Genomic DNA, 230,686 nt, shown 5'->3' with positions numbered 1-230,686 from the left:
GACGGCCAGTACATCGCTGACGAGAAGACCCTGGATGCCCTTGAGGCTGAGGGCCGCGTGGTGTTCCGCTACGTGGGCTTCAACCCGAACGGCTCCCGCCGCGACATCGCCGGTATCTCCAACGCAGCCGGCAACGTGGTGGGCCTCATGCCGCACCCCGAGCACGCTGTGGAGACCGGCTTCGGCCCGGAGTCGCTTGACGGCGCACCCCGCGACACCGACGGCCTCGGTTTCTTCACCTCCGTTTTGACCAAGATTGTGGGAGGCGACAAGTGACCACGGAAACCACCAAGAAGTTCAACATCGACACCGTTGAGCACGCTGCCAAGACCCCGGACACGGAACTCCCGTGGGCTGAGCTGGGCCTGAAGCAGAACGAGTTCGACGAGATCGTCAAGGTCCTGGGCCGCCGCCCCACCGGCGCCGAGCTGGCCATGTACTCCGTCATGTGGAGTGAGCACTGCTCCTACAAGTCCTCCAAGAACCACCTTCGCCAGTTCGGTGAGAAGGTCACCGAGGAAATGAAGAAGGACATGCTGGTTGGCATCGGCGAAAACGCCGGCGTCACCAACCTCGGCGACGGCTGGGCCGTGACGTTCAAGATCGAGTCCCACAACTCGCCGTCGTTCGTTGAGCCTTACCAGGGTGCCGCTACCGGCATCGGCGGCATCGTCCGCGACATCATTTCCATGGGCGCCCGCCCGGTTGCCGTGATGGACCCGTTGCGTTTCGGCGCGATCGACCACCCGGATACCGCCCGCGTCATGCACGGTGCCGTTGCCGGCATCGGCGGCTACGGCAACTGCCTTGGCCTGCCGAACATCGGCGGCGAAATGGTCTTCGACTCCGTCTACCAGGGCAACCCGCTGGTGAACGCACTGGCCGTGGGCGTCATGCGCCACGAGGACATCCGACTGGCCAACGCCTCCGGCAAGGGCAACAAGGTTGTCCTGTTCGGTGCGCGCACCGGTGGCGACGGCATTGGCGGCGCTTCGGTGCTGGCGTCGGAGTCCTTCGATGACACCAAGCCGTCCAAGCGTCCGGCCGTCCAGGTGGGTGACCCCTTCGCTGAGAAGGTCCTCATCGAATGCTGCCTGGAGCTCTTCAAGGGCTCCCTGGTTGAAGGCATCCAGGACCTCGGCGCTGCAGGCATTTCCTGCGCCACGTCCGAGCTCGCCTCCAACGGCGACGGCGGCATGGAGGTGGAATTGACCTCGGTCCTGCTCCGCGACCCCACGCTGACCCCGGGCGAGATCCTCATGTCCGAGTCCCAGGAACGCATGATGGCCGTTGTTACCCCGGAGAACATCGCAGCCTTCGAAGCTGTCATGGACAAGTGGGCCGTGGAGTACTCCTGGTTGGGTGAGGTCACCGATACAGGTCGCCTCATCATCACCTGGGAAGGCGAAGTAATCGTCGACGTCGATCCCCGCACCGTTGCGCACGACGGCCCGGTCTACGACCGTCCGTTCGCCCGCCCGGAGTGGCAGGACTCGGTCCAGGCCAACTCCTTCACCGGATCTGTTGAGGATGCCGGCCGTCCGTCCGCGCCCTCGGAGCTGGCTGCAGCCGTCACCGAGCTCGTGGCTTCACCGAACATGTGCAGCAAGGACTGGATCACAAAGCAGTACGACCGCTACGTTGGCGGCAACACTGCCATGGCGTACCCGGACGATGCCGGCGTGGTCCGTGTTGACGAAGAAACCGGCCTGGGCGTCGCCCTGGCAACCGACGCCAACGGCCGCTACACCTACCTGGAGCCCTACCAGGGTGCGCAGCTCGCGTTGGCTGAGGCCTACCGCAACGTTGCCACCTCGGGCGCTGTTCCGATGGCCGTCAGCGACTGCCTGAACTTCGGTTCCCCTGAGGACCCGGATGTCATGTGGCAGCTCGCCGAAGCCATCCGTGGTTTGTCCGACGCCTGCATGGAACTCGGCATCCCGGTCACCGGCGGCAACGTCTCGCTCTACAACCAGACCGGCACCACGCCGATCCACCCCTCCCCCGTGGTGGCAGTTCTGGGCAAGCTCGACGACGTCGCCCGCCGTACGCCGTCGGGCTGGCGCGAGGACGGCCAGGCCATCTACCTGCTGGGCACCACCGCAGCAGAGCTGGACGGTTCGGAATGGTCAAACCTCCGCGGACACCTTGGTGGCCTGCCTCCGAAGGTTGACCTCGCAGCTGAGCGCGGCTTGGGCGAGATCCTGATCAACGCGTCACGTGACGGCATGGTTGACGCAGCACACGACCTCTCCGAAGGTGGCCTGGCGGCCGCCCTGGTTGAGTCCTCGCTGCGCTACGGTGTCGGTGCCCGCATCGCCCTTGAAGAACTCATGGAACGCGACGGCGTGGACCTGTTCACCGCCCTCTTCTCCGAGTCGCAGGCCCGGGCCATCGTGTCCGTCCCGCGATCCGAAGAAGTCCGTTTCAAGGACATGTGCACCGCCCGCGGCTTCGCCCACCTCCGGATCGGCGTTGTTGACGCTGCCGGCGGAAAGCTGGAGATCAACGGTGTAGACGAGCTCTCCCTGGACGCTCTCCGTGAAGCACACGAAGCCACCCTGCCGAAGTACTTCGGCTAAGAGCAGGCAAAAACAACGCGGGGCCACCTATGTGGCCCCGCGTTCCTGTTTAAGCCGGCCACACCACTTGCCGGGCCAACTGCTCAGTGAACTCCATCTCCGGCAAGGGCCGCCCGAAGTAATACCCTTGCCCGCTCGCGCAGCCGATACTCCGGAGCGCCTCCGCCTGTTCGGCGGTCTCGATCCCCTCCCAAACACCTTCCAGGCCACAGGAGCGGATGACTTCCTGGATGGCGGCCACGAAGCCGAGCTGCGAAGGGTCCTTGCCCAGGTCCTTTACGAACTGACGGTCCACTTTTACCCGGTCCACAGGAAGTTTCCGCAGGTAGCCCATGGAGGAGTACCCGGCGCCGAAGTCATCGATCTCGAGTCCGACTCCCAGCCTGTGCAGGCTTGCCAAGGTGTAGCGGTCCAGCTCGTTGTTGTGGATGATGGCGCTCTCGGTGAGCTCCAGCACCAGTGATTCCGGGCCCAGGCTCTCCTCCGCCAGGGCTTCACCCACGTCGTCCACGAACTCGAGGCTTTGAAGGTCGGCGGCAGAAACATTGATGCGCATGGAGAAGTCGTGCTGTTTGGTGGCCGGATTATCCCGCCACCGTCGCAACTGGCCGACGGCCGTCCGCAGGACCCACCTGCCCAATTCCGCGATCAGGCCAGTGGCCTCCGCAACGGGAATGAACTGGTCCGGCATGATCAGTCCATGAACGGGGTGGTTCCAGCGAACCAAAGCCTCGCAGCCTTCGATCCTGCCAGTGGAAAGCTCCACGATCGGTTGGTAGAAGAGGACCAACTGATCAGAACGGATGGCTTCGCGGAGCTCTCCCACTATTTGCCGCTGGAGTTGCCGCGCGTGAAGGGTGGCGGGATCGAAGACCTTAAGCTTGTTCCTGCCCTCGTTTTTGGATTCTTCCATGGCCAGATCGGCCTCTTGCAGAAGGTCCTCGATACTGTGATGTGGTTCTGCAGTGCGCAACCCAAGGCTTGCGCCGCAGCGGATGCTGTTGTTGCCGAGGTCGATGTTCGGTTCCAGCGCTGCCAGGACGCGGTTCCCGACGGCGGTGGCCCGGCTTTGCGGGGTGGCGGGCAACAGCACCGCGAATTCGTCGCCACCCAGCCGGGTGACGACGTCGTTCTCCCGGACGGCCGAGCGGATGCGCATGGCAACGGTGACCAGGATCTGGTCCGCTGCGGCATGGCCTGCGGAGTTTTTCAGTGCCTTGAACCCATCCAGGTTCAGGAGGAGAAGTGCCGGCGGGACGGCGCCGTTGGCCGTGGCTGCTTGGGCTTCGATGAAGGAATTCACCAGTGCTTGGCGGTTGCCGAGCCCGGTAAGGGCGTCCGTAAGGGCCTCGCGGCGTTGTTCATAGCGTGCTCTGTGGAGCTCCTCCATCAGCGCCTGCACGTGCCGCTCCAATTTTTCGATCCGTGAATCAAGGGGGATCAACCTGTGGGGCTTGGAGCCTCTCACGACTCTTCCAAGCGTCGCAGGCTGGAGTCGGCGACAGCCTGCGGTTTGGCCACTGGGTTCCGGCGTTCGTCCAGGAACAGCCGGTATGACGCAATGTCCAGCCTGCCGTCCGGTTCCACCTTGTTTCCGGCGCGGTACACGTGGGTGATCCATGCCCCGCCTAGGATCGCCTCAATCCAAGCGTCGCATTCTGCGAGCGGGAGGTGCACGCGGGTACCGGTGTTCCTGCGGTGACCGGCAATGGACACCGTGATGCAGCTGCCCAGGAGGCCCTTGTCCGCCGTGAACCAGGCGAGGCCTTCGACGTCGGCCACGATGGTGAGGTTCGCGTTGCTGTCCTCCACCGATTGAACGGGACTCATCCTTACCGAACGCCGGTCCGCGTTCAGCATTGTGGGTGTTCCAGCTTTGTAAGGAGGGCTTGTGATGCCTTGCCGGAACGCGGATAGTTCCTGGGTGTGCTGGATCTGGATCCGGGTGGTGAGTTCGTTGAAGGTCATGATCTTGCCTCGTCCGCGATAGTGGCCGCCTTGGGGCGGTCGGCTCCTACAATCCTGTTTCTTCCTTGCGCTTTCGCGCTGTAAAGGGCTGCGTCCGCTACCTCGATCATGAAATTGAGGTCGGCTGCAGCGGGAGTGCTTGATGTGACTCCGTAGCTGATGGTGGGGAAGACAACGCCCTCAGGAGTCGGCAAGGCTGCCATCCGGCGGCTGATTTCCGTAGCGATGTTCTCGGCCCGGTCCTGCGTAGCTCCAGGCAGGAAGAGGACAAACTCTTCGCCTCCATAGCGTCCGATGAGATCTGTGGATCTGACCGAGGCCTTGCAAACGTCAGCGAATGCCTGCAAGGCCACATCCCCTGCCCCGTGACCGTGTTCGTCGTTGACGGCTTTGAAGTGGTCCAGGTCGGCCAGGACTACGGCGGCGCCAGACCCTGTGGAGTGAAGGCGCTCAAGTTCCGTGGTGGCGAGGTCCAGGAATGCTCCGCGGTTGAGGAGTCCCGTGAGATGGTCGCGGGTGGCACGTTCCCGGAGGCCTTTGATGAGTTGGTCGCTGGTCAGGGCCGTCATGCTGAAGGACACCGTGACCAGGAGAACCATTGATATCAGCGCTGACGGTCCGGGCCCAAAATACGTGCGGAACGTGTAACTGGCCGGCCCTTCGAGGGCATAAACCATCCAGCGGCCCAGATAATAGGCGGCCAGCAGGCCGGCGGCGATGGACAGGGCTTTGTGGACTTGCGAATGCGAAGACTTGATAAACCAGAGATCGTACGCGGCCAACGCTATGCCCAACGTCATCATGGCCAGATAAACGAGGCCTCCGGACCAAACGTTACTCCCGGGGCTTTCCAGAAAGGATGCTATAGCCGTGACGGCCGGTCCAAAAGCCAGCTGCCATGACGCGGCTTTCCGGTCCCGGAGGGTCTTCGCTCCGGCCCACACGCTGAAAGCGCCTGCCACCACCAGGACGTTGCCCAAGGGGTTGGCCCACTGCTGGTGGGGGGTTCCGTTGAGGAGGAAGGCGGCATTCCCCGCCATGAACTCGAGCAAGGCCAGGCTCCACCAGCCCGCATACGGCGAGCGCGTGCGGTGGAATGAAGTACAGAACAGCACCAGGAGGGTCACCGTAACCACGCCCAGCGCGACCCTCACCGAGAATGCATCGAGCTCCATGTCCAACCCCCTCAGCTGGTCACCCTCCGGCCTTTGAGTTCAGTGTCCCGGGGCTTACTCAACCTGGATGCGAATTTTGCTCAAGATTGGCTCAAGATGCGAAGCGGCCCGAAGCCGCAGCCTTGCCCCGGTTTTCTGCAGTGATAATGAACCATGTGGATCGGTTGGATTGAGTTCGACGTCCTCTTGGGCGATGTCCATAGCCTCAAGGAGAAGCGGTCGCTGGTACGGCCCCTCGTGGCTGAGCTCAAGCGGCGTTTCGAGGTTTCTGCCGCTGAAACGGGCATGCAGGACCAACATAGGCGAGCGCTGGTGGGTGCAGCTGTGGTGGCCGCCGACCACGCGCACCTTCAGCAAGTGCTCGACGCCGTTGAACGGTTCGTGGCTGCCCGGCCTGAGTTTGAGCTGCTGAGCGCACGGCAGCGGGAGCTGCACAGCGAGGACTAGCATGGCTTAGTAGCCGATGACCGCCAAGCGGGTGGAGTCCAGATGGGCATCAATGGCCTGATGCGCGGCGTCGAGGCTTCGGCTGCGGAGGGCGTCAACGATCAACTGGTGTTCACGGAGGACATCCCCGGCGCGATCGGCGCCTTGGCTGACTGCCTTGACGCCGATCCTGAGCTGCTTTTGCCGGAGGGAAGCATAGAAATCGGCAAGCACGGGGTTGCCCCCTGCCCGGACAATCAGGGTGTGGAATTCGGTATCCAGCTCAATGAACCTGGCTGGGTCTTCCCGCGCTTCCTGCTGCTGGTCAATGATGCGCTGGAAGGCGTCGATCTGGGCGTCAGGCATGGTCTCCACGGCTGAGACCGCCCACTTTTCCACTACCGCCCTGGCCTGCAGGATGGCGCGGACGTCGGGGTCTGAGATCGGCGGGACGTAGGCGCCTTTATGCGGGACGCGCTTGACGAATCCCTCGGCTTCGAGGCGCAGCAAGGCTTCACGCACAGGTGTCCGTGATGTGCCAGTGGTCTTTGCCAGGACCCCTTCGTTGAGGAAGGTTTCCTCCTCACGAGGGAGCGCTGCGATGTAACTTTTCATCCACTGGTAGGCCACTTCTGGCTGCGACTGCGCAGTGGGGGTCATCTGGATCATGCAGAGCCTTTCTCGCTAGCCCAGTATACGAGTTGCATTCAGAACGGAGCGGAGTGCTGAAAAACTTCTGGTTCAAATATAGACAGGTTGTATACAACTCGTCTACAGTCGCCTTAGTGACACCGCTCACGCATCGGAATCTCCCCGCAAAAGGACCCCCACAATGACCGAATTGAAGAAAGCAGAACTGAGGCGACAGAAGCACTCCAGCCTGCCCGTCGTTGCTGCTTCGAGCCTCGCCGGCACCGCCGTCGAATGGTATGACTTCTTTCTCTACGGCACCGCGGCCGCGCTGGTATTCAACAAGCTCTATTTCCCCACCGACGATCCCATGGTTGGCACCATGCTTGCCTTGGGAACGTTCGCAGCCGGTTTCCTTGCCCGTCCCATCGGCGCAATAGTCCTGGGACACCTCGGCGACAAGCATGGTCGTCGAGCCACCTTGGTGGCCAGCCTGATGCTCATGGGCGTAGCCACCACCCTCATTGCCTTCATTCCCTCATACGCTGCCATCGGCCTTGCAGCACCCTTGCTCCTCCTCCTGCTCCGCCTGATTCAGGGATTTGCGCTTGGCGGCGAGTGGGGCGGAGCCGTTCTCCTCGTCTCGGAGCACAGCAACGAGAGCACCCGTCGTGCCTTCTGGGCTTCCTGGCCCAATATGGGACCGCCCCTCGGCAACCTGATGGCCGCCGGCGTCCTGGCCATCCTCGCCGCCACCATGCCGGAGAGCGAGTTCCTGGCGTGGGGTTGGCGCATCGCGTTCGGATTGTCTGCCCTGCTGGTGGTCATTGGCCTCATCCTGCGGCTCTACGTGCAGGAAACCCCGCTGTTCAAGGAAGCACAGCGGAAGCGCGAAGCCGAAGGCAACAAGGAACGGAAGATGCCGCTGACCATCCTGTTCCGCCGCAACTGGCGCGAAATCCTCATCGCCACCGGCAGCAGGATGGGCGAGAACGCGGGTTTCTACATCTACTCGCTGTTCATCATCACCTACGTCACCCAAATCATGGGACTGCAGAGGCAGACAGGCCTTACCGCCGTCATGATCGGCCAAGGCGTGGCCGTCGTCGCCATTCCCATCCTGGCGATCTACGCGGACAAGGTAGGCAGGAAACCCATCCTCATTGGCGCCTCGATTGCCACCATGGTGTGGGCCTTCGCGTTCTTCTTCCTGCTGAACACCGGGCAGGTGTGGGGCATCATTGCCGCCGCTGTGGGAGGGCTCCTGATCTTCGCGGCGTACAGCTCAGTGATCGGCGCGTTCTTCTCCGAGCTCTTCCCCACGGACGTCCGGTACAGCGGAACCTCAGTGTCCTACAACCTGGCATCACTGATCGCAGGTTCGTTGTCCCCGATCATCGCCCTGGCGCTTTACAGCGCTTTCGGCACCGGCTACGCGATCGGCATCTACCTCGCCGCCATGGGCCTGATCTCCATGGTCTCGGTGATGTTCGCCAAGGAAACCAAGGGCCTGAAGCTCAGCGATCTGGACGAAGACTTGACCCCAAGCCTGGAGAAGGGAAAAGCATGAAAATCGCACTCGTCCAGGTGTCCAGCCCTGACTCCGAAACCCGTGAGGAACGGATTGATCGCGTCGAGGCGATCCTTCGCGGCATCAACGGCGCAGAACTGATCGTGCTTCCTGAACTCTGGAGCGCCGGCTACTTTCACTTCGATGACTATGAGGCCCTCGCGGAAACATTGGACGGACCAACAGTCTCCATGTGCTCGCGGGTAGCGGCGGAGCTGGGTGTCTACCTTCACCTCGGCAGCGTCATCGAGGCCGGTGAGGACGGCCAGCTCAGCAACACCTCCATCCTGCTGGGGCCGGACGGCAAAGTGATCCACACGTACCGGAAGATCCACGTCTTCGGCTACAAGTCCAAGGAGGCCAGCCTGCTCACTGCCGGCTCCTCACTTCCCGTAGTCCCGCTGCCGTTCGGCGCCGTTGCCGGCATCACCTGTTACGACCTCCGCTTCCCCGGGTTGTGGATGGAGTTGAGCACCCGCGGCGCGGACATTGTGATCGTACCCGCAGCCTGGCCCGCTGCCAGGCGGGAACACTGGCGGTTGCTCACCACAGCCAGGGCACTTGAACACCAGATCTTCGTGATCGCCTGCAACGCTGCAGGTAACCAGGAAGGTGTGGACCTTGGTGGGCACAGCCGGGTGGTGGACCCGGGCGGCAATGTCATCGCCGAGGCAGGCTCAGACGAAACGGTGCTGATGGTGGACATCGATCCCCGTCAGGTCCAGTCAGTCCGCGAAGAGTTTCCCGTCATTGGCGATCGCCTACCCGCTTACAACACGTTGACTGTTTAGAGGAAACCCAATGCAAACACAGCAAACCACAAGGCAAGTCCCGCTCACCTTCAGGGTGGTGGGCACCGACCAGACAATCGTCATCACCGACTTCCATGCAGTAGTGGCCGGCTACACGGGCCGCGATCCCAAGGCAGTCCAGCATCACATCGATGAGCTCGCCGCAATCGGCGTGGCTCCCCCACCGGAGGTTCCCATGTTTTACCGGATGGACTCGGACCTGTTCGAGACCTCGGGTGAACATGACACCACCGAGAACCTGACGTCCGGCGAGATCGAGCCCCTCTACATCCGCCACGACGGTAAGTACTACCTCGGTATCGGCTCCGACCACACAGACCGGGACATCGAAGCCCGCGACATCGGCGATTCCAAGCGGGCATGTCCCAAGCCCGTCTCAAACGAGGTGATTGCCGTCGAATCACTGAAAGACCTGGATCTCGACGAATGCACAGCCCGTTCATGGGTTGACGGCGCCCTATATCAGGAAGGTTCGCTGAGCGGCCTCCTCAAGCCGGCCGACGTCGTCGAGCGCCTTCTCGCACGAACCGACATCGGCGACGCTGATTTCATGTGCTTGGGAGGCACGCTTCCGCTGCTGAACGGGAAATTCGTCGACGGAACTTCCTGGAAGTTGGAGCTCTCCTTCCCGAATGGGACCACCATTGAACATAACTACAAAATCAAGAAAGGCTCACTCCGATGAGAACCGGAAAGCAGTATTTGAAGTCCCTGAACGACGGCCGGACAGTGATCCTCGACGGCGAGGTAGTCGGCAACGTCCTGGAGCACCCGGCCTTCGCGAACGTTGCCCGGACCATGGCCGAGCTGTTCGATATCGCAGCCGATCCCGCCAACGGCATGCAGTTCCACTCGGATGAGATCAACGGTCCGGCCAACCGCACCTTCGCCGCTCCCCGCACGCAGGAAGAGCTGGTCCTTCGCCGCCAGGCAATCGAAAAGTGGGCCAAACACACCCATGGCTGGGTGGGCCGCAGCCCCGACCACGTCGGAACGTTCTTCGCCGCGTTCGGTTCCCATCCGGACGTCTTCAAGAACGACGAACGTGACTTTGCCGGCAACGTGGAGCGGTACTACAAGAAGATCCTCTCCGAGAACCTGTACCTCTCCTACGCGATCATTCCCCCGCAGGTTTCCCGCGCAACCACGGCGTCCGGTTGGGAAGGCGAATACCTGCAGGTCGGCGTCGTGCGTGAAACCGAGGAGGGCATTATTGTCCGCGGTTCGCAGATGCTCGCCACAGGCGCCGCCATTGCCGACGAAGTCTTTGTCACCTGCATTAAGCCCCTGGGCCCGGACGATGTTGACTTCGCGGTCAGCTTCGCCATCCCGGTGGCAACCGACGGACTGAAGCTGTACTGCCGCCGTCCGTTCGCGCCGGCTGCCACCAGCGAGTTCGACTACCCGCTGACCAGCCACTACGACGAGCCTGACGCCTTGGTTGTCTTCGACGACGTGCTCATCCCGTGGGACCGGGTGTTCATCAACCGGAACATCGAAACCCTCCGCCGCCAGTTCTTCGACACCGGTGCCCACGCCCTGGGCAACTGGCAAGCCCAGATCCGCTTCTCCACCAAGCTGAAGTTCATCGCCTCCGTTGCCCGCAAGGTCACGCAGGTCAACGGCACGGACAAGATCCCTGGCGTGCAGGAGAAACTCGGCGAGCTCGCCGCCATTGTGCAGTCCGTTGAGTCAGCCGTCCTCGCCGCCGAATACACAGCAACAACGGACGACGCCGGCATGAGGGTTCCGGGCAAGAGCGCACTTTACGGGGCCATGGGCTTGCAGTCAGAGACCTACCCCCGCGTGATTTCCATCCTCCGCGACCTGGTGGGCGGCGGCGTCCTGCAGCTGCCTTCCAGCATCGCCGACATGACCAGCAGCGTGACCCGGCCGGACATGGAGCGCTACGTCCAGTCACCGGGCGTTGCCAGCGAAGAACGCGTCAAGTTGTTCAAGCTTGCCTGGGACATCATCGGTTCCGAGTTCGCCGGCCGCCACCAGCAGTACGAAATGTTCTATGCCGGCGCTCCGTTCGTGGTCCGCGGTGCTTACACCTACAGGAACTACGGCTATGACGGTCTGGTTGCGGAGCTGGACACCTTCCTGGGTTCGTACAGCATCGAAAGCACAGTCAATGGGGCCGGCGACGGCATGGAAGGAGCCTAGCCATGGCAAAGCCAGAAGTGGAGTTCACACCTGTATCTTCGGTGGACTTCGCACCCTGCAACCCACACATTGAGGGCCTCTCCGAGGCCATTCTCGCCCGCGACTCGGACAACGACAGCGTCACGCGCATCCTGAAGTTCGAGCCCGGAACGGACACTTCCCCCAACGGAGTTCTGACTCACGATTTCTGGGAAGAGGTCTTCATTTTCGAAGGCTCGTTCGTTGACCAGCGCCTCGGCAAAACCTTCAAGGCCGGCGACTGGGCAACGCGGCCTCCCGGGATGGAGCACGGACCATGGGTTTCCGAAAACGGCGCCAAGATGTTCGAGGTCCGGTACTACGCGGAGCGGAGCAACTGACATGAGCCTGGCACCAGCCTTCACCATCCCCGACGCCATGGCGATGCGCCGCGCCATGGGCCGATTCCTCACAGGCGTCGCCGTGGTGACCACCCAGCACGAGGACGAACAGTACGGGATGACCATCAGCTCGCTGACCTCCATCAGCCTGGAACCGCCCATCCTGATGATCTCGCTGAACTTCGGTACCCGGACCGGAGAGGCACTGATGGAGAGCGGCAAGTTCGCGGTATCAATCCTGGGCGCGAAACAGGAATCAGTGGCCCGGCGGTTCGCCGTCCGCGGCGGGGACCGCTTCGCCGACGGTGACTTCGACGTCACAGACAGCGGGCTTCCGGTCATCAAGGGCGCCCTCGCCCAGGCGGATTGCACCGTGGTGCAGCAGTACGACGTCGGAGATCACCAGGTCTTCTTCGGCCAGGTCACCACGTGCCGGGACCGGGACGGCGAGGTGCTGGCGTTCAAAGCCGGCCGTTTCGGCTCGTTCAGCGACTTCGGCCATGCCGAGATTCCCTGGATGTTCTGAGTAGTAGGGTCGAGTGCCTGTGCCGCCACGACCTTCTTTGAATCACAACCGCCCCCGACACGCCTCTTGGAAGGTGTGTCGGGGGCGGTTGTGGTTCCAAAGTGGGTGGATGCGGTACAGCCGCTAGTCGATAGTCAGCTCGCCCATGCGGTCCCAGCCGCTGCCCTCGAACTGGCGGCTGATGATGTGGGGAGTCTCCACCAAGGCCTGCGGCATGTCCGCCATGGCCTTCTTGAAGTGCTCGCTGTTGACGTGGGCATCGGCGGCATCATCCTGGAAGGCTTCCACCAGGACGAACTCGTTGGGGTTGTCCACACTGCGGGACCAGTCGAACCACAAGTTGCCGGGCTCTTCGCGGGTCGCCTTGGTGAAGTCGGTCACCAGGTCCAGCCAGCGCTCGGACCAGTCTGGCTTGACGTTGAACTTGACCACAATAAAGATCACGGGCTGCTGCCTTTCGTTGCACTACAGAATCCGTTCCATCTTTTCAGAGTCAACGCCCGACGGCGGCCCGCACCTTAAGGTGAGGACCGCCGTCGAAGGCTGTTGTAGCTTAGTCGTGTTACTTGGACGTGCCCTGCGAAACGGAACCCTGTAGCTGGCGCTGGAAGATCACGTAGACGATGAGAACAGGAATGACGGTGACGCTGACGGCCGCGAACAGCGCGCCGTAGTCCACGGCGTAGCCCATCTGGCCGGCGAACGCCGCGAGTTCCTGGGAGAGGACGCGAGGACCGGCGGCGTTGATGGACACCGGAATGAGGAACTGGTTCCAGAGGCCCAGGAAGTTGAAGATGGCAACCGAGGCGAGGCCCGGCTTGGCCATCGGCAGCATGACCTGGAAGAACGTCCGCCACTCCCCTGCTCCGTCGAGGGCCGCTGCTTCAGTGATTTCGTGCGGCAGCGACTTGAAGAAGGAGAACAGGAAGAACACGGTGAACGGAAGCGCGAAGCCCACGTACACAAGGATCAGTCCCGGCAGGGTGTTCAGGAGGCCCATGTTCCTCAGGACGAAGAACAACGGCACCATGGCGAGGAAGATCGGGAAGGTCAGGCCCGCGAGCATCAGGTAGTAGATGGCCCGGCTGCCCCGGAAGGTGTAGCGCGCCAGAACGTAGGCGCACATGGCCCCGAGGACCATGACGATCACCAGTGCCACGGCCACCACCAGCACCGAGTTGAGGAAGGCAGATCCGATGCCTGCCTCGCTCCAGGCCTTGACGTAGTTATCCAGCTTCCATTCGCCCGGCAAGGCGAACGGCGAGGCGAAGATCTCGCTGGACGTCTTGAAGGAGGACATGAACGTCCACAGCAAAGGAAGAATGACGATGAGGGTCCAGATGGTCAGCGCTGTGTGCGAGACCGCTCCCACCACTTTGTCGCCCGTAGTGGTTGCCGGTGTCCGCGGCTGGAAGTGCAGTGACTTCATTTCCGGAGTTGAGACTTTGGTACTCATTACAGGCTCACATCCTTATCGCCGCCGGTGAGCCGGTTGACCAGGAAGACCAATCCGGAGAAGATCAGCGTGGCAACGGCCAGCACAACGCCCATGGCGCTGGCGAGGCCGAACTGTCCCTTGCTGAATGCGGTAAAGAACAGCTGCTGCGCCATGACCAGCGTGGAGTTGTCCGGCCCGCCGCCCGAGTTCAGTGCCGCCATGTAAACGAACGCGTCCAGAGCCAGGATGCCCATGTAAATGTAGGCAGTCTGGATGTTGTCGCGAATCAGAGGAATGGTGATGGACACTGCGGTGCGGAAGCGACCGGCACCATCGATCCTGGCGGCCTCGAAAAGCTCGGCAGGAATGCCCTTGATGCCAGCCACGAACAGGACCATGTAGAAGCCAACAAAGCCCCAGACAATCACGAACATGGTGGCGATCATTGCGGTGTTCTTGTCACCCAGCCAGGCAAAGTCCTTGAACTGGTCCATGCCCAGCCCTGTGAGGATGCCGTTAAGCAGGCCACCCGAGGGATCGTAGATCTGTCCCCACATGATGCCGATCGCGATCGCCGGAATCGTGTAGGGGAAGAACGACACAACCCGGTAGAAGCTGGAGTTCCGCAGGCCCTTGATCTGGCCTTTGCTGCTGCCGCCAACCGTCACCAATGATGCGAGCACCAGGCTCAGGATGATGGTGATGATGGGGAGGAAGATGACCAGGAGGATGTTGTTTCCCATGGCCTTCATGAAGATGTCGTCCGTGAAGATTTTGGTGTAGTTTTCCAGGCCGATGAAGTTCTGGTTGGGAGAGAATCCGGACCAGTCCGTCAACGAGTAGCCAAAGGCCTGGATGAAGGGCCAAATCACGAACAACAGGTAGATCGCCAGCGGCAATCCGAGGAAGACCGCGAAGAAGCTGACCTTGTCCCATGTCAACGGTTTCCGCCGCCGCTTGACCACCTGCTGTGGAGCCGTTGCCGGAACGACGGCGGCCAGGCCGTCGTCGCTCCGGCTCTGCTGAGTTTTCACTGAAGTCACTTCACTTCGATCTTCTTGACCGAGCTGTCGTTACGGACCTTGTCGGAGATGTTCTGCAGTGCGGACGTGAGGGTTGCGACGTCGGACTTGCCGTCCAGGAAGCTGTTCCAGACCACCAGTTGGTCCTTGTTGGTTCCGTAGAGGTCAATGAAGTTCCAGGTGAAAATGTCCTCGCCGGCGTCAGCGAGCAACTTGGTCTGCGAGACCAGTGCCGTGGAGCCGAAGCCATCGGCCGGGACCGTGTCCTTGACGATGGTGGGGGCCAGTTTCGTCTTGGCGAAGTTGGTCGCAGCCTCCTTGGACAGCATGATACGGAGCAATTCCTTGCCACCGGCAGCGTTCTTGCCCTGCGAAGGAACAATGAACGGCTCACCCGCAGCGCTGTGGAGGGATGTGTAAGGCAGCTTGGAGCCTGTAGTAACCGTGGGCACGGGCGCGCCCATCATGTTGAAGCCGGCCTTGGTCTGGTCCTTCATTTCGTTTTCAATCCAGGAACCTGACGGGTAGAACACGGCCTCCTGGGCATTGGTCCACTGAGCCTGAGCTGCCGTGAACTGGGTGCCGGAGCCACCGGGCTTGAAGAAGCCGGCCTTCACGATCTTGTCCAGCGCAGTGAAAACGGACTGGATAGCCGGGTGGGACCACGAGTCAGCAGTGAGGTTCTCCAAGCCGATGCGGACTTCGTCGCCGCCTTCCTTGACTGCGGACGCGATCGCCATTTCCTGGTAGTACGTGGCAGCTTCCTTGCCCCATACGAACAGGTACTTGCCCTTGGCCTTGGCCTGCTCGCCCAAGGTGTACATCTCATCCCAGGTCTTTGGCAGCGTCCAGCCGTTTTCCTTGAGGAGGGAATCCGAGTACCACATGGCGAATACGGTCAGCACGTAGTTCAGGGCAGCAAGCTTGCCATCGAAAGTGCCCGGAGCCAGTACGCCGGTGTACAGGGTGTCCTTGATGACCTTGCCTTCGAGGTTCTTTGCCTCCACCAGGGGGGTAAGGTCTTCGAGCTGGGCCAGGATGGTGCTGAAGCCGATAGCTTTTGCACCGGAGTTGTCGATCAGGTCCGGCGGGTTACCACCGACGAAGCGCGGCTGGAGCTCCTGGGCGATATCCGTGGACGGGGCGATCTTGGCAGTGGAGCCCTCGTGCGTCTTTTCGAAGATCTTGCCGGCGAACTCGACATAGTCGATGCCGTAGCCGCCCTTGAAGATCACGGCGTCGAGGGTTGCCTTCTCCGCCATGCCAAACGGGTTGGTGTCGGAAACAGTGCCGGTGGGGCCGGTGGTAGTGCCGCCGCCACCTGCGGCACAGGAAGCAATGGTTCCACCCATAGGCACGAGCACGGCTGCTGCGAGTGCTCCGCGCAGGAATCCACGGCGTCCGACGGACTGGTGCTGAACGTTCATTTCTAAACCCTCCAGTGACTCGTAGTGTCGACTGTTGCGGCGGGAAAGCCGTTCAGTCAGACAGTCTGGGTAGGCGCTCTGGCAGCACCAACCTTCTGTGACATAATTCACCACGAATGATCGAAAATCAATCTTTCTTGGCAGTTTCGATCAACATTTGTCAAAGCGTGATCTTTCTACGGGCCTTCTGCGAGGGCTTTTCCGCACTCCGTGATTGCCCGCCGCGCCACGGCCCTCTGCCGCTCAGTTCCCAGTCGTGCCGCCCATTGTTCGGCCAACTGGAACTCCACCAGAGCCTCGGTGAGCCGGTTCTTACCCTGCAGAAACGCACCAAGGCTTGCGTGCAAAGCAATCATCCAACGCTTGGTTCGCTCATCATGAGCCGTGGACGCATATTCAAGGGCGCTACGCATCCACACTTCGGCGTTGGCGGCATCTGCGATGGAGAGCATGTGCAGGGCATCGACAGCCAGGAATTCCTCACCAAGATGGTCCGCCAACTCCGCCGCCTGCTCCAAGAGAGGCACAGCCATGGCGGCCCGCCCGTCGGAGTTAAGAACCCGACCGCGCTCAAGGAGGATACGCACACCAACAGTTGGCTCGTCGTCATCAATTTCGTCCAGGAGGGCATCGGCTTCTTCAAACCGGCCCTGCAAACCAATGGCCCGCCCAAGCTGGGTTGCCAACTCAGCGCGCTCGTCGGCGTCGTACATTTCCTCGACCATCGCGGCGCGGAACGCTGCCTCGGAAGATGCAGGATCGCGAAAGTTCCATAGGTGGTCCAGTGTCTTCTGATCCAGCATCAAACCGCTCCTGACCAGCCAGAGGCTGAGGTCTTTAGGTATGCAGTATCAATCTAGTCCCATGTCAGCGCCGTGGGGAGGGGTTTGCGGGCTTGTCAGTTGCCCTGTGGTTTGCGAGCCTGGCCCAGCCAAGTTGTTCCTGTTGCTTGCGGCTCAGCGTCGCCACCACGAGGTCATACGAGTCCTCCACCATGTCCCGGATCATGTCATCCGGCAGGGCGCCGTCCAGGCGGACACCGTTCCAGTGCGTCTTGTTCATATGCCAGGCGCCGGTGATTTCGGGGTTCGCTGCCCGGAGTTGTTCAGCCAACGCGGGCTCGCATTTAAGGCTCACGGACCAGTTGTCCGGATCCATGGTGGACAACGCGAACATTTTGGCCTCCTGACGCGAACCACCCGCGACGGCGGAACGCACCTTGAACACGGAGGTCTCGGGACCGAACGGGAAGTCTTCGAAGGCTCCGGGAAAGCCCAGGCAAATCGAGCGGAGGGTGGAAACATCCATGGGGAGAGCCTACTGGCGCTCCGGGCGGCGGGCTATGTTGATGCCCCGCCTACGCCACGCCCAGGAAGTCCTCCAGCAGCACCACTTCAAGTCCCGCCGCCAACTGGGCAGCGCGGAAAGCAGCGAGGTCAGCGGCGAACTCAGCCCGGAAATGCATGAGCACAATGTCACCGGGACGCAGTGAGTTGCCCACCTGGTAGTCCATCTTCCCGGCGTTCGCCTTCGCCTCCCACGTAACGATTGCCTTCATTCCTGCATCAGCAACGGCCTGGCGCATCACGTTGGAGTAGGCGCCTCCCGGCGGCCGAAAAAGCGTAGGACGGCGGCCGTAGTGCTGGAGCGCGTACTCCTGCATTCCCACCATGTCGTTCAATTGCTGCTGATAGCCCCACTGCCTCACCATGTTGATGTTGTGAGTGACCGTGTGGTTCTCGATCAGGCTGCCTTGGGCTTTGAACGCGTTAAAGAAAGCCGGGTTGTCCGCGATGGTGTCCTTGGTGAGGAACAGCGACGACGGATAGTCGTACTCCGCCAAGAGCTTGATCGACTCCGGCGTTTTGATGTTGCCGTCATCAATGGTCAGGAAGACCACCGGATGCTTGGTCTCGATTTTGGTGATCACCGGAGCCAGCCCACCAACGATCGGCGGCAGCTGGTAATCCGGGATAAACGTGCGGCGGATGCGTTTGGTGGCCGTCGGCGTGGGAGTTGGAGAAGCGGACGACGTCGGAACCTCGCCTCCGACTGCCAGCGCACCGTTCGCCCCCGGCACCTCGGGCGATACAGCAGCGCCACTGGGCGTCAGCGCCGGCGTCGAACTTTCAGCGGCAGTGCACGCCGTCAATCCGGCCACCACGGAAGCGCCTAAAACACTGAAGACGGCCCGTCTGCTGGGCGTGGAAACAGGCACCGCAGAATGGCCACCGAACATGATTGTCCCCCAAGACTCAAGAAATGATTCAGCTGCAATCTAGCAGAGGAATGTGTCCCCGAATCACAGGCCGTAATGCCAGCCTTCACGTGCCGGGCAGGAGTTGACCACCACGTCGAGTCCGGCCTCACGTGCACGCTGCACGGCGTCGTCGTCAAAGACGCCGAGCTGGAGCCATACAGCCCTGGCGCCGATCGCAATCGCCTGGTCAATCACTGCGCCCACGCGTTGGGAGTTCACGAAGCAGTCAACAACATCGATGGGGTGCCTGGCCTCGGGGATGTCCGCGAGGGTTTCATACCCTTTTTCGCCGTGCACGTCCTCGCCCTTAAGGTTGATGGGGATGATCTCCATCCCCATGGTGTCCCGGACGTACAGCGAGACGTCATGCGCGGAGCGCCACGGGTTGGTGCTGAGGCCAACGATGGCCCAGGTGCCTTTTGTTCGCATCAACCGCTCGACGACGGCCGGATCGTTGACATGCATCATGACCCAAGCCTACTCCCGGCCTTCCACGAGCAGTTTTGCCGAATATCCTGCACGTTAGGCATGGTTTCCTTCAGTCGGCCGGTCCCTTCCTAGCGTCGGTCGCCGTGCTTAAGCCACTGCTTCCACTTGTCCGCAGCTGTCCTTAACTGTTTGTCGGTCAGTTGCTTGCCCGTCAGTTGCTTGCCCAAAACGGGAGGCACGTGCGCGGGTTTTATGGCGTCCGATCCCGGCAAAGCAGGCGTCGGCTTCCCGGCACCTTGCAGTGACGCATCAGGCTTAGCGGCGTGCTGCTTCTCCGCCTTGATCGGGGCCGGCTTTGTCTGCAGGTTCGGCGTGGCACTGCCCGGTGTGGAGCCGCCCGGCGCGGAGTTGCCCGGCGTGAAGCCGCTCTGCGTGGCACTGCCCGGCGTGGAGCCGCTCTGTGCGGGGCCGGCCGCTGCTGGTGCTTCGGGGGCAGCGGCGGGAGCGGGGACGGGAAGCACATCCTGTGCCTGTGCCTGTGCCTGTGCCTGTGCCTGTGCCTGTGCCTGTGCGGGAGTTTGGGTACGTTCAACGCGGCTTGGCACGGGTATGGATGAAGCGGTTGGGATCGGTGGAACAGCTGCAGGATCCACAACAGGAGCAGGTTCCGTGCTGACGCGCGGGGCGTCGGGAATCGGCAATACCGGTGCGTCGGCCACTGGCTGAGGCCGGACGTTGCCCAGAAGTTCATCAACGAAGGAAGGGTTCCGGGTGAAGCCGGAACTGGCAGCGGCAACACCGCTGACGCCCAGGCCCATCGCTGCCACCACGGCTACGCTCACTACCGCCGTGCGGTGTTTGTGCCTCCAGCGACGTTTGGAGACTTCATCGTGCGGACCAGCCAGCATGGCGGAAAGCTCCGCACCAGGTGTTGGGGCTGCAAGGTCGGCGAAGGAACCCAGTGAGAGGAGCGCCTGCCGGACGCCGGACGTGGCATCAGCATCAGCATCAGTGGCAATGACAGCATCGGCGTCGAGTAGCAGCTCGTCCACGATTGCTTCGCGTTCACTATCCCTGTATGTCATGGCGACACGTATTCCTTTACTGCCGAGTGCTCACGGAGCGTAATAAGTGCCCGCCGCTGCAGTTGTTTCACTGCCCCGGCGGATTTCCCCATGATGTCGGCAACCTGTTCAACGGTCAGGCCTGCCACGATTCGAAGCGTCAAGACCTCCCGCTGGTCGTCACCAAGGTAGTCCAGAAGTCTCATGACCTCTTTGGGCGCCAAAAGACCCATGGCTTCCGCCTCCGCGGAACTCGCTTCCCGAGTATCCCGTTCCGGCTCAAACTCGTGGTGTTCCGGTGCCCTGCTTTGCTTCCGATGCTCGTCCACCATGCGGGCATGAGCCACCGAGAAGATGAAGGTCCGGAGGCCGTGAACCCCGCCGCTGATGTCATCCAGCCGGGGCAGAACTGCCAAGAACACGTCCTGGGTGATTGCTTCCGGGTCTTGCACACCTTTGGCCGTCAGATAGCCGAGAACCTGGCCGGCATAAGTCTGGTAGACGGCGCCGAACAGTTCCGCGTTATTGCCCTTGAGTGCATGTAGCGCTTCATCGGTCAATGCGTCGGTCACAGAATGAGGCTTTCGATCGGCGGCAGGTCCGTTACTTGGGCCTGGACATCCGCCTTGTCACCAACGGACGACCCCACCAAGGGTAACTGCTCTCCGCGCCGCTTCCGTGGAAGGACCCGCTACCCCGACCAACTCCCCGGCCAACTCGCCGGAGGCCAAACCTTCCTAGACCTCCCCGGAGATCAAACTCTCCCGAAACAAGGAAGAACCGAGCTGGAACATGATGGGGGACAAATTCCAGCTCGGCCCTTTCAATGACGTAATCGTCGCGGCACCCCAAAGGGTTACGCGGGCTACGAACTTTTTTCAGAAGTTTTTTGCAGGCGCATTGAGGTGGGCAGCACTAGGACATCTGCGGCGGATGTCTATGTTCTGGAGGGGCGGTGTCCGGGTAAGGGTGGGGCTTTCGATTGATAGCTGTGTCCGGTGGGGGTGCTGATTTCCAGGGTGTGCGTACCCCCGTGCACGTCGGCATGGACGGTTTTGCTGGTCCAGCCGGGGTTTTCCTTGGTGTGGTTGCACGCCTCGCACAGACCTGCACCGTTGGCGAGGTTCGTTTTCCCTCCGGAACGCCAAGGAAGAACATGGTCGATATGCCGGATGGGCGCATCGCAGTACGGCATCCGGCAGGTATCGTCGCGGGTTTCAATGAAACGCCGAAGCCTTGTCGGGAAGAGCCGGGCTTTGGAGTCCATGCTCAGGAGCTCACCCGTGGCCGGCGCGGTGTAGAGCCGGCGAAGCCAGACACTGAACTCTGCATCCAGCGTTCCCGCGTGATCTTTGCCGGTTCGCCCCGAACCGACTATTTCCCTTCCCCATTCGGCCGGGACTATTCCGTAGCCCTTGAGCCGGGCTGGTTCACTGTCGCCTTGGAACAGGGTGCGGTCGGTCATGACAAGGTCCAGGTTGATCCCTGAAATCCCGCCAGGTGTGCCGGTAACGCGCTCGACCAAGGTATCGGCCATGACCTGACCACGGGTCGGGACAACACCAGAGCCCGCATCCCCGCTGGAACGGGCCGAATCAGCAGCCTGGCAAAGAGCAGCGTAAACCGCCACCCCTTGGGCCACAGGAAGCAGCGCCGTCAGGTACGTCATGGTGTCCGGCGCCGGGCGCAGGCTCACCATCCGTTCAGCGGCGGCACGGCTCGCACGCCCGACCACCGACCGCGGATCCCGCCGATACGCAGCAGCCTTCGCCGCCGCAACAATCGCCTTATCGCCCTTCCCCTCAAAAGTCCCGGTATCGGGAGCGAGCTCCTCATCCACCGCGCACCGGTCCTCAACAGACAAACACGCAGTCTCCTTCACCAGCAGCGTGGCCCGCCACTCATTCAACTGCCCCGACTTCAGAGCCGCCAACGTCCGCGGCATCTCCATTACAAGGGCCTTCGCCAAACCCAGCAACCGGGACCCACGATTCGGCGACTCCCGCCGGGCCAACGCCACCTGAGCACCCACCCCACTGCCACGCTCCGAAACAGGAACACCCGTCTCGGCCTGCTCGGCACGCCGGGCAAGATCAAAAGCCACAGCAACCCGCGCCTGCAAAGCCGTAATGGCCGACTTCATCTCCTCCAAAACCCGCAACTGCTCGATCAAGTCACTGCTCACGGTGCTGACTGGAACCGCGCCGCGCTGAACAGGACCCGCCGGGGCCGTACCGGGCTTAGAGTCGCCAAGGCCTGGACTGGCCAGCCCGACAGCGCGCGCCTCGTTAGCCCGCGTCGGGACCCGAGACGTCAGGCCGAGAGACGAGGCAGGAACAAGCGCATCCGCCACCACCGCGCCCGCCTGCTTATCCCCAATCCGCTCCATGCCCTAACTCTGGCAGCAGCCACCGACATTATTAGCTCCCGGCAACCGGCCACAGCATTTCGGGGGTACAGGTCGGCGTACAGAAGGGAACGGAGAACTATTCCGGCGCGTCCGTTGGGGCTTCGTAGCCTTCGGGGATGGCTGGGACTCCAGCCTCCAAAGCGCCTCCATAAACCCGTGCGGCGACCAGGCGTCCGCCGTCACCCGATACCTTCACATGCAACTCCGATGCAGTATTAGCCGGTAGCTGGTGGATCCGCCGGTTGCCCACAGTCATCGCGTCCAGAAGGTCGGCTCCATCATTGGACACCACATGACGGGTAATTCGCTGTCCGGAACGTAAGTCCTCCACCAGCTCCAGATGGTTGAACGTGACGGGAGCCGGAAACCTCAGGGTCGCTCCGCCGTCGTGATTTTCAACCGACGCTTCCACAGCACCGGAGAGACGACGATCCCGTTCAGCCTTCCACTCCTTGAGCCTCGCGGAATCCTCGACGGAATGAGTCCACGGGTATCGGGAGGCAGGTTCAGGAGGAGGTTCGCACCCATTCCCACCGATTGGTAATAGATGGCAAGCAGGTGCTCCACGGATTTCGGTTCGTCGTCCGGATGCCAGAACCAGCCGCGACGGATGGAGACATCGCATTCCGGCGGCAAGTACTGTTCGGCATGCAGCCCGGAGCTGGAGTCCGTGTACTGGGTGTCGGATGTGCGGTCCACAACGTGGTCCACGGGATCAGACGCCAGTCCGTTCTCGTTACCTACCCAGCGAATGGTGGGCTGGCCCATGTTGAAGATCATGGCGTGGGGCTGGTGTTCCTTAACTACAGCGATGATCCGATCCCAGTCATACTCACGACCCACCAGCCTGCGCCGTCGAACCACAACTCCATGAGCGGACCGTAGCCCGTGCAGAGTTCCGTGAGTTGCTGGACGTCGAAATCGTCGTAGGCGGCGGGGTCGCCATAACAATCAGCGTTCCGATCCCATGGGGACAGGTAGAGACCCAGACCGATCCCCTGCTCCGCACAGGCGTCCGCCACTTCGCGGACGACGTCCCCTTCCCCGGCGCGCCACGGCGAGGACGTAACTGAATAGTCAGTGGTTGCCGTCGGCCAAAGACAGAATCCGTCGTGGTGCTTGGCGGTCGGATCAGGTACCTCGCACCTGCCTCTTTCGTCGTGCGAACCCAGGTGCCGGCGTCGAGTTCCGTCGGGTTAAAATCCGACGCCGGAACGGTGCCGTCGCTCCACTCCTTGCCGGCAAAGGTTTTGATGCCAAAGTGGATGAAGACGCCGAACTCCAGCTGCTGCCAGCGGAGTTGGGCCGGAGTGGGCACAAGATGAGTCACTGGGCGGGTTCCTGTCCGTGGATCAACCATTGTGCCGTGCGGATGATGGCTTCGTCACCGGGCTCAGTTCGCAAGCCCGCGATGTCCGAGCGTGTCACAGCCGCCCCCTCGAAGAGGCTCACGATCGCGGAAGCGACACCGTGAAGTTCCGGCTCCGGTAAGTCCGGCCTCCCCCGCCGCACAATGCCGCCCACATGAGCCGCATACTGCGCATAGAAACTCCTCAGCGCATTTGCCGCCTGCTGATCCGCGGAGGCCAAGGCCCAGATCTCCAGGTGCATCTTCACGTCCTCAAGGGCGGAGTGTTCGTGCAGCAGTGCCGTCAGAAGCCGACGCGAATCATCCCGGGTCAGGCCTTCCACCGAGCTTGCACCAAGGTCGAGCCCGGCCTCCTCCGCGAGCCGCTGCAATGAGCTCTCCAGGCTTCGCTCAAGGACCGCCCGGACCAGGTCTGCCCGCGTAGGGAAGTAATGCTGCAAGTGCCCGATCCGTACTCCGGCAGCTGCGGCGAAGTCCCGCATTGCCGCGTTGGCGTTGCCCTTGGTGACCAGAACTTCTTCCGCAGCGTCAAGGAGCGCCGCCTTTCGCAGGGCGCCCTTGCTTTCGGTCATGCCCTCAATATTGTCACACCGTGTGACTCAAGTTCCGCGAGCCGGGACACAGGATCCGGTGCGGATTCGGGGAACGAAACGCCGGCCCTCGCGCCCTTTGCAAGCACTGTGTGCAGACCCAGCAACCCACCCAGCGCGGTCAAATGCGCCTGGCCTTGCGGATCGGAAATAACCGCAGTTCGTGTTCCGGCCGGACCTTTCACATCTATGCGTATATGTGCCGTTCCGCCTGAGCCGGGCGAATACAGCAACGAGCGACGCAGCGGCGCCCACCGTTCCCCGCTACCCCAGCGGAACAGTCCCACCGCACGCGCGGCGAGCAACGCCGTCGTGGATGTATTGGAACTGAACCCAATCCGGGTTGCCACCGATCCCGCACCGATAGTCAGTGGCAACGTGAACTGTTCAGGTGTGTCTAGCCGCGCCACCTTGGTTCGGTGCCCGGCAATGTCCACCCAGCGCGCGTAAGTCAGGGGGCGTACGACGGCGGCCTGACCGCCTTTGCGTACTTCATAGTCCAGTCCCAGCCGGTCCATGAAGTCCACTGAATCGGCTCCTGCCTGATCGTTGATGTCGTAACGGATTGCGACGTCGATCTGGTCCCCGCCGCCTGCATCCTGGGCCAAGGCTGCTGCGACGATGTTGGTGACCCCGCCCATCCAACCCGAGCTCAGCAGTACAGGAGCGGTTGGCCGCAGGAGGGTGGCCTGGGTGAGTGCCCGGGTAACGCGGCTGGTCCAACGGGTGACGTCAACATACGGAATCCCGGCGCCGACGGCAGCGCGGAGCACCCTGTCATCGGGGTCATTGACGGCGCTGATGACTGCCCGGACCTTGGCGGCGAACGGCTCCGCCTGTTGGAGGTCCCACTTCTGCACTGTCACTTTTTGTTGCTCACCGGGAACGTTGCTGCTGATCAAATGGCTGCCGCGATCAGGGTTCCTCCCCGTCAGCAGCAGGGGCCATTCGGCTGCTGCGAGTCGGGTTAGCGCTGTTCCGACGGTGCCGTAGCCGCCGGCGATCAGCACGGGGCCAGTTGTATCGAGTTCGAGGAAGTCGTTCATGAAATCATTCTAGGTCATTTGACCTAAAATTATTTCACGCCGGCAGGCTCCTCAACCCGTGGCTTCAGCTCGGCATAGGCCCATTCGGCCAAAGTGGTGGGCGTTGTGCTGTGGACGGACCTCGGCTGCTCAGGCGTGAAATCGCCAAGGAAGCCTGTTGACATGCCTACCAGGGAATCAATCTGCGCTGCACTCACCCCGAAGCTCTCCAAGGTGCCTCGCATTGCTTCCTCGGGAATCCGTTCCACATCGAGGGGCGTCCCCAAAGCCTGGGCAATAATTCGGGCAACTTGCTGCCATGAAAGATCAGCCGGTCCGTGAACGGCCTGGACCCCCCGCCCTCGCCACTCCCCTGACAACAAGCGCCCGGCTGCCACCCCGGCGATATCCCGGGGCGACACCCAGGCCATGGGTTGGGTGACAGGAAGGAGGACCTGGAGCATCCCTGCTCGAATCTCGTCCAGCTGGTACTCAAGATTGGTGAAGAAGTAGCCACAGCGCAGATGGAGGACGTCGGCGCCCGTCGCGTTCAACGCGACTTCCGTGGCGGCGAGTCCGTCGATTTCGCCCACACCGTGCCGCTTCTCGGCTCCAACGCTGCTCTGAAAAACCACTCTGTCCACGCCACCCTCGGTGACCGCTCGCGCCGCACTGGCGGCGGCCAGGTTGTACTCGGCCAGAGGATTATCGCCCGCCGGAGGCGGGTCCACCCAGTAAAGGGAGTCGACGCCGGATACAGCCCGGGCCACGGCGTCGCCGTCGAGCAAGTCAACTCTTGCCACATCAACTTCGGATCGAATATCCGCAGCCAGTCCGTCCGGATTCCGGAGTAGCACCAGCGGCCTCACTCCGGCCCGGATCAACATTGGCACAAGATGACGGCCAACATGACCGGTTGGTACCGTCACTGCAATTCGCATGTTCCGCACCTCCAGGTAGTCTCCCTGTTCCTCACGGTAGCCAGTATTGCGGTCCGTTTTTGTCCGCAGATGAGGAAGCATGCCCTGTGACTGACAAAGAAACCGGGAGTAGGCTTCTGGTATCTGCCGGAGCAATACCCTGAGTACGCAAAGGAGAGATCATGACACTGCCTCCAACTCACGAGCCCGAGCCATCTCCCCCGGATCCTGGACCTGTCCCGCCACCGCCGGATCCCACTACGCCGTTCCCGCCGAGCCCTATTCCGGACCCGAATCCCACCCCGGGCCCGTCTCCGGTTCCTGATCCAGGACCTGTTCCGCCGCATCCGGATCCAACTCACTAGCCGGACCATTTCAACGCGGCGCGTTCCCACGCCAAGGAAATAGTCAGTAGGCTTATGTTTGATCTCGTCGGTTTGACCGATGCGAACGAACAGGAGCCACCATGACGTCGTCCCAAGAAACAGCGCCCGTATCCGTGCGCAGGCAATACAAACCTGATCTCTGGAAAGACTCATTGGGCCGGACGGCCATCCGGGCAAGCCAGATATTGCTCGTTCTTACCCTGACAGTGGTGGCAATCTTCGGGCTGTTGCAAATTCGACTGTTGGTCATCCCGGTACTCATCGCGCTGATCCTGGCCGCCGCCATCGGCCCCTTCGTGAATATGCTGCGACGTCGCGGTTGGCGCGGCGGCTTGGCCACCGGCGTCGCATTCCTGGGCCTGTTGATAGTGCTCGGCGGAGTTATCACTGTCATCGTACTGTCAGTGCGCAGCCAATGGAACGAGCTGATCAGTCAGGCAGCGCGAGGGCTGGACGAACTCGAGAACTTCCTGCTGACCGGCCCCTTCCCCATAGACCGGGAGCAGATGAACCAGGCCCGCGAAGCGGTGGTGGAGTTTGCGCAGAGCAGCCAGGTACGGTCCGGCGCAGTCACAGGGCTGTCGGTGGTCACCGAGTTCCTGGCGGGCGCCAGCCTTGTGGTTGTCATCCTGTTCTTCTTCCTCAAGGACGGCGCCAAAATCTGGGAATTCTTCCTGCGGCCTTTCAAAGGAATGCGCGAAGCCAAGCTTCGCCGCGTCGGCAAGCGCACCATGGAGGTCCTTGGTGGCTACGTCCGGGGTACGGCGATCGTGGCGTTGGTGGACACGGTGGCCATCGGCGCTGCACTGCTCATCCTGCAGGTTCCGCTTGCCATCCCTTTGGCCATCATCGTGTTCATCGGCGCGTTCATCCCCTTGGTCGGTGCCACAGTGGCCGGTATTTTGGCGGCCCTAGTGGCACTCGTGGCCAACGGGCCCATAGTGGCACTGATCGTGATCATCGTAGTGATCGCCGTCAACCAGCTCGAAGGTGACCTCCTTCAACCGGTCGTCATGGGCAAGTCCCTGGAACTGCACGCACTGGTCATCCTGATGGCCTTGACGGCAGGCACCATCCTCGCCGGAATCATCGGTGCCGTTCTGGCGGTACCCATTGCGGCCGTCACGTGGGCCATCATTCAAGTCTGGACGGCGGAAGACCCGGACCTCGAACCCATGAATCCGGATCTCCCGCCCGTCAACAGCCAGCCGACGTAAGAGCGCTGCCCTAACCCAGCGCCCTCTTGATGAGTTCCACGATCCTGGCCTCCACCTCAGGCGTGATTTCCGTGAGGGCGAAGGACGTGGGCCACATGGCTCCGTCGTCCAGCTTCGCGTTCTCTTCAAAGCCCAGCGTGGCGTACCGTGCCTTGAACTTATGTGAGCTCTGGAAGAAGACAATGTTCTTCCCCTCCCTGACATAGGCCGGCATGCCGTACCAGGTCTTGGGTGTGAGCTCCGGGGCGTGCTCCTTGACGATTGCGTGGAGGCGCTCGGCCATGAGCTTGTCCGGCTCGGGCATCTCAGCGATCTTGGCCATGACGTCAGCCTCGCCGTCGGCTTTGGTTGCTTTCTTGCGTGGTGCCTTCTTGAGTTCCTGTGCGCGCTCCTTCATCGCGGCGCGTTCTTCCTCCGTGAAGCCGTCGTAGGACTTGGTCTTGTCAGTGGTTCCGGTCTCAGCCATGGCAGGCCCCTCTTCTCTGCTGGATTTCTTGCGGATAACCCAACGATAGGTCTCGGCGGCCAGGGCAGCTTCTCCGAAACTGCTCGATCTGACTGACGAGGATGGGGACTAGTATCGACAACCCCGCGGCGGAGGGGTCCGATCCCGCCAGAGAAGTAGCCCTGAGTCGCGCTTCACAGGCACAAAACCTGTACATACAACTTTCCCCATACGCATGATTGCCGTTCATGACTGGTTGGGCCTGCATATACCCATCCACTAAATCCTTGAGGGGACCACAACCACCAATAGCCGCGCACCCGCACGGCACCGGATTACGGAGCATCAATGCCTGATGTAGACACCGCCAAACCTAAAAGCCCCTCTACCGTGACTCGCTTCGCAGCAATGTCTGCCCTCATGGCCGTTGCTTTGCTGCCAATGGCCCAGCCTGCAGTGGCATCGCCGCACGAACCGCCTGAGGCCCCGACCTTCAGCGTCGACGGTGGACGTTACGAAGAATCGGTCTCGGTCCGATTGAACGCAGCCCCCGGAGAGACTATCCGTTACACGACGGACGGAACCATCCCTACGAAGGCCAGTCCCACTTTTGCCGGCAAGCCGATCCAGATCACGGAAGACATGAATCTCACGGCCCGGGCCTTCAAGGGCAGCCAGCCCGGAGCTGTCTCCAGCGAGGGCTACCTCATCAGGAACGGCGAACAACCCATAGCCCGATTCATGGTCATGTCCGATGTACACGTTGGCGACTACGAAGGCGACCGAAAGCGTTGGGCATCCTATTTCGACACCATCAAGAATGTGCTTGGCACCCCCGACGCCATCCTTTCGAATGGCGACATGATCAACGACAATTGGAACGGCCGCGGCCAGGACCACAAAATCGTGCAGAGGATCTTCGCCGAGAATCTCGAGCGGAAGGGCATGGGCGACACCCAGGTCTTTATGTCGTACGGAAACCATGACGCAACGCTGGCCGAACTCCGCGCTGGGTACCCGAAGGAGTGGTTCCCCGACTCCGGTGGCGGTTACTACCGCACCGAAGTCAACGGAGTTCCCATGATCACCGTCAACACGGAGAACTATTCCACCCAACAGGGCGCATGGCTGCGGGAGCAACTGACTGGCATCACTGCGGACCCGGGATACCGGGACCTGCCGGTCATCATCCAAGGTCACCGGCCCATCCCGGGAACCGTTATGGATGGTCAGCAGACCAGCAATCCACGACTGACCCAGGACCTTTCAGCATTCCCTCAAGCGATCTACTTCTCCGGCCACTCGCACCTCAACTTGAACGACCCTCGATCCATTCACCAAAAGTCATTCACTGCAGTGAATGACTCCAGCTCTTCCTACATTGAGATCGACCACGGCTATCAAATGCTCACGGCTGAGGGTCAACTGGCCAACCGCTTTGAAACCCCCACAGCCCAGGCCGTTGCCGTCGAGGTCTACCCCGGCCGCACAGTCATCAACCGCATCAATTTCAACGCCGATCTCCATGACATTTACACCGACGGCAAATGGTCCGCCAACTGGCAGCCGCCGTACTTGTCCGATGGCACGCTGGCCGGTGAGGCGTGGGAAGTAAGCACCCGCGGGGACAGCAAAAAGATCGTTGAGACGTTCACCTACACGGACGCGAACCGCAACACATCCGGCCCAACGTGGCCCCAGGGTCAACCCCTGGAGGCCGTCGCCGGAGAGGATGGGAATCTAACGTTGCGCATCCACCAAGCGACTGACGACGAGATGGTGCACCACTACAGGATCCGTGTGACACGCGAAGGAAGCAACGACCCGGTCCTGGACACCAAGCTCGCTAATCGCTTTGATGTGGTCCCGGCACCATCCGTCCTGGACGTACCTCTGCCCGTGAAGCGGGATGGTTCCAGTTTCCGAGCGGAAGTGATCGCGGTCGACGCCCAGGGCAATACTTCCCCGGCGACCGTCAGGGCCATCGCGTAGACCAGCCTGGCCACATAGGATCCTCAGCCGAGAGGGCCTGAACACGGCATTGCACCGGACTCAGGCCCTCAAGGTCATCACGCTACGAAGAGCCTTCGCACCACACGCCCGTCGGCAAGCGCATCGAGGCCTTCGTTGATCTCCGCCAGCGGCTTGGTGTCGGTGTGCAGTAGTTCCAGCGGTAGCTTTCCGTCCCTCCAGAGTTGCAGGTAGGCGGGAATGTCCCGGGCAGGCACGGAGTCCCCCATGTAGGAGCCCAAAAGCCGGATACCCCTGCCGGCGAACTGCAGCGCTTGGACGTTTAGTTGCTGGTCCGGATGTGGCAGCCCCACGGATACAAGGGCGCCACCACGGTCCAGGAGGCCAAGGCAGGACTCCATAACCTTTGCGCTGCCAACGGCCTCGACGGCCATATCAACGCCCTGCCCGGCGTGCTCCGCGACAAGCGCTGCAGCTGATTCCGGCGGACCGGCAAACCCCGCACCGCATTGCAATGCCAGCTGCTGCTTTTCCTCAAGTGGGTCGATGGCGATAACAGTGGTACCGGGCACCTGAGCGGCTGCCATGACTGCCATCAGGCCCACGGCCCCCAAACCGAACACGATTATCGACTGCCCCGGGTGGAGGTCCCCGGTGTTAAGCACCGCACCGATCCCCGTCAGCGCTGCGCAGCCAAACATCGCGGCAACATCCCACGGAACATCATTGTCTATGGCTACCAAGGATTCACGGGCAACGACGGCGTACTCGGAAAAGGCAGAAACCCCCAGATGATGGTTGATCCGCCTGCCGTCAACGGTTTTCAGCGCGGCCTCACCGTGCAGCAAGTCCCCGCGCCCGTTGGCTTCTGCGGCCCGGTGGCATAACGCCGGACGGACGGCTGCGCAGGAACGGCACCTTCCGCAGCTTGGCACGAACACCACAACCACACGGTCACCCGGCACGAGGTCATCCACGCCGGCGCCAGTATCAACCACGATGCCCGCGGCCTCGTGCCCGAGCGCCATGGGCAGCGGCCTTTCCCGGGATCCGTCAACCACCGACAAGTCAGAGTGGCACAAGCTGGCGCGCTCGATCTTGATCAGAACTTCGCCGGGACGAGGATCCGGCACCGGCAAGTCCTCAAGAACCAAGGGGTTGCTGTTGGCGTAAGGGCGGGTGGCCCCAGCACGATGAAGGACCGCGCTAAGCAACGTCCGCCCCTTCATAGCTTTCCACGCGCCGGCGTTCCAACCTCGGGATGATCTGCTGGAAGCCAATGTCCTGGAAATGGACTGACTCCCGGTGCGCGGCAAACCCTGCCTCGTCTTTATAACGCTCAAGGATCACGAAGTGACCCGGGTTCTCGACACCTTGGAAATAGTCGTAGGACAGGTTGGCTGGCTCAGTCCTGCTGGCCAAGGCAAGCTCACTGAGGAAGCCAGCCACTGCACCCTCTTCACCGTCCCTGACGTGGTAATGCGCGATCACCTGAAAATAGGTTCCGGACATGCTCACATTCCTCTTTTTCTTAGTAGATTCCGCTTATCGGACGGCGAGGTCCCACAACTCAGCGGCACTCGTGGATATGCCCTTGGCACCTTCCTTGAGCGCTTGGGCAACATCGGCCGCCGTCGCCACAAAACCGGCGGCAACAAACGGAGATAAGCCCTTCAGCTCACCCGCGGACAGATGGGACACAACTGGCCATGGCATGAGCTGCACCAAATGCGGTTTGCTCTGTTCTATGGCCACCGTGCTCCGGGGCAGGTTGGATCGGTCCGTGACGAATACCTTCTGCATGGTCACCATGCCCATGGAGTTCGCCCGCTGGATCATTGCAGTCCGGGTGCTCACCACGCCGCGGGTACCGATCTTCCTCAGGTATTCAAGAGCACCCTTGTCCTGCCCGAGGCCCGCGCAGGCATCCATGTTGACGAAAGTGAATTTACCCGCTCGATCCAACACCTTGAGGGCACCGTCAAGCTCGTGCAGTTCCAAGTGCGCCAGAATGCAGATTCTGCAGTCGGACATGACAAACCCCGGTATCGAGTTCGCCCCGAACACCGAAGCAATCACAGGGTTCCTTGTGAGCTGCACTTCCAGCTCCGGCGGGAAATCAATCATCAGCTAATTCTGCTCCATGGACGCCTGCCCGGGCCTGACTCACAGACCCAGCTTGCCCGGGTTGAGCAGGTTTCCCGGATCCAAAGCCGCCTTGACGGTGCGCAGGACACCGAAACCGCTACCGAGCGAAGACTCCATGTAGGGAGCACGAAGCAAACCGACTCCGTGATGGTGGCTGAGTGTTGCCCGGTGTCGAATGATCACCTCATTGGCGGCGTCCCAGGCTGCCCGATACCAGTCAGCCCGGTCCTGAACATCGACGTCGCCCCGCAAGGAGAAATACAGGCAGGCGCCGTCAACATAGGCATGGGATTGGTGTGCCGACCCGGCAAGGGTGCCAGGGACGCTGTTGATGGCCTCAACAACCTCCGCGTAGATCGCCGGAAGGGCACTCCACGGGCCAATCATCTCCAAGGTGTCGGCCACGAATCCGGGGCTCCGTTTGAAGCCCTCGGCGCTCTTTCCCGTCAAGTACCGGGTGTCCAGCCAGCGCTCAAAAATGGCATCGCCGTCCAAGCGGGTGCCTGTGGAAGCACAGATCCGCTCGGCAACGGCCAGCCCGGCGTCAACCAGTTCGCCCGTCCCTTCGTCCGCCACCAGCAGCACGTTGGTGTCGGGCAGGCCAAACTGCACGCCGCTCTCCAAAGCGTCGTACAGCCGGAGCGCAGCCGGCGTTCCGCCTTGCTGCATGATCTGCCTGCAGGCTTCCAGTCCGCCCGCGAAAGTATCGAAACCGTAGGCGATTGCTTGGCCGTAACTCGGCAGACGGTGCAATTTGAAACGTACGCGGGTGATAACTCCGAGGGTGCCTTCGGAGCCGATGAACAGTTGCAGGAGGTCCGGGCCGACGGCGGAGCGGGCGCTGTCGCCCAGGGTCACAAGATCACCATTGGCCAGGACAACGTCCATGCCATAGACCATGTCCTCAACTTTGCCGTACCTGGTGGAGAGTTGTCCGGCCCCGCGGCAGGCAACCCAACCGCCCACAGTGCTGATCGCATATGACGAGGGCCAGTGCCCCATTGTCATGCCGTAGCGGGCTTGGATGGTCTCTTCGAAAACGTCGCCGAAGACACCCGCTTCCACCTCGACGATCTGGCTGGTCTCATCGAAGGAGACGAATTTATCCAAGCCACAGACGTCCAGGACAATTCCTCCGGAGACAGGCAACGCCGCCCCCGTGACGTTGCTCCGGCCTGCCGATACCGTCACGGGAACGTTCTTCGCGTGGGCTATGCGCATGACGGCCTGCACCTGCTCAGTGCTGGAGACGTGCACGATTACGGCGTCGGGGGTTGCCGGGTGTCCACTCGTTTCGGCGATCATGGTTCCGGCCCACCAGTCCCGGGTACCGTCCCGGACCAGCCCGACGTCGGTCACCACCTTCTCTGCTGCGGCAGCAAGCAGTTCCAACGTCGCTCCGTCAACCACACAGGGGCTTGCCGAGGTGTAGTACGGCTCGCCCGGAAGTGCACCAAGGCTGGCGGCATAGTGCGGCTGGGTGGGTGCCCCTACGGTGTAATTACCTCTGTTGTAGCCCCTTTTGACGGCTTCCTTGCTGATCATTTCCGGTTGTCTCCCATCAGGATTGCGCGTTCATACGATGTCTGGTTCTTGTAGTCATTCACTTGGGCTTCCACGATGCTGGCCGGTAAGTCCAGTTCCTTCATGAGTAGCTCGCCCACCCTCGCTGCCGCCGCCGCGGAGGCGTCCCGGGCCATCATCCGCGCCCGGGTTCGGCGGGAGAGGATGTCATCCACGCTCCGAGCCATCTCGTGGCGCGCCGCGTAGATAACTTCCCCCTCCACATAGGGCAGGCCTTCAACGATGGGGGTGTTCAACGACGGATCCTCCGCAAGGATGTCCGTCACGAACCTGGCCTCCGTGCCGTATCTCTCACCAAGGTGGGAGGCGAGGCCCCCCGACGCCACGACGGCTTCGGTGTCGTAGCCCGCAGCACCCAGGAGGTAGGCGTTGGAGGTCCGGCAGCGACGGTTCTGGCCCAACACCTTCTGCGCTGCGTCCACTGTTTGCTGCGCCATGTGCCGGGAGGTCGTCAGTTTCCCTCCAACTACTGTCACCAATCCGTCGTGGTCCGTGCGGATTTCATGGTTGCGCTTGACCTCAATTGTCTTGCCGCCGGGCGGTGCCACCAATGGACGACAACCACCTATGCTGCCGAGTACGTCGCTTGCCTCGATGTCCATGTTCAGCGCGGTTCGGGCACCGTCCAACAGAAAGTCCATCTCGTCCCGGGTGCAATTCACGTCATCCAGATCGCCGGTGTAGTCCTCATCGGTAGTCCCGAGGTACGAGGTGTTTCCCCACCGGGTAATGGTGGCTCGGCGGTTCCTGCCGGGGACAGGGATGGTCACAGTACAGTCATTGCGGATTTTGCTCCAGGGCACTGCGATGTGAACACCTTTGGCCGGGCGAATGCTCGGAGCATCGGCGTCCTTGGCGGCGCCGGTCCAGTCCCGGAGCCAGACGCCGGTGGCGATGACGACTGCTTTGGCGCGTGCGGCAAGTTCCCGGCCGTCTGCTTCGATGACCACACCGTCCACCTTGCCGCTGCGCCTTGTCACTTCGCTGACTTTGGCACCGTTCAAGACCGTGGCACCGTGGAAGGCCGCTGTTCTGGCCAGCGCAAGTGTCAGCCGGGCGTCATCTGCGCGCGCGTCGTAGTACATGAAGCCACTTTCAAGGTTTTCGGCCTTGAAGGTAGGACAGTGGGCCAGCACCTCGTTTTTACTGAGCTTCTGGTGCAGGACGCCTTCCCGCCAGCCACCGGCGAGGTCGTAGGTCCACAGCAGGCTCTCGAAACCCGCCGCCAGCCGGCGGTCGAAGACGCCGTCCTGCGAGAGAACGGGGAACAGGAAGGGCAACCGTTGCACCAAGTGGGCGGCGTTCTTGCGCAGCCGCTGGCGTTCCAGGAGTGAGTGCCGGACAAGGGGCAGATTTCCTTGTTCGATATAGCGAAGGCCGCCATGAATCATCTTGGAGGATTTTGACGAAGTGCCCGAAGCAAAGTCGTCCTTCTCCAGCAACGCAACCCGGTAGCCGCGAAGGACGGCGTCCATCGCAGTGTAGGCTCCCGTGACGCCGCCGCCGACGACGATCATGTCGAACTCACCGCCGTCAAGGGCGTCCAGCTGCTCCTTTCGGTCCAGTTTCAGTGGCGTGTCCGTGACCATTCTGGCTCGATCCAGCTTGGGCTTGCGTGCGGGCATGGAGATCATGTGTTTGTCTTTCTGATGCAAAGTTTCTTGGTGATGGATGCCTGGGGGATGCCAGCAGGCCGCCACTGTCAGGACGCAACAAGGTCAAGTTCCCTGGCTATTCGCGTGTTCCAGGTGTTCCTGCGATCCAATCGATGGTCCGGTGACAGCCGGGGTTCAAAGATTTCGCCGCCGCCGAGGGTCGCTGCAGCTGCATCGAGCGTTTCCCAAAGAAGCCCGTCCGAGCCGGCCATGAATGCTGCACCGCGAAGGCTGGCGGTCTCTGAACGGGGCAGCCGCTGCATGGGCAGGCCTGTCAGATCGGCCTGCATTTGGATCAAGGAGTCGCTGGCTGACATGCCTCCGCCGACGGCTATCTCCGTCACGGCCAATCCGGCTACTTCCTGATTGGCTTCAACGCTGCTTGCCACCGAGTGCGCGATGCCCTCCAGGACAGCGTAGGCAAGCTCCGCCCGGGTGCTGGCCATGGACAGGCCGGTAAGGGAAGCACGGGCTGTGGGTTCCACCACCGGAATCCTGATGCCCGTCAAAGCGGGCACGAACATGACGCCGTTTGCACTGGAGGCTTGCGATGCGAGTTCGCTGATATGACGTGATGAGTCGAACCAGCCAAGGGTGTTACAGATCCAGTCCAGGGCCGAACCTGTGGTGGCAGTGAATGTTTCCACGGCGTAGACGGTTTGGAAGTGCCGTCTCCAGCCCGTCAGTGTCAACGTCCCCTCGTAGAGCCCGGATTTTACCGGCGGGCTGGAGCCGGTAACGAGGTCAACGAAACTTCCGGTGCCATGGACGCACATTGCCTGACCGGCGCGGAGGCAGCCCAGGCCCACCGTACCCGCGTGCTGATCGCCCATGGCTGCCAGGATCGGCAGCTCGATACCCAGCGTTCCGGGGTCCGTGTGCCCAAGCCGGTCGGCATCCTGTCGCAGCTCGGGCAAGAGCTCCCGCGGGAATCCGAGGGCATCGATCCACGCCGTTTCATAGCTGTGACCTGCCAGCACGTATGCGCCGGCCGACGTTGCGTTCGTAGAGGTGGCCACGTAGCTCTTTTCCCGTGTGAGGCTCCACAGCAGCCACGTCTCCACCGTGCCGAAGCCCAGCCTGTTGGCTGCCTGGGCTTCGCGGACGGCGGGAGTTTCACGCAAATGATGGGCCGCCCACAGGTAGGGCGATCGGACGCCGGCGGGGCGTCCAACGGAAGACACCAGACGGTTGTCCCATTCCTTGCCCAGTTCCGCGAGTTCGGCAGCGTGGCGACTGTCCTGCCAGACCATTGCCGGCACCAAAGCCGTGCCCGTGGCAGTGTCCCAGAGCACCGCCGTCGACCTCTGCGTTGCCAGAGCAACCGCAACGAGTTCGACGCCGGCATCAGCCGCCCGGCGCACAACTATCCGGCAAGCATCAATGGTCTTCGCCAATATTTCTCCGGCGTCCTGCTCAACGACGCCCGGCCGGGGACTGGCCACGGCGAGGTGCCGGTATTCCAGTCCATGAACCACTCCGTCACCGGTGACCCAGGCTGCGCGGGTCCCCGTGGTTCCTTCATCGATCGAGAGTATTGCTTGTTGCTTCATGGGTGTCACCTTCTAGACGCGGTTCAACTCTGCCTGCCGTATGTCGCTCTTGAATTGCGGGGCATTCAACTCCTCATCCGGACTGACCGGTGCCCGCGTTGGGTCCCATTTGATGACGCTGCAGACCACGCAGGCGGCCAGCGGAACGATGGCCAGAATGAGGAACGTAGGTCCGAGGCCCAAATTCTGTTTGAGAAGCGGGAACACCAGCAGCCCAAGCGCGGCGCCTGTGCTGCCAAGAGCCCCAATCACCCCGTTGGCGCCAGCCCTGAGCTCGCTCCGGAAGGAAAGCGTGGAAATGCTCTTTCCGTTGGCCCCCGGACCGCCCGAATGGAACAGAATGAAGAGCGACGGGATGAGGAACGCGAGGACGATCGGAAGGCTCTGGTAAAAGAGTCCCAAGAGCAGCAGCATGACGAAGACTGCTCCGAACCCAATGGCGGATGCCTTTCGCAAGCCGAACTTCTTGCCGATTGCCGGTGACAGGAATCCGCCGAGTATGCCGAACAGGTTGAACACCAAGGCCCCAAGCGTGGCGACCACAAAGTCCTGTCCGAAGAGAGTCAGGCTAATGATGGGCAGGTACCAGCCCACTGCGAAGTACTGGATGGACTGACCTATCTGAATGGTCGCTGCCAGAATTGTGCGGGGAAGATAAATGCCACGGAAAATCAACGCAATGTTGGCAAATCCTTTGGTTGCCTGGTTCACGATCGGGGAGCGGTCTTCAACCGGGGCGGCAGAGAATTTCTCCCCGTAGATCTTGCTCATGGAGGCTGCGGCCCGGTCCACGAGGCCCTTTCGGGCAGCCCATGTGGGACTCTCAACCATGTAGAGCAGTTGCGCAATAAACAGCGTTAGCGCCACCACACCGGCAGAACCGACGGCGTAACGCCAGATCGACTCCCCCGCGCCCATGTTGTAGAACATGATCGCCAACAAAAGGTTGGCGCTGACCGCGCAGTACCAAATTCCCTGCCAAGTGTTCAGCCTGCTCTTGAACCGCGCGGGAGTGAACTCGGCGAGCAGCGCCATGGCGATGGCGAAATCGATGCCGTACGCGGCCCCTACAAAGAAGCGACCCACAAGGACGAGCTCGAAGGAGGGTGCAAACGCGGCAAAAGCGGCACCAGCGAGGGCCAGGAACTTGGCAAAAACCAGCGGAGGAATGCGGCCCCACTTGTCGGCCATCCACCCGCCGATGGGGTTGAAAACGATGGCGACCCAGGACGCCAGGGAGGTGAGGACAGCCACCTGCGTGGCGCTCAATTGAAGATCCTTGGTCATGGGGCCAAGGCCGGCGCTGAGCGCCGAGTTGGAGAAGGCATCGAGGAACAGGCCGCCCAAGGCAAGCCACCAAATGAGCCCTGCGCGCCCCGAAATCCCAGGGCGGGCGTCGATGTAGGACACAACATCGTGCACACCGCGGATAACAAAACTGGACATTTCGTCCGACCTCTCTGTCGGGAAACTGCCCCTGTCAGAGGTCACCTTTTTGGGTAGCAAAAAAGGGCAGAAAAAAACCTCCGACAGGAGGTCTCTTTTCTAACCCTGATGAATGAGATCTTAGTCATATTCCGTTCCGCATTGCAAGGGAACAGTGGTGTGGGGGCGGCGAAAAAGTCTTGAGGTTTTCTTGAGGAATTGTTGACCGAACACAGGATTTGTTCTTGATCCGGGCCCTGCACAGTAGTTCTTGTCAGCCAGAGAGGCTGGAAAACGAACGGCCGGCCGGACCACGGTGGCCTCCCGAAAGGACCATACTCAGATGGCCATCAGCCTCAAGACCACCTCCGGTAAGATCCTCGCGTCCGTCGCACTGGTCGGCACCGCAGCCGCAGTGGCAGGCATGGGCACCTACGGCGCCTTCACCTCCTCCACCTCCGCCTCCCAGGCAGTCACCGCCGGCACCGTCACCATCGCCCTCGGAACACCCGGCCCGGCCAACACCCTCAACGTCCCCGTCGCAGGCCTGCTCCCCGGCGACAAAGTCGAAAAGCTCGTCACCCTGGCCAACACCGGCAACTCGGACCTGAACAACGTCACCCTCACCACCTCCGCCGGGACCACCGCGTCCCTGCTCACCACCGATGTCACCAACGGACTGCAGCTGACCATCGAAAACTGCTCCGTAGCCTGGACCGGCGCCGCAGCCCCCTACAACTGCACCGGCACCAAAACCACCGTGGTGGCCTCTTCACCGGTGATCGCCGCGAACAAGGTCCTGAACAACCTCACCTCCCTGACCTCGGCCAAGACCGACAACCTCAAAGTCACCACCGCGTTCCCCACCACCGCGAACAACGACTTCCAAGGCGCCACCTCCACCATCGCCTTCGCCTTCACCGGCACCCAACGCACCGAAACCACCAAATAGACACAGCAACACACCAGCCCCGCCGGGCCTGATCGGTTTCCTTTCCCCCCAGCCCGATCAGGCCCGGCGAGTATCCGTTGAGCACAGGAGAAAGAGAACGATCACCATGAAACCGCAGAAGGGTTTCCTGCGCGCCTTGGTGATTGTCGCCGTCGTCGTTCTTGGCCTGGTAGCCGGACCAACGGCCGCGGTAGCCGCCTTCACGGACAGTGAACGCGCTACCCCACAGTTCTCGGCAGCAACCATCCTTGCCCCGGCCAGTGCCAGCGTGACGATGCGATGCACCTTGGGACTCCACACCACGGTCACTGTAAATTCGTACGGAACGGTGGCGAACGCCAACTACCACGAGGTGAGGGTCTACGACCGCTCCGGCAACCTCGAGTTCACCGGTGACCTCAGCCAAGCCGCGGGAAGATCGTACAGTTCCGGCATCGAGATCATCGGCACCTGGAGCTACGAAATCCGCGGCTACTACAAAGTTCCAGGCTCCAACAATTTCTGGACGGGTAAGCCCCTCAAGGGCACCATGACCTGCTGACTTCCGGCAAGTGCGGTCTAGGAGAAACGCCCCGGACGGAACGTGGCCAGCATCGGGTGCTTTTCACCGCTGAGGATTTCGCCTGACAGCAGCTCACCCGCGATGAGGCCCAGCGTGGCACCGGAGTGCGTGAAGGCTACGAAGCAGCCAGGCACTTGGCCGAGTTCACCGAAGACCGGTTCGCCGTCGCCTGGGATGGGCTTGTAGCCGATCTTCCAGGATGCCGGCTTGAGTTCGGGATTGCCCTCGATGAGCTTGGCGGATTCGTCGGCCAGCTGCTGGACAACTTCATCCGGGATGGTGAATGAACCGTCGGCATGCTCGGTGATGTGCTCCTCGTACCAGTCGTGATCCAGGGCGAACGTATTGCCGGGGTTGGGACGAACAGCAGCCCGGGGCGTATTCATCACTGCGGTGACCTGATGCTCCACCGGCTTGGTGACCACAAGCATGGAAACCGGCGAACCGTTGGGAATTTCCACGCCCAAAGGCTTTACGACGGCGGGCGTCGCGGCACCGCAGGCAACCAGCACGGCGTCAGCGGGGTACGTTTCACCGCCGGTAGTTTCGACGCCGGTGGCGCGGCCGCCGTCGACCATTACCGAGGCCTTGCCGGCTTTGAGGATCAGCTGGCCGCCCAACGCGTGGAATTCCTCCATGAGGAAGTTCACCAGGTCCGGCAGGCTCACCCAGCCTTCGCCGGGGTTAAATATGGCATTCCCGGGGACGGCTGTGGCATCGATGCCGGGCGTCACCGAGGCGATCTCTTCAGGCGCCAACAGCTTGGAGTCGTAGCCAATGGACTTCTCGTAAGCGTGGCGGGCTTCGGTGACCTCGCCCTGCCCGGCCGCATTCCACATGAGGCCGCCCCCGAACTGCAGCCACTCACGGCTGGGGTCCGCGGCGAAGAGTGTGCGGTACCGGTCAACGCCGGCAACGCGCAGCAGGTGGTACGGCGTGGAGCGTTCGCCCGCCGAGTTGAGCCAGGACAACGAACGGCCGGTGGCTTCACTTGCCAGGCCCTGCTCGGTCAGCAGAGTGACGGAAGCGCCCTGGCGGAGCAGGTGGACGGCGGTGGAGACGCCCAGGATGCCGCCTCCGATGACGGCGACGTGCTTGGTGGAGGACATGCGTGATCTCTCTTTCGGGTTCTGAATGCTGAAACGCGCCTATGCGAACGCGTGGATGTTTTCGATGGTCCTGAGGGTTTCCAACGCTTCCGCCGGCTGCACGGGAAGAGGCCCGTGACCACGGAGAGAGGCTGCGAGTTCCCTGTAAAACTGTGGATAGTCGCCCTTTTCGGCCGGGACTGGCGTGGTTGCTCCGTCCACTCCCAGAAGCCCCCAAGACTCCTGGGGTTCTGTGCCGTACGTGGCGTCCGACGGCGTGAGGCCGGCTGCGAGGGCCGGTTCCTGGCTGTCGAGTCCCCACTTGGTGTAGCCGCCTTTGGAGCCGAGGACGTGGAAGCGCGGGCCCACTTGGGCGGCCATTCCGTTCATCCACAGCCGTGTCCGGACGCCCGATTCGTGCCGCAGCGACACGAAGGCCTCGGTGTCGGCGGCATCCGCGTGGGGGCCGTGGTTGGCGGTCTCGCCGTAGCTGTCCTCCACCGGGCCGAACAGCTGGACGGCTTGGTCGATCAGGTGGGCGCCGAGGTCATGGAGGATCCCTCCGCCCTCGGCCAGCGTGGCCGAATCGCGCCAGTTCCCGAAGCCTTCCGGACGCCACCATTCAAAGCGCGACTCGAACGTTCGCACGTCGCCCAGGGCACCGGCCCGCAGCAGCTTGCGCAGCGTCAGGAAGTCGGCGTCCCACCGGCGGTTCTGGAAGACCGTCAGCTGCACACCGGCGTCGGACGCCCGCCCAGCCAGCTCCTCACCGTGGGCCACGGTGGTGACGAAGGGCTTATCCACCACAACGTTCAGCCCATGGGCGATGGCCGTGGCACCGAGTTCAAGGTGCGTAAGCGGCGGCGTTCCAAGGACCACCAGATCCAGGTCCCCGGCTAGGGCGAACATGTCCTCGGGGGTGTTTACGATCCTTGCCTGCGGGTAGAGCCGCTGGGCTTCGGACTTGCGTTGCGGATCTGCTGTGACAATGACGTCAAGGGAGTAGTCCGGGTCCGCTTCGATCAGCGGCGCGTGGAACACCTTGCCCGAGACGCCAAATCCGACGACGGCGGTTCGGATGGGGGCCGCTGCTGGCTGGCGCATCACAGGAGTCCCGCCCATTACAGCACTTCCGAGAGGAAGCGCTGAAGGCGTTCGCTGCGCGGGTTGTCGAAGAGCTCGGTGGGGGTTCCGATTTCCACTACTTCGCCTTCATCCATGAACACCACCTGGTCGGCCACTTTGCGGGCGAAGCCCATCTCGTGGGTGACAACCAGCATGGTCATGCCGCGGCGGCCCAGACCTGCCATGAGGTTGAGGACGCCCTTGACCAGCTCGGGGTCCAGGGCGCTGGTGGCTTCGTCGAAGAGCATGACCTCGGGCTCCATGGCCAAAGCCCGGGCAATAGCGACGCGTTGCTGCTGTCCTCCGGAGAGGTCGCGTGGCCGGTGATCAGCGCGTTCTGCGAGGCCTACTTCGGCCAGGCGGCGCCGGGCGCGTTCCCGGGCCTCCGACTTGGACATTCCCTTGACGCTCCACAGGGCCAATGCCACGTTTTCCAGTGCAGTGTGGTCCGGGAAGAGGTTGAAGTGCTGGAACACCATACCGATACGTGCCCGGAGGATGTCCGGCTTGACCTTGAGTGCGCTTTCGCCGGCCAGCAGCACATCGCCGCTCTTGGGTTCATGCAGGCGGTTTACACCGCGAAGTAGCGTGGACTTTCCTGAACCGGAGGGGCCAATGATGCAGGTGGTGGTTCCCGGCGCCACGTTGAGGCTGACATTGCGGAGAACCTCAACGTCCCCGTAGGCCATGGTCAGGTTTTGCAGTTCCAGGCTGGAGCCGTGGAACTTTTCAATGTCGCTGGTCGGCTGGTTGGTGCTGGTGGCACTGCTGCTTGTGAGGTTCACGTGTTGCTCCCGGTGATGAGCGGCGAGGCCGCATCGAGTTCCTTGACTTCCTTCAGCCCACTGGTGGGTGCCGTGGGACGACGCCGGCCGGTGCGGAACTTGTTGTCGAAGTAGTTGACCAGGTGGGTCAGGGGCACCGTGATGATCAGGTAGAAGATGCCTGCCATGACCAGCGGTGAAAGGTTGCCGGACAGTACTGCTGCGTCCTGGCCCACCCGGAAAAGTTCACGCTCACTGACCAGGAGTCCAAGGAAGTAGACCAGCGATGAGTCTTTGACGATTGCGATGAACTGGTTCACCAAGGCGGGAAGGACCCTGCGAATGCCTTGCGGCACCACCACGAGGGCCATGGACTTGGAGTAGCTCATTCCCAAAGCCCGGCAGGCCTCCCCCTGGCCCTTATCAACGCTTTGGATGCCAGCCCGGAAGATCTCACCGATATAGGCACTGGCGATGAGGCTCAGGGCGATGATTCCCAGCGGGTAAGGCGAGGGTCCGAAGACCGACTGGCTCAACCGCGCAAATCCCTGGCCGATCAGCAGGATGGTGAGGATAGCGGGCAGGCCCCGGAAAAGGTCTGTGTAGATCCTCGCCGGGATTCGCAGCCACTTGGAGCGCGAGATGCCCATGACCGCCACCACCATGCCCATCACTACGCCGAGGATGGTTGCTGCGATGGAGATGATCAGGGTGTTGAGAAGGCCAACTCCGAGGAGCTGGGGCAGTACTTCGACCATGGCATCAAGGTCGAAGAACGTGCGGCTGATGGTATTGAGCCAATCCATTGAGTGCTCTCAGACGTTAGGTGTTTTGGGGCTTACTTGCTGGCGGTCGGAGCCGGGCTGGAGGTCTGCTCGGCCTTCGGAAGGTACTGCTCCGGCATCGGCGAACCCGGGAACCACTTCTCGTAGAGTTTCTTCCAGGTGCCGTCTTCCATTGCTTCGGCGAGGCCCTTGTTCAAGGCTTCCTTGAAGGCGGGCTTGTCCTTGGCGATAGCGAAGCCCGCCGGTGCGTCGAAGGAGGGGATGTCCGCGGCACTCACTAGTCCGAACTGCTCCTGGTATTCCTTGGCTGCCTCGTAGTCCAGGAAGTGGGCGTCCACGGAACCGCTGTTGACTGCGGAGATGGCGGTGTTGTTGTCCGGGAAGCGGACCAGCTGCGCCGAGGTGAAGTTCTTGACTGCGTAGGCTTCCTGCAGGGTGCCTTGGACCACGCCCAGGCGCTTGCCGTTGAGGCCATCGGCGTCGTTGATGCCTGAGGTCTTGGTGGTGATGACCGTCAGGTATCCGGCGAGGTAGCCGTCGGAGAAGTCCACGGTTTCCTTGCGCTTGTCCGTGATGCCGATAGCTGCAACGCCGACGTCGAACTGGCCGTTGGCCACGGCTGCCAGGAGTCCGGAGAAGTCCTGTCCGGTGAAGACAACTTTGTCTACGCCGGCGCGGTGGGCCACGTCCTTGAACAGTTCCACGTCGAAGCCGGTGAAGTTACCGGAGCTGTCCGTGAAGGTGTATGGCTTGGAGTCTCCGAGGCTGGCTACACGGATGGTGCCGGGCTCGATCAGCCCGTAGGGGTTGTCCGCGGAAGGTGAGGAGCTGGCGGTGGATCCGCCGCAACCGGAGAGGGCGAGGATGGCCGCCAAGGCTGCTGCTGCGAGCGCTGCCGGGCGGAAATTCAGTTTGATCACAGCGTTGTCCAATCGTGGGAGGGAAAGCGGTGCTGTCAGGAGCCGCTGAAGTTATTGCTCGATGCGGGGTCTTGTTGAGTCCGGTCTCAGCCCCTAGGATTGAGACCGGACTCACATCGATTGATAGAAATGTAGCGGAACTCACAAAGCCGCGTCAACACCCCTCCTGAAAGGTGAACATGAGCACTGACGGATCCCGACGGCGGGACGTGACGGTTGCCGACGTCGCCAAAGCCGCGAAAGTGTCCAAGGCACAAGCGGCCCGCGCGTTGGGCAATTACGGCGCCGTGAGCGATGAGGTTCGCGAGCGCGTCCTCGCCGCGGCCGAGGAGCTCGAGTACCGGCCCAACGAACTCGCGCGCAGCATGAACACCGGCAAGTCGAACACCATTGGCGTGGTGGTGGGCGACATCGAAAACCCCCACTTCGGACTCGCCATGAGGGGCATCACGGACACCGCCAAGAAGAGCGGCTACAACGTCATCCTCATCAACACGGACGAGGAACGGGCTGCCGAAGTGGACGCCGTTCGGGTGCTCCTGGACAAGCGGGTGGACGGACTCATCGTTGCTCCGGCCTCCTCAGTGGAAACCTCCCACCTGCAGCAGGTCCGCGAGTCCGGGCGCCCCCTGGTCCTGCTGGACCGCGCCGCCGCAGGGGTTGACGTTGAGACCTTTGCCGTGGACATGGGAAGCATTTCCTACGAGTCCACCAAGCACTTGATCGAGGCCGGGCACCGGCGAATCGCCTTCGTCTCCACCGTCCGCACCGAAGCCCCCTATGTTGCAGGGATGGAGTTGGACTCTTCGCAGATCTCAGACCGCCTGGACGGAATCCACCGTGCGTTCGATGAAGCAGGCCTCCCCCATCCCACTGACCTCGTCCGGCTTAATGCAGGGGACGCCGACTCCATCATGCGGATCACGCAGGACCTTCTGAGCGGACCGGACGCCGCCACGGCCATCATTGCCTCCGACGGCCTGATCGCCCTGAGCGTGGTGGAAGCCATCCAGCAATCAGGGCGTTCCGTCCCGCAAGACGTCTCGCTCCTCATGTACGACGATTTCGCTTGGACCCGCCTCACCACTCCCCCGCTCACCGTCATCTCACAGCCCGTCTACGACATGGGAATTGCCGCAGCCTCAGCGCTGATCAGGCAGATTGAGGGCAGGAAAGCTGCCGGGCCCGGCCCGGATCTGGTGGCAACCTTGATAAAGCGGGGATCCGTCGGGGCGCCCAAGGACGCTGAGGTGCTCAGCCAGGCGGGCGGCTAAAAGCCAGCACAAAGCACGCAGGACGCATTGAAGACCTAAATTGGCAGCCGCATGTTATCCGCAATTATATAAAGTGCAAGTCACACAGCCGACGCTTTACTTGAGCCCCAAATAGATCCGTAGAACACATATTTGCGGTGCTTGCAAGTCAACAATTAATACAAATATTACGTGCGCGATAGAGTCTGGGCACGCCAACCGAAGAAGGTTGAATTCGGAATGGCTGGCATCATGGCCTGCGTTTAACTGGAGGCAGAAACAAGCCAATTCGCGCCGAAGCCGGCCTCTCACCCCCGGTCCATGCAGAGAATCTGATTCCCGAGAATTACTAAAGTCGAGGGAGAGACGGCACTTGGGCTGGTGTGAGCTGTTGCACATGCGGCCTATTGATGCGTTAGGCTCACGGTATCTAGATATCAAGGGGGTGAAATCTATGACTGAAACTATTGCAACCGCAGCAGCTGAGAAGGCTGTCACTGCAGAGGCCGAGAAACTCGACTCCGTATTCGAGCTCGATCTTTCCGAAGTACAGCCCATCGCCGCACGTCGGCAGGGATGCGTGATCATTCTTTGATCTGTTAAATGGTTCAGCTCACCCTTTGGGGTGAGCTGAACCATCTCAAAAGGAGAACGACGGCGTGCGAATAGCCCGTGCACATGCATTACAAATTCAATCAATGGGCGGAGAGTTAAGGCTGACCTCCGCCACAGCCCGGCAATGGTATAAAGGGAAATTAGATCCACGCTTGGTGATGTTTCTTTCAAAGTTGGGCAAGTGGACTCAGCCTGATTCTGCAGCCACAACTCTGGCTGGCATGGTCGGCATCACGCATGAACGGGCACTCGAAGAAATATCTCGCCTGGAGAGAGCCGAACTGGTCATTCGCGAGACGCCGGAAATGATCGCCCTGACAAAGGCCCAGCATATTTGGGGTCAGGCCGGCTGGGCAGCCGCCTTCGAATACCAAGTCGCATCCGATAGCGCCGAACGCCTCGACTATACGAATCAGACGGGCCAGCAGCAGGACGTCGGGCTCATGCACCAACAGCGCAGGCTTGGCCCCCCGGCCCCCTCCCACTATCTTGATCTCCTGCACCATCCGGCCTCTTCGCTCCCTCAGCCGCGATCCACGCTGAGCGTCGATTATGGAGAGGTTTTTCGTGCCGCGAACGATCAGCAGCCTCCCGCGGGAGTTGCACCCATGCAACGACTATCGGATCTGCTGTACTACTCCTTTGGACAAACCGGCAGTAAACGCCTGCCGGTTTCAGGCACCCACGTGATGAAAACGTCACCCAGTGGAGGCAGCCGACACCCCACTGAGGCTTACGTAATCCTCTTCGCGGAAAATAGTCAGGGTTCAGTCAGCCATTACAGCGTGAGAAATCACGCCCTGGAGCCCTTGGGTAAAGAAGTTTCGCAGCAGTGGGTAGATGATCACATACTGGAAAAGCCCGAATGGATCACGGGACCGCTGTCAATGATGATTATTCTGACGAGTGTGGCTGAGCGAAACATGCACCGGTACCGCGAAAACTTCACCTATCGACCGCTGCACCATGACGTTGGGCATGTCATTGAAACCACCAATCTTGTAGCACACTCTTTGGGTTACACCACTCTTGCCGGCTACTCATTGATGGACAATGCGGTATCAGAACTCTTGGGGAACCCGCGAATTTCAGAGCCATCAATGGGCTTTATCGCCGTTAGGGAGAGCAAGTCATGGAGCTAATAACCCTCAATCGTTGCTGCAGAATAAGGATTGATGAGCGGCCTGGAATTGATTTGCTGTTGGAACGTAAGTCTTTCACTTTACCGTCGGCCGAGCTCATCGCGCCACTGCTTGAGAGCAGCAAGCCTCGCTCCTATGAGGCCGTCGTTAGCTCATTTGTCAGCGCACTCGAGAACCACAATCCGGCAGATGTCAAGACATTTGTAGACAGCCTGCTAAAAGCTGGTGTTCTTCAAGATGCGCTGGAGGATAATCCACTCTTGGACGAGGCAAAGCTCTGGCATAGCTATGGCTGGACCGATGCCCTGGTTTTCCATTGCCTCTCCGATGAGTTCCCCCGAAGCGACGTCCCGGGGACGGAACACTTCGTCCCGATCGAGGAATCGCTGAAGGAAGACATCGCCATTGCCGGGACACCTGAGTTTTGGCGATACAGAGCTCAGGACTATACGGCACTGCCAGAGGCTAGTGACGCTCCCGTGCGCGACCTTGCCGAGGTCCTCCTCGCAAGGCGGACGCACCAGCCGTGGACGGGAGCCGCGTTTAGCGCTCAGGATTTGAGCCGGGTATTGCGCGACGTGAACGATCCCCTGTTGCGTCTTCGTCAAGCTGCAGAGGATGACCACGAAGGTGATCCTGGCGCGCTACTCCGTAATACTTTCGGAGATCTCGAGGCCTATGTAGCAGTGCACGACATCGATGGCATCGCGCCGGGTCTGTATCACTACGACCCGAAGGACCATGCTCTGGGGGTGATCCGTCAGGGGGACCACAGGGAGCTGCTTCAGCGCACATTTGTCGGTCAAACGCCGGCCGGGCAAGGACGGTGCGCGATCATCATCTCAGTTGTTTGGTCCAGGCTGATGTTCAAGTACAGGTCCAATCCAAGAGCATATCGAGGCCTAATGACCGTGGTAGGTCAACTCGCTCAGCGATACCTTGTGAGCTTTACGGGATTTGGCCTAACAACTTTCCCAACTCCGGCGCATGTGGCAGAGCGGGCCGACGCCCTACTGGGCACTGACAGACTCGAGGAGTCCGCTCTCTATCTGGTGTCTGCGGGTTGAAATTGACGTCCAACCCGTGTGCATCGCCAAAGATTCGCAGCTATTTGGTAGACGCACTTTGTTTTCATGCGGCCTCGAGCGAGGGGAATTACCCGGTACCGCCCCAACCTTCGGTCGGGGAGTATTCGGTTCACCCTCCGCTGCAGGAGAGGCATCACGGAGCGGGGCTCGAGAGGCTGTCAGAGATTTTGGCATGCCGCTCCTCGGAACGAATCAGACGGAGAGTGATTACACCTCAACTTGTTGAGGACACACTGCGTGCAGGACAAGGGCTTCCCGCCACCGGCCGACGGGCTTATCCGTCACCCGGAGGCACCTATTCCGTCTCACTTGCGTGGATTGGTTTTAGGGGCAACCCCGCTGTGGGTATCGCTACACTGCAACCGGATGGAACTGTCGGCTGGGAGCAGCAGGCAATGACTTTGGAGTCGGGAGAGAACCTTCTACGAGTGTCGGCGTTTCCCGCCGCAACGGCTCAGGGAGCTTTCCTGCTTACCGGGGACTTGGAGTCCGTTGGTCAGCGCTATGGCGAACGTGGATATAGGTACATGCTTCTTGAGGCTGGCCACATTGCCCAAAACCTGGTGTTGGCACTGTCCTTACAAGGAATTGCATCCTGTCCCATCGGAGCGTTCGATGACCAAGTTGCCAACGAACTTCTCGGCCACGACAAAGACTCCCTTAATCTGCCCGTATACACGATTGCCTTGCCATGAGTGTGGAGTTTGGCACGAAAGGCCGTGGAGTGCGTTGCCCGGGATGCATAAGTCTCTGGACTGTTGAGGCTGCGCGGGCAGGGTTAGGAGTGGACAGGGCAAAGGACCCCCTGAGACCAGGGCTGGCCCATCCGGATTGTCTGGAATCACATGTATTCACTTCATTCGATTTCGGCCACAGTTTGGAGTGGGTGGCTCCTCCCTACGGCCCCGTGCTGCGCTGTTCAACGCAATTTCAGCAAGCCTCGGGCCTGTGGCTCTCCGACGTTGCGTTGACATTGCCTGCCGGCTCCCGGAACGTAGCCATTGTTGCAGGAGGAGCAGGACCTACCCGCATGGAAGCGGTATGCAAAGGCTGGTTTGAGGGCCTTGAACGTCGATCTGCTCATACTCGGCCCCGCGGTCAAGTCCGGCTATCAGTTCCGAACACTAATGAGTGGGCTTTACATGGGGCCTCCTACGTTTCCGATGGTCAAACAGGTACTGTTCCAGTCCCGAGCTGCCAACTTCCGAACGACAGCATCGGTTTTGCACTTTTTGATACGTACGAGGAAGCCGCCGCGCGGGCACTCCTTGAAGTCTTGGAAAGGTCCATGCTGGATGACTGGTGGGCGGCCACTGACAGCGTGCGGTGCAGTGAACATTCCCATGCAGCAACCCAGCGCCTCGGCGCTTTGGACGTTGATGGGAGCGGTGCGGAGGTTTGGCACTATCAATGGGAAGGGATAACCGTGACTGGTTGCCTATGGTGGTGGAGCGACGACGAGTCCACGATTTCGTGTTCTTTTGGATCGGCTGCCAGCCCGGATGCCGCGATTGCTACTAAGGCTGCGGTGGATGAATCGAGTCATCTCCGTCACGGAAGCGACCTCTACGTCGTTGACGGCCGACCGGTCTTTGGACCGTCTTACCCGCCCGCGTCGCTTCCGCCTCAATACATTGACGAGCTTCACGAACATTACCCCCTTGGAGAATGCCATTTGAAAGAAATCCGACCCAGCAAACCCCTAGCCCAGCTGGGCGATGAAGTGCGCGCGGTGGTCTTGGACTACGGAAACTCCCTAACGGATTCGCTGGGCCTTCATGTCCTGCGAACGTGGGTTCCAGACATGAGAAAGTTCTCTTTGGAATCAACGAATACGGCCGGTTTCCGGGCTACTTTTGCGCCTGGCCATGCTGGATAAGCGGCTGTTCGTCTGCAAGTCGTTCGCTTTGGTGCGCATTGACGACTCGTGGGTCGTAGAGCAGACGGGGGGCGAACGACCTGCTCGTAGGCTGTCGACCATACCGGCTTGGCTGGGGCGGTTACTTACTGTTTTGTCCGCCTGGGAGGTTGTCGATGCCGCCAACTCCGTCACGCTCGCGCAGCTGTCGAACGTACATCCAGCTTCAATTTCCGACTGTTTGGAGCAGCTGCTTCGGTTGGGCCTGTTGCACGAACAAGTGTGTCTTTTGGAAGGCGAGCGTGACACCGCACGGGCACGCGACTATCAATTTTGTTCAAGCAGCAAGCGCCCCGACTATACAGATCCCGCGACAATCGGAAACGACATACAGGAGATGAATCGGTGGGCCAGCGAGGACGCACCGCCTGCGGCCTGGAAACAACATCAACGTCGGGACGTCATCCCTCTGCCGGTTCCAGGTCTTGCCGCCGCTACAGGAAGCCATGCGAAGCTTGGAAGCTTTCTGTACCTGTGCCACGCAGTTCTGGCCGATGCAACGATCGGCGCACTTCCACGAACACTTCGCGCAGTGCCCTCACATGGAGCATCACACCCCTTCGACCTGACTTTGAAATTTCCCTCAGAGCAAGGTTCCGGGAAGGAAGTCTCTTTCGCATACGATCCCGGGCTACATGCTTTGGTTCACATTGACGGTGCTTTGGTTCCCAAGGTCAGGGAAAGTCCTGCCAAAAGCGCGGTCAGGATAGGAATCCACCTTTCCATAGAGCGGGTGCAATTCAGGTACCGAAGCAGCCTCGCTTACCAAACCATCTACTTGGACTTAGGTCATCTCATCGAGACCATGACTTACGCTGCTATCGCTTCGGATAGTACTTTGTCCATCCCTGAAATGCCCGTGGTTCCTTTTACAGACCGAAGCTACCCAGGCGAGCTTGTGGCCGAGGCTTTTTGGTGTTCTGCGACTGGCCCGCTCTCAGCACGTGCAACATCTGCGTCAGTGGGCTGAAAGCTAAGATCATGAACCACTTAGACGAACTTCCGGGCATACCCTCAACCACCCTGATGGACGCCTCTTGGCGGGCAATGAATGCGAGGGTCGATACGGCTGTGGAATTGCCAGTATCCACTCCTCTGGAACTGGACAGGGTCCGGTTTGAGTTTTGCAGCGAGTGTCATGATGAGGCACAAGTTCTGGGCGAGAAGCTCCCCGGGATTACGAGCCGCTTGTACGGTTACAGCACACGACGAACACATGCGTTCCTACCCGTAGGTGTAATGCATCACCGTGACATCACCACGGATGCTCTGCACCGTGTGCGCTTCCAGCATCCGGTGGATAGCAGGCTTCGGGGATACGCCATTCGATGCCGCCACGATCATTCGGCACGTACGGACCCGACTGACTGGGACGCTGACATCTTCCGTTTGGGTGTGTACTCCTCTTCCCTCGCCTTTGAAGGTCCCTTGCGCTGGCGCCCCCGCACGTCCGCGCTGCTCGATCCGATGAAGCTTGTCACCTATCAAGAGATGTTCGGGCTGATCGCGGCTCTGATCGCCGTTGGAGGGTCAATTGAAACCGCTAATCGGTGGCTTGATGTGCTCTCATCAGCACCAGCCAGCCGCGGTCTGTTCACAGATCCAGGCCTCCTCCAAGTTGCCGATTCCGGACTAGGCGTTGTGGGCCTCTACCGAACCCTCACTTCAGCAACCGCCAACCTGCTCACAGAAAGCCCTACCCCGCGATGAAAGTCCTACTAACACGCTCCTCCGAGCTAGGCTTTGAAATAGCTGCAGCCGGTGGCCATCACTTGGAAATTGACGTGGCGGCCATAAATTCGGCCGAAGCCCCGGCAATCTCCACTGCAGTGGAAACTGCTCTCGGCGTCACTGCCTATCCTTTGTGGGAGTTCGCTTGTCGCGACGAAAGTGTGTTCCTGTGCGAGGTTGATCAGTCATATTGGTCAAAGTTCACTTGGATCAGCTTGGAAAACGTCTCCTGGATTACTTGTCTCTCACGGGCAGGTGCGGACATTGCCCGTGAACTGAATCGCGTCGCGGAACCAACCGCCGTGCCGTTTGTCCCGTGGCTTCGCCAAGGATGGATCAGGGAACTGCAAGCCCATCTGGAAAAGACATTCGGGGACGACTGCCTTATCCAACCCCATAAACTGCGCTGCGACACCCTGGTCATCAGAGTAGCGACAAATCAAGGCGAATTCTTTGAGGTGCGTGCAGAGACGCAGTACTCGAAGGAATACCCCGCGCCACTCCCGCACACGATGCTTCGGTCCATGCTTCAACGTCCCCTAACGCAGGAGTGGCTTTCTCTGAATGTGCAGGTATACAAAGCACCGCTCGGAGGCGGGCTCAGTGAGCAACCCGATTGGGAAACCGCGCTGACAGCCTATGCAAGGGCCCAGCGATGGATAGGCGAACAATTTATCGAGCCAGTGCTGGTAACCTCTGGCTCTTCAATGACGCCGCAAAGACCAACACGGGTCCCAAACCTTGAACTCCCCGCTAACAGCCATGACATGCACGCGCTCCGAGATGCCGCAGCAGCTGTCCTGCAATTGCTACCTATGACAAGCGTTTCTTCAACACTGGCCTTGTCGCCGTTCGAAGCGAGCATCGAAGCAGATGGACTGCGAATCGGCAGTTGGGAACACGTGGCGTTCACCCATCCTTTGGAGGCGTTAACCCCGTTCCTTGCGGGCGTGGGCGCGGAGAATCGGCCCCCGGTATCCAAAATAGTTGAGTGGTGGTCTCTCGGACGGGGTCAGTCTGAGCCCCGGATCACACAACGGGACCTCAGCGCAGCACTGGCTCTGGCAGCATTGAGACGTGCCGCAATCCTTTTGGAGAGAGGCCAGTCACTCAGGTTGTTGGGAACATCGCTGCAAACTGAAGTGACAGCTTGGTTCAACTACGCCAAACTACACGGATCGCGTATTCAGTCGTGAAGCTATCAACGAGGAGCCAGGCCAATACGGGTTCCAATCTGACAAACCATACCCGGCAGCTTGCCAAGCTGGCTTTACCGCTCACTGCCGGAATGCTCGCTCCACTCCTGATCGGAATAGCGGACGTCCTACTGGTGGGTCACGTCTCCGATGCAGCTCTCCCCGCTGTGGCTTTTGGAATCACCCTTTACATGTTTGCAGTGACCTCCAGCCAAGCGATTGCTATTACGCATCAAGTGGTTGTACTTCGACCCTTGGGCGATGACAACAGACTGCTCGCTTCATATTTGTTGTGGCGCTCGCTCGGCATAGTACTCATTACGTCGCTGACGTGGGTGGCTCTTATACTTGCGTTCGCATCACCGCTGGCGGAGTTGATGCTTTCAAGCCCAGCCAGTAAAGCCGAAGCCGTGGCTTGGATCAGCGTCAGGGCTTGGGGCTTGCCTGCGGTCAGCGTCGCCATGGTTCTTTCAGTTCATCTGCAAGCATCGCTGAAACCGATCTACTCAGTAGTAAACAGCATCACGTCGAACACTCTAAATGTGGTTGCTTCAGCCTTCCTCATTTATGGCTTCGGGATGCTGCCCGCGTTGGGCGTTCAAGGATCCGCTTATGGGAGCATTCTGGCCGAGGCCTTCAGCGTCACATTCATGGTTATTACCTATGCGTTTTTGCGTCCGATTAGCTCTCCAGGCAGCTGCTGGAGGAATGTCATCCGCATTGATTTGCCTCGGGACTATCGCCCTATTCTCGTATCAGAATTCGGTAACGTTATCAGCCTCAATACCAGCGAGGTGGCCTTCGTAGCCATTCTCGCAGTGGTGGGCGACGCAGCCCTGGGCGCGGGCCAAGTAGCTATCACCGTCATGGACGTACTGACGGCCCTGGCTATAGCGGGAGCTACTGCGTTTCAAATCCTTGAGGGTAGGGACGGCGGGCCTGGAACCAGTCTTTTCAGCTGGAGGCCACACGTACTCATCCTTGTCATCTTCATCTTGCTCGGCGCTCTGCTGGGTACTTTTACTCAAACTGTGGCGTCCTGGTTCACAGACGGAAGTCTTGCATCTCTGACTGCCTCCGGCTTGGTTCTTGTGGCTGTTTCGTCCCCGCTGATTTGGCTAAGCGCACAATCGGCCGCGTATCTTCGAGCCTGGCGTCGCTCAAAAACAGTTCTCGTGGCGACAACTTTAGCCGCATGGGCTGTTCAAGTTCCTTTGGCTTTCCTCCTCGGCATCGTTCTGGATCTAGGACTGACAGGAGCCCTCATTGCCTACGTGGGCTATCACCTCGTCCGGGTTTTGATCCAGGGCTTGGCCATTTCCAGGCTTGTCCGCGTTACAGCCGAGGCTGGCAACCCCTAGGCTCCCCTCAGAATTACATGCGCTGCGGTGCACGAATTCCAAGAAGACTAAGCCCCTGAACCAGCACCTGTTCAGTAGCACGGCAGAGAGCCAGGCGGGAAGAACGGGCATCGTCTTCGGCGTTTAGGACGGGTGCTGCGTCGTAGAACGACGAAAAACGTTGCGTCAGCGCGAACAAATATGCACAGAGCCGGTGCGGTTCCAGTTTTTCGCCGGCCGTCTCCACTGCTGCTTCAAAATTGAGGAGAGACATGGCCAGCTGCCGCTCCTCGGGAAGGCTGATTACGACAGTGTTTGTCACTTGGCTGGTTCGCTCACCACGCTCAATCAGGGACCTTATGCGTGCCACGGCATATTGCAGATAGGGCGCCGTGTTTCCACTGAGTGAGACCATGCGGTCAAGGTCGAAAATGTACTCGGTGTCATGAGCGACTGAGAGGTCGGCATATTTGACGGCGCCTGTACCAATCATTCTCGCAACAGCTTGCATCTCCTCAGGACTCTCAAGGGAGCTACTCTCGACGAGAACCTTGTGCGCCCGGGCCACCGCTTCATCAACAAGATCGAGGAGTTTAAAGCTCTTTCCGCTTCGAGTCCTAAGGATCTTATTGTCAGGGCCGAGAACGTTACCGATCTTCACGTGGGTTACGTCAGTGGCCGGTGTGAGCCAGCCGGCTTCCCTGGTCAGCTGCCATACCATCTCCAAGTGGTTGGCCTGTGGCGAACCGACGACGTAGACCACCGAATCGGCTTTCAACTCCTGTACCCGGTACTTTAGGGCCGCGACATCTGTTGTTGCATAGCCGTAGCCGCCATCGCTCTTCCGCAATATCAGGGCCGCGGGCTGGTTATCCCGTCCTTTGAAGCCCTCAGGGAAGGCACACAGCGCACCCTCGCTAACGGTAGCAAGGCCGATTTTCTCAAGATCTTCGCACAGCAGGGGCAATTGAGCGTTGTAGGTGCTCTCTCCGGCCAAGTCTTCGTCGCGCAAGGATACTTCAAGGGCAGCGTAGACCTTGTTGAAGTAAGTCTTGGATTCGCCCACCAGATCACTCCACAGGGAAAGGGTTGCCTCGTCCCCGGCTTGAAGCAGCACAACCCGCAATCTGGCGCGGGTGGCGAAGTCTTCGTCTGCGTCAAATTTTTCCCGGGCAGCCTGATAGAAAGCGTTTGGATCCTCCGCCAGTTCATGGGCGTCCTGGCCACTCGATTTCGCATCAAGAGCATGCTCTATCAACATCCCAAAAGGTGTGCCCCAGTCGCCAATGTGGTTCTGCTTGATGACGTCGTTTCCAAGCCAATCCAAGATCCGAACAAGTGCATCTCCAACAACCGTCGTCCGCAAATGTCCGACGTGCATTTCTTTAGCAACGTTAGGTGACGAATAGTCCACAACAACCCGCCGGCCACTGGGATCAAGTCGAGTCGGAATCGACAGGTCCCTAATTTGCTGCTCAATCCACGAATCAGCAAGCACGATATTCACGTAGCCCGGCTTGCTGGCCGTAGCTTCGGCGATCAACGGCTCGCCGCCCAGGGCATCGGCGATCAGCTGAGCCAGCTCCATTGGAGTCATGCCGTGTCGGCGCGACAGGGCAAGGGCGGCATTCAGCTGCAGGTCGGCGAATTGAGACTCACGAACCACAGGGTCTATGTCAGCGGCGGGGAGTCCGAGGATTCCGGAGATCGCTTTTTGCGCAAGAGGACGTACTGCAGAAAAGGGACTGATCACCGATTTAGTCTAGTCACTTCTTCTTCGGAAAAGTGACACATGACAATCATGCCGCCACCTTGGAATAGGGCCAACCGTTCCCGCCCGGTTAACCTCCGCGCCATCCCGCTTCCCTACTGTGATCCCGCTGGGGGGATCACAAACTACAGAGGGAAAGCGCTATGTGCACCGCAGACGAAAACACGACCACCCACAGCCAACGAGTGGAGCTTGCCGACGCTGAGCTGAAAACCATGGGACTGAGCCGCCGGCGCATCCTGCAGTCGGCGGGCATCCTGGCCGCGGGCAGCGCGGCAACGGCCGCCATGGCACGGCCGGCGACGGCGAACCCGGGCGGCAACGACCCCCAACTGAAGTGGCTTGTCGGAGACCACCACGTCCACACCCAGTACAGCCACGACGCCAAGTACATGATCAAGCAGCAGCTCGATACCGCACAGTCCTACGGCGTGGACTGGCTGGCACTGACTGAGCACAGCAACTTTGGCCACGCCAACAACGGCGGAGCAGTCAACGCCAACAAGGAAATCCAGGCGCAACGTGCAGCGAGGCCCGACCTGCTGATCTTCCAGGGACTCGAATGGTACATCCCGGGAGCTGAGCACGCGTCAGTGCTCGTCGCCCCCGGTCCCAATGAAGTGAACCTCCTGCGGACCTTCGAACTGGTGTGGGACGGAAAGCTGAACCAATGGGAGAAGCCAACCCCTGGAACGGCCCAAGTGGAGACGTTCGAGCGAAAAGCAGTTGAAGCCATTGCTTGGTTGGCCAACCAACGGCGCTCCGGCTACATCGACGACGTCGTAGCCCTGGCCAACCATCCCATGCGTCTGGGCATCGATTCCCCGCACGAACTCCGGGCATGGCGCGATGCCGCCCGCGAAGTGATGATCGGAATGGAAGGTGCCCCGGGTGCGCAAGGCTCCGGCGTCAGCCAGTTCTCCAGGGCCGGCGACCAGCGCGGCGAATACACCAACAACCCCACCCAGTACAGTTTTACCGGCTACCCGGCCGACGCTTTCCGGCCCTACGGCGGCTTCGATTGGGCAACCGCAACGGTGGGTGGCGTCTGGGACTCCATGCTCGCTGAAGGCTTGCCCTTCTGGATCACGTCCAACTCCGACAACCACCTCACTGTGAAGGACACCTGGAAAACCGGACCGTATCCGGCAGAGGACCCCTACCTCAGCCTGCCCAGCGAATTCGATCGCTGGTCCGTCACGGGCAAGCGTCCCGATCCCTTTGACACCGGCGAAAAGCAGGGTGGCAGCGACTACTGGCCGGGACAGTTCAGCCGCCTTCATACAGGTGTCACCAAACGCTCCTACACCGGCGTCCTGGAAGCAATGCGCAACGGCCGCATGTGGGTGGACCACGGACACCTCCTCCAGGGACTCGACGTGCGGGTCCGCGAGGTGCGCGGCGCAGGCAACAGTAACGGGCGCAACGGCGTCACCCTCGGTTCCCGCCTCCAGGTAAGGCGAGGTGCCGACGTCGAAATTTCCATCACCATGACGACGACGGACTACCGCAACTTTGCGGGGATCCTCCCGAAGCTCGCCCACGTGGACGTCATCGGTGGCGCCGTAACCGGTGCCGCGGCAGATCGCGACACTTTGAGGGCCCCTGGCACAGCGGTATGGAAGCAGATCGATGTTTCCGGGCGTACCGGAACGTTCACCATCAAGCACGTCATCAAGGACGTGCAGAAATCCTGCTACTTCCGCCTCCGCGGCAGCGACGGAAACCGCAGCGGCGCCGGCTACTACGGCGCTGCCGTGGACCCCGCCGGGCCCATCCGCCACGGGGACAACCTCGGGGACGCTGACCCGTGGGCGGATACCTGGTTCTACGCCAACCCGGTGTTCATCGACGTCGCGTAGTCATCACTCCGATGCTGTGTGCACTTCGCCTTCTTCGGGATCGTCGGCGGACCGAACCTCATTCCGGATGACGCCCAGTTCTTCGAGCTGGGCCGACATTCCCGCTCCATCCGGGGCATAGATCCACGGGATTCCAGGAGTGGGCTGGCCTCCGGACTTTGACCGTCCACCGGCAAGCACCGCCTCACCCGCGGAAAGTTGACGGATCGCGATGGCCCTGACGTTGGCGGGATGACGTTGGGCGAACTCGGAGTAAATGGACTCATCATGTTGTCCGTCGTCGCCCACCAGCAGCCACTTGATGTTGGGGAACTCCTCCGCAAGGCGTTCCAATGAGGTCTTCTTGTGCTCCTGGCCGCTGCGGAACCAGCGGTCAGGAGTCGGGCCCCAGTCCGTGAGGAGCTTGGGACCGGCGGGGTACAAGTTGCGGGACAGGAACCGGGACAGGGTCGGGGCAACGTTCCATGCTCCGGTGGACAGATACAGCACAGGTGCGGAAGGTGCCGTCCTGGCGATCCGTTCATACAGCACAGCCATACCCGGCGTGGGGGTCCTCGCGTGCTCGTTGAGGACGAAGGTGTTCCAAGCTGCCAGGAACGGACGCGGCAGCGCAGTGACCATTACGGTGTCGTCAATGTCAGACACGACGCCGAAATCGGCGTCGTCCGCGACGATCTCCACGGGAGCCTCCACGATTTCTGACTCCCCGGATTGCAGCGTAATGGTGTGCCAACCGGCGTCGAGGGCTACTGGAATACGAGCATCCACCACACCGCCGCGGTCAGCCCGCACGTCAAAAACGGTGCCAGCGATGGTCACGTTCACTTGGGCGTGGGCCACGGGGGCGCTGGTGAAATTGCGCCAGCCGCGCATGCTTTCCTGCAATGGATTTGTGTGACCCGCGGCGTCCCGGGGGTCACTTCGGACGATCCGCGCGAGGACCCGAACCCAGGAAGTACTGCCGTACCCGGTGTAAGGGATGACCGTCTCCACCCGGCCGCGCCGTATCGCGAGACGCGTCTGAAAACCAAGCCACGCGTCGTCGAGCCTCATAGCGAGGTGACGGCGTCCTTTACTCAGCGGCGTGGGGCCTTCATTGTCGACGGCGTCGGACTGGGGGCGCGGTTTCATGGGACGGGGAGACATGCTTCCAGTCTTCCATGGCTCGGCTCCCGAACGCAGTGCTCCCACGTACTGTGAAGTGGAGACCGTCCGAGCAGACCTGGCTACCTTGCGGGCACCGGGCTTGCCTGGACGATGATGTTCTTCCCCCAAAGGTCAGCCGCGTAGCAGGTGATCAGTATGAGGCGACCCGGCACTATGTCCCAGATCTTGCTGTCCCTCAAAGTTTCCTTGTACTCAGTGGTGACCCCGTCCACCTTGAAGTCCAACTGCCCCTCAGCAGTGGTGACGGTCAGCAGATCACCCGCTCTCGCACGGGCGCTGATGTTATTGAATGGGGAGGCGCCCCCTTCCAAGCTGTGCCCAACAACATAGGTAGTGTTCGTCGAACCCACACCAGGCATGCCGTATGGACTAAGCCAATAGGCGTCGGGGGTGTGGGGCGGAACGATCGAATTCACCTCGAGCTCCTGCGCGGTCGGAGTCAGAGGCACTATGCCCTGGTCAAGTCCTACCGCATCGTAGGTGATGTGCAACGGCGGAGCACCGGCCTCCAAGGCAGCAACCTTGTCCGGGCCTTGGTGCTGCGGAGCTGACTCCGACTGTATCGGCGAGGGACTCCTTGAAGACTCGGAGTCCGGAGGGCTGGTTGCCGGTCGGGGCACCGCTGCGATTGCCGAGGGCGTCGCGTTGGGGGTTGTTGCCGGAGTCGGCCACCATCCCGGAAGCGCCACAGCCAGCAGCACCGCGGCGAAGAAGGCGGCGATCGCCCCCTTGCTCCACCGCTGTCCGGCTAGCCCCGCCGAAACATGCCTGCGGCGGTGCCTCGCCCGCGTTACAGCTTGGCGCCGCAAGACACTACTCCTGCTGGCTTCCCCTGCGTCCGTTCATCAGCAGCCGGGTTGCCAAGAAGGCGATGCCCACCCCACCAAGGCCCACGGAGACTGTTCCAAGGATTGTTGTTTGATGGGTGGAACCGGCGCGGGACAGAGCGACTGCGGTGTCCACGTTCGTGCCTTGATTCCTGCCGGTTCCGGCCAGGGGAACTCCCTGATTCGTAGCAGTAGTTGAATCAGTGGGCCTTGTGGCGGGCGCCGCCTGAGTAGAAGTAGCAGTCACGGTCGGGGTGGCAGTTGCAGTCGCCGTCGCCGTCTCCGTAGCCGTCGCCGTCGCCGTCGTCGTCTCCGTAGCAGTCACGGTCGGGGTGGCAGTCGCCGTCGCCGTCGCCGTAGTCGTCTCCGTAGCAGTCACGGTCGGGGTGGCAGTCGCCGTCGCCGTCGCCGTCTCAGTGGGCGTAACCGTCGGTGTTGCCGTTGCGGTGCCCGGCGGCGCGGAGGTTGTGGGCGTCGTGACGCAGGCGGGGGTGGTCACTACGTTGGTGTCGAGGGAGACCTGCCCGTTGCGGGCGAGCAGCCGCCCCTCCACCACGGCGTTGGTCTGAGCCGTAATCGACGTCAGGGCGAGGATGGATCCCTTGAAACTCGAGGCTGTACCCAGGGTTGCCGAGCTGCCGACTTGCCAGAACACGTTGCAGGCTTGGGCGCCGTTGATGAAGATGATGCTGCTGGCTGAAGCCGTAATCAGCGTCGAGGCGACTTGAAAGACAAACACGGAGGCGGGGTTGCCCTGGCCATCAATGGTTGCCCCGCGGCATTGTTGTAAGCGGTGGTCAGATCCGATTGTGCCTGCAGTGCCACCGCGTCTGCCGCGTGAGTGGTTCCAGCGGCAATGCCGGGCGGAAACCCCGTAATGGCGGTGCCCGGGCTCAGGCCAAGGTCTCGCTGAAGGGTGGTTGGTCCTGTGTTGGTCACCGTCGTGGCGGCAAGGACGGAATACGACGTCGCCGTCCCCAAGTTGACGGGCGTGGCTGCGAACGCAGGTGCCTGTTGCAACATGATGGCCCCAACAAGGAGAAGTACTCCTGAGGCAGCTCCCACTGACACGGTTGTGCGGCGACCAGCCGATCCCAACGATGGTGTTCTTGGATTTCTTCGCGCAGAGCTATGGTGCATGGCAGTTCCTTCCCCCGGCGGGGCAAACGCCCCAAAGCAACTGCCCAACAGAATGTGGGGGAGCTATACAGCGGACTGTACGCCCGCAAGGACGGCGTGCCTAGGGCAAGATCGGGGCAAAAGGAACGCGACCAGGAGCGCAGAACTCCCGCTGCCAACAGCCAAAGGTGTATCGCCCCTACTCAGACCATCAGGATACTGATTATTGAATGCAAAGGCGCCTGCCTAAAATCGGAAATAATTACTCCAGAATATTGACAAAAGATGCGAGGCTTAGGCCGGCAGGTGGCTAAACAGCGGTGGTGGGCGCCCTGCCTTCGTCGCCATGTTGCTTGCGGGCTTCAGCGGCCCGGAGCCGATCCAGCCGGTTCATAAGGGGCGCAGTGGTGGCCCCATGCACCACGATGGATAGCGCGACCACCAATCCGATCAGGGCCCAAAGCTCGTGCGCCTCGGCGTCGAAGTTGCCATGGCTCAGCGCGTATGCCACGTAATAAAGGGACCCGATCCCGCGGATGCCGAAGTAGGAAATGGCCAGGCGTTCGCGCGGGCCGGTCTTACCACCCATCAGCCCGAGCCATCCAGCCAGAGGGCGGACCAGCAAGAGGAACGCGAAGGCTACCAACAGCTCCAGCCAACCGATTCCTTCCAGAAGTCCGCGAGCTATGGCGCCGCCAAGGAGCACCAGGATCACCACCGTCATGAGGCGCTCGAGCTGCTCTACATAGCTGTGCAGCACCTGGTGGTAGGAGTGGTTGTGCTCAGCGGATCGAATTGTCAGGGCGCAGATGAAAACTGCGATGAACCCGTAGCCCTCCACCATCTCTGCAACGCCGTAGGCCAGGAAAGTAGCTGCGAGCGCCACGAAGCCCTCGGAGTGTTCTGACAGGCGGAAGCTCTTACCCTTGGCGGCGAAGAAGATCAGGCTCAGAAGCTTGCCGGTTCCGAAACCGAGCAGCACCCCCACACCAATACGCCAGAGAACATCCAACGCAAGCCACTCCCCCAGCCAGGCCTCCGGGGACGCCCCTACCAAACTGATGAGGATGGCCAAATACACAAAGGGGAAGGCGAGTCCGTCGTTCAAACCCGCCTCGGAGGTCAAAGCGAAGCGGACCTCGTCTTCGTCCGGGTCATCTTCAGTGTCTGCAGGTTTTCCCACCTGAACCTCTGAGGCCAGCACAGGGTCAGTGGGGGCGATCGCTGCAGCTACGAGGATGGCGGCAGCCAGACCCAAGCCCAACACCCACAGGCCAAGGAGCGTCATCACCAGGATGCACAAGGGCATGACGATCCCGAGGAGCCGCCAGGTGGTGGTCCATCCGCGCCAACGGAACGGTCTGTCCAAAGCCAGTCCGGCACCCATGAGGGAGATGATGACGCACACTTCGGTCAGGTGCGTCGTAAAATCCCCATACTGGACAGGGTCCGGGTCCGGTAAGTCAGGAAGCAGGGTGAACGCCAGAATTCCGCTGCCCAGAAAGACCATCGGCATGGAAAGCGGCATGTGGCGCAACAATTTCGGCAGAACTGCCGCGGCCAACACCGCGAAGCCTGCCGAAAGGAACAAGATGCTGGGGACTTCAAACACGAATAGTCTTCTTCCTGCCGCGCTGGACGCGTGTCAGAAGCCTAGTCGGCTATGAGGGCTGCGTCGATCAGTACTGCCGCTGCTTGACGCGCCTGCCCGGCGGCATCGGATGTTCCTGCGATGGCCGCAGTGGTCTGGGCACCTTCGGCAAGGATGGCGAGTTGCGGCGCCAAGTAGCTTGGCGCGCCGGCTTCGCCGGCCAAACGGGCAACGTATTCCTGGAACGATTCCTTATGCTTCCGCGCATACTCGGCGACGTCCGGGCTGATGGCTCCGAGCTCGGCGAAGCTGTTGATGAAACCGCATCCGCGAAACGAATCCTGACAAAACCATCCGGCGAGGTAGTCGAAGATGGCGAGGAGGCGTTCCCGGGGCGCCCCGGCCTGCTGCACCGTGGCGTCGAGCCCTTCGGTCCAGGACTCATGCCTGTGCTCAAGCACGGCCATGACGATGCTGCTCTTTGAGGGGAATTCCGCATAAAGCTTCTTCAGCGAGACCCCTGCCGCCGTCCTAAGTTCGTCCATGCCAACGGCCTGAATTCCCTTCGCGTTATAGAGCTCGTCGGCAGTGGCAACGATGCGTTCGCGAACTTCGGAAATATCCATGCACCCATTGTACTTGCATTGAGAACGAACGTTCTCTACGATGGAGAACACAGGAAGAGAACGCACGTTCTCCAGTCGCAGAAAAGGGACAACATCATGGGTTTCATCAAGGTCGGCACCGAAAACACCACGGACATTGAGCTCTACTACGAAGACCACGGGGCAGGTCAGCCCGTAGTCCTGATCCACGGCTACCCACTGGACGGCGGCTCATGGGAAAAGCAGACGGCCGCCCTCCTCAACGCCGGATACAGGGTCATCACCTACGATCGCCGCGGCTTCGGCAAGTCCAGCAAGCCGACCACCGGCTACGACTACGACACCTTTGCAGCAGACCTGAACACCGTGCTTGAAACCCTGGACCTGCAAGACGTCGTGCTGGTCGGCTTCTCGATGGGCACCGGCGAAGTTGGACGATACATCGGCACCTACGGAGAAGCGCGCATCGCCAAGGCCGCGTTCCTGGCATCCCTCGAACCCTTCCTCCTCCAGACGGACGACAACCCAACAGGCGTTCCCTCGTCAGTCTTCGACGGCATCCGCAATGCCGCTATCGAAGACCGTTACGCCTGGTTCACCAACTTCTACAATGACTTCTTCAACACCGATAACTTCCTGGGCAACCGCCTCAGCGAAGAAGCGCTGAGGAATTCGTGGAACGTCGCAGCAGGCTCGTCCTGGTACGCATCGTTCGCAGTTGTGGATTCATGGCTCACGGACTTTCGCTCCGACATCGAGAAGGTCACCGTTCCGTCACTGATCGTCCACGGCACCGACGACCGCATCCTTCCCATCGACTCCACGGGCCGCGAGTTCACCAAGCGCCTGCCGTCCGCCGAATACGTCGAGATCAAAGACGCACCGCACGGCATGCTCTGGACGCACGGCGCCGAAATCAATGAGGTCCTGCTGCGCTTCCTCGCCAAGTAGTAACTAGACGACGGCGGCAGGTCGCCTTGGTTCCACTGGAACCAAAGGTGGCCTGCCGCCGTCGTGCGTTGACGTAGCGCACGTCACGCCCTTATGATTTATGAATCGATTCAAGATGTAACCCTCCTCACGCTGAATGACCACTTTGTTCAGTCCTGGATGGGAAGAGTTCTTGTTCCTTGCCAACGACGCCAGAGGAGTACAGCGACGTGACCGTCACGCACCGGAGGGATCTCAGCACCTCCCCCGAACACGCCACCGGCCCCGAACCAACCACCGGCCAGAAGGATCCGAAGAAGGCCGCGATGAGCGGCTGGATCGGAAGCGCGCTGGAGTACTACGACTTCGCTCTGTACTCACTGGCGGCGACACTTCTGTTTCCCACCATCTTCTTCCCCACCGAGAATGCCACCGTCGGCATCATCGCCTCGCTGGCCACCTACGCCGTGGGATACGTTTCCCGCCCGCTCGGCGCCGTAATCCTGGGCGCCTACGGAGACCGGCACGGGCGCAAGAAGGTGCTCGTTTTCGCGATGCTGCTCATGGGCTTCGCTACTTTTGCCGTCGGACTCCTGCCCACGTATGGACAGGTGGGCCTTCTGGCTCCCGTCCTCCTGGTCATTCTGAGGCTGATTCAAGGATTCGCCGTCGCAGGTGAGCTCGGTGGCGCCAGTGCCATGATCGTGGAGCACTCCCCCGACGCGAAGCGCGGATTCTTCGCGAGCTTCAGCCTGCAAGGCACGCAAGTGGGTTCCATCCTTGCTACCGCGGTACTGATTCCGCTCGCCGCCCTGCTCCCTGACGAGCAATTCCACTCATGGGGCTGGCGCTTGCCGTTCCTGCTCAGCGCCGTGGTAATCGTGGCCGGTTACGTTATCCGTCGCCGGGTGGAGGAGCCTCCCGCCTACCTGGCCCAGTCCGACGACGTCAACACCAAGCGCCGCTTCCCGCTGGTGGACCTCCTGCGCACCCACCCCTGGGTTTTGCTGCGGTGCATCATCATGACGTTCACCAACGTCATCGGCATGGCCACCCTCATCTTCGGCGTCTCCTTCGCCACCCAAAAGGGCTACGGCATAGGCTTCTCCAGCAGCGAGTTCCTCTGGGTGACCCTGGCAGCCAACGTGGCCGCCGTGCTGACCATCCCGCTGTTCGGCGCCCTGTCAGACAAGATTGGCCGGCGAACACTGATGGTGGCCGGTGGCATTGCCGGCGGTTTGCTGACCATCGGCTACCTTTGGGCGATCGAACAGCGCAGCCTGCCCTTGGTCTTCGTTTGCGTCGTGATCGTCCAAGGCATCCTCTTCCAGATGTGGAACGCCACCTTCGCCACGTTCTTCCAGGAGCAGTTCCCCATGCGGATGCGAGTGACCGGCTTCGCGGTTTCGCAAAACATCGGGCTCATGATCGCTTCCTTCTTCCCGAGCCTGTTCACGGCGATCGCTCCCCCGGGATCAGCGAACATCCCCATGGTCATCGGCCTGACCACGCTCGGTATCTGCCTTGTTTCAGCTGTAGCAACCCTTTTGTCCTCGGATACCAAGGGCAAAACGCTCGAGGACCTCGAAACGCGCTGACATACGACGTCCGTGCGCCGAGATCGCCGGAGAGGCTCCAGATCGCTGGGCCTTTCCGGCGATCTCGTACGTTTCCGGCGATCCTGTAGCTAGTCGTTGACCAGCTCTACGGTCTCGCTGACTGGCGCTACCGAGTCACGCACCTTCTTGCCACGGGCATAACCCACGAGTCCCAGCGCCAGGATGCACCCAAGCGTGCCGAGTGCGAAGGCTTCGAAGGTGAACTGCGGGACGCCCCACGTGGCCTCAAAGTCGTACGGCAGTCCGAAGAGCACATCCAGCGTTCCCGGAAAGATTGCAACCCAGGACCCGATCAGGATCCATGCGAAGCAGATGTAGCCGAGGATGCGGAAACCCGTGTCGGAGACAGGAACCTTGAAGGGCCGATCAACGAGGGGATACTTGCTCCGGAGCTTCACAGCCGCAGGGATGGCAAACAGGTAGCTCAGCAGGAACGTCGAGATCGCGATGGAGAGGACCACTCCAAACAGTGCGCTGCTGGTGCCGCTGAGCTGCATGGCCGCCAGCATGAACAGCGTCGCCACCACACCTGAGAGCGTATTAACGCGGATGGGCGTGCCCAACTTGGGGTGGAAGCGTCCAAAAAAGCCTCCGAAGAAGGAGCCGTCTGCCGCGGCCATGGCCTGCATGCGGTCGCTGATGATCATCCAAGCGGCACCCTGGGAGACCAGGATGAAGCAGAAAACTACGGCCGAAATAGACAGCATGATCTCAGCGGCAGGACCAAAGACGGCGTAAACGGTGGCTATTGCTCCGAACAGCCCGCCAATGCCGGTGATCTGGTCCAGCGGTACCACCAGCAGGATGGCAAGGATCGGGAGCAGGTAGCTTGCGGCGGCAATCATGGAGGACCGGGCTACAGAGATGGGAACATCCTTGGCCGGGTTCTTCATTTCCCCGGCGGCACTGTTTCCGGACTCGAATCCAAGGAATGAGAACAGCAGAAGTGGGGTGACGCCCAGGAAGCCGGCAAGTGTTGGCGAGAAGAAGCCCAGGTCCAAACCGTTGAAACCGTGCTGGAGCCCGTAAACCATGGTGACAACAATGAAAAAGGTCAGGAACGCGACCTTGAGGATGGCGCCCAGTGAGGGCAACCATTTGCCGTGCTTCAAGCTGATAATCGCTGAGGTCACCGTGATCCAGATGAAGAGCAGCTTGAAGATGTAATCGGCCGGGCTGCCGGCGTCCACGTGACCCACGTACTCGGACCAGGTTTCCACTGCGACGAAGGCCATGGCGCCACCCACCCAGACGGGCTGCGTCACCCAGGTGAAAAGGGACGTGATGGCTGCAACCACGCGCCCAAACGCCATCTTCGTCCACACGTAGACGCCGCCCTCTTCGGTGAAGGCCCCGCCCGTCTCGGCGAAGATCAGTCCATAGGGGACCATGAACGTCACGGCCAGGATGAGTGTCCAAGTAAAGGTTTCCCCACCGAAGCCGGAGACCTGGCCCAGGACCTCCACTGAGATGACCGCGGCGACCACCAACAACAGGATGTCGAAGCGGCCCAGGGATTTTTGTAGATGCTTGCTTTGCTCTTGCGCGAGCCGCGTTGAGGCTACTGGCTGATCCATGATCGATCCTTTGCTACTGCTTAAGTTTGCTACTGAGCAAGAAGGGTGGGAAGCGCCCCGTTGTGGGCGCGGCTGTAAACGGGCTGGCCTCCAGCGAAAGTGAAGTCGACGCCGATCGCCCCCAGCTCGCGGGCTTCGACGGCGAGAGGATCGGCGTCGAGAACAACCAGGTCGGCGGCCATGCCCAAGCGGATGGCACCACGCTCGGCGTCAAGCCGATTGGCGCGCGCAGCTCCCGTTGTGTAGGCGGCGAGCGCCGCACCGAGGGTAATAGCTTCGGTGGGTAGCAGCGGATCCGTTTGCGAGCGGGTGTCACGGGCATGCGGGTCAGCCGACGGCGCCGTGCGGTTCACAGCTGTATGAATGCCCCACAGGGGATCGGGGCTGGAGACCGGCCAGTCGCTGCCGATGGCGAGGTCGACGCCGGCGCGGCGCAAGGTCTCGAAGGCAAAGTGCACCTGTTGGTGGGCTTCGTCGAGATAGGGCAACTTGGTTTCAACCAGGACCGGATCTTGTCTGGCCCACAGCGGTTGTATGTTGGCGATTGCCCCTGTGGCGGCGAAGCGGGCGACGTCGGCCGGATCAACCAGATCCAAGTGTGCGATCTGGTGGCGCGGGTCCCAGCCTTCGCGGCGCGGCAAGTCCAGAGCGTTGACGCAGTCCCGCACGGCCCGGTCACCAACAGCATGCAGGTGCAGGTCGAAGCCCTCGGCATCCACAGCCCGCGTGATTCGCGCAAGCTCGTCCGGTTGGATGAGGCTCATGCCCGTTTCATGGGGATGGCCATTGTATGACCGGGTCAAGGCAGCGGTGAGGTTTTCGCAGACGCCGTCCACCATGATCTTTACGGCTGTAGCCCGGAAGCGACCCCGCGATGTGGCACGGCGTTCCTTGAAGAGTTCAATCTGTTCGAGACCGTAGTCCCGCTTCCACCAGAGCGCCCCGGTCACCGTCGCGGTCAAGCGCCCTTCCGACTCCAAGGCCAGGTAGTGATCGAAGGAGTCGGGCATCCCCAGGGCTTGTCCGACGGCGGCATCTTGCCACGCGGTCACACCCAACGAGTGCAGATAGGCCTGGGCCGTGAGAAGCGCACGACGGATATGCTTTTGGTCCGGATCCGGAATCAGTGCCGAGACGAGGTCTGCCGCGTGTTCAATGAGCATGCCAGTGGCGGCTCCCGTTCCATCCCGGGCAATGACTCCTCCGTCCGGGTCAGGAGTCGTGTCAGTGATGCCGGCACGTTCAAGTGCACGTGAGTTTACCCAGGCACCGTGCCCGTCATGGCTGATCAGGAACACGGGCCGGTCCGGAACAAGCTCGTCCAGCAGCGCACGATGCGGGAAGCCGCCGTCGAAAACGTCGCCATACCAGCCCGCACCCTGGATCCATTCCGCTGCAGGGTTTGCCCGGGCATGATCCGCAATCAGCGCGCGATACTCCGCCAGTGAATGGACTCCGGAAAGATCACAGCCGAGCATTTGCAGCCCGCCAGCGAGCGGGTGGACGTGTGCATCCTGAAAGCCGGGAAGGAGCGCCTTTCCGGTAAGGTCAACCAGCTCAGTTGCTGGACCACGCCAGCCTGCGGCATCGGCACCGAGAGCCACGATTCTCCCGTTGGCAACCGCAACTGCCTCGGTGTGGGGTTGGAGGGGATCCATTGTATGTACGGGGCCGCCGCTGAAAATCCAGTCTGCGTGGGTCATGTCATTACTTTCCATGGATTTGGGGTTCGATGGAGCTGAATTGGGCTTCTGAATCGAGGCGTATCAGCCCCGGGGCGGTGCGGGCGATCACGATGTAGACCAACGAACTGACTCCAAGGCCCACGAGCCAGGCGATATCAATTCCGCCCATAGCCTCGGCCACCACACCTGTATAGAAAGAAGTGGCCATGAAGGGGACCTGGGCAAGAACGCCGATGGCGAAAACCGCCAGCGCGCCGGCATTCCAGCGGCCGTAGCGGCCACCGTCGGCAGCGTAGAACTCATCTACTGCATAGGAGCCGTGTCGGATGACGTAGTAGTCCACCAAGTTGACGGCAGACCACGGGATAAGCACGTACAGGAGCACGCTGAGGAAGCTGAAGTAGGAGGATGCGAAACTGGTTGCGGCGGTTAAGGCCAGAGCCACACCGAGCACGTGCAGCACCAGGGACGTCACCAGGCGGGCTTTGATTCCAGGGCGCCATCCGCTGATGAAGGTCTCCACCAGCGTCAGAGCACATAGTGCACTGCAGTAGGCGTTCACCGAGTTTCCCGCGGCGGCCACCAAAGCAAATCCCACCAAGACCGCGGCACCGAGTACCGGCCCGAGCAAGCCATGAAGCCCTGTCATCGAATCCACGCCCGTTACGGCGATCCCAACCCCGGCACCGAGGACCATCAACACTGCGCTCGACGTGACGCAGCCCAAGTAGGTTCCCCAAAAGGCTCCCTTGGTGCCTGACTTGGCAGGCATGTACCGGGAGTAGTCCGACACGTAGGGAGCGTATGTCAGCTGCCACACGATGCCGATTGCCAGCATGGCGAGGAAACCCGTCCACGTGAATTCACCGTGGTTCATCTGGGCCCAAAAGTCCCCACTGGCAAGGAGGCCCGCGAAGGACACCAGCACCAGTGCGCCAACCACGTAGGCACCCAAGGCTGTCACCTTCCGGACCAGGTTGTACCCGAACGCAGCGATGATGAAACTGAGGACAGCGCAGCCGATGATCATGGCAGTTCCATTGGCCTCGGGCAGAAGCGCTGCGATCGAGTCCGAGGAAACGATCAGGTTCGACGAGAAGTACCCCACGAACATCAGGATCGCCACCGCTACGATCAGACTCGCTCCGCGCGATCCGAATTGGCCACGGGCTTGCAGCATCTGGGGGACGCCCAGCTGCGGTCCCTGCGCCGCGTGTAGAGCCATGGCGATTCCGCCGATTGCGTGGCCGAGAAAGATCGCGATGATGGAGGCGATCATGGGAAGCCCCAGCAGTGTGGTGGCCGTGGCGCCGGTGACCACCGTTAGGGGCGTCATGTTCATTCCGAACCAGATGGTGAAGAGTTCCCGGGACCTACCGTGCCGCGCTTCGGCCGGTATGGGGGCGATGGACTCTTGTTCGATTTCGAAAAGACGGGAGCGGAGCATCGATTTCATTTGAGGGTGTCCTTAACACAGTGGAAGGATGCTGGCAGATTCTGGCAGGCCTTCCCCAAAAGCCCTTCGGCGCCTAACCTGGTCTGCTGTCTGGCCCAGCGTAAGCTTGTGAACTGCATCACGTAAACCATTGAATGGTGATGCATATCAGCGGATTTCCAGATGAATCGGGTCAGCCGAACTGGATCCACGTTGTCTTTGTCGCGGTGTAGTTGTCGAAGGCGTGCAGGGAGAGGTCCCGCCCGAACCCGGACTGCTTGAAGCCGCCAAAGGGTGTGGTGTTTCCCAGCGCGTCCACGGTGTTGACGGAGACTGTTCCAGCAAGGAGCTCCCCTGCCACGCGATGTCCGCGGGACAAGTTTGACGTCCACACAGAGGCAGCCAATCCGTAGTCTGTGGCATTGGCCAAACGCACCGCTTCCTCCTCCGAATCGAAGGCGTGCAGCACAGCCACGGGGCCAAAGATCTCCTCGCGGTGGACGTCATGATCCACACCCAGACCGCCCAACAAAGTGGGTTCCAGGTAGGCATCCGAGCCCCGGATTTCGCGCCGCTCACCGCCGAAAAGCACCTCCCCTTCGGCGCGGCCGCGCCGAATCCAGCCCTCGACGTCGTTCGCGTGGGCGCTGCTGATAAGGGCACCGTTGCCTTCCAAACCAGCCAACGGGTCTGCGGGCCGGTAGCCGGCCGCCGCCTCTGCAAGGAGGGCTGCGAACTCGTCATGGATATCCCGTTGCACCAGGATCCGTGAATTCGCAGAACAGACCTGTCCTTGGTTGTAGAAGGCCCCGAAGGCGGCCTTGGCTGCTGCTTCGGGCAGGTCCGCCGTATCGGCGAAGACGATGTTGGAGCTCTTGCCGCCTGCTTCGAGGCTAAGCCGTTTGAGGTTGCTGCGACCCGAGGCTTCCAACAGGGTGCGGGAGACGGCGGTGGAACCCGTGAAGGCCAGCGCATCAACGTCCATGTGGTGCGCCAAGGCCGCACCTACTTCCCGCCCTGTGCCTGTAACAATGTTCAGCACGCCATCCGGAAGGCCCGCTTCCGTGGCCAGTTCGGCGAGGCGCAGAACACTCAACGACGTCTGCTCGGCCGGCTTGAGCACCACGGTGTTTCCGGAAGCCAGCGCCGGAGCCAGTTTCCATATCGCGATTTCCAGTGGGAAGTTCCACGGCACGATTGCCGCCACCACACCCAGGGGCTCGCGGGTCACCAGGGCGGTTGCCCCGGGCGGAACGGCCGGTAGTTCACCGTTCTGCTTATCCGCAGCCTCCGCGTACCAGCGCAACGTGGAGATAGCGCCGGGCACGTCAACCGTGGTGGTCTGCAGGATTGGCTTGCCGCTGTCCAGGGTCTCCAAGAGCGCCAATTCATCAGAATGTTGCTCCATCAAGGCAGCCAACGCCAGCAACAGCCCTTTTCGCTTCTCAGCCCCGGACCGGGCCCACGCGGGAAAAGCGCGCCTGGCGGCTGCTACCGCGCGATCAACGTCATTGGCTCGGCATGCAACCAACTCAGCAAGGACACGGCCATCAATCGGGCTGATCGTGGGGCGGGTGGATTCCGTGCTTGACGCTGTTCGGTGACCATCGACGAAAGCCCTTCCATCGATCGCGAGGGCGTCGGCACGGCCGTGCCAGTCCAAGGAGAGTGTGGTTGAGGTGGTGTTCATGGTGGCTCCTGGTGTGGGGGTTTTAGTGGTGGGGATTGAGCTGTGGTGTTGAGGTACGGGCGATGCGCAGGGCCGCGGAAGCAGCCATGAGGCAGAGAAGTTCAACGCCAATGAGGTCGAGCATGACTGTTTGGTGACCAGCTACGGAGGCGCCCTGGTTGTCACCGTGGTGCCTGCCGCCAGGCCCCAACAGCAGGACCAGGTGGAGGAGGATCATGACCGCGCTCATCGCCAAGAGGTGGCCGGCGGCACGTGGCGCAGCCTGCCGGGAGCAGAGCCGCGCCCTCCTCCGAATGAGGGAACAAGCCATGGGAGCGGTGCAGGTCAAGCACGCAGCACCCATCGCCGCCATCCACCAGGCCATGACGCCTGCCGGGCTGCTTGCCGCCGCCGCCACGTGGGCTAGTGCGCTGCCCGCAGCTGCAACGCTCACAAGGCCGGCGGGAAGGGGGACGGTCGTGCCGCGCCGCCAGGGTAGGCGGTATTGCTGGTTCATGGTTCTCCTGGCCGCCGGCGACGTTTGGGTCAAGGACTTTACGCCGGCCTGTGAGGTGGGTAACATCAAAGCGTTGGTTGAACAGTTGTACCATCAAAAATCGACTTCAGGAAGTGCCATGACCCTTCAGACCACCCCCTTGGCCGCAACGACGCAGGCTCCGCTGGGGCAGCATCCGCTTGAGCAGCTCTCGGCACAGGAGATCCACCAGGCCCGCCGGATCCTGGCAGAGGCCGGTCTCGTCGCCGAGACCACCCGCTTCGCCTACCTCGGCCTGATCGAACCGCCCAAGACCGCGTTTCAGGGAGATGCCGCAGATGCCCCTCGCCTGGTCCGGGCCATGCTTTGGGACGCGGCAGAGTCGCGTTCCCTCGATGTCAGGCTGTCCCTGACCACAGGACTCGTCCTTGATACGCGGGAACTCAACCCCGCAATCGATGGCCAGTTGCCCGTTCTGCTTGAGGAATTCGGGATCATCGAGGACATCCTGGCTGTAGATCCACAGTGGAACGCAGCACTGGCCAGCCGTGGCCTGACCCCGGCGCAGGTCCGTGTCGCTCCCTTGTCCGCCGGCGTCTTCGAGTACGGGAACGAGGAAGGCAAACGGCTTCTTCGCGGCCTCGGATTCCGCCAGGACCACGCCGCGGACCACCCCTGGGCCCACCCGATTGACGGGTTGGTGGCCTTCGTGGATGTGGAAAACCGCCGAGTGAACCACTTGATCGACGACGGCCCCGTGCCGGTACCGGAAGTCAACGGCAACTACACCGACCCCACAATTCACGGCGAGCTCCGCGCGGACTTGAAGCCGATAGAAATCACCCAGCCCGACGGTCCCAGCTTCTCGTTGGAAGGCAATCACCTTTCCTGGGCCGGCTGGGACCTGCGCGTGGGATTCGACGCCCGCGAAGGATTGGTGCTCCACCAACTGCACCACTCGCACCAAGGGCGGCGCCGCCCGGTGGTTCACCGCGCTTCCATCTCCGAAATGGTGGTCCCCTACGGCGATCCGTCCCCTTATCGGAGCTGGCAGAACTACTTCGATTCCGGCGAGTACCTGGTGGGCCGGGACGCCAACTCGCTCAAACTGGGTTGCGACTGCCTGGGTGACATTACGTACATGTCCCCTGTGGTGGCCGACGACTTCGGCAATCCGCGGGTGATCGAGAACGGCATCTGCATCCACGAGGAAGACGCGGGAATCCTGTGGAAGCACACGGACGAGTGGGCCGGCTCCAACGAGGTTCGGCGCAACCGCAGGTTGGTTGTCTCCTTCTTCACAACCGTGGGCAACTACGATTACGGCTTCTACTGGTACCTCTACCTGGACGGCACCATCGAGTTCGAGGCCAAGGCCACGGGCATCGTGTTCACGGCAGCGCTCCCGGACAAGGACTATGCCTACGCCTCGGAGATCGCCCCGGGCCTCGGCGCCCCTTACCACCAGCACCTCTTTAGCGCCCGGCTGGACATGATGATCGACGGCGACACGAACCGGGTTGAGGAACTGGACCTGGTGCGCCTCCCCAAGGGACCGGGAAACCCGCACGGCAACGCCTTCACCCAGAAGCGCACAGTGTTGGCCCGTGAATCGGAGTCAGTCCGCGACGCCGATGGCACCAAGGGGAGGGTGTGGCACATCAGCAACCCGGACTCCTTGAACCACCTTGGCCACCCCGTGGGCTACACCCTCTATCCGGAGGGCAATCCCACGTTGGCCATGGCCGATGATTCCTCCATCGCTTCGCGGGCCGCTTTTGCCAAACACCACCTGTGGGTCACGCAGCACGCCGAGGACGAGCTCTACGCGGCAGGCGACTTCGTCAACCAGCACCCCGGAGGTGCCGGGCTTCCCAGCTACGTGGCCCAGGACCGGGACATCGATGGCCAGGACCTCGTGGTGTGGCACTCATTCGGCCTAACCCACTTCCCCCGCCCTGAGGACTGGCCCATCATGCCCGTTGATACCACCGGCTTCACGCTGAAGCCACACGGTTTCTTCGATCAGAACCCCACACTCAACGTGCCTTCCTCTGCCACCGGACACTGCGCTCCTGCCGAGCAAAGCGGCGGCTCCTGCGGACACTGACGGTTTCGTCCGTGCCCACCATTGCGGGAGCGCGCCCCGGCGTTCCCGCAGTGGTAGGGTGCTCACGGTCCCGCCATGGCCACCCGCCCGAATTGAAGGAGCAGCATGCCCCGCTTGGTTGATCACGATGAACGCCGGCGTTCCATCATCGAGACCACGTGGCGGCTGATTGCTGAGCAGGGCATCGAGAACGCCAGCATGCGGGACATCGCCCGGGAGTGCGGCTACGCGGCACCGGGCGTGCTGGCCCATTATTTTCCCAACAAGGACGCACTGCTGCTGGCCTCCTACGAATTGATCTGCGAACGCACCAACGAACGCATCGCCGCAGGCACGGCCGGCCGTCGCGGCCTTTCAGCCCTTCGAAGTTTGTGCCTGGAAATCATCCCGGCCGATCCCCTCACCGTGGTGGAAGCCCGCGTGGCGGTGTCCTTCTGGCAGCGCGCGCAGACTGAAAACGCGCTGCGCGCCGTCGGCAGGGAGGCCCTGTTGCACTGGCGCGGGCTGGTGATGGGTTTCCTTGCCCAAGCAGAGCACGACGGCGAATGCGAACCATTGGCGGACCCGGATGCGGTTGCCGATGAACTGCTGAACGTCATGATGGGTCTGCACGTCACCTCCATGCTGGATCCGGATGCGGTCACTGGTTCCCGTCAGCGCCATCTGGTGGAGCGTGCACTTGCGCGGTTGGCTGTCCGGAAACTGCCGGCCTAGCTTCGGGCCGAGCGGGCGGCGACGATTTGGTGCCGCACCGCCTGCGCTACCGCCCGCACCCTCGCCGTGGGGCGGTGGGACTTCAGGTGGGCCAGAACTGTCTTCAATTCCGGCACATCGTCACGGATTTCGACGGCGGCCAGCTGGCCGCCGTCGTACGTCAACTGATGCTGTGGCCGCTGGTGAAGGATGGAGTAGCCGAGGCCACGGGCCACGAAAGTACGCACCGTTTCATAGCTGGCCGAACGGAACCTGACGTCGGGCTCCCGGCCACCGAGCCTGGCGATGGAGAGCATGAGATCGCGGGTGTGCGGCAAGTCCAGCAGCACGAAGGGTTCACCACTCAATGCGGACAGCTGAACAGTCTTTGATCCCGCCAGCTTGTGATCTGGCGGAAGTGCCACATAGGGCCTCACGGTATCCACCACTGAACTGGCTATCGCTTCGGGCAGGTCGAGGTCGTAGCACAGCGCCAAATCCGCCTGTCCACTGAGCAATGCGGCGATGCAGCCCGAAGTATCGGTTTCGATGACTTCCGCTTCGAGGGCCGGGTGGTCTTCCCGCAATTTCGTCAGGACACCGGGCAGCAGGAAAGGTGCCAGCGTGCTGAAGCAGGCAACACGGATCCGCCCGGAGACGCTTTGGTGCTCTCCACGCGCGTGGTCAATGCTCTCTTCAACCTGGGCAAGGATGGCTTGGGCGTCCCTGACGAACAGCTCGCCGGCTGGTGTGAGCACCAGGCCTTTTGAGCGCTGCCTAATGAAGAACTGCGTCCCAACGTGCCGTTCCAGCTGAGCGATGGCCGCTGAGACAGCTGATTGGGCCACGTTGAGGCGAACGGCTGCGCCTGTCATGGACAGCTGGGCTGCCGCTTCCACGAAGTAGCGCAACTGCGTGAGTGTCACATCCATAAGAAGAGGCTACGCCATTCATCGGAAAAGTCGATGCAATCGTTCTAAAAGAACTGTTGGACAGATTTAGAGCACCACAGGAAGCTGAAGAAGACGAGCACACGTCCAAGAACTGAAAGGCAAGCCGCGACATGAAGCACCAGCGTATCCGTACGTTCAACACGAAAGAGACCTATCCGGAGCAGAACCTGGACAACGATCTGTGCCAGGCCGTGGTGGCCAATGGCGTGGTTTACCTTCGGGGCCAGATCGGACAGGACCTTGAGACCCGCGAGTCCGTGGGCATTGGCGACGTCGAAGCCCAAACGGAGAAGGCCATGGCCAACATCGACATGTTGCTCAAGGAGGCGGGCAGCAGCCTTGAAGACATCGTCAAAGTCACCGTCTACCTCATCGATCCCCGTTACCGCGAAACCGTCTACCGCACCATGGGCCGCTGGCTCAAAGGCGTTTTCCCCGTCTCTACGGGCATTGTGGTCCAGGCCTTGGCCCGTCCGGAATGGCTTGTGGAAATTGACGCCACTGCCGTGCTCTCCACGGGTACCTCGGAGGGGCGGTCATGACATTCAGCATCGCGGCCACAGACGGCAGCGGCAGGTTCGGCATAGCGGTCTCTTCTTCTTCTCCCGCTGTTGCGGCCCGCTGCGCGCACTTGCGCGACGGGGTCGGCGCTGTGAGCTCCCAGAACATCACCGATCCTCGTCTGGGAACAGCATTACTCGACCGCCTGCAGGCGGGCTATTCCGCGCAGGAGGCGATTGACGCCGTCGTGCAGGAATCACCTGCAGTGGATTACCGGCAACTGGTGGTGCTCGACGCAAACGGTGGATCCGCAGTGTTCAGTGGTGAACGTACCCTTGGCGTGTTTGGCGAAGGCAGGGGCCCCAACAGTGTGGCGGCGGGCAACATGCTCGCTGCTCCGGGGATTGCCCAAGTCCTCTGCGACGCCTTTGAAGCCACCGCCGGAGAGCTGGAAGTGCGCCTTATGGCTGCCCTTCGAGCCGCTGTTGCGGCCGGCGGCGAAGCCGGACCCGTGCGATCAGCCGGACTTTCGGTGGTATCCGGACACGGCTGGAGGGACACGGACCTGCGCGTGGACTGGCATGACCGCCCGATCGAGCAACTGGAGGAGCTCCTGGAAGTTTGGCTTCCCCAGCGGCAGGACTACGTAGTCCGTGGCCTGGATCCCGCCGCTTCCATCAGTTATGGGGTTGCCGGCGATGAGCGGTGAAGCACCAACCACCATCACTGCCCCGGCAGTTCAGCGCCAGCGCGTGTTGGATTCCGTTGACGCGCAGCGGCCCCACCTGATCCATCTCTCCGAAACCCTGCACGCCAACCCCGAACTTGGCTGGCAAGAGCATCGTGCCGCCGGCTGGACCGCAGAGTACCTGTCCTGTCACGGCTTCAAGGTGGAAAGAGAGTATCTGGGCTTTCCCACCGCCATCCGGGCCGTCTTCGGAACGGGCTCACGCCGCGTTGGGCTCATGGCCGAGTACGACGCCCTTCCGGGCCTCGGCCACGCATGCGGCCACAACATCATCACGGCCATCTCGTGCGGTGCCGCCGTGGCCTTGGCGCAGTTCGCAGCCGTACATGACCTGACCGTGGAACTGTATGGAACCCCTGCCGAAGAAGGCGGCGGCGGAAAGATCGAGCTACTCAAAAAGGGCGCTTTCCAGGGCTTGGACCTGGCCATGATGGCCCATCCCAGCCCCGTCGATTCCGCCGAGGCCCGCCCTTACGCGGTGGCCCACAACCACGTGGAATACCGGGGCAAATCAGCCCACGCCGCTGCGTATCCGGATCAAGGTGTCAACGCCAACGACGCCTTTATTGTTGCCCAGGTAGCGTTGGGCCTCCTTCGCCAACAACTGCCTTCCGGTACCCGGGTCCACGGAATCCAGACGCGCGGGGGCGAAGCGCCCAACGCTATTCCGGAAAAGACCGAGGGCCGTTGGTACGTCCGTGCAGAATCACTTGCGCTGTTGGGCGAGCTGGAGGAGCGCGTACAACGATGCTTCGAAGCGGGGGCATTGGCATCCGGCTGCGAGTTGTCGGTGACTCCGGAATCGGAACCATACTCGGAGTTCCGCACGGACCTGCGGGCACTTGAACTGTACATGCACCATGCGGAGTCCCTCGGCCGGGACTTCAACGCCCCGCCGGAGCAAGCCACCATGAACCGGGCGTCAACAGACATGGGCAATGTTTCCCAAGTGGTTCCGGCCATCCACCCCTACATAGGACTCGGCTGCTTCCCGGCAGCCAACCACCAACCCGAGTTCGCCGCGCACTGCGTCGGCGACGCCGCCAACCTTGCCATTCACGACGGCGCAGCCGCCTTGGCACTCACGGCACTGGACTACCTGGCACCGTAGCCAGGGAGTCCGGCGTCGTGGGCATTTTCAGGAACAGGACCATGACAGAACAAGTAGTACCTTCTCCCTGCACGGGAGTACGACGAGAGCACGACAGCCTCGGGGACGCGGACGTTCCCGAGGCTTCCTACTGGGGCATCAGCACGCTCCGGGCCGTGGACAACTTCCCCGTCAGCGGACGAACCATCGGCACCCAGCGTTCCCTCATCTGGAGCCTGGGTGCCGTGAAATACTCAGCAGCAAGGGCAAACGAAAGCCTGGGCCTCCTTCATCCGGACAAATCCGCAGCCATCCAAAAGGCTTCCTTGGAAGTCATGGATGGCCTGCTGGATGACCAGTTTGTGGTGGACACGATCCAGGGCGGCGCGGGAACCAGCACCAACATGAACGCCAACGAGGTCATTGCCAACCGCGCACTGGAACTGATGGGTCACCGCAAGGGCGACTACGCGGCGTTGCATCCCATTGATGACGTGAACCGCAGCCAGTCCACCAATGACGTCTACCCAACCGCCATCAAGATCGCCCTGCAGCGGGAAATATCGGGGTTTTGCGACGAGCACGCCCGGCTCATCCAAGCATTTGACGCGAAGGCCACAGCGTTCGCCGGAATCATCAAAGTGGGCCGCACCCAACTGCAGGACGCTGTGCCTATGTCCATGGGACAAGAGTTTGGTGCCTTCGCCGACACCCTCCGTGAGGACGGCCAACGGCTCCTTGAACTCCTTCCCCACCTGCGTGAATCCAACCTTGGAGCCACTGCAATCGGCACCGGCATCACCGCTTCCCCCGGCTACCGGGAAGCTGTGATCAATGAGCTCAGTTCCATCACCGGACTGCAGCTCACCTCCGCGACCAACCTTGTGGAGGCCACCAGCGACACGGGCGTGTTCATGCTCGTATCGGGCGTCTTGAAGAGGGCTGCAGTGAAGCTGTCCAAGATCTGCAATGACCTCCGCCTGCTGTCCTCCGGCCCGCAGACAGGGTTTGGCGAGATCCGCCTGCCCGCAGTGCAGGCCGGGTCCTCCATCATGCCCGGGAAGGTCAACCCGGTCATCCCGGAAATGGTCAACCAGGTTGCCTTCCGGGTGATCGGCGCGGATGCCACCGTAACCATGGCCGTGGAGGCAGGGCAGCTCCAGCTCAATGCCTTCGAGCCTGTCATTGCTGACGCTTTGCTTGAGTCGATCGCCTGGCTCACTGTGGCCTGCCGCCAACTCCGGACACACTGTGTGGACGGCATCACCGCCAATACACAGATGCTGCAGCAACGGATGATCGAATCCATCAGCGTCGTCACCGGATTGGCACCCTTGATCGGATACGCCGCCGCTGCAGAACTGGCCAAGGAGGCCCTCGCAACCCAACGGGGCATTGCCGAATTGGTGATTGAGCGCAGACTGCTTGACCCGCAGAAAATGGAGGAGGCTCTTTCGGCGAGGTCGCTGGCCGGCCTCGCCTGATTCCAACCACCAAAAAGGGGACCACGCCTGCTCGGCGTGGTCCCCTTTTGCGGCTCTGGCGTCAGACGGCTCCGCTCGCCACCAGGGCATCCTGCTCATTGTGGGTGAGGTAGCTCCGCTGGATGGTGATCTGGTCGGCCACGTACTTGGCGTCGTGCCAGACGCCCCAGATGAAGCTGGATCCGCGGCGTGACTGCCAGGGCAGGCCCAGGAAGTAGATGCCGGGCTCGGTGGATACGCCGCGTTGCTGCAGCGGCTTTCCCTTGTCATCGAAAGCGTCCACTTGCAGCCAGCTGTAGTCCACTGCGAAGCCTGTTGCCCACACGATGGAGGTGATTCCGGCCGCGACGAGGTCCAGCTCATGGATGGGATTGGTGAGGCTCTCCGGGTCCGGCCTGAGGAAGCGGGCTTCGGGTTCCTCCGGCAGGTCCAAACCATTGCGTTCCACGTACGCGTCGGCTTCGTCGAGCAACTCCAGATAGTGAGCATCGCCGTTGGCAATGTTGGTACGGAGATCGTCCGCGAAACGCATGGTGCCGTCCTGGATCTCCAGGGTCCGCCCCACGAGCTTGATTCCGTTCTCGGCGAGCGCCCGGAAATCCACGGTGTGGCCGCCGTCTGCCCCGCTGACCGCGATGGTCACGTGTTCGGCGCCCAGTGCCGGGGTGGAGGCGTCCCACTTGCCGAGAACACCGAGCCACCAGCAGAAGTCCCGGCCGCGGTAGTTCCGCGGAGGCCGGTCGTGAGGACCAACGGAAAGGTACACCTGCCGGCCTGAACGCTGGATTTCCGCGGCAATCTGGACGCCGGAGGAACCGGCGCCCACCACCAGGACGGCACCTTGGGGCAGTTGGCCGGGGTTGCGGTACGAGCTTGAGTGCATCTGCATGAGTCCGGCGGTTTCGGGAACGACGGCGGGGATCACCGGCCGCTGAAACGGCCCTGTGGCGGCTACGACGTAGCGTGCGTTGTATTCCCCATCGGATGTTTGTACGTGGAAGCCCGGCGCTCCGACGTTCCTGCGCACTGACTTGACCTCCACACCGCAGCGGATGGGCGCGCCGATCTTCTGGGCGTAGGCCACGAAGTAGTCGGCTACCTGCTCCTTGGAGGGGAAGGAGCCGGCCTCGATATCGGTGAATTCCAGGCCCGGGAAACGATCGTGCCAGGCGGGCCCGTTGGCAACCAGGGAATCCCATCTCATGGAACGCCACCGTTCGGCAATGCGGTGGCGTTCCAGGACGACGTGGGGAATTCCCCGCTCGCTTAGGTGCTCGCTCATCGCCACCCCGGCCTGGCCTGCCCCTACGACGAGGACCTCTACCTCTTGGCTTGACATGTGTTCTCCTATGTAGCGAAAGGTCGCAAACGCGCTGGCTGCTGCGGCCCTTTTCTGTGACGGTTAATTCATTCTCACGTGGACAAAGTGCATCTGCATAGCGAATAAAACAGCGCAACGACATCGAAAATTATGATGATTGGACTGCGCGCACCACAGCGCTGTGGCACCATGACATCAAGCTTCCAAAGACCATCGGGTACAACAGATCAGCAAGGAGAACGTGACGTGAGCACGCCCATCAAGATCGCCGTGACCGGAGCAGCCGGCCAGATCGGCTACAGCCTCCTCTTCCGGATCGCTAGTGGTGCCCTCTTTGGCGCCGATACTCCCCTGCAACTCCGGCTCCTGGAGATCACGCCCGCGTTGAAGGCACTTGAGGGAGTGGTGATGGAGCTCGATGACTGCGCGTTTCCCGCCCTCGACTCGGTGGAAATCGGCGATGACGCCGACCATATTTTCGACGGCGTCAACCTTGCCTTGCTGGTCGGCGCCCGTCCGCGTACCAAGGGCATGGAACGCGGCGATCTGCTCAGTGCCAATGGTGCCATTTTCACAGCACAAGGCCAGGCGCTGAACCGGGTGGCAGCCGACGACGTCAGAATCGGAGTGACGGGCAACCCGGCCAACACCAACGCCTTGATTGCCATGAGCAACGCCCCGGACATCCCTGCCTCGCGATTCAGCGCCCTGACCCGGCTTGATCACAACCGCGCCCTTGGACAGCTTGCTAGAAAGACTCAAGTCAGGGTCGGGGATATCCGCAAAATGACCGTGTGGGGCAATCATTCTGCAACGCAGTATCCGGACATCTTTCACGCAGAGGTTGCAGGCCGGAACGCGGCCGAGGTGGTGAACGATCAGGACTGGATCGAGAACGACTTCATCCCCACGGTTGCTCGTCGAGGCGCAGCGATCATCGACGCCCGGGGCGCGTCCTCTGCGGCATCAGCAGCGTCGGCAACCATCGACGCTGGACGCTACTGCCGCTGAGCTTTTCGACGAGCGGGCTGCCGTGGTTGAACTCGGCTTGATTGATCTCCGCCAGTGACGTGCTGTTGGCGTCACCAGCCGTGCAAGGTCGACGCCGGGCGCCTGCGCGGCAGCGACGACATTTGCGTCAACCCGTAGCCATCGCCGGGGCTGCGTAGCAGGTTAGTCGAAGAAGCCCACGATGTAGCCGATGAAGAAGAGCAGCGTGAGCAGGACGCCGGCACCGATGGCTGCAAGCCACAGGAACTGCGTGCCCTTCCTGGGACCGCCTTCGTCATGGCCCTGTGGTCCGGCGGTGGAGGCTTCGCCGGGAGGGGTCTCCCCCGGTGGTACCCCTCCGCCCGGCTCCAAGCCTGTGATCTTGCTGTGTTCAGGTTACTCTCATGGTGGTGTCCCGCGTCGAGGTCCGCAGCCGGTACAGGGACGTAGTGGCCGTGATGTAGAGATCCTGACCGTCGGCCCCTCCAAAGCAGAGATTGGAGACCTTTTCAGGAACCTCGACGGCGGCCAGCAGCGCCCCGCTGGGTGCATAGACACGAACTGACGAGCCTGCCGAGGTCCATACACGGCCCTCGACGTCAACGCGGAAGCCGTCCGAGGCCGCGTCATCTTCGAGCTCAACGAACGTGCTGCCTTCACCGCACGAGCCGCCCTTCACAGGGTAGGCAGCGATCCGGAACGGTACTTCATGCGCAGGGCCGGCCGTGTCCGCAACGTAGAGAAGCGACTCATCCGGGGAGAACGCCAGGCCGTTAGGGTGCACCAGATCCGTGACCACCGGAGTCAGTTCTGCTGTGGCCGGGTCAAATCGGAACACGTAGCAACCGCCGTATTCCTGCTCGCCCTCATGCCCTTCCACCGTCCCGGGCAGGATCCCGTAAGGAGGATCAGTGAACCACACGGTGCCATCCTCGGCCACCACAACATCGTTGGGCGAGTTGAGCCGATGCTCACCGAACGCTTCAACGATCGGCGTGACCACGCCGTCGTGGTCCCTCTCAACACGCCTGCGGCCGTGGCTGCACTGCACCACGCTGCCGTCGGGGTGGAGCGTCCGGCCGTTGGTGTACTCGACGCCGGTGGCGTATTCGCGCGTCGCGCCGGTGCTCGGAGAGAACTCGAGGATTCGGTTGTTGGGAATGTCGCTCCAGCGAACGGTCTGCGGCTGCGGAACCCAGAGAGGACCCTCGGCCCAAACGGTTCCTTCAAACAACTTTTCCAGGCTGCCGGTGATCAGTTCTTCCATAGGTTCGAGACTAGTCGTTGGCAGGTTCCGAGCTGGGCTTCTGAGCCCGTTCTTTGTTCCTGTGCGTTCCGTCGTCGGCGGGCATCACCAGGACCGCCACAACAGTAAGTACTGCGCTGACGAGCACAGCCAGGAAGACGGCAGTGGACGCGTGCACGGTAGTTTGCGGATCGGGACCGCCGCCGGGACCGCCGGCGTAGATAGCGTTGGCAATGGCACCGAAAACCGCAACACCGATAGAGCTGCCGATTGAACGCGCAAAGAGGTTAGTGCCCGTTACGACGCCGCGTTCATTCCATTCGACGCTGGTTTGCGCGGCAATAAGGCTCGGCGTCGCCACCAGCCCGAGTCCGAGCCCGACGACGAAGCACGCCATTGCCACCAGCAGAATGTTGGGCGTCGGGGCAGTGAGGGCAAGGATGGCCGAGCCGATCACCGTAATCACGATGCCGATGATGGCCGTGTTTTTGAAGCCGATTCGGAGGTACAACCGGCCGGCTTGCGACGCGCTGATGGGCCAGCCAATGGTCAACGCCGCCAAGGCGAGCCCGGCCAGAAGGGGCGAGGTTTTAAGGGACCCTTCCAGGAACGTCGGGACGTAGGTTGTGATGCCAAGCATGATCGCGCCAACACCGAAAGCGACCATCGCCGTCGTCGCCAGGAGCCTCCGGGAGACAACCCAAGGTGGCAGGACAGGCTCCGCCGCCTTCCTTTCCACCAAAAGAAACACAACAAACAGCAATGCCCCTCCGCCAAACACGGCGAAGCTGATCGGGGAATCCCAGGGCCAGGCTTGACCGCCCTGGAGGGCCCCGAGGATGAGCAGGCTCAAAGAAATCGTCAGCAGTCCGGCTCCCGCGTAATCGATGCGGTGCTTGGTTCTCTCGACGTTCTCGTGGAAAGTTCGGAGGAGCATCCAGGCTGCGATCAGGCACAGCGGGATGTTGATGAGGAAGATCCACCGCCAGATTCCCAATGACGCGAAGACGCCTCCCAGGGTTGGTCCCACTACGGAAGAAACGGCCCACACGCTGGCCAGATATCCCTGGACTTTTGCCCGCTCTGCAAGGGTGTAAATGTCACCCGCAATCGTGATTGCAACAGGCTGGACTGCGCCGGCCCCGAGCCCCTGGAGCACTCGGAATGCAATGAGCGCAGGCATGCTCCAAGCCAGCCCGCAGAGAATCGAGCCAAGCAGGAAAAGGCCTATGCCACCCAGGATGATTGGCTTGCGGCCCACGACGTCTGAGAGCTTGGCGTAAACAGGGACGGAGACGGCCTGTGCCAGCAGGTAGGCGGAAAAGAGCCAAGGGAACGAGGCGAAGCCGCCTATGTCCTCCACGATGGACGGCACTGCCGTGGCAACAATGGTGGCATCTATCGCCACCAAGCCCGTTGCGAGCATCAGCGCTATCAGTATGGGCCCGCGCCGGGAACGGAACCCGACCCCCTCGTCAGTCGCTGTGCTCATTTGCCCTTGCCCCCGCCTGATGTCCAGTTCTGCTGGTGGAGCCGCTCGAATCCATCCAGGAGGAGGTCAAGGGCAAATTCGAACTCGTATTGGTCGTCGCAGCCGTTCCCGACCACGGAACCGTCCTCATGCGCTGCCACGGCAGCAATCTTGAAGAGATGGGGAAAGTTCTCGGCCATCTGCTGGGCCATGGCGGCCCGGGCATCCGCCGGCACCTGTGCATGCTGGTTCCCAGCCCCCGCAGAGTCATCGAAGACCTCCTGGGTAAAACCCCACATTCGGCTTCCCATGGCATGCATGACATGGTGCGTGAGATCCACGGAAAAACCGCCCGTCAGGAACATCCCAGCGAAGCCGTCCATATACCCCAGGACTGCGGGGGTTACGTTCGTGCGGGTCTCAATCACAGGGCGGGCCCAGGGATGCCGCAGGAGTACCTGCCTGGCCGAAAGGACCCGGAGCCGGACAGCGGACTTCCACGGAGCGTCCGGGACAGGCGGGCCGATCTCGCCAACAATGGTGTCCACCATGCCGCCGAGGAGTTCTTCCTTGTTGGCAACGTGCTTGTACAGCGCCATCGGAACAACGCCTAGTTCCTGTGCCAGGCGACGCATGCTGAGCGACTCGATACCCACCTCGTCCGCGAGAACGACAGCGGCGCTTAGGACGCGGTCACGGTTCAGGGGTATGCGCCGGGCTGCCTCGGCTAGCAGGGTCATACGACTTCCTTCCGAACTAAGCCAAGGACGGGTACAGCCTTGACAGGTATACAGCGTACACCTAGTGTTTGGATCATAAAGGTGTACACCGTACACCTAGCGGTCTCCACCCATCACCTTCCGTTTTCCACCCAGAACGCAGGCAGAGTCATGACATCCAAAAACACCCCGCAGATCCGGAACCGCCGCACAAAATGGGCCGTGCCAGTGGCCCTGATCGTCCTCAGTCTCATTCCGGTGATTGCCGGCGCTGCGCGACTCACGGAGCTGACGGGCGGCGCGAACGTCACTCCGCAGAACGCCCGGTTCTTCGCTTCACCCATCCCGGTGGTAACGCACATCGTCACAGTCACGGTGTACAGCCTTCTGGGAGCCTTTCAGTTCGCACCCACGCTTCGACGCGTTTCCCCACCTCGACGCGGCAGGCAATCGTGGCACCAAATGGCCGGACGCATCCTGGTACCGGCGGGCCTGCTCGCTGGCTTGTCCGGCCTATGGATGTCGATGTTCTACGCCCTACCGGAAGGTGATGGCGAAGCCCTTCTGGTTCTTCGGCTGATCTTTGGTTCCGCCATGGTTGCGAGCATCATCATGGGGCTGTTCGCCATCCGACGGCGCGACTACGCCACCCACGGCGCGTGGATGACGCGTGCATACGCCATCGCACTGGGCGCGGGAACGCAGGCCTTCGTGTTCCTGTCCTGGATGCTGGTTGCGGGCCCCACAGACGAGGCAACAAGGGCAGTGCTCATGGGCGCATCCTGGGTTATCAATCTGACGGTGGCCGAGTACTTCATCCAACGACGACGGCGGTCCACCGGTCGGTTCCATGAGGAACCTCGGGTGACCCGCCGTCGTCGTGAATTTAGTAGTACTTAGTCGTTGATCAGGTCGTGAACAACGATGGTCTGGTCGCGGTCCGGGCCGACGCCGATGGCCGAGAAGCGCGTACCGGAGAGCTTTTCGAGGGCCAGCACGTAGTTGCGCGCGTTCTCCGGGAGGTCTTCCAGGGTGCGGGCCCCAGTGATGTCCTCGGTCCAGCCGTCGAAGTACTCGAAGATGGGCACCGCGTGGTGGAACTCGGTCTGCGTCATGGGCATTTCATCGTGGCGCACGCCGTCAACGTCGTAGGCAACGCAGACGGGGATCTGCTCGATGCCCGTGAGGACGTCCAGCTTGGTGACGAAGTAGTCCGTGAAGCCGTTGACCCGGGAAGCATGGCGGGCCAGGACGGCGTCGTACCAACCGCAACGGCGGGGGCGGCCGGTGTTCACACCGAACTCGCCGCCGGTCTTCTGCAGGTAAACGCCCATCTCGTCGAACAGTTCCGTGGGGAACGGGCCTGCGCCAACACGCGTGGTGTAGGCCTTGATGATGCCAATGGACCGCGAAATGCGGGTGGGGCCAATGCCGGAGCCAACAGACGCGCCGCCGGCTGTTGGGTTGGACGAGGTGACGAACGGGTAGGTGCCGTGGTCGACGTCCAGGAACGTTGCCTGGCCGCCTTCCATGAGCACAACCTTGCCCTCGTCCAAGGCGTTGTTGAGGACCAGTGTGCTGTCGATGACCAGCGGGCGCAGGCGCTCGGCGAAGGACAGGAAGTATTCCACGATCTCGTCCACCACGATGTCGCGGCGGTTGTAGACCTTGACCAGCAGTTCATTCTTCTGGCGCAGCGACCCTTCCACCTTCTGGCGGAGGATGGATTCGTCGAAGACATCCTGGACGCGGATGCCCAAGCGGGCCACCTTGTCCATGTACGCGGGTCCAATGCCGCGGCCCGTGGTTCCGATGGCCCGGCTGCCAAGGAAGCGCTCGGTCACCTTGTCCAGGACCTGATGGTACGGAGCAACGAGGTGGGCGTTGGCCGAGACCCGCAGGCGGGACGTGTCCGCGCCTCGGGCTTCAAGGCCTTCGATTTCCTGGAAGAGGGCCTCCAGGTTCACCACGCAGCCGTTGCCGATAATAGGTATTGCGTTGGGGCTCAGGATGCCCGCGGGAAGGAGCTTCAGCTCATACTTCTCACCGCCAACAACCACGGTGTGCCCGGCGTTGTTACCGCCGTTGGGCTTAACCACGTAGTCAACGCGGCCACCGAGCAGATCGGTTGCTTTGCCTTTGCCTTCGTCGCCCCACTGGGCTCCGACGATCACGATAGCGGGCATGGGATCCTCCCCCATTCTTTCGGGCCCGGACCCAGCCGGATGACCAGGACGAGACGCCGTACATGAGAATGCCCCGACGTAGCTGGTGCAGCCTGCCACAAGGCACGGCATACGCAAGAGTTTCGGGGCTCTTACCAGCCAAGTTTAGCCGATGACAACGGTTTCTCTGGTGTCAAGGAGGCGTTCCGCGACGTTTTGCCTAAGTTTTGGACTACCCGGCATGACGATTCAGAGATTGGTGCACGATCCGCCGACGCCGGCAATCAGGCCTGCATTGGCCCTGACCGACACGGGCGTGGACTTCCACCCCTCCGCGGCGATATGGATATCCACTTGGAACTGCGTGTTGAACCCCAAAATACCACCAAGGAGCGTAGCCGGAATCTCCGTAATGTAGCCCGCGGCAGAGCCAGTGGTATTCGCAACTCCGGGATAGCCCTGGAGTGTGGTCACCGTAGATCCTGCGGTGACCAGGTGCACGTCAATTACTGCGTCCGTCAGGTTTGTGTAGGTGGACGGCGGTTTCCAAAATACCCTCACGTAAGCGCCGGCGCCGAGGAACGCGGGGTTGTACTCGCAAGCGCCATTGAGGGTCGCTGGCGGAATCGTGATGGTCCCGAAGCTCCCCTCGCCGAATTCACTCCGCTGCCAGGAGGCGTCGGTCACGGATGACGGGCTTGAGGTGGAGATCAGCAGGGCCAAGGCCATCGCCGCGGAACTCAACAAGCCGAGCCGCTTCTTCATGCCCGCGCACCCCGAAAACGCGCAAGTGCGAACCCTGCCGCCACTGCAAACACGCCCAGCACCGCGAAGCCAGCCAGTCTGGCGCCGGTACCAGCCAACCCAACGGACGACGGCGGCCCGCCCGGGCGTGCGGTGGCGGCACCGAAAGTGTCATCTCCAACCGCGTCGCCCGAACCATGGACGCCCACCACGATCTGCGTGCGGCTCCCTTGTACCTCCTCAGGAACGTCCTCCGCCAGCGCCGCGCTCACAAGGACGTATGCCCCCCTGGACCAGGTGCTGCCGTCTTGCATGAGGTCAATCCTCAAGCCCTCGGCAAGCTTTAGATCCGTGGGCCCAAGCAAGCTCTGTTCACCGTGCGCGCACGAGGTGCCCTCCCACGGCTGGTCACAGGAGCGTAGTTGCACGCTGAGGAAGTCCCGGAACCTCGTGGACTCACTACTAGGGGGACCTGCAGATTCGGTCGGCTGGATCCATACTTCCAGCGAACCAGCAGCCTCACCCCGGGCGTACACGTCTACCTCCCAATCCGCCCTCCCACCCGGAGTGAGACGGTGCACCTCCCCAGCCGGACCGGCGTCGAGCTCCAACCATCCGGAAGGTCCTTCCTGCGCGTGGGCCGGAGGCGCACCCATCAAGAAGATGGCCAGCAACCCCGGCAAAGCCCCCAACTTAGGCAGCAGCATGATGCCCTCTTTTGCGCCGCGAACCGCGCCGGGATGCGTTTCGGGGCCACAACACCCAGCTCACGAGCGCCGCTACGCAGACGGTAGTTGCGCCCAACACCACCGGGTTGGCGACAGCGGCCAGGGGATACGCAAGACCGGGGACGGACCAGAGCACGATCCGGACCCGCTCCACGACGTAGGGCGCCGGATCAGCCTCGGCGTTGGCGTCCCCTTTCATGGTAATGGCCCGGGCAGCACCCTCCGCCGGTTCAACGTTCTGGATCCTGTGTGTAATGGGCAGCTTTCCGGGGCGGTCCACTGTGACAATGTCGCCAGTTTTTACCTCGGCCGCCGGAATCTCGCGAACAACGGCCAGCGAACCTGCCGGGATGGTTGGTGACATGGAACCGGTTTTGAAGAGAATCAGGGTGATGTTGAACGCCACCGCGAGAACCACGGCGATGAGGCAGACGGCACCGCCCGCGGCAGCCAGGTTTAGCAGTGTCTCCCGCAAGCGGTGCTGAAACCGGCCACTGCGCATTCCGGGCCTGCTCATGAGCTTGAGGTAGCAGTAAACTGCCAGATCGCGGTTGCCGTCTGACCCTGCAACGCATTGTTTGCCCCCGCCGGAAGCGACACTTCAAAGCAGAACTGCGTGGCCGCCCCCGGCAGGCTCTCCGTTGCCGCCGCCAGTGGATTTACGACGCCGACGGCTTGGCCCACGGTCAACGGCTTCACGCCATCGCTACCAACCACAAAATCCTGGCTACCTGTAAACGACGACGCCTCGCATGTAGCCGATCGGACCACCCGATAACGCAGCGCAGCCCCCAAATCTGCCACCCCCGTTCCGCTACTGGACACCACGGGAATCCCGAGCACTACCTCACCCGCGACGGATGTGGCCTTGGTCCTGACGGCGAACGGCGCATAGAACACCGTGCCCGGGCTCATGGCAGCGGCATTGAACACCAAGGTGGCACCGGGTGAAGCGTCGTTGGTGCTCCATGTACCCAAGGCGTCATATGGCTTGGTGACATTGGATTCAGTTCGGAACACGCTGGCTCCGAACGAACCACTCGCGAAGTCGCTGTCGGTCCACGAAGCGAGTGTGACTGAGCCACCGAGTCCCAGAGCCAATGCCCCTGCGAGGAGCGCGCGGATACGAAGGAAAATTACACCGCGCTTTGTTTTTGCTCGTCGATGACCCATGAGTCACTGCGACTGTGCGGCGAATTCCCACGTCGTGGACCCGGTTTGGGCTTGGACGACTGCCCCGGCGGTCACCCTGAAGCAGAGGTTAACGGGCGTTCCGGGGTCAGTATCGGCTCCTTGAGCCAAGGAGAAGGTGACGCTTGCCGGCGTCGTCCCCAGCGTTTGTCCGGCCGCCACCAACGTTCCCGTGACAGCTTCTGCGCACCCAAAAGCGTCAGACTGTGTGAGCTCGTACGTTAGGCCTGCCAGGGACCCCGTAGAACCTTCCGTGGAGATGGTCACCTCGGCGTCATAGCTTGACGCCGCATCCAACCTGACAGCGAACGGAGCGGATACGACATCGCCCGGCGAAAGGTTTGACGGGTTGGTGGTGAATGCCAACGTGGCAGGCGAGCCCACCGGATTTTCAGTGAACGTGGTTCCGTTGGTGCTGCCCTGGAGATTGAAGGATCCTGCTGTGAAGGTGTCTTGGGCAAACTCGGAGCTGTTCCACGCGGCTAAGGTGATCGCCGCACCCACTCCCAGAACCAGACCACCCGCCAGGATCGCGCGGACTTTTGGAGCCTTGCCGGGACGCTGCCCTGATTCTGGCGATGCTTCTGTTGATGCAACCACGTTTACCCCCGAGGTAGATGATGCCAGTGATGGTGTCGAAGACCGGTGCATTGAGTCAGGGGTTTCAGAATAGGTTCCCCCAAAACCAATAGCCCCAACCCATCACCTGTGCACGTCAAAGTCAACGGCTTTGACGTGACAGATAGATAAAGGTTCATGCTCGACGGCGCGGGGCACAGAGTGTACCCACCTGCTGTCTCATCCGATGCGGCGGACTGCAACGCCGCTTCGGCAGGCCAGTCTTCCGGCATCTTGCCGGAATCCGCACACCGTCGTCGAGACTCCCGCCACGTTCCGGGGCAACACGCCGTGTCGCATTCGGGGGCGCGCCGAAGCGGCACCCGTTCACCCCCATAGTCCGGTAAGGTTAGTTAGCCCCCAACAGCACCCTTTGAGGTTTGGCTGCGGCATGCCCGCGGCACCTTGGAACGGTGCGCTGTAACACCTAGGAGACCTAACCCCTGATGCAAGAACTGGCGACTGAATCACCCGAAGAAATCCTCTGGAACCGCCGCTACGAACCGCACATCGCCGAGGTCAACGAGTTGTGCGACTCCATCAAGGAGCAGAAGCCGGGCAGCGAGGTCCTTTACATCGACCCCGCCCACAGCATGGATGACTGCCGCATCGTCAGCCTTTTCTCCAATCAGCGCACCAACACCGGCGAAGGTTTCATCAACCCGGGTGACGAGGAAGCCAACACCCGCATGCTCGGTATGCAGTGGCAGCTGGGCCTGCGTCCCGCGCTCATGATGCCCTGGAACGCCTACCCGTGGATCGAGCCGTCCGAGGAACCGGGCAAGCTGACTCCGGCCAACATCACCGAAGGTCTCAAGCCGCTCCTGCGTCTCCTGCAGCTCCTGCCGCGTACGTCCGCCCTGGTGGCACACGGCAACGAGGCACACCGCCTGGCCGATCAGCTCATGAAGGCCGCACCGGCCAGCATCGCCCGCCGCGGCTTCAAGACCTTCAAGGTCCGCTCGCTGGGTGGCCGCTCCTTCGCCGGCACCCCTGCCCGCCAGCAGGAATACCTGGACGCCATCCACGGCGCCTACGCCGAGGCAATGGCCCGGACGGGCATTCCCCGCAAGGCCTAGTTACCAACGCACGCATAACGACGGCGGCCCCCACCTTTTGGTGAGGGCCGCCGTCGTCGTTGGGGTGCTTGTGTTGATCTGGAGGCCTTAGCCGACCAGCATGCTGCGGAGATCCTTCAGGATCTGCTGGGCGCCTGTGGGGCCGAGGCCGAGGAACCAAACGTCGTCGCTGACTGACTTTGCCTGGCCGGCTTTGACCGCGCCAAGCTTGGGCCAGACTGCGCCTTCAACCACGGAGGTTTCGCCTGTTGCTGCGGGATCGCCGTAGCTGCTGTAGAAGATCCAGTCCGCGTCGCCCTGTTCGATGTTCTCGGCCGAAATCTCGGCAGCGAGTTCATCAATGTTCTGGTTCTCGGGACGGGCAAGGCCCGCGTCCTTCAGGATGACGCCGATCAACGACTTGTTCGCATACAGGCGGATCTTGCCCGGCAGGAAGCGGACCAGGGAAATCTTGGGATCGCCCTTCACGTCTGCCTTGAGGGCATCCGCTTCGGCCTGGTAATCGTTGAGCGCCTTGACGGCCTTGTCCTCTTCGCCCAGGGATTTGCCCACCAGGAGGAAGTTTTCTTTCCACGGGAATCCGGGGCGGATGCTGAAGACCGTGGGGGCGATGGCGGACAGCTGCTTGTACAGCTTGTCGGCGCGGAGCTGGCTGCCCAGAATGAGGTCCGGCTTGAGAGCTGCGATTGCTTCAAGGTTGAGGTCCTGGATGGTCCCTACGGAAGCCACATCCTTGACCTTGTCAGCCAGGTAAGTGGGGACAGGGTTGGCGCCTTCAGTGGTGGCCATGCCCACCGGCGTGATGCCGAGGGCCACGACGTCGTCCAACTCGCCGGTGTCGAGGACCACGACGCGGGTGGGCTTCTTCTCCAGGGTGGTCTCACCGTTGGCGTGCTTCAGGGTCCGCGGGAAAACGCCGGGGGCAGCGTCCGTGCCCAGCTTGGCCGTTTCCTGGTCCGCGGTGGTGAACTTGGAACCGCCCGTGGCAACGTCGGCGTTGCCGGCAGCCGAACCTGACCCGCCACTGGTGCCGCAGCCCGCAATGAGGCCAGCCACCAAGGCGACTCCGGCCACCTTCATAGCGAGCTTACGCATGCGGGAGGCCCTACGCGGCTGCACTTCAAAATCGTCATTTTTCACTGGGTAAGGCTAACCTAATTAAGACACACATTCGTGACGTTGTGACGACGGTCACGGAATGGCCGTCATATTGCTGCCCCTCTTCGAAATGGTCCCCTGCTGTGTCCCCATCGACGGCGTTATGTCCCAAGTAGCCGCTCCCGCCCGTCCGGCTGCAACCGCAGTTGCCAGTTCCGGCGTCGTCAATAAATCCCCTTGGCGGATCCTCTTTCTCGCCTTAGCGGCAGCAGTCCTTCTGGGCGCGGCGATCCTCAGTCTCGGTGTGGGAGCAAAATCCATCCCTGCGACAACGGTCCTTGAAGCGTTCATCAATCCCCAGGACACGGCGGATCATGCGATCATCCTTCAGAATCGGCTGCCGCGTACATTGATGGGCATCGCCGTCGGCATTTCCCTTGGCGTGGCCGGCGCGCTCATTCAGGCGATCACACGGAATCCGTTGGCCGATCCGGGCATCCTGGGCGTCAACGCCGGAGCTTCGTTTGCCATTGTGATTGCCATCGGCGTCTTCGGTATCGGATCCCTCAGCGGCTACATTTGGTTCGCGTTTGCCGGGGCAATCCTGACCACCGCAGCGGTCTACCTGATCGGCACCTCCGGCAGGAACGTGGTGAATCCCATCAGGCTGACCCTCGCCGGTGTTGCCCTGGGCGCGGTCCTCACCGGTATCGGCTCGGGTCTCACCCTCCTGAACCCCAAGGCTTTCGACCACTTGCGCTCGTGGAGCATCGGCTCGCTGGACACCCGGAGCATGGAGTCGGTCATGACCGTGGCGCCGTTCATGGTGGTGGGATTGATCATCGCGCTGTTCTGCGTTGGCGGGCTCAACGCCGTGGCACTGGGCGACGACCTCGCCACTTCCCTCGGCGCCAACGTCAACCGCACCCGGATCCTGGGCGTCGTGGCCATCACCCTCCTCAGCGGAGGAGCGACCGCCGGAGCAGGTGCGATCGGCTTTGTGGGGCTCATGATTCCGCACGTGGCCCGGTGGATCGTTGGCCCGGACCAGCGCTGGATCCTGGCCACCACCGTGGTGCTCTCCCCCATCCTGCTCCTTGTGTCGGACGTGGTGGGCAGGGTCGCCGCACCCGGCGAGCTTCAGGTGGGTGTTGTGACGGCGTTCATCGGTGCGCCGGTCCTTATCGCGTTGGCTCGGCGCCGGAAAGTGAGTGGGCTATGACGCGATTGGACCCAAGAAGCCGCCTGGATTTTGGCCGGCCGACAGCCCTGGTCCGTAACCGTTCGCTGAGCCTCCGGTTCGATGTCCGCAGCATTCTTGTCTGCATCCCTTTGATCCTCGCGGCCCTTACGGTAGCGATCGTGAGCCTGGCAACCGGCGACTACGACGTCACCGTGCAGCAAGTCCTGCAAGCCTTCACGGGCGACGCCCCTGGGCTGGCCCAAACCATCGTCATGGAATGGCGGCTCCCCCGCGTTCTTTCGGCACTTGTGTTCGGCGCGGCCTTGGGAATGAGCGGCGGCATCTTCCAATCGATGACCCGAAACCCGCTGGGCAGCCCGGACATTATCGGCTTCAATACCGGCGCCTACACTGGTGCGCTTATTGTGATGCTGACTGTTGGAGGCGGTTACCTTGGCATCGCAGCGGGTGCCCTCGTTGGCGGTATCCTCACTGCCCTGGCCGTCTATTTGCTGGCTTACCGGCGCGGCTCCCAGGGCTTCCGGCTCATCATTGTGGGCATCGGCATCAGCGCCATGCTGGCCGCGTTCAACCACTGGCTGATCCTGCAGGCCGAGCTTGAGGCCGCCCTGGCTGCAGCTGTCTGGGGTGCCGGGTCCCTCAACGGCATCACCTGGCAGCAAGCGGCGCCTGCCGCCGTCGTGGTTGTTGTGGTTGGCGTGGCCACGCTGGCAGTGGCGCGTCGGATGCAGTTGCTGGAAATGGGCGACGACGCCGCCCGCGCCTTGGGAGTCCGGGCGGAACCCACCCGTTTGTTGCTGCTGGTCCTGGGCGTGGCGTTGACTGCAGCCGTCACGGCGGTTGCGGGTCCCATCGCGTTCGTGGCCCTGGCCGCGCCCCAACTTGCCCGTCGTCTTACCCGAAGCGCCGGTATAACTCTGGTGCCATCCGCCGTGATGGGTGCATTCCTCTTGGTGGCCAGCGACCTCGCAGCCCAGCGCTTGTTCGCCCCGATCCAGCTGCCCGTGGGCGTTGTGACGGTGTGTATCGGCGGTATCTACCTCGTCTGGCTGCTGGCCAGGGAAGCAAGGAAATCATGAGCCTCACCTCTGTTGCGCCGCAGCTCCACGCCGAAGCACTGACCATCGGTTATGAGCAACGCATCATTTCCGAAAACCTCAACGTGCGCATCCCCGAGGGGCAGTTCACCGTCATCGTCGGGCCCAACGCCTGCGGCAAATCCACGCTGCTGCGCGCCCTCGCCCGGCTGATCAAACCCCGCAGCGGACAGGTCATGCTCGACGGGAAATCCGTGACCTCACTGCCCGCGAAGGAACTTGCCCGCCGTCTCGGGCTCCTGCCGCAATCCTCCATCGCGCCCGACGGCATCACCGTTGCGGACCTTGTAGCCCGCGGCCGCTACCCGCACCAGAAGCTGCTGCGGCAGTGGTCCGTCTCCGATGAGATTGCGGTCGTCGAAGCGATGGAGGCCACCGGTGTCGCGTCCTTGTCCGGCCGACTGGTGGATGAACTGTCCGGCGGCCAGCGGCAGCGTGTGTGGGTGGCCATGGTCCTCGCCCAGCAGACGCCGCTCATGCTCCTGGACGAACCCACCACGTTCCTTGACATCGCCCACCAGATCGAGCTGCTGGAACTCTTCCGCGAGCTGAACCTGGACAAGGGCCACACCTTGGTTGCCGTACTGCACGACCTCAACCACGCCAGCCGCTACGCGGACCACATCATCGCCATGAAGGACGGCGTGGTGGTGGCCGAAGGCGCTCCCGCGGACGTAATCACTGAATCCTTGGTGGAAGAAGTGTTCGGCATGGCCTGCCGGATCATCGACGACCCCGTGACCCACACACCGCTGGTGGTTCCCCTGGGGCGCCCGCGGCACGCAGCGGTCACGGACTAACGACCTTAACGACGACGGCGACCCTCGCCTTTCGGTGAGGGTCGCCGTCGTCGTTTGCTTGAGTCCCTAGCGGGCTTCGAGCGCTGCCTTGGCCTTGGGGTCCGAGTCGTTCAGGAACTTCTCGATCCGCTCCGGCTCTTCAGCCTCGCCGATTGCAGAAGCGGCGCGACCCAAAGCGTAGAGCGCCCGAAGGAAGCCCTGGTTGGGCTCGTGCTCCCATGGGATGGGTCCGACGCCGCGCCAACCGTTGCGGCGCAGGGAATCCAGGCCGCGGTGGTAGCCAACACGGGCGTAGGCGTAGGACTCAATGGTCCGGCCCTCCGCCCAGGCTTCCTCCGCGAGGATGGCCCACAGAAGAGACGACGTGGGGTTCTTCGCCACCAGGTCCAGCGCTTCGTTGCCGAGTGCCAGGTGCTGGTAGATCTCGGTTTCGGCGGGCAGGAGCGTGGGCTCCGGCCCCATCAGGTTCTTCCGGAATTCGTCGGACATTAGAAGGTCTTGCCAACCGATCCGAGCTGCTGGGCGGCTTCGACGATGCGTGCGGCCATGCCAGCCTCGGCGGCAGCGCCCCAGACGCGGGGGTCGTAGGTCTTCTTGTTGCCCATTTCGCCGTCGATCTTCAGGACGCCGTCGTAGTTGGCAAGCATGTGGCCGGCTACCGGGCGGGTGAAGGCGTACTGGGTGTCGGTGTCGATGTTCATCTTGATGACGCCGTAGGAAACGGCGTCAGCGATTTCCTGCTCCGTGGATCCAGAACCGCCGTGGAAGACCAAGTCAAACGGGTTTTCCTTGCCGATCTTGGCGCCAACCTCGGCCTGGATCTGCTTGAGCAGTTCCGGGCGGAGCTTCACGTTGCCCGGCTTGTACACGCCGTGCACGTTGCCGAAGGTCAGCGCGGTGAGGTAGCGGCCGTTTTCGCCGGCGCCGAGGGCCTCGATGGTGGCGAGGGCGTCTTCGGTGGTGGTGTAGAGCTTCTCGTTGATTTCGTTCTCAACGCCGTCTTCTTCGCCACCGACAGTGCCGATTTCAACTTCGAGGATGATCTTGGCAGCTGCGGCGCGTTCCAGCAGCTCGCGGCCGATGCGCAGGTTCTCGGAGAGGGCTTCGTGCGAGCCGTCCCACATGTGCGAGTTGAAGATCGGGTCCTTGCCGGCCTTCACGGCTTCCTCGGAAGCGGCCAGCAGCGGGAGGACGAAGTCCGCCAGCTTGTCCTGCGGGCAGTGGTCCGTGTGGAGGGCGATGTTGACGTTGTAGTTCTTGGCTACTTCGCGGGCGAACGCGGCGAAGCCGAGGGAACCGGCAACCATGTCCTTGACGGACGCGCCGGACCAGTAGGCTGCGCCACCGGTGGAAACCTGGATGATGCCGTCGGATTCGGCCTCGGCGAAACCGCGGATCGCAGCGTTCAGAGTCTGCGACGACGTCACGTTGACCGCGGGGAAAGCGAATCCGCCAGCCTTTGCGCGGTCGATCATCTCGGAGTAAATCTCTGGGGTTGCAATGGGCATGGTGACTCCTATGCTGAATTCGTCTGTGGGTTGGTAACCCTGGAGTAGACCGCTTACGGCTTGCACCCATCCTAGCGATATCCGCCGGGACGCCGTGTTTCGGGTCACTGGTGGTTCTTAACACTTCCGCCGAGTTGGCATTTAACCCCCATGTTGCGGCAAGACATGGGGGTTAAGTGCCACCTCGGCGCTACTTCCATCCGCGGCTTTGGAGCGCCCGGCGGACTTTATGAACGACGGCGGGTCTCTCACCTTCGAGGTCGTGCTTGGAGATCCGGACTTCAAGCCAGCCGTAGGCCAGGGAGCGTTCCTGGCGTTCGATGTCCCTGAGGTGTTGTTCGGCGCCGCCATGGTGTTGGCCGTCGTACTGAAGCGAGACTTTCCACTCGAGGTACGCGGCGTCCGGCCACAGGACTGGCAGGCCGAGGTGATTGCGGACCACGTGGTTCAGTTCAGGTTCAGGCAGGTTCGCGTCGATCAAAGCCAACCGCATGTGAGTTTCCGGAGCCGAGTCGGCGCCGACCCGGATGAGTTCCAGTGCTGCCCGTGCCGTGCGCACTCCGCGCATCCCAGGGTGGCGCCCTACGATCTCCCGTAACTCCTCGATGCTGCATAGCGCGTCCTTAGGCACAGGGAAATCGGGACCGTGCGAGCACACCAGGGAATCACCGGCCGCGACCAGGTCCTCCAGCTTTAGCACGGAAGCCATGTCCAGCCAGGTCCGCGCGGGCGAGGTGAGCTTGACGCCGTCGTGCTCAACAGTCTCCCCCGGCAGGAAGGTGAGCAGGTGTCCGGCCACGTTGACCCGCCGGGGAAAACTGAATCCCCGCCGCCGGGCCAGGTGAATCCGCCAATCGCCACTGACATAGCCGGGCAGCGGGACATTCCACAGCCGGGCGGCACTGGGCATGACAAGCACGGACGCATCATCCAGATCCGTGTAAGCCCGTAGGGCTGCCGCCCCTGTGGCACCGGACAGGACCGGCACCCTCACACCGCGGGAAACAGTCACCAGATCCTTGGCAGCAGTGCGCTTGCGGGTCACGCCGGCCTTGTCCGATGCACGCAAGGAAAACGAGCCCGTGGTCAGATGGTCCGGAAGGTTTGTCCTGCGCATTCCTCATTCTGGCTTGCCCACCAGACTCCCCGCGGGGTTATCCACAGGTGATGCCGCCGCCCGCCCCGCGAGTTGGCAGATAACCCCCATGTTGGGCTCGGACATGGGGGTTATCTGCCAGTTCGGCGGGAGGTGAGTTATCCGTTCAGCCAGCAGTTGCTCGCCGGACTCCTGTCCGCAAAGCGACGCTCCAGGAACACGAAGGCCTGCGGGATCGCCGCCGCATACCCTCCAACGTGGGTAGCCCCGGCAGTGGTATCGAAGTACACAGACGAACCCGCCGCGCACCATCGCTTGGCCAACTGGCGGCCCTGATCGTAAGGAATGACATCGTCCAGCACACTGTGGGAGAGCAGCACCGGAACCACGGGTGCGCGCCCGTTGCCGATTTTCTGTTCCGCGATCACTGGCTTGACCTGCGGCAGGTCCAACAGTGAACTCAGCTTCTCCCCGGACACCGTGAGCCCGGTAGTGTCCAGGAAGCCGCTGGAGGCAATGGACTGCACAGTGCATTCCTGGTCCGTCGCGGCGATTTTCGCTTGGCCGGCAACACTAAGATATGGGCCAAGGTCCAGCCTCCCGGCAGCGCTCATGCCGGTCACCGCATAGAGAAGGAAGCCGGTGTACAGCCCGCCGTCGAGGTTGCGTCCCACTGAGGGAAGATCCGCCGGGACCGCACCGGCATAGGCGCCCTTGAGGTTCAGCTCCGGCGCATACTGCGCCGCAAGTTCGACGGCAGCTGCCGAGGCGCCACCGCCCTGGGAGTATCCAGCGAGGGCCACTGGTCCGCCGGCCACAAGCTCAGGGTTACCTAGTCGCTGGGCCGCGCGGACGACGTCGAGCACTGCGTGTGCCTGCGAGGCGCGATCCATATATGTGTGGCTGCCCGGAGTGCCCAGTCCTTCATAATCGGTCACCGCAACGGAGTATCCCCGCGCCAGTAAACCGGCGATGAAGACGCCCTCGTACTCCTCGCCCGCAGCCATGGCCCGGGAGGGCGCGCACTGATCGCCCTGCCCTTGGGTTCCCACGGCGTACCCCACCAGCGGACGAGCGCCCGCGCCTATCCAGGGCGTGGACGGAACCAGGACAGTGCCGGTCACTGCGACGGGAACACCGGCGCTGTTCACGGATCGGTACATGACGCGCTGCACCGCGGCCTGCGCCCTGATGGCCTTAAGGGGATCGACGTAGAAGACCGACGACTCAGTCCGGATCACGTCGCCGTTGGCGGGTGGCAGCGCGGCCGGGGCGGCGTAAAAGTCGGCGGGCTCCGGGGCCGCAGTGGCAGCCCCACCGCTGCCCGCCGCGAGCAGGAAAGCAAGGATGAAAGCGGAAGACAGTCGTAGAGAAGGATGCTTCATTGAACCTCCAGTAGTAGCCGTGCTCATCGTTGAGCACGGTTCACGCCAGATGTTACTTATGAGTAACATCCGGGCCTAGGGATTCAGCGAATATTTCTTGCCGCGAGATGGCACTTAACCCCCAAGTTTTCGGAAAACATGGGGGTTATGTGCCAACTCGGCGGGGCGGGGCAACTCGCCAGGGCGGGGCCGGGCGGCCGGGGGCTAAGAGACGGGCTGCTGAAACACGTGCCGGCGGACCCAGGCGTGCATGGCGATGGCCGCGGCCGAGGCTGCGTTCATGGAGCGGGTGGAGCCGAACTGCTCAATGGAAAGCGTTGCGACGGCGGCATCGTGCACCTCCGGCGTCAGGCCGGGGCCCTCCTGGCCGAACACCAGCACGCAATTCTTGGGGAGGTCGTAGGTCTCCAGCGGCACGGAGTCCGGGAAGATATCGATGCCGATCACTGCCAGCCCCTCCTCCTCAGCCCACTGGACGAAGTCCTCAACGGTGGGGTGGTGGCGGACATGCTGGTAGCGGTCGGTGACCATGGCCCCGCGACGATTCCACCGCCGTCGACCAATGATGTGTACCTCTTTGGCGAGAAAGGCGTTGGCCGTCCGCACTACGGTCCCGATGTTGAGGTCGTGCTGCCAGTTCTCAATCGCGATGTGGAAGTCGTGCCGCTTGGAATCAAGGTCGGCCACGATCGCCTCGTGCTTCCAGTAGCGATACTGGTCCACCACGTTGCGGCGGTCACCATCCCTCAACAGGTCCGCGTCCCAGTGCTCGCCCACCGGCCACTCGCCCTCCCAAGGCCCGACGCCGACCTCGGGTTTCGCTTCCGCCTCACCTTCCGGTGTGGTTTCGGCAGGCGTGGGCAGGGCGTTATTGGGGGGAAGGTCAGTCACCCCTCAACTTTAGCCCTGCCCCGTGGCCTGCCTGAGCGCTGAGCTGAGCGCCGTCAGCCCATCTTCCACTTGTTGATGCGGTACGAGTTACCCAATTGCTCGAAGAGCCCGGGGTGTGCATCCCAATACGTTTTGTGGCCACTGACGCCGAGCATCTGCGGGGTTCCCCACGGCGTCACGGAGAACAGGTTCACGGCCTGAATCTCTTCGCCGCGGGCGTTGGTGCAAGTGAACGCGATGACCACAGCCTCACCTCTGCGGAACTCACGGATTTCCGGCATGGTGGTCTTGAAGTCAGCCGTGCACTTGTGGCCCACCAGGTTCTGGGGCAGTTCGGTAGCGGTCATCCCCTTGTAGCGGGTTTCGATGTCCTTGATGGCCTTCTTGATCTCCGCCGGATCCTTGCCGAACTTGCCTTCCTCAGACTCTGCGAAGAAAGCGTAGGCGAGCGCAATTCCGTCACCGTCCGCCTCCACAGTTCCTTGGGCCTTCTTCTGGATCTCTACACCGGTGGTGGGGTCCTTGGTGATGCCAAACGACTCGTCGTGGGTCCACTCGGCCAGGTATTGGAAGGAGGATTCACCCGTGACCCACTTGCTGAACAGCGGATCGCCATCAGCCGGTACGTTGCTCGGTCCGGCCAACTCGTCCCACCCTGCGGGCAGGGGGATGGCGTCAGAGGGGATCTCGGAGGATGCCGAAGCCTCGCCGGAAGGTTCAGCAGACGGCTCGGCTGCAGCCTCTGACGCTTCTTCGGAGGACGTCACCGATGGCAGCGGAGTATCAACTGCTGTTGGCTTGGTCATCGATGGAATCAGCCACGTGAAGGTCACCACCAGCGCAATAATCACGACGACGGCGACACCACCCAGGATGAGGAACAGGGACTTCTTGTTGTGGTCGCCCGGGTTCTGGCCGGGGCCTCCGGGTCCGCCCGGCTGTCCCGGGTAGCCCGGCTGGCCCGGTTGCCCGGGCTGCGCCTGGGGGTAGCGGTGGACGGTTTCGGCGTACTCGCCATCGGGATGCACCGGCTGGTTTGGGAAAGCCTGAGTCTGGGCTTCCGGCTGATAAATCGGCTGAGTCTGCCCCGGCTGGTACTGGCTGTACTGGTCCTTGCCAGTGTCGTATCGCGGCTGCGGAACACCGTCCGGGGTGTAGGGAGGCTGCGGCACTCCGTTGTTGTTGCTCATGACAGGCCCTTTCACATGCGGTGGACACCGGGATGTCTCTGGGGACACCTGGTGGACGATCCGGAACGAGGGGACCTGCTAACAATGCGGCGGCACCTAAAAATTCACCATGTCGATCCCCCGACCCACGGTGGTGGCACGCCAGCGCCTGGAAGCCAGCGCCGCCACAAGCGTAGTCGAGCACGACGTGCGCAACGCAAGTCACGTCGTCGAACAGGTGGGGTTTGCTGCCTTATTCAAACCGCGTGACGGTCATGGCCGTACTTCCCCGGACAAGGCCGAAGGTTGCCACTACGGCACAGCAGGCCAGTACGAGGCTCAAGCCCAGGGCAGTAAAGTATCCGGGTTCCGGCCAGTCCACCTGATAGCTGTCGTCGATTGCGGTAACCATGAGCCAGGCCGTGAGGAATCCCAACCCTATGGAGAGCACCAACACGCTGAGGAGCGGGACAGCTGCTTCCCGGGTGATGACCCGGCGCAGGACGAAGGGTGGCATGCCCATGAGCCGCATTAAGCCCAGGACTCTTTGCCGGTCCAGGATGGCCGAAGCCGTCCCGACCGCGAGTGAAAGCCCGGCAATGGCGACAGCCACAAACATGCCGAGATATGCCAGAACTGACAATCCGTGGATGAGGCGGCGGGATGATTGGAGCTGGAAATCCGAAGTGGAGGCGGCTGGGGTGGCAGTGATGCCCGAGCTGTCCAAGGCGGTCCGGGCGCGATCCATGGCTTCGGGCGTACCGTCGGTGCCGAGCACCATGACTACCGGCACCAGCCCTTCCATGTTCCCACTCGGCACCGGCGTCAGTTCCAGTGGCTGCGCTGTCCAGAAGTACAGAAACTCTCCATCCACGGCAACAGTCTCTGATGCGGGAATGTCCGTAAATCCCAAGCCCGGGGCATCCGCGGCACTGAAGAACAGCTCGGAACCGGAACCCCTTTCGGACAGCGCAGCGGGGCCATAGCCAACGATGGCATTCCGAATGCCCGCCAGTTCCTTGGCAGCCGTGGCGGCTCCGAGAACGGCCGCCGGGCTCTGTCCCGGACCAATTGCAGCGTGCAGGCTGGTGGGCTGAAGAAGTCCGGGCCGGGCCGCCGGCGCATCGGTGGACTGGATGACGCTTGATGCTCCAGCGAAGACGGAGACCACGAACACCGCGATGATCAATCCCGAGACGGAGCGGAAGGTCGCAACCGGGGTCCTTTGGATGCGGCTGGCGGCAATGACCGTCGCGGCGCTCCTGGCGTGACGGGCTCCAGCGCGGCTCACCATCCGGGTCAACCAAGGGCCGATCGCCACGATGCCTGCGAGAACCATCAGGAAGCCACCCACCAGCAAGGGAGACTCAAGCCATGGCAGCCGAAATTCCAGGATGCGAATGAGGACCACTGCCGCAGCCATGCAGGCGAGCCCTAACAACAACGGCACGGTGCGCCATGCTGTTGGTCTCTTCTCGTGGACCACCCTGCTCACGCCCAGTGGTCCGACGTCCGCCCGGGCTGTCCGGACTGCGGCCACCAGCGCGGAGGCTGCCACCACGACGGCCACCACCGTGACTGCCCCGAACCATCCGGTCCGAAGGTCCTCGACGAACATTCGCGTCCCGTTGACCGGTATCTGCGCGGTAGCGGGGCTCAGCAACGCTGCTGCCAGCACGCCTGCCATTGCGCCGATCAGGCTGGGGATGGCAATTTCGACGGCGGCAATGTGCGAGACCGTGCGTGGCGACGCACCAATGAGCCGCAAGGTAGCAAATCGTTCCCGTCGCTGCGCAGCACCCAATCCCGTGACAATGCTGATCAACAGCAGAACCGGGAAGAACACCGCAATAGCGCCGATGATCAGGACCGTGGTGTAGCCGGCCGCGCTGCCTCCATAGGGGTTGCTGGTGAAATTCGACACGAGGGAAGCGGTTCCGCTGCCGCGGAGTTCGGCTTCCTCTGCGCCGGTGATGACCACCAACGAGTCCGGACCCGGCAGGGCAGAGTCACTGATCGTGCCGGCAAACTCACCGAAACGATTCCCCAGTTGATCTCCGGGCGTTGACTCGATCAAGCGCTGTAGCTCCGGCGAAGCAAAGTAGCTACCAGGTTCCGGAGGGGTGCCAACACCGGGAATTTTCACGTTGGCCGAGGGAAGGGCGGCAAAGTCACGGCGTTCAATGAGCTGGTCGCGGAAGATTTCCGTGCCTCGAGTTTTCATGAGCGCTGTTTCCGGCGTCAACGGAATGGGTTTGGCGAGCCCTGAGCCATCCGGAGCGTCCGAAAAAGCGGGCATCCCCTGTTCCCGTAGCCAGGCGCCACGGTCGTCACGCCCTTGCAGCCCGTTGGCACCACCCCACAGCAACAGCAATAGACAAACCCCGACGGCGACACCTCCAGCAATTCCGGCAAGCCGGCCATAGGCGGAGCGACTGCCGATTACTGCGAGGCGAAACAGTCCCGCATTCACGCGGATACCCGGTATCCGGCACCCATGGCGCCATCCCGGACGATGACTTCCCGATCGGCATACGCGGCGGTTCGGGCATCATGGGTGATCATCACCACCGTTGTTCCGGAGTCACGGACGAGATCGAGCATCAGTGTCAGCACGTTCTCCGATGCGAGGGAATCGAGCGCGCCCGTGGGCTCATCCGCGAACAACACGGCAGGCGAGGTAACCAATGCCCGGGCGACCGCGACGCGTTGGGCCTGGCCGCCTGAGAGCTCCCCGGGCAACTTGGAACCGAGACCGTCCAAGCCCAGCCGTTCCAGGAGATCCGCAGATTTGCGGAGTGCCTCGGGACGCCTGGCCCCGTGCAACAGGAGCGGAATGCTCACGTTGTCCACTGCTGAGAGCTCCGGTAGCAGCTGGCCGAACTGAAAAACGAACCCGAAATCAGTCAGCCGCAGCCGCGCCCTTTTCGGTTCCGGCAGGGCACTGATTGCCACAGGAGTTCGTCCGCCCGGGTGGTAGGTTACCGAACCGCCGTCGGGCTTAATGACTCCGGCCAGGCAGTGCAACAGAGTGGATTTTCCTGAGCCTGATGGCCCCATGACGGCGAGCACCTCGCCTGCCAGGACATCGAGATCGACACCCCTCAGTGCCTCCGTCCGGCCGAAGGAGTGGTGCAGGCCGCGGGCGCTGATGATGGGTGTTGCAGCGTGGTTGGTGATCATGCGCTCTGCAGCTCCTTCTTGAGTTGGGTGAGGCGTGCGCTGGTGAGGTCGATCCAGCGGAGGTCAGCTTCGATGTGGAACAGTCCGTGATCGCACATGAGGACGTGCAGCAGCCCGGCGTCTCTCTTCATCCGGGTCAGTTCACGCATGCGGGCCATGTGTTCGCTGCGCTGTACATCGAGAAGACGCTCAGCGTCGTCGTCGAGGAGCAAAGCGATGACTGTCTTGGCGAAGAGGTTGCTTTGCAGGGACTCTGAGGGAACGTCGGGGGTGAACAGCCACTCGCGAACCTTGGCCTTACCGGCAACAGTGATCTCGTATTTCTTGCGGTCCGGGCCACCGCCGGTTTCCTCCCCCAAGGCGCGGATCAACTCGTCGCGGACCATTCGGGCCAGCGTCGAGTACACCTGCCCGAACGCCAACGCCTTGCCGGCGCCGAAGTAGCGGTCATACGAGTGCTTGAGGTCGTAGCCATAGCTGGCCTCAAGATTCAGGAGACCCAGAAGGGTGAGTGAGTTGTTCACTCGTCCATCTATACACTGAGTTTATAGTGCTACGCCAGTAGGCGAAACAGGATGTCCCCCCGCCCGAATAATGAAAGACTGGGTGGCAGTGCATGAACAATCCCAGCCGGAGGCAAATATGGCAGAAGAAACCACATCCACATCGGTTTACCGGAACGGCCACGAAATCGAATGCTGGCTCACGGACATGGACGGCGTACTGGTTCACGAAAACCAGGCGATCCCCGGTGCGGCTGAGCTGATCCAGCGCTGGGTGGACACGTCCAAGCGCTTCCTGGTCCTGACCAATAACTCCATCTTCACTCCCCGCGACCTCGCTGCCCGCCTGCGCGCATCCGGCCTGGAAGTCCCCGAAGAGAACATCTGGACGTCCGCGTTGGCCACCGCCCAGTTCCTCAAGGACCAGGTCCAGTCCTCTGATTCGGGCAACCGTGCCTACACGATCGGCGAAGCCGGACTCACAACTGCGCTGCACGAGGCCGGGTTCATCCTCACGGACACCGACCCCGACTTCGTGGTGCTCGGCGAGACGCGTACTTATTCTTTCGAGGCGATCACCATGGCCGTCCGCCACATCCTGGCGGGCGCCCGCTTCATCGCCACCAACCCGGACGCCACCGGTCCCTCCAAGGACGGCCCCATGCCCGCGACCGGTGCCATCGCGGCCATGATCACCAAAGCCACGGGCCGCGAGCCGTACATTGTGGGCAAGCCAAACCCCATGATGTTCCGCTCCGCCATGAACCAGATCGACGCCCACTCCGAGACCACGGCAATGATCGGCGACCGCATGGACACGGACATCGTGGCCGGCATGGAAGCGGGCCTGCACACGGTCCTGGTACTCAGCGGCATCACGCAGCGCGAAGAAATCGTGTCCTTCCCGTTCCGGCCCAACCAGATCCTGAACTCGGTGGCCGACCTCAAGAGCCAGATCTAAGGGAAAACCATGGCTGTGCTTAATCTGCGTCCCTTGCCCGGCGGCCGGATACTCAGAGGAAGCCAGCCCTTCGGTTTGGATGCCGCTGCAACGTCGGGTTTCCTGGCGGAGCACGGCATCCAGGCAATTGTGGACCTGCGGAGCGAGCTTGAGCGTTCGTTGGTTCCGTGGCTGGTTCAGGACGACAACGACGGCGGTGGCGGGCCTGCCGCCGTCGTCCCGCCCGCCGTCGAACTCATCCATAACCCGTTGGACCCGAACGCCATCGCAGGGTCGCTCCAGGCCGTGGAAACGGCCGAAGACCTCGGGGATCTGTATCTGGGCTGGATCCGGCTGCGGCCCGAATGGGTGGGTGACGCCCTGCGACCGGTCGCCCGCGGCAAGCGCACGCTTGTTCACTGTTCGCTGGGCAAGGACCGAACAGGTGTGGTGTCGGCGATCGGACTCCTGGCAGCAGGAGGGACCGAGGACCAGGTGGTGGCGGATTATGCGGCCACCACAGCCAACCTGCCGGACGTCCTGGAAGTCATGGCAGAAACCTGGCGCCTGAGCGTCCCCTCAACACCGGCGGAGTATTTCAGCCCCGACCTCATGATCCTGCAGAGCCCCGAAGCTGCGATGCGGCATTTCCTGGCCGGGTTCGCGCAGGAGTTCGGCGACGTGCGGAGCTTTCTGCGCGAGGCGGGCCTCACCGCCGTCGAGGTTGAATCGCTGGCTCTGTAATACTTGGGTGAATGAGTAGGACGAACTGGCTCGCGGACGTCAAACCCCTGCCCGGAGGGTGGGTTCTTCGCTCGGCCATCGTTCTGGCAACCTTGCTTTTCTTGGCGTTGGGGATTCGCTGGCAACAACACGATCTTTCGTCGTTTCAGGGATGGCTGGAGCTGGTAGTCCCGTACCTGCCGCTTCTCGCGCTACTGCTCGGTGCCATGCAAGCGGCTGTTGCCTGGTGCCTCTCCCTGGCGGTCATCACGATCCTGGGCGGAGACGCTTCCCTCCTGGTGGCGATGATCTTCCCCACCATGGTGGTGGTGGCTTTCTGTTCCTTCCTTCTTCCGTGGAAGCTGGCCATCAATTTTTCGTTGTTCGTGCCCAGCGTCTTGCTGGGACTGTACATATCAACGCCTGAGATGGCCGACCAACCGGCAGTTCTGCTGGCCCTGGTGGTCTTCCTTGCGGCCGCAGCATGGCGCAGCGTCAACGTCTACCGGCATCGCTACGAACAAAGCACACACCACATCCGTGATTTGCAGGAGCAACAGGCGCAAGTCCGCAGTGAGGAAAGGACCCGTCTGGCCCATGAGCTTCACGACATCGTTGCCCACGACGTGACCATCATTGCCATGCAAGCGCGACGCGCTGAGTTCGTGAACGACCAGGCAAAGACATCCCAAATCCTGGAGGGCATTGGAAATGCAGCGCAGCAGACCCTGCAGGATCTGCGCAGTCTTGTGACCCTTCTCAAGGAAGAGGAAAGGGACGAGCCGGGAAGCGGTTCGCAGACACCGGACCGCGAAGGGCAGGACACTGATTTCCTGGATGCTCCAGCGATGTCCGGTGAAACCACCACCGCCGTGGGCTTGGTCCATGACCTCGACGGAGTGGTCGAAGCATTGGATCGGGCAGGCTTCCAGGTCAGCCTCGTCGTCGAGGGCGAAGTAGCCCGGATTCCGGCCAGCCTGCGCCAGGCGCTTCGCCGGACGGTACGGGAAATGGGGACGAACGTGCTCAAACACGCCGACCCGTCCGGGATAGTGGATCTGCGCTTGTCTGTAGGGGCCGATCGCGTGCAACTGGCATCGGAGAACACGGTCTCCACCGCGGAGCCGATCATGTCTTCCCGGACCGGGCTTGAGGCAATGAGTGCCCGCTGTGAAGTGTTCGGAGGATTCATGGACGTCGGCCTCAGGGACGGGCGCTGGACCACCGCGGTGTCCATCCCGCTGGAAGGCTTGGCGTCCGCCAATTCGTGATCGTATTTATGGGAGGATTGGCTCCGTGACTGACATTGGGGGATCAGTATGACGCGAGTGTTGTTGGTGGATGATGAGCTGTTGGCGCGGGAGATCCTGCGTGATTACCTCTCGTCGGACCCGTCCATCGAGGTCGTAGGTGAGGCGTCGGATGGGCGCGTGGCGGTGGTCCAGGCAGCTTCGCTCCGCCCGGATGTGATCCTGATGGATATGCAGATGCCGGTGATGGACGGTGTGGCTGCAACGGCCCAAATCCATGCAGACTTCCCGGAAATCGCCATCCTGGGGTTGAGCACCTTCTCGACGGATCGCTACGTGGTAGACCTATTGCGTGCTGGAGCGTCAGGTTACCTGGTCAAGGACACGCTGCCCAAGGAGATCACTGCCGCCATCCACACTGTGATGGCCGGTGAGTCCGTACTATCCTCCAAAGTGACACGGCATGTTGTGACAGGGCTGGCGGAGTCCGTCCCGGCCCAAGTCGTTCCGGACCCGAAGCTCGTGGGCGCGTTGACCAAGAAGGAGCTGGAGGTGATCCAGTTGCTGGGACGTGGAATGAGCAACCGGGAGATGGCTGCAGAGCTCTTCGTGACAGAGTCCACCATCAAGGCGCGGTTCGTGAACGTCATGGAGAAACTCGGTGTGAGGGATCGGGTGCAGATCCTTGTGGCCGCCGTCGAAGGAGGGCTCGTGGACCTTAGCCCCGGTTCGCGGACAGGGCTGGGTTCGTGAGGACCCGGACAAGCTAGCTGCGGCCCAGGATCTCCTTAATGGGCCGAACCAAGCCTTCGACGGCTTGCTCAATGGCAGCTGGGGCCACATGGTCGACGGCGGTATCCGGATTGCGGACGAGCTCGCCACCCCATCCCATCACCTCGTAATGGGCAAGGGAACGGGCCAATTCAAGCGGGGACTGCCACGCGCGATTTAGATTTGTGCGGGCAAATTCCCTGGCCTGCTCCACAGCTTCCAAGTGCTCCGCAACACTGAATCCAGCCACTGTTGATAGCGCCGTTTCCAGAACGGCCGACCCGTTGGGCCGGGACGCGATGACTTGCCACGTCACCGTTGCCGTAGCGCCCTGCAGCCCCCGGCCGGCTTGAAGGATTGCTTGGTACCCGGACTTTTGAATGGCGTCGGGCAGCAGGGTTCCCGGTCCTCCGGCGATCAGGCAAATGGCCAGGAAAGTTGCGGCGAACCCGACGTTCGCGGCCGGGTCCTGACCGATGATGAATGTCTGCTCGAATCCTTGTGCCGTGGTCTGCTTCATGGTGCTCCGGAACGCTTGCTGAGGAGGGGGAGACACTGCTCCCTTGCGTTCCGACAGGCGGCCTTCAAGATCTTCCAGGACGCTGGCAGTACCCACAACAGCGAGCACGGGGTCGCCAAATATTCCCAACTGCTCGGTGTTCATGACATCTTCAATCCAGCTCCGTGCAGCAACCTCCGGCAGTGTCGCCGTCATCACCACGGCGCCGTCACCGGGCGTCCATGTCACGGAAACCGGCTGCTTGGCTGGCCCGCTCTGTTCCCCGGCCCGGGTAACGGCATCACGCAGGCGCGGGACGCCGTCGGAAGCAGTCCGCCAGCCCATCGACACGGTGGTGAAGCGGGAACGCCGGTCAACCTGGCCAAAGTACCGGCGGGTGGTGATCATTGGAGAATCTCCTCGGAGGGCTGGACGGTCAGTGTCACGGAGTCCTGATCGGCGAGACGCCGTGCCGCGACGGTGACTATGGGCCTTAGCCGCGCGGCGTCGTCGGATATTTCGGCGAGGGACTCCGCCAGTTCAGCGGCGAACGTCGGGGTCCCCCTCAGGAGCACGTCACGTGTGACGGTCCGCGCGAGCCGTTGGTCATCGTGGGTGAACCTTTCCATCCGGAGTACTGCGCGACGGGCCGCAAGCATGATGGCTGCATCATCAGCAATAGCCAACGCCCGGAATCTTTCGGGAGGATCAATGGCCTGTCCGGTGTCATCGACCAAGACAAACAGGTCGTCCCGGGTCAGGTCCCCTGGCCCGAACAAGCCAACGCTGGCGTCAAGACCATCCTGTTGGGAGAGCAGCTCAGCTGCCACAAGGTCGCCGAGGAGCTCCGGACCTGCCGAATCCCCAATCGCTGTCGCTGTAGCGGAGAGTACGCGTGTGGATTCGATCTCGATGGAGTAGATCGTGGACGTCGACCCACCCCTGCGGACGGAGTTTTGGAGCACGGGAACCAAGGGCGCCTCGTCTGAAATTCCGGAGAACGGCGCGGCCAGCAACCGGAGCGCTTCCAAGGGATCCTCCGATGTCACCGCCGTCAAAACCGCTTCCGAGGGACGGTAAAGGCGGCGATGAAGAGCTCGTAGCTTTTCACGGGTAACCCGGGCTGCGAGGTCACTATCGCCAGTGCCGTCGTGACCGTTGGGGTGGTCCGCCCAATAGCGTGCAGTCAGGTGCGGCCAAGGCAAGACTCCCCCCGGAGCTTGAGCCAGACGTTGAGCCCGTTCTGTCGTAACGGCACCTATCTGTTCAGTTATCTGGTGTTGAGTCAGCGCGGGACGGAACACCTGCTCAACCAGGCGATTGGAGATCTGTTCGAGGTGTCCACTGGGACCGGTTTCGTAAAACTCGGAATAGTCCATGTGCGTGTTACCGCCGAGGACTCCCCCGGCCTTGTGAACGGAAACCTGCCGTTCGGATGCCGTGACGTTTTCGCTGTCCTGGTAGACCATGTGTTCGAGGAGGTGCAGCATGCCTTCCTCTCCCGGCATTTCATGGCGCATTCCTGCCGGCACCCCGAGGCTCATGGAAATGATGCGGGCGGAAGGATCGTGGATGGCGATCAGCCTTGTCCCGGTGTCCGATCGCATGCCGTACACAGCTCGGCCGTCCAGTGTGCCGAGAACGGAAGGGGTAGTCATCGCACCTCCATGGTGGTGTCCAAGTACGAGCCAGCGAGGCGCAGCAGTGCCTTCGCTTGGGCTTCGCCTGCGCCGGCGTAGTGGTGCCAGTCGTAGGCATGCTGGGCGATCCTGAAGGCCAGTGCCGGGCCAATCCCGGACTGTCCGGGAGCTGCCCCGCATGTTTCCAGGAAGCCGTTGCGCATTTCGTCGAGGGCTGGCCGGAGCGCAGGGTGGAAGGCGTGCAGTTCCGCCATCTCTCCGAGCACCCAGGCGATGTCATAGCCGGGGTGGGCAAGCCCGAGGTCCTCACCGGTGAGAAGCGAGCCGGCGGCGCCATCGGGGGTCACCACCCAGTGGGCCATCCCGGGATATCCGTGAACCACCACTTGGTCAGGGCTGGAAAGCATGGACTTGATCCAACGACGGATCTCCAACAGGCCGATTTCGCCCAGGACTTCGCGCGCCGGCGCCCATGTCCCTCCCAGCCAGGGCTCCGCGCGCTGGACGGTTCGTGGCGTGCTTTCAGGAAAGTCGCCGATGAGGGACGCATTTTCATGGAGACAGCTCAAAGCAGTTCCCCATAGCCGCCCTGCTGCCTTGAGATTTGCGGGCTCTCCTGCCGTGATGAGGTCGAAGACCGTGGACCCGGCCGGCGTCGAGTAAGAACGGTGGCGATCACCCCCGACACCTACTACCAGGAGGTCAGTACCGGGGACAGAATCGATGCTGACCGGCAGGGAAGAAAAGGGAATCGGCGCTCCGACTCCGAGGCTATGCACCCATTCATAGGCCCCTCCGACCTCGTAGACACCCGTGGACAGCAGATCCGTCCGGGTCGAGCGGATGACGGCCTTCTGCCGGGAATCCATCGCGGCGCTCATACCGTAGCCGCGTCTTTGGTCATCCCCGCACGCAGGAGCCGTTCTTCTTCCAGCCGGCGCATCACGGCAGGGAACGACGGCGGCACCCAGGCCAAGGCGACGTCGCTGGACTCGCTGGGGCCAGGGACGGGGTCAATAACCAGGAAGTTCTCCGGCATACGCAGTTTCCTGAGGGTCTCGGCAACAATCGGGTTCGCCAAGGCTCGCGGCGGCAAGGCCGGAGCGATGCAGACCTGGGCCTCCGTAGTCATTGCTGCCAGCAACGAGGGCGAATCAGCGATGCCATGAGCCAAGCGCGATGAATAGTCCAGGGTTGCCGGATAGACCAGGATGAGGTCCGCCCACTCTGCCAAATCGATGTGCGCAGCAATGAGCTCTTCCCCCCAGCTATCGGCCTGTACACGGGATTTCAGCCGGGACTCAATGCTGTGACGGGTGATAAAACGCTGCGCGGAGTCCCGCATGATCACCTTGAACTCTGTTTCCGGTGCTGCGGAAACAGCCCATTCAATCCAGAAGGGCATTACTTGGGTGACTGCCGAGCCTGTGAGAATCAGGGCAACCTTGGAGTATCCGAAGGCTTCGAGGGTGAGGTCCGCCCATATCGGACGGGGACTGCTGTCAGTGGAGGTCATGGCAGGTCTCAGCATTCAGGAGGGTGGGTCGGACAGAAAAGGGTCAGGAGGCGCCAGCGTGATGATGTTTCCACCACCTCGCTGGCGCCTTCCCCGTGTTCAGGCCTGCCTAGCAGCCCATGGTCAGGGTTGCGCCGATGATCACCCCTGCACAGAACGGCGAGGTGGCCGGCGCGTCGGTGGCTGCGTCGCCGCCGAGCTCGTCAGCAGCCGTAAAGGTGCTGTGCGCCCGGGCCAAGTCGGTGAGGTCGGCCTGCGGGATGTCAGTGATGGTGTTCGTCATGATGGTGTCTCCTTTTGATGGCACCACGTGGTGGGTGCGTCCGGGGTGCTAATGAATGTTGCTTGTGGTTGTAATGCCGTTTGGTTGGGATGCCGCCCTGGGCGGGTTAGCAGCCGGCACCGAGTGTGGCGCCAACGATGATGCCGATGCACAGCGGCGAGGTTGCGGGAGCCTCGGTGGCAGCGTCGCCGCCGAGCTCGTCAGCAGCCGCGAAGGTGCTGTGGGCGCGTGCAAGATCGGTCAGGTCGGCCTGGTGGAAGTTAACGATTGCGTTGGACATGGTGTCTCCTGTTTGGTTTGCTTCCCATCTGAGTGGGAAGGGTTTTCTTTTCTGGGTTCCTCATGGGAGGTCTTTGGGTGCCCGGGCGGCGGTAGTCCACTGCCCGGAGTCGTCACTGGCCCGTGTTGTATCCAGGCCGGTGAGGGTTGATGCAGGCCGTTTGCGCTTCTTCAAACCAAGCGGGTTCGAGGTCGGTTTTTTCCACGGATGCACGGAGGAGTGCGTCCGCCAGTACCCTTGAGCGGTGCTGTCCGAAGCTGAGTCCCCGGTACGCCGGACGAGGATCCCTTGGTTCCATGGCAAGTGCCAGGCGGTCTCCCACGTGATGGGTGAAAACCGAGACAGGCGTGTCGTGCGCGGACAAGGATGAAAAGGCAGTGCGAACAAGGGAAGCCGCGGCGTCTGAATCGATGGCTGACACGTAAATGACCATTGCGTCACTGCGTGGGAAAGCGAGGGATGACGAAAGGGTCTTTACCTGGTGGCTAAGCCCGCTGGCGGCAAGGGCTCCAAGAACTTTCGGCCACACTTCAAGCGCCTCAGATGCCGTCACGCAGGATATGTACAGCCTTGATGCGTCCGCATGGTTCACCGCACCGTGGGCCCCGAGCGCAAGAAGGAATCCGGGGGTGGCGCGGCTTCGCCAACTGGGAACACGTACCCCGACGATTTCGTCCAGAGGGTTGCGTACCAGGGCCTCTTCGGGAAAGAGGACCTTCACTCCGGAGAGCTCCACCGCCTGGTGCGGAATGCCTTGGACGGACGTCCCTGCCTGCGTCCTCGCCGACGCCGACTGGATAACGGTGCGGTGCGGAATGGCATCAATAAGTGCCGCAGCAAGGTCCTGGTGGCCGGTGCCTGGCACGGTCCCGATGCCCGGGTGCCCGATATGGAGGTGCGTGTAGATCGCCCCGGCCACCTGCGAGCGCAGCTCGGTGTGGCTGGTGGCACGAAGTGTGGTGGAGCCTATTCCGGCGGTGAGCCGATGGGCGTCAACGGAAACCCTGTCTTCCAGGGACGCCAACACCTGTCCGAATGAAGTCGGTGTTGGAGCGTTGAGTGTGACGGTCATCGAGGTGTCCTTTCGAAACCGAGGGCGCTGACGTAGTGGCCGGGCGAAAGCAGTGCCTCCCGCCCAACGCCCGCGGCTGCCCGTTCGATGCCGGGGAGCCGGGACACCATGGGAGCCCTGGTGATGGTTCTGTCCACGAGATGCCATCCCAAGTGGGCAGTAGCGCGAACCGGCAGATCCGGATCTTCGTAATTGGCATGATCGGCATAGGAGGTCCACATCCGGCGGATTGACGGAACAATGGCAGCCATCCGTTCGGCGATGCGTGCCGACGCGCTTTCGTCGTCGAACCTGGCTGGGGGTGCGGAGGCCCCTCCGCGGGTAGTCACAGTGTCCAGGACCGCCCTGTAGATCCACTCACCTGCAAGCATTCCAAGGTCCCGGGCAGGATCGCCGAGTCCAAACTCCTCCCAGTCAAGGACACACAGGCTCCCGTTGTGGAGATGGAACTGATCAAGGCGCAAGTCGCCGTGGATGGGGCGTTCTTGGTGCTTCCGCTCCGATGCCCTCAGCCGGCCCGCAGCGGCAACCAGCTCCCGGTCATTCTGCAGTTCTGCCCAGAGGGCCATCTCCGCCACTGTGAACTCAAGGTAGCGGGTGTGCGGAATGCCAACCGCGAGCATTTCCACGGGTGGGCTTGGAGGTGCCGAGCGCTCCAACCCAAAGGTAGGGCCGGCGTGGAGCCGGGCGAGCAATGCGCCCGCTTCCTCCGGAAAGGTGTCCGGCATGGACTCCTCCACCAGCAACTGCGCCAGGCTGGTTCCGGGGCAGTGTTCAAAAACCAGGAGGCCATTCTTGGCGTCGCTGCCGATGAGCTGAGGCGTTGCCGGCGCACATTCCGGGGACTGCTCGGCAAATGCGGCGAAGGCAACCGACCGGCCGAAAGACATCGGGCCGGAAGCCTGCGCTGAGATGTGCTTGACGAAGACCTTTTCCCCGCTCCGCAGCCTCATGTTCCACGTGCCGTTGCGTCCGGCGAAAGCGGCCGGTGCGATGTCTGCCACTGCTTCTCGGCCGTGGCCTGCAAGGACAGTGGTCGCCAGACCGGCTGCGTGGCGTGCGGCTGGAGTGGTGGACTGCGGGTGCGGAGCTGTGGCGGTCATCATGAGGGTCTCCATCAGAGCAGCAGGGTGGTTACCGCATAGGCGGCCAGGATGCCGACCAGCAGAAGGGCGATGTTGCGGATGAGCTTCTTGGTGGCCAGTGACTGGTTGCGCTTGTTGTCAGACATGGTTTTTCCTATCTGGAGCCCGATGAGCCGGGCCCGTGGACTAAGTGTCGAGTTGGGGCTAGGCCATCTCGTCGGAGGTGAGGGACTGTTGCAGGGAAACCCGTGAGCCGGTGCGCAGTGCGTTGTTCCGGTAAATTACGGTGGCCAACCAGAACAGCGCGGGAATCGCCGCCACCGATATGCCGGCGGCCAGCACCATCTCCCACGTGGATACGTCTTCCAGTGCGAAGCGCATCGGCATGAGGTAGGAGGAGAACAGCGGCACGAAGGATAGTCCTTCCAGCCACGGGTTCCCCATGTTCATGGGCAGGACGTAGAGGGAGACCACCAAGAGCACCATTTGCAGGACGGACAGCGGCATGACCGCTGTGCCCAGATCCTCTTGCCGGGAGACCGTCGAAGCGAGAGTTGTGTTCAAAGCTGCGAATATCACGTAGCCCAAGAGGAACCAGAGGATGAACCACAGCAGGCTGGGTCCCACGGCGACGTTGATGAGGGACCAGCCCCCCACAACGCTGAACCCCACCACGGCGGCGCCACCGATCGCCAGCAGTTGGACAAGGGTGACCAGCCCAATGCCGATCATCTTTCCAGCCAGTAGCGGGACGATGCCGATCTTGGTCAGCAGGATCTCCACGATCCTTGACGACTTCTCCTCCACCACCCCGGAGGTCAAGCTCGATGCCGAGTAGACCAGGGATGCCAGCAATGCGCTGATCATGGCGGTGGCGAAGATGGCGCGGGGGTCAAAGCTCATTGCCCCGGTCCCGCCAAATGAGTCCACAAGGAACCATCCGCCGATCCCGGCAACAGCGCCGGCGAAAAGGGCCAGAAGTCCTGTTGCAGTGAGTATGGTCCGGTTCCCCAGCCGGGTAAGGATCTCGCGCCGTATGATCAGGCGCGTCTCACGTAGTCCACTCCCGGAAGAAGGAGCGGCGCTTCGGGTTGTGCGATCAAATGTTGTTGCGCTCATTGCGATACTCCAACTTTGTCGAGGGAGCGCTCCGCCCCCGGGGTGATACCTGGACCGGACGAAATGAACTTGCCGGCAAGCAGGTCAGCCAATGACCTCTGTGCGGACACAATGCTCTTCAGCCCGCCGTGCCGTTGCGCTGCTGCAAGGATTTCGCCGGGCACGTCCCGTCCTGAGCCGTCCACCGAGACGAGGACCGTGGTGCGGTCGGCGGCGGAAAACTCCACGTTGACGCCCCGGGCCATCGAGACTTCAGCGGCGAACGAATCTGCCGTGCGGGAGAAGCCGAGCCGCCAGCGGCTTTTACCGTCGTCCTGCAGCTCCACGACACTGCCGCTCGCCGTCACACGACCGCGATCGAGAATGCAGACCTTGTCGCACAGGCGCTCTACGAGCTCAAGTTGGTGTGAGGAAAAGAGAACCCCGACGCCCCGGTCCGCCTGCTCCCGGATGAGTCGGGACATGGTTTCGACGGCGATGGGATCCAACCCCGAGAATGGCTCGTCCAGCACCAACAGTGCCGGGTCCCCCACTAAGGCGACGGCCAGCTGGACGCGCTGCTGGTTTCCCAAGGAGAGGTCCTGGACCAAAGCCTGCTCACGGCCTTGTAAGCCGAGGGAGACGATGAGTTCGTCTGCAACCTCACGTGCGGCGCCGGCTTGGTGCCCTTCCAGCAGGGCGAAGTGAATGATCTGGTCCCTCACCGGCATCTGGGGGTAGAGGCCTCGTTCCTCGGGCATGTACCCGATGCGCCTCCGGTCCTTGGCTGTGATGGGCAAGGCTTCCCAGGTGACTTCGCCGTGGTCCGGGGTCAGCAGACCAAGGATCACGCGCATGGTGGTGGTCTTACCTGCACCGTTGCCGCCGATGAATCCCACGATCTCCCCGCGATGGACCGTGAGGTCCACATCGTGGAGGACCCTGCGGTCTCCGAAGCTGCGGCTGATGCCCGTGAGCTGTAGGCCGTTCATACTTCGCTCCTCGAAATTCGTTCTTGTTTCCTGTCAAGAACGACGCTACGGAGGATCGGGGATATCCACCCTGTACTCGAGTACAGAGCTCACTTGTACAAAAGTTCACCTAGGCCGGGCGGATGACCTTACCGTTGGGCTCTTGGTATGACGGCTCCTGGGGCTCGGGTGGGAGCGGCTGGAGCTCATCCTGGACACGTTCAAGCAGCGGCCGGTAGATGCTGCCGTTCCACTGCGGGCTGGCATGGGCGGGGCGGGCGCCTTCCGTGCTAAGCGTGGGCATCGCCATGTTGGCTCCGAAGACTTTGCTCCACCCCGCACGCGCAGACTCATAATCCACGGTGGCGTCCCTGGCGTTGCCTATGAAGGCCATCTTGGAGCCCCCGATTTTTCCCGCCAGCCGGAGGCCGTCAAAGTGGTAGATGTACGCCGACTCCGTCTGTATCAGGACGCTGGACGGGGCGATCGGCGATAGTTGCTCCAGGCTTTGGTCCAGAATCTGGCGCCAGGTGCGCTCATCCTTATGCGCCACCCGCTCCCCCAGTTCGTAGCCGCCGCGCAGGACCGAAGGGATTCGGAAGCCATTCTCGTAAAGGAACACCACGCCGTCGAACCAGCTCTGGTCCAGGACGTCGGCACGGCTGAACGGACTCGAATCCAAGACGATCAATTGCGTCTCGACGCCGTGCAACTCCAGCAGGCGGGCGGCGACCTGGGTGGCGAGCATTCCGCCGAAGCTGTGGCCGTAAAAGTACAGCTTCTCCAGTTCCAGTTCACGGACGTGCAGGATGATTTCGCGGACTATTTCGTCCACGTCCAGGCCCAGGTTTGAATATCCGACGGCGGCAAGGCGGCCCCGCTGGTGAAGGGCAGGACGCAGTGAGTTGAGTATCCACTGGGCCTCTTCCCAGCTGGTTTTATAGCCCGGAAAGAGGATCCAGCTGGCGTTGGGGAAGTACAGGTCCGAGTACGGATCCGGAACGCGGAGGATCTTGGTGGCCCGCCGCTCGGCCTGTACGCGCCGGGTGAAAAGCATGTCCGCGGCGAGCGCTCCCGAGGCTCCGGCGGTGATGAGGAAATTGCGGCGGGACGTTTTCTTCAGCCGGGCAGCGTAGGGCAGGATCCGGGCCCATGAGCCCGGATCCTCGGCCTGTTCCGGTTCCGGAGTCGCCGGCGTGGGGAGGTTTTCGTTCACCTCCGGCGGCGCCGTGAGCTTCCCTACTTGAACGTCCACGCAGCAAGCATAGGCTTCGTGGGCACTGCCTTACAGCCCCGCAGTTCCTAGTTGAGGCCCAGTTCATCCTTGCCGAAGGCGAAGAGGTACGGCACGCCGGTTTCGGCTTCGATCTTCTCTTTGGCGCCGGTGTTGCGGTCCACGATCACGGCCACTGCCACAACGTTGCCACCCGCTTTACGGACACCTTCGACGGCGGTCAGTGCGGACCCGCCGGTGGTGGACGTATCCTCGAGCACCACTACGTTGCGGCCTTCAACCGAGGGGCCTTCCACCTGGCGGCCCATGCCGTAGGACTTCTGGGCCTTGCGGACAACGAAGGCGTCCACGGCACGGCCGGCGTCGGCAGCGGCGTGCATCACAGCGGTACCTACAGGGTCGGCACCCATGGTGAGCCCGCCGGCGCACTCAACTGACACGCCGGCGTCGTCGATCATTGCCAACATGACCTGACCCACCAGCTTGGAGGCCTCGTGGTGCAAGGTGACGCGGCGGAGGTCGATGTAGTAGTCCGCTTCCTTACCGCTGGAGAGGATTACCTTGCCGCGGACCACCGCGAGTTCTTTGATGAGTTCAAGGAGGCGGGCGCGGGCAGCAGCAGTATCAGGCGTGGAAGTCATGGCTCCTAGTTTAGTGGGGCCGCCGTGGTGGCGCGGATCACCAGGCGGGGATTGACGATCTGATCGCCGATTCCGCCGTCGCCATCCAGTTGCTGCAGCACCGCTTCCATGCAACGGCGGCCGAGTTCCTCGAAGTCCTGCTTGATGGTGGTCAGGGGTGGCATGAAGAATTCGGCTTCGGGTTGGTCGTCATAGCCCACCACGCTGATGTCGCCCGGCACGTGCAGGCCGGCTTCCTGGACGGCCCGGAGTACACCCACTGCCATTTGGTCGTTCGCGACGAACACGGCCGTAACGGTGTGTTGTTTGATGAGGTCCAGCCCTGCGCGGTATCCCGATGCCGCGTCCCAGCCGCCTTGGAGCAGGATGTCCGCGCCCAAACCAGCATGTGCCAGCGATTCCTGCCATCCCTTGATGCGCTCGGCGGCGTCGATCCAGTGCGGCGGGCCGGAGATGTGGGCGATACGCCGATGCCCCAAACCGATCAGGTGGTCAACAGCAAGGCGCGCTCCGAGCCGCTGGTTCAGTGATGCGCCCGTCAACTGGTTGCCCGTGCCCGCCCCGACAGCCACGATCGGCACGGGAAAGGAAACATCGCGCAGGACCGCGAGGACATCGGGGTGCGGAACCAGGATGACGATCCCGTCCACGGACTGGTTCCGGAAGTGCGCGATCGCATCGTTGACGCTGCCGTCGGTCACTTCCCGGAGATTCGCGATGCTAACGAAGTAGCCTGCTTCACGCCCCGCTTGTTCTACTCCCAGGAGGGTGTTCGCGGGTCCGAACTGACCTGTCTCACAGGCAAGCACGCCGATGGTCCGGGACCGCCGGGTGACCAGGCTGCGGGCGGCGGTGTTGCGGCGGTACCCAAGCTGCGCAATGGCTGATTCCACGCGTTCCTTGGTCTGGCCGCTGACGTTCGGATGATTGTTCAGTACGCGGGAAACGGTTTGGTGCGAGACTCCTGCCATTTTTGCCACGTCACCCATGACGGGAGGCCTCGCCTTTTCGTCAGGCCTGGCCTTTTCGTCAGGCCTCGCAGCTGTGCCCGTCCCGGCCCCGGGCGTTGCCCGGGGCCGGGACACTCCCCCTCTGGACATCAGCGACTATTTCGCGTCGACGACGACGGGCTCAGACTTGGCGGGGGTGGTCGTTTCGGTTGCCGGAGGCGTGGTCTTCCACTTGAAGCGACGGCCCATGGAGGAGCCTCCGCCGGAACCGGTGCGGTTCTTGTTGAAGATGTCGAAGCCGACGGCGAGCAGCAACACCAGGCCCTTGATGAGCTGCTGGTAATCCGTTCCCAAGCCAAGGATGGACATTCCGTTGTTAAGGACGCCCATGATCAGGCCGCCGATCATCGCGCCGGCTACCGTTCCGATGCCGCCTTGAACTGCAGCGCCGCCGATGAAGGCAGCAGCAATGGAATCGAGTTCGAAGCCGGTGCCGCCTGCGGGTTGTGCCGAGTTCAGGCGGGCCGTGAAGACCAGGCCAGCCAGGGCCGCGAGGACACCCATGTTGACGAAGAGACGGAAGGTGACCTTTTTGGTCTTGATGCCCGAGAGCTCGGCTGCGTGGAGGTTGCCGCCGATCGCGTATGTGTGCCGGCCGAAGATGCTGTTGTTCATCAGTGCCGAATACACGATCACCAGGACAGCCAGGACGATCAGGACAATCGGGGTGCCACGGTAGCTGGCCAGCAGGAAGGTGATGATGAGCATCAGCACTGCGATGAACCCGTTCTTGACGGCAAACCAAGCCATCGGTTCATTCTCCAGATTGAACTTGCGGCGCACCCGGCGTTCCTTGATGGCCTGGAACAAAATGGCAGCTGTACCGCCGACACCGAGGATGACCGTCAACCACTCCAGGACGGATGTGCCGCCGGAAATGTCCGGCAGGAAGCCGCCACCGAGGGCGCGCAATTCGTTAGGGAACGGGGTGATCTGCTGGTTCTTGAGGGTAATGAGAGTCAGGCCACGGAAGATCAGCATTCCCGCGAGGGTGACGATAAACGCGGGGATGCCCACATAGGCAATCCAGTAACCTTGCCACGCACCAACCAGCGCACCTACTAGGAGGCAGGCCGGGATGGCGAGCCACCATGCCCAGCCCCAATGGACGATCATCACGCCTGCTACAGCGCCGATGAAGCCTGCAATGGAGCCAACGGAGAGGTCGATGTGCCCGGCGATGATGACCATCACCATGCCGATGGCGAGGATCAGGATGTAGCTGTTCTGGACCACCAGGTTGGTGACGTTCTGCGGCTGGAGCAGGATGCCGTCGGTCAGTACCTGGAAAAGGATGACGATCAGGATCAGGGCGACGAAGATGCCAACTTGGCGAAGGCGGCTTGTGAGGAAGCCAAGGGATTCTCGTAGGGCGGACATGTTCGCTATTCCTTCTCTTGAGTCATGAAGTGCATGAGGGTTTCCTGGGTGGCTTCGGCGATGGGGACTTCGCGGGTGATGTGGCCCGCGGACAGCGTGTAGATCCTGTCGCAGATGCCCAGGAGCTCCGGAAGCTCAGAGGAGATCACAATGACGGCTTTCCCCGCCGCTGCGAGCTCCGCAATGATCGTGTAAATCTCAAACTTGGCGCCGACGTCGATGCCGCGGGTTGGTTCGTCCAGGATCAGGACGTCAGGGTCCGAAAACATCCATTTGCTCAGCACCACCTTTTGCTGGTTTCCACCCGAGAGCTTGCCGGTGATGGCAGCGACGGAAGGAGCTTTGATGTTCATGCTCTTCCGGTAGTGGTTGGCAACGGTGGTCTCCTTGTTGCCGTCCACCCAGCCTCGTTTGGCCAGCTTGTTCAGTGCTGCCATGGAGATGTTCCGCTTGATGTCTTCAATAAGGTTCAGGCCGTAGTGCTTGCGGTCTTCGGTGGCGTACGCAATCCCGTGGTCAATTGCGTCGGAGACCGTGGACGTGTCGATTTCCTGGCCATACTTGTAGACCTTGCCCGATACCGCCCGCCCGTAGGTCCGGCCGAATACGCTCATGGCCAGCTCGGTCCTGCCGGCACCCATGAGCCCTGCAAGGCCTACTACTTCGCCCTTGCGGACATTGAGGCTGGCGTTGTTCACCACCATGCGGGAATGGTCCTGCGGGTGCTGGACGGTCCAGTCTTCGATGCGGAGGACTTCCTCGCCGATGTTGGGGGTCCGGTCCGGATAGAGGCTTTCGAGGTCGCGTCCAACCATGCCCCGGATGATGCGTTCCTGGGTGATCTGGCCTTGGTCCAGGCGCAGGGTCTCAATGGATTTCCCATCACGGATGATGGTGACGGCGTCGGCCACTTTGCGGATCTCGTTGAGTTTGTGGCTGATGATGATGCTGGTCACGCCCTGGCCCTTGAGGTGCAGGATGAGGTCCAGCAAGTGGTCCGAGTCTTCATCGTTCAGCGCCGCCGTGGGCTCATCCAGGATGAGGAGCTTCACCTCTTTGGACAGCGCCTTGGCGATCTCCACCAGCTGCTGCTTGCCAACACTGATGTGCTGAATGGGGGTGATCGGGTTTTCGCTGAGGCCTACGCGTGCCAGCAGCTTGGCGGCTTCCAGGTTGGTCTTCCGCCAGTCCACCCAGCCCTTATTGGCAAGCTCGTTGCCGAGGTAGATGTTCTCGGCGATGGACAGGTACGGGCTGAGGGCCAGCTCCTGGTGGATGATCACGATGCCGCGCTTCTCGCTGTCCGTGATGCTCGAAAACTCACAGGGCTCATTTTCGAAGAGGATGTCGCCGTCGAAAGTGTTGTGCGCGTAGACGCCGGACAACACCTTCATGAGGGTGGACTTCCCTGCTCCGTTCTCGCCACAGATGGCGTGAACCTCACCCCGGTTAACGTCCAGGGTGACGTCCTGCAGGGCTTTTACCCCGGGGAAGGTCTTGGTGATTCCTCGCATTTGAAGAATGGGTACGTTCATCGTCAATTCCCGCTGACTGGTTGAAACTGGGCCAGGCCGAGGACTCGGAGGCTCTGGAGGAGGCTGTGGCCCCGTCGCACTGCGCACTGCAACACAGGGGTTCGGGGCCACAGACCGGGGACGTGATTACTTGACGTCGGCTTCCGTGTAGTAGCCGGAGTCGATCAGTTCCTTCTTGTAGTTGTCCTTGGTGATGATGACGGACTTCAGGAGGAAGGCCGGAACAACCTTGACCTTGTTGTTGTAGGTCTTGGTGTCGTTGGTTTCCGGTTCGGTTCCCTTGAGGACAGCGTCAACCATCTTCACGGCCTGCGAGCCGAGCTGGCGGGTGTCCTTGAAGATCGTGGAGTACTGCTCGCCGGCGACGATGGACTTCACGGAGCCCTTCTCTGCATCCTGGCCGGTGACAACGGGCAGGTTGCCGGTGGAGTAACCGCCGGTGCTGCTCAGTGCCGAAATGATGCCGATGGACAGGCCGTCGTACGGGGACAGCACGCCATCCAGCTTGGTTCCGGAACTGTAGGCCGAGGTCAGGATGTCTTCCATGCGCTTCTGGGCTACGGGTGCCTGCCAGCGCAGGATGGCTGCCTGCTCGAACTTGGTCTGGCCGCTGGGAACCTTCAGGGTGCCTGCATCCAGGTATGGCTTGAGGGTGTCCATGGCGCCGGTCCAGAAGAAGTTGGCGTTGTTGTCGTCCGGGCTGCCCGCGAACAGTTCAACGTTGAACGGGCCCTTGCCCTCAACCTTGTTGCCGCTCGCGTCCACCAGGCCCAGGCCGGTCAGCAAGGAAGTGGCCTGCTGGACACCCACGGTGTAGTTGTCGAACGTGGTGTAGTAGTCGACGTTCGGCGTGCCGTTGATGAGGCGGTCGTAGGCGATGACCTTGACGTTCTGTTCCTTGGCCTTGGCCAGGACGTCTGTCAGCGTGGTGCCATCGATGGCTGCGATGATGAGCGCCTTGGCACCCTTCGTCAGCATGTTCTCAATCTGGGAAACCTGCGTGGGAATGTCATCGTTGGCGAACTGGAGGTCCGTCTTGTAGCCAAGGTCCTTCAGGGACTTCTCAACGTTGGCGCCATCTGCGATCCAACGCTCGGACGTCTGGGTCGGCATTGAAATGCCTACCAGTGAATCGCTGGGATTTGCACTGCTGGTGGACTCGGCAGTGCCTCCGCGACTACCGCAGCCTGTGGCTCCGACAGTCAAGGTCAGGACAACCGCTACGGCGCCCAGGAGTTTCTTCAATCTCACGATGCTCTCCTTCCGCGGCAGCATTGCCGCGAACTCTGATGCGGCCGGAGCATCTGCGCGTCCGGCGGTGAAGCGATTTGTGATCTGCGGCCAGCTGGGTGCCACATGCCACGAAAGGTGGTGCGAATGCCATTGTGAACGCTAACAATACCGTCGGTCAAGTGCCGTGGATCACGAAATGATTGCAGCCTCGAGGCGCCGTCAAAGCTCTTGACTTGAAACGTTGTTAGCGTTCACAATTGGCAGGCTCGTCCGCGGTAGGCAGAAGGAAAGCCCGGCACTGCTTTGTGGGCAGTGCCGGGCTTCGAACGCTCCTCCATGATGGCGGGGAGGAACTCTTCCCTGCTGGGAACAGGGAATCAGAGACGGGTGTCGAACGAATCGCAGAAGACGTTCTGGTTGAACGTCCCTTGGAATTCGGACTTGCCCTGGATCTTCTCGATGGTGGCGCGGATGGCCTCGCGCGTTGCTGCATGTGCGTGGATGGCGGTCTTGACCATCGGCACATCAATCAAGTGGTTCGGCTGGTTGAGCGAGACAAAAATTGTGGGAACTTCCCTGGCGTACCAGGGAATCTCGGCTGCCATCGGTGAGGACCATTTAATGCGGATGGCAGCCTCCTGTGCGAAGCCCTTGACGTTGGCGACGACGAGCGCGGCATCGTACCGTTCCGAGTAGTCCCCGGTAGCTTCTTCCGACAGGACCCGCATGAAGTTCATGCCTGACTCCCCTGCTGCTTCGCGTTGCTCAGCCGTTCTGAACACACTGACCTCGAACCCCGCAGCTTCCAGTTCTTCCCGGACTGTGTCCAGATATGCCAAGGGATCGGCTCGGGTGAAGTCGGCGCCACCCGAGATGCCGTAGAGGCGGATCCGCGGATGCGTCCGAGGGGTGATCGGCAGGTTGTGCGCCGTGTCCTTTACCAAAGTGACGGTTTTTTCAGCCACCTCGGCGGCGATAGCACGGTGAGCTTCACTGCCGATCACCGCGAGTGCCTCAACCGGGGGCACCAATTCCTGGCGCATATGGAGACCGAGGCTTGCCTTCAGGCCAAGGATCCGCCGCAGGGCATCCTGCAAACGCCCCTCGGTGATCACGCCGGACTTGTAGCCGTCCAGCATGTAGCCGAAGTCCTCGTCAGGGTTTCGGAAAAACAGGAACATGTCGCAACCGGCCGCGATGGTGGCAGGCACAAGGTCCTTGCGCTTCATCGCCTGGGTCAGGCCAACCATCAGGGACGCGTCCGTCAGGACCAGCCCGTTGAAGCGGAGTTCGCCGCGCAACAGATCCTGCAACAGTTCCGGAGCAAGCGTTGCCGGCAGGATTTCAGCATCCGACAAGCCGGGACGAAAATGCCGGGACACCTCTGGAGCGCCAATATGGCCCACCATAATGGACTGCACGCCATGACCAATCATCTCGCGGTACACGTGCCCGTAGGTGCGGTTCCACTCCTCATAGCCAAGGGTGTTGTAGGAGGTGACCACGTGCTGGTCGCGCTCATCAATACCGTCACCGGGGAAGTGCTTCATGGCGCAGACCGTGGCTGATTCACTGATGCCGTCGAAGTACTCCTTGGCCCGTTCCACCACAATGTCCGGGGTGTTGCCGAAGGCCCGCGTGGAAATGACCGTGTTCCGCCAGTTGTAGTGGATGTCCACGATCGGAGCGAAGGCCCAGTTGCAGCCCAGCGCAGCAGTTTCGATGCCGGCAACCTGACCCATCTGCCGGGCGATGTTCTTGTCAGGGTGCGAGCCTGCCTGCAGGTGCGTGGAAACGAACGTGCCGTCATCGCAACTGCCCGCACCGCCCATCTCAGGGTTGGACGCAATCAGCAGCGGAATCCGGGTCTTGGACTGCGCATAGCGGATATGTTCCTGCACGGCAGAAGAGGGACCCGGCCGGTAGCGCATACCGCCCACGTGGAAGTTCTCCAGCACCCCATCGAGGTACTCCGGGGAGTAGTCGTTGTTGTGGTTGATGAACAGCTGGCCGATCTTCTCTTCCAGCGTCATGGACCCGATGGTGCTCTCCACCCATTCCACAGCTGCGTCATCCAGATTGAAGGGCGCTGCTTTAAGGTCCACCAGGAACGGCCCAGCCGGCACGGCCAGCCCGTTGAGGGCTGAATTTACGTCATCCACAATGTCCTCCACTGATGTGGCAATATCCACCACGATGCCGGCTTCGTCGTCCTGCAACGGCTCCAACGTGGTCAGCTGCGACTCCAGCAGCGAGGGGGGCATGAAGTGTCCGGGCCGGGCAGTCATGCGCGCGTTCAACAGCTCGCGGGTGCCGTGCAGGTGCACGAACACCACGGACGGATCGGCGCTCCGGATGATGTCCCGGTACGAGCGCTTCAGCGCGCTGCACGCGATAACAAGAGCAGAGTTCGACGCCGGGAAACGCCTGCCGATTTCGGCCAGCCAAGGTGCGCGGTCGTCGTCGTTCAGCGGAGTACCCGAGGCCATCTTGTCGATGTTCGCCTGGGGGTGCAGCGAATCGCCGTCGAGAAATTCCGCGCCGAGACGCTCGGCGAGGGCGGCACCAATGGTGCTTTTGCCGCAGCCGGCCACGCCCATCACCACGATGTGATGCTGCGATTGCGATTTACCAGTCATGGCCGATTTACCAGTCATGGACAGTGCCGTCCACGAGGCGGTTGTACGGCAGGTAAGCCTGCTGGTAGGGGAAGGCGGCAGCGGCTTCTTCGTTGAATTCGACGCCGATTCCGGGCTCATCGCCGGGGTGCAGGTAGCCGTCCTTGAACGTCATGGACTGCTGGAAGACCTCGTTGGTCTTGTCCGAGTGCTGCATGTATTCCTGGATGCCGTAGTTGTGGATTGCCAGGCCGACGTGAAGCTGTGCAGCGAAGCCCACCGGAGAGATGTCCGTGGGGCCGTGGAAACCGGACTTGATCTGATACTGGGCCGCGAAGTCCATGACCTTCTTCAGCGGTGAGATGCCGCCGAAGTGGGTGGAGGCTGCACGGACGTAGTCGATCAGCTGTTCCTTGATAAGGGTCTGGAAGTCATACACGGTGTTGAAGATTTCACCGATGGCCAGCGGGGTGGTGGTGTGCTGGCGGACCAGGCGCAGCCCTTCCTGGTTCTCGGCTGGAGTGCAGTCCTCCAGCCAGAAGAGGTCGTAAGGTTCCAGGGCCTTGCCGAGCTTGGCGGCCTGAATAGGCGTCATGCGGTGGTGGCCGTCATGCAGCAGCGGGATCTCCGGGCCGAACTCGTTGCGCACGGCCTCGAAAACGGTGGGCAGGTGGCGCAGGTAGGCTCGGGTGTCCCAGTCTTCTTCCAACGGGAAGTTGCCGCGGCCGGCAGGCTCGTAGTCATACCGTTCACCCGAGGCCTGGGCCTGCGCGGCGACACCATAGACGGCCTTGATACCGGGGACGGCGGTCTGGATGCGGATGGACTTGTAGCCCAGTTCCAGGTGCTCCCGCACTGAGTCGAACAGCGACGGAATGTCAGCACCGGACGCGTGCCCATAAGCCCGCAGCCCGTTACGGGAAGCCCCGCCCAGCAGCTGGTACACCGGCATCCCGGCAACCTTGCCCTTGATGTCCCACAACGCCATATCGACGGCGGCAATAGCCGCCATGGTGACGGGACCGCGCCGCCAGTAGGAGCTGCGGTAAAGGAACTGCCACGTGTCCTCGATCCGGTGCGGATCCTTGCCGATCAGCAACTGCGCCACGTGCTCCTTGAGGTACGCGGCGACGGCAAGTTCACGGCCGTTGAGGGTCGCGTCACCGATACCCGTCACACCGTCCTCCGTGGTGATGCGCAAGGTGACGAAGTTGCGGGACGGGCTGGTCACAAAGACTTCAGCGGCAATGATTTTCACAGCTTTTCCTTTCGGGATGTGGCTGGGTGGGTTTAAGTATGATTTTAGGTTGGATTGCATGAAGTGGCAACCGGTTGCCGGACTTATTTTTGAATACTTCTACGCGCCCGGCGCCTTGCCGTTTACTGCATGGCTGGCAGCAACTTCTTCCTGAGCTTTCCCGGCGTCGTCCTGCGCGACTCCCGCAGAAAGGCGGGCGCGGATCTCCCCAACAATTTGTGCGTGAAGTGCGTCTGTGAGTTTGTATTTGCTCATCACCACGATCGCCAGGATGGTCATGATGGCCGGCAGTGCCCGGCGGCGAACTGAATTCCCTGCAGCGCTTCGGCACTCTGCGTAACCCCCGATTTGTATCCCCCGGCCGCGAGGCAATAGGCAGCGAGTGCGCCGCCTACAGCCTGGCCGGTCTTACGCGTGAAGGAGAAGAGTGCGTAGGTGATTCCCTCGGTCCGGACGCCGGTCTTCCACTCGCCATATTCCACGGTGTCTGCCTCCAAGGCCCACACCACGATATTCACGGCCATGACACCCATCAGGCTGATGACCAGCCCGGAGAACCCCACCCAGACCATGGATGACGGTGAGAAGAAAACTATGCTTCCGCCCACCATGGAGAGCGCTCCGGCAGCGATGTACACGTTCTTTTTGCCCAGCTTACGAACCAGCCTCGGCATTAAAGGTGCCAGGGCCAGGGTCATGACCAGCTGGACTACGGCCAGGACCGGGTAAAGATCCAAGCGACCCAGGACGTCGCGCAAGTAGTAGAGCTGAACGGAGGAGAGGGCCATATAGCCGGTGAGAAAGAGGAAGGAGCTAAGGCACAGCATGAGCAGCGGCCGGTTGGTTTTCAGAGTGTCCATGCTCTGCTTGAAGGAAACATTGGGGACCGTGCGGTGAACGCGTTCCTTGGCGGTGAGGATGGTGAAGAGGTAGAGCGCCGCCCCGATCACCACAAAGACGAGCGTGATAGTGGTGAACGTGGACTGGAGGTCAGCACCCGGCTTGATCAGTGGAGCAACAAAGATACCCAGGGCGGAACCCGCCAAAAGTGCACCCACCGTGCGGGCGGAGCCCAACTTGGCACGGTCCCCGGGGTCCTGCGTCATGGCCCCGGCCAGTGAGCCGTAGGGGATGTTGACCAGGGAATACGCCAACCCCAGGGCGGCGTAACTCACGTAGGCGTAGAGCAGGGTGCCCGTCTCGCCCAGTTGCGGCACGGAGAACGTGGCCACACTGAGGAGTAGCAGCGGAATGGACCCGAACATGATGAACGGACGGAACTTCCCAAAGCGCTTGCTGTAGGAGCGGTCAACCATGCGTCCAGCGAAGACATCCGCGAAGGCGTCGAAGATCCTCACCACCAGGAGCAAGGTGCCTGCGGCGGCCGCCGAGATTCCCGCGACGTCCGTGTAGTAGACCAGGAGGAACATGGTGGCGGTGGTGAAGGCCAGGTTATTGGCCGCGTCGCCCGCACCGTAACCGGCGATGCTGAGTTTGCTGAGCTTTTTCAATGCGGGCTCCTTTACCCTTCGCGTCATTGCGGTCCGACTCGACTCGACCGTGGCTGGGAACTCACGGAATCGGGAATCGGTTGTGCAGCTGTTGTAATTCTAGTCACTTTGGCAAGCACTTGGCAATCGGTTGCCTAACATTTCCTTGAAAGTTCCACCAATCGTTGGGCGTTGTGTGGCCCGCTCTGCGCCCTAAGATCACGCCAAAGCGCGCAGAGCGGGCCTCACAACGTGAACGAGGACGGCGTTAACGCAAAACGGCCCAGAATATCGAAGAGGATCGACAGCCTGGGCCGTTCAAGAAGTCGTGCAAAGTTCCTAGGCAGCAGTACCCGACGCCGTCGCGCGAGCAGGCACCTCTGCGCGTTCAAAGCCCGCGCTGAGGTCTTCGACGAGTTTCACGATGGCGGGCTCCAGGGCGAGTTCAGCATCCAGCAACGCCAAGAGAGAAGCGATGCGCTCACCGCCGGCCAGGTTGTTGGCCTCCGCCACGGCATCCGACTGCGGATCTTGCAGCCCCGGATTCGCCCCCACGAAAGATGCCCACACAGCTATCATCCGAGCAGCGGCCTCACCACTCCGGCCCGCCTCACGCTCAGCCCGGAGCACGGGGATTGCCCGCATACGTAGCTTGGTGCTTGCATCCGTTGCGATTTGGGCGAGATGGTGGGCGATCCGCGAATTGCCAAAGCGATCCAACAACGCCGCCCTGTACTCGGGAATGCCCAACCCGTCGCCGTCAAGGTGGCGGGATGCTTCATCCCAGAACTCCTCCACCGCTTGCAAGCACACCGGGTCAGCCAACGCTTCGGCAACCGTGGTGTGCCCGCGCAGCTGACCGGCGTAGGCCAGGATGGAGTGCGCGCCGTTGAGGAGCCACAGTTTGCGGTTTTCGTACGGCTCAATGTGGTCCACGAAAACCGCACCGGCGTCCTCCCAGCGGGGGCGCCCGGCGGGGAAGTCACCGCTGAGTACCCAGTTGCGGAAGGGCTCGGCGACGACGGGTGCTGCATCCCGGTAGCGGCACCGTTCACTGACCAAGGCAACGTCTTCAGGGGTGGTGCGCGGCGTGATCCTGTCCACTGATGTGCTGACGAAGCTGACGCTGGTGTCAATCCAGTCCGCGAGCCCGGCGTCGACTCCCCGGGCGAGGTCCGCCACGGCCCCGCGCGCCACATTGCCGTTATCCGAGAGGTTGTCGCAGGAAACAACGGCGAGGGATCCGGCGTCGGAATCCCTACGCGCGGCGAGGCCAAGGACCAATCGACCCAACGGCGTCGTGGGCTTTTCGCCGGCACGCAGCAGCGTTACATCGTCCGCGGCAAACCCGTACGCGGCTTCGGTGATAGTTAGCGTGACCACAGCAGTTTGGGGCGCTGCCACCAGCTCCACTAAGCGGTCCACATTGGCGCCATCCACGGCTTCAACAATGCTGCCTACAACCTCGAACGTATCGCCGGAATCCGAGCGCTCCACTACTGTGAACAGTCCGTCTTGGGCGGCGAGAACCTCGGCGGCGTCCGGGCGGCGGCCCGTGAAGGAGGCAATGCCCCACTCCCCCGCGTCACCGGCGTGCTGCGTAAACCAGGCCTGATGGGAGCGGTGGAAAGCTCCTAGGCCCAGGTGCACGATGCGCACTGGAGCCCTGCGGTCCGGCGCGACGTCGCGGTTTAGCCGCGGAAGTTCGGTAGTCATAGCTTGAACACCCTGCGCGGCGAGGAGTCGACGACGTCGAGAATCAGCTCATGCGCGCGGTCTTCAGAGACGCGGTGCTCGGCTACAAGACGCGCAAGGAAGGACGCTTCGATCCTGCGGGAGGCGTCGTGCCGTGCGGGAATGGAGCAGAACGCGCGGGTGTCATCGATGAAGCCGGAGGACCGCGAGAAGCCCGCGGTTTCGGTAACTGCCGAGCGGAAGCGCAACATGGCATCCGGGGCATCGAGGAACCACCAAGGCGCGCCGATGTAGACGGACGGGTAGAAACCTGCCAACGGCGCTAGTTCACGGGAGAAAACGGTCTCATCAAGCGTGAAGAGCACCAGGTGGAAATCCTTGGCAGTGCCGAAGTCCTGCAGCAACGGACGGATGGCCTCGGTGTAGTTCACGGCGAACGGAATGTCGTGACCGGTGTCGGCGCCAAACTCAGTGAACGTAGGCTCGTGGTGGTTCCGGTAGGAGCCCGGGTGGATGGTCATGACCAGTCCATCGGCCACAGACATGCGCGCCATCTGGTACATCATGTGGGCCTCAAAAGCGTCGCGATCCTGCGCAGTGGCCTTGCCGGCACGGGCACGTTCAAAGAGCGCTTCCGCTTCCGTGGCATCCAGTTTGAGGGTGGCGGGGGTGCGGACGCCATGGTCCGCAGATACTGCGCCATGCTCCACGAAATAGCGACGGCGGTTTTCCAGGGCCGCGATGTAGCCGGCGTAGCCGGTTGCGCCGTCGCCCGCGGTTGCGATCAGCCTGTCCACGTTGGCGCTCCAGCTGGGATGCGCCACGTTCAGGTAAGCATCCGGGCGGAAGGTGGGGAGCACTCGGCCGTTGAAGCTGGGGTCATCGGTGAGGGCCTTGTGGCTGGCAAGGTTGTCCAGGGGATCGTCCGTGGTGGCCAGGACCTCGATGTTGAAGTCCTTGAAGAGCTGCCGCGGACGGAAGTCCGGCTCAACCAGCTTCGCGGCGATCGCGTCATAGCTGGCATCGGACGGCATCTCACTGAGATCTGCGCCGAGGTTGAACACATCGTTGAACTGGGTGCGCAGCCAATACCCGGAGGCTGTGCCTTCAAACAGCGGCCAGGCTTCGACGAACTGTCGCCAGATCTCCCGGGACGCCGGCGCGGACGCCGCGCCTGTCAGCAACTGATCCATCGGAACGCCGTTGGCGTGAATCAGGCGGGTGACGTAGTGGTCCGGACTGACCAGGAGTGCCGCGGGGTCGGGGAACGGCGTGTTCTGTTCGATGACAGCGGCGTCGACGTGGCCGTGGGGAGAAATGATGGGCAGGTCCTGGACGCGCTCCAGCAAGGACCGCGCGATGCTGCGCGTCCCGGGATCTGCGGGCAGGAGCCTGTCAGGGTGTGCGGCAATGGACTGTGACATAGCTCAATCTTGCGTTCCGGTTCCGCATTTTGTCAACCGGTTGCCAAATATTGCCACTCTGTTGCACCTCGCGATGCGGCGGGATACTGAGGTCAGGCCAGGAGTCGTCCGCTGGACCCTCGCACCACGAGTTCCGTTTCCACCCGGACGGCTTGGCTTGGGGCCTCATGACCCTGCAACATATCCAGGAGGATGGTCACGGCCCGGGTGCCGCACTCCCCCAACGGTGAGCGCACCGTGGTCAACGCGGGAGTGGTGAAATCGGCGCCGAAAATGTCGTCAAAGCCCACGATGCTGATCTGGTCCGGGACACGCATTCCCCCGGCCTGCAGTTCCTGCATCAAGCCGATGGCCAGGAGGTCGTTGTAGGTAATCACCGCCGTCGCCCCGCTTTCCAACACGTCGCGGGCTACCTGCCGGCCGCCGTCGACCGTTGGTTTGGACGACTCAAGGCGCACCGCGCTGAGCTTGGACCACTCCGCAGCGGCTTTGACGCCCTCCCAGCGGCGGCCCGTCATCCACGACTGGGCCGGTCCCGCAACATACGCGAGCTTTTGGTGGCCATTGGCGGCCAGGCTGCGCACGGCTTCGCTGATGCCCTTATTGACGTCCGGGACAACGCACGGTACGCCGGTGATTTCACGGTTGATGACGGCCACGGGCTTGTCAGAAGCCAAGGCACGGATCTGGTCATCGTCCATCCGGGGGCTGGCCAGGATGAGGCCATCCACGGTGCTCAGCAGGCGTCGGGCGGCGGTTACTTCGGTTTCCGGCGACTCCGCGGACTCGGCCAGAACCAGCGTGTAATCGCGGGCGGATCCTGTGGTTTCCGCACCGCGGATGATGTCAAAGAACGTGGGGTTGGTGATGTCCGCGACGATCAACCCGATGGTCTGGGTGCGGCCGGTGGGGAGGGCACGGGCGAACGGGTTCACCTGATAGTTCAGCTCTGCCGCGGCGTCCTCGATGATCTTCTGCGTCTTGGCGCTCACGCGGCCCGGCTTGCTCAGGGCACGGGACACAGTGGAGGGATTCACGCCCGCCAGCTTCGCGATGTCGTAAATCGTGGCAGAGGACTTCTCCCCCCGTCCACGTTTGGTGGGGGCGGTTGCTGCTCCGGTGCTCGTCAGGTCAGTCACCGCTCCATCGTAGACCTCATGGCAACAAAACAGGCCGGTTGCCATCCATTGATCACGGCAACCGGCCCGTCCTGATTAGAAACGCTCGGGGAACTTACCCTCTTCAGCAATGCGCTTGTTGAGCTCCTGCAGGAATTCGTCCTCATCAAAGTCCAGCGAAACTTCCTTGCCGGTCCAGCTGGAGAGGTGGATGGCGTTGGCAAGTCGGACTCCATTAATACCGTCCGAGCCCGGAGCAAGCAGAGGCGTGCCGTCCAGGATGTTGGCTGCAAAATTCTCCAGGACGCCCGCGTGCTGGCCGCCCCACGCAGACTCGAATTCGATGACCTCGCTGCTGTACAACTCCTCGCGGTTCAATTGGCCCATGAAGAGCTTGCGGACACCGTCCATGTCCATCGAGTCACTGATTTCGCGCTCCGGCCTCACCAACCGGGTGACTGTGGCCACATTGCTGTCCTCCACCACGATCTTGCCTTGGTCGCCCAGGATCTCGAACCTGTCAGTTCCCACGATGTCGTGGGTGGCCGTCACAAAGACGCCCGTGGCGCCGTCGCCATAATCCACCACTGCCGTCACTTCATCCTCGACGGCGATGTCGCGGCGGAAGCCGTACGCCACCTTGGAGTACACCGACTGGGGAACGCCACAGATCCACTGCCACAGGTCCAGCTGGTGCGGCGCCTGGTTGACCAGGACGCCACCGCCCTCGCCGCCCCAGGTAGCACGCCACTCGCTGGAGTTGTAGTACCCCTGCGGGCGCCACCAGTTGGTGATGATCCAGTTGGAGCGTCGGATCTTGCCGATCTCGCCGTTATCGATGATTTCCTTGAGCTTCTTGTACAGCGGGTTGTTGCGCTGGTTGAACATGATGCCGAAGGAAAGTTCCGGCTTGGAGGCGGCGAACTCGTTCAGTTCCTTGACCTGCTTGGTGTAGACGCCGGCTGGCTTCTCCACTAGCGCGTGGATGTTGCGTTTGAGTGTTTCGATGCCCATCTCCGGGTGCAGGAAGTGGGGTACGCACGTGACGATCGCGTCCACGGAGCCGCTTTCCAGCATCGAGATGTAGTCGTCGTAGAACGGGACATCCGGGTACTGGGATGCGGCAACTTCTTTCTTGGCAGGATCGACGTCGCAGATAGCGCCGATCTCCATGTTGGGAACCAGGCCGTCGGTAATGAACTTGGCGTAGGCGCCGCCCTGCTGGCCCAGGCCGATGATGCCGAGGCGTACTTTCTTGCTCATGAATGCAGTCTCCTGTGTAGAAATCTAGAAAAGGTCGGCGTGGCCCATGGCCACCAGGTTGTCGTATGAGGTCTGGAGTGCATCCCAGACGGTCCGTCCATACAGTTCGTCCTGCTCCACCAGGAGGTACCGGGCACCAGCGGCTACGGCGGCAGGAATGATGGACGGGAAGTCCAGATTGCCCTCGCCCACTTCGGCGAACTGCACCACATTCTTGAATTCCGCCATGAAACCCGGGAAGTCGCCCTTCTCCAGAAGTCCGAAAGCAGCAGCCGGCATCTGACCGATCCTGTAGTCCTTGAGGTGCACCATGGCAGTCTTGCCAGCGTATTTTTCGAGCGTCCGTACGGGGTCCAAGCCACCGCGCTGCACCCAGTGCACGTCAATCTCCATGCCCATGGCCGGGGAGTTTTCAGCGATGATGTCCAGCATGTATTTGCCGTCAAACTTGGCGAACTCAATGTGGTGGTTGTGGTAGTACAGGCTGATGCCCTGTTCCTGCAGCCGTTCGGCATAACCATTGGCTTGCTTGGCGAATTCAACCACCGATTCCAATGACTTCATCGCCCCGAACGGAAGCATGCCGATGCGCAGCAGCGAGGTATCCAGCCGCTGGGCATCGTCCACGATCTTGTCGAAGTTGTCCGCCAGCGATTCCACGGGCATGCCTTTGCGGCCTTCGATATTCACCGAAAGTGCGGCGATGTCCATGCCCAGCTCCGTGCGGGAGCGGTCCAGCTCGCCCACATTCCCGGGGGTCATGGGGATCTGGGAAATTTCGACGGCGTTGTAACCGATCGCACTGACCTTGCGGAGCGTTTCGAATGCTCCCACATCAGCAAAACTGTCCTTCAGCATCATGGCTTGGACGCCTATTGTGGCCACTTTTTCCTCCGGGAATTCCGGGCCCTTCCGGACCCTGGACGTGTGATGGGATGCCGGGCTGTTCAGGCCACGGCACCTTGCTGTTCGATTTGGCTGTGTTGGTTTGCGAGCAAGCGGTGGCGGTCTGCACGGCGTTGTTCCTGCCGGTCAGGGTCGGGCACGGGTGAGGCGAGTAGCAGCCGCTGCGTGTAGGGGTGTTCGGGATCGCGGGTGACCACCTCGGCGGGGCCTTGCTCCACGATTTCGCCGTGGTACATGACGGCCACGCGGTGGCTGATGTGCCGGACGACGTCGAGGTCGTGGGACACGAACAAGTACGAAACGCCGGTGTCCTTCTGGATTTGCAGGAAGAGGTCCAGCACGCGGGCCTGGGTGGAGAGGTCAAGTGCACTGACGGGCTCATCGCAGACAATCAGCTTCGGAGACAGAGCGAGTGCCCGGGCGATCGCGACTCGCTGACGCTGGCCGCCGCTGAACTCGCGCGGTAGCCGGTGAATGGCGTCGGTTGGCAGGCCCACTTGGTCCAGCAGTTCCTTGACGCGCTTCTTGGCGGCAGCGGGCTCCATGCCCTGCACGCCCAATGGTTCGGCGAGGATGTCGCCTATTTCCAGCGCCGGGTTCAGCGAGGTGTAGGGGTCCTGGAACACCACTTGGAGGTCACGGCTCAGCGTCCGGCGTTCTTTGCGCGAAGCGTTGCTGATGTCGTTGCCTTCGAAGATGACCTTTCCGGCGGTGACGGGTGCGAGGCCCAGAACGGCCCTACCCAGGGTGGTCTTCCCCGAACCGGACTCCCCCACCAGGCCCAGGGTTTCACCTTGGCCGATGGTGATGTTGATGTCCGTCAGCGCCCGGAAAGGCTTGGCCCGGAACCGCTTGCTGGGATACTCCACCACCAGGTTCTCCACGGACAGGAGCGGGGCCCCCTGCGATGAGTCAAAAGGGATACTCATGCCACCGGCTCCTTCTCTATGGCTGATCCAGGCTTGGACACAAGCATGGTCATGGGGGTCTTTCCTTCGAGCATGGACCCCAGCAGGGTCTGAGTGTAGGGCTCTTTCGGGTTGCGGAGAATCTCGCGGACGGTGCCTTCTTCCACGAGCCGCCCGTTCTGCATCACAGCGACGCGGTCGCACAGATCGGCGACAACGCCGAAGTTGTGGGTCACCAGGATCACGCCGATGTTCAGCCGTTGCTGCAGCTCGCGCAGCAGGTCCAGGACGTCGGCCTGCACAGTGACGTCCAGGGCGGTGGTGGGTTCGTCAGCGATGACCAGGTCCGGTTCGCAACTGATGGCACCGGCGATGAGCACACGCTGGGCCATGCCGCCGGAGACCTCGTGCGGGTAAGCGTTGAAAGTGCGTTCAGGGTTGGCAATGCCGACGTCGGTGAGCAGCTTGAGCGCACGCTGGCGGGCTTCTGCTTTGGAGATTCCCAGGACACGGACCATGGGTGTGACTAACTGGTAGCCGATGGTGAAGGCCGGGTCCAGGTTGCTCATGGGTTCCTGCGGGATGTAGGAGATCCGCTTGCCGCGCAGCTTGGACAACCGTTCCTGGCCAACGCGCTCATCGCCCGGGGCCACCGTGTAGTTGCCGTCGAACTGGATGGAACCGCCCACAATCCGTGCGTTGTCCGGCAGCAGGCCCAGGATGGAGAACGCGGTCTGGGACTTGCCCGAACCCGATTCACCTACGATGCCCAGGATTTCGCCGCGGTCCACGTGGAACGAGACATCGTCCACTACCTTTTTGATGGAACCGTCAGCCTGCGGATAGCCGACGCCGAGGTTGGTCACCTTGACCAGGTGGTGTTCGGTTCCGGCGTCGACGGCGGCCACTGACTTCCGTGACTGCCGCGCCTTGGCGGGGTCCGCCGTCGTGCTTTCCACGATGGCGACTTTCTTGCGGTGCTTGATCTTTTCTCCGTCTTCCAAGGCGTCGCGGATGGCGTTGCCGAGGAGAACCAGTCCGCCGATGGTGAGCGCCATGGCCAGCGCGGGCCACAGCAGCAAAATCGGGGTGAGGTAGACGTTCTTGAAGCCCTCTGAGAGCATGACGCCCCAGGTCGCCTTGGTGGGATCGCCCAGGCCGAGGAATTCGAGCCCGGACTGGATTGCGATGGCAACACCGGCGATTGCGGCGGTTTGGATGATGATGGGTGCGCGGACCACGGAGAAGATGTGGCGGGCGATGATGCTGAGGTCGGACAGGCCGGAGACACGTGCGGCATCGACGTAGAGCTCGTTCCGGACCGACTGCACTGCGGTGCGGGTGAGCCGGAAGTAGGAAGGGCTGATCAGGATGCCGAAGGCGATCATGGAGATCCATACCGACGGTCCGAAGGCTGCACGGATGGTGAGCAGGACGATCAGGCCGGGCAGGCTCATGAGGATGCTGACTACCCAGTTGGAGACAGCTTCGAATTTGCCTCCGTAGTAGCCGGCGATCAGTCCGGCCGGAAGTCCGATGGCAATGGCCACACCTGCGCACAGCAGCGCGGACAACAAGGTCAGCTGGGCGCCGAAGAGCAGGCGGCTCCATGTATCGCGTCCCGCGCTGTCGGTTCCCAGGATATTGACTGAATCCGGGGCAGCCAGGGTCTTGGAGATGTTGGCGAAGTTCTCTTCGAAAGGCGCGATCACCGGCGCCAGGATGGCCAGCGCCGCGATGGTCAGCAGGATCACCAGCGAGGCGATGCCCATGGGGTTCTTCAGGAGGCGGCGCATAACGGTGGAACGGACCACCGTGCCGCTCTGGCCGGCCTCGGGCTTCGCTGCGAGGCCCATGGAGTCTGCGGATACTGCTGCTGAATCTACGGAGTCGCTCATGAGACACGTACTTTCGGGTTGAGCCAACCATTGAGGATGTCCACCAGGAGGTTCACGACGATGACCACCACCACGGTGTACATCACCACTCCCATGACGACGGGAAGATCGGTTTGGGTAGTAGCAGCGACGGCCAACGGACCCATTCCCGGGAGGGCGAAGATCTGCTCAATAATGACCACACCGCCCAGCATGCCGATCAGTTGCAGGCTCAAAACGGTCAAACCTGCGGGTGCGGCGCTGCGGAGAACGTGCTTGAAGAGAATTTCACGCTCCCCGATGCCACGGCTGCGCAGCGTCCGGACGTAGTCACGCTCAAGTTGCTTGATCACGGCGGACCGGATCTGTTGGGCACCGCCGGTCACACCGTTGATCAGCAAAGCGATCACCGGAAGGGTCATGGAATAGACCCAGGCCTCCGGTCCCACCTCCGGTGAGATGGTGCTGGTGGCGGGGAAGAAGCCGAGCTGGATGGCCAGGATGGTTACCAGGAACACGCCGATCACATATCCGGGGATGGAGTCCCCGACGATCGCGCCAATCTGGACCACCCTGTCCACCCAGCCGCGCTTCACGGCTGCGGCAACGCCGATCAGTGCTGCGCAGATGGCGATCAAGATCATTGCGGTGAAAACCATGGTCATGGTCACCGGGATGCGGGTGGCCAGGGAGCTGGCCACCGGCTCCGAGGTGAACCAGGAAGCCCCAAGGTTGCCGGTCAGGGCATCGCCCAACCAGGCGAAGTAGCGGACAAACAGTGGCTGGTCGAGTCCCAGTTCCTGTTCTTTCAAGGCAACCTGTTCAGGAGTCGCCTGGTCCCCCAGGATGTTCTGGGCAATACTTCCGCTGGAGGTGTACAGCAGGGTGAAGGTGAGGACCGAGACGACGAACAACACCACCAGACCACTGCCCAGTCTTTTCGCAATGAACTTGATCATGGGGTCCTACTTGGCGGGCGAGTAATTGTAGATGGACGGAACGGCCTGCTGAACCTGCGGCGTGACGTTCACTTTGTCGTTGTGGTAGTACATCTGGTTCACGCGGAACAGCGGGGCGAACCAAGCCTGTTCCACCACATATTTGTTGACTTCCTGGGCGAGCTTGCCGGCATCTGCACCGCCGGTGCGCACGGCCGCGATCTTGGCCTCAAGCTCAGGGGTGGTGGTCTTGAACGGGTTGTACAGGGCCTTGGTGGAGACGATCTGGTCGATTGCCACCGTCGGCTGGCCCTGGAAGAGGTTGTAGAAGAGGGCCGGGTACTTCTGGGCGGCAACATCGGAGGTGAACGTGTTGGTGATTGCCGCACCCGGGTTCAGGGTGATACCAACGTCTGCGAGTTGCTGCTTCATGACCGAGATCAGGGTTTCAGCACCGGGAAGGGTGGGAACGTCAATGCTGACCTTGCCCTCGAAGCCGGACTCCTTCAGGAGCTGCTTGGCTTTCTCGGGATCGTAGCTGTAATAGTTCTCCAGCTCCTCAGACCAGGCACCGCTGTCCTTGCCAAACGGCTGCGTGGTGGGAGTGCCCTGGCCCAGCATGACCTGATCCAGGATGGTCTTCCGGTCAAAGGCGTGGTTGATGGCCTGGCGGACCTTGAGGTTGGCCAAGGCCGGGTTCTTGGTGCCGTCACGGTCCAGGAGCAGCAATCCAGACCAGTCCACCTGGTTGGTTTCGAGCTTCATCTTGGCGCCCTCGGCCTGCTTGCCGTTCTTGGGGTCCAGCAGCGTGGCGTCAATCTGGCCGGAAACCAGTGCGTTGGTGCGGGCGGTGGGGTCCAGGAGGATCTTGAGCGTCAGCTTCTTGAACTTCTGTAGGTCCTTGTTCCAGTAACCCTCGCGTGCGGTGAAGACTGTCTGGGAATCCTTAACGGAAGCAGCTTTGTCCATCACGTACGGTCCCGAACCCACGGGGACGGTCTTGATGGCATCTGTGCCCAGTGCGGCGGGGCTTCCCATCAGACCCGCGGCCTGGCTGAGGAAGTATTCGAGGGCCGGCTCAGGTGCGCTGAGGTTAATGTCGATGGTGTCGGCATCCACCACTGCGACGTCGGAAACTGACCCCAGTTGGGCCATCTGAGGGCCGTTGGCCTTCTTGAAGTGGTCAAGGTTGGCTTTGGCGGCCATGGCGTCGAACTTGGCTCCGTCGCTGAACGTGACGTCGGTCCGGAGATCAACAGTGAGCTTGGTGTTGGTGTCGTTGTACTTCCAGGCGGTTGCCAGCATGGGGCTGAGCTTGCCGTCCGGTTCGCGGAGGAGCAGGGAGTCGTAGGCTGCCTGGTACGGCTGGAGTGCGTGGCCGACGTGAGCCTGTGCAGGGTCCCAGGACGTGAGGTCACGGAGCGTGCCCAGCGTCAATGCGGTGACCGTCTTGGCGCCTGCAGTGGAACCCGCTCCGGCGCCGGCATTCCCGCCGCCACATGCGGTGAGCGCCAGGGAGGCGCTAAGTACGATGGCGGCTGCTGCCGCCTTGGGACCTAACTTCATTGTTGGCTCCTACTGAGTCATAGCCTGATGCGAGTCAGAGCTTGAGCGTGTGGCCTGCGCCACACTTTTATTGGGTGTGAGATTTACAGTACGGACTTTGCGTAGTCTTGGCAACCGATTGTCAAAAGTTTCTTTAATTGTTGCCAAGTGGATTCCCAAAGACCGCTCGCACGAACGGCTTAACCCACTTGGTCAGCCATATCCGGGTAACTTTGCGCGTAAATATCCTTGATGATGCCCAGGGATTTGCCGGCCTCAGCCGGGCTGATCCAGAACGGCCCAGCGTCGTGCAGTTTGTTGTAGAAATCTGCAATCAGCAGCTCGTGGGAAACCCCCCAATAGGATCTTCCCCCCGTTTCCGCCACCCTCTCGGGGACGACGTCCACCGTGCCGTCGGCATAGGTCACAGTGAGGTCGCCCCGCAGGCTGAGTGTTGCCTTCTCTGTCACGATGTCCAAGGCGACCGGCGCATTCACTGCGTTGGCCAGTGTTGCGTAGAAGACACTCCGCGCTCCGTTCACGTGCTCGGCAACGAACTCCGCGGTGTCTTCCACCTCGATCACGCCACCCAGTGAACGGGTGGACGCATGGCCCTCCACTTTGGCGACATCACCCACCAGCCACTGCAGTAGGTCTACCGTGTGGATGGCCTGGTTCATCATGAGGCCACCCCCACCCTCGGCCCACGTGCCACGCCATGGGCGGCTGCGGTAGTAGCTGCCGTCGCGGTGCCACATGACGGCGGCCGAAGCGCCAATCACCTGGCCCAACGTGCCGCCGTCGAGCAGTTCATGCATAGCTTGCGATGTCGCGTTGTACCGGTTCTGGAAGCAGACGGCGATTTTCGCCGCGCTTCGCTCCGCAACTTCGATCAGCCGCCGCCCTTCGGCCAGCGTATGGGCCAGCGGCTTCTCCACAATGACGTTCACGCCGCGCTCCAGGCAGTCGGCGGCAACTGAAGCATGAAGATGGTGGGGCGTGCAGATATGCACGACGTCGGGGCGAACCTCTTGGAGCATGTCCAGGTAATCCGCGTACCCCGGTGCGCCGTGGGCGGCTGACGCCGCATCCACTCTTTCCGGATCGGTATCGCAGACCGCTACCAATTCGGCGTTGTCCATGGTTGCCAGTGCCGAGAAGTGGATAGTCGAGATGTCGCCGCAACCAATAACTGCCGCTGTAGGCATACCTGCTCCTTTGAAGGTTAATGCTGGGTTGTTGAACGCCGGCCGTCAGGCCAGGGAAACGCCATTCTTGGCAGCGAGGCCTGCAAAAGCGCGAGCCGCGATTCCGAAGGCAACCGGCCCCGAGTACCCGCCGAGCTCGTGGGCACTGGCCAGGTGTGGCTCCAGTGAGGCGAAGCCGGTATAGCCATCGGCAGCGAGAGCGCTGATGGTGGCATCCAGTTCACCGTCACCTTCGCCGGCGGGAACTACTTCACCCGTTGTGGCGATCGCATCTTTAACCTGCAGGTATTCGAGGTAGGGACGCAGGATGGCATATCCCTCGGTGTAGGGCTTGACGCCTACTTGGACGAAGTTGGCGTTGTCCCATGCGACCCGAAGTGCGGGAGAGTCCACCGTCTCCATGATGTCCAGGACGCGATCGGGAGTATCCCCATAGATGCCCTTTTCATTTTCATGGAGCAGGACGATGCCGTGCGCTGCAGCTTCTGCGGCAAGCGCAGACATGCGCTCCATGACTGCGTCACGAATGGCCTCCTGGCTTTGGCCTTCTCCGCGGTAGAAGGAGAAGATGCGGACGTATGTGGTCTCCAGGGTTTTGGCAACGGAGATGATCTGGCGAAGCCGGGTCACCTCGTGCTCCACCGGGAGGCTGACGTCCACCTTGCCAATGGGACTGGCAACAGCTGAAACCTTGAGGCCATTTTCATCCAGGATCGCCTTTAGCCGCTGGACAGCGTCCCACTCAAGCTCCGAGACGTTGGTTCCCCATGCGCTGCGGACTTCAATGTGGCTCGCGCCGAGGGCCAACAGCACTGCTGCTTGCACGGTGGGATCGGGGTCTACTTCGTCGCCGAAACCGGACAGGCTCCACACGGCACTGGGTTGAGTCACGAAAGTCTCCTAGATAGTCCTGCAGCGGCACACGGTGGTGCGGTGACGCAGTTCACAGGCGGGTCTTATGCCTCGAGTTTAGCCATCTTGGCACGCATTTGACAACCGATTGCCATTAACTGCCATACTGTGGCATTCTTGTTGAACGGTGTGGCAGTAGTCACAGCCGGATGATTCTGTCGTTCAGAGAGGAACGCCCATGGCGACGCAACCCATGGCAACAGGCCGGCCTGCCACCATCCATGACATTGCTGCGCTATGTGGCGTCGCAGCATCCACCGTTTCGAGGGCCCTTGCCAATCCAGAGCGCGTCAATATCCGCACCCGCGAGCGGATCCAAGCTGCCGCCGTCGAGCTGAATTACACCCCTAACTCCCAAGCGAAAGCGCTGAGCTCCGGCCGTACAGGTGCCGTGGGCGTTCTGGTTCCGGATATCACCAACCCCTTCTACTTCGACCTCATCAGGGGAACGCAGCTTCAGTTGAAGGCGGCCGGCTACACGCAGTTGCTTGTTGATACGGAGGAATCGGACGAGGTGGAGGCCAGCACGCTGGAGCAGTTGCGCAAAAGCGCCGACGGCGTAATTGTCGCAGCGTCGCGCCTCAACGACGAAGCACTTGCCGCTGCCGCTGCACGGATGCCGATGGTCACCGTTAACCGCGACGTCGACGGCGTCCCCGCGGTCATCATTGACACCCCCTCAGCCATGCCGCAGGCATTGGACCACCTGATTTCATTGGGCCACACGTCTGTTGCCTATGTTTCCGGCCCTGGCGTTTCGCAGTCCAGCGCCCGTCGCTGGACTGCCCTGTCAGAAGCCGCCGAGGAACGCGGAGTCGAGGTCCGCCGCATCGGGCCCTTTGCCCCGAAGACCCAGTCCGGGGCAGCTGCTGCAGACGCCGCCGTTCACAGCGGGGTCACTGCGTGCATCGTCTTCAATGACCTCATCGCTATCGGCATGCTGCAGCGGCTTCGCGAACGTGGTCTCCGGGTGCCTGAGGACATGAGCATCGTGGGCTGCGACGACATCTTTGGGGCCGACTTCTGCAATCCGCCCCTCACCACCATGAGTTCGCCCATTGAGCAGGCAGGACGCGTGGCAGTGTCCATGTTGCTCGCCCAGCTGAATCCACTCGCTGGCGGCGGAAACCGCAGCCGATCCGTCATGCCCACGCACCTCACTGTCCGCGGCTCCACGGGACCGGCCCGCTCAAACTAGCCGTTCCCCGGAATCACGGCGCAATATGGTTGAGCGTCCATAACCATGCTGACTAGTGTTGGACCATGCGCGAACTCCAGGCCAAGATCATTGAAGAAATGGGCGTCCAGCCCCGGATCGATCCTGCGGAGGAGATCCGCAAGCGGGTCGCCTTCCTGAAGGACTACGTCAAGGCGACGGGGACTAAAGGCTTCGTCCTGGGCATCTCCGGCGGGCTCGATTCCACTCTGGCGGGGCGACTGGCCCAACTGGCGGTTGAGGAGCTTGAAGCGGACGGCGTTGAGGCGAACTTCGTGGCCGTCCGACTCCCCTACGGCATCCAGCACGACGAAGACGACGCCCAGGCCGCCTTGGACTTCATCAAAGCCAAAACCGAGTGGACCTTCAACATCTCCCAGGCCGTCGACGGTTTCGAGGAAGAGTTCGAGAAGACCACCGGCGCGGAAATTTCCGACTTCCACAAGGGCAACACCAAAGCCCGCGCACGCATGATCGCACAGTACGCCCTGGCGGGCGAACACAATTACTTGGTGGTCGGCACCGATCATGGCGCCGAGTCCGTCACCGGCTTCTTCACGAAGTTCGGCGATGGCGGCGCGGACATCCTTCCGCTGTTCGGCCTCAACAAGCGCCAGAACCGCGCAATCCTGGCGGAACTTGGAGCCCCCGCCCGCCTCTGGCAGAAGGTGCCCACGGCCGATCTCCTGGACGACAAGCCGGGCCGCACCGATGAGGACGAGCTGGGCATCACCTACGACCAGATCGACGACTACCTCGAAGGCCGCGACGTTGCCGAAGGCGCCGCGGAGCTCATCGAGCAGAAGTACCTCCGCACACGCCACAAGCGCACCGTTCCGGTCACCATCTTCGATACCTGGTGGAAGTAGTTACGTCACTTTAGACCAACCACGCCGACCAACCACGACTGCCCAACCACGACGGCGGGTGCCGGCTTCCCCAAGGAAGTCCGCACCCGCCGTCGTGCTTTAACTGTCGCTCTCTCACATCCCGCGGGCTTCCCGCAGGCCCTCTCTCACATCCCGCGGGCTTCCCCCCGCCGCTCTCTCACATCCCGCGGGCTTCCCGCCGCCGCTCTCTCACATCCCGCGGGCTTCCCGCCGGCCCTCTCTCACATCCCGCGGGCTTCCCGCCGCCGCTCTCTCACATCCCGCGGGCTTCCCGCCGGCCCTCTCTCACATCCCGCGGGCTTGCCTCCGCCGCTCTCTCACATCCCGATTCGAGGGTCTTGACGATGCGATACTTACCGATATATCGTTAAGTATCGCCGATACGTCCTCGGTGAACCACATAATTGAAAGGACGATGCTGCTATGAAAGGCATCAACGAACACGACAACACTTTCCCCGAGCACGGTCACGGACACCCCGAACACGGACACGGCCTAGGCCGGTTCAACCGAGGCAAGGGCCGGCGCGGGCCGGGCGGACACGGCGGAGGCGGATTTGGCCCGGGCTTCGGCCCTGGCGGCTTTGGCCCGGGTTTCGGGCCGCGGGGTTTCGGTCCCGGCGGATCACGCCGAGCCAATCGCGGCGACGTCCGCGCAGCGATTCTCTCGCTTTTGGCTGAGGCTCCGTCCAACGGTTACGGCCTGATCAAAACGATCGCGGAGAAGACGTCCGGGGCATGGCGTCCCAGCCCTGGCTCCGTCTACCCGACGCTGCAGCAACTGGTGGACGAAGAACTGATCGTCGCGGTCGGCGAGGGGCGGCGTACCGAGTTCACGCTCACTGACGACGGCAAGGCCTACGTCGCCGAGCATGAAGAAGAACTCGCCAATGCCTGGAACACCGAGGCCGATGGAACTGGCGCAGCATTCCACCAAAGCGTCGGCAAGCTCATGGGTGTCATCCACCAATTCCGCGGAGCCGCTACAGACGAACAGCGTCAAGCGGCAATCGAAAAGCTGGACGAAACCCGCCGGGCTCTCTACCTGATTTTGGCTGACTAAGTGCTGGCCAGCATCCCCTTGACCTTGACGTAACGTCAACCTCTACTGTCGAAGGACAAGCGAAGGACGGAGGACGTATGGACTGGTCAATTCAGGAAATTGCCAAGATGGCAGGGACCACCAGCCGCACGCTGCGTCACTACGACGACATTGGGCTACTCAAACCAAGCCGGACCGGCTATAACGGCTATCGCTACTATGACGGTCCGGCCCTGGTTCAGCTCCAGCGAATCATCCTGCTCCGGGAACTCGGACTTGGACTACCGGCCATTGCCGAGGTTCTTGACCGCGAGACGGATACCGTCAAAGCGCTGACAAGCCATCTGGAATGGCTTGCCCAGGAGCAGGACAGGCTGACCCGGCAGATCGCCTCCGTTCGGCAGACCATTGACACGATGAAAGGGGATGGAAAGTACATGGCTCAGAACATGTTTGATGGCTTCGACCACACTCAGTACAAGGACGAGGTGGAGGAACGCTGGGGCAAAGACGCTTACGCTGCCAGTGATTCCTGGTGGCGCGGAATGAGCGCCGAGGAAAAGCAGCAATGGAAAAAGCACGTGCAAAAGCTGGGCGCAGACTGGATCTCTGCCGCAGAATCCGGGGTTTCACCGGACAGCGACATGGCGCAAGACCTGGCGCGGCGCCACGTCGAGTGGCTTCGCGGCATCCCGGGAACTCCCTCCGCCGCTCCCGGCGGAGACGTCAAGGGCTACGTCACCGGCCTCGGGGAAATGTATGTAGCTGACCCTCGATTTGCCGCCAACTATGGCGGAGAAAGAGGCGCAACGTTCGTCAGGGATGCCCTTAGGGTTTACGCGGAAAAGAACCTGTAGACAGTCAGGATGCGCTGATCCGGGTTAGGCAATAGTCTGGCCGAATGGGTACAAGCACCGTAAAGTCCGGCGAACAGGTTGATAGGCAGAAACGCATTCTCGACGCGGCCCTGGAACTGCTGTCCCGCCACGGCATTTCGGGTATCAACATGCGCGCCGTGTCGCGTGAAGCCGGCGTCGCCCTTGGGCTTGTGAACTACTACTACGAAGACAAGTCGAGTCTGATCCGCGCGGTTCTTCACCAGATTGAAGCGCACGACCTCCTGCTGGTGGAGCCCAAGGCTACGTCAACCCCTGACGAGCAACTCCGGGAGTCGCTTCGGCGCGTTGCGGACCCCGGGCTCCTGACCACACCGTATCTGTCCCTCCGCCTCCACTTGTGGGCCCTCGCCCAGGCGGATGAGGAATTTGCACGAATCAATGCCGCGGCGTTTGAGAGATACCTCCAAGGGCTCGCGGCCTTGATCGGCAATGCAATTCCGGGCCTTTCCCCGGATGAATGCAAGGAACGGGCGGCCGACATCGTAGTCGTGCAGAACGGCATGTGGCTCACCACGCTATTGGGCATCGACCAGGCGGCCATCGAGCGCGGCATTGCCCGCACGGAGCAGATCGCCTTCGCCCCTTCGGCGTAGCTACCGGGTCCAGCTAGACCTTTGCTATGTGCTCAGAAGGTGTTGGAGAAGGTGGTTGTGGGCAATCCCGTTCCCATGAATTGGTAGTCGAGGGTGGTCTGGGAGGCAGGGTCTTTCCGGGAGATGCCTTGGATGAATTGCAGGTTTCCGGGGTCCACGGCGGTGCTCGTGCAGCGGACTTCTTTTGTGGCGTCGTTATGTGCTGTGCAGGACCATCCCGCAGGTTGGATGAGTGTTCCCGGGATCAGGCTTGCCCCGTCGGAAACGGAAAAGATCACTTCAGCGGCTTCGGTGGCAGTTTGACCGGCAATGGTGAAGGTGATTGTCGCCTGGACATCGGCCGCGCCTGAGCCCGCCCCCGTGGTGACGGTGGCCGTGACCTCTGGTGCTATAGGCCTGGTCGGGCTCGGCGTCGGCGTTGGAGGGGCGCTCGGCGTCGGGGTGGGGCTCGGTGTGGGGGTGGGGGTGGGGCTGTGCGACGGGGTCGGCGTCGGGGGTGTTGGGTCCTTGGTGGTGCCCGCCCCGGGTAGAGACGGCAGGACTTCGAAGGGCTTGGGCACTTCGAAGGGCTTGGGCACTTCGAAGGGCTTGGGCGGAGCGGCCGCGGGCGGGGCAGGCCAAGCAACCGGACGGCGCGGCGGCGCGGGGAAGCCGGCGGGGCTGCGTTGCACGCCGTTCAGGGCGGGCAGTTCTTCCGGACCCGCGGTGAGTTCTTCCGGCCCGGGGCCCGAAATCCTCGAGGGTTGATTCGTCGGTGCGGCCGGGGCCGGATGGGTGCCGGTGAGTGGGGACTTTGTGTTCTGATTCTCGTGGCTGGAAGTGGATGCCGGCACCTCACCGGCCTGCGGTGTGCCGGGGTTGTTGGTTCCGGTTCCTGCCAAAGCTATGGTGGCGCCCACAATAATGACCGCCCCTGTCAACCCAGCTGCCCCAACTTTCATCATGGCAGCGATGGACTTCGGAGCAGCGGCGCCGGTGAGTCCAGCGGCGCCCGTGATCCCGGGGGCGGCCGAGGTCAGGGCCACTCCCGCGATCAAGGGGAAGATGATGGCCCTCATGGCGGACTGCACGTCATTGAGATCCAGGAGCAGGGCAGTGCATCTCGAACAGGATTCCAGATGGCTCTGGACTTTCTGGTGCGCCCGCCGACTCAGACCGTTCCGTGAGTAGGCCCCCAACTGGTCCGGATACCCTTCGCATTCCTGGGAGGTTGAGTCTTTGATGTGGCCCTGCAAATAGGCTTGCCGCAGGCCTTCACGGGCCCGGATGGCCAGCGACGAGACCCCGTTCGGGGTGATCCCTAAGACTTCCGATGCCGCGGCGGGTTTCATTCCCTCTATGTCCACGTACCACAGGACTTCCTGCCAGCGCTCGGGCAGGGATTTGAACGCGGCCGCCACCGTGCTGGACTCAAACCCGACCACGGCCGGGTCCTCAGGATCCTCCACCCGGTCCAGCACAAAACTGTCCGAAACCGGCAGGCTACGGGCCGCCATCCGGTTCTGAGCCTGCGCGATCCGCCGCACCGCTGTCAGCAAATACGCCCTAAAGAAAGTATCAGGACCCTTGCCACGCATCAGGGCCTGATGAATCGAAACAAACGCCTCCGAAACAATGTCCTCAATATCGGCCCTGTTATCCACCTGCCCCGCCGCGACATACCGCGCCATATCCCGATGCCGGTCAAAAAGACTCGCGAAAGCCCCCTGATCCCCCGACCGAACCCTCAAGACAAGATCAGCATCACTCACAGTCTCCATCGCCGTTGCCACAGACGTTCCTATCTTCGGGTTACAAGTCGTTCGGCCCACATCAGCTGTGGTGGACGGTTTTCAAAAGTGCATCTTCCGCCACGTGCTTGAACCAGGCCGTCGCAGCGGCAGCAACCTGTTCACGCGACAAATCGATGCAATGCTGCACTTCTTAAGTGTGGCCAGGGGGCAGTTCGTGTCGCGGAAACGGAAAAAATCTTCGGGAAGGCCGGTTCACCTTCCCGGCAACGCCCGCAAACAGCTAAGGGTCGTTGGGGAAGAGCAGGATTTCCAGTTCGTTCATGTCCACGAGCCGGCGCTCATTGAGTTGGTCCTCGCGAATCCAAAACAGTCCCGCCTTCGGCATGGTCTGCGTGACGGTACCGCGATGTACAAGGACTCCCTGCGACCAAGCTTCAATGGTGTCCCCTTGCGCCAAATCCACGCATCGGACGATGAGAATCTGTTGGTTGGCCGTCACGGTGTGGTCCTTTCCCGGCGTTGGACTTGAGCTGAATCGCGAGGGCGGGTGACCAGGATGGCAACCGTTGCCGCACCCATGAGACCAAGGACCCACCAAGGGAAACCTGGGTCTGATGCTTGACTAGGCATTGTTTGCGGGCTTTCGGCACTGGGCGCTTCTGTGCGTTCGCCGCGGACGAGCAAGCGATGACTGTTGACGCCGGTGGGTGTACAGGTAATGAGAGTTACATAGTCCTTACCGGGAACCTTTCGGAGGGCGTCCGTTTGATCCGGCAAGACTGTTTGGATGGAGTCCACTTTGTAGTAAATGGTCTGGTCCAGGACGCTGATGCTGAAGGTTTCACCTTTGGCCACTTTGTGGAGGTTCTCAAAAAGGGTTGCACTGACGAAGCCGGAGTGCGCGCTGAGGACACTATGGGTCCCCTCTCCCCCAACTGGCAGAGCCGAACCGAACAGGTGGCCGGCGCCCTTGGACAGCGAGTCTTCGTCGGTGCCATGAAAGATCGGCAGGTCGGAATGGATGGAGGGGATGCTGATCCGGCCCATCATTCCACCGGGCCCCACATCCAGCAGATTCTGGTAGGCGTCTGATCCTGCCCCGATGGTGGTCTGCTTGCCCTCGTCATTGAGGGAGTAGGGGTCTCTGAGAGGACCGGAAGGAAGATCTTGGTTGAACTTCTTTGCCGCGTCAAGGATGGACTTTTTGGCAGAGGGGTTCAGGTTCCCCACAGTGTCAACATAGCCACTGATTTCGGTGGCGTGGACCCGGTCGGAAAACCAGGCAGCTGCAGTTGGGTAGAGCAAAATTCCCACACCCAGGATGGCGATCAGGACTATGAGGATTCGTTGTTTGCTCCACGATCCGATGGCACGGCCGAGGTTGCGTCGGGAGGGGGTTTGGGTATGAGTCATCTGGGTCCTGTGGCGGAGGGGTGTAGTCCTGAAACTTCAAAGTGGGGAAGATCGCCAAAACGATCTTCCCCACTTTGGCTAGATGGGAGTCACGGTTGCGGCTCCCAAGGTGTTAGCTGTTCGTGGTCTTGCGGTTCCGTACGAACAGGAGTCCTGCGCCGACGACCAGGAGTGCTCCGGCTGCGTAGAGCAGGCCGGTTCCGACGCCACCGGTGAGGGGCAGTTCGAAGCCGCCGTTGGACGGGATGTTCTTGACGCTCAGGTCAACACCGACTGTGGTGCTGGCGGAGTTGATCAGGAAGGAAATCGGCTCGGCGAGCAGTTCGTATCCTGCCGGGGCGGTGGTCTCGACCAGGTAGTAGGTGCGGTAGTCAGCCGAGCCCGGTGCAACAGCTGCGCCATCTGCCCAGTCCGAGTAGCGCAGACCGGAGATGGTCAGGGTGCCATCGGCGGCGACGGTGAAGACGCTTTGGCCGTTCAGAGCGACCGGGTTGGTGCCGGCCAGGGCGTCAGCTTCGTTGGTGTAGACCGAGAAGGAAGCGCCGGCAAGGGCTGTGCCGTTCTCGTTGACCTTCTGCAGGGTCATTTCGCCCCACTTGGTCACGACCGGAGGCGTCACGATCGGGCCGCCGGGCTGGCCCGGGGTGATGGTGAAGCTGGAAAGGTTGGGGTAAACGAGTGCTTCGTTTTCGATTTCACCGATGGTGTTGACCGTGGTGTTCACGACGACCTGAACGCGGGTGTCGTTGTTCGCCGCGAGTACTGCCAGGCCTGCGGGGGTGAAGACGATGGAGACCGTGTTCGTTGCGGCGTCGAAGACGACGTTGTAGTGGGTGCCTTCGGTGATGACGGTGCCATCAAGCAAAGTGGCGGTGGCGCCGACGTAGCTCAACTTGGGATCGAGGGCGTCCACGATCTTGTAACCATCGATGACGGCTTCGTTGGGGATGTCACCGGTGATGGTGAAGTCAATCTGGTCGCCCAGCTTCACGTCGGGGGCATCCGTGACGGTCTTTTCTGCACCGGCAATGGAGTTCTTCGGGTAGACGTGAACGTCGTAGATCCAGTTGTCCTGGTTATCCGGGTCGGTCAAGGGAACCGATACCAGGAACGGAGCTGCAGGAGTAACACCGGCGGGGTAGTTGGTCTCGGTGACCAGGTACAGGCCGACGGGGAGGTTGGCGAACGCTGCGGTGCCGTCAGCGGCGGTGGTCTGAGCCTGCCCCGCACCCAAGGTGTATCCGGCGCCGGTGATGGAACCTTCAGGATCGGCGGGGGAGAAGACACTGCTCAGGTTATGGGCAGCATCCCAACCGGCGTTGGTCGACAAGTCAATGGTATTGACCTGCTGAATCGTGAACTCAATGCCACCCAACGGCGTCAACCCGGAGGTGTCTACCGCAGTGCCGTTGTTGGGAAGGCCTGTGGGAGTGGTGGGGCGTTCGAACTTGTGGACTGTGATGGAACCGGTCTGGTCGCCATCAACCAAGGGCGCTGCAGAGGCAGGCGCGACGGAGAAGGACATGGCCAGCACCGCCCCGGCTATAGTCGCGGCGGCGGTTTTCCACAGCCGCAAGGAGCTTGGATTACTCACTTTGTATCTTCTTTCTATTGATGGTTCGGATGCTCGGAGTGAACATTCTGCGTTCCGGGCGTGCCGCGCTAGCGGCACGCCCGGAGGTTTAAGTGCTGGTGATGTTTCGGCGGCGGACGTTGACGAGTCCCAGGCCGAGGGCCGTCAGGACGAGAATCGATCCAGCCGCTGTGAAGGGCCACCAGCCGATGCCGCCGGACTCTGGCATTTCCAGTGCGGGCACATCGCGCACCGTGATGAGGAAGATCCCATCGCCGTCGGTGTCGCTGCTGCTCACAACACCCCCACCGCTGCCCTGCCCAACTGTCACGGCGCCGCTAGCTGCAACGGTGAATTGCACAGGCTCGGCCAACAGGTTGAAACCCTCAGGTGCTGTGTTCTCTTGGAGCCAGTAGATACCCGGGTTGATTCCCTCGAGCTGGAACAAACCAGTTTCGCCTGCCACCGCAACCGCGGTTGGGCTTACAAGGGCAGCTCCGGGGACGCCGTTGTTGTTGGTGTAGATCGTCCAGGAAGAGCCGGCCATTCTGACCCATTCCTCGTCGGAAGATTCCCCGACCTTTTCGATGAGGACTTTGGCGGGTGTCTGGTGTGTAGTGGTGCAGTCAGGGCCGGGACTGGAGGACCCGGATTCGGCGCAAGTTTGGGGAGGTGTGCTGCCGCTGCCTGTCACCGTGTTAATCATCGTGGCGTTCCAAGCACTCGTTTTGACCGTGACGCTGTAGCGCAGTGTCGCTGTTTGACCGGCGGGAAGAGTGAAAGCGGCCGTAGTGAGTGTTGTTGAAGGGGCCACCGGGTTTGCGACGGGAATGGGTGTGCCCGTCCCAATGGTGAGGGTTGCTGATCCCGGGACGAACGTCGCGTTGTCCAGGACATCGGCAAGGTTGTCCTTCAGGACCACACCCGTGATGATGCCGCTGAGGCTGGTCGCGGTCACTGCGTAGTTGATGGTCTGGCCAGGCATGACCGACCCGTTCGCCGGAGCTGTACCGTTGACCGTCGCCGTCTTCTGGATTTTCCACGCCGGGGGTGCCTTGATTTCTGCATCGTCAGTTGCTGTGACCGGAGGCCCAATGGGCGGATTGCCGGTGACCTTGGCGGTGTTCGTCAGCACGCCGGTGATCACGTCGTTCTGGGTAACAACGTAGGTGGCTGTAGCAGTCACCGATTGCCCGGCCAGCAACACTCCGGGCAATCCCGGCCAGGTGTAAGTCAGGGCTGACATGGTGCCCGTGCCGGAGAACTGCGTTTCGCTGATCACGACGCCGGTCAGGGTGACGTTGCCGGTGTTTTGGGCGACGAACGTGTACGTGGCAGTTTGACCGGCCACGAGTGTGGTCCTGTCCACAGACTTGACCAACGTGATGGCCGGAGCAGCCGCAGGTGCGATGGTGACGATGTAGTCCTCCACCTCGCCTGAATTCGAGGGTCCAATGGGTACTTGGATCTGGGCGGCGTTGTAACCGATCCGGAAGCGCGCATAGGTGGTCCCGGCCGTCATCCCCGCAGGGACAGCAGTCCAGTTGAGCGTGGCCGATGTGGCTCCAGCCGCAAAGCTGGCACACGCGCGCTCCGCAGTGTTGTTGAAGAGCCCGTCTTTATTGACGTCGATCCACCCGCACGTCATACCGGCTTTGCTGGCACCACTGATGGCGACGGTTCTGGAGTAGCTGGTTACACCCGCCGTCATGGGCGCCATGACGACACCATCGTCCATTTGGTCCAGCGCTGCAGTAACGCTGGCATTGGGCGACACCGTGCCGTTGGCAACGTTGGCGTTGTCCTCGGTGATGTTGGCACCCAGCGTAACGTCGGAGGTAACAGCCCTCGCTGCGTTGCCTTGGTCATAGGACGCCGGGGCATCCCCGAAGTCCTGCGGAGCCGTGACGGCCATGAGGAAGTTGTCTTGGTTATGCTCGTCGGCATTCGTGACGACGTTATCCGTGTAGCCGGGCAGCGAGTTGCTGGTCGGAACATGAACACTGCTGACATTGAAGGTCAGGGAAGTAACGACGCCGTTGACTCTCACCGAACCGCATGCAGCTGTTGCCTGGGCATTGAGCGGGACAGGATCGCCGCCTTGGGCTGTGCTGCTGCACGAAACACCGGTATTGTCATTCACTGCCGTGATGGAGTTACCACTGACAGCGAGGTTGCCTCCGGACAGCTTGCTCATGGTCAACCCCGCAGTGGCGAGGTTCAAGACGACATGGTATTGCGACTGCTGATCAACACTGCCGTTGTTGCCGACATCGAGGGACACGTACCCGCCCATGCCTGCCAGATTCAGCACCGGGTTTCTGACCGGTTGGCTAAAGGCAACTGTGATAGTGCCCAGCCCCGAACATGTCCCACTGGCCGGACAGTTATTCACGGCGTTCGTCCAGAACTCGACGGCGGGAGAAGCAGCGGGGACGCCCTGCGAATAGTCAGAGGCAACATACCCACGGCTATCCAGCGTCGTCCTGCCCGCCAGATAGGTCAGGCCGGACTGGTCATAGGTGGTGGTCAGGCCGGATCCCGGCATCGTCAGCACGGCGGCTCCGCCTGTTATGTTTGCCGGGGCTGTGGCCACTTCGTAGGCCTGCGCCGGCGCGCCTAACGACAGCCCGCCAAGGACCACCATCAACGCGGCAGCAATGGCCGTCACTCTCCCGCGGGGAAACTTCAATGGAGGTCCTTCCAAGAACTCTTACTCAACGGCTCCGCTGGGGAGCCGAACATTTACAGGGCATAGCCACACCCTCAGCAGGGCGAAGCTTCACTAAGGGAGTAGCGGCAGGGAACTGAATGTGTCGCAAGTTCCAGGAAGTTTTTGATAGACACCTATCAGCCGCTAACTGCAATAAGGGCATCTTGCTGGTCGTGGAACTCCCGAAAGGCCGAACGCCCGGTCACTCGCATGCTGCTCAGTAGTTCGCATCCGTGCAGTTGATCTCGCGTCGTCACCGAATACGAGAAGCTTCGATATGCGGTCTCGAACCTTCCGAGATGGCCGATGGGCTGGACGTCCCTCCGGGATAACGGCTGGAACTGAAGTAATTCCAAAGCCTCATTGGTCAGCGATCCGGGGACTAGTTGGACGTCATTGAGGCGCCGACCCGTTTCGTTGACGATCCAGGCTGTGAAAACTACCGTCTCCCCCGGTCTGACCAACCGTCTGTCTGCTGCATACATCAGCACCAAGCCCGACCCATGAGGCCGCCGTTTGAGATGGCCCCATCTGGATTTGAGCTGCCGAATACCCTCTACTGCCCGTTCACTTCGCACACCCGTTAAGTGATGAACAGGCGCCGATCGTGTCGCCACTTGGTCCTTAATGGATCCAAGGAAATACTCCGCCATTCCGCCTACCACTACTGGCGGCCAATTCGTCAATGTCGCGACACAAATCCAGTACCCGCGGTACTTACTTGACATGAACGACCAAACAGAGATTCTTAGCGGCGAACTCGTTATTACATCCTGTGAACTCCAACTTCGCTGGCAGCAAAGCAGCCTGCAAGCGGGATGGAAGCTTCCCGGTGATTGGCTGGTACCCGAGGTCGCGGAGACCACCAGGGCGAGAGTCCGGGGGGACGAACTCCAGAACGTGGCCAGACGGCTGGGCGCCTCCCGCGCCTATCACGGGGTGGGCGTCCGCGAGACCATGATGGACCTTCGCGCCTTTTACACCGTTGCCGATTTGCCCCCGGATGACTCTTCCATGCTTGCCTTAGTCGAGGGATGGACCGCGGAGATAGAGCGGCTTGAACCTCTCTCCTGCACTGATGTCCGCACAGGGCTGGCCACGTTCGCGCACTTTGAACGACTCATCTACGACGTGGCGGTCAGCGGATCCCGGGCACAACAAGCCCAGACCATTGCGTCCCTCCATCTCGACTGGTCCGATCAAGGCCATCGTCTTGGCTGGGATCTGCTTGCGGACGTAGGAAACATCTGCAGCGAGGAACTTGCCACGATCAACGTCTCGGCTGCCTACCACCGTGGAAGTATCCACGCCATCATGGAGCGCACCACTCAGAGTTACGAAGCCCTTTTCCGCTGCCGCGAACGCCTCGATGCACTCACCAGGTGGCCTTCTTCAGCTACGACAGTCGACTTCGAACCCGTCCCGACCACCCGGGCGGATTTCACGAAAACAACAGCTGCGCTCCGAACCCGACGAGCGGCCTGAACACGATGGTTCCCTTTCAGTCAGAGATGGCAACGGCCATTCCGACGGCAGGCCCCGCCACTAGGAATCAGTGCGACTTCTTCAGGAGCGTCGTCACGGCAGACCCCGAACGCATGCTGGAAAGACACTTCACTACATGGTGCGCGCGGTTCAAAATAGCGCTTGGCGACTCGGGATTCACCACCGAAACAGGCCGCGTCGTCTACCCCGCTCATGGAGTAACCGAGGCCGACGGAACCGTGTGGCTGTCTACCCTGGCATCCTTTGATAGATCCGGGATCCGAGGGCAAGTAGAACATAATCCGCATTTCCGGCGCATGCTCCTCGATGTAGCCAAATCGCCCGACAGAGCCCCCGACGGGATAGCGTTGCTGATCGGCAGAACGCCCTATCAGGTGATTTTCCAGAACACAAAGGAAGCCGGCGGCGACCACATCGTCAATGTCGCATTCATCAATCGGGCACCGCTTAATATCCACCCTTTTTGAACATCTGTTCATAATTTTCCTTGAACAGATGTTCAAGATGCACTAGCCTGCTTCGTATGACCCAAGCCACATTTTCCGATTCCGCCTCCACTCTTTTCATCAACGGTGCGTGGGAGCCGGCTGCTTCCGGCGCAGTGCGCGAAATCCGTAACCCGGCCGACGGCGAGCTGGTCGCCACGGTGTCCGAAGCCGGCCGTGAAGACGCCGAGCGCGCCATTTCCGCAGCTCGCGCCGCCTTCGACTCCGGCGTCTGGTCTTCAGTCCCGGCCCCCGAGCGCGGCGCGTTCCTGCTCAAAGTCGCAGCGGAACTGCGCGAACGCCGGGAGAAGTTCGCCCGCGCCGAATCCCTGGACACCGGCAAGCGCATCATTGAAAGCCGCATCGACATCGACGACATCGCCGCCTGCTTCGAATACTTCGGGCGTCTCGCCGGGCAGTCTGCCGGCCGGGTGGTCGACGCCGGGGACCCCGCCGTCGTGAGCAAAATAGTCTACGAGCCGGTAGGCGTCTGCGGCTTGATCACGCCATGGAACTACCCGCTGCTGCAGGCGGCGTGGAAGATCGCGCCCGCCCTGGCCGCTGGCTGCACCTTCGTCCTCAAGCCCGCCGAGCTGACCCCGTCCACGGCGATCCTTGCCATGCAGTTGCTGAAGGACCTTGGCCTGCCGGACGGCGTCGCCAACCTCGTGACGGGCCCGGGAGCCCAGGCTGGCGCACCCCTTTCGGAGCACCCCGACATTGATCTGGTCTCCTTCACCGGCGGATTGGAAACCGGCAAGCGCATTGCCGCAGCCGCAGCCGGCACCGTGAAAAAGGTGGCGCTGGAGCTTGGCGGCAAGAACCCCAACGTCGTGTTCGCTGACGCTGACTTCGACGCCGCCGTCGACAATGCGCTGAACGGTGCCTTTGTGCATTCAGGACAGGTCTGCTCCGCCGGGGCGCGGCTGGTGGTGGAGGAATCCATCGCCGAACGCTTCGTTGACGAACTGGTCCGTAAGGCACAGGACATTCGCCTCGGAGGTCCCTTCGATGAGTCCGCCGAAACCGGACCGCTGATCTCCGCGGCCCACCGGGAGAAAGTGGACGCCTACATCCAGCGTGGCGTGGCCGAAGGCGCACGGCTGCGGTGCGGCGGCGCGGCACCTGAAGGCGAGAAGTTCGACGCCGGCTTCTACTACCAGCCGACCGTCCTGGACCGCGTCCAAAGGGGAATGTCGGTAGTCATCGACGAAGCCTTTGGCCCGGTAGTAACAGTGGAAACCTTCCGCACTGAGGACGAAGCCGTAGCCACCGCCAACGACACCATCTACGGATTGGCCGGTGCCGTCTGGACCCAGGATGCCGGCAAGGCCCAGCGGGTAGCGGGCCGTTTGCGGCACGGCACGGTCTGGATCAACGACTACCACCCCTACCTTCCCCAGGCCGAGTGGGGCGGCTTCGGCCAGTCCGGCGTAGGCCGCGAGCTCGGGCCCACCGGATTGGGTGAATACCAGGAAGCCAAGCACATCTACCAAAACACCAGCCCCCAGGTGACCGGCTGGTTCGCAGACCACGGCAAGGAGAAATAGATGCACGTTGACAACATTGAGGACCTCAGCGAGCGCGGGTTCGATTACGTCATCATCGGCGGAGGATCTGCAGGAGCCGCCGTCGCCGCCCGGCTGAGCGAAGACCCTGCCGTCACCGTTGCCTTGGTGGAAGCCGGACCTGATGACCGGAACCTGCCGGAGATCCTGCAGCTGGACCGCTGGATGGAGCTGCTGGAATCCGGCTACGACTGGGACTACCCGGTGGAACCGCAGGAAAACGGCAACTCCTTCATGCGTCACGCCCGCGCCAAGGTGATGGGTGGCTGCTCCAGCCACAACTCCTGCATCGCCTTTTGGGCTCCCCGCGAAGACCTGGATGAGTGGGAGTCAAAGTACGGCGCCACCGGCTGGAACGCTGCTGCCGCATGGCCTTTATACAAGCGCCTGGAAACCAATGAGGACGCCGGCCCGGATGCTCCCCATCATGGCGATTCCGGTCCTGTGCACTTGATGAACGTTCCCCCGAACGATCCCGCCGGAGTCGCTCTCCTTGATGCCTGCGAGCAGACCGGCATCCCCCGCGCAAAGTTCAATAACGGCACCACCGTGATCAACGGCGCTAATTTCTTCCAGATCAACCGCCGCTCGGACGGCACGCGTTCCTCCAGTTCTGTCTCCTATATCCACCCCATCGTCGATCGCGAAAACTTCACGCTGCTGACCGGCCTGCGGGCACGCCAACTGGTGTTCGACGCTGACAAGCGCTGCACCGGCGTCGACGTTGTGGACTCGGCCTTCGGCCGGACGCACAGGCTCGCGGCGCGTCGCGAGGTCATCCTGTCTACTGGCGCCATCGACTCCCCCAAGCTCCTCATGCTTTCCGGCATAGGCCCGGCTGCACATCTGGCGGCGCATGGCATCGAGGTACTGGTGGATTCCCCCGGCGTCGGCGAGCACCTCCAGGACCACCCGGAAGGCGTGGTGCAGTTCGAGGCCAAGCAGCCCATGGTGCAGACCTCCACCCAGTGGTGGGAGATCGGCATCTTCACCCCCACCGAGCCGGGCCTCGACCGCCCGGACCTGATGATGCACTATGGCTCCGTGCCCTTCGACATGAACACCCTGCGGTACGGCTACCCCACTACGGAGAACGGCTTCAGCCTCACACCGAACGTCACGCATGCCCGTTCCCGCGGGACGGTCCGGCTGCGTAGTCGGGACTTCCGCGACAAGCCCATGGTGGACCCCCGGTACTTCACCGATCCTGAAGGGCACGACATGCGTGTCATGGTGGCCGGCATCCGGAAAGCCCGGGAAATTGCCGCGCAACCAGCCATGGCTGAATGGACCGGCCGGGAACTCTCTCCTGGAATTGAGGCACAGAGCGACGAGGAACTGCAGGATTACATCCGCAAAACGCACAACACCGTCTACCACCCGGTCGGCACAGTCCGTATGGGACCAGTGGATGACGACATGTCACCCCTGGATCCCGAGCTGCGGGTCAAGGGCGTCACCGGGCTGCGCGTGGCCGATGCCTCCGTCATGCCGGAACACGTCACTGTGAACCCCAACATCACAGTGATGATGATTGGCGAACGTTGCGCCGACCTCATTAAGTCTGACCTCGTCCGAACCAACCGGATGGAGGAAACCACGACGGCGGAAGCCGACTTCAGCTTGTCCCTCGCCTGAACAGGCACCTGCTTTTAGACCCACGCAACAAACAATGGGGGAACAGCCCGAGGCACATCGTGGTGCCCGGCCTTTGATTTCGACTGCGTCCAACGGCGGCCGCAGGTAATCACCATTCGTGCATGTCTGAATTAGGAGTTCGAATGTTAGAACCCAGCAAAATAGGACCCTGCAAGAGCGATGCAAGCGGCATGGACGAGTTTGGCTATGCCCAAACCCTTGATCGCAGCATCGGTAAGTTTGCCAGCTTCGCGGCCGGCGTCAGTTACATCTCCATTCTCACCGGCGTTTTTCAATTGTTTTACTTTGGATTTTCGACGGCGGGACCCGCCTACGCCTGGTCGTGGCCCATCGTCTTCGTCGGCCAACTCATGGTAGCCCTATGCTTTGCGGAACTGGCCGGACGCTACCCCGTGGCCGGATCCGTGTACAACTGGGCAAAAAGGCTCTCGACAGGAACATGGGCCTGGTTGGCGGGCTGGTTGCTGCTGCTGTCCTCGATCATGGCCTTGGGGTCCGTGGCCTTGGCCCTCCAAATCACCTTGCCGCAGATCTGGAGCGGTTTCCAACTGGTAGGCGACGGAACAGGTCCTTACGACTTCGCCGTCAACGGGGTCGTCCTGGCCAGTATCATGATCGGCATTTCCACGCTCATCAACGCGTTCGGCGTGAAACTCATGACCATGATCAACAGCGTGGGCGTGTTCGTGGAACTCGTTGCGGCCGTCCTGCTCATTGCGGCACTCATCTGGCATTCCGTCCGCGGACCGGAAGTCCTCCTGGACACGGCTGGATTCGGTGAAGAGCATCCCTTGGGCTTCTTCGGAGTGTTCCTCATCGCCGCTATGGCTTCCGGCTACGTCATGTACGGATTCGACACCGCAAGTTCCTTGGGCGAAGAGACCAAGGACCCGAAGCGCACAGCTCCCAGGGCGATCCTGCGCGCCGTCACGGCATCCTTCCTCCTGGGTGGTCTGCTCCTTCTGGGCGGAATCCTGGCCGCCCCCGATCTTTCCGACCCCAAGCTCGGAGCCGCCGATGGCGGGCTGCAGTACATTGTGTTGTCGGTGCTGGGTGGCCCGTTCGGCAAGGCGTTCCTGGCGTGCATCGTCGTAGCTGTAGTGGTCTGTACTCTGGCCGTTCATGCAGCGGCTATCCGGATGATGTTTGCCATGGCCAGGGACAACAACCTTCCCTTCAGCCGTCAGCTCAGCAAGGTGCACCCCACCCGTAAAACCCCCACAGTGGCTGCCATCGTTATTGGCGTGGTGGCAGTGATTCCGCTGATCGTCAACATCTCGCAGCCAGCCATCTTCACCATTCTGTCCAGCATCAGCATCGTCCTGATCTACCTGTCCTACCTGCTGGTGACAGTGCCCTTGCTGCGGCGCCGGTTCCTGAAGAAGTGGCCCTTGCAGGACGACGGATCAGAACCGGGATTCAGCCTCGGCAAATGGGGGCTCCCCGTGAACATCCTGGCCGTGCTGTGGGGCGGCGCGATGACGTTGAACCTCGTGTGGCCGCGGCCGGAGATCTACAACTCAGTTCCGCCCTTCGAGTGGTACCTGCAATGGGGTGGCGTCATCTTTGTCGCAGCGGTCATCATCGGCGGAACGCTCCTCTACCGCCTCCGTATCAGGCATCGGACAGGAGTCCTGGCCGAGCACGCAGCCCTGGTCACGCCTGAGGAGTCCCCCCAAGTGGTAGCTCAAAGCTCCTAGCCACAGGGCTTTCTCTCACTTCCAACGAGCATCCCTTCGCCGACGTTCAACCGGCGAAGGGATGCTCAGACGAACGCCGACTTCCCCGTCACCGCACGGGCCACGATCATGGAGTTGATCTCGTAGCTGCCTTCGTACGTGTACAGAATCTCTGCGTCGCCGAAGAGCTTGGCCATCTCGTAGTCGGTGGTGATCCCGTTCCCGCCCAACAAGGAACGGCCCATGGCAACGGACGAACGGGCGAGCCGGGTAGTGGTGGCTTTGCACATGGCAGCCTGCACCATTTCGAGCTTCCCGGCCTGCTGGATCCGGGCGAGTTCAACCATCATGGACAGTGAAGCGTTGGCATTGCCCAGAATGTCGGCGAGCTGCTGCTGCACCAGCTGGAAGCGGGCCAGCTCTTTGCCGAACTGCCGGCGCTCCAAAGCGTATGAACGGGCGATATCAAAGGCGGCCAATTGAATTCCCGCAGCTTGCCAGCCCACCCATGCCCGGGAATCACGCAAGAGGTCATTAGCGCGGGAAAACTCCGTGGCACCCGGCAGGAGGTTTTCCAAAGGAATGCGCACCTCGTCCAACACGATGTCCGCATTCTGCATGATGCGCAGGCCGATCTTGTTGGAGATCTTGGTGGCTGAGTAGCCGGGGCGGTCCGTCTCGACGATGAAGCCCTTGATGTGTCCGTCAGCCTCGTCGCGAGCCCAAACGAGGGCAAAGTCGGCAATCGTGCCGGCCCCTATCCAGCGCTTGGCACCGTTGATGACCCAATCGCCGCCGTCGCGTCGCGCCGTCGTCGAGAGTCCTCCGGCGATGTCCGATCCGTGATCCGGTTCTGTCAGCGCGAAGGCACCCAGTTGGCTGAAAGCCTCGAGCCCAGGCAGCCATTTGCGTTTCTGTTCAGGGGAACCGAGCTCGTCAATCATGCCGACAATGAGCTCATTGTGGATGCCCACCAGCGCTGAAAGGGACACATCCGCCCGCGCGACCTCGGTGTACATGAGGCCCTTGAACAGCTTTGAGGAGCCGTCCGTCTGCAGCCCACCCAGCCCGAACTTGGCCATGTCAGCCAGCAGCCCGAACGGAAATTCTTCCCGGTTCCAATAGTCGATGCTCGCAGCCCGGATCCGGGTTTGCAGGAACTCCCTGATCTCGAGATACCGTGCACGCTCCCCAGCTGGGAGCAGGTCAATGACGTGCATCAAGTCCGCCTCCGGATAAGGAGGCAGGACGCGTTCTGGTGCCGCACCGCTGGTAACGGTGCCAGCAGCTTTTTCGTCGAGCATTAGACCCCTTCGTCATGTCCCGCATGGGCTCTTCCAAACCCTTGGATGTCCTAGTATATTGCAAGGTGATGTGGATCACTAGGCGGGAAGCCCGGCGATGGTGCCGGGAACCCGAAGGCGAAAGGCGGACTATGACAGTCACAGAAGACTTCCGTGCGGCCCGCGATCGGCTCCTGGAGCTGCGCGACGACTACAAGCAGGCACACGCAGAATTCCAATGGCCCCGCTTTGAGGAGTTCAACTTCGCACTCGACTGGTTCGACCAGATCGCCGCCGACGAAACCAGGGGCCGCCAGCCCGCGCTGGTCATCGTGGAACAGGACGGCAGTTCAACCCGGCGCACCTTCAAGGACCTCTCCCGGAGGTCCTCCCAACTCGCCAACTGGCTCCGGGACCAAGGCGTCAAGCGCGGCGACCACATGATCATCATGCTCGGCAACCAGGTTGAGCTGTGGGAACTCATGCTGGCAGGCATCAAGCTGGGCATCGTCATGATCCCCACCACCACGCTCATGGGCGCCCGCGATCTCCAGGACCGGGTGGAGCGAGGCGGGGCCACCTGGGTGGCTGCAGGAAGCGCCAACATCGGCAAATTCTCCGATGTCGAGGGCGATTACACACTGATTGAGGTCGGCTCAGGGAGCACCAACGCGGACGCTAAGCAGTACTCGGATTCGTACGACGCCGGTACGGACTTCACGCCCGATGCGCCCACTCGCGCCGACGAGACACTGCTGCTTTACTTCACGTCCGGCACCACCTCACGGGCGAAACTCGTGGAGCACACGCACACGTCCTATCCTGTGGGCCACTTGTCCACTATGTACTGGATCGGCCTGGAACCGGGCGATGTCCACCTGAACGTGGCATCCCCGGGCTGGGCCAAACATGCCTGGTCCAACGTCTTCACGCCGTGGATCGCGGAAGCCACAGTCTTCATTTACAACTACCAACGCTTCGACGCTGCGGCCCTCATGGAACAGATGGGCCGCGAAGGCGTCACGAGTTTCTGCGCCCCGCCCACTGTCTGGCGCATGCTCATCCAGGCCGACCTCACCCAACTCACCACCCCGCCACTCAAGGTGGTCTCTGCCGGCGAACCACTCAACGCCGAAGTTATCGGCCAGGTGGAGGAAGCCTGGGGAGTCACCATCCGGGACGGCTTCGGCCAAACCGAATCCACGGTCCAGATCGCCAACACGCCCGCGCAGCCGGTGAAAATCGGCTCCATGGGACGGCCGCTGCCGGGATACGACGTGGTCCTGGTGGACCCGCTCACCGGGCAGGAATCCGACGACGGCGAACTCTGCTTGCGCTTGGACCCCCGTCCCGTGGGGCTCATGAAGAGCTACTTTGGCGACGAAGCCAAGACGGCCGAAGCCTTCCGCGATGGCTACTATCACACGGGCGACATGGCGAGCCGGGATTCCGACGGCGTCATTACTTACGTCGGCCGGGATGACGACGTCTTCAAGTCCTCCGACTATCGATTGTCGCCTTTTGAACTCGAGAGCGTCCTGATCGAACACCCGGCTGTGGCGGAGGCCGCCGTCGTACCTTCGCCTGACGCTGTAAAGCTGTCGGTGCCCAAGGCGTTTGTGGTGTTGGCTGCCGGCTATGAAGCCGGCCCGGCGGTCGCAGAGGACATTCTCAGGTACTGCCGTGAGCATTTGGCGCCGTTCAAGCGCATCCGGCGGCTCGAATTTGGGGAGCTGCCCAAGACGATTTCCGGCAAGATCAGGCGGGTGGAGCTGCGTGGGACGGAAGTCGCCCGGCACGGCGACGGCCCGCTGCCCGCAGGTTTGGGCGTCGAATACACCGAGGAAGAGTTCCCGAATCTGAAAGACTAGCCAACCAGTACACCAAGCTATTCCGGCAACCGAAGGAGGCCTATGGGCACGCCACTCCCCCGCGACCCCATCGCCGATGCCCAACGAAACTGGGAACGGCATGGTTGGGGCGATGTCGCTGCGCCCATGGCTGCCATCACCGCAATCATGCGCACACAGCAGATCCTCCTGGCGCGCATCGAAACGGTGCTCAAGCCCTTCGGGCTGACGTTCGCGCGATACGAACTGCTGGCGTTGCTGAGTTTCGCACGCAGCGGCGCGCTGCCCATGAACAAAGCCAGCGCGCTCCTTCAGGTCCATCCCACCTCGGTGACCAACGCCGTCGACCGCTTGGAGAAAGCCGCTCTGGTGGCCCGTTCCCCGCACCCAACGGACGGGCGCACCACCCTGATCGAGCTGACCGCAGAGGGACGCACCCTCGCCAAAAAAGCGACGGCGGCCCTCAACGCCGAGGTTTTTGGCAAGTCCGGCTTCGGCGCCGACGACGTCGATCACCTCATCCGCGTCTTGGGCACTTTCCGCAGGGATGCCGGAGATTTCACGGAGGACTAAGACGTCAAACGAGCTTTCTATGTTCTGGAGGGGCGGTGTCCGGGTAAGGGTGGGGCTTTCGATTGATAGCTGTGTCCGGTGGGGGTGCTGATTTCCAGGGTGTGCGTACCCCCGTGCACGCCGGCATGGACGGTTTTGCTGGTCCAGCCGGGGTTTTCCTTGGTGTGGTTGCACGCCTCGCACAGACCTGCACCGTTGGCGAGGTTCGTTTTCCCTCCGGAACGCCAAGGAACCACATGGTCGATATGCCGGATGGGCGCATCACAGTACGGCATCCGGCAGGTATCGTCGCGGGTTTCAATGAAACGCCGAAGCCTCGTCGGGAAGAGCCGGGCTTTGGAGTCCATGCTCAGGAGCTCACCCGTGGCCGGCGCGGTGTAAAGCCGGCGAAGCCAGACACTGAACTCTGCATCCAGCGTTCCCGCGTGATCTTTGCCGGTTCGCCCCGAACCGACTATTTCCCTCCCCCATTCGGCCGGGACTATTCCGTAGCCCTTGAGCCGGGCCGGTTCACTGTCGCCTTGGAACAGGGTGCGGTCGGTCATGACAAGGTCCAGATTGATCCCTGAAATCCCGCCAGGTGTACCGGTAACGCGCTCGACCAAGGTATCGGCCATGACCTGACCACGGGTCCGGACAACACCAGAGCCCGCACCACCGCTGGAACGGGCCGAATCAGCAGCACGGCAAAGAGCAGCGTAAACCGCCACCCCTTGCGCGACCGGCAGCAGGGCGGTCAGGTACGTCATGGTGTCCGGCGCCGGACGCAAGCTCACCATCCGCTCGGCGGCGGCACGGCTCGCACGCCCGACCACCGACCGCGGATCCCGCCGATACGCAGCAGCCTTCGCCGCCGCAACAATCGCCTTATCGCCCTTCCCCTCAAAAGTCCCGGTATCGGGAGCGAGCTCCTCATCCACAGCGCACCGGTCCTCAACAGACAAACACGCAGTCTCCTTCACCAGCAGCGTGGCCCGCCACTCATTCAACTGCCCCGACTTCAGAGCCGCCAACGTCCGCGGCATCTCCAGCACAAGGGCCTTCGCCAAACCCAGCAACCGGGACCCACGATTCGGCGACTCCCGCCGGGCCAACGCCACCTGAGCACCCACCCCACTGCCACGCTCCGAGACAGGAACACCCGCCTCGGCCTGCTCGGCACGCCGGGCAAGATCAAAAGCCACAGCAACCCGCGCCTGCAAAGCCGTAATGGCCGACTTCATCTCCTCCAAAACCCGCAACTGCTCAATCAGGTCCCCACTGATGGTGCCGGCCGGAACCGCGCCAATGCTGACTGGAACCGCGCCGCGCTGAACAGCATCCGCAACCACGGGAGCGCGCCCAAGCGCCACCACCGCGCCCGCCGGCTTATCCCCAATCCGCTCCATGCCCTAACTCTGGCAGCAGCCACCGACAATATAACGCCAGTGATCCCAATGGGGCCCGATGACCTTTTTTGCCAAGCGAGGGAGTCCCTCGGAGGACCTCCCTCAAGCGGGTCTCCCTGACACTCTCTAAACCTGATGTTCTGAAGTCATGACCACAACCATTTCCTCCACCAAGACCCGGCGTTTGCCACTGGTGACGTACGTTCTAGCTGCGGGCGTGTTCCTCATGGGAACAACCGAGTTCATTGTGGCGGGGATTCTGCCTGAGATTGCGGGCGATCTTGGGGTGTCCGTGGCAAGTGCCGGCCTCATGATCACGGTCTTTGCGGTGGGCATGATCGTCGGCACCCCCACAATGTCCATCCTGACCCTTAAGCTGCCGCGGCGCCTGACACTGGGCCTCGCGCTGGTTGTCTTCGCTCTGGGCCATGTGGTTGTTGCCCTTACTTCCGACTTCACGCTGATCCTGGTGGCTCGTTTCGTAACGGCACTGGCGACTGGCGCTTTCTGGGCGGTAGCCGCCGTCGTGGGTGCTAAAGCTGCAGGTGCGGCTTCGGCGTCCCGGGCGCTGGGCGTTGTCCTGGGGGGTGGCATGCTCGCCAACGTGGTCGGTGTGCCGCTGGGGGCCTTCGCAGGCCAGGTGATTGGCTGGCGTGGCCCATTCTGGGCTTTGGCTGTTCTTGCTCTGGCGGCGGCTGTTGTGGTGTACCGGCTGGTCCCGGCAAGCCCCGAAACCGGGCCCACTCCCTCCGTGCGGGCAGAGCTTGCCAGCATGCGTGACGCCAGGGTCTGGCTTGTCCTGGCGGGCTGCGCGATCGTGTGCGGATCATCCTTGGCTGCCTACAGCTTCATCTCTCCGCTGCTTACTGAGAACACGGGTCTGGCCGCTTCCGTGGTTCCGTTGGTTTTGGTGGCCTACGGCGTGGGGGCGTTCATCGGCTCCAATCTTGGAGGTCACTTCGGCGCACACCACCCCTATCCGGCATTGTTCATCTCGGCGGGTATGACGTTCCTGGTGCTGGGTGCCCTTTCCCTGTTCTCCCACTTCGCCGTGATGACAGTGGCCCTGATCTTCTTGCTAGGGCTCTTCGGGATGGCCACCAACCCGATTCTGATCGGCAAAGCCGTTGGTTATGCCGGCCACGCGCCCACCCTTGCCTCGGCGCTCAGCACCTCAGCGTTCAACCTCGGTACGGCCGTGGGATCGTGGATCGCCGGTTACGCCCTGGAGTCCGCGCTTGGAGCCACGGGACCTGTGCTGGTGGGGACAGGCATTGCCGCGCTCTATTTCGCGCCGCTCACAATGTTGATGCTCAAGGATCGTAAGGAAGGTGCCCGGCCATGAAGCGCCGCACTGCAGCAATACTGCTGCTGACGTTTGCGCTGGTTAGCTGCAGCCCATCTCCCACCGGCGAAGCTACCCCGACGTCGGCCAGTGAGACATCCAGCCCTGCTGCCGGCAGCGTCGTAGGTACCGTAGTCCGCTTCAGCGCCGGCTCGGTATCTCTGGACGTGACCATCGGTGAAGACAACCCCGCTACCCGGGACTTTCTGAGCATGCTGCCACTCACCGTCACCATGGAAGAGTTTGCCCGCCGGGAGAAGATCGCGGACCTGCCCAGGCCCCTCCAATTCGAGGGGACTCCCGGGTCCGACCCCCAGGATGGCGACCTGATCTACTTCGTGCCCTGGGGAAACCTCGGTTTCTACTACAACACTTCGGGGATCGGTTTCTCGGACCAGACCATCCACTTGGGCCGCTACAACGCGACGCCGGACGAGCTTGCGCGCTTCGAGGACCAGGAGGTTCGTGTGGAAGTCAGCCCATGACCGACCGGCATCGACGATAAAGCGTGCGGCAGCACCGCCGTCGTCAGCTGTCCTGCAGTCAGCTGTCCGTCCGTGTCTTCTCGGACGCAGGCTGGACGCCCTGTCCGTATTCGCTGGCCGCCCAGGAGGACAGCAACTGAAGGCGCTCGGCCGACGGCGACCCGGGTTCCGCCGCGTAGATGGTCAGGGTCAGCCCGGGTTCGGCGGCCATTTCCAAGCCCTCGTACGCGAGTGTCATCTCGCCCACGATCGGATGATTGAACGTCTTGAAACCCGTTCCGTGATGCCGGACGTTGTGCGCACCCCAGCGTGTGCGGAACTCATCGCTGCGGGTGCTCAGTTCACCAATAAGATCGTGCAGTTCCTTGTTGTGCGGATCGCGTCCAGCCTCGGTGCGAAGGATTGAAACCGTCACCTCCGCAAAGGCGTCCCAATCCGGGTAGAACTCATGCGCGCGATCATCCAGAAACGTGAATCTGGCGATGTTGGGCGCCTGGCCCGGCATGTCGTAGCAATCCTTATAAAACGCCCGGGCCAAAGGGTTCACCGCCAACAGGTCCATGCGACCATTCCGGACAAAAGCGGGTCCGGCCGTGACAGCATCCAGCGCCCACTGCAGGCTCTCATGGGGAACGTACGATTTCGCATTCCGGCGCCGCGGCGGTCTGGCAACAGGACTGGCCGCGTGGGCGAGATCGAACAGATGTGCCCGCTCAGCGTCATCCAGGTTCAGCGCCCTGGCGATGCTCTCCAGTACTTGTGGTGAAGCGCCGCTGATGGCACCCCGCTCCAAACGGGTGTAATACTCCACGCTCAACCCGGCAAGGGTAGCCACTTCGCTGCGGCGCAGCCCTTTGACCCGCCGGTTGGATCCCGTGGGCAACCCAACCTGCTCCGGGGCCACGTGGGCCCGCCGGGAAATCAGAAATTCGCGTACTTCCGCCCGATTGTCCATGGACTCCACCATAGATCCGGCCTGTCGCGGGAGGGAGTCCCTGCGAGGACCTCCAAATGGCGGCTACGTGGCCTCGGACGTGGCCTTGCGACGTGAAACCAACACGGGACTGTGGGCATGGTGAAGCACGGCGTGCGCCGTGGAGCCTATGGTGCCTTTGATAAGGCCATGGCCTTTGGTCCCCACCACCGTGAGGCGTGCCCCTTGAGAAGCCTTGACTACGGCCCGGGAGAATGAAGCATCAACCAGCAACTCGCCGGCCACTGTGACTCCGGGCGCTTTGTGGCGTGCCCGGCTCAGCACAGCGTCAAGCATCGCTTCAGCGTCCGGGTAAGCTTCCACAGGCTCGCGCAACCGTCGGTACCCCTCCGGTTCGTGCAGCACGTGGACGATCATGAGGTCGGCACCTGTTGCTGCCGCGAAAAGACAGGCGTCGTCGAGGGCTGCCGGGGATCCGGAGTCATCAACTGCAAGCAGCACTGGACCCTCCGGGTGGTCATCTGCGCGGATCACTGCCACCGGGCACTCTGCGGTTGCTGCCATCTCCAAACTCACGGAGCCCACCAGCAAGCCCATGAACCCGCCAAGTCCCCGGCTTCCGAGTACCAACATCTCCGCACCCACTGAGACGTGGGCCAGATGATCGCGTGGCATCCCATGCAGCAAAGTGGTGTGCACTTCCAGCTCGGGTACGGTCTCTTTGGCGAGCGCCATCCCCTCTTCGAGGACTTTTTGGGCGGCCCGTTCCAGTCCGCTATCGGCAACACCAGGAACGGGACCCCTGTTGTGGGACAGCAGGACCCACAAGGAACAGTGCACAACGTGGAGGGAACAGTCCCGCAGGATCGCGTGCTTGGCGGCCCATTGGACGGCGCGGTGTGATTCTTCGGATCCGTCATAGCCAACCACGATCGTCTTCGATGCGCGCTCGTTCGTCATGGCCCGAGCCTACGCTGGCACAGGGACCGGCACCATAGCGTAACGCCCGCCTCCACGGAGCGGTACGCTGCTAGGCTCCGATGCTGACACCTCAGGAGGAAAAACCGTGGGCTTTGCCAATGAACTCAAGAACCAGACTGCCGGGGACTGGGACGCCGCCGTCAACCATCCGTTCGTGGACCAACTGCTCGACGGGTCACTTTCGGACGAGAACCTGCGCCGCTACCTCGTCCAGGATTACCAGTTCTGCGATGCCTTCACCGCCCTCCTGGGCCAAGCTGTCGCATCGGCACCTTCGCTGCCTTCGCGGCTGGTGTTTGCCCGGGTTCTCGGGGCTTTCGCTTCGGACGAGAACACGTACTTCCAGGATTCCTTCAATGAACTCGACGTCCCCGAGGCGGATCGAACCGCACCCGCGCTGGGATCTGCCACCAGGGATTTCGACAACCTGATGCGCAGCGCCCTCGCTACCCGCTCCTACCCGGAAGTCCTGGCAGTGCTGTTGGTTGCTGAGTGGCTCTACGGAGACTGGGCTGCCCGCGCCGGGGACACCAGTGAATGGCCCGCCCATGCAAAGCATGCCGAGTGGATCCGCCTCCACAACAATCCGGAGTACAACGCATGGGTGACCTGGCTGCGCGACGAGTTCGACGCCGTCGAACCTGCCGACGCCGCTGCACGCGAGCGCGTAGCCGCCACCTTCGCTGAAGCGGTGCGGCTGGAGCGCGCGTTCTTCGACGCTGCGCTGATGCCGGCGGACGCTGCGATTTAGCCCCGCTGCCGCACCGTGTAGCTGAGCTCCACCAAACCTTGGTCATAGATGTTAAGGTCCACGAGCTTCAACAGGGCAGGATCATGTCCGGCCGGGAACACGCCCCTGCCTGAGCCCTGGCCCAGCGGCATCACCACAAGCCGGACTGCGTCCACTTCCCCGGCGGCGAAGAACGTCTGGCCGAGCGACAGGCTTCCCCAGAGAACGATGTCCTTTGCGGACTCCCGTTTGATGCGACGGATGCCCTCGATCGCGTCGCCGGATTCAACGGTCGACGGCGGGAAGTCGCCCCAAGGGGCCTCCTTCAGGTGGCGTGAAAACACGTGGCGTCTCAGGCCATTGAGGGCTGGAGCGATGATCTCGCCCTCGGAGGCGTCGGTAGGCCAGTATTCAGCAAAGTACCTGTACGTATTGGCGCCCAGAACCATTGCTTCCACGCTGCCGAGCCATTCGAGTTGGGCACGGTCAAATTCGGCTGTACCCCCGTCCAGCAGTTCGTAGGCTTTGAACTCGTTGTTGGTGTCGGCGGCGTATCCGTCGGCGGTAACGAAATCCTGGACGATCAGCTGTCCCATGAGCGACTCCTCGATCCGATGATGGCCCGCAGGAGCCTACGCCGCCATGAATGAGTCGACAACCCCTCGCCGTCCCCTTATCCGTGACGAAACTGCATCTGACAACGATGTCCGATCGGTTGGGACTTTGGAATCGACCTACACTTAGCTCGAAAAACCGTTGACTTGTCCGCTGGACTTATCGTAGCTTTTCTCTCGTTGACAACGTTGTCTATATGGGGATGGGCGCGCGCGATGAAGGGCGAACGAGGAGAACAATGACTAAATCCACTATGAGCAGGATGCGGGCAGCGACGTCTGCGTTGACGCTGGCGGGCCTGACACTTTCGGGCATCATGGCCGGCATGGCACCAGCGTCTGCGGCACCGGAAGTGGGAAGCGAGGACTTTCGACCTGCTTACCACTACACGCCAGCGAAAAACTGGATGAACGACCCCAACGGGATGGTTTTCCATAAAGGCGTCTATCACCTGTTCTATCAACACAATCCCTCCGGCAACACGTGGGGGAACATGTCTTGGGGCCACGCGACGTCGAAGGACTTGGTGCACTGGCAGGAGCAGCCCCTGGCCCTGTCCACCGACGCGCAGGAAGATGTCTTCTCCGGCAGCATCGTGGTTGATAAGGACAACACCACGGGTTTCGGGACGAAGGAAAACCCCGCGCTGGTGGCCATTTATACCAGCGCCTATAAGGAGCCCTCCCCGCACCGGGGCCTGCAGGCCCAGTCCCTGGCCTACAGCCTGGATGATGGCCAGACTTGGACGAAGTACTCAGGAAATCCTGTGCTGAACCGCAATTCAGCCAATTTCCGGGACCCAAAGGTTTTCTGGTACGACAACCCGTCCGGCGGTGGCTACTGGGTCATGACCGCAGTCGAATCACAGGATCACAAGGTTCTCCTCTACAAGTCCGACGATCTCAAGGACTGGACTGCCCTGAGCGAATTCGGGCCCGCCAACGCGACCGGCGGCCAGTGGGAATGCCCTGATTTGTTCCCGCTCGCCGTGGATGGGGATAAGAACAACATCAAGTGGGTCATGGTGGTCAATATCAATCCCGGCGGAGTCGCGGGAGGCTCGGCTGGACAGTACTTCGTGGGTAACTTCGACGGCACCACTTTCACCTCCGAGACCACCGAACCAGTGGCCGAGGCACCTGCCGGCACTGTTCTGGCAGGCTTCAACGACGGAACCTACAACGGGTGGACCACAAACAACGAACCAGGCAACTGGAAGAACGGTCCTTTCGGTGACGCTCCCGCCGCAGGTTCCCTCCCCGGCCAGAGTCCGGTGACTGGCTTCGGCGGAACAGGACTGATCAACTCATTCAACGACGGCGACTGGCCGATGGGTTCCATGCAGTCACCAACCTTTACCGTGACCGACGACTACCTGAACTTCCTGATCGGCGGCGGCAAGCACCCCCATGTCTCCGACAAACTGGACAACACCCCGCCCCCGGGAGAACTCAAGTTTGATGGCTTCGAGCTTCCCGAAGGCACAACGCTGGCCAGTGCCGGCTGGACCGGGACAGGCGACCTCACCCCCAATTTCCAGCCGGCCACCAGTGGCGGGGACTACTACATTGGCGCTAAGCGAATCAACACATTCGAAACCGGCGCCGTGCCTGGAGATGACCGCCAAGGCACCCTGACCTCCCCCGAATTCCCCATCACAAAGGACTTCATGTCCATGCTGGTTGGAGGCGGCTACCGTACAGCGGACTCCGGCCAGACCCTGGCGGTCCAGCTACTCGTCAACGGCAACGTGGTCCGCTCCCTGTCAGGCGATAACGCGGGGCTGCTGAACTGGAAGGGCTGGGACGTTTCGGAGTTCGCGGGGCAGAACGCACAGCTGCGGATCCTTGACGAAGCAACCGGCGGATGGGGTCACTTGACCCTTGACCACGTCATGCTCACTGACAGTGCCGCTGTTCCCAGGTCCGATGAAGAAACGGTGAACCTGGTCGTCAACGGACAAGTGGTCCGTACCGCCACCGGCAACGACAGCGAAACCTTGGATTGGGCTTCATGGGATGTCAAGGAATTCGTTGGTCAGCAGGCACAGATCAAGGTTGTGGATAACAACCGATTCGGCTGGGGCCACATACTCGCGGATGAGTTCACAGCCAGCTCCACCGCTGCGAAGTCCCGGCTCGAGTCGTATGACTGGCTGGACTACGGACGCGACTACTACGCTGCCGTTTCCTTCTCGAACATGCCTGATAACAAGCGAGTCATGCTCGGCTGGATGAACAACTGGGACTACGCCAACAACATCCCCACCAACCCTTGGCGCAGCGCCATGTCACTGCCCCGAGAGGTGCAGTTGACGCAAACACCCGACGGACCACGCCTTGCCCAAAATGTGGTCAAGCAGGCGGACAAGCTTGCGACAAAGCCCAGTTACACGGATAAGAAGGGCGGCGCCATCATGGCCGGAACAACCCCGCTGCCCGCGGCTGCTTCAGGCCAGGTCCAGCGCGTGGACATCACCTTCGCACCAGGCACGGCGAAAAAGTCAGGAATCACCGTACTGGGTGACGGAGCCTCCTCCACCGTGATCGGCTTCGACTCCACCACCGGGAAGGTGTTCGTTGATCGCACAAACTCGGGAAACACCACTTTCCACCCGACCTTCGCCTCCATTGAGGACGCCCCTGTCACCCTGGACAAAAAGGGCAATGTCACCCTGCGGGTTTATGTAGATCGCTCTTCGGTGGAAGTATTCTCCGGCGACGGTCTCCGGACCATTACAGATCAAGTATTTCCCAACGCAGGAGCGGACAAGATGGCGCTCTTCGCGGAAGGTGGGACAGCGCAGCTGAAGTCCCTCACTGTGACCCCCATGGAAGGATCAATGTTCCTTCCCGGAAAGAAGTAACACACCGCCCGTAGCAAGAACGGCGGCCGGCTTTCGCCGGCCGCCGTTCCTTTGCCTTTACAGCTACATCAGTGGTTGCAGCCAGGTCAGGACTGATCCTTCACCTTCGATGTGTTCGGTAAGTTCCGCGTTGAACTCCCGGCCGTAGTCGGCGCCGATGTGCTCCTGGAAGGCTTGCTCGTCTCGGTACACCTCGAAGACGAAGTACTCCCGCGGGTTGGTTTCACGCGTGTAGGGCAAGAACATCACGTTTCCCGGTTCGTTACGGACGTGTCCCGCAAGGGTTGCCATCATTTCCGCAACGCGGGCTTCACTGCCTTCCTTAACGGTGAACTCTGCATACAGTGTTTTGGTCATGGACTGTCCTTTGCTCGGTTGATTTCGGGTTGTTCTGCTATTTGCCCGAGTCAGCTTGGGGTTGGATTTCACCGGAGCCCCGCTGTATCAGTTCCGTTGGGATGACATATGTTCGGGCGGGGCTCTCGTCGCCGTCGATCCTCGCGAGGATCCGCTCAGCCGCAAGCTTGCCGATGCGTTCAGGATGCTGGGCGATCACAGTGATCCCGGGGTCCATCATGTCGGCCAGGGTGAAATCATCAAATCCGATGAGAGCAACCTCGTGGTGCAGCCCAAGGGCTTTCAGCGCCCGCATGGCGCCAAACGTCACCAAGTTTTGACTGGAGAAAATCGCCGTCGGCGGGTTCTCTGAGGTGAGCAGTTCGTGAGCCGCCCGAAATGCGGTTTCTTCATCATGCAGATTCTCACGAACGGCGACGCCGGAGGTGGAAATGCCCGCTCGTCCGACGGCGTCCAGGAATCCTGTCCGACGCCTCCCCGCGGTCTGAATATCCGTTCGGTCGCCAAGGTAAGCCAGCCGGGTATGTCCATGCTGGATGAGATGGGCCGCCGCCTTTGCCGCGCCAAGTTCATTGTCCGTGACTACCGCGTCAGCCTCAATGCCCGCGGGCTCACGGTCAATGAATACCAGCGGCAGATCGCGGGAGTGCTCCGGGATCATATATGCCTGGCTCTTGGCGATGGTTGTCAGCACAAGCCCGTCGACCCGGCGACCCAGGAAGGCTGAAATGAGCTTCTTCTCCCGGTCAGGATCGTCATCCAGGCTGGCAGCGAAGACGGCAATGCCGCGCACAGCCAAAGCGTCTTCCATGGCCCTGTGGATCTCGCCACTGAACGGGTTGGACACACTCGGGAGCAGCAGGCCGATGGACTGGGTCTTGCGTCCGGAGCGCTTCAGGCTGCCCGCTGTGATGTCCAGTTGGTACTGCAGCTGTTCCGTCGCCCGCACAACCCGCTGGCGGGTCGCCTCGGAGACCCCCGGCTCGTCATTTACTACCCGAGAAACTGTTTTGATCCCAACCCCCGCGAGATCGGCCACATTCTTCATCGTCGGGCGCTTGCGTCCGGAGTCGGACTGGTAACGATTAGACATCGTTGTCAACTTGCTGCTCCTCAACTCGATTTAATACTTGACTCTATCGTGTGAGCTTGCTTACATGTTACCTGACAACGTTGTCAGTCGCAGAAAATGCGCCGCCAACAGCCACAAAAACAGGAGTTTCAATGTTGAGTTCCAAAGTTACGCGGTCCGCCCGGACCCGCCTTCTCGCCGCCGGTGCAGTCCTGACCCTCGGCGCACTTAGCCTGACAGCCTGCGGAGGCAGCTCCACCCCTTCATCCAGCGGCGGCGCAGATGAGAAGATCGGTGTTTCGCTGATCGTAAAGACCACGTCCAACCCGTTCTTCGTGGCCATGCAGGACGGCGCCAAGAAGGCCGCCGAGACGGACGGCGTCGACCTTAAGCTCGCGGCCGGAAAGGCCGACGGCGACGAGGACACCCAGATCCAGGCCATTGAGAACGCAATCTCCAAGGGCGACAAAGGCATTCTGATCACTCCCAATGGCCCCTCGGTGGTGGACGCCCTGAAGAAGGCCAAGGATGCGGGGTTGTTCGTCATTGCACTGGACACGCCGCCGGACCCGGCCGACGCCGCTGACATCACGTTCGCCACGGACAACTTCAATGCCGGAGAGCTCATCGGCAAGTGGACCGCTCAGCAACTGGCGGGCAAGAAGGCCGTCATCGCCCTCATTGACCTCTTTGACGACAAGGTTGTCTCGGTGGACTACAACCGCGACCAAGGCTTCCTGACCGGTCTGGGCATAGACACCGCGGATAAGAAGAAGAACGGCGACGAAGCCAAGACGGGAACGTACACCGGCGGCAAGGGCGGCGACTACGAAATCGTCGGCAGCCAGGCTTCTCAGGGCGCCGAAGACGGTGGACGTACCGCCATGGAGACCTTGCTGGCCAAGAATCCCAATGTCAACGTTGTCTACACGATCAATGAGCCCGCTGCCGCAGGTGCCTTCGAGGCTTTGAAGTCCGCCGGCAAGGAAAAAGATGTTCTGATCGTCTCCGTTGACGGCGGCTGCACGGGCGTGAACAACGTCAAGTCCGGCGTGATCGGTGCAACGGCACAGCAGTACCCGGTCAAAATGGCCGAGATGGGCGTAAAGGCCATTGTTGACTTGGCAAAGACCGGCAAAAAGCCTGCCAACTCTGAGGGCTTGGACTTCTTCAACACCGGTGTGGAGCTCGTCACCGACAAGCCCGCCGATGGTGTGAAGAGCATCACCACTACTGAGGCATCCCAGGTCTGCTGGGGCAAGTAGAACCTCACAGAACGCGGGGAGACGGTCCAAGTAGCGTCTCCCCGCGTACCAGCAGATACAGAACATGGAAGTTCAGGAGCAACCTAAAGTGACCCAGCAACAGACCGCCGGCCCTCCGAGCGCCGGGCATGCTGATTTGGCCGAGGAATTCCTCGACCGCCAGACCCCCCTCAGCAGAATCCGCAACATCCTTCATCGATACCCAGCCCTCAGCCCGGCCATTGTTCTGCTGATCGCCGTGGTGGTCTTTGGGCTCCTCAACGACCGTTTCCTGCGTGTTGAGAACTTGTCCTTGATTACTCAGCAGGTTGCCGTGGTGGGTACCCTGGCGATCGCCCAGACGCTGATCATCCTGACCGCCGGAATTGACCTCTCGGTAGGCGCGGTCATGATCCTGTCCTCATTGGTGATCGCCCAGCTCGCGGTCAGCAACGGCATTCCAGGGCCCATCGCGCTGCTGGCCGGTCTCGCGGTCGGACTGGGATCCGGTGCTCTGAACGGCTTCCTTGTGACAAGGTTCCGCCTCCCCCCGTTCATCGTCACGCTGGGAACCTTGAACATTTTCATCGCCTTGACGCTGCTTTACTCAGGCGGAAGCACCGTGCGTGGCTCCGCGATGCCGGACATGCTCACCTGGCTGGGAAGCACATTCCCGATCGGACCCGTCCGGATCTCCACCGGCGTCGTCATGATGCTCCTCCTCTACGTGGCCGTTGCCTTCATTCTGGGCAAGACCGCCTGGGGCCGGCACGTCTACGCCGTCGGCGATGACAAGGAAGCAGCCCGCCTGGCCGGCATTCCCGTCAACCGGGTCCTGATGAGCGTCTACCTTGCCGCGGGTGCGGTTCTCGCCATGGGCGCGTGGATCCAGATCGGGCGTACCAACGCCGCCAGCCCTAATGCCGGCGTCGACCTGAACCTGGACTCCATCACCGCCGTCGTGATTGGCGGCACCAGCCTCTTCGGCGGCCGCGGTTCGATCTGGGGTTCGCTGCTCGGAGCGCTGATCGTTGGTGTCTTCCGCAACGGCCTGTCCCTCGCCGGCCTGGACGTGCTTTATCAGACACTCGCCGTGGGCATCCTGATCATCATCGCCGTGTCCGTCGATCAATGGATCCGAAAGGTCAAGTCATGACCACCACAGAATTTGAAGCCCCCCGCACCGAAACACGCGAGCCCATCCTCAAAGCCAGGAACCTCGTCAAGACCTTCGGCCGGGTCGTCGGTCTCGACGGCGTCAGCCTGGACCTCTACCCCGGCGAAGTCCTGGCAATTATCGGCGACAACGGCGCAGGTAAGTCCACACTCATCAAATGCCTCACCGGCGCCGAAGTTCCGGATACCGGCGAACTGTTCGTATCCGGACAGCAGGTGCACTTCAAACGGCCACAGGACGCCCGCGTCCACGGCATCGAAACCGTGTACCAGAACCTTGCCGTTTCGCCGGCCCTCGATGTCGCCTCGAACCTGTTCCTCGGCCGGGAAGAACGTCTCCCCGGACCGTTGGGGAGCCTGTTTCGGATACTCGACACCAAGGGCATGCGCAAGAAGGCCAAGGAAGAATTGACCCGACTGGGCATCTCCACCCTGCAGGACGTCACCGTGCCGGTCGAAAATCTCTCCGGCGGCCAGCGTCAAGCTGTCGCCGTGGCCCGCGCAGCGGCCTTCGGATCCAAGGTGGTGGTTCTCGACGAACCGACAGCCGCTTTGGGCGTACGTGAATCCAACCAGGTGCTCCAGCTGGTCCGTGACCTCCGCGACCGAGGCCTGCCGGTGATCTTGATCAGTCACAACATGCCTCACGTGTTCGACGTTGCAGACCGCATACACATTCAGCGCCTGGGCAAATGCGCGGCGACCATCACCCCGCAATCCCACACGATGACCGACGCTGTCGCCATCATGACTGGTGCGGCCAAAGCCTAACGGGCACGCCGGACCTTCCGTCCATTCGGAACCCCCATCTCCGTCCGCGGACCTGCCAACAGGTCCGCGGACGGACCCATACCTCCGCCGTACCACCGGTGACCGACGAAAGAACCGAGATGCACAACCTTCACCCGGACGCCTCCGCCCAAAACCAACTGGACGTTCTCGTCATCGGCGAAGCCCTGGTCGACATTGTGAATACCCGGCAAGGAACCATCAGCTACCCTGGCGGTTCCCCCGCGAATGTCGCCTACGGCCTGGGGCGCCTCGGGATACGGACCGGGCTGCTCACAGCGATTGGCAAGGACGACCACGGAGCCGCCATCACCGCCCACCTCCAAAGCGCAGGCGTTCAGTTACTCCCCGGGTCAAAGTCCCTCAACCGCACCGCAACCGCTACCGCCACACTCGCAACGGACGGTTCGGCCAGCTACGAGTTCGACATCCTCTGGGAACTTGCCCCCGTAGCACCGGCAATGATTCCGAAAGTCGTCCATACCGGATCCATCGCCACGTTCCTGGCCCCGGGAGCCGCTACCGTGCGCACCCTCCTCGAACAATGCCACGACTCCTGCCTCATCACCTACGACCCCAACATCCGCCCGGCCCTCCTTGGTAGCCACGCCGAAGCAAAGAAGATCTTCGAGGACCTGCTCCCCCTTACAGATGTGGTCAAACTCAGCGACGAAGACGCTCAGTGGCTGTATCCCACGTCCTCGCCGGACGATGTAGCATCCCGGCTGCTCAAACAGGGGGCTCGGCTTGCCGTTATCACCCGAGGCGCTGAAGGCGCGCTACTTGCCACATCCGGGACACGCCTGAACATCCCATCAGTGAAGACCGCCGTTGCAGACACCATCGGCGCCGGTGATTCATACATGAGCGCCCTGATCATTGAGCTGTTGACCAGAGCCGAAAAGGCGTTTGCACCAACAGCCCTCGAGATCATCGGACAGACCGCAGCCGCGGCCGCAGCCATCACCGTTAGTCGGCCCGGTGCCAACCCTCCCACCTCCGAGGAACTTCAAATGCGGCTGGACGGACTCAAGCAGGCGCCGCTCGCCGCCGTATAGCCCGTTCCCGCCCTACCTGTGCTTGAACTCCGGTTGGCGCTTCTCGCTGAACGCGGCCATGCCTTCCTTCTGGTCCTCGGTGGCGAAGAGCGAGTGGAACACGCGGCGCTCAAACAGAACACCCTGCGTTAGGCCCATCTCGAAGGCTGCGTTCACGGCTTCCTTGGCCACCATCGCCGCGGGCTTGGACTTGGACGCTATGACTTCGGCAGCCTTGAGTGCTTCGTCGATCACCTCGGCTGCAGGGACCACCCGCGAGACCAGACCGGAGCGTTCGGCTTCGTCGGCGTCCATGAACCGGCCAGTCAGCACCATGTCCATGGCTTTGGCTTTGCCCACGGCCCGGGTCAACCGCTGCGAGCCACCCATTCCCGGGATAACGCCGAGGTTGATCTCAGGCTGGCCGAACTTGGCGTTGTCCCCCGCGATGATGAAGTCGGCCATCATGGCCAGTTCGCAGCCACCACCCAAGGCAAAACCGGACACGGCAGCAACAACAGGGATACGCAGCCGGGTGAGATCCTCCCAACGCCGGAACCAGTCCGCCGCATACATTTCCATATAGCTGTTGGAGGACATTTCCTTGATGTCAGCACCTGCAGCAAAGGCCTTGGCGGATCCCGTGATCACCACGGCGCCCACGTCGGGATCAGTGTCCATGGCCGTCACTGCGTCCACGAGTTCGTTCATGAGGGCGGTATTCAACGCATTCAACGCCTCCGGCCGGTTCAGCGTCACCAAGCCAACCCGTCCCCGACGTTCAACCACAATGTTCTGGTACTGCTCAGTCATGCTCTCCCTCTCCGCCAGGCTCGTCATAAGTTCAGTTCCAACCTCTCACACAGACTTGTCGCGGATTTCCGTGATGATGCCCGAGAAATCCCTCCCAGCGCCTTCACCAGCGGCAAAGGCGTCGTAGATCCGTGAGGCCAAAGGACCCATTTCCGCTGCAACGCCCGTGCTTTCCAACGCATTCACTGCCAGGCGCAGGTCCTTGGCCATCAACGCGCCGGCAAAGCCAGGCTGATAGTCGCGGTTAGCGGGGCTTGTGGGAACCGGCCCGGGAACAGGACAGTTGGTGGTTAGTGCCCAGCACTGGCCGGACGCGTTGGAGGCGACGTCGAATAATGCCTGGTGCGTGAGCCCGAGCTTCTCGCCGAGCACGAATGCTTCGGCAACGGCGATCATGGACACCCCCAGGATCATGTTGTTGCAGACCTTGGCAGCTTGCCCTGCACCGTGATCTCCGCAGTGGACGATCCTCTTACCCATGAGCTCCAAAATGGGCTTCACGGTCTCAAAGTCCTCCGGCAAAGCGCCCACCATGAAGGTCAAGGTGCCGGCTTCGGCCCCCACCACGCCACCTGAAACGGGGGCGTCCACTGAACGGTGACCGGCTTCCAACGCGATTACAGCGGCCTCACGGGCTTCATCAACGTTGATGGTGGAACAGTCCAGGAACAAAGTGTTTGGCTTCGCAAGGGAAAGCAGCCCCGGTCCGTCCACACCACGGTAGGCATCCAGCACATGCTTACCGCTGGGCAACATGGTCAACACCACAGCCGCTTCCGCAGCAGCCTCATGAGCCGTTGATGCCATGGGAATTCCGTGCGCCCGGGCTGCGTCGACAGCCGCCGGAACGGGGTCGTAGCCAATCACATCGTGCCCGGCTTTGATCAGGTTGGCCGCCATGGGACCACCCATATGACCCAGGCCCAGGAAAGCGATGAGTCCCGTTGCCGGGGCTTGGATATCTGACATAGCTGCGTTCTCTGTCATGATGGTCTCCTTCAATTCGACTGGACTCGACTGGCTGAAAGCCCCAGCTCCCGTTCGCCGAGCGGCGCAAAGTAGCCCTCGACGTCGGACTCCCGGACTTCGGCGAGAGTCGGCGGCTTCCACTGCGGGTTGCGGTCCTTGTCCACCACCTGCGCGCGGATGCCCTCCCTGAAATCGGGTCCGGCCAGGCAGCGCAGACCCACTCGGTATTCCTGATCCAACGCCTCTTCCAAGGAGAGTCCACGGACCCGCCGCAGCGACTCAAGCGCCACCTTTACCGACGTCGGCGATTTGGCCTCAATCGTGTCAGCGGCAGCTACGGCCTCGTCGCCCAAAGCGCGCATGCCCCGGACGATCTCTTCCGCATCCTCATGGGCGTAAGCGGCATCGATCCACTCCCTCTGCGCCGCCAACGCTGACTCCGGCCCGACTTGGGCAAAACGCTCGACGGCGGCCTCCGCCGTCGAGCTTTCCAACGCTTCCGCCAGCGCGGGCAGCTCGGACGACGGCACGAAGTGATCCGCAAGCCCCAGGAACAGTGCGTCCGCGCCGGACAAGTGCGCCCCCGTCAAAGCGGCGTGCGTTCCTGCCTCCCCCGGCGAACGTGAAAGCAGAAGGGTCCCGCCGACGTCGGGCACGAATCCAATGGTGGTTTCGGGCATGCCGGTTCGCGTCCGCTCGGTGACCACGCGAACCGAGCCGTGCGCAGAGATGCCCACGCCGCCACCCAGGACGAGCCCGTCCATGAATGCGACGTACGGTTTGGGATAGTGCGCGATAAGCGCGTTGAGCCGGTATTCGTCAGCCCAGAAGTCGGCTGTCGCGGTGCCACCGTGCAGCATGTCCTTGTAGATGGCCACGATGTCGCCGCCGGCGCACAGCCCGCGGTCGCCCGCTCCGCGCACCAGGACAGTGGCGACGGCGTCATCGTCAGCCCACGCGGTCAGCTGCCGGAGCATGGCTTTCACCATTCCATCGTTCAGCGCATTGACTGCCTTCGGGCGGTTGAGGGTCACGATGCCGAGGTGGCCGCGACGCTCAAAGAGAACGTCTTCTGTTTCCAAAGCCCCCATCAGCTGCCTGCCGGCATGATGAAGCTGGCGCCTTGGCGGATGCCGGAAGGCCACCGCGACGTCACGGTTTTGGTCTTGGTGTAGAAGCGGAATGCGTCTGCGCCATGCTGGTTGAGATCGCCGAACCCGGACGCCTTCCAGCCGCCGAACGTGTAGTACGCGATCGGCACTGGGATGGGCACGTTGATGCCCACCATGCCTACCTCTACCCGGCTGGCAAAGTCGCGGGCAGAGTCGCCGTCGCGCGTGAAAATGGCGACGCCGTTGCCGAACTCGTGCTCGCTGCAGAGCCTGAGCGCTTCGTCGTAGTCAGCCGCGCGCAGCACGCTGAGGACGGGACCGAAGATCTCTTCCTTGTAGATCTTCATGTCCTTGGTGACGTTGTCGAAAAGCGTTGGGCCCACCCAGAAGCCGCCGTCGTAGCCGTCCACGGTGAGGCCTCGACCATCGGTGACCAGTGTTGCTCCTTCGTCCACGCCGGATTGGATGTAGCCTTCGATCCTTTCCTTGGCAGAAGCGGCCACCACGGGACCGAAGTCCGAATCCTTGTCCAGGCTGTGTCCCACCTTCAGGTCCTTCACACGCTCAGTCAGCTTGGCGACCAAAGCGTCGGCGGTTTCCTGGCCAACGGGCACGGCAACGGAGATCGCCATGCAGCGTTCGCCGGCGGAACCGTACCCGGCACCAATCAGGGCGTCGGCAGCCATGTCCAGATCGGCGTCGGGCATGATCACCATGTGGTTCTTCGCCCCGCCGAAGCATTGCGCGCGCTTGCCGTGCGCAGCTGCGGTGGCGTAGATGTATTGGGCAATGGGGGTGGATCCCACAAAGCCGATGGCTTTCACCCGAGGATCTTCGAGCAGCGCATCCACGGCTTCCTTGTCGCCGTTGATCACGTTGAAGACGCCGTTCGGCACGCCGGCTTCGCTGTACAGCTCGGCGAGGCGCAGCGGCACGGAGGGGTCCCGTTCGGACGGTTTAAGGATGAAGGCGTTGCCGGCTGCGAGCGCCGGGCCGGACTTCCACAGCGGGATCATGGCCGGGAAGTTAAAGGGCGTAATGCCCGCGACGACGCCGAGCGGCTGGCGGAGCGAATGGACGTCGATCCCCTGGCCGGCGTTGTCCGAGAATTCGCCCTTAAGCAGATGCGGTGCCCCGGCGGAGAACTCAACGACCTCGATGCCGCGCTGGATATCGCCCTTGGCGTCGGCGAAAGTCTTGCCGTGTTCGGAGGACAGTAGCTTTGCGAGTTCGTCCATGTTCTGGTTGACCAGGTCCACGAACTTGAGCAGGATGCGTCCCCGGCGTTGCGGGTTCATTGCCGCCCATTCGAGCTGACCCTTTTCGGCATTTGCGACGGCGTTGCGAACCTCGTCCGCGCTGGCCAGCGGAAGCCGCGCCTGGACTTCGCCCGTGCAGGGATCGTAGACATCACTGAACCGACCGGACGTGCCTTCGATCCTCTGGCCGTCTACGTAGTGGGAAAGCTCGCGCACCATGGTGGAATGCTCCTTTGCATCGTGAATGACTGCCGTGCCGCCGGGTGCTGGGACCCTTGCGGAACACGTGACCAACTGTGATCCAGGTCATCTCTGAATCCGAATATACTCGGACTTCCTACTAATTTCCAGAGGGGTATTTTTCTGCCCCGGGGCTCCCACCCACCACGTCCGTGCGGGCAGGCCAGCGGCCGGTCACCTTGTGGAAATCGATCGCCGTCATGAGGGGTGTCACGTCGAAGGTGCGGATATTCAGGCTGAGCTTCGCTCCATTGACCGACTTGACCGTCAGGATCGGCTGCCCTTTCATCACCTGCACCCGGTAGTGCGCAATGTCGCTGTAGGGAACTACATGTTCCTTGCCAAGCACGGTACGGAAGGCGACCTCATGGGCTCGCGGAGCCACGTACCAGTTGCGGTACATCAGCACGAAAGCCAGGCCGCCCAGGAGGATGGCAACCGCAGTGATGCGGGCACCCAAGGGAGAAGGAGCATAGGCGAACGAGACCAAGCTCATGAGGAGGCCGAAAACAAAGAACAGCCAGCCGATGAAGGGCACCACTTTGGGCAGGCGCACCTGTTCCGGATACTCCTTGGACCTGTTGGGGTGCTTCCGGGCCCACCAGGCACCCACAGCAAGGAGCACTGCAACGAGTGCCCCGATGACGAGCTTAAGGATGAGTTCGGTTGACATGCCCCCAGCCTATAGTCGGCCCTGCAGCAACCTCCCGAGCCCTTAGTGGACCTCCCTCATTTCCTTGTACGCTTCCAGCGCTTCCGCACGGGTGGTCTTGAGGTCCACGATTCCCTCCGGGTAGTCCGGTGTTCCGAACTCGGGAATCCAGTGGGCGATGTACTTCCCCTGGGGATCGAACTTCACGCGCTGGGCCTCCGGATTGAAGATCCTGAAGAACGGCGAAGCATCCGCCCCGGAGCCGGCTACCCATTGCCAGTTGGCCGGATTCGACGCCGGATCGGCGTCCACCAGGGTGTCCCAAAACCATTGCTCCCCCAGCTGCCAATGAATGCCCAGGTTCTTCACCAGGAAACTCGCGGCAACCATACGGACGCGGTTGTGCATCCAGCCCGTTTGCCAAAGCTGCCGTTGCCCCGCGTCCACCATGGGGAAACCGGTGCGGCCCTGCTGCCAGGCCCGGAATTCCTCCGGCGCTGACTCGTGGCCGGGATGCTTGCCGTTGTTACTGCTGCCGTTATGGTTGGTGCCCGGCCACGCCCAGGGAAAGCGATCAAACTCCGGGCGAAGGTTGGCCGTTGCGAGGCTTGGATTATGGAAGTACTGGTGCCAGCAGAACTCGCGCCAGCCCAACTCGGAAGCATAGATAGAGGCGCTTTCGGACCGCTTGGAGCCCAGAGCATGCCACACCTCAAACGGGCTCAACTCACCCCAGCGCAGGTAGGGAGACAGGCAACTGCTGCCGTCTGTATCCGGACGGTTGCGGCCCTCGCTGTAGTTGGAGAGGCCGCCCGCCACGAACGTGGCGAGCCGCTTGTGCCCGGCGGCAGCGCCCGGCGTCCACATTTCGGCCAATCCGCCGGACCAGTCTGGCGTGGTGGGAAGCAGTTGCCACGATTCCAGGTGGTCATGCGCTGGCAGTTTTCCGGAGAATCCGTGCCCCGCTTCCGGAACGGCCAGCGGCTCGCGGAAGTCCTGCGCAGAAACAGTCCGCCAGAAAGGGGTGAAGACCTTGTATTGCCCACCCGTTTTAGTGGTCACTTCCCACGGCTCGTGGAGAAGGGAAGCCTGAAAACTCGAGACATGCAGACCCGCGTCGCCCGCCCAGGCCTTGATGCCGGCGTCGACCGTTCGCTCAGCGGAACCGTACCGCCGGTTCCAGTACAGCCCTCCGGCGCCAATCGCCGTCGTGGTTTCGCGAACCACGTCGGCGGCAGGTCCGCGGCGGAGCAGCAGGGGAACACCAAGCTTGTCCAGGTCTTCGCGGAGGGCGGTCAGCGAGTGGTGGAGCCACCAGCGCGCGGCGCCTCCGTGGGGGCGGATACCCGGCGATTCTTCGTCAAGGACGTAGAGGGCAACGGCCGCGCCGTCGTCGACGGCGGCACGCAAGGCCGGGTTATCGGCGACCCTCAGATCGTCGCGAAACCAAACGATGGACGGTTTCATTAGAGCCTTTCAGCGAGAACCTCCGGAAACAGGAACAGCCCATGCCCCCTAAGAATCCTAGGGGCATGGGCTGAATACTTGCGGAATGGGATCAGGCGATGGATGCCACTGCTTGTTGACGAATTTCGGAAACCGGGATGTCGGTGGCGGTTTCGCTCCACATGGGAACACTGTTGACCACGTAGTCCCGCGCGGCTGCACCTACCATGCTCATGCCGGGATAGATTCTCTGGCCACTGATCTTGACGGGCTTGAGTCCCTGAAGTTCAAGGGCTGTTTTGAAGGCGGAGTCGGGGATGGGGATTTTGCGTCCGAGAACGCACCAGCTGATGTATAGGCCGTAGAAAGTGTCAAAGTCCAAGCCGTTCTCAGTGTCGTCCTCAAACACCACACAGTCGCGAATAAAGCTGCCAATTTGGGTGTCGGTCATTACGGGGCCTCCGGCGTCGGAAGAAATGCGGGCCGCCGGGCTGCATCAGCGAATGTCCTATCCCTCACTATAGACCCGTTCTGGTTGCCCGGACGAGGAAAAGAGATTAACTCTGGGTTGCGGGAGTGATTGTCCTCCGCAATTGCGCCGGGCATGGCAGGGCTCTGGTGCCCGCTCCCACTCCGGCGTACCGTCATTTACATCCATGCAGAAGGCCGCCCAGTGGGCGGCCGCTGGAGCTCAAGCTATCCGCAAGCTCACTGAAAAGGAGCATCAAGTGGCTGGATGGAATGCTGACACGGCAGCGGGGCCGCTGGGCTCCGGAACGGTCACCCTGGTGGAAGGCTCATCCTTCTGCATTTCCGCTGCCAACGGGGACATCAACCCCGAACTTCCCCACGGCGTCTTCCATCTGGACACCCGGATACTCTCCCGATGGGAGCTGACCATCAACGGCCAAACGATCGAACCCTTGGCAGCTGAAACCCGGGAACCTTACCGCGCCCTGTTCGCAGGCCGGGTACCTCGTTCGGACGGGTACGCAGACAGCCCGTTGCTGGTGGAACGCTTACGGGAAGTCGGGGCAGGAATCCTGGAAGAGATCACCGTCCGGAATTACTCCAAGCGGCCTGCAGAGTGCCGGATCCTGCTGACTGCCGAATCGGATTTCGCGGACCTCTTTGAAGTGAAGGAAGCCCGAATAACCCGGGAGTGGACGGAAACCCGCGTCCCGGGGGGCGATTCCTTGGAGATCCGCGGAAAGTGGGAGGGCATCCGGAAGAGCGTCGTGATCCGGGCCGAGGGCGCCGGCGCAGGAGCCAGAGCGTTGGGTTTCACGGCCAAGATTCCAGCTTCCGGCAGCTGGAGCACCCGCGTGAGCGTCGTCCCCACCCTCGACGGCACAGGGACGCCGTTCGCCCATCCGGCCCGTGGGGAGTTGTCTCCCAGCGATCGTCGCCGGGAGGAATGGGTGGCCAAGATCCCCCGCCTGCAGGTGGCCAATCGTTCCATCGAACGCACCCTGAGGCGCAGCTACGAAGACCTGGGCGCGTTGCGGATCCAGGATCCGGACCATCCGAACAGGGTGGTTGTTGCGGCCGGGGCACCCTGGTTCATGACGTTGTTTGGCCGCGACTCCTTGTGGGCGTCAGAGATGGCACTGCCCGTTGACCCGTCACTGGCATTGGGAACCCTCCGCACGCTGGCTGACCGTCAGGGAACGGTGGTGGACACCAACAGCGAGGAAGAACCGGGCAAGATCCTGCATGAAGTTCGGCTGGACGTCTCCAGCGGCTTGGCCCTGGGCGGCAAGTCCGCGTACTTCGGCAGCGTGGACGCCACTCCCCTGTTCGTCATCGTCCTGGGCTCCGTCAGCCGGTGGGGCTTCGCCAAGGATGTGATTGCGGAGCTCCTCCCCAATGCGGATCGCGCGCTCGAGTGGATCAGGGACTACGGCGACCGGGACGGCGACGGCTTCGTGGAGTATGGGCGTCCCAACGAGCACGGCCTCATCAACCAGGGCTGGAAGGACTCCTGGGACGGCATCAACTTTGCCGACGGCACCATTGCCGAGCCGCCACTGGCGCTGTGCGAAGTCCAGGCATACGTGCATGGTGCCTATATGGCGCGCGCTTGGATGGCTTACGACGACGGCGACCTCACCTTGGCAGCCGAGCTTCGGGAACGCGCGGATCGCCTCAAAAAGAAGTTCAACGAGGAGTTTTGGCTCCCGGACAAGGGCTACTACGCGGTGGCCTTGGACAAGGACAAGCGACCCGTGGATGCGTGTGCTTCAAACATGGGGCACTGCTTGTGGTTTGGGCTGGTGGATGAAGACAAGGCACCCCTCGTGGCGGAGCGGCTCATGTCCCCGGAAATGTTCAGCGGCTGGGGCGTCCGGACACTGGCCACCGACATGGGCGCCTACAACCCTGCCAGCTACCACAATGGGTCGGTCTGGCCACATGACAACGCCCTGATAGCGGCGGGGCTGCTCCGCTATGGCTACGTGGAGGAAGCGCAGCGCATTGCCACTGCCCTCCTTGAGGCTGCCGAGTTTTCGGGCGGCAGGCTCCCCGAACTGTTCTGCGGTTTTGACCGCGGACAGTTCAGGGAGCCCGTGCCGTATCCGACTGCCTGCTCCCCGCAGGCATGGGCTGCCACCACTCCCATCCAGCTGATCACCGGACTCATGCGTTACGACGCCCACATTTCCCTGGGCGGCGTCTGGCTGGATCCGGTATTGCCGGAATCTTACGGTGACCTGCACATCAGCAATGCCCCCATGGGGAGCGGGCGCATCACCATTGATGTCACCGGCTCTACATCCCAGGTTCAGGGACTTCCGGAGGGCCTGACACTCCACCGTGCGCAACGGCCTTGGATCACCGAGCTTGTGGAAAAGGCCGAGCTGCGGCGGACAGAACCCTAGAACTACTGAATTGCTGCCTTGAGTTCCTTTGCAGCCAGTTCCGGATCAGCGGCGCTGTAGATTGCGCTGCCAGCGACCGCTACGTCGGCACCGGCCAACTGCACAGCTCCGATGGTTGATGCGTTCACTCCACCGGCCACAGAGAACGGTACGCGGGCCTCTTCGCCGGCGTTCAGCAGCCCACGAAGGTCGTAACCCGGCTGGGCTTGCTCATCAAGTCCAGCGTGGAACTCGATGAACTTTGCGCCCAAGGCGCGGGCTTCCTTGGCGCGGGAAACTTTGTCTGCCACACCAATCAGGTCCACCACGATGCCCTTGTTGTGGGACTGTGCCGCCTTGACTGCACCGGCAATGGTGGAGTCGTCCGCCGTTCCGAGGACGGACACCAGGTCGGCGCCTGCCTTGAAGGCGATGTCGGCTTCAAGCTCACCGGCATCCATGGTCTTCATGTCCGCGAACACGATCTTGGTGGGGTGGGCTTCCTTGATTGCCGTAACGGCTGAGAGACCCTCGGCCTTGATCAGCGGGGTGCCCAGCTCGATGATGTCCACGTGCTCGGCTACTTTGCCGGCGAGTTCCAGGGCGTCTTCGATGGTGAGGAGGTCGAGTGCAACTTGCAGTTTCATGGTGTTGTTTCCTTCTTTGGAATGGTTGGTGAATCGGGTGGGTATGGGGTGTTGCGCGGGTCTCAGGGTGTTGACCGGGTCTACTCCAGGTTGGCGTGTCGCAACCAGAGCTGCTCAGCGGGCTCGTCAGTGGCTCCCCAGAGAGAATGGAAAACCGCCTCGGTTACCAGGAAGAGCGACTGTTCGAAGAGGCTGCCGGAGTACTGCTGCGAAACATCTGAGCCATGGTCCGTCTTCTGGGCGGCGGGGATAACCACCACCGTTTGGGCAAGGCCAGCCAAGGGGGACGATGGGTTGGTGGTGATTGCCGCAACCTGGGCCCCTGCCGAGAGCGCTGTTTGAGCCGCTTTGACTACCCCGGATGTAGTACCCGAACCGGAAGCGACAATCAGCAGATCCCCTGCGTTGATGGCAGGGGTTGTGGTGTCACCCGCAACGTGGACGGTTTTTCCGAGGTGCATAAGGCGCATGGCTGCCATCCGTAGGACCAAGCCGCTCCGACCGGCTCCGGCGAGGAAGACGCGTTCAGCACCACTGATCTCGTCTGCCAGGCGGGACACCTGTCCGTAATCAATGCGGGAGGCCGTGTGTCCCATCTCGCCCAAGATCAGGGACACGTTACTGGCTACGTCGTCACTGGTGGTTGTTGCTGTTTCTGCGGTGACGTTCACTTTCACTCCTTTTGCAGGTGGGTGCCTATTCCTTCAAGGGGCCTACAACGATTGTTCCGGTTACTTCAGGTAGGGGTAACGCCAAAAATGGACAGTAATAACCACCCGTTTGGGTAGGCAGCTAGCTCGAACTCCTTTAGGCTTGGTGGCATGCCCCAGCCCAACGACTTCCACTGGCCCCTTCTCGATGCGGTTGCGTCCATTGGTAAAGCCCCCTTGATGGGCATTGCCGAAGAGCTTCGCGCGGCCACCCTGCCGTTTCTTACATCGAGTGCCTTGGTCATCTTCACTGAGGACTGCACGGGCCGCCCACAGAAGAAGGCCGGCGCCGAGGATATCGTCAGCAGGGTCTCCATCCCGGAATTGGAGCGCTTGCGTGCCTTAGTGGATGGGGAAGGACCGTGGCAGGGGGCCGCCACGATTGGCGGTCAGCAGCGGGACGTCCTCGCATTCCGCTATCCACCAAGCAACGCCCTGTTGGTTCTCACCGATCCGGTGCAAACTGCCGCAGATAAAGACAGCGGACCCCTACGGATGGTGACCTACCTTTGGGAGCTTGCAGCGGGGCGCATCCAAGAGAAAGTGAGCGACGCACCGCCGTCGTATCTTCTGGAGTCCCGGGCCGCATCCGCGGAGCGTGTCCGCGTCACCGGCGAGCTGGTGGACCAGCACTCAACAACCCTGGAAACTGTGCTCGCGGCGTTACGTTCAAACTCCTTGGACGATCGTGCGGCCCGTACGTTCGTGACCGATTTAATCGCCAAAGCCCTTGTTGGCCTGCGGACCCTCAGTGACCGCACCAGCAACCTTGTGGAAGAGCCTGTCGCCAAGGCGTTCGAGAGGCTTCGGGAAGACCTCAGGCCACTCATGCACTTCAGCAACATCGACATCCAGTTCATCGAACCGCCTGCAAACGGAAGGGCACTGCCCGGCGAGGTGGCCCACGCCGCCAGGGCTGTGGTTCGAGGATTGGTCCTGGCTATCGCCGAACAGTCTGATGTTCATCGGGTCCGGACGCAATGGGATTGTGATGGAGAGAACCTGCTGATCAATGTCAGGGACGACGGCGGCGGGGAGCTTTCCCCTGAAGGTCCCACGCTTGAACGGTTGCTTCAACGTGTGCAGGCCGTGGACGGGACCATGAACGTGGACGTCATGCAGGGATGGGGCGCCGATATCTCCGTGGTCCTGCCGTTGGATCCGCCGTCGACTCCCGCTGGGGACGTAGCAGAATGGGGGCTGGCCGGCAGGGAACTTGAGGTCCTTCAGTTGCTGGCTGCCGGCCAGCGTAATCGCTCGATTGCCGCTGACCTTGGCATCAGCGAAAATACTGTGAAGTTTCACCTCCGGAACCTCTTCCGGAAGCTTGACGTCCGGTCCCGCACTGAGGCCATTGCGTTGGCCCACAGTGCGGGACTCAGGTAGACGTCCTAGGCGTCGATCACCATATCGGTCTGTGCGGTGGAGCAGCAGGGCAGGAACTTGCCCGCATCGATTTCACGGGCGCGGATGCCACCTTGGTGGTTCATTTCCACTTCCCCCGAAAGCTTGACTACCTTGCAGGAGCCGCACATGCCCTCTTTGCAGTTCGCGCCGATCCTGACCCCGGCACGCTGGGCCGGACCAAGGATGTGCTCGGTGGGGTCGATGCGCACATTGATGCCCGTGCGCATGAAGGACAAGGTGAGGCTTCCCGTTCCCACTGTTTCAAAGCTCGATGCATCAGGCGCATCGGCCTTCGCTCCCGCATCCGAACCGTCGTCGGACGCTTCGGGCGCGTCCGGGTCGACAGTTTCCAGCGGCAACCCTGAAGCCTTCAGCGGCCCCTCCGCGTCGTAGCCGGGCTCGTAGAGCCCGAACGCCGTGGGCTGGCTTTCGTAGTAGTCCTCAGCGGAATCGGCGATTTCCTCGGCAATTTCCTCGGCAATGTCCACTGCGAGCGCGAGCTCTGCCTGGTACTCAAGGATCGTCTGCCGATCTCCCGTGAAGAATTCCATGTGGATGGAAGTATCGTCCACACCCACGTTGCCCAGGAGCTCGGTTGCGGTGTTCAGGTAGCCCTCGGGTCCACAGGCATATACCTGCCGGCCGTTGGCGTCGGGGGCAACCTCCTCCAGCATTGCCGCCGTCAGCCTTCCACTGAGGCCTTCCCAGCCCTCGGGCTTGCTGCGGTCACCCAGGGAGTAGAAGACCTTGATGCGCGAGTCAACGGACGCGATGTAGGCCAGCTCCTTGTTGAAGGCAAAGCCTCCGGCCTCTGCCCCGTGGTAGAGCACCACCACATCGGCCTGTCCGGGCAGGGAGTGAATGGTCCGCACCATGGACATGATGGGAGTGATGCCTGCACCGGCGGCCAGCAGGAGGTACCGGGCCCGGCGGTCGGCGTCGGGCAAGTGGAATGCCCCCACCGGTCCGAGCATGTCCAGGACGGTGCCGGGTTTGATGTTTTCGTGTACCCACGGTGAAACCAGGCCCGTGGCATCGCGCTTAACTGTGATGTCGAAGGTCCACGGCTTGGTGGGAGCGCTGGACAGCGAGTAGCTGCGATCCACCGGATCTTCGTCCTCGCCGTTCACCGGGAAAGCAACATTAACGTACTGGCCTGCACGGAACGCCAAGGGTGCGCCATCGGTGCGACGGAACACGAAGGTCATCATGCCGCCCACTTCGGGAACAATCTCGACGCATTCGGCCATGAACTCCTGCGGATGCCAAGGACCCAACGCACGTGCTGCGCTGGCGGGTCCTTCGGTGCTGCCCATGACCCTGTTCCACGGCATTTCCAGGCCGCGAATACGATGTGGCTCCTGGACTAACGTCTCAGTGAGGAGTTCCGTCATGCCAAGTGCTCCTGGACGCGCTGTACGTACCAGTTGATGAATGCCTCCACCTGGTATTCGCTCTTCATGTAGGGGCCGGGCTCGTAGGCGGGGCTGCCGGCGCCCGTCTGGCACAGCTCCACAAAGGCCTTGTCCTGCAGGTTGGTCTGCTTCCAGGTGTAGGTGAGCTTCTCCAGGTCGTAGTCGACGCCTTCCACGGCGTCGTCGGCTACCAGCCACGTGGTGCGAACCAGGGACTGGTGTTCGTTGATGGGGAAGACCCCGAACGTGATGACGTGGTCGCTCTGGAAGTGGAACCAGCTGTTCGGCTGGAGGTGCATCGAGCAGCGGCCAAGCCTGAAGTCCCGCAAATCGCCGAGCAGCTTCTTGGAGAGCCTGCGCCCATCGGGCGAGAACGATTCGCCGTCGCCATCCAGCGATTCCCGTGAGATGCGGATTCCGGCAATGCGGGTGTCGAGCTCTTCCACCACCTCGTAGGGAAGGCCGTAGCGGCGGCAACGCTCCTCGAGCGATGCCTGTGCTTCCTTGTTGCGGTCCCACACCTCTTCAAGGTGGGCCGGGATCAGACCCTCCGTCAGGCCCCAAGTGGGGAAGAGGGAACAAGCGAGCTCCGGGTGGCCGTCGCAGTGGTAGCACTCACGGTTGTTCTCCATGACGAGCTTCCAGTTGCCCTCTTCAACGATGTTCTGCTGGTAGGCGATTTTCGTCTTGGAGAGATCGTGCGGCGCGAGGTACGGCTCAAAGATCTTGGAGGTCTCGTCAAAGTCGGTGGGCGGCTCGTCCGCAATGCAGACAAAGATCAGTCCGGCAACCACGCGGCTGTGGGCGCGCTTGAGGCCGAAGCAGCCCTTGTCGAACTTCGTTTCCCCCGGCGCGGAGGCGTGGATCAGGTTGCCCTCCGGGGAGTAGGTCCAGGAGTGGTAGCCGCAGACCAGGTTGCCTGTTGACCCGGCGGGCTCGGTCAGGACACGGGCGCCGCGGTGGCGGCAGACGTTGTGCAGGACGTTCACGCCGCCGTCGTCATTGCGCAGCACGATCAGGGAGTAGGGACCATAGTCGACGGTGACGTAGTCGCCCGGCTCCGGCAGTTCGGCGATGCTGGCCGCAAAGATCCAGTGCTGGCCAAAAATGGCTTCCATGTCGATCTTGAAGATCGTGGCATCGGTGTAGAAAGGCGCATCGAGGGAATATCCCTTGCGCCGGAACTCGAACAGTTCGCTGATCTCCGCCAGCTGCTCTGCAGGCAAAGATGAAGCGAGTTTTCCGCGTGAGTTGAGGGGCAAGACTGGAGCAGACATGTATTTCCTCCCGGGAGGCGTGGGGTAAATGTGTGTTTCGTGGGACCACGGCTGCGTGGGGTGCGAGCGGCGTTGTCGAAATCCTTATAGTCATGAGATTAGGGATCATTGATCCGCAACAAAAGCGCAAGATTCAGAAGATAACCGTGCACAATAGGTGCATGATTGATGCGAGACTCATCACACTTCGAGTTTTTGCCCGTTGCGGCACCATCGGTGCCACCGCGGAGCTCACCGGCTATTCTCCCTCCGCCGTCTCTGCGCAGCTGCGCGAGCTCCAGCGGATGCTCGGAATGCAGCTGCTGACCAAGGACGGCCGGGGTGTGCGGCTGACCGCCACGGGCCGCTTTCTGGTGGCTGGCTCGGACACGCTTATCGCCGAATGGGAGCGCCTGCGCGCAGCAGCCATGGAGGCCGGCGACCAGGTACAGTCCCGTTTCGGCCTCGGCGGATTTTCGACGGCGGCGGCCCAGTTGCTGGCTCCGCTAGCCGCTACTTTGCGCACAACACGCCCCCTGCTCGAGGTACAGGTGCTCGAGGCGAATCCGGCCCGCTGCTTCGACTTGTTGGTCGCCGAGCGAATCGACCTTGCCGTCATAGTTGCCATGCAGTCCGACACGTATGTTGAGGACGATCCGCGCTTCGAACAGACGGTGCTGCTCGATGACCCCCTGGACGTGATCATTCCGGCTGACCATCCGTTGGCGTCGCGGGAAACGGTCACACTGGAAGAACTCGCGTCCGAACCGTGGATCACCGAATCAGCCGGGTCCACCTATCACGCCCTCTTCACAGCGGCGTTCACGGCCGTGGGAGTAACACCGCGCATTGCCCATGAGGCCGTGGAGTGGGAAACCCAAATCGCTTTCGTGGGCGCTGGACTGGGCGTGGGCCTCCTGCCGCGACTGGCGCCGCTGCATAATGCCGAGAACGTGGTCCGACTCCGCATTACCGGCAAAGGCAAGCCTGCGCGACGCATCGTGGCAGCGGTGCGCAGGGGCAGCATCGCATCACCCCTGGTCCAGGAGTCGCTCGGCATCCTTCAGGAGAGCGCCCATCGGATCCTCACGGCCCGCCCCGAAGACGACCGCTGACACTCCAATCGGTGACGGCCACACTTTTTCAATCACGACACCCGCATCCGGGCATCGACGGTCCGCATGCGTGGCCCGTACGAATATCCGCGTCGTAGGCGGGTCACCGGACCCGACGGCTCTGTCGCGGGCGCTGCTCAGGCCCAGACCTGGTACCCCGTCGACTTATCGAACAGTTTCCTCGTAGAGAGACCCTCCGCGGCGATCCACAGCACGGAGTCGTCGTCGGACGCCTGCTCCACCACGCCGGTGAGAACATGGTCCCCCATCAACCACACCTCCACCGTGTGGCCGGTCAGCTGAGCCCAGTCCTTCCGGAGGCCGCGGCCGTGAACGGTCTTAACGAGAGCAAGATCGGTCATGCCCTTACCAGCCGCGTTCTGCGAGGCGGTGGGGTTGGGGGATGTCGTCGACGTTGATGCCGACCATGGCTTCACCGAGCCCGCGGGAGACCTTGGCGATCACGTCAGGATCGTCATAGTAAGCGGTTGCGTTCACGACGGCGGCGGCGCGCTCGGCCGGGTTGCCGGACTTGAAGATCCCCGAACCAACGAACACGCCGTCGGCGCCGAGCTGCATCATCATCGCAGCGTCAGCCGGGGTGGCGATGCCACCGGCGGTGAACAACACCACGGGGAGCTTGCCGGTGGCTGCAACTTCCTTGACCAGTTCGTACGGTGCCTGCAGTTCCTTGGCCGCAACGTAGAGCTCGTCCTCGGGAAGGGCGGCGAGCTTGGCGATCTCGGAGCGGATCTTGCGCATGTGCCCGGTGGCGTTGGAAACATCGCCGGTGCCGGCCTCACCCTTGGACCGGATCATCGCCGCGCCCTCGTTGATGCGGCGCAGGGCCTCACCAAGGTTGGTGGCACCGCAAACGAAGGGAACCGTGAAGTTCCACTTGTCGATGTGGTTGATGTAGTCAGCCGGGGTCAGGACCTCGGACTCGTCGATATAGTCAACACCGAGGGACTGCAGGACCTGGGCTTCGACGAAGTGGCCGATGCGGGCCTTGGCCATGACCGGGATGGACACGGCGGCAATGATCGCGTCGATCATGTCCGGATCCGACATGCGGGACACGCCGCCCTGGGCGCGGATATCGGCCGGGACACGCTCGAGCGCCATGACAGCCACGGCACCGGCATCCTCGGCGATGCGGGCCTGCTCGACGTTAACGACGTCCATGATGACGCCGCCCTTGAGCATCTCCGCCATGCCCCGCTTGACGCGGCTGCCGCCAGTCAAGGGGATGTGTTCAAAAAGGTGGGGTCTTGTCGTCACGTGATACTCCAAAGGCTGAAGGCTGTGATTGCATCACAAGCGCCCGGATTCAGCGCAGAGTAAGAGAACGCGTGATATCCGGGTGATATATTAGTTGGAGTCTTCAGTATGCAAGGACCAAAGCCCGGAGTCAACAGTGGGATCGGCGCTAACCTAGGCCGCGAAAAGTGCCTGCCGCACAGCGTGTTCGAAGCCACTGACATGGGCGCGGGCCAACTCGGCAGCCTGATCCTCATCACCATCAATGACGGCCCTCAGCAAGTCGAGGTGCTCGCGCACATGGTGCTCCAGATCAGGCAACCGGTCCAAGACCATGCACCAGATGCGGGTAGCCAGATTGTCATAGCGGATCAGAATGTCTTCGAGGTGCGGGTTCGCGGCCGCGGCATAGATGCCTTGGTGAACACTGGCGTCCAGTCGCAGGGTTTCAACCACAGATGCCGCACTGACGTCAAAGTCCTCCACTGCGCGCATAACTTCGCGGAGGTGTTCTTTGGTGGCTGCCGAAGCAACGCGTGCAGCCCTTGCGGCAGCCAGGGGTTCCAGCTGTGCCCGGATCTCCGATATAAAGGCAAGGTCAGTTACTTCCACGCGGGTTGCAAAGGTCCCCCGCCTCGGATAAGTAATGACAAGCCGATCCAACTCCAGGCGCTTCAACGCTTCACGCACCGGCGTCCGGCCAATCTCCAGGTCCCTTGCGAGTTGGTCATCATTGAGGAGGTCGCCAGGTTTGATGTCCAGCATCAACAAGCGATCCCGGAGGCGTTCGTACGCGACGTCAGCCAAGGATTTCTTCGTGGCCTCGCCGGTGACTGCCAGAGTTCCAAAAGCCACTGCGCCATCCCTTTCTTCACAACCAAAAAATCTATTGACCTGCCCTGAACACCAGTATACGCTGAATCCAATCCTAATATATCAGTACAGGACCCAGGAATATATCTTAAGGAGGAGACATGACCCTCGTGGCGACAGACTCACCGGTAAGCACCCTACCGAAGCCCGAAATGCTCAAAGAAGAGCAAGCACAGAAGTTCGTACTCACATTGTCGTGCGTCGAACGCGCCGGAATTGTCCAGGCAGTCACAACCTTCCTTTTCGAGCGCGGTTTCAACATCGAAGAGCACCAGCAGTTCGACGACGGACTCCGCCAGACACTGCACCTGCGGACCGCTTTCTCCGGCCCGCTGTCCTACTCCCCGGAGCGGCTCGAAGAGGAATTCAGAGCGATTGCTGACCGCTTCGAGATGAAGTTCAGCTTCCACGACCAAACCAAGAAGCGGGTCCTGGTAATGGTGTCCAAGTTCGGGCACTGCCTCAATGACCTCATCTTCCGCTGGCGGGGCGGCAGCCTCGGCGGTGACATCGTTGTGGTTGCCTCCAACCATGAAACCCACCGCGCCATGGCTGAAGCCGCTGGCCTGCCCTTTGTCTACATTCCTGTCACCCCGGATACCAAGGCGGACGCTGAGCAGCGGCTCCTGGACCTGGTGGAAGAGTACAACGTAGACCTCGTAGTGCTGGCGCGGTACATGCAAGTACTTTCGGACGACCTGTGCCGTGCCCTCGAAGGACGCGCCATCAACATCCACCACTCCTTCCTGCCGGGATTCAAGGGGGCCCGCCCCTACCACCAGGCCTATGACCGCGGCGTGAAGCTGGTGGGTGCCACTGCCCACTACGTCACCGCTGACTTGGACGAGGGACCGATCATCGAGCAGGAAGTCATCCGGGTCGATCACAGCTACGGTCCCACCACACTCTCAACCGTGGGCCAGGACGCCGAAGCCTTGGCATTGTCCCGCGCTGTCAGGTGGCACTGCGAACACCGCGTGCTGCTGGACCAGACCAGCACCGTGGTTTTCCGCTAAACCAAGCACCAGAACACCAGCAGACTCACCCCTATTAACTTCAGCAGGAGAACCCCCATGGCATCCACGCCTCGCATTGTCATCATCGGAGCTGGGATTGTTGGCACCAACCTCGCCGACGAACTGGTCACCCGCGGTTGGAACAACATCACCGTCCTGGACCAAGGACCCCTGAACATGCCCGGTGGCTCAACGTCCCACGCACCGGGCCTGGTTTTCCAGACCAACCCCTCAAAGTCCATGGCACTCTTCGCCAAGTACACAGTGGAGAAGCTGCTGTCCCTCACGGAGGACGGCCAAAGCTGCTTCAACCAGGTGGGCGGCCTTGAAGTTGCCACTACCGAGACCCGTCTGGCCGACCTGAAGCGCAAGCTCGGCTACGCACAGTCATGGGGCATCGACGGCAAGATCCTTTCCCGCGAGGAATGCAAGGAGCTCTACCCCCTGATCAATGAGGAAGACATTCTGGGCGGCCTCCACGTCCCCACGGATGGCCTGGCTCTTGCTGCCCGCGCCGTGCAGTTGCTCATCAAGCGCACTGAAGCCGCCGGCGTGAAGTACATCGGCAACACCGAAGTAACCGGCATCGAGCAGTCAAACAGCCGCGTGACCGGCGTCGAGACCCCCGACGGCGTGATCCCGGCGGACATCGTGGTTTCCTGTGCCGGCTTCTGGGGCGCCAAGGTGGGCGAGTTGATCGGGATGTCCGTTCCGCTCCTCCCGCTGGCCCACCAGTACGTAAAAACGACGCCGGTCCCCGCCCAGAAGGGCAAGAACGAACTTCCCAACGGCGCCCGGCTGCCGATCCTGCGCCACCAGGACCAGGATCTGTACTACCGCGAGCACGGTGACCGTTACGGCATTGGCTCCTACGCCCACCGCCCCATGCCCGTGGATCTCGATGAACTCGGAAGCTACGAGCCCAGCAGCATCACCGAACACAACATGCCCTCGCGCCTGGACTTCACGCTGGAAGACTTCCTTCCCGCGTGGGAAGCAACCAAGCAGATCCTGCCGGCACTGCGTGAAAGCGAAATCGAGGATGGCTTCAACGGCATCTTCTCCTTCACCCCGGATGGTGGCTCCCTGGTGGGCGAGTCCAAGGAAGTTGACGGCTTCTTCGTTGCCGAGGCCGTGTGGGTCACTCACTCCGCCGGCATCGCCCGTGCCGTGGCTGAGCTCCTGATCGAAGGAAAGTCGCAGATTGACCTCGGTGACTGCGACATCCACCGCTTCGAAGAGGTCCAGCTGACCCCCGAATACGTCAGCGAAACCTCCCAGCAGAACTTCGTGGAGATCTACGATGTGATGCACCCGCTCCAGCCAAAGCTTTCTCCCCGCAACCTCCGAGTCAGCCCCTTCCACGCCCGCCACAAGCAGTTGGGCGGCTACTTCCTGGAAGGTGCCGGATGGGAGCGCCCTTACTGGTTCGAAGCCAACGCCGAGCTCCTCAAGGAAATGCCGGACGACTGGCAGCCGCCGGCCCGCGACGCCTGGTCCGGTATGTTCAGCTCCCCCATCGCCGCGGCTGAGGCTTGGAAGACCCGCACAGCAGTTGCTATGTACGACATGACGCCGCTGAAGCGCCTCGAAGTGTCCGGCCCTGGAGCCTTGAAGTTGCTGCAGGAACTGACCACCGGCGACCTTGCCAAGAAGCCCGGCGCCGTGACCTACACGCTGCTTCTGGATGAAGCCGGTGGCGTACGAAGCGACATCACTGTGGCCCGCCTGAGTGAAGACACTTTTCAGCTTGGCGCCAACGGCAACATGGACACCGCCTACTTTGAGCGCGCGGCCCGGCACCAGACCGAAAATGGAGGCGCCGGAGACTGGGTCCAAGTCCGCGACACCACTGGTGGCACCTGCTGCATCGGCTTGTGGGGTCCCCTCGCCCGTGACCTCATCAGCACGGTGAGCAGCGACGACTTCACAAACGACGGCCTGAAGTACTTCCGTGCCAAGAAAGTCACCATCGGAGGAGTCACTGTCACCGCGATGCGGCTCTCCTACGTGGGCGAACTCGGCTGGGAGCTCTACACCAGCGCCGACAACGGGCAGCGCCTCTGGGACGCCTTGTGGAAGGCCGGCCAGCCGTTCGGCGTCATCGCCGCGGGCCGTGCCGCGTTCAGCTCGCTGCGACTCGAAAAGGGCTACCGTTCCTGGGGCTCGGACATGACCACTGAGCACGACCCCTATGAGGCCGGCCTTGGCTTCGCCGTGAAGATGACCAAGGAGAACTTCGTCGGCAAAGCCGCCTTGGAAGGGCGCAGTGAGGAAAGCTCGGCCCGCCGCCTGCGCTGCTTGACCGTCGACGACGGCAGGAGCCTGGTGCTGGGCAAGGAACCGGTGTTCTACAAGGACCAGGCGGTGGGTTACGTCACCAGCGCAGCCTACGGTTACTCCGTCCGCAAGCCGATTGCCTACGCCTACTTGCCCTCCGCAGTGTCCCTCGGAGACTCCGTGGAAATTGAGTACTTCGGCCGCCGCATCCAAGCCACCGTGACCGAAGATCCGCTGTACGACCCCACCATGAGCCGGCTCCGGGGCTAACAACCCACGCAGCCACCAACGCATGCGGCCCGGATCCTTCCCCTCGCACCGACCGGGTCCGGGCCGCTGCTTTCCCCCTTCAGCCAGGAAGACCCATGATCAGTTCAGAAACCATCCATGATTACCTCTCCAGGCTCGCTTCACGTCAGCCCACTCCCGGTGGAGGCGCAGCCGCTGCCTTGCATGCCGCCCAAGGTGCTGCCTTGGTAGCCATGGTGGCCAGGTACACCACCGGTGCCAAGTACGAAGAGCACGCCGCACTGGTAACCCGGATCACCAGCGCCGCCGACCACCTGATCGTCGAGGCCCTGCGTCTCGCGGACGCCGACGAGCACGCCTTCCAGTCAGTCATCGACTCCTACAAGCTCCCCTCGGAATCCGACGAACTCAAGGCAATAAAGACCGCCGCCATCCAGGAGGCCCTGGTTCAGGCCGCCCATACCCCCGCGCAGCTCATCAAAGTTGCCGGCGAAGTGGTGGATCTTGCCACGGAACTCTTTGAGGTGGCGAATCCCAACGTCATCAGCGACATCGCCGCTGCTGCCGATGCAGCCCGGGCAGCTGCCACCACGGCCCGGGTCAACATCGACATCAATGTAGTCGCCATCAAGCACGGCGAAGCCCGTTCCCGCCTGGCGGAACAGACGAACGGCATTGAGGACAAAGTGGTTCTCGCCGCCGATGCCCTGGTGCAGCGCGTACGCGAAAGGATCCTCTCATGACCACCAAACTGCTTTCCGGCAAGCCGCTCGCTGCCTTTATCCAGCAGCGCGCCCATGAGGAGACCGCCCTCCTGGATGACGAGGGCATTCGCCCGGTCCTGGCTGTTGTTGTTGCAACGGACGACGAAGCGACGCACTGGTACGTCCGGTCCATCGAGCGTGCAGCCGGACGTGCCGGTATTGGTTGCAGGATCGTCGATCTTGGTCACGATGCCACCGAGCAAGTGCTGGCCAGCGTCCTGGCCGACCTCAGCGCCGAGCCATCCGTCCACGGCATCATCCTCCAGACTCCCCTGCCTGCGGCTGTCCGCGCTGACCGGCTGGTGGGCCTCATCGCTCCGGAAAAGGATATCGACGGCGCCAATCCGCTCAGCCTCGGCCGCTTGGCCGTGGGGCAGCCCGCCTTCGCACCTGCTACTGCCCAGGCCGTGGTGGAGTTGCTGGACCACTTCCAGATTCCGGTTGCCGGGCGTAACGTGGCCGTCGTCGGGCGTTCCGCCGTGGTGGGCAAGCCACTGTCCCTGCTCCTCCTCGAAAGGGACGCGACGGTCACCATCTGCCATTCCAAATCAGGGCCGCTGGAACGCTATACCCAGTCGGCCGACGTCGTGGTTGTTGCCGCCGGGCGGACCGGGCTGCTGAAGGGCAGCCACCTTTCCCCGGAGACTGTGGTGATCGACGTCGGCACGAACGTCCTGCCCGATGGTTCCCTGGTGGGTGATGTCGACGAAGCCAGCGTCACCGGCGTCGCGGCGGGCCTGAGTCCGGTTCCGGGCGGCGTCGGGTCAGTGACCACCGCGCTTTTGCTGCTGCACACGGTTGAAGCCGCCCGGCAACAGTCCCGCACCACGCTGCTCACTGCTTCCACTTCCCGGATCTGAAGGGTTCCCCATGCATTCCAAAGCCCCCCGCGAGAACATCGACGAGTCAAAGCTGACCGTCACCAAACCCAAGACCAAGGCCGTGGGCATCCCCGCTGTTGCCAACGCCTTGAAGATTTCGCTGGAACAGATGGGACCACTGCGCAGCGTTCAGACCCTGCTGGCAGTGAACCAGCTGGATGGCTTCGACTGCATGGGGTGCGCCTGGCCCGAGCACGAAAAGCGCAACGCGGCAGAGTTCTGCGAGAACGGTGCCAAAGCAGTGGCCGAGGAAGCCACCCGGCGCCGTGTCACGCCGGAGTTTTTCGCTCAGCATTCCATCGCCGACCTCAAGACGCGCGACGACTTCTGGCTGGGCCAGCAAGGACGGCTCACCCACCCGATGTTCCTGGACGAAGGCGCTACCCACTACAGGGCCATCGACTGGGAGGAAGCCTATGACCTCATGGCTGAGGAGCTGCGGAGCCTGGAACATCCCGACGAAGCCGTCTTCTACACCTCCGGCCGGACCTCCAATGAAGCAGCATTCGTTTACCAGCTCCTGGTTCGCGGCCTGGGCACCAACAACCTCCCGGACTGCTCCAACATGTGCCATGAGTCCTCCGGTTCCGCACTGGTGGAAACCATCGGCATCGGCAAGGGTTCCGTCAGCCTGATGGACCTGGAGACGGCGTCGCTGATCTTCGTGGCCGGGCAGAATCCCGGTACCAACCACCCGCGCATGCTCAGCGCGCTGGAAAAGGCGAAGAAGAACGGCGCAGTCATCGTGTCCGTCAACCCCCTTCCCGAAGCAGGCCTCCTGCACTTCGAAAATCCGCAGCATGTGGCAGGCATGATTCAAGGGACCCAACTGACGGACGACTTCCTGCAGATCCGTGCCGGCGGCGACCAGGCCCTATTCCAAGGCCTGGGCAAATACCTGCTTGAAGCCGAAGCTGCCGGACGGAACACCCCGGGCCTGCAAACTGTCCTGGACCATGACTTCATCAACAACCACACCGTGGGCATCGACGACTACCTGCGCTATCTGGAAAAGGTGGAGTGGGAAGACATTGTGGAGGCAACCGGCCTCACCCTTGAGCAGATCCATTCGACAGGTGAACGGATGCTCGCCTCCAGCGCCACCATCGTGTGCTGGGCCATGGGCCTGACCCAGCACAAACACTCCGTACCCACCCTCCGCGATGTAGTCAACGTTCTCCTGCTTCAAGGCAACATCGGCAAGCCCGGGGCCGGCGTTTGTCCTGTGCGCGGCCACTCGAACGTCCAGGGTGACCGGACCATGGGCATCTTCGAGAAGATGCCGGAGACGTTCCACGACCGGCTGGACCAGGAATTCGAGTTCCGGTCTCCGCGCGAGCACGGCTTTGACACCGTGGCAGCCATCCGCGCCATGCGGGACGGCAAAGTCCGTTTCTTCATGGGCATGGGAGGCAACTTCGTCCGGGCTGCCCCCGATTCCGACGTCACCGAGCAAGCCCTGGCCAACACCCGACTGACCGTTCAGATCTCCACGAAATTGAACCACTCGCACTTGTCCACGGGTCGCCGGGCCCTGATCCTGCCTACCCTGGGACGCACCGAGAAGGATACCCAGCGGACCGGCGACCAGCGGGTCACCGTGGAAGACTCCATGAGCGCCGTCCACGCATCACGGGGACGCCTCAAGCCTGCAAGTGAGCACCTCCACTCCGAAGTAGCAATTGTGTGCAACCTTGCAGACAGGCTGTTCAAAGACGGCCACCAGCGCCTGCCCAACACCCCGCAGGCTTCCTGGCTGGCCATGAGGGATGACTACTCGCTGATCCGCAAACATATTGAAGCGGTATTTGACGGCTTTGAAGACTTCGAAGCACGGATTCAGCACCCGGGCGGTTTTGTCCTGCCACACCCGCCGCGCGATGCCAGGAAGTTCGACACCGCATCAGGAAAAGCACACTTCACCGGCAATGAGCTGGAGTTCATCAAGATCCCGCCTGGCCGCTTGGTCCTGCAAACCCTGCGTTCACACGACCAGTACAACACCACCATCTACGGCAAGGACGATCGCTACCGTGGTATCCATGGTGGCCGTCGGGTGGTGCTCATCAACGCTGACGACATCACCGAGCTAGGTTTTGCCGACGGCGACATGGTGCACCTGATCTCCGAATTCCAAGGAACGGACAGGCGGGCCGAGAACTTCCGCATCGTCTCGTATTCAACGCCGAAAGGTTGTGCTGCAGCGTACTACCCGGAGACCAATGTCCTGGTCCCTCTGGACTCTGTGGCGGACACCAGCGGAACGCCCACCTCCAAATCCGTGATCATCCGGTTGGAGAAGGCCTAGCAGCCGCTGTACACCATGAGCTGCGTCACATAGTATGACTGATATATCTATCACGCACTGATGGAAATATCAGCTGTCCGGTTGTCCGTGAATGGTGCTTCGATGGCCTGAAACCTGGGGAGGTATTTCCTCATCGAAGCACCGCTTTCGGACCATTGGGCAGCAGTTCAGCAATAGCCAAAGAAGAGGGAGTGACCATGTCAGGAAACAGAGCAGTCGCCTACAAGGAACCTGGTGTCGTCGAGATCATCGACACCGACTACCCAACGTTTGAGCTTAAGGACGGACCGGGCGTCAACCCGGCCAACGTCGGCCGGAAGGTGCCTCATGGCGCGATCCTCCGCACTGTAACCACCAACATCTGCGGTTCGGACCAGCACATGGTTCGTGGACGCACCACTGCTCCGCAGGACCTGGTCCTCGGCCACGAAATCACGGGCGAAGTGGTGGAGGTGGGACCCGACGTCGAGTTCATCAAGGTAGGCGACATCGTCTCGGTGCCGTTCAACATTTCCTGTGGCCGCTGCCGGAACTGCAAGGAGCAGAAGACCGGCATCTGCCTCAACGTCAACCCCGACCGCCCCGGCAGCGCCTACGGCTACGTGGACATGGGAGGCTGGGTGGGCGGACAAGCAGAGTTCGTGCTGGTCCCTTACGCCGACTGGAACCTGCTGCGCTTCCCGGACCGCGATCAGGCCCTGGAAAAAATCATGGACCTGACCATGCTCTCGGACATCTTCCCCACTGGCTTCCATGGTGCCGTCACTGCCGGCGTCGGTGTGGGGTCAACAGTTTACGTCGCAGGTGCCGGGCCCGTGGGCCTTGCTGCCGCCGTGGGCGCGCAGCTGCTTGGCGCCGCCGTCGTGATCGTGGGCGACATGAACGAGGACCGCCTGGCACAGGCGCGTTCCTTCGGCTGTGAAACGGTCAACGTGTCCAACGGCGATCCGAAGGAGCAGATCGCACAGATCCTCGGCGTTCCGGAAGTGGATTGCGGCGTGGACGCGGTGGGCTTTGAAGCCCGCGGCCACGGTAAGGATGCCTCACACGAGGCTCCTGCCACTGTGTTGAACTCCCTCATGGATATCACTGCCGCCGGTGGATCCCTGGGCATTCCGGGGCTCTACGTCACCGGCGACCCGGGCGGAATCGACGATGCCGCCAAGCACGGCTCGCTCTCACTGTCCCTTGGTACCGGCTGGGCCAAGTCCCTGTCCTTCACCACCGGCCAATGCCCGGTCATGAAATACAACCGGCAGCTGATGATGGCGATCCTCCATGACAAGGTCCAGATCGCCAAGGCAGTCAACGCCCAAGCCATCCCGCTCGAGGACGCTCCGCGCGGCTACGCCGAGTTCGACGCCGGAGCGGCAACAAAGTTCGTGCTGAACCCCAACGGCTACGTGAAGTCCTAATAGACGCCCGGCTCAGTACGCACCACACGGATACCGGGGACTGCTCGGCAAGAATTACGGGAAGGCCGGGCAGTCCCCGGTATCTGCGTTTCACCGGAAGCACCACCTCAGGAAGCGGGCACCCATGCTTGCACAAGCAACTTTCACCGACTCTCACGAAGGGTTCGTGGTGAGCGGCGAACCGCGGCACGCACCCTCGTGGGCCGAAACACGTGAACTGGCCTACCAGTGTGCCGGCCCACTCCCGTCGTCGAAAGTCACCCTCGGCGAGGCGATCGGGCGCACCCTGACCAGCCCCGTCACCGCTCAACGGAACCTGCCCCATTACGCGTCGTCAGCCATGGACGGCTGGGCCATCAACGGCAGCGGCCCTTGGATACTAACGACGGCGGGGCTGCCGCTGTCGCCGGGTGAAGCCAGCGTCATCGCCACCGGCGGGCTCGTTCCAACGGCCGCCTCGGCAGTCCTGCGCAAGGAAAGCGGCCACGCATCCGCGGACGGGCACCTCTCTCTCAGGCACGACGCCAAGCCGGGTGAGACACTCCCAGGCCGGCACATTCGTCCCGCCGGAGAAGAAGCCGCAGCCGGAGAGGTCCTCATACCCGCCGGCACGCTCCTCAATCCGGCTCATATTGCCCTGGCCGCAGTGGCAGGCCACGATCACGTTCAGGTGCAGCGCAAGCCGAGGGTCGCCGTCGTACTTACCGGTTCTGAAGTGGTCACCTCAGGCGAGCCGGCGCCAGGACAGGTCCGCGACGCGTTCGGCCCGCAGCTGGATGCCGTGATATCGCAATTGGGCGGGGAGCCGGGTGGCCAGCGCAGGATAGGCGACTCATACGAAGAGTGGATGGCGGCGCTTGGCCGCGTTTCTGATGGCGTACCGCCCGACGTGACGATCACCACCGGCGGGACGGGAAAATCCGGGACAGACCACTTCCGCGATGCCATCGTGGCCCTCGGGGGTCGGCTCCTCCTGGACGAAATCGCCATGCGGCCGGGACATCCGGCAGTGCTGGCCGAACTTCCTGATGGGCGTTTCGTCATAGGGCTTCCGGGAAATCCGCTGGCCGCAATGATGGCGCTGATGACCCTGGGAGAACCCTTGCTGGCAGCTATGGGAAGCAGGCCCCTCCGGGCAGCTGTGCTGATGACCTCCGGGGCCGACATCGATCCGGACCCAGGGCGGACACGCCTCATGCCCTGCACCCGTATCCACGATCTAGCGTTCCCAGCCTCCCGCACGGGTCCGGGGATGATGCGCGGGCTTGCCTGGGCAGACGGATATATGGCTGTTCCCCCTGAAGGCGTCGCAGCCGGTGCGCCCGTACCTGTCCTGCCGCTGCCCTGGACAGCGCCCATCAATTTCCCGGACCAATCAGGAGGGTACGCCGGATGGCCCGCATGACCCAGCGCAGGAAAATCCATCGTTTCCGCTTGGACGCGGCGGACACCGAACATTCCGTGCGGTTCAAGGAGGATGTTCTGGCCGCGGAAGAACCCTTGGAAATCAGGATCGGAGGCACCTCTTTTGCCGTGACCATGAGGACGCCTGGCGACGACTTTGATCTGGTGGCTGGATTTTTGGTATCCGAGGGCATCATCCGCAGCCCTTCGGAGCTGATCTCCCTCCGGTTCTGTGCGGGCGAGAAGGACGGGGTGCAGACCTTTAATGTAGTGGAAGCCCAGCTACGGCCGGACGTTCCACTGCCGGACACCATGCGCCACGTATATACGTCGAGTTCGTGTGGCATCTGCGGCACGGACTCCATTGAAGCCGTACGCAAGACCATCCATTTCGATCCGTCCTTGGACCGTCTACAGGTTCCGGTGGATGTCCTCGCCGAGCTCCCGGACCGGCTCCGCGAAGCGCAGGCCGTCTTCGACAGAACCGGAGGGGTCCATGCAGCTGGACTGTTCAAAGTGGATGGCGCCAGCCCGGAGCTGCTGTGTCTGCGGGAAGACGTCGGCCGGCACAATGCGGTGGACAAAGTGGTGGGCTGGGCCCTTCGGCAGGACCTGCTGCCCTTGACCGGCCTCGTCCTTCAGGTCTCGGGCAGGGCATCGTTCGAACTCGTCCAGAAGGCAGCATTGGCCGGCATCCCGGTTCTCGCGGCCGTCAGCGCCCCCTCCAGCCTCGCCGTCGATCTTGCCACCGAGACCGGGGTGACCCTGGTTGGCTTCAGCCGGGGACAAAGCCTCAACGTCTATGCCGGAAGGGAGCGCCTGAGCAACCCACGAAAGGCTGTCCAGGAGGCTGCCATGAGCGGGTGAATCATCCATGATGTGAAAAGGTCCGCGCAAAACTCCGTCTAGGATGAGGAAAGACGAGGGTGCAGGCCACACGGGGTACCAGCTCAGGGTGGCCTGCCTGGACAACGACACGAGGCACCATGGCCGCACGCAGCAACCCGGACTTCGACAAGGACGTAGACGCCCAGGGCGGAGGCGTCCAGTCAGTAGACCGCGCACTCCAAATCCTGGAAATCCTGGCCCGGGAAGGCGATGCCGGCGTAAGCGACATCGCTGAGGAAATGGGCGTCCACAAGTCCACCGTGTCCCGGTTGGTTGGCTCCTTGGTCAACCGCGAACTGGTCCGGCAGAACAGTGAACGCGGCAAGTACCAGTTGGGCTTTGGAATCCTCCGCTTGGCTTCTTCCATCCCCGGCAGACTGAGCGTGGTTCATGAGGCACGCCAAGTCCTGGAGGCCCTGGCGGCCGAATACAAGGAAACCGTCAACCTGGCTGTGCTGCGGTCCAACTATGCCGTCAACGTGGACCAGGCGATGGGGCCCTCAACACTGGCCACCTACGACTGGGTGGGCAGCCTGACGCCGCTGCATGCCACATCCAGCGGCAAGGTCCTTCTGGCCGCGTTGACCGCCGATGAAAGAACCCAGGTCCTCAAGGCAGTGGGCTTGCCTGCTCGAACGCCACGTACGGTGACCAACCGCGGAGAGCTGGAAAAGCAGCTGCTGGACGTAGCCCGCAACGGCTACGCCACAGTTCACGAAGAGTTTGAAATCGGCCTCACCGCTATTGCCGTGCCCATTTTCAACCACTCGGGAAGCGTCATCGCTGCGGTAAGTATCTCCGGCCCGGCGTTCCGCTTTTCACCCGAGGACCAGCCCGGGCTTATCGACGGCCTTCGCGAGGCCGGGCTGACCATCAGCGCCCGGATGGGTTACAGGCACCGCTGAGCCCTCCCTGCGCGGGCCTATGATGCTCTAGGCGCAACACGGGCCATCATACGCAACGAACGCTTCCCCTCCCATTCGCTGCGTCAAACTGTCGGCAAGCAAGGAAAAGTCCTTGACTTTGAGTGTGACGGGGCGCACTCTGTTGCTTAGCGCGAATGTTGTTGATTCATGCGGAACGCCCTTTAGGGCTCCATGAGCCCAGCGTTCAACCAACCCGTCCGACCAAAGAGGTGCCCCATGAAACTGCCCATCTACGCTCCTGAAGTGCAGATCCGGGACAGCAAATCATGGTCAGCGGGGAAGCCCCCCAGCCTTCCCTTCGGCCTCATCCTCCAGGGCCATGTATAAACGCAAACCCATGACTCGCCGAGCAAAGGACCCGCTCATGGCTATAAACAGCGACACAAAATCCTTAACACCAGAGGAGTTACCTGCCGACGATCAATTGGCGGGTGCTTCAACAGCAGCCAGTTCCACCACATCAACCAGCCCTGCCCACGCGGAGAACCCTGAGGAAGTCATCAGGATCTCCACCGACGACACCAACTTGGCCGCCCTCGACGCTGAGGACGGAGGCGCTGAAACCCTTCCGGATTCTGAAGAATACGAACAGATCATGGAAGAGCTGCGCCACGCCAAGACCGAGCAGGCCGTTTCGGCCCGCCGGAACCGCAAACTTACCCTCGACAAAGTCACCTTCGGGATCACGGGCGCCATCGCCGTCGCCTTCGTGGTCTGGGGATTTGTCGGGCGCGACAGCCTCTCAGATACCTCCAAAGGCGCCCTGAACTGGGTTATGGAGTACACCGGCTGGCTCTTCATGGTCCTCGCCTCATTGTTCGTCGTCTTCGTCCTGTGGCTTGCCCTCGGCAAGTTTGGCAACATACCGCTGGGCAAGGACGGCGAGAAGCCCGAGTTCCGGACCATTTCCTGGGTGGCCATGATGTTCGCCGCCGGCATGGGCATCGGGCTCATGTTCTACGGTGTGGCCGAACCGCTGTACCACTACATCTCGCCGCCGCCGGGAACAGTGGACGGCCGCACTCCGGCAGCCATCCAGACCGCCATGGCCACATCGATCTTCCACTGGACCCTGCACCCGTGGGCCATGTACGCAGTGGTCGGTATCGCCATGGCATACGGCACCTACCGCCTGGGCCGCAAGCAACTGGTTTCGGCAGCCTTCACCTCGCTTTTCGGCATCCGCATGGTGGAAGGGCCGCTCGGGAAGTTCATCAACATCCTGGCCATCTTCGCCACACTCTTCGGAACTGCCGCTTCGCTGGGCCTCGGCGCCCTCCAGATCGGCAGCGGCATGACGTCGAATGGCTGGCTGGGTGAGATCGGCACTCCGGTGCTCGTGGTTATTGTGGCCATACTGACCTTCTGCTTCGTGGCATCCGCTGTGTCAGGCATCAGCCGAGGCATCCAGTGGCTCTCCAACATCAATATGGTCCTGGCTGTTATTCTCGCCCTGATTGTGTTTGTAGCCGGACCCACCCTGTTCATCCTTAACCTGATCCCTTCCGCCGTAGGCGACTACGCCAGGGACCTCGCCGAAATGTCATCACGGACCGAAGCTGTGGGAGACGAGTCCCTGCGTAGCTGGATGACCAGCTGGACGATCTTCTACTGGGCCTGGTGGATCTCCTGGACGCCCTTCGTCGGGATGTTCATCGCCCGCATCAGCCGCGGACGCACCATCCGCCAGTTCGTCACCGGCGTCCTGCTGGTGCCCAGCGTTGTCAGCGTCATCTGGTTCGGCATCTTCGGCGGCGCCGCTTTCCACGTCCAGCAAGAGGCAGACAAGGCCGGCACGCCCGGGCTTGTGACCATGGTGGACGGCGCACCCTCCATCAACTTCGATGGCGCCCTCTTCGACCTCGTGAAGAACCTGGGCATGCCCGGCTGGCTGACAGCAGCGGTCATCGTCCTGGCCATGGTCCTGGTGGCGATCTTCTTCGTCACCGGCGCCGATGCAGCCTCCATCGTGATGGGATCCCTTAGCTCTAATGGTGCCGAGCACCCGCGGCGAGGAGTGGTGATCTTCTGGGGAAGCCTCACGGGCGCAGTGGCAGCGGTCATGCTGCTTGCCGGCGGCGATAAACCATCGGAAGCCTTGTCGGGCCTGCAAAGAGTCACCATCGTGGCAGCCCTGCCTTTCGTGATCGTCATGCTGTTGCTCTGCTTCGCACTGGTCAAGGACCTTCGCCGGGACCCGCTCCAGTTGCACAAGCGATTGGCCACTTCGGTGGTGGAACGAGCCATCCGAACGGGCGTTGAGCAACATGGCGGCGTTCAGTTCGACCTCGTCACCAAACACGACTGCGCCGAAAAGTGCACGGACTCCGATTGCGCCGGGGGAACGCCCACGGGAACCATTCCCCTGGTCGGCAAGCCCCAACAGGATTCCGACCACAAATAACCCAGCTTTTTGGCTGACCCCCATTCACACGTCAGTAAGGTCCACCATGTCCAACACTTCTGCCAACGGAACTCTCCGTCTCAACACCCAGGCCAGCCCCAGCAACCACGCCGGTGAGGACGTGACCCTCACCCTGGACGCTTCCAAACCGGTGACAGTCCGGATCGAGGTTGACCGCTGCCCCTGCGGATCGGAACACAACAGGGCCGGTTCCTACGTCGACACTGACTTCAGCCGCTAGCAACAACACGCTGATTCCAACACAACAAAGCAGGCGCCGGGATTCCGGCGCCTGCTTTTTGTTAGTACTGGTGGAAGCTAAAGCCTATTTGGGCATCAGCACCGAGTCGATCAGGTAGACCGTGGCGTTGGCGGTCTGGACGCCACCGCAGATCACATTGGAAGCTCCGTCAACCGTGAGGGCATCCTTGGTGCCGGCAACCGTCACTTCGCCACCCTGGACAGTCTTGTGGGTGCCGACGATCTGGTCCGGGGTCAGCTGACCGGGGACTACGTGGTAGGTGAGAATCTTGCTCAGCAGGGCATCGTCCGTCTTGAGCGTCTCGATTGTTGCGGGGTCGATCTTGGCGAAGGCATCGTCAACCGGCGCGAACACCGTGAATTCGCTGCCGTTCAGGGTGGAAACCAGGTCCACCTTGGGGTTGAGCTTGCCCGAAACAGCGGCGGTCAGGGTCTTGAGCAGCGGGTTGTTCGATGCTGCTACGGCTACCGGGTCCTGGGCCATGCCCATGACCGATCCGGCACCGTCCGGAACCTGTGCGGCGTAACCGGCGCAGCCGGGGCCCACAAGGTTAGCGGCCGGATCCATGGCGGCGCTGCTCATGGCGGAGGCCGACGGCGACGGTGCCGCCATGGAGGTTTCCGGGGCGGCAGATGTAGCAGCCGGTGTGCTGGAGGTGCTGGAACCACCACAGGCAGTGAGACCGAGAAGGGCGGCTGCAGTGAGGCCAACGAAGGCGAGGGCGGGGCGCTTTGTGGACAACATGTCATTCTCCTTGTTTTTGGAACCAGGGCGTTGGGTCCAGTGGGTGGTGGGACACGGGCTGCAGGTGTTGCTTTTGCTTCACCAGCGGTTTGTGTCTCACCAGCTATTCGGAGGTCGGGACAGGGTGGATGGGTGCGGATTGAAAAAGTTTTTTTGAGCCAGTCTCCGCAGGCCTAGTGGAGGGGTTCATCCCGGTGACAGGATGGACGAATGGCTATCGAGGTTCGCCCAGCGACGGTGTTCGACGACGTGAAGACCATGGTGGGGCCCAAGAGCCCCGATGCCAACGTGTGCTGGTGCCTCAGCTACAGGATTCCATCGAAACTGAACCAGGAGCTCCAAAAACAGGAGCGCGGGAAGTTCGTGAAGAAGCTGGTGGCCGAGGACCCGCCTCCCGGCGTTCTGGCTTACGACGGCGACGAAGTAGTTGGGTGGGCAGCCGTCCACCCTCGCGAGGACACGACTTTTGCGAAAAACCGCAAGATTCCCCACGTGGATGAGACCAAGGTGTGGTCGGTCTGGTGCATCCGGGTGCGGCCCGGGCATCGCGGCAAAGGAATTTCCCACGAGCTGCTCCGCGGCGCGATCGACTTCGCAAAGAGCCACGGCGCGCCCGCGATTGAGGGTTACCCCGTGGACAACAAAGGCGGCAAGGTGGACCTGACCATGGCCTACGTTGGCACCCGGAGGCTTTTCGAGAAGGCTGGCTTCAAGAAGGTGGCCGAGACGACGTCGGTCCTGAACGGTTTCCCGAGAGTGCTGATGCGGCTGGACCTCAACTAACTCCCTGCAGTCGCGCCGTCATCCTGTGCGCTTCCTCGAGCAGCAGTTTCCCGAGGAATTCCTGGCGGTCCGCACGGAATCGCGGCTCAATTCCCGTCAAGGAAAGAGCCCATGCTGGCCGTCCCTGCTGATCAAACACAGCCGCTCCCATGCCCCAGCTACCTTCCAGGATCAACCCGGGATTCACGGAGTAGCCAGCCAGCCGCGTCCGTTCCAGATTGCCCCGCACCACGTCTGCAGGATGGCCCGCCGCAAAGTCGCCGGCATGCGTAGCCCATTCGCCCAACAACGACTCCTGTTCGTCGGGAGGCAGGAAAGCCATGATGGCAGTGCCGGCCGAAGCGACTCCCAAGGGAAAGCGCACCCCTTCGTGCAGCACGAAGGACCGCACCGGAAAGGAGCCTTCTTCCCGCAGCACGCACACTGTTTCGTTGCCACGACGAATGGAGAAGAAGGCACTCTCCCCGGTCTCTGCAGCCAACCTGCGCAGCGAGGGCCGCGCAATGTCCTCCATAGGGAAACGTGCAGCGGCCACTGATCCCAGCAGGAAGATCTCCGGACCCAACACCCACTTCCCGGAGGTGGAATCGTGTTCCAGCAAGCCCTCCGCGGCCAGTGACGTCAGTAGCCGGTGGACGGTTGGCCGGGTCAGCCCGGACTCGCGCACCAAGCCCGCCAAAGAGGTGCCCTCGGGCCTGCGTCCCACCAGCCTAAGCAGCAGGGCCACCCGACCCACCACTTGCGCTCCCTGTACCACCACAGCACCCTCCATCGGATTTCATCCATAATATGGACACCCTCCAGTGTAGTGTCCATACCCTGAGTATCTGGAAGGTACGCGCATTGACCGCCTAACAAAGGCAACCTAGGCTCCTTCTCAAGAGTGAGAGCAGTCCACAAAGTGGATGCACGGCAATGAACTCAAAGAGGAGTCGAGCATGACCAAGATCCAAGCGAGCGCAGCCCAAGCGTTACATGACCTGATGGCAGACGGCCTGACCATCGCCGTCGGAGGTTTTGGACTCAGCGGCATTCCCGCCGACCTCATCGACGCCGTCCGTGAGTCCGGCGCCAAGGATCTCACGATCGTGTCCAACAACATGGGCGTGGACGGCAAGGGGCTAGGCGTCCTCATCGAGGCGGGGCAGGTCCGGAAGGTCATCGCATCTTATGTCGGTGAGAACAGACTGTTCGCCGAGCAGTACCTGGCCGGGAAGCTTGAGGTCGAGTTCACGCCGCAGGGCACACTCGCCGAGCGTCTCCGCGCTGGCGGCGCCGGCATTCCGGCGTTCTACACGCGAGCGGGAGTGGGGACCCTGGTTGCCGAAGGCAAGCCGCTGGAAGAGTTCGACGGCGTGACGTACGTCCGCGAGCGCGCCATCACCGCCGACGTCGCCCTGGTCCACGCCCACACTGCAGACACGGACGGGAACCTGATTTATCGCTACACGGCCCGCAACTTCAACCCGGTGGTTGCCACAGCGGGTGCAGTGACCATCGCCGAGGCTGAGGTCATTGTTCAACCCGGCCAGCTGGACCCGAATCACATTGTCACCCCGGGCGTTTACGTCCAGCGGCTGGTCCAAGCCACTGATCGGGTCAAGGACATTGAACAGCGCACGGTCCGGGAGCGACTCGAGGCACAGCATGCCGAATCAGTAACGGCCTAAGAACAAGGAGCACATCACCATGGCATGGACACGAGACCAAATGGCCGCCATCGCGGCCGAAGAACTGAACGACGGCGATTACGTCAACCTCGGCATCGGCATTCCCACGTTGGTGGCCAACAACCTGCCTGACGGCGTGCGGGTGGTCCTCCAAAGCGAGAACGGTCTGCTCGGTATGGGCCCTTTCCCGTATGAGGGCGAGGAAGACGCCGACCTTATCAACGCAGGCAAGCAGACCGTCACCATCACCCCCGGTGGCAGCATCTTCGACTCCGCCACGTCGTTCGGCATGATCCGCGGCGGACACGTGAAGGTGGCCATCCTGGGCGCCATGCAGGTGTCCGGCTCGGGCGACCTGGCCAACTGGACCATCCCCGGCAAGATGGTCAAAGGCATGGGCGGAGCCATGGACCTGGTGGCGGGTACACCGAGGGTGGTGGTCCTCACCGAGCACAACGCCAAGGACGGTTCGGCCAAGATCGTGGCCGAATGCACGCTCCCGCTGACGGGACTCAAGTGCGTTGACCGGATCATCACGGACCTCGCCGTTTTCGACATCGAGGAAACACCGTCCACAGCGGAAACACCCGACGGCGGCACGCAGCTGCTGCTGACCCGCCTCGCCCCTGGCGTCACGGTGGAAGAGATCCGCAGCAACACCGAGGCAGAGTTCACGGTGGCGCTCGCCTCTGAGGAACACGCACTTGAAGGAGTAAACGCATGAGCCTGAAGGACCAATTCGGCAAGGACATCCTGCTCACAGGGTGGGGGCACAGCCAGTTCGGCAAACTGACTGATGACACCTTGGAGTCGCTCATTGTCCAGGTTGCCGGCGAAGCGATTAAGAACTCTGGGCTCGATCCCAAGGACATCGACGAAATTTACCTCGGGCAGTTCAACTCCGGAATGCAGCCCTTGGGATTCACGTCGTCGCTGGCACTTCAGTTGTCCGCAGACTTGGCTAACGTTCCCGCGACGCGCACCGAGAATGCTTGCGCTTCCGGTTCCGCGGCTTTCCAGCAGGGCGTCAAGTCCGTCCTGGCCGGGACTGCCCGCAACGTCCTGGTGATCGGGGCTGAGAAGATGACCGACGCCGGCGCCGACGTTGTGGGGGCGGCCTTGCTCGGCGCTTCGTACGAGATGGCAGGAAAAGCCTCTTCCACGGGATTTACAGGGTTGTTCGCTGAGGTGGCCAAGCACTACGGGAAGCGCTACGGGGCCGGCATCACCGGCCCGGGATTCGAAGGCGGCCTCGGTGATGTCCTAGGTTCCATCGCTGCCAAGAACCACCACAACGGCATGAACAACCCCTACGCCCAAATGCACCGCGACTTCGGCGAGGAGTTCTGCCGGACCATCTCAGAGAAGAACCCCATGGTGGCCGAACCCTTGCGCCGCACGGACTGTTCGCCGGTCTCGGACGGTGCCGCCGCCGTCGTGCTTTCCACGTCCGCTACCGGAGGCGCAACCGCGCCGGTGCGCCTGGCTGGTTTCGGCCACGCCAACGACTTCTTCCCGGCGGAGAAGCGCGATCCCACCGAGTTTGCTGCCACCAGGGCTTCGTGGGAGCGCGCGCTGGGCATGGCGGGAATTGGGCTCCAGGACCTGGACTTCGCGGAGGTGCACGACTGCTTCACCATCGCCGAACTCATCATGTACGAAGCCATGGGCCTCACTCCCCGCGGTGAGGGCGCGCGAGCCGTCCAAGAGGGCTGGGTTTACAAGGACGGCAAGCTGCCCGTCAACGTCTCCGGCGGACTCAAAGCGAAGGGCCACCCGGTGGGTGCCACTGGTGTGTCGCAGCACGTCATCGCGGCCATGCAACTCAGCGGCACGGCGGGCGACATGCAATTATCCAATGCCCGCCGGGGCGCGGTCCAGAACATGGGCGGCGTGGGCATCGCCAACTACGTGAGCGTGCTGGAAGCGCTCTAGCCCCGGATCAGCTCCGCGATTTCCGTAAACCCGAGCCGCTCTGCATTTTGCAGGGCGGTTCGGCCTTGGGGGTCGCGGATGTCCGGGTTGGCTCCGGCAGCCAGGAGTTGCCGGACCACGTCCTGCTGATTGGGCCCGCCGTTGTTGAGCAGGATGGCTTCCTGCATGGCGGTCCAGCCCAGATTGTTGACGTGGTCCACGGGCACACCCGCTGCGATCAGAATCCTGACCGTTTCCGTATGTCCATGTTCGCTCGCAGGGATCAGCGCGGTGCCGCCGTACCGATTGGTGCTGCGAACATCCGCTCCAGCATTCAACGTCAACTGCAGGACCTCGTTGAAGCCTTCAGCACCTGCGTAGAGGAACGCGGAGTCCTGGATGTCGTCCTTGGCATTGACGTTCCCGCCCGCCGCGATCAATTCCCGGACTCGGGCAACATCGTTGGCCTTTGCGGCGAGAATCAGGAGTCGGTCGGTTTCGATTTGGGCCTCCGGTAACAGTTTGGGTGGCACAGCAGCCGACGACGTCGGGCCAGGACTTGCGCTCGACGTCGCGGTCGGGCTGGGGGCTACGGGAGGCGGGGCCGGGCTGGAAGGCGGGGCCGCCGTCGTGCCTGTCCCTGCCGGCAGAGGCGACGACGGAGCACAGCCGGCCACGAGCCCGGCGATCAGCAAACCAGCACCGATCACCGAACCGGCGGCCAGGCCCCGCCCCTTCAGGGAATTCATACTGTCGAGGCTACTTCGCGGCCGCAGCCAACGCATCGGCACCGGCTGTGGCGCAGGCTTCGTCGAGGGCGCCGTCGGGGGCGCCGCCAACTCCGATGCCGGCCACTGAAACGCCATTGACCTTCAGCGGAACACCGCCGGGCAGGAACAAGGTGCCGGGAAGGTCGGCGATGGACGGGCCGTTACCGTTGATGCGTTTGGCGAGTTCACTGGTGGGAGCACCGAAAGCTGCTGCGGTGTAGGCCTTCTGTTTGGCGGCTTCGATGGTGTGCTCGGCGGCGTTGTCACCACGGAGGAGGGCCTGGACGGTGCCGAAGCGGTCAACCAGTGCCACGGTCACGAACGGCAGCTTGTCGGCCTGGCACTTCGCGAGGGCGGCATTGACGGCCTTGCTGGACGCCCCCACGGAGATGCGGTTCTGGGCTACGACGTTCTCCGGGGCAGGCAGAACGTCTGCGGCAACCTTCACCGGCGCGGCAGCAGGCGCGGCCGCGGGTGACACTGCGTTGGCAACGGCAGTGACACCGCCGGTGAGCAACAATGCTCCGGCAGCAGCGGCGGCAATCATCTTGTTGGACTTCTTCACGGGGTCTCCTTGTTGTGAGCATCGGGTACAGCTCCATGCTTTCGCGGACGGCCCACAGCCACATCGGCCGGGCGCCCCTCCCCGGCTCATCCTTTCCGCCACCGGTATCAGCCAAAAGGTGGAGAGACCAATGACAGCGCCGGGATCTAGCATGGAAAGAACGCCTTCCACCGAAAACCGGGAACGGGAACCACCCATGCCAACTGCACGTCCACGGCCAGAGCCCGGCAACGGGACCAGCAGCAGGCTTGATGGCCGCATTGATGTAGTTGTGCACTTGGGCTTTGCCGTCCTGATGGTGGCCTCTGCGGTCAGGTACGTCATGCGCCACTCCCCCGCGGACAACTTGTGGACCGTCGCCCTGGCCATTGCGGTGTGTGCCCTGTACGCGGTGACCGCCGTGTTGGTCCACCGTCAGCACCCGGACCAACGCAAGCAACAGCTGTGGATTCCGTGGATGGTGGCGTTGGTTGCAGCCTGGGCCGCGTTGGTGGTGATCGCCCCGAGCTTCGCGTGGTGTTCCTTCGCCATCTTCTTCCTCACACGGACGGCTTTCCGAGGCTGGGCCGGCTACGTGGCGGGAGGTGCGACGGCGGCCGCCACCGCCGTCGGGCTCTTCCGGATGAGCGACTGGACGGACATCGCCATGCTGCTCGGCCCGCTCGCAGCGGGCGCCCTACTCACCCTGATCTACGACAAGATCGAGCGCGACGCGGCCCTGCAACGCAAACTTTTCGACGACGTCACCCAGGCCCAGGAGCAGCTCGCCACCAAGCAACGTGAAGCCGGAGTCGCTTCTGAGCGCGAGCGTGTTTCCCGCGAGATCCACGACACCGTCACCCAAGGCTTGGCCAGCAGCCTGCTCCTCCTCGAGGCCGCCCAGCGCGCGTGGCCCGCCGAAACCGCCCACCAAGACGTACGCAAGGCAACAGATTTGCTCCGGCGCAACCTCGCCGATACCCGTAGCCTGGTGCACGAACTTTCCGCCCCGGGCCTGGAAACAGGCCCGCTCCCGGAGGCCTTGGAACACGCAGCCCGGCAGTACGTTGAGACCGTTAGCATCCGCGTCACGGGTGAAGTGCGCCCCCTTCCTTCCGAGGTGCGGCATGCCTTGCTCCGCGTCACCCAAAGCGCAGTTGCCAACATCAAACTCCATGCACACGCGGATCACGCCAGTGTGACCTTGGGGTACCTTCCGGATGCCGTCACCTTGGACGTGTTCGACGACGGCCGCGGCTTCGATCCCGACGCAGTACCTCCGCCTTCTGCTAACGGAGGATACGGCCTGCGGGCCATGCGACAGCGTGTGGAACAGTTGGGCGGAGAATTGTCTGTGGAGAGCTCGCCCGGCGAAGGAACCATCATTGCGGCGCAGTTCCCGCTGACCCGGCTTGCTGATCCGGCAAATGCCCTGAAGGAGGCACTGTGAACACCATCTCCGTGCTCCTCGTGGACGACCACACCGTAGTCCGGAGCGGGCTCAAGGCGCTGTTGGGCACCCAGGGTGATATCGCCGTCGTCGGGGAAGCAGCCTCTGGCGAGGAAGCACTGGAAGCTGCGCACGAGCATAAGCCCGCGGTAGTCCTCATGGACCTCGCGATGGGCGCCGGAATGGATGGCATCGAAGCCATCAAACTACTCCGCCAGTGGAACCCGAAGCAGGCCGTCATCGTGTTCACCACCTACGATTCCGACGCCGACATCGTCCGCGCAGTTGATGCCGGAGCAATGGGCTATTTGCTCAAGGACGCCGCACCGGAGGAGATCTTCGCAGCCGTGCGCGGCGCTGTGCAGGGGAAGAGCGTGATGAGTGCACCGGTGGCCTCACGCCTGTTCCAGCAATTGCGTAATCCTGACGAGATCCTCACTCCCCGCGAAGCAGAGTTACTCAGCCTCCTCACAGAGGGACTCAGCAACCGCGATCTGGGTAAACGCCTGTTCATTTCCGAGGCAACAGTCAAAACCCACCTCGCCCACATCTACGCCAAGCTGGGTGTGGAGACGCGGGCCGCAGCGATTGCCACAGCTATCCGGCGCGAGGGGATGCGGTGAAGGCACGCCGTTGGTTACGCTGACCGTATGTCGGACGTAGCGGATCGCAAAATGTTCAAAAACCCGGGAACTGCTTTGCTGGTCCGGGGAGCCCTTTCCATAGTTTTTGGTCTATTGATCACTGTTTTACCGAGCGCTACTGCCTTGGTGGTAGTTGTCATGTTCGGCATTTTCGCAATCATTGACGGAATTACCAGCGTGGCGCATTATTTCTACGACCCCGCAGGCCGTTCCCGTTGGACTGTAGTGGGCGGCCTTATCTCCATCGCGGCCGGCATCGTGGCAATTGCGTTGCCGGGAATAACGGCAGCAGCAATTGGCGTCCTCATCGGATTGTGGGCCCTGGTCCTGGGTCTCTCGCAAATCATCCTGGCGCTGGCTGCCAGGAGCTTCATCCGGAGCTGGGGCCTCTGGTTCCTGACGGGACTCGTCACCACTGTGTTTGGGATCGTTGTCCTTTTCAACCCGGGGCTGGGCTTCCTGAGCCTGGTGTGGATGCTGGCCGGGTTCGCGATCCTGACAGGGTTGCTCCTCATCGCCTCGGGCATCGGGCTCCGCAAGCTGGCCAGTTCACCGCCGCTGTTCGCGCGCTAGTTCTGCGCTGGTTCTACGCTGGTTGTGAACGGCAAAAAGGGCAGCAGGGGATGCGCTCAGCGCCAAGTTCGGTAAGTTAGTGGCTGTGAAGATAGCAACCTGGAATGTGAACTCCCTCCGCGCCCGTGCCGACCGCGTAGAAGCCTGGCTTGAGCGCAGCGACTGCGATGTCCTGGCCATCCAGGAGACCAAGTGCAAGGACGAGAACTTCCCGTGGGAGCTCTTCGAGCGCATGGGTTACGAGGTTGCGCACTTTGGCGTCAACCAGTGGAACGGTGTTGCCATCGCTTCCCGAGTGGGCCTGGAGGACGTGCAGCGAACCTTCCTGGACCAGCCTGCGTTCGGCAAGGCAGGTAAGGATCCCGCGCAGGAAGCCCGCGCCATCGCAGCCACCTGCGGCGGCATCCGCATCTGGAGCCTCTACGTTCCCAATGGCCGCTCGCTGGACGACGAACACATGCCGTACAAGATCAAGTGGCTTGACGTTCTGCAGGGCCACGCGGCCGAATGGGTGAAGTCCGATCCCACCGCCCAGATCGCGCTCATGGGTGACTGGAACATCGCCCCGTTCGATGACGACGTGTGGGACATCGAGCTCTTCCGCAACAACAATTACACCCATGTCAGCGAACCCGAGCGCGCCGCGTTCCACGCCTTCGAAACCGCAGGGTTCACCGACGTCGTCCGTCCCTATACTCCGGGCCCCGGCGTGTACACGTACTGGGACTACACGCAGCTTCGCTTCCCCAAGAAGGAAGGCATGCGCATCGACTTCTGCCTGGCCTCCCCGGCGTTGGCTTCACGCGTCACCGGAGCCTCCATCGACCGCGAAGAGCGCAAGGGCAAGGGTGCTTCGGACCACGCTCCCGTCATCGTGGAAATCGCAGACTAAGTACCTCGCAGACCAAGTACAAGGTCACTAACGAAAGGGGCGGCTGACATGACTGGAAACCTGTATCGGGGCCAGGCAGGTCTGCCGTTCTCTTCGTCGCTGCGCATTTACGAGCCCCTGGACGCGTTCCCGCCTGAACAGCAGCGCCAACTCGTTGCGGAGGGCAGCAAGAACGGATCCCGGGCCGCCGTCGAAAATGCTGAACTCCAGGCGTCGCTGGGACGCATCACGCGCTCCGGCGGCGATCCTTTCCCCACGGGCCGCACGGACCTGGTCCGGATGACGCGCGTGCCCAGCGGGCGTCACGCCGCGGTGTCCGGGAAAGAAGATAACGACGCCGGGCGGCTGCTTTACTGCCCCAGCCAGCTGGTGATTCGGGCCGGTTTGGCGGCCAACGCGCTCATGGACGGCGTGCACAGTCCCCTGGCCGACCTCCTCATTCCGGTCTCGCAGCGCGACAAGCACCAGGCAAGGATCGATCGCATCAACGCCGGGGAGGCCGCCAAACGCGTGCATACCCGTGCCTCCACATGGGGGATCCCGTTCAGTTGGTTCTCGCTTTTCAACGAGTCCGACCGCAAGGACGTAGTGGAATCCGAGGGGCGCATCCTGACCGTCCGGGTATGGACGCCCCTGACTGAGGCCCTGGACCGGGCACGGTTCGCCGTGGCCCACCTGGCGCTGGCAGCACCGGATTTGGACATGCTGGATGACCTGACACAGCTCACGGAATGGCTGGAACTTTTCCACGTCCAGTCCATGGTGGAGCTCGATTACGGTGCCGTAGCTGACAAGGTGTATCCGGACGAGTCCCCCATGGATGTTCGGTTGGGGATCGAGTGCCTGGCTGAAGGCGACATGACAGGTGCAGCCGCTGCCTACCGTCGGCTAGCTTCGCGGTGGATTCCCATCCGGCAGTTGGCGCGCGCTTCCTAGCTTGGCGTCGGCGCAAGCTTGGTTTTCGCGCTAGCTTGGCTCTGGCGCTAGCTTGGCGGAGCCGTTGTCTCGCGCACGATCAATTTGTGGGGGGCCACCTCTGAATGCACTGCTCCCGGGTTGCCGTCCAGTTCATCCAGCAGCATCTTGGTGGCCAGCTCGGCCTGGTTGTCTGGACGCTGCCCGACGGTGGTGAGCCCGATGGACGACGAGAAGTCGTGGTCGTCGATCCCGATGACCGAGAGGTCCTCCGGTACGCGGACACCGTGGCGGGCTGCTTCGAAAATGACACCCATCGCCATCTCGTCCGAGGAACAGAAAATGGCCGTTGGCTTGCGGCCGGGCTGACTCCAAAGACGATTGAAAGCCTGCTGCCCGCTGGTTACCGTGAAATCCCCCCACTGGTCCCACTCCGGGCGGACTTCCAGGCCGGCGTCGGTCATAACTTCCTGGAAGGCGCGGATACGCACGCGGGGGACGTCGAAGTTCAGGTCCGTTTCGTCGTCGCCATGGAGCAGTGCGATGTCTTTGTGGCCCAGGTCCAGCAGATGCCGCACGGCGGTGGACGCGGCGTCGTAATCATTGATGCCGATGTACGCGCAATCCTCTACGTGGCCACCCACCACAACCAGCGGGATATCGATCTTGTGGAGGTGTTCCAGCTCTTCCTCGGTCAAAGACATGCACAACACCAGCAGGGCGTCGATCTGCTTGTAGACCATGGTGGAACTGAAGAGCCGCTCACGGTTGCTGCCGTGGCCGCCCAGGTTGAACAGGGAAAGGTTGTACTTGCGTGAATGCAGTTCCCGATCCGCGCCTTCAATGGCCTTGGAGAAGAACCAGCGGCTGACGAAAGGGGCCAGCACGCCGATGGTGCGCGTACGGCCCGTCGCCAGCCCAGAGGCCGACGACGACGCCACATACCCCAAAGAACTGGCGACTTCGAGGATCTTTTCCCGGGTCGCGGGCGATACCCGGGGCAGTCCCCGGACCGCCCTGGAAACTGTCGCCGTGGAAACTCCGGCAGCTGCGGCGACGTCCTCAATACTGACGCCGGTATGGCCGCCGCGTTGGGACCTACCCGTTGTTTTTGACACAGGCTCCCCTCTCCGGCCGCCGTTGCTCCGCCTTCACCTTAAATGTGGACTTGTGCTTTGCCGCCCTCGGTTACGCAGCGATGTAATGCGCTGCGTAACCGAAGGCGCAGTTCCTAGCCCTTGAGGCCGCCGGACAGCAGGCCGCGCACGAAGTAGCGCTGCAATCCGAAGAACACCAGGAGCGGGATGATGATGGAGACGAATGCTGCTGCCGGGTTCAGGTAGTCCCTGGCACCACGGGTACCTGAGAGCTCCGCCAAACGCTGCGTAATCGGAGCCACGTCCGCCGTTCCGCCGGAGAACACCAAGGCCACCAGCAGGTCATTCCAGACCCAGAGGAACTGGAAGATAGCCAGCGATGCCAATGCCGGGACGGAGAGCGGCAGGATAATCCGCCAGAAGATGGTGCTGTGTCCGGCACCGTCCACCCTTGCTGCTTCGATGACTTCACCGGGAATTTCCGAGATGAAGTTGTGGAGCAGGAAGATGCCCAGCGGAAGGCCGAACATAGTGTGGGCGATCCACAACTGCGCGTATGAACCCGCGGGGAGCTGCAAGGTCTGCGTAAAGAACTGCAGAAGCGGAATCAGCGCCATCTGCAGGGGGATGATCTGCAGTGCGAAGACGAAGATGAAGAGTGCGTCGCGCCCCTTGAACTTCCCCCACGCGAAGACGTACGCGGCCATGGACGCCAGCACCAGCACAAAGATGGTGACCGGGATGACGATCGCTATGGAGTTGACGAAGTACTGGGAAAGGTTGGCAGATTGCGACCCCGCCGGGACCAGGACGTCCGTATAGTTCTTGAACGTGAACTGCCAGTCAGTGAACGCATTCCACCAACCGTCGGAGCGCGGGCCAACCTGCTTGGCAGCAGGACGGAATGAGGTAACAAAGAGACCGAACGTCGGGACGGACCAAACGACGGCGATGATGATCGCTGCCGCTGTTGCCCACTTGGACGTGAGCTTGGTCTTCACCCGCCGCATCATCGGCTGGGCGTCCTCGGTGGGATCGGATCCAGGACGCTGCCGGGTGGCGCCCTTCGAGGCCTCTTTCGGGGCTGGCGTGGCTGTCAATGGATCTCCCTTTGCTTACGAAGGACTCGTGCGTTGTACACAACGATGGGCAGCACCATCAGGAACAGGATCAAGGCCAAAGCCGCACCGCGCCCCGGCTCACCGGCCCGGAAGGCCTGAGTGTACATTTCGTTGGCAACTACCGAGGTGTCGTAGTTTCCGGCGGTCATGGTTCTCACGATGTCGAAGACCTTGAGCGTGGCGATCGTAATGGTGGTCAGGACAACCACCAGAGCTCCACGGATACCCGGGATCGTGACGTTACGGAACTGCTGCCACGCGTTGGCGCCATCCAGGCGGGCTGCCTCGGTGAGTTCCACCGGTACTCCCTTGATGGCTGCCGACAGGATCACCATCGCGAAGCCGGTCTGAATCCAGACCATCACAATGATGAGGAACATGGTGTTTCCCGGCGCGTCAAGGAGGAACTGTTTGGGTTCCATCCCCAAGGCGACGAGGAAGAAGTTAATCACACCGGTTTGTTCGATGTTCGGGCCGCGGTAGTCGTAGACGAGCTTCCAGATGATGCCGGCTCCCACAAAGGAGATGGCCATTGGCATAAAGACGAGCGACTTGAGTACCTTTTCGCCGCGGGCCTTGTCAATGAATACTGCGTAGGCGAGTCCGAAGCTCGTAGACAGCAGGGGAACCAGGACGGTCCAAATCACGGTGTTCCGCAGCGTGGTCAGAGCCTCGGGCTGTGTGAACATCCATACAAAGTTGTCAAGACCGTTGACATTGCCACCGGCATCCGTGAAGGCCAACATTGACGTGCGGATGGCCGGATAGACCAGGCCCACCAGCATCAGGATGGCAGCGGGGGCAAGGAAGCCGGCAACGGTTACTTTGTCCTTGACCGATTTAGGTGCCCTGTCCACCAGCAGCATGATGAGACCAATGACCGCTGCGAATATCGCCAGGGCTATCACTACTTGAAGGAGTTTTTCTCCAATAAATTCCATACCCAACCTCCGGGGCGTGAGTGAATCACTAAGTTCCGGGAAAAGCGCTGCCTCCCCGCTGGGAGTTCCAGTCAGGGGAGGCAGCGCTTTGGGAGTTAGCTCTTAGGCCAGCTGGATTCGATGCTGTTGGCAACATCCTGTGAGGACGTGCCGTTGATCCACTGCACGATGCCCTTCCAGAAGGAGTTGGAACCAACTGCACTCGGCATAAGGTCCGAGCCATCGAAACGGAAGACGGTCTCAGGGTCCTGAAGGATCTGGACGGTCAGCTTGTCGAGGTTCGACTGTGCGTTGTTGGGGTCCAGGCCCTTGTTGGCACTGACCACGCCGCCCAGCTTCACGCGGTTGTTGGCAAAGTCGGCGCTGGCCAGGTAAGCCAGGAACGACTGAACCTCAGCGGTGTCCTTGTAGGCGCCTACCATCTCGCCGCCACCGGTGACTGCCTTGCCCTTGCTTTCGTCAATCGGCGGGGTGATGAATGCCCATACGTCGCCATCTTCAGCAACGTTGGTGCCTGCAGGCCAGTTGGCAGCCTGGAAGTTGGCCTGGTGGTGCATGGCGCAAGTGCCATCCAGGACCGGCTGGCCAGCCTGTGCGAAACCGGTGCTCA

214 protein-coding genes and 3 pseudogenes (2 of these 217 only partly in view) are annotated in these 230,686 nt (G+C 62.0%); 84 read left to right on the top strand and 133 right to left on the bottom strand.

The window, feature by feature from the left end; translation table 11 throughout:
• Both purQ and purL read left to right on the top strand, forming a co-directional pair.
• Positions 1–276, top strand: partial view of a phosphoribosylformylglycinamidine synthase subunit PurQ gene (gene purQ, locus KCX59_RS03440; RefSeq protein ID WP_178993260.1) — the final stretch only. The gene continues 495 nt to the left of window position 1, outside the view; 276 of the gene's 771 nt are visible here — the last part of the coding sequence; its start codon lies beyond the left edge, outside the window; the stop codon is at positions 274–276.
• Entirely contained in the window at positions 273–2,582 is a 2,310-nt protein-coding gene (gene purL, locus KCX59_RS03435; RefSeq protein ID WP_178993259.1) for a phosphoribosylformylglycinamidine synthase subunit PurL, read from the top strand. The genes purQ and purL overlap by 4 nt, the downstream gene beginning before the upstream one ends.
• A 49-nt stretch (positions 2,583–2,631) precedes the next feature.
• Here the strand turns inward: purL and KCX59_RS03430 are convergent, their stop codons facing one another.
• Genes KCX59_RS03430 through KCX59_RS03420 form a run of 3 tightly spaced genes read right to left on the bottom strand, consistent with a single transcriptional unit; the run spans position 2,632 to position 5,725 of the window.
• The gene (locus KCX59_RS03430) at positions 2,632–4,050 is read right to left on the bottom strand and encodes a putative bifunctional diguanylate cyclase/phosphodiesterase (RefSeq protein ID WP_179018882.1); all 1,419 of its coding nucleotides are present in this window, start codon (positions 4,048–4,050) and stop codon (positions 2,632–2,634) included.
• Entirely contained in the window at positions 4,047–4,550 is a 504-nt protein-coding gene (locus KCX59_RS03425; RefSeq protein WP_178993257.1) for a hypothetical protein, read from the bottom strand. The genes KCX59_RS03430 and KCX59_RS03425 overlap by 4 nt, the downstream gene beginning before the upstream one ends.
• Entirely contained in the window at positions 4,547–5,725 is a 1,179-nt protein-coding gene (locus KCX59_RS03420; protein ID WP_179018884.1) for a GGDEF domain-containing protein, read from the bottom strand. The genes KCX59_RS03425 and KCX59_RS03420 overlap by 4 nt, the downstream gene beginning before the upstream one ends.
• 153 nt (positions 5,726–5,878) lie before the next feature.
• Between KCX59_RS03420 and KCX59_RS03415 the strand changes: the two genes are divergently transcribed.
• Positions 5,879–6,172 (top strand): DUF503 domain-containing protein, encoded by a 294-nt coding sequence (locus tag KCX59_RS03415; protein ID WP_091465163.1) that lies wholly within the window; start codon positions 5,879–5,881, stop codon positions 6,170–6,172.
• 6 nt (positions 6,173–6,178) lie between these two features.
• Here the strand turns inward: KCX59_RS03415 and KCX59_RS03410 are convergent, their stop codons facing one another.
• Positions 6,179–6,820, bottom strand: a complete 642-nt coding sequence (locus KCX59_RS03410; protein WP_178993255.1) for a GntR family transcriptional regulator — start codon at positions 6,818–6,820, stop codon at positions 6,179–6,181.
• A 163-nt stretch (positions 6,821–6,983) separates the two neighbouring features.
• On the opposite strand from KCX59_RS03410, the gene KCX59_RS03405 reads away from it, so the two are divergent.
• From KCX59_RS03405 to KCX59_RS03380, 6 genes are read left to right on the top strand one after another with little or no spacing between them, the layout of a single operon-like run.
• Complete coding sequence (locus KCX59_RS03405; RefSeq protein WP_178993254.1) at positions 6,984–8,351, top strand: MFS transporter; 1,368 nt, start codon at positions 6,984–6,986, stop codon at positions 8,349–8,351.
• Complete coding sequence (locus KCX59_RS03400; protein WP_178993253.1) at positions 8,348–9,142, top strand: carbon-nitrogen family hydrolase; 795 nt, start codon at positions 8,348–8,350, stop codon at positions 9,140–9,142. The genes KCX59_RS03405 and KCX59_RS03400 overlap by 4 nt, the downstream gene beginning before the upstream one ends.
• 10 nt (positions 9,143–9,152) lie before the next feature.
• Positions 9,153–9,848: a DUF2848 family protein gene (locus KCX59_RS03395; protein ID WP_178993252.1), complete on the top strand. Its 696-nt coding sequence runs from the start codon at positions 9,153–9,155 to the stop codon at positions 9,846–9,848.
• Entirely contained in the window at positions 9,845–11,332 is a 1,488-nt protein-coding gene (locus tag KCX59_RS03390; protein WP_179018886.1) for a 4-hydroxyphenylacetate 3-hydroxylase family protein, read from the top strand. The genes KCX59_RS03395 and KCX59_RS03390 overlap by 4 nt, the downstream gene beginning before the upstream one ends.
• Positions 11,333–11,334: 2 nt before the next feature.
• Positions 11,335–11,691 carry a cupin domain-containing protein gene (locus tag KCX59_RS03385; protein WP_091465153.1) on the top strand — a complete coding sequence of 119 codons (357 nt, stop codon included), beginning with the start codon at positions 11,335–11,337 and terminating at the stop codon, positions 11,689–11,691.
• 1 nt (position 11,692) lies between these two features.
• Positions 11,693–12,217, top strand: a complete 525-nt coding sequence (locus KCX59_RS03380; protein WP_179018888.1) for a flavin reductase family protein — start codon at positions 11,693–11,695, stop codon at positions 12,215–12,217.
• 123 nt (positions 12,218–12,340) lie between these two features.
• Here KCX59_RS03380 and KCX59_RS03375 read toward each other — a convergent pair whose 3' ends face one another.
• The 17 genes from KCX59_RS03375 to KCX59_RS03295 all read right to left on the bottom strand — a co-directional run bounded on the left by KCX59_RS03375 (position 12,341) and on the right by KCX59_RS03295 (position 26,192).
• Positions 12,341–12,661 (bottom strand): putative quinol monooxygenase, encoded by a 321-nt coding sequence (locus KCX59_RS03375; protein WP_179018890.1) that lies wholly within the window; start codon positions 12,659–12,661, stop codon positions 12,341–12,343.
• Positions 12,662–12,779: 118 nt separating this feature from the next.
• A complete protein-coding gene (locus KCX59_RS03370) occupies positions 12,780–13,673 on the bottom strand; it encodes a carbohydrate ABC transporter permease (RefSeq protein WP_091465147.1) in 894 nt (297 codons plus the stop codon).
• Positions 13,673–14,698, bottom strand: coding sequence for a carbohydrate ABC transporter permease (locus tag KCX59_RS03365; protein WP_178993249.1), 1,026 nt, complete (start codon positions 14,696–14,698; stop codon positions 13,673–13,675). Before KCX59_RS03365 ends, KCX59_RS03370 begins: the two co-directional genes overlap by 1 nt.
• On the bottom strand, positions 14,695–16,104 hold the full coding sequence (ngcE, locus tag KCX59_RS03360; RefSeq protein WP_091465145.1) for an N-acetylglucosamine/diacetylchitobiose ABC transporter substrate-binding protein: 1,410 nt from the start codon (positions 16,102–16,104) through the stop codon (positions 14,695–14,697). Before ngcE ends, KCX59_RS03365 begins: the two co-directional genes overlap by 4 nt.
• A gap of 176 nt (positions 16,105–16,280) precedes the next feature.
• Positions 16,281–16,907 (bottom strand): hypothetical protein, encoded by a 627-nt coding sequence (locus tag KCX59_RS03355; RefSeq protein WP_179018892.1) that lies wholly within the window; start codon positions 16,905–16,907, stop codon positions 16,281–16,283.
• A 64-nt stretch (positions 16,908–16,971) separates the two neighbouring features.
• Complete coding sequence (locus KCX59_RS03350; protein WP_179018894.1) at positions 16,972–17,412, bottom strand: MmcQ/YjbR family DNA-binding protein; 441 nt, start codon at positions 17,410–17,412, stop codon at positions 16,972–16,974.
• 49 nt (positions 17,413–17,461) lie between these two features.
• A complete protein-coding gene (locus KCX59_RS03345; protein WP_243836665.1) occupies positions 17,462–18,268 on the bottom strand; it encodes a polysaccharide deacetylase family protein in 807 nt (268 codons plus the stop codon).
• Between the two features lie 138 nt (positions 18,269–18,406).
• Positions 18,407–18,832 carry a CoA-binding protein gene (locus KCX59_RS03340; RefSeq protein ID WP_179018896.1) on the bottom strand — a complete coding sequence of 142 codons (426 nt, stop codon included), beginning with the start codon at positions 18,830–18,832 and terminating at the stop codon, positions 18,407–18,409.
• Between the two features lie 89 nt (positions 18,833–18,921).
• Positions 18,922–19,878 (bottom strand): hypothetical protein, encoded by a 957-nt coding sequence (locus KCX59_RS03335; RefSeq protein ID WP_179018898.1) that lies wholly within the window; start codon positions 19,876–19,878, stop codon positions 18,922–18,924.
• Positions 19,875–20,429, bottom strand: a complete 555-nt coding sequence (locus tag KCX59_RS03330; RefSeq protein ID WP_091465136.1) for an RNA polymerase sigma factor — start codon at positions 20,427–20,429, stop codon at positions 19,875–19,877. The genes KCX59_RS03335 and KCX59_RS03330 overlap by 4 nt, the downstream gene beginning before the upstream one ends.
• Before the next feature lie 365 nt (positions 20,430–20,794).
• Positions 20,795–22,246, bottom strand: coding sequence for an HNH endonuclease (locus tag KCX59_RS03325; RefSeq protein ID WP_434122625.1), 1,452 nt, complete (start codon positions 22,244–22,246; stop codon positions 20,795–20,797).
• Positions 22,247–22,343: 97 nt separating this feature from the next.
• Entirely contained in the window at positions 22,344–22,556 is a 213-nt protein-coding gene (locus KCX59_RS03320) for a hypothetical protein (protein ID WP_434122624.1), read from the bottom strand.
• Between the two features lie 80 nt (positions 22,557–22,636).
• The gene (locus KCX59_RS03315; protein ID WP_256871795.1) at positions 22,637–23,047 is read right to left on the bottom strand and encodes an alpha-L-fucosidase; all 411 of its coding nucleotides are present in this window, start codon (positions 23,045–23,047) and stop codon (positions 22,637–22,639) included.
• 23 nt (positions 23,048–23,070) lie between these two features.
• Positions 23,071–23,439 carry an alpha-L-fucosidase gene (locus KCX59_RS03310; RefSeq protein WP_256871808.1) on the bottom strand — a complete coding sequence of 123 codons (369 nt, stop codon included), beginning with the start codon at positions 23,437–23,439 and terminating at the stop codon, positions 23,071–23,073.
• A gap of 154 nt (positions 23,440–23,593) precedes the next feature.
• A complete protein-coding gene (locus KCX59_RS03305) occupies positions 23,594–24,208 on the bottom strand; it encodes a TetR/AcrR family transcriptional regulator (protein ID WP_179020025.1) in 615 nt (204 codons plus the stop codon).
• Positions 24,205–25,272, bottom strand: coding sequence for a saccharopine dehydrogenase (locus tag KCX59_RS03300; RefSeq protein WP_179020027.1), 1,068 nt, complete (start codon positions 25,270–25,272; stop codon positions 24,205–24,207). The genes KCX59_RS03305 and KCX59_RS03300 overlap by 4 nt, the downstream gene beginning before the upstream one ends.
• 29 nt (positions 25,273–25,301) lie before the next feature.
• Positions 25,302–26,192, bottom strand: a complete 891-nt coding sequence (locus tag KCX59_RS03295) for an NAD(P)H-binding protein (RefSeq protein ID WP_179020029.1) — start codon at positions 26,190–26,192, stop codon at positions 25,302–25,304.
• 445 nt (positions 26,193–26,637) lie between these two features.
• On the opposite strand from KCX59_RS03295, the gene KCX59_RS03290 reads away from it, so the two are divergent.
• Positions 26,638–27,774 (top strand): AI-2E family transporter, encoded by a 1,137-nt coding sequence (locus KCX59_RS03290; RefSeq protein ID WP_179020031.1) that lies wholly within the window; start codon positions 26,638–26,640, stop codon positions 27,772–27,774.
• A gap of 10 nt (positions 27,775–27,784) precedes the next feature.
• On the opposite strand, the gene KCX59_RS03285 is transcribed toward KCX59_RS03290, so the two are convergent.
• Positions 27,785–28,240 (bottom strand): iron chaperone, encoded by a 456-nt coding sequence (locus KCX59_RS03285; protein WP_179020033.1) that lies wholly within the window; start codon positions 28,238–28,240, stop codon positions 27,785–27,787.
• Positions 28,241–28,567: 327 nt separating this feature from the next.
• Here KCX59_RS03285 and KCX59_RS03280 point away from each other — a divergent pair, with 327 nt between their 5' ends.
• Entirely contained in the window at positions 28,568–30,211 is a 1,644-nt protein-coding gene (locus KCX59_RS03280; protein WP_179020034.1) for a chitobiase/beta-hexosaminidase C-terminal domain-containing protein, read from the top strand.
• Between the two features lie 77 nt (positions 30,212–30,288).
• Here the strand turns inward: KCX59_RS03280 and KCX59_RS03275 are convergent, their stop codons facing one another.
• The 7 genes from KCX59_RS03275 to KCX59_RS03245 all read right to left on the bottom strand — a co-directional run bounded on the left by KCX59_RS03275 (position 30,289) and on the right by KCX59_RS03245 (position 38,576).
• Positions 30,289–31,419, bottom strand: a complete 1,131-nt coding sequence (locus KCX59_RS03275) for an alcohol dehydrogenase catalytic domain-containing protein (protein WP_179020036.1) — start codon at positions 31,417–31,419, stop codon at positions 30,289–30,291.
• A complete protein-coding gene (locus KCX59_RS03270; RefSeq protein WP_091465124.1) occupies positions 31,397–31,702 on the bottom strand; it encodes a putative quinol monooxygenase in 306 nt (101 codons plus the stop codon). Before KCX59_RS03270 ends, KCX59_RS03275 begins: the two co-directional genes overlap by 23 nt.
• Before the next feature lie 33 nt (positions 31,703–31,735).
• A complete protein-coding gene (locus KCX59_RS03265) occupies positions 31,736–32,317 on the bottom strand; it encodes a glycerol-3-phosphate responsive antiterminator (protein WP_178996715.1) in 582 nt (193 codons plus the stop codon).
• A 39-nt stretch (positions 32,318–32,356) separates the two neighbouring features.
• Positions 32,357–33,883: an FAD-binding oxidoreductase gene (locus KCX59_RS03260; RefSeq protein WP_179020038.1), complete on the bottom strand. Its 1,527-nt coding sequence runs from the start codon at positions 33,881–33,883 to the stop codon at positions 32,357–32,359.
• Positions 33,880–35,556 carry a glycerol-3-phosphate dehydrogenase/oxidase gene (locus KCX59_RS03255; protein ID WP_179020040.1) on the bottom strand — a complete coding sequence of 559 codons (1,677 nt, stop codon included), beginning with the start codon at positions 35,554–35,556 and terminating at the stop codon, positions 33,880–33,882. The genes KCX59_RS03260 and KCX59_RS03255 overlap by 4 nt, the downstream gene beginning before the upstream one ends.
• A 68-nt stretch (positions 35,557–35,624) precedes the next feature.
• Positions 35,625–37,130, bottom strand: coding sequence for an FGGY family carbohydrate kinase (locus tag KCX59_RS03250; protein WP_179020042.1), 1,506 nt, complete (start codon positions 37,128–37,130; stop codon positions 35,625–35,627).
• Between the two features lie 12 nt (positions 37,131–37,142).
• Positions 37,143–38,576 (bottom strand): MFS transporter, encoded by a 1,434-nt coding sequence (locus KCX59_RS03245; protein WP_179020044.1) that lies wholly within the window; start codon positions 38,574–38,576, stop codon positions 37,143–37,145.
• A gap of 322 nt (positions 38,577–38,898) precedes the next feature.
• Here KCX59_RS03245 and KCX59_RS03240 point away from each other — a divergent pair, with 322 nt between their 5' ends.
• Both KCX59_RS03240 and KCX59_RS03235 read left to right on the top strand, forming a co-directional pair.
• On the top strand, positions 38,899–39,507 hold the full coding sequence (locus KCX59_RS03240; protein ID WP_218649141.1) for a TasA family protein: 609 nt from the start codon (positions 38,899–38,901) through the stop codon (positions 39,505–39,507).
• Positions 39,508–39,613: 106 nt separating this feature from the next.
• Positions 39,614–40,048, top strand: a complete 435-nt coding sequence (locus KCX59_RS03235; protein ID WP_179017865.1) for a SipW-dependent-type signal peptide-containing protein — start codon at positions 39,614–39,616, stop codon at positions 40,046–40,048.
• Between the two features lie 17 nt (positions 40,049–40,065).
• Here the strand turns inward: KCX59_RS03235 and KCX59_RS03230 are convergent, their stop codons facing one another.
• Genes KCX59_RS03230 through KCX59_RS03210 form a run of 5 tightly spaced genes read right to left on the bottom strand, consistent with a single transcriptional unit; the run spans position 40,066 to position 44,751 of the window.
• Positions 40,066–41,178, bottom strand: coding sequence for an NAD(P)/FAD-dependent oxidoreductase (locus KCX59_RS03230; RefSeq protein ID WP_179017866.1), 1,113 nt, complete (start codon positions 41,176–41,178; stop codon positions 40,066–40,068).
• Positions 41,179–41,217: 39 nt separating this feature from the next.
• Positions 41,218–42,279 (bottom strand): Gfo/Idh/MocA family protein, encoded by a 1,062-nt coding sequence (locus tag KCX59_RS03225; protein ID WP_179017867.1) that lies wholly within the window; start codon positions 42,277–42,279, stop codon positions 41,218–41,220.
• Complete coding sequence (locus tag KCX59_RS03220; RefSeq protein WP_364307663.1) at positions 42,279–43,067, bottom strand: amino acid ABC transporter ATP-binding protein; 789 nt, start codon at positions 43,065–43,067, stop codon at positions 42,279–42,281. Before KCX59_RS03220 ends, KCX59_RS03225 begins: the two co-directional genes overlap by 1 nt.
• Positions 43,064–43,852: an amino acid ABC transporter permease gene (locus KCX59_RS03215; RefSeq protein WP_017198419.1), complete on the bottom strand. Its 789-nt coding sequence runs from the start codon at positions 43,850–43,852 to the stop codon at positions 43,064–43,066. Before KCX59_RS03215 ends, KCX59_RS03220 begins: the two co-directional genes overlap by 4 nt.
• Positions 43,853–43,884: 32 nt before the next feature.
• The gene (locus KCX59_RS03210; RefSeq protein ID WP_091465104.1) at positions 43,885–44,751 is read right to left on the bottom strand and encodes an ABC transporter substrate-binding protein; all 867 of its coding nucleotides are present in this window, start codon (positions 44,749–44,751) and stop codon (positions 43,885–43,887) included.
• Between the two features lie 179 nt (positions 44,752–44,930).
• Here KCX59_RS03210 and KCX59_RS03205 point away from each other — a divergent pair, with 179 nt between their 5' ends.
• From KCX59_RS03205 to KCX59_RS03165, 9 genes are all read left to right on the top strand, one after another.
• On the top strand, positions 44,931–46,025 hold the full coding sequence (locus tag KCX59_RS03205; RefSeq protein WP_178996592.1) for a LacI family DNA-binding transcriptional regulator: 1,095 nt from the start codon (positions 44,931–44,933) through the stop codon (positions 46,023–46,025).
• 433 nt (positions 46,026–46,458) lie between these two features.
• Positions 46,459–46,599 (top strand): hypothetical protein, encoded by a 141-nt coding sequence (locus KCX59_RS03200; protein WP_179017868.1) that lies wholly within the window; start codon positions 46,459–46,461, stop codon positions 46,597–46,599.
• Positions 46,600–46,663: 64 nt separating this feature from the next.
• Complete coding sequence (locus tag KCX59_RS03195) at positions 46,664–47,761, top strand: SagB/ThcOx family dehydrogenase (protein WP_179017869.1); 1,098 nt, start codon at positions 46,664–46,666, stop codon at positions 47,759–47,761.
• Positions 47,752–48,828 (top strand): SagB/ThcOx family dehydrogenase, encoded by a 1,077-nt coding sequence (locus KCX59_RS03190; protein ID WP_179017870.1) that lies wholly within the window; start codon positions 47,752–47,754, stop codon positions 48,826–48,828. Before KCX59_RS03195 ends, KCX59_RS03190 begins: the two co-directional genes overlap by 10 nt.
• Positions 48,829–49,052: 224 nt before the next feature.
• Positions 49,053–49,544, top strand: coding sequence for a SagB/ThcOx family dehydrogenase (locus KCX59_RS03185; protein WP_179017871.1), 492 nt, complete (start codon positions 49,053–49,055; stop codon positions 49,542–49,544).
• Positions 49,541–50,728 (top strand): YcaO-like family protein, encoded by a 1,188-nt coding sequence (locus KCX59_RS03180; protein WP_434122623.1) that lies wholly within the window; start codon positions 49,541–49,543, stop codon positions 50,726–50,728. The genes KCX59_RS03185 and KCX59_RS03180 overlap by 4 nt, the downstream gene beginning before the upstream one ends.
• 1,278 nt (positions 50,729–52,006) lie before the next feature.
• Positions 52,007–52,477, top strand: a complete 471-nt coding sequence (locus KCX59_RS03175) for a hypothetical protein (protein WP_179017873.1) — start codon at positions 52,007–52,009, stop codon at positions 52,475–52,477.
• Positions 52,478–52,551: 74 nt separating this feature from the next.
• A complete protein-coding gene (locus KCX59_RS03170; RefSeq protein WP_218649384.1) occupies positions 52,552–53,694 on the top strand; it encodes a hypothetical protein in 1,143 nt (380 codons plus the stop codon).
• Between the two features lie 92 nt (positions 53,695–53,786).
• Positions 53,787–55,055 carry an MATE family efflux transporter gene (locus KCX59_RS03165; protein WP_179017875.1) on the top strand — a complete coding sequence of 423 codons (1,269 nt, stop codon included), beginning with the start codon at positions 53,787–53,789 and terminating at the stop codon, positions 55,053–55,055.
• Between the two features lie 13 nt (positions 55,056–55,068).
• Here the strand turns inward: KCX59_RS03165 and argS are convergent, their stop codons facing one another.
• Positions 55,069–56,787, bottom strand: coding sequence for an arginine--tRNA ligase (gene argS, locus KCX59_RS03160; RefSeq protein ID WP_179017876.1), 1,719 nt, complete (start codon positions 56,785–56,787; stop codon positions 55,069–55,071).
• 161 nt (positions 56,788–56,948) lie between these two features.
• On the opposite strand from argS, the gene KCX59_RS03155 reads away from it, so the two are divergent.
• The gene (locus KCX59_RS03155) at positions 56,949–58,667 is read left to right on the top strand and encodes a PHP domain-containing protein (RefSeq protein ID WP_178996594.1); all 1,719 of its coding nucleotides are present in this window, start codon (positions 56,949–56,951) and stop codon (positions 58,665–58,667) included.
• A gap of 3 nt (positions 58,668–58,670) precedes the next feature.
• On the opposite strand, the gene KCX59_RS03150 is transcribed toward KCX59_RS03155, so the two are convergent.
• The 5 genes and pseudogenes from KCX59_RS03150 to KCX59_RS03130 all read right to left on the bottom strand — a co-directional run bounded on the left by KCX59_RS03150 (position 58,671) and on the right by KCX59_RS03130 (position 63,997).
• Complete coding sequence (locus KCX59_RS03150; protein WP_179017877.1) at positions 58,671–59,813, bottom strand: App1 family protein; 1,143 nt, start codon at positions 59,811–59,813, stop codon at positions 58,671–58,673.
• Positions 59,814–59,893: 80 nt separating this feature from the next.
• Positions 59,894–60,643 carry a class F sortase gene (locus tag KCX59_RS03145; protein WP_256870790.1) on the bottom strand — a complete coding sequence of 250 codons (750 nt, stop codon included), beginning with the start codon at positions 60,641–60,643 and terminating at the stop codon, positions 59,894–59,896.
• A 4-nt stretch (positions 60,644–60,647) separates the two neighbouring features.
• Positions 60,648–61,684, bottom strand: a pseudogene (locus KCX59_RS03140) (ice-binding family protein).
• Between the two features lie 406 nt (positions 61,685–62,090).
• Positions 62,091–63,392, bottom strand: coding sequence for a cation:proton antiporter (locus KCX59_RS03135; protein WP_178996599.1), 1,302 nt, complete (start codon positions 63,390–63,392; stop codon positions 62,091–62,093).
• 41 nt (positions 63,393–63,433) lie between these two features.
• Entirely contained in the window at positions 63,434–63,997 is a 564-nt protein-coding gene (locus KCX59_RS03130) for a TetR/AcrR family transcriptional regulator (RefSeq protein ID WP_178996601.1), read from the bottom strand.
• Between the two features lie 96 nt (positions 63,998–64,093).
• Here KCX59_RS03130 and KCX59_RS03125 point away from each other — a divergent pair, with 96 nt between their 5' ends.
• Together KCX59_RS03125 and KCX59_RS03120 are read left to right on the top strand one after the other, a co-directional pair.
• Positions 64,094–64,927, top strand: a complete 834-nt coding sequence (locus tag KCX59_RS03125) for an alpha/beta fold hydrolase (RefSeq protein WP_179017878.1) — start codon at positions 64,094–64,096, stop codon at positions 64,925–64,927.
• A gap of 209 nt (positions 64,928–65,136) precedes the next feature.
• Positions 65,137–66,504, top strand: coding sequence for an MFS transporter (locus KCX59_RS03120; RefSeq protein WP_179017879.1), 1,368 nt, complete (start codon positions 65,137–65,139; stop codon positions 66,502–66,504).
• 89 nt (positions 66,505–66,593) lie between these two features.
• Here the strand turns inward: KCX59_RS03120 and KCX59_RS03115 are convergent, their stop codons facing one another.
• The 5 genes from KCX59_RS03115 to KCX59_RS03095 all read right to left on the bottom strand — a co-directional run bounded on the left by KCX59_RS03115 (position 66,594) and on the right by KCX59_RS03095 (position 73,129).
• Positions 66,594–68,102: an APC family permease gene (locus tag KCX59_RS03115; protein WP_179017880.1), complete on the bottom strand. Its 1,509-nt coding sequence runs from the start codon at positions 68,100–68,102 to the stop codon at positions 66,594–66,596.
• Positions 68,103–68,131: 29 nt separating this feature from the next.
• On the bottom strand, positions 68,132–69,805 hold the full coding sequence (locus tag KCX59_RS03110) for an amidohydrolase (RefSeq protein ID WP_179017881.1): 1,674 nt from the start codon (positions 69,803–69,805) through the stop codon (positions 68,132–68,134).
• Positions 69,806–69,809: 4 nt separating this feature from the next.
• Positions 69,810–71,243 (bottom strand): purine-cytosine permease family protein, encoded by a 1,434-nt coding sequence (locus tag KCX59_RS03105; RefSeq protein ID WP_179017882.1) that lies wholly within the window; start codon positions 71,241–71,243, stop codon positions 69,810–69,812.
• Positions 71,244–71,415: 172 nt separating this feature from the next.
• Positions 71,416–72,912: an aldehyde dehydrogenase family protein gene (locus KCX59_RS03100; RefSeq protein WP_179017883.1), complete on the bottom strand. Its 1,497-nt coding sequence runs from the start codon at positions 72,910–72,912 to the stop codon at positions 71,416–71,418.
• A 22-nt stretch (positions 72,913–72,934) separates the two neighbouring features.
• Positions 72,935–73,129 (bottom strand): hypothetical protein, encoded by a 195-nt coding sequence (locus KCX59_RS03095; RefSeq protein ID WP_256871482.1) that lies wholly within the window; start codon positions 73,127–73,129, stop codon positions 72,935–72,937.
• Between the two features lie 397 nt (positions 73,130–73,526).
• Between KCX59_RS03095 and KCX59_RS03090 the strand changes: the two genes are divergently transcribed.
• Positions 73,527–75,497 carry a primary-amine oxidase gene (locus KCX59_RS03090; RefSeq protein WP_179017885.1) on the top strand — a complete coding sequence of 657 codons (1,971 nt, stop codon included), beginning with the start codon at positions 73,527–73,529 and terminating at the stop codon, positions 75,495–75,497.
• A gap of 105 nt (positions 75,498–75,602) precedes the next feature.
• Entirely contained in the window at positions 75,603–76,211 is a 609-nt protein-coding gene (locus KCX59_RS03085; RefSeq protein WP_091465085.1) for a TetR/AcrR family transcriptional regulator, read from the top strand.
• Here the strand turns inward: KCX59_RS03085 and KCX59_RS03080 are convergent.
• Positions 76,208–77,122 (bottom strand): LysR substrate-binding domain-containing protein, encoded by a 915-nt coding sequence (locus KCX59_RS03080; protein ID WP_091465083.1) that lies wholly within the window; start codon positions 77,120–77,122, stop codon positions 76,208–76,210. The genes KCX59_RS03085 and KCX59_RS03080 overlap by 4 nt on opposite strands.
• A gap of 131 nt (positions 77,123–77,253) precedes the next feature.
• Here KCX59_RS03080 and KCX59_RS03075 point away from each other — a divergent pair, with 131 nt between their 5' ends.
• Genes KCX59_RS03075 through KCX59_RS03060 form a run of 4 tightly spaced genes read left to right on the top strand, consistent with a single transcriptional unit; the run spans position 77,254 to position 80,966 of the window.
• Positions 77,254–77,685 carry a RidA family protein gene (locus KCX59_RS03075; protein WP_091465082.1) on the top strand — a complete coding sequence of 144 codons (432 nt, stop codon included), beginning with the start codon at positions 77,254–77,256 and terminating at the stop codon, positions 77,683–77,685.
• A complete protein-coding gene (locus tag KCX59_RS03070; protein ID WP_179017886.1) occupies positions 77,682–78,353 on the top strand; it encodes a DUF1028 domain-containing protein in 672 nt (223 codons plus the stop codon). Before KCX59_RS03075 ends, KCX59_RS03070 begins: the two co-directional genes overlap by 4 nt.
• On the top strand, positions 78,343–79,503 hold the full coding sequence (locus tag KCX59_RS03065; RefSeq protein ID WP_179017887.1) for a M20 family metallopeptidase: 1,161 nt from the start codon (positions 78,343–78,345) through the stop codon (positions 79,501–79,503). Before KCX59_RS03070 ends, KCX59_RS03065 begins: the two co-directional genes overlap by 11 nt.
• 41 nt (positions 79,504–79,544) lie before the next feature.
• Entirely contained in the window at positions 79,545–80,966 is a 1,422-nt protein-coding gene (locus tag KCX59_RS03060; RefSeq protein WP_179017888.1) for an aspartate ammonia-lyase, read from the top strand.
• A 61-nt stretch (positions 80,967–81,027) separates the two neighbouring features.
• Here the strand turns inward: KCX59_RS03060 and KCX59_RS03055 are convergent, their stop codons facing one another.
• A complete protein-coding gene (locus KCX59_RS03055; protein WP_179017889.1) occupies positions 81,028–82,305 on the bottom strand; it encodes a flavin-containing monooxygenase in 1,278 nt (425 codons plus the stop codon).
• Positions 82,306–82,533: 228 nt separating this feature from the next.
• Here KCX59_RS03055 and KCX59_RS03050 point away from each other — a divergent pair.
• Positions 82,534–83,286, top strand: a pseudogene (locus KCX59_RS03050) (malate dehydrogenase); the annotation flags it as partial.
• A 174-nt stretch (positions 83,287–83,460) separates the two neighbouring features.
• On the opposite strand, the gene KCX59_RS03045 reads toward KCX59_RS03050, so the two are convergent.
• From KCX59_RS03045 to KCX59_RS03030, 4 genes are read right to left on the bottom strand one after another with little or no spacing between them, the layout of a single operon-like run.
• Positions 83,461–83,658, bottom strand: a complete 198-nt coding sequence (locus KCX59_RS03045) for a DUF6480 family protein (protein ID WP_179017926.1) — start codon at positions 83,656–83,658, stop codon at positions 83,461–83,463.
• Between the two features lie 10 nt (positions 83,659–83,668).
• A complete protein-coding gene (locus KCX59_RS03040) occupies positions 83,669–84,544 on the bottom strand; it encodes an SMP-30/gluconolactonase/LRE family protein (RefSeq protein WP_179017890.1) in 876 nt (291 codons plus the stop codon).
• 10 nt (positions 84,545–84,554) lie between these two features.
• The gene (locus KCX59_RS03035) at positions 84,555–86,015 is read right to left on the bottom strand and encodes an MFS transporter (protein ID WP_179017891.1); all 1,461 of its coding nucleotides are present in this window, start codon (positions 86,013–86,015) and stop codon (positions 84,555–84,557) included.
• Positions 86,012–86,734 carry a TetR/AcrR family transcriptional regulator C-terminal domain-containing protein gene (locus KCX59_RS03030; RefSeq protein ID WP_178996633.1) on the bottom strand — a complete coding sequence of 241 codons (723 nt, stop codon included), beginning with the start codon at positions 86,732–86,734 and terminating at the stop codon, positions 86,012–86,014. Before KCX59_RS03030 ends, KCX59_RS03035 begins: the two co-directional genes overlap by 4 nt.
• Positions 86,735–86,884: 150 nt before the next feature.
• On the opposite strand from KCX59_RS03030, the gene KCX59_RS03025 reads away from it, so the two are divergent.
• A complete protein-coding gene (locus KCX59_RS03025; RefSeq protein WP_179017892.1) occupies positions 86,885–87,613 on the top strand; it encodes a DUF2306 domain-containing protein in 729 nt (242 codons plus the stop codon).
• On the opposite strand, the gene KCX59_RS03020 is transcribed toward KCX59_RS03025, so the two are convergent.
• From KCX59_RS03020 to KCX59_RS02990, 7 genes and pseudogenes are all read right to left on the bottom strand, one after another.
• Positions 87,610–88,899, bottom strand: a complete 1,290-nt coding sequence (locus tag KCX59_RS03020; RefSeq protein WP_178996637.1) for an adenylosuccinate synthase — start codon at positions 88,897–88,899, stop codon at positions 87,610–87,612. The two genes, KCX59_RS03025 and KCX59_RS03020, sit on opposite strands and share 4 nt — an antisense overlap.
• A gap of 228 nt (positions 88,900–89,127) precedes the next feature.
• Positions 89,128–89,643, bottom strand: a complete 516-nt coding sequence (locus KCX59_RS03015) for a hypothetical protein (RefSeq protein ID WP_178996640.1) — start codon at positions 89,641–89,643, stop codon at positions 89,128–89,130.
• Positions 89,640–90,329, bottom strand: a complete 690-nt coding sequence (locus KCX59_RS03010; RefSeq protein WP_179017893.1) for a hypothetical protein — start codon at positions 90,327–90,329, stop codon at positions 89,640–89,642. Before KCX59_RS03010 ends, KCX59_RS03015 begins: the two co-directional genes overlap by 4 nt.
• Positions 90,316–90,867, bottom strand: coding sequence for a signal peptidase I (locus tag KCX59_RS03005; protein WP_256871483.1), 552 nt, complete (start codon positions 90,865–90,867; stop codon positions 90,316–90,318). Before KCX59_RS03005 ends, KCX59_RS03010 begins: the two co-directional genes overlap by 14 nt.
• Positions 90,864–91,370: a hypothetical protein gene (locus KCX59_RS03000; RefSeq protein WP_256871484.1), complete on the bottom strand. Its 507-nt coding sequence runs from the start codon at positions 91,368–91,370 to the stop codon at positions 90,864–90,866. Before KCX59_RS03000 ends, KCX59_RS03005 begins: the two co-directional genes overlap by 4 nt.
• Before the next feature lie 45 nt (positions 91,371–91,415).
• Positions 91,416–91,523 (bottom strand): annotated as a pseudogene (locus tag KCX59_RS02995) (hypothetical protein); the annotation flags it as partial.
• Between the two features lie 3 nt (positions 91,524–91,526).
• The gene (locus KCX59_RS02990; protein WP_370629199.1) at positions 91,527–92,141 is read right to left on the bottom strand and encodes a SipW-dependent-type signal peptide-containing protein; all 615 of its coding nucleotides are present in this window, start codon (positions 92,139–92,141) and stop codon (positions 91,527–91,529) included.
• Between the two features lie 464 nt (positions 92,142–92,605).
• Between KCX59_RS02990 and KCX59_RS02985 the strand changes: the two genes are divergently transcribed.
• Positions 92,606–93,238, top strand: coding sequence for a hypothetical protein (locus KCX59_RS02985; protein ID WP_091465063.1), 633 nt, complete (start codon positions 92,606–92,608; stop codon positions 93,236–93,238).
• Between the two features lie 87 nt (positions 93,239–93,325).
• Here KCX59_RS02985 and KCX59_RS02980 read toward each other — a convergent pair whose 3' ends face one another.
• A complete protein-coding gene (locus tag KCX59_RS02980) occupies positions 93,326–94,333 on the bottom strand; it encodes an ABC transporter substrate-binding protein (protein ID WP_179017895.1) in 1,008 nt (335 codons plus the stop codon).
• 133 nt (positions 94,334–94,466) lie between these two features.
• On the opposite strand from KCX59_RS02980, the gene KCX59_RS02975 reads away from it, so the two are divergent.
• From KCX59_RS02975 to KCX59_RS02965, 3 genes are read left to right on the top strand one after another with little or no spacing between them, the layout of a single operon-like run.
• A complete protein-coding gene (locus tag KCX59_RS02975) occupies positions 94,467–95,558 on the top strand; it encodes an iron chelate uptake ABC transporter family permease subunit (protein ID WP_178996709.1) in 1,092 nt (363 codons plus the stop codon).
• Positions 95,555–96,619 carry an iron-enterobactin ABC transporter permease gene (gene fepG / locus KCX59_RS02970; protein WP_179017896.1) on the top strand — a complete coding sequence of 355 codons (1,065 nt, stop codon included), beginning with the start codon at positions 95,555–95,557 and terminating at the stop codon, positions 96,617–96,619. Before KCX59_RS02975 ends, fepG begins: the two co-directional genes overlap by 4 nt.
• Entirely contained in the window at positions 96,616–97,437 is an 822-nt protein-coding gene (locus tag KCX59_RS02965) for an ABC transporter ATP-binding protein (RefSeq protein ID WP_179017897.1), read from the top strand. The genes fepG and KCX59_RS02965 overlap by 4 nt, the downstream gene beginning before the upstream one ends.
• A gap of 66 nt (positions 97,438–97,503) precedes the next feature.
• Here the strand turns inward: KCX59_RS02965 and KCX59_RS02960 are convergent, their stop codons facing one another.
• The 9 genes from KCX59_RS02960 to KCX59_RS02920 form a co-directional block, all read right to left on the bottom strand.
• Entirely contained in the window at positions 97,504–97,926 is a 423-nt protein-coding gene (locus KCX59_RS02960) for a DUF3151 domain-containing protein (protein WP_011773312.1), read from the bottom strand.
• On the bottom strand, positions 97,926–98,945 hold the full coding sequence (fbaA, locus tag KCX59_RS02955; protein ID WP_178996652.1) for a class II fructose-bisphosphate aldolase: 1,020 nt from the start codon (positions 98,943–98,945) through the stop codon (positions 97,926–97,928). Before fbaA ends, KCX59_RS02960 begins: the two co-directional genes overlap by 1 nt.
• A 190-nt stretch (positions 98,946–99,135) precedes the next feature.
• Positions 99,136–100,062, bottom strand: a complete 927-nt coding sequence (locus KCX59_RS02950; protein WP_179017898.1) for an endonuclease domain-containing protein — start codon at positions 100,060–100,062, stop codon at positions 99,136–99,138.
• A gap of 137 nt (positions 100,063–100,199) precedes the next feature.
• Positions 100,200–101,426, bottom strand: coding sequence for a lipase family protein (locus KCX59_RS02945; RefSeq protein ID WP_179017899.1), 1,227 nt, complete (start codon positions 101,424–101,426; stop codon positions 100,200–100,202).
• Between the two features lie 204 nt (positions 101,427–101,630).
• On the bottom strand, positions 101,631–102,317 hold the full coding sequence (locus KCX59_RS02940) for a TrmH family RNA methyltransferase (protein WP_178996658.1): 687 nt from the start codon (positions 102,315–102,317) through the stop codon (positions 101,631–101,633).
• A 53-nt stretch (positions 102,318–102,370) separates the two neighbouring features.
• Positions 102,371–103,507, bottom strand: coding sequence for a hypothetical protein (locus KCX59_RS02935; RefSeq protein ID WP_179017900.1), 1,137 nt, complete (start codon positions 103,505–103,507; stop codon positions 102,371–102,373).
• A gap of 232 nt (positions 103,508–103,739) precedes the next feature.
• Positions 103,740–105,785 (bottom strand): FtsX-like permease family protein, encoded by a 2,046-nt coding sequence (locus KCX59_RS02930; protein WP_256871485.1) that lies wholly within the window; start codon positions 105,783–105,785, stop codon positions 103,740–103,742.
• A 170-nt stretch (positions 105,786–105,955) separates the two neighbouring features.
• Complete coding sequence (locus tag KCX59_RS02925) at positions 105,956–106,669, bottom strand: ABC transporter ATP-binding protein (RefSeq protein ID WP_179017902.1); 714 nt, start codon at positions 106,667–106,669, stop codon at positions 105,956–105,958.
• Positions 106,666–107,193: a PadR family transcriptional regulator gene (locus KCX59_RS02920; protein ID WP_178996665.1), complete on the bottom strand. Its 528-nt coding sequence runs from the start codon at positions 107,191–107,193 to the stop codon at positions 106,666–106,668. Before KCX59_RS02920 ends, KCX59_RS02925 begins: the two co-directional genes overlap by 4 nt.
• A gap of 118 nt (positions 107,194–107,311) precedes the next feature.
• Between KCX59_RS02920 and KCX59_RS02915 the strand changes: the two genes are divergently transcribed.
• Genes KCX59_RS02915 through KCX59_RS02900 form a run of 4 tightly spaced genes read left to right on the top strand, consistent with a single transcriptional unit; the run spans position 107,312 to position 110,838 of the window.
• Complete coding sequence (locus KCX59_RS02915; protein WP_035761154.1) at positions 107,312–108,133, top strand: HAD-IIA family hydrolase; 822 nt, start codon at positions 107,312–107,314, stop codon at positions 108,131–108,133.
• A gap of 9 nt (positions 108,134–108,142) precedes the next feature.
• A complete protein-coding gene (locus KCX59_RS02910; protein WP_179017903.1) occupies positions 108,143–108,856 on the top strand; it encodes a tyrosine-protein phosphatase in 714 nt (237 codons plus the stop codon).
• An 11-nt stretch (positions 108,857–108,867) separates the two neighbouring features.
• The gene (locus KCX59_RS02905) at positions 108,868–110,106 is read left to right on the top strand and encodes a sensor histidine kinase (protein WP_178996669.1); all 1,239 of its coding nucleotides are present in this window, start codon (positions 108,868–108,870) and stop codon (positions 110,104–110,106) included.
• Positions 110,107–110,154: 48 nt separating this feature from the next.
• The gene (locus KCX59_RS02900) at positions 110,155–110,838 is read left to right on the top strand and encodes a response regulator (protein ID WP_179017904.1); all 684 of its coding nucleotides are present in this window, start codon (positions 110,155–110,157) and stop codon (positions 110,836–110,838) included.
• A gap of 13 nt (positions 110,839–110,851) precedes the next feature.
• Here the strand turns inward: KCX59_RS02900 and KCX59_RS02895 are convergent, their stop codons facing one another.
• The 31 genes from KCX59_RS02895 to KCX59_RS02745 form a co-directional block, all read right to left on the bottom strand.
• Positions 110,852–111,763, bottom strand: coding sequence for a hypothetical protein (locus KCX59_RS02895; protein ID WP_179017905.1), 912 nt, complete (start codon positions 111,761–111,763; stop codon positions 110,852–110,854).
• Positions 111,760–113,013, bottom strand: a complete 1,254-nt coding sequence (locus tag KCX59_RS02890; protein WP_179017906.1) for a M16 family metallopeptidase — start codon at positions 113,011–113,013, stop codon at positions 111,760–111,762. The genes KCX59_RS02895 and KCX59_RS02890 overlap by 4 nt, the downstream gene beginning before the upstream one ends.
• Positions 113,010–113,876 (bottom strand): hypothetical protein, encoded by an 867-nt coding sequence (locus KCX59_RS02885; protein WP_179017907.1) that lies wholly within the window; start codon positions 113,874–113,876, stop codon positions 113,010–113,012. The genes KCX59_RS02890 and KCX59_RS02885 overlap by 4 nt, the downstream gene beginning before the upstream one ends.
• Entirely contained in the window at positions 113,873–114,511 is a 639-nt protein-coding gene (locus KCX59_RS02880) for a flavoprotein (protein WP_256870797.1), read from the bottom strand. Before KCX59_RS02880 ends, KCX59_RS02885 begins: the two co-directional genes overlap by 4 nt.
• Positions 114,512–114,620: 109 nt before the next feature.
• On the bottom strand, positions 114,621–114,794 hold the full coding sequence (locus KCX59_RS02875) for a hypothetical protein (RefSeq protein WP_166660212.1): 174 nt from the start codon (positions 114,792–114,794) through the stop codon (positions 114,621–114,623).
• 106 nt (positions 114,795–114,900) lie between these two features.
• Entirely contained in the window at positions 114,901–115,074 is a 174-nt protein-coding gene (locus KCX59_RS02870) for a hypothetical protein (protein WP_166660211.1), read from the bottom strand.
• Positions 115,075–115,186: 112 nt separating this feature from the next.
• Positions 115,187–116,146, bottom strand: a complete 960-nt coding sequence (locus tag KCX59_RS02865; protein WP_179017908.1) for a T3SS effector HopA1 family protein — start codon at positions 116,144–116,146, stop codon at positions 115,187–115,189.
• On the bottom strand, positions 116,143–117,252 hold the full coding sequence (gene lxmK, locus KCX59_RS02860; protein WP_256871486.1) for a class V lanthionine synthetase subunit LxmK: 1,110 nt from the start codon (positions 117,250–117,252) through the stop codon (positions 116,143–116,145). The genes KCX59_RS02865 and lxmK overlap by 4 nt, the downstream gene beginning before the upstream one ends.
• Before the next feature lie 183 nt (positions 117,253–117,435).
• Positions 117,436–118,350, bottom strand: coding sequence for an ABC transporter permease (locus KCX59_RS02855; RefSeq protein ID WP_091465035.1), 915 nt, complete (start codon positions 118,348–118,350; stop codon positions 117,436–117,438).
• Entirely contained in the window at positions 118,347–119,321 is a 975-nt protein-coding gene (locus tag KCX59_RS02850) for an ABC transporter ATP-binding protein (protein ID WP_179017910.1), read from the bottom strand. Before KCX59_RS02850 ends, KCX59_RS02855 begins: the two co-directional genes overlap by 4 nt.
• 109 nt (positions 119,322–119,430) lie before the next feature.
• Entirely contained in the window at positions 119,431–120,555 is a 1,125-nt protein-coding gene (locus KCX59_RS02845; protein ID WP_178996686.1) for a thioesterase domain-containing protein, read from the bottom strand.
• A 47-nt stretch (positions 120,556–120,602) separates the two neighbouring features.
• Positions 120,603–121,175 (bottom strand): orotate phosphoribosyltransferase, encoded by a 573-nt coding sequence (gene pyrE / locus KCX59_RS02840; protein ID WP_179017911.1) that lies wholly within the window; start codon positions 121,173–121,175, stop codon positions 120,603–120,605.
• Positions 121,176–121,180: 5 nt separating this feature from the next.
• Positions 121,181–122,164 carry a LacI family DNA-binding transcriptional regulator gene (locus KCX59_RS02835; protein ID WP_179017912.1) on the bottom strand — a complete coding sequence of 328 codons (984 nt, stop codon included), beginning with the start codon at positions 122,162–122,164 and terminating at the stop codon, positions 121,181–121,183.
• Between the two features lie 117 nt (positions 122,165–122,281).
• Positions 122,282–123,565, bottom strand: a complete 1,284-nt coding sequence (gene mmsB, locus KCX59_RS02830; RefSeq protein ID WP_091465030.1) for a multiple monosaccharide ABC transporter permease — start codon at positions 123,563–123,565, stop codon at positions 122,282–122,284.
• 5 nt (positions 123,566–123,570) lie between these two features.
• On the bottom strand, positions 123,571–125,100 hold the full coding sequence (mmsA, locus tag KCX59_RS02825; RefSeq protein WP_179017913.1) for a multiple monosaccharide ABC transporter ATP-binding protein: 1,530 nt from the start codon (positions 125,098–125,100) through the stop codon (positions 123,571–123,573).
• A 126-nt stretch (positions 125,101–125,226) separates the two neighbouring features.
• Positions 125,227–126,351, bottom strand: a complete 1,125-nt coding sequence (chvE, locus tag KCX59_RS02820) for a multiple monosaccharide ABC transporter substrate-binding protein (protein ID WP_364307577.1) — start codon at positions 126,349–126,351, stop codon at positions 125,227–125,229.
• Between the two features lie 359 nt (positions 126,352–126,710).
• Positions 126,711–128,990: a gluconokinase, GntK/IdnK-type gene (locus KCX59_RS02815; protein ID WP_179017914.1), complete on the bottom strand. Its 2,280-nt coding sequence runs from the start codon at positions 128,988–128,990 to the stop codon at positions 126,711–126,713.
• Positions 128,980–130,209, bottom strand: a complete 1,230-nt coding sequence (gene manD / locus KCX59_RS02810; RefSeq protein ID WP_091465027.1) for a D-mannonate dehydratase ManD — start codon at positions 130,207–130,209, stop codon at positions 128,980–128,982. The genes KCX59_RS02815 and manD overlap by 11 nt, the downstream gene beginning before the upstream one ends.
• A gap of 99 nt (positions 130,210–130,308) precedes the next feature.
• Positions 130,309–130,488 carry a hypothetical protein gene (locus KCX59_RS02805; protein WP_256871487.1) on the bottom strand — a complete coding sequence of 60 codons (180 nt, stop codon included), beginning with the start codon at positions 130,486–130,488 and terminating at the stop codon, positions 130,309–130,311.
• Positions 130,485–131,720: a glucuronide transporter gene (gene uidB, locus KCX59_RS02800; protein ID WP_256871488.1), complete on the bottom strand. Its 1,236-nt coding sequence runs from the start codon at positions 131,718–131,720 to the stop codon at positions 130,485–130,487. Before uidB ends, KCX59_RS02805 begins: the two co-directional genes overlap by 4 nt.
• Positions 131,721–132,038: 318 nt before the next feature.
• Positions 132,039–133,415: a mannitol dehydrogenase family protein gene (locus KCX59_RS02795; protein WP_179017915.1), complete on the bottom strand. Its 1,377-nt coding sequence runs from the start codon at positions 133,413–133,415 to the stop codon at positions 132,039–132,041.
• Positions 133,412–134,818: a glucuronate isomerase gene (uxaC, locus tag KCX59_RS02790; RefSeq protein ID WP_179017916.1), complete on the bottom strand. Its 1,407-nt coding sequence runs from the start codon at positions 134,816–134,818 to the stop codon at positions 133,412–133,414. The genes KCX59_RS02795 and uxaC overlap by 4 nt, the downstream gene beginning before the upstream one ends.
• 92 nt (positions 134,819–134,910) lie before the next feature.
• Positions 134,911–135,957, bottom strand: a complete 1,047-nt coding sequence (locus KCX59_RS02785; protein WP_370629200.1) for a LacI family DNA-binding transcriptional regulator — start codon at positions 135,955–135,957, stop codon at positions 134,911–134,913.
• 75 nt (positions 135,958–136,032) lie between these two features.
• The gene (locus tag KCX59_RS02780; RefSeq protein WP_179017918.1) at positions 136,033–137,199 is read right to left on the bottom strand and encodes a Gfo/Idh/MocA family protein; all 1,167 of its coding nucleotides are present in this window, start codon (positions 137,197–137,199) and stop codon (positions 136,033–136,035) included.
• 24 nt (positions 137,200–137,223) lie between these two features.
• Positions 137,224–138,084, bottom strand: a complete 861-nt coding sequence (locus KCX59_RS02775) for a sugar phosphate isomerase/epimerase family protein (RefSeq protein ID WP_370629201.1) — start codon at positions 138,082–138,084, stop codon at positions 137,224–137,226.
• 62 nt (positions 138,085–138,146) lie between these two features.
• Positions 138,147–139,034, bottom strand: coding sequence for an ATP-binding cassette domain-containing protein (locus tag KCX59_RS02770; RefSeq protein WP_178996697.1), 888 nt, complete (start codon positions 139,032–139,034; stop codon positions 138,147–138,149).
• A complete protein-coding gene (locus tag KCX59_RS02765) occupies positions 139,031–140,911 on the bottom strand; it encodes a dipeptide/oligopeptide/nickel ABC transporter permease/ATP-binding protein (protein WP_179017919.1) in 1,881 nt (626 codons plus the stop codon). Before KCX59_RS02765 ends, KCX59_RS02770 begins: the two co-directional genes overlap by 4 nt.
• Positions 140,908–141,849, bottom strand: coding sequence for an ABC transporter permease (locus tag KCX59_RS02760; protein ID WP_166841229.1), 942 nt, complete (start codon positions 141,847–141,849; stop codon positions 140,908–140,910). The genes KCX59_RS02765 and KCX59_RS02760 overlap by 4 nt, the downstream gene beginning before the upstream one ends.
• A gap of 6 nt (positions 141,850–141,855) precedes the next feature.
• On the bottom strand, positions 141,856–143,394 hold the full coding sequence (locus KCX59_RS02755) for an ABC transporter substrate-binding protein (protein WP_179017920.1): 1,539 nt from the start codon (positions 143,392–143,394) through the stop codon (positions 141,856–141,858).
• Between the two features lie 179 nt (positions 143,395–143,573).
• A complete protein-coding gene (locus tag KCX59_RS02750) occupies positions 143,574–144,581 on the bottom strand; it encodes a Gfo/Idh/MocA family protein (RefSeq protein WP_179017921.1) in 1,008 nt (335 codons plus the stop codon).
• Positions 144,582–144,626: 45 nt separating this feature from the next.
• Positions 144,627–145,472 carry a sugar phosphate isomerase/epimerase family protein gene (locus tag KCX59_RS02745; protein WP_179017922.1) on the bottom strand — a complete coding sequence of 282 codons (846 nt, stop codon included), beginning with the start codon at positions 145,470–145,472 and terminating at the stop codon, positions 144,627–144,629.
• A 199-nt stretch (positions 145,473–145,671) separates the two neighbouring features.
• On the opposite strand from KCX59_RS02745, the gene KCX59_RS02740 reads away from it, so the two are divergent.
• The 5 genes from KCX59_RS02740 (at position 145,672) to KCX59_RS02720 (ending at position 150,132) form a co-directional block, all read left to right on the top strand.
• Entirely contained in the window at positions 145,672–146,691 is a 1,020-nt protein-coding gene (locus KCX59_RS02740) for a LacI family DNA-binding transcriptional regulator (RefSeq protein ID WP_179017923.1), read from the top strand.
• A 65-nt stretch (positions 146,692–146,756) separates the two neighbouring features.
• Positions 146,757–147,578, top strand: coding sequence for an ammonia-dependent NAD(+) synthetase (gene nadE, locus KCX59_RS02735; RefSeq protein ID WP_179017924.1), 822 nt, complete (start codon positions 146,757–146,759; stop codon positions 147,576–147,578).
• Between the two features lie 444 nt (positions 147,579–148,022).
• Positions 148,023–148,661: a PadR family transcriptional regulator gene (locus KCX59_RS02730; RefSeq protein WP_179017925.1), complete on the top strand. Its 639-nt coding sequence runs from the start codon at positions 148,023–148,025 to the stop codon at positions 148,659–148,661.
• 77 nt (positions 148,662–148,738) lie between these two features.
• Positions 148,739–149,497 (top strand): MerR family transcriptional regulator, encoded by a 759-nt coding sequence (locus tag KCX59_RS02725; RefSeq protein WP_178996705.1) that lies wholly within the window; start codon positions 148,739–148,741, stop codon positions 149,495–149,497.
• Positions 149,498–149,541: 44 nt separating this feature from the next.
• Complete coding sequence (locus KCX59_RS02720; protein WP_178996706.1) at positions 149,542–150,132, top strand: TetR/AcrR family transcriptional regulator; 591 nt, start codon at positions 149,542–149,544, stop codon at positions 150,130–150,132.
• A gap of 32 nt (positions 150,133–150,164) precedes the next feature.
• On the opposite strand, the gene KCX59_RS02715 is transcribed toward KCX59_RS02720, so the two are convergent.
• The 5 genes from KCX59_RS02715 to KCX59_RS02695 all read right to left on the bottom strand — a co-directional run bounded on the left by KCX59_RS02715 (position 150,165) and on the right by KCX59_RS02695 (position 157,543).
• A complete protein-coding gene (locus tag KCX59_RS02715) occupies positions 150,165–151,802 on the bottom strand; it encodes a sigma-70 family RNA polymerase sigma factor (protein ID WP_434122613.1) in 1,638 nt (545 codons plus the stop codon).
• 343 nt (positions 151,803–152,145) lie between these two features.
• Positions 152,146–152,364, bottom strand: coding sequence for a hypothetical protein (locus tag KCX59_RS02710; protein ID WP_218649887.1), 219 nt, complete (start codon positions 152,362–152,364; stop codon positions 152,146–152,148).
• Positions 152,361–153,278, bottom strand: a complete 918-nt coding sequence (locus tag KCX59_RS02705; protein ID WP_179020008.1) for a class C sortase — start codon at positions 153,276–153,278, stop codon at positions 152,361–152,363. The genes KCX59_RS02710 and KCX59_RS02705 overlap by 4 nt, the downstream gene beginning before the upstream one ends.
• A gap of 112 nt (positions 153,279–153,390) precedes the next feature.
• Complete coding sequence (locus KCX59_RS02700; protein WP_179020010.1) at positions 153,391–154,872, bottom strand: SpaH/EbpB family LPXTG-anchored major pilin; 1,482 nt, start codon at positions 154,870–154,872, stop codon at positions 153,391–153,393.
• A gap of 88 nt (positions 154,873–154,960) precedes the next feature.
• Positions 154,961–157,543, bottom strand: coding sequence for a DUF7507 domain-containing protein (locus KCX59_RS02695; protein WP_256871789.1), 2,583 nt, complete (start codon positions 157,541–157,543; stop codon positions 154,961–154,963).
• A gap of 747 nt (positions 157,544–158,290) precedes the next feature.
• On the opposite strand from KCX59_RS02695, the gene KCX59_RS02690 reads away from it, so the two are divergent.
• The 5 genes from KCX59_RS02690 to KCX59_RS02670 all read left to right on the top strand — a co-directional run bounded on the left by KCX59_RS02690 (position 158,291) and on the right by KCX59_RS02670 (position 164,482).
• Entirely contained in the window at positions 158,291–159,049 is a 759-nt protein-coding gene (locus KCX59_RS02690) for a hypothetical protein (protein ID WP_178992682.1), read from the top strand.
• A 26-nt stretch (positions 159,050–159,075) separates the two neighbouring features.
• Positions 159,076–159,537: a hypothetical protein gene (locus tag KCX59_RS02685; protein WP_179020012.1), complete on the top strand. Its 462-nt coding sequence runs from the start codon at positions 159,076–159,078 to the stop codon at positions 159,535–159,537.
• A 56-nt stretch (positions 159,538–159,593) separates the two neighbouring features.
• A complete protein-coding gene (locus tag KCX59_RS02680; protein ID WP_179020014.1) occupies positions 159,594–161,105 on the top strand; it encodes an aldehyde dehydrogenase family protein in 1,512 nt (503 codons plus the stop codon).
• On the top strand, positions 161,106–162,761 hold the full coding sequence (locus KCX59_RS02675; protein WP_179020016.1) for a GMC family oxidoreductase: 1,656 nt from the start codon (positions 161,106–161,108) through the stop codon (positions 162,759–162,761).
• Positions 162,762–162,904: 143 nt separating this feature from the next.
• Complete coding sequence (locus tag KCX59_RS02670; RefSeq protein WP_178992678.1) at positions 162,905–164,482, top strand: APC family permease; 1,578 nt, start codon at positions 162,905–162,907, stop codon at positions 164,480–164,482.
• A gap of 65 nt (positions 164,483–164,547) precedes the next feature.
• Here the strand turns inward: KCX59_RS02670 and KCX59_RS02665 are convergent, their stop codons facing one another.
• On the bottom strand, positions 164,548–165,765 hold the full coding sequence (locus tag KCX59_RS02665; RefSeq protein ID WP_179020017.1) for an acyl-CoA dehydrogenase family protein: 1,218 nt from the start codon (positions 165,763–165,765) through the stop codon (positions 164,548–164,550).
• 131 nt (positions 165,766–165,896) lie between these two features.
• Between KCX59_RS02665 and KCX59_RS02660 the strand changes: the two genes are divergently transcribed.
• Entirely contained in the window at positions 165,897–167,615 is a 1,719-nt protein-coding gene (locus tag KCX59_RS02660) for an AMP-binding protein (protein WP_178992676.1), read from the top strand.
• Between the two features lie 42 nt (positions 167,616–167,657).
• Positions 167,658–168,167 carry a MarR family winged helix-turn-helix transcriptional regulator gene (locus KCX59_RS02655; protein ID WP_179020019.1) on the top strand — a complete coding sequence of 170 codons (510 nt, stop codon included), beginning with the start codon at positions 167,658–167,660 and terminating at the stop codon, positions 168,165–168,167.
• A gap of 17 nt (positions 168,168–168,184) precedes the next feature.
• On the opposite strand, the gene KCX59_RS02650 is transcribed toward KCX59_RS02655, so the two are convergent.
• Complete coding sequence (locus tag KCX59_RS02650; RefSeq protein ID WP_434122612.1) at positions 168,185–169,555, bottom strand: HNH endonuclease; 1,371 nt, start codon at positions 169,553–169,555, stop codon at positions 168,185–168,187.
• A 148-nt stretch (positions 169,556–169,703) separates the two neighbouring features.
• Between KCX59_RS02650 and KCX59_RS02645 the strand changes: the two genes are divergently transcribed.
• Together KCX59_RS02645 and KCX59_RS02640 are read left to right on the top strand one after the other, a co-directional pair.
• Positions 169,704–170,900, top strand: coding sequence for an MFS transporter (locus KCX59_RS02645; RefSeq protein ID WP_179016459.1), 1,197 nt, complete (start codon positions 169,704–169,706; stop codon positions 170,898–170,900).
• On the top strand, positions 170,897–171,385 hold the full coding sequence (locus tag KCX59_RS02640) for a cyclophilin-like fold protein (RefSeq protein WP_179016460.1): 489 nt from the start codon (positions 170,897–170,899) through the stop codon (positions 171,383–171,385). The genes KCX59_RS02645 and KCX59_RS02640 overlap by 4 nt, the downstream gene beginning before the upstream one ends.
• Positions 171,386–171,443: 58 nt before the next feature.
• Here KCX59_RS02640 and KCX59_RS02635 read toward each other — a convergent pair whose 3' ends face one another.
• Positions 171,444–172,340, bottom strand: a complete 897-nt coding sequence (locus tag KCX59_RS02635) for a helix-turn-helix transcriptional regulator (RefSeq protein ID WP_179016461.1) — start codon at positions 172,338–172,340, stop codon at positions 171,444–171,446.
• Positions 172,341–172,403: 63 nt separating this feature from the next.
• Positions 172,404–173,279, bottom strand: coding sequence for a universal stress protein (locus KCX59_RS02630; RefSeq protein WP_178993441.1), 876 nt, complete (start codon positions 173,277–173,279; stop codon positions 172,404–172,406).
• A 106-nt stretch (positions 173,280–173,385) separates the two neighbouring features.
• Between KCX59_RS02630 and KCX59_RS02625 the strand changes: the two genes are divergently transcribed.
• Positions 173,386–174,051, top strand: coding sequence for a TenA family protein (locus KCX59_RS02625; protein ID WP_179016462.1), 666 nt, complete (start codon positions 173,386–173,388; stop codon positions 174,049–174,051).
• Here the strand turns inward: KCX59_RS02625 and KCX59_RS02620 are convergent.
• Positions 174,048–174,626 carry a dihydrofolate reductase family protein gene (locus KCX59_RS02620; RefSeq protein ID WP_179016463.1) on the bottom strand — a complete coding sequence of 193 codons (579 nt, stop codon included), beginning with the start codon at positions 174,624–174,626 and terminating at the stop codon, positions 174,048–174,050. The two genes, KCX59_RS02625 and KCX59_RS02620, sit on opposite strands and share 4 nt — an antisense overlap.
• 257 nt (positions 174,627–174,883) lie before the next feature.
• On the opposite strand from KCX59_RS02620, the gene KCX59_RS02615 reads away from it, so the two are divergent.
• Positions 174,884–177,511 (top strand): GH32 C-terminal domain-containing protein, encoded by a 2,628-nt coding sequence (locus tag KCX59_RS02615; protein WP_256871281.1) that lies wholly within the window; start codon positions 174,884–174,886, stop codon positions 177,509–177,511.
• Between the two features lie 63 nt (positions 177,512–177,574).
• Here KCX59_RS02615 and KCX59_RS02610 read toward each other — a convergent pair whose 3' ends face one another.
• Together KCX59_RS02610 and KCX59_RS02605 are read right to left on the bottom strand one after the other, a co-directional pair.
• Positions 177,575–177,868, bottom strand: a complete 294-nt coding sequence (locus tag KCX59_RS02610; protein ID WP_091464988.1) for a putative quinol monooxygenase — start codon at positions 177,866–177,868, stop codon at positions 177,575–177,577.
• Between the two features lie 37 nt (positions 177,869–177,905).
• The gene (locus tag KCX59_RS02605; protein WP_179016497.1) at positions 177,906–178,916 is read right to left on the bottom strand and encodes a LacI family DNA-binding transcriptional regulator; all 1,011 of its coding nucleotides are present in this window, start codon (positions 178,914–178,916) and stop codon (positions 177,906–177,908) included.
• A 176-nt stretch (positions 178,917–179,092) separates the two neighbouring features.
• On the opposite strand from KCX59_RS02605, the gene KCX59_RS02600 reads away from it, so the two are divergent.
• The 4 genes from KCX59_RS02600 to KCX59_RS02585 all read left to right on the top strand — a co-directional run bounded on the left by KCX59_RS02600 (position 179,093) and on the right by KCX59_RS02585 (position 183,207).
• The gene (locus tag KCX59_RS02600; RefSeq protein ID WP_178993444.1) at positions 179,093–180,205 is read left to right on the top strand and encodes a substrate-binding domain-containing protein; all 1,113 of its coding nucleotides are present in this window, start codon (positions 179,093–179,095) and stop codon (positions 180,203–180,205) included.
• An 88-nt stretch (positions 180,206–180,293) separates the two neighbouring features.
• On the top strand, positions 180,294–181,340 hold the full coding sequence (locus KCX59_RS02595; RefSeq protein ID WP_179016464.1) for an ABC transporter permease: 1,047 nt from the start codon (positions 180,294–180,296) through the stop codon (positions 181,338–181,340).
• Positions 181,337–182,131, top strand: coding sequence for an ATP-binding cassette domain-containing protein (locus KCX59_RS02590; RefSeq protein ID WP_178993446.1), 795 nt, complete (start codon positions 181,337–181,339; stop codon positions 182,129–182,131). Before KCX59_RS02595 ends, KCX59_RS02590 begins: the two co-directional genes overlap by 4 nt.
• A 119-nt stretch (positions 182,132–182,250) precedes the next feature.
• Positions 182,251–183,207, top strand: a complete 957-nt coding sequence (locus KCX59_RS02585; RefSeq protein WP_179016465.1) for a carbohydrate kinase family protein — start codon at positions 182,251–182,253, stop codon at positions 183,205–183,207.
• A gap of 12 nt (positions 183,208–183,219) precedes the next feature.
• Here the strand turns inward: KCX59_RS02585 and KCX59_RS02580 are convergent, their stop codons facing one another.
• The 7 genes from KCX59_RS02580 to KCX59_RS02550 form a co-directional block, all read right to left on the bottom strand.
• Complete coding sequence (locus KCX59_RS02580) at positions 183,220–183,999, bottom strand: enoyl-CoA hydratase (RefSeq protein ID WP_179016466.1); 780 nt, start codon at positions 183,997–183,999, stop codon at positions 183,220–183,222.
• Positions 184,000–184,044: 45 nt separating this feature from the next.
• Positions 184,045–184,986 (bottom strand): 3-hydroxyisobutyrate dehydrogenase, encoded by a 942-nt coding sequence (gene mmsB / locus KCX59_RS02575; RefSeq protein ID WP_178993449.1) that lies wholly within the window; start codon positions 184,984–184,986, stop codon positions 184,045–184,047.
• 11 nt (positions 184,987–184,997) lie between these two features.
• Positions 184,998–186,059, bottom strand: coding sequence for an enoyl-CoA hydratase/isomerase family protein (locus KCX59_RS02570; RefSeq protein WP_179016467.1), 1,062 nt, complete (start codon positions 186,057–186,059; stop codon positions 184,998–185,000).
• Positions 186,059–187,558 (bottom strand): CoA-acylating methylmalonate-semialdehyde dehydrogenase, encoded by a 1,500-nt coding sequence (locus tag KCX59_RS02565; protein ID WP_091467471.1) that lies wholly within the window; start codon positions 187,556–187,558, stop codon positions 186,059–186,061. Before KCX59_RS02565 ends, KCX59_RS02570 begins: the two co-directional genes overlap by 1 nt.
• Before the next feature lie 121 nt (positions 187,559–187,679).
• Positions 187,680–188,252, bottom strand: coding sequence for a hypothetical protein (locus tag KCX59_RS02560; protein ID WP_256871282.1), 573 nt, complete (start codon positions 188,250–188,252; stop codon positions 187,680–187,682).
• A gap of 42 nt (positions 188,253–188,294) precedes the next feature.
• A complete protein-coding gene (locus KCX59_RS02555; RefSeq protein ID WP_179016468.1) occupies positions 188,295–189,698 on the bottom strand; it encodes a cryptochrome/photolyase family protein in 1,404 nt (467 codons plus the stop codon).
• A gap of 91 nt (positions 189,699–189,789) precedes the next feature.
• Positions 189,790–190,128 (bottom strand): hypothetical protein, encoded by a 339-nt coding sequence (locus KCX59_RS02550; RefSeq protein WP_179016469.1) that lies wholly within the window; start codon positions 190,126–190,128, stop codon positions 189,790–189,792.
• 277 nt (positions 190,129–190,405) lie between these two features.
• Here KCX59_RS02550 and KCX59_RS02545 point away from each other — a divergent pair, with 277 nt between their 5' ends.
• Positions 190,406–192,559: an amylo-alpha-1,6-glucosidase gene (locus KCX59_RS02545; RefSeq protein WP_179016470.1), complete on the top strand. Its 2,154-nt coding sequence runs from the start codon at positions 190,406–190,408 to the stop codon at positions 192,557–192,559.
• Positions 192,560–192,561: 2 nt separating this feature from the next.
• Here KCX59_RS02545 and hxlA read toward each other — a convergent pair whose 3' ends face one another.
• Both hxlA and hxlB read right to left on the bottom strand, forming a co-directional pair.
• Entirely contained in the window at positions 192,562–193,185 is a 624-nt protein-coding gene (hxlA, locus tag KCX59_RS02540) for a 3-hexulose-6-phosphate synthase (RefSeq protein ID WP_017199258.1), read from the bottom strand.
• An 80-nt stretch (positions 193,186–193,265) separates the two neighbouring features.
• Positions 193,266–193,856, bottom strand: a complete 591-nt coding sequence (gene hxlB, locus KCX59_RS02535) for a 6-phospho-3-hexuloisomerase (protein ID WP_178993455.1) — start codon at positions 193,854–193,856, stop codon at positions 193,266–193,268.
• Positions 193,857–194,006: 150 nt separating this feature from the next.
• On the opposite strand from hxlB, the gene KCX59_RS02530 reads away from it, so the two are divergent.
• Entirely contained in the window at positions 194,007–195,281 is a 1,275-nt protein-coding gene (locus KCX59_RS02530; RefSeq protein WP_179016471.1) for a helix-turn-helix transcriptional regulator, read from the top strand.
• A gap of 5 nt (positions 195,282–195,286) precedes the next feature.
• Here the strand turns inward: KCX59_RS02530 and KCX59_RS02525 are convergent, their stop codons facing one another.
• The gene (locus KCX59_RS02525; RefSeq protein ID WP_091464976.1) at positions 195,287–196,696 is read right to left on the bottom strand and encodes a ferredoxin reductase; all 1,410 of its coding nucleotides are present in this window, start codon (positions 196,694–196,696) and stop codon (positions 195,287–195,289) included.
• A complete protein-coding gene (locus tag KCX59_RS02520; RefSeq protein ID WP_091464975.1) occupies positions 196,693–197,994 on the bottom strand; it encodes an aromatic ring-hydroxylating oxygenase subunit alpha in 1,302 nt (433 codons plus the stop codon). Before KCX59_RS02520 ends, KCX59_RS02525 begins: the two co-directional genes overlap by 4 nt.
• Positions 197,995–198,155: 161 nt before the next feature.
• Here KCX59_RS02520 and KCX59_RS02515 point away from each other — a divergent pair, with 161 nt between their 5' ends.
• Positions 198,156–199,088 (top strand): LysR family transcriptional regulator, encoded by a 933-nt coding sequence (locus KCX59_RS02515; protein ID WP_178993457.1) that lies wholly within the window; start codon positions 198,156–198,158, stop codon positions 199,086–199,088.
• A 137-nt stretch (positions 199,089–199,225) separates the two neighbouring features.
• Here the strand turns inward: KCX59_RS02515 and KCX59_RS02510 are convergent, their stop codons facing one another.
• The 3 genes from KCX59_RS02510 to KCX59_RS02500 all read right to left on the bottom strand — a co-directional run bounded on the left by KCX59_RS02510 (position 199,226) and on the right by KCX59_RS02500 (position 201,203).
• Entirely contained in the window at positions 199,226–199,450 is a 225-nt protein-coding gene (locus tag KCX59_RS02510; protein ID WP_179016472.1) for a hypothetical protein, read from the bottom strand.
• Between the two features lie 4 nt (positions 199,451–199,454).
• Positions 199,455–200,303: a pyridoxal 5'-phosphate synthase lyase subunit PdxS gene (gene pdxS, locus KCX59_RS02505; protein WP_272941670.1), complete on the bottom strand. Its 849-nt coding sequence runs from the start codon at positions 200,301–200,303 to the stop codon at positions 199,455–199,457.
• Between the two features lie 219 nt (positions 200,304–200,522).
• Positions 200,523–201,203: a GntR family transcriptional regulator gene (locus KCX59_RS02500; RefSeq protein ID WP_091464932.1), complete on the bottom strand. Its 681-nt coding sequence runs from the start codon at positions 201,201–201,203 to the stop codon at positions 200,523–200,525.
• A 119-nt stretch (positions 201,204–201,322) separates the two neighbouring features.
• On the opposite strand from KCX59_RS02500, the gene purU reads away from it, so the two are divergent.
• The 11 genes from purU to KCX59_RS02445 all read left to right on the top strand — a co-directional run bounded on the left by purU (position 201,323) and on the right by KCX59_RS02445 (position 215,997).
• Positions 201,323–202,237, top strand: a complete 915-nt coding sequence (purU, locus tag KCX59_RS02495; RefSeq protein WP_091464930.1) for a formyltetrahydrofolate deformylase — start codon at positions 201,323–201,325, stop codon at positions 202,235–202,237.
• A 57-nt stretch (positions 202,238–202,294) separates the two neighbouring features.
• Positions 202,295–204,787 (top strand): GcvT family protein, encoded by a 2,493-nt coding sequence (locus KCX59_RS02490; RefSeq protein ID WP_179016474.1) that lies wholly within the window; start codon positions 202,295–202,297, stop codon positions 204,785–204,787.
• Positions 204,788–204,882: 95 nt separating this feature from the next.
• The gene (locus tag KCX59_RS02485; RefSeq protein WP_091464926.1) at positions 204,883–205,509 is read left to right on the top strand and encodes a cyclodeaminase/cyclohydrolase family protein; all 627 of its coding nucleotides are present in this window, start codon (positions 204,883–204,885) and stop codon (positions 205,507–205,509) included.
• The gene (locus tag KCX59_RS02480) at positions 205,506–206,390 is read left to right on the top strand and encodes a bifunctional 5,10-methylenetetrahydrofolate dehydrogenase/5,10-methenyltetrahydrofolate cyclohydrolase (RefSeq protein WP_179016475.1); all 885 of its coding nucleotides are present in this window, start codon (positions 205,506–205,508) and stop codon (positions 206,388–206,390) included. The genes KCX59_RS02485 and KCX59_RS02480 overlap by 4 nt, the downstream gene beginning before the upstream one ends.
• A 10-nt stretch (positions 206,391–206,400) precedes the next feature.
• Positions 206,401–208,719: an FdhF/YdeP family oxidoreductase gene (locus KCX59_RS02475; protein WP_178993612.1), complete on the top strand. Its 2,319-nt coding sequence runs from the start codon at positions 206,401–206,403 to the stop codon at positions 208,717–208,719.
• A gap of 197 nt (positions 208,720–208,916) precedes the next feature.
• The gene (gene fdhA / locus KCX59_RS02470) at positions 208,917–210,134 is read left to right on the top strand and encodes a formaldehyde dehydrogenase, glutathione-independent (protein WP_179016476.1); all 1,218 of its coding nucleotides are present in this window, start codon (positions 208,917–208,919) and stop codon (positions 210,132–210,134) included.
• Between the two features lie 124 nt (positions 210,135–210,258).
• Complete coding sequence (locus tag KCX59_RS02465; RefSeq protein WP_179016477.1) at positions 210,259–211,539, top strand: molybdopterin molybdotransferase MoeA; 1,281 nt, start codon at positions 210,259–210,261, stop codon at positions 211,537–211,539.
• Entirely contained in the window at positions 211,527–212,405 is an 879-nt protein-coding gene (gene fdhD, locus KCX59_RS02460; RefSeq protein WP_179016478.1) for a formate dehydrogenase accessory sulfurtransferase FdhD, read from the top strand. The genes KCX59_RS02465 and fdhD overlap by 13 nt, the downstream gene beginning before the upstream one ends.
• Before the next feature lie 119 nt (positions 212,406–212,524).
• Positions 212,525–213,331, top strand: a complete 807-nt coding sequence (locus KCX59_RS02455) for an IclR family transcriptional regulator (protein WP_091464916.1) — start codon at positions 212,525–212,527, stop codon at positions 213,329–213,331.
• 385 nt (positions 213,332–213,716) lie between these two features.
• Positions 213,717–215,756, top strand: a complete 2,040-nt coding sequence (locus tag KCX59_RS02450) for a BCCT family transporter (RefSeq protein ID WP_243836652.1) — start codon at positions 213,717–213,719, stop codon at positions 215,754–215,756.
• A gap of 46 nt (positions 215,757–215,802) precedes the next feature.
• Positions 215,803–215,997, top strand: coding sequence for a hypothetical protein (locus KCX59_RS02445; protein WP_179016479.1), 195 nt, complete (start codon positions 215,803–215,805; stop codon positions 215,995–215,997).
• 84 nt (positions 215,998–216,081) lie between these two features.
• On the opposite strand, the gene KCX59_RS02440 is transcribed toward KCX59_RS02445, so the two are convergent.
• Positions 216,082–216,762, bottom strand: coding sequence for a fasciclin domain-containing protein (locus tag KCX59_RS02440; RefSeq protein WP_179016480.1), 681 nt, complete (start codon positions 216,760–216,762; stop codon positions 216,082–216,084).
• 210 nt (positions 216,763–216,972) lie between these two features.
• Here KCX59_RS02440 and KCX59_RS02435 point away from each other — a divergent pair, with 210 nt between their 5' ends.
• Positions 216,973–217,545: a GNAT family N-acetyltransferase gene (locus tag KCX59_RS02435; RefSeq protein WP_178993606.1), complete on the top strand. Its 573-nt coding sequence runs from the start codon at positions 216,973–216,975 to the stop codon at positions 217,543–217,545.
• On the opposite strand, the gene KCX59_RS02430 is transcribed toward KCX59_RS02435, so the two are convergent.
• Positions 217,538–218,317, bottom strand: coding sequence for an IclR family transcriptional regulator (locus tag KCX59_RS02430; RefSeq protein WP_179016481.1), 780 nt, complete (start codon positions 218,315–218,317; stop codon positions 217,538–217,540). The genes KCX59_RS02435 and KCX59_RS02430 overlap by 8 nt on opposite strands.
• A gap of 166 nt (positions 218,318–218,483) precedes the next feature.
• Here KCX59_RS02430 and KCX59_RS02425 point away from each other — a divergent pair, with 166 nt between their 5' ends.
• The 3 genes from KCX59_RS02425 to KCX59_RS02415 are packed head-to-tail and all read left to right on the top strand — an operon-like array spanning position 218,484 to position 221,150.
• A complete protein-coding gene (locus KCX59_RS02425) occupies positions 218,484–219,215 on the top strand; it encodes a CoA transferase subunit A (protein ID WP_179016482.1) in 732 nt (243 codons plus the stop codon).
• Positions 219,216–219,234: 19 nt separating this feature from the next.
• Positions 219,235–219,939 carry a CoA transferase subunit B gene (locus tag KCX59_RS02420; protein WP_091464901.1) on the top strand — a complete coding sequence of 235 codons (705 nt, stop codon included), beginning with the start codon at positions 219,235–219,237 and terminating at the stop codon, positions 219,937–219,939.
• The gene (locus KCX59_RS02415) at positions 219,936–221,150 is read left to right on the top strand and encodes an acetyl-CoA acetyltransferase (RefSeq protein WP_179016483.1); all 1,215 of its coding nucleotides are present in this window, start codon (positions 219,936–219,938) and stop codon (positions 221,148–221,150) included. Before KCX59_RS02420 ends, KCX59_RS02415 begins: the two co-directional genes overlap by 4 nt.
• Here the strand turns inward: KCX59_RS02415 and KCX59_RS02410 are convergent.
• Positions 221,147–221,878 (bottom strand): ankyrin repeat domain-containing protein, encoded by a 732-nt coding sequence (locus tag KCX59_RS02410; protein WP_179016484.1) that lies wholly within the window; start codon positions 221,876–221,878, stop codon positions 221,147–221,149. The genes KCX59_RS02415 and KCX59_RS02410 overlap by 4 nt on opposite strands.
• Positions 221,879–221,888: 10 nt before the next feature.
• On the bottom strand, positions 221,889–222,464 hold the full coding sequence (locus tag KCX59_RS02405) for a GlcG/HbpS family heme-binding protein (protein ID WP_178993596.1): 576 nt from the start codon (positions 222,462–222,464) through the stop codon (positions 221,889–221,891).
• A 196-nt stretch (positions 222,465–222,660) separates the two neighbouring features.
• Between KCX59_RS02405 and KCX59_RS02400 the strand changes: the two genes are divergently transcribed.
• The 5 genes from KCX59_RS02400 (at position 222,661) to KCX59_RS02380 (ending at position 226,938) form a co-directional block, all read left to right on the top strand.
• On the top strand, positions 222,661–223,893 hold the full coding sequence (locus KCX59_RS02400) for a sensor histidine kinase (protein WP_179016485.1): 1,233 nt from the start codon (positions 222,661–222,663) through the stop codon (positions 223,891–223,893).
• Positions 223,890–224,516 (top strand): response regulator, encoded by a 627-nt coding sequence (locus tag KCX59_RS02395; protein ID WP_179016486.1) that lies wholly within the window; start codon positions 223,890–223,892, stop codon positions 224,514–224,516. Before KCX59_RS02400 ends, KCX59_RS02395 begins: the two co-directional genes overlap by 4 nt.
• 27 nt (positions 224,517–224,543) lie before the next feature.
• On the top strand, positions 224,544–225,110 hold the full coding sequence (locus KCX59_RS02390; RefSeq protein WP_179016487.1) for an HdeD family acid-resistance protein: 567 nt from the start codon (positions 224,544–224,546) through the stop codon (positions 225,108–225,110).
• Between the two features lie 85 nt (positions 225,111–225,195).
• Positions 225,196–226,002: an exodeoxyribonuclease III gene (locus KCX59_RS02385; RefSeq protein WP_178993588.1), complete on the top strand. Its 807-nt coding sequence runs from the start codon at positions 225,196–225,198 to the stop codon at positions 226,000–226,002.
• Positions 226,003–226,050: 48 nt separating this feature from the next.
• A complete protein-coding gene (locus KCX59_RS02380; protein ID WP_091464893.1) occupies positions 226,051–226,938 on the top strand; it encodes a hypothetical protein in 888 nt (295 codons plus the stop codon).
• Positions 226,939–226,985: 47 nt separating this feature from the next.
• Here KCX59_RS02380 and KCX59_RS02375 read toward each other — a convergent pair whose 3' ends face one another.
• The 4 genes from KCX59_RS02375 to KCX59_RS02360 all read right to left on the bottom strand — a co-directional run.
• On the bottom strand, positions 226,986–228,035 hold the full coding sequence (locus tag KCX59_RS02375; RefSeq protein ID WP_178993586.1) for a LacI family DNA-binding transcriptional regulator: 1,050 nt from the start codon (positions 228,033–228,035) through the stop codon (positions 226,986–226,988).
• A 113-nt stretch (positions 228,036–228,148) separates the two neighbouring features.
• A complete protein-coding gene (locus KCX59_RS02370; RefSeq protein WP_091464890.1) occupies positions 228,149–229,114 on the bottom strand; it encodes a carbohydrate ABC transporter permease in 966 nt (321 codons plus the stop codon).
• Positions 229,111–230,076, bottom strand: a complete 966-nt coding sequence (locus tag KCX59_RS02365) for a carbohydrate ABC transporter permease (RefSeq protein ID WP_178993584.1) — start codon at positions 230,074–230,076, stop codon at positions 229,111–229,113. The genes KCX59_RS02370 and KCX59_RS02365 overlap by 4 nt, the downstream gene beginning before the upstream one ends.
• Before the next feature lie 95 nt (positions 230,077–230,171).
• On the bottom strand, positions 230,172–230,686 hold the final stretch of the coding sequence (locus tag KCX59_RS02360; RefSeq protein WP_178993582.1) for an ABC transporter substrate-binding protein. The gene runs 832 nt beyond the window's last position; 515 of the gene's 1,347 nt are visible here — the last part of the coding sequence; its start codon lies off the right edge, out of view; its stop codon occupies positions 230,172–230,174.

The sequence above is a fragment of the Paenarthrobacter nitroguajacolicus genome (assembly GCF_051027655.1).
GTDB classification, from domain to species: domain Bacteria; phylum Actinomycetota; class Actinomycetes; order Actinomycetales; family Micrococcaceae; genus Arthrobacter; species Arthrobacter nitroguajacolicus.
The sequence above is the reverse complement of the archived record's forward strand: the minus strand, read 5'-3'. Positions and strand labels throughout refer to the sequence as shown.

Coding starts and splice junctions, on each gene's coding strand:
- KCX59_RS02725 (WP_178996705.1), top strand. CDS start 148,739: ATGGACTGGTCAATTCAGGAAATTGCCAAGATGGCAGGGACCACCAGC.
- KCX59_RS02610 (WP_091464988.1), bottom strand. CDS start 177,868: ATGACCAAAACACTGTATGCAGAGTTCACCGTTAAGGAAGGCAGTGAA.
- KCX59_RS03070 (WP_179017886.1), top strand. CDS start 77,682: ATGACATTCAGCATCGCGGCCACAGACGGCAGCGGCAGGTTCGGCATA.
- KCX59_RS03105 (WP_179017882.1), bottom strand. CDS start 71,243: ATGAAATCGATGCTCCGCTCCCGTCTTTTCGAAATCGAACAAGAGTCC.
- KCX59_RS03425 (WP_178993257.1), bottom strand. CDS start 4,550: ATGACCTTCAACGAACTCACCACCCGGATCCAGATCCAGCACACCCAG.
- KCX59_RS03265 (WP_178996715.1), bottom strand. CDS start 32,317: ATGATTGATTTCCCGCCGGAGCTGGAAGTGCAGCTCACAAGGAACCCT.
- KCX59_RS03290 (WP_179020031.1), top strand. CDS start 26,638: ATGACGTCGTCCCAAGAAACAGCGCCCGTATCCGTGCGCAGGCAATAC.
- fbaA (WP_178996652.1), bottom strand. CDS start 98,945: ATGCCCATTGCAACCCCAGAGATTTACTCCGAGATGATCGACCGCGCA.
- KCX59_RS03390 (WP_179018886.1), top strand. CDS start 9,845: ATGAGAACCGGAAAGCAGTATTTGAAGTCCCTGAACGACGGCCGGACA.
- KCX59_RS02730 (WP_179017925.1), top strand. CDS start 148,023: ATGAAAGGCATCAACGAACACGACAACACTTTCCCCGAGCACGGTCAC.
- KCX59_RS02640 (WP_179016460.1), top strand. CDS start 170,897: ATGAAGCGCCGCACTGCAGCAATACTGCTGCTGACGTTTGCGCTGGTT.
- KCX59_RS02660 (WP_178992676.1), top strand. CDS start 165,897: ATGACAGTCACAGAAGACTTCCGTGCGGCCCGCGATCGGCTCCTGGAG.
- uxaC (WP_179017916.1), bottom strand. CDS start 134,818: ATGTCACAGTCCATTGCCGCACACCCTGACAGGCTCCTGCCCGCAGAT.
- KCX59_RS02565 (WP_091467471.1), bottom strand. CDS start 187,558: ATGGTGCGCGAGCTTTCCCACTACGTAGACGGCCAGAGGATCGAAGGC.
- KCX59_RS02620 (WP_179016463.1), bottom strand. CDS start 174,626: ATGGGACAGCTGATCGTCCAGGATTTCGTTACCGCCGACGGATACGCC.
- KCX59_RS02795 (WP_179017915.1), bottom strand. CDS start 133,415: ATGACTACCGAACTTCCGCGGCTAAACCGCGACGTCGCGCCGGACCGC.
- KCX59_RS03235 (WP_179017865.1), top strand. CDS start 39,614: ATGAAACCGCAGAAGGGTTTCCTGCGCGCCTTGGTGATTGTCGCCGTC.
- KCX59_RS02715 (WP_434122613.1), bottom strand. CDS start 151,802: ATGGCGCGGTATGTCGCGGCGGGGCAGGTGGATAACAGGGCCGATATT.
- KCX59_RS03005 (WP_256871483.1), bottom strand. CDS start 90,867: ATGAGCAGGCCCGGAATGCGCAGTGGCCGGTTTCAGCACCGCTTGCGG.
- KCX59_RS02925 (WP_179017902.1), bottom strand. CDS start 106,669: ATGATCACCAACCACGCTGCAACACCCATCATCAGCGCCCGCGGCCTG.
- nadE (WP_179017924.1), top strand. CDS start 146,757: ATGCGCGAACTCCAGGCCAAGATCATTGAAGAAATGGGCGTCCAGCCC.
- KCX59_RS03230 (WP_179017866.1), bottom strand. CDS start 41,178: ATGTCCTCCACCAAGCACGTCGCCGTCATCGGAGGCGGCATCCTGGGC.
- KCX59_RS02485 (WP_091464926.1), top strand. CDS start 204,883: ATGATCAGTTCAGAAACCATCCATGATTACCTCTCCAGGCTCGCTTCA.
- KCX59_RS02850 (WP_179017910.1), bottom strand. CDS start 119,321: ATGAACGGCCTACAGCTCACGGGCATCAGCCGCAGCTTCGGAGACCGC.
- KCX59_RS02880 (WP_256870797.1), bottom strand. CDS start 114,511: ATGACCTCCACTGACAGCAGTCCCCGTCCGATATGGGCGGACCTCACC.
- KCX59_RS02935 (WP_179017900.1), bottom strand. CDS start 103,507: ATGAGCAACAACAACGGAGTGCCGCAGCCTCCCTACACCCCGGACGGT.
- KCX59_RS02975 (WP_178996709.1), top strand. CDS start 94,467: ATGGTCCCCTGCTGTGTCCCCATCGACGGCGTTATGTCCCAAGTAGCC.
- KCX59_RS03340 (WP_179018896.1), bottom strand. CDS start 18,832: ATGATGCATGTCAACGATCCGGCCGTCGTCGAGCGGTTGATGCGAACA.
- KCX59_RS03110 (WP_179017881.1), bottom strand. CDS start 69,805: ATGACCCACGCAGACTGGATTTTCAGCGGCGGCCCCGTACATACAATG.
- KCX59_RS03255 (WP_179020040.1), bottom strand. CDS start 35,556: ATGATCTCCATGCCCGCACGCAAGCCCAAGCTGGATCGAGCCAGAATG.
- KCX59_RS03245 (WP_179020044.1), bottom strand. CDS start 38,576: ATGTCCAGTTTTGTTATCCGCGGTGTGCACGATGTTGTGTCCTACATC.
- KCX59_RS03085 (WP_091465085.1), top strand. CDS start 75,603: ATGCCCCGCTTGGTTGATCACGATGAACGCCGGCGTTCCATCATCGAG.
- KCX59_RS03240 (WP_218649141.1), top strand. CDS start 38,899: ATGGCCATCAGCCTCAAGACCACCTCCGGTAAGATCCTCGCGTCCGTC.
- KCX59_RS02615 (WP_256871281.1), top strand. CDS start 174,884: ATGACTAAATCCACTATGAGCAGGATGCGGGCAGCGACGTCTGCGTTG.
- KCX59_RS02985 (WP_091465063.1), top strand. CDS start 92,606: ATGCAAGAACTGGCGACTGAATCACCCGAAGAAATCCTCTGGAACCGC.
- KCX59_RS03125 (WP_179017878.1), top strand. CDS start 64,094: ATGGGTTTCATCAAGGTCGGCACCGAAAACACCACGGACATTGAGCTC.
- KCX59_RS03010 (WP_179017893.1), bottom strand. CDS start 90,329: ATGCTGCTGCCTAAGTTGGGGGCTTTGCCGGGGTTGCTGGCCATCTTC.
- KCX59_RS03060 (WP_179017888.1), top strand. CDS start 79,545: ATGACAGAACAAGTAGTACCTTCTCCCTGCACGGGAGTACGACGAGAG.
- KCX59_RS03260 (WP_179020038.1), bottom strand. CDS start 33,883: ATGATCAGCAAGGAAGCCGTCAAAAGGGGCTACAACAGAGGTAATTAC.
- KCX59_RS02450 (WP_243836652.1), top strand. CDS start 213,717: ATGGCTATAAACAGCGACACAAAATCCTTAACACCAGAGGAGTTACCT.
- KCX59_RS03100 (WP_179017883.1), bottom strand. CDS start 72,912: ATGAACACCACCTCAACCACACTCTCCTTGGACTGGCACGGCCGTGCC.
- KCX59_RS03420 (WP_179018884.1), bottom strand. CDS start 5,725: ATGGAGCTCGATGCATTCTCGGTGAGGGTCGCGCTGGGCGTGGTTACG.
- KCX59_RS03065 (WP_179017887.1), top strand. CDS start 78,343: ATGAGCGGTGAAGCACCAACCACCATCACTGCCCCGGCAGTTCAGCGC.
- KCX59_RS02720 (WP_178996706.1), top strand. CDS start 149,542: ATGGGTACAAGCACCGTAAAGTCCGGCGAACAGGTTGATAGGCAGAAA.
- KCX59_RS02855 (WP_091465035.1), bottom strand. CDS start 118,350: ATGAGCGCAACAACATTTGATCGCACAACCCGAAGCGCCGCTCCTTCT.
- KCX59_RS03200 (WP_179017868.1), top strand. CDS start 46,459: ATGACTGAAACTATTGCAACCGCAGCAGCTGAGAAGGCTGTCACTGCA.
- KCX59_RS02980 (WP_179017895.1), bottom strand. CDS start 94,333: ATGCGTAAGCTCGCTATGAAGGTGGCCGGAGTCGCCTTGGTGGCTGGC.
- KCX59_RS02780 (WP_179017918.1), bottom strand. CDS start 137,199: ATGAGCAAGAAAGTACGCCTCGGCATCATCGGCCTGGGCCAGCAGGGC.
- KCX59_RS02415 (WP_179016483.1), top strand. CDS start 219,936: ATGAGCCTGAAGGACCAATTCGGCAAGGACATCCTGCTCACAGGGTGG.
- KCX59_RS02635 (WP_179016461.1), bottom strand. CDS start 172,340: ATGGACAATCGGGCGGAAGTACGCGAATTTCTGATTTCCCGGCGGGCC.
- KCX59_RS02890 (WP_179017906.1), bottom strand. CDS start 113,013: ATGACTACCCCTTCCGTTCTCGGCACACTGGACGGCCGAGCTGTGTAC.
- KCX59_RS02815 (WP_179017914.1), bottom strand. CDS start 128,990: ATGACTGGTAAATCGGCCATGACTGGTAAATCGCAATCGCAGCATCAC.
- KCX59_RS03035 (WP_179017891.1), bottom strand. CDS start 86,015: ATGAGCACAGCGACTGACGAGGGGGTCGGGTTCCGTTCCCGGCGCGGG.
- KCX59_RS03150 (WP_179017877.1), bottom strand. CDS start 59,813: ATGTCTCCCCGTCCCATGAAACCGCGCCCCCAGTCCGACGCCGTCGAC.
- KCX59_RS02410 (WP_179016484.1), bottom strand. CDS start 221,878: ATGAATTCCCTGAAGGGGCGGGGCCTGGCCGCCGGTTCGGTGATCGGT.
- ngcE (WP_091465145.1), bottom strand. CDS start 16,104: ATGAACGTTCAGCACCAGTCCGTCGGACGCCGTGGATTCCTGCGCGGA.
- KCX59_RS02600 (WP_178993444.1), top strand. CDS start 179,093: ATGTTGAGTTCCAAAGTTACGCGGTCCGCCCGGACCCGCCTTCTCGCC.
- KCX59_RS03080 (WP_091465083.1), bottom strand. CDS start 77,122: ATGGATGTGACACTCACGCAGTTGCGCTACTTCGTGGAAGCGGCAGCC.
- KCX59_RS03270 (WP_091465124.1), bottom strand. CDS start 31,702: ATGTCCGGAACCTATTTTCAGGTGATCGCGCATTACCACGTCAGGGAC.
- KCX59_RS03095 (WP_256871482.1), bottom strand. CDS start 73,129: ATGATCCTCCTCCACCTGGTCCTGCTGTTGGGGCCTGGCGGCAGGCAC.
- KCX59_RS03335 (WP_179018898.1), bottom strand. CDS start 19,878: ATGACATACAGGGATAGTGAACGCGAAGCAATCGTGGACGAGCTGCTA.
- KCX59_RS02475 (WP_178993612.1), top strand. CDS start 206,401: ATGCATTCCAAAGCCCCCCGCGAGAACATCGACGAGTCAAAGCTGACC.
- KCX59_RS02570 (WP_179016467.1), bottom strand. CDS start 186,059: ATGGGGGCTTTGGAAACAGAAGACGTTCTCTTTGAGCGTCGCGGCCAC.
- KCX59_RS02435 (WP_178993606.1), top strand. CDS start 216,973: ATGGCTATCGAGGTTCGCCCAGCGACGGTGTTCGACGACGTGAAGACC.
- fdhD (WP_179016478.1), top strand. CDS start 211,527: ATGGCCCGCATGACCCAGCGCAGGAAAATCCATCGTTTCCGCTTGGAC.
- KCX59_RS02555 (WP_179016468.1), bottom strand. CDS start 189,698: ATGAAACCGTCCATCGTTTGGTTTCGCGACGATCTGAGGGTCGCCGAT.
- KCX59_RS02950 (WP_179017898.1), bottom strand. CDS start 100,062: ATGCGCAGGACAAACCTTCCGGACCATCTGACCACGGGCTCGTTTTCC.
- KCX59_RS03030 (WP_178996633.1), bottom strand. CDS start 86,734: ATGACCCTGCTAGCCGAGGCAGCCCGGCGCATACCCCTGAACCGTGAC.
- KCX59_RS03410 (WP_178993255.1), bottom strand. CDS start 6,820: ATGATCCAGATGACCCCCACTGCGCAGTCGCAGCCAGAAGTGGCCTAC.
- KCX59_RS03305 (WP_179020025.1), bottom strand. CDS start 24,208: ATGACCGAAAGCAAGGGCGCCCTGCGAAAGGCGGCGCTCCTTGACGCT.
- KCX59_RS03325 (WP_434122625.1), bottom strand. CDS start 22,246: ATGGAGCGGATTGGGGATAAGCAGGCGGGCGCGGTGGTGGCGGATGCG.
- KCX59_RS03315 (WP_256871795.1), bottom strand. CDS start 23,047: ATGATCTTCAACATGGGCCAGCCCACCATTCGCTGGGTAGGTAACGAG.
- KCX59_RS02885 (WP_179017907.1), bottom strand. CDS start 113,876: ATGAGCGCCGCGATGGATTCCCGGCAGAAGGCCGTCATCCGCTCGACC.
- KCX59_RS03205 (WP_178996592.1), top strand. CDS start 44,931: ATGAGCACTGACGGATCCCGACGGCGGGACGTGACGGTTGCCGACGTC.
- KCX59_RS02630 (WP_178993441.1), bottom strand. CDS start 173,279: ATGACGAACGAGCGCGCATCGAAGACGATCGTGGTTGGCTATGACGGA.
- KCX59_RS02525 (WP_091464976.1), bottom strand. CDS start 196,696: ATGACGGAACTCCTCACTGAGACGTTAGTCCAGGAGCCACATCGTATT.
- KCX59_RS03020 (WP_178996637.1), bottom strand. CDS start 88,899: ATGCCCGCTATCGTGATCGTCGGAGCCCAGTGGGGCGACGAAGGCAAA.
- KCX59_RS02665 (WP_179020017.1), bottom strand. CDS start 165,765: ATGCTCGACGAAAAAGCTGCTGGCACCGTTACCAGCGGTGCGGCACCA.
- KCX59_RS02490 (WP_179016474.1), top strand. CDS start 202,295: ATGGCATCCACGCCTCGCATTGTCATCATCGGAGCTGGGATTGTTGGC.
- KCX59_RS02430 (WP_179016481.1), bottom strand. CDS start 218,317: ATGGAGGGTGCTGTGGTGGTACAGGGAGCGCAAGTGGTGGGTCGGGTG.
- KCX59_RS02445 (WP_179016479.1), top strand. CDS start 215,803: ATGTCCAACACTTCTGCCAACGGAACTCTCCGTCTCAACACCCAGGCC.
- KCX59_RS02685 (WP_179020012.1), top strand. CDS start 159,076: ATGGCAACGGCCATTCCGACGGCAGGCCCCGCCACTAGGAATCAGTGC.
- KCX59_RS02910 (WP_179017903.1), top strand. CDS start 108,143: ATGGCTGTGCTTAATCTGCGTCCCTTGCCCGGCGGCCGGATACTCAGA.
- KCX59_RS03280 (WP_179020034.1), top strand. CDS start 28,568: ATGCCTGATGTAGACACCGCCAAACCTAAAAGCCCCTCTACCGTGACT.
- KCX59_RS03115 (WP_179017880.1), bottom strand. CDS start 68,102: ATGGATCAGCCAGTAGCCTCAACGCGGCTCGCGCAAGAGCAAAGCAAG.
- KCX59_RS03370 (WP_091465147.1), bottom strand. CDS start 13,673: ATGAGTACCAAAGTCTCAACTCCGGAAATGAAGTCACTGCACTTCCAG.
- KCX59_RS02520 (WP_091464975.1), bottom strand. CDS start 197,994: ATGTCTGCTCCAGTCTTGCCCCTCAACTCACGCGGAAAACTCGCTTCA.
- KCX59_RS03180 (WP_434122623.1), top strand. CDS start 49,541: ATGAGTGTGGAGTTTGGCACGAAAGGCCGTGGAGTGCGTTGCCCGGGA.
- mmsB (WP_178993449.1), bottom strand. CDS start 184,986: ATGACAGAGAACGCAGCTATGTCAGATATCCAAGCCCCGGCAACGGGA.
- KCX59_RS02605 (WP_179016497.1), bottom strand. CDS start 178,916: ATGAAGAATGTGGCCGATCTCGCGGGGGTTGGGATCAAAACAGTTTCT.
- KCX59_RS02865 (WP_179017908.1), bottom strand. CDS start 116,146: ATGACCGTCACACTCAACGCTCCAACACCGACTTCATTCGGACAGGTG.
- KCX59_RS03130 (WP_178996601.1), bottom strand. CDS start 63,997: ATGGATATTTCCGAAGTTCGCGAACGCATCGTTGCCACTGCCGACGAG.
- KCX59_RS03355 (WP_179018892.1), bottom strand. CDS start 16,907: ATGCTGGATCAGAAGACACTGGACCACCTATGGAACTTTCGCGATCCT.
- KCX59_RS02900 (WP_179017904.1), top strand. CDS start 110,155: ATGACGCGAGTGTTGTTGGTGGATGATGAGCTGTTGGCGCGGGAGATC.
- KCX59_RS02965 (WP_179017897.1), top strand. CDS start 96,616: ATGAGCCTCACCTCTGTTGCGCCGCAGCTCCACGCCGAAGCACTGACC.
- KCX59_RS03300 (WP_179020027.1), bottom strand. CDS start 25,272: ATGAACGACTTCCTCGAACTCGATACAACTGGCCCCGTGCTGATCGCC.
- KCX59_RS03400 (WP_178993253.1), top strand. CDS start 8,348: ATGAAAATCGCACTCGTCCAGGTGTCCAGCCCTGACTCCGAAACCCGT.
- KCX59_RS02770 (WP_178996697.1), bottom strand. CDS start 139,034: ATGAGTATCCCTTTTGACTCATCGCAGGGGGCCCCGCTCCTGTCCGTG.
- KCX59_RS03025 (WP_179017892.1), top strand. CDS start 86,885: ATGACATCCAAAAACACCCCGCAGATCCGGAACCGCCGCACAAAATGG.
- KCX59_RS03380 (WP_179018888.1), top strand. CDS start 11,693: ATGAGCCTGGCACCAGCCTTCACCATCCCCGACGCCATGGCGATGCGC.
- KCX59_RS02705 (WP_179020008.1), bottom strand. CDS start 153,278: ATGACTCATACCCAAACCCCCTCCCGACGCAACCTCGGCCGTGCCATC.
- KCX59_RS03225 (WP_179017867.1), bottom strand. CDS start 42,279: ATGGGCGGGACTCCTGTGATGCGCCAGCCAGCAGCGGCCCCCATCCGA.
- KCX59_RS02645 (WP_179016459.1), top strand. CDS start 169,704: ATGACCACAACCATTTCCTCCACCAAGACCCGGCGTTTGCCACTGGTG.
- KCX59_RS02755 (WP_179017920.1), bottom strand. CDS start 143,394: ATGAAGTTAGGTCCCAAGGCGGCAGCAGCCGCCATCGTACTTAGCGCC.
- KCX59_RS02805 (WP_256871487.1), bottom strand. CDS start 130,488: ATGACCATCCTGGCGATCGTGGTGATGAGCAAATACAAACTCACAGAC.
- fdhA (WP_179016476.1), top strand. CDS start 208,917: ATGTCAGGAAACAGAGCAGTCGCCTACAAGGAACCTGGTGTCGTCGAG.
- KCX59_RS02420 (WP_091464901.1), top strand. CDS start 219,235: ATGGCATGGACACGAGACCAAATGGCCGCCATCGCGGCCGAAGAACTG.
- KCX59_RS03175 (WP_179017873.1), top strand. CDS start 52,007: ATGCATCACCGTGACATCACCACGGATGCTCTGCACCGTGTGCGCTTC.
- KCX59_RS03165 (WP_179017875.1), top strand. CDS start 53,787: ATGCTCGCTCCACTCCTGATCGGAATAGCGGACGTCCTACTGGTGGGT.
- KCX59_RS02585 (WP_179016465.1), top strand. CDS start 182,251: ATGCACAACCTTCACCCGGACGCCTCCGCCCAAAACCAACTGGACGTT.
- KCX59_RS02530 (WP_179016471.1), top strand. CDS start 194,007: ATGCCCCAGCCCAACGACTTCCACTGGCCCCTTCTCGATGCGGTTGCG.
- KCX59_RS02580 (WP_179016466.1), bottom strand. CDS start 183,999: ATGACTGAGCAGTACCAGAACATTGTGGTTGAACGTCGGGGACGGGTT.
- KCX59_RS03415 (WP_091465163.1), top strand. CDS start 5,879: ATGTGGATCGGTTGGATTGAGTTCGACGTCCTCTTGGGCGATGTCCAT.
- mmsB (WP_091465030.1), bottom strand. CDS start 123,565: ATGTCCGCCCTACGAGAATCCCTTGGCTTCCTCACAAGCCGCCTTCGC.
- KCX59_RS02655 (WP_179020019.1), top strand. CDS start 167,658: ATGGGCACGCCACTCCCCCGCGACCCCATCGCCGATGCCCAACGAAAC.
- KCX59_RS02480 (WP_179016475.1), top strand. CDS start 205,506: ATGACCACCAAACTGCTTTCCGGCAAGCCGCTCGCTGCCTTTATCCAG.
- KCX59_RS02670 (WP_178992678.1), top strand. CDS start 162,905: ATGTTAGAACCCAGCAAAATAGGACCCTGCAAGAGCGATGCAAGCGGC.
- KCX59_RS03295 (WP_179020029.1), bottom strand. CDS start 26,192: ATGCGAATTGCAGTGACGGTACCAACCGGTCATGTTGGCCGTCATCTT.
- lxmK (WP_256871486.1), bottom strand. CDS start 117,252: ATGATGACCGCCACAGCTCCGCACCCGCAGTCCACCACTCCAGCCGCA.
- KCX59_RS02365 (WP_178993584.1), bottom strand. CDS start 230,076: ATGGAATTTATTGGAGAAAAACTCCTTCAAGTAGTGATAGCCCTGGCG.
- KCX59_RS02905 (WP_178996669.1), top strand. CDS start 108,868: ATGAGTAGGACGAACTGGCTCGCGGACGTCAAACCCCTGCCCGGAGGG.
- purU (WP_091464930.1), top strand. CDS start 201,323: ATGACCCTCGTGGCGACAGACTCACCGGTAAGCACCCTACCGAAGCCC.
- KCX59_RS02465 (WP_179016477.1), top strand. CDS start 210,259: ATGCTTGCACAAGCAACTTTCACCGACTCTCACGAAGGGTTCGTGGTG.
- KCX59_RS02550 (WP_179016469.1), bottom strand. CDS start 190,128: ATGACCGACACCCAAATTGGCAGCTTTATTCGCGACTGTGTGGTGTTT.
- mmsA (WP_179017913.1), bottom strand. CDS start 125,100: ATGAACGTACCCATTCTTCAAATGCGAGGAATCACCAAGACCTTCCCC.
- KCX59_RS02590 (WP_178993446.1), top strand. CDS start 181,337: ATGACCACCACAGAATTTGAAGCCCCCCGCACCGAAACACGCGAGCCC.
- KCX59_RS02765 (WP_179017919.1), bottom strand. CDS start 140,911: ATGAGCGACTCCGTAGATTCAGCAGCAGTATCCGCAGACTCCATGGGC.
- KCX59_RS03015 (WP_178996640.1), bottom strand. CDS start 89,643: ATGAAGAAGCGGCTCGGCTTGTTGAGTTCCGCGGCGATGGCCTTGGCC.
- KCX59_RS03040 (WP_179017890.1), bottom strand. CDS start 84,544: ATGGAAGAACTGATCACCGGCAGCCTGGAAAAGTTGTTTGAAGGAACC.
- KCX59_RS03075 (WP_091465082.1), top strand. CDS start 77,254: ATGAAGCACCAGCGTATCCGTACGTTCAACACGAAAGAGACCTATCCG.
- KCX59_RS02835 (WP_179017912.1), bottom strand. CDS start 122,164: ATGGGTGACGTGGCAAAAATGGCAGGAGTCTCGCACCAAACCGTTTCC.
- KCX59_RS02650 (WP_434122612.1), bottom strand. CDS start 169,555: ATGGAGCGGATTGGGGATAAGCCGGCGGGCGCGGTGGTGGCGCTTGGG.
- KCX59_RS02390 (WP_179016487.1), top strand. CDS start 224,544: ATGTCGGACGTAGCGGATCGCAAAATGTTCAAAAACCCGGGAACTGCT.
- KCX59_RS03190 (WP_179017870.1), top strand. CDS start 47,752: ATGGAGCTAATAACCCTCAATCGTTGCTGCAGAATAAGGATTGATGAG.
- KCX59_RS03055 (WP_179017889.1), bottom strand. CDS start 82,305: ATGTCAAGCCAAGAGGTAGAGGTCCTCGTCGTAGGGGCAGGCCAGGCC.
- KCX59_RS03395 (WP_178993252.1), top strand. CDS start 9,153: ATGCAAACACAGCAAACCACAAGGCAAGTCCCGCTCACCTTCAGGGTG.
- KCX59_RS02870 (WP_166660211.1), bottom strand. CDS start 115,074: ATGTCCAACGCAATCGTTAACTTCCACCAGGCCGACCTGACCGATCTT.
- pdxS (WP_272941670.1), bottom strand. CDS start 200,303: ATGGCGGAGATGCTCAAGGGCGGCGTCATCATGGACGTCGTTAACGTC.
- KCX59_RS02425 (WP_179016482.1), top strand. CDS start 218,484: ATGACCAAGATCCAAGCGAGCGCAGCCCAAGCGTTACATGACCTGATG.
- KCX59_RS03250 (WP_179020042.1), bottom strand. CDS start 37,130: ATGAAGCAACAAGCAATACTCTCGATCGATGAAGGAACCACGGGGACC.
- KCX59_RS03090 (WP_179017885.1), top strand. CDS start 73,527: ATGACCCTTCAGACCACCCCCTTGGCCGCAACGACGCAGGCTCCGCTG.
- KCX59_RS02380 (WP_091464893.1), top strand. CDS start 226,051: ATGACTGGAAACCTGTATCGGGGCCAGGCAGGTCTGCCGTTCTCTTCG.
- KCX59_RS03155 (WP_178996594.1), top strand. CDS start 56,949: ATGTGCACCGCAGACGAAAACACGACCACCCACAGCCAACGAGTGGAG.
- KCX59_RS02750 (WP_179017921.1), bottom strand. CDS start 144,581: ATGCCTACAGCGGCAGTTATTGGTTGCGGCGACATCTCGACTATCCAC.
- KCX59_RS03350 (WP_179018894.1), bottom strand. CDS start 17,412: ATGGATGTTTCCACCCTCCGCTCGATTTGCCTGGGCTTTCCCGGAGCC.
- hxlA (WP_017199258.1), bottom strand. CDS start 193,185: ATGAAACTGCAAGTTGCACTCGACCTCCTCACCATCGAAGACGCCCTG.
- KCX59_RS02690 (WP_178992682.1), top strand. CDS start 158,291: ATGAACGACCAAACAGAGATTCTTAGCGGCGAACTCGTTATTACATCC.
- KCX59_RS02510 (WP_179016472.1), bottom strand. CDS start 199,450: ATGACCGATCTTGCTCTCGTTAAGACCGTTCACGGCCGCGGCCTCCGG.
- KCX59_RS02400 (WP_179016485.1), top strand. CDS start 222,661: ATGCCAACTGCACGTCCACGGCCAGAGCCCGGCAACGGGACCAGCAGC.
- KCX59_RS02945 (WP_179017899.1), bottom strand. CDS start 101,426: ATGAAGCATCCTTCTCTACGACTGTCTTCCGCTTTCATCCTTGCTTTC.
- KCX59_RS02675 (WP_179020016.1), top strand. CDS start 161,106: ATGCACGTTGACAACATTGAGGACCTCAGCGAGCGCGGGTTCGATTAC.
- fepG (WP_179017896.1), top strand. CDS start 95,555: ATGACGCGATTGGACCCAAGAAGCCGCCTGGATTTTGGCCGGCCGACA.
- KCX59_RS02455 (WP_091464916.1), top strand. CDS start 212,525: ATGGCCGCACGCAGCAACCCGGACTTCGACAAGGACGTAGACGCCCAG.
- KCX59_RS03405 (WP_178993254.1), top strand. CDS start 6,984: ATGACCGAATTGAAGAAAGCAGAACTGAGGCGACAGAAGCACTCCAGC.
- pyrE (WP_179017911.1), bottom strand. CDS start 121,175: ATGACTTCCACGCCTGATACTGCTGCTGCCCGCGCCCGCCTCCTTGAA.
- KCX59_RS02515 (WP_178993457.1), top strand. CDS start 198,156: ATGATTGATGCGAGACTCATCACACTTCGAGTTTTTGCCCGTTGCGGC.
- KCX59_RS02740 (WP_179017923.1), top strand. CDS start 145,672: ATGGCGACGCAACCCATGGCAACAGGCCGGCCTGCCACCATCCATGAC.
- KCX59_RS02915 (WP_035761154.1), top strand. CDS start 107,312: ATGGCAGAAGAAACCACATCCACATCGGTTTACCGGAACGGCCACGAA.
- KCX59_RS02680 (WP_179020014.1), top strand. CDS start 159,594: ATGACCCAAGCCACATTTTCCGATTCCGCCTCCACTCTTTTCATCAAC.
- KCX59_RS02760 (WP_166841229.1), bottom strand. CDS start 141,849: ATGATCAAGTTCATTGCGAAAAGACTGGGCAGTGGTCTGGTGGTGTTG.
- KCX59_RS03285 (WP_179020033.1), bottom strand. CDS start 28,240: ATGGCTGAGACCGGAACCACTGACAAGACCAAGTCCTACGACGGCTTC.
- KCX59_RS02930 (WP_256871485.1), bottom strand. CDS start 105,785: ATGCCCGCTTTTTCGGACGCTCCGGATGGCTCAGGGCTCGCCAAACCC.
- KCX59_RS02440 (WP_179016480.1), bottom strand. CDS start 216,762: ATGTTGTCCACAAAGCGCCCCGCCCTCGCCTTCGTTGGCCTCACTGCA.
- KCX59_RS02560 (WP_256871282.1), bottom strand. CDS start 188,252: ATGTCAACCGAACTCATCCTTAAGCTCGTCATCGGGGCACTCGTTGCA.
- KCX59_RS03275 (WP_179020036.1), bottom strand. CDS start 31,419: ATGAAGGGGCGGACGTTGCTTAGCGCGGTCCTTCATCGTGCTGGGGCC.
- KCX59_RS03385 (WP_091465153.1), top strand. CDS start 11,335: ATGGCAAAGCCAGAAGTGGAGTTCACACCTGTATCTTCGGTGGACTTC.
- KCX59_RS02875 (WP_166660212.1), bottom strand. CDS start 114,794: ATGACGAACACCATCACTGACATCCCGCAGGCCGACCTCACCGACTTG.
- KCX59_RS03215 (WP_017198419.1), bottom strand. CDS start 43,852: ATGGATTGGCTCAATACCATCAGCCGCACGTTCTTCGACCTTGATGCC.
- KCX59_RS02895 (WP_179017905.1), bottom strand. CDS start 111,763: ATGATCACCACCCGCCGGTACTTTGGCCAGGTTGACCGGCGTTCCCGC.
- KCX59_RS02960 (WP_011773312.1), bottom strand. CDS start 97,926: ATGTCCGACGAATTCCGGAAGAACCTGATGGGGCCGGAGCCCACGCTC.